Origin of the sequence: Olsenella sp. kh2p3 (assembly GCA_900119625.1) — a bacterium.
In the GTDB taxonomy this organism is placed as follows: domain Bacteria; phylum Actinomycetota; class Coriobacteriia; order Coriobacteriales; family Atopobiaceae; genus Tractidigestivibacter.
The window spans coordinates 518322-749007 of the sequence record FPKD01000001.1 but is presented as its reverse complement, the minus strand read 5'-3'; the positions used below and the strand labels follow the sequence as shown (position 1 = coordinate 749007).

183 protein-coding genes, 20 tRNA genes, 1 other RNA gene and 1 pseudogene (2 of these 205 only partly in view) are annotated in these 230686 nt (G+C 61.7%); 125 read left to right on the top strand and 80 right to left on the bottom strand.

The window, feature by feature from the left end; genetic code table 11:
* Both rlmD and BT122_RS03370 read left to right on the top strand, forming a co-directional pair.
* Positions 1-237, top strand: the final stretch of a protein-coding gene (gene rlmD / locus BT122_RS03375) for a 23S rRNA (uracil(1939)-C(5))-methyltransferase RlmD (RefSeq protein WP_072354567.1). Its footprint begins 945 nt before the window's first position; 237 of the gene's 1182 nt are visible here — the last part of the coding sequence; its start codon lies beyond the left edge, outside the window; it ends in the stop codon at positions 235-237.
* Positions 238-270: 33 nt separating this feature from the next.
* On the top strand, positions 271-738 hold the full coding sequence (locus BT122_RS03370) for a nucleoside deaminase (RefSeq protein ID WP_072354566.1): 468 nt from the start codon (positions 271-273) through the stop codon (positions 736-738).
* 456 nt (positions 739-1194) lie between these two features.
* On the opposite strand, the gene purN is transcribed toward BT122_RS03370, so the two are convergent.
* Genes purN through purE form a run of 6 tightly spaced genes read right to left on the bottom strand, consistent with a single transcriptional unit; the run spans position 1195 to position 6464 of the window.
* A complete protein-coding gene (gene purN / locus BT122_RS03365) occupies positions 1195-1809 on the bottom strand; it encodes a phosphoribosylglycinamide formyltransferase (protein ID WP_072354565.1) in 615 nt (204 codons plus the stop codon).
* Positions 1806-2876 (bottom strand): phosphoribosylformylglycinamidine cyclo-ligase, encoded by a 1071-nt coding sequence (purM, locus tag BT122_RS03360; RefSeq protein ID WP_072354564.1) that lies wholly within the window; start codon positions 2874-2876, stop codon positions 1806-1808. The genes purN and purM overlap by 4 nt, the downstream gene beginning before the upstream one ends.
* Positions 2866-4479 (bottom strand): amidophosphoribosyltransferase, encoded by a 1614-nt coding sequence (gene purF / locus BT122_RS03355; RefSeq protein WP_286130291.1) that lies wholly within the window; start codon positions 4477-4479, stop codon positions 2866-2868. Before purF ends, purM begins: the two co-directional genes overlap by 11 nt.
* Complete coding sequence (locus tag BT122_RS03350) at positions 4476-5468, bottom strand: class B sortase (RefSeq protein WP_072354563.1); 993 nt, start codon at positions 5466-5468, stop codon at positions 4476-4478. Before BT122_RS03350 ends, purF begins: the two co-directional genes overlap by 4 nt.
* A gap of 27 nt (positions 5469-5495) precedes the next feature.
* Positions 5496-5945, bottom strand: coding sequence for a GatB/YqeY domain-containing protein (locus BT122_RS03345; RefSeq protein WP_059052563.1), 450 nt, complete (start codon positions 5943-5945; stop codon positions 5496-5498).
* Positions 5946-6002: 57 nt separating this feature from the next.
* Entirely contained in the window at positions 6003-6464 is a 462-nt protein-coding gene (purE, locus tag BT122_RS03340) for a 5-(carboxyamino)imidazole ribonucleotide mutase (RefSeq protein ID WP_072354562.1), read from the bottom strand.
* 144 nt (positions 6465-6608) lie between these two features.
* Here purE and BT122_RS03335 point away from each other — a divergent pair, with 144 nt between their 5' ends.
* On the top strand, positions 6609-7478 hold the full coding sequence (locus BT122_RS03335) for a pyridoxamine kinase (protein WP_072354561.1): 870 nt from the start codon (positions 6609-6611) through the stop codon (positions 7476-7478).
* 221 nt (positions 7479-7699) lie between these two features.
* On the opposite strand, the gene BT122_RS03330 is transcribed toward BT122_RS03335, so the two are convergent.
* From BT122_RS03330 to BT122_RS03270, 13 genes are all read right to left on the bottom strand, one after another.
* A complete protein-coding gene (locus BT122_RS03330; RefSeq protein WP_143189959.1) occupies positions 7700-8302 on the bottom strand; it encodes a hypothetical protein in 603 nt (200 codons plus the stop codon).
* 886 nt (positions 8303-9188) lie between these two features.
* Positions 9189-10055 carry a hypothetical protein gene (locus BT122_RS03325; protein ID WP_143189958.1) on the bottom strand — a complete coding sequence of 289 codons (867 nt, stop codon included), beginning with the start codon at positions 10053-10055 and terminating at the stop codon, positions 9189-9191.
* Positions 10048-10761, bottom strand: coding sequence for an NUDIX domain-containing protein (locus BT122_RS03320; RefSeq protein WP_143189967.1), 714 nt, complete (start codon positions 10759-10761; stop codon positions 10048-10050). The genes BT122_RS03325 and BT122_RS03320 overlap by 8 nt, the downstream gene beginning before the upstream one ends.
* A gap of 189 nt (positions 10762-10950) precedes the next feature.
* On the bottom strand, positions 10951-12246 hold the full coding sequence (gene purD / locus BT122_RS03315; RefSeq protein ID WP_502685896.1) for a phosphoribosylamine--glycine ligase: 1296 nt from the start codon (positions 12244-12246) through the stop codon (positions 10951-10953).
* A gap of 66 nt (positions 12247-12312) precedes the next feature.
* Entirely contained in the window at positions 12313-13593 is a 1281-nt protein-coding gene (locus BT122_RS03310; RefSeq protein ID WP_072354559.1) for an adenylosuccinate synthase, read from the bottom strand.
* 195 nt (positions 13594-13788) lie between these two features.
* Entirely contained in the window at positions 13789-15144 is a 1356-nt protein-coding gene (dnaB, locus tag BT122_RS03305) for a replicative DNA helicase (protein ID WP_072354616.1), read from the bottom strand.
* 539 nt (positions 15145-15683) lie between these two features.
* On the bottom strand, positions 15684-16205 hold the full coding sequence (gene rplI / locus BT122_RS03300) for a 50S ribosomal protein L9 (protein ID WP_072354558.1): 522 nt from the start codon (positions 16203-16205) through the stop codon (positions 15684-15686).
* A gap of 23 nt (positions 16206-16228) precedes the next feature.
* The gene (locus BT122_RS03295; RefSeq protein ID WP_072354557.1) at positions 16229-17308 is read right to left on the bottom strand and encodes a DUF2232 domain-containing protein; all 1080 of its coding nucleotides are present in this window, start codon (positions 17306-17308) and stop codon (positions 16229-16231) included.
* Between the two features lie 32 nt (positions 17309-17340).
* Complete coding sequence (gene rpsR / locus BT122_RS03290; RefSeq protein ID WP_059052580.1) at positions 17341-17619, bottom strand: 30S ribosomal protein S18; 279 nt, start codon at positions 17617-17619, stop codon at positions 17341-17343.
* 47 nt (positions 17620-17666) lie between these two features.
* Positions 17667-18206: a single-stranded DNA-binding protein gene (locus tag BT122_RS03285; protein ID WP_072354615.1), complete on the bottom strand. Its 540-nt coding sequence runs from the start codon at positions 18204-18206 to the stop codon at positions 17667-17669.
* A 47-nt stretch (positions 18207-18253) separates the two neighbouring features.
* Positions 18254-18547 carry a 30S ribosomal protein S6 gene (gene rpsF / locus BT122_RS03280; RefSeq protein WP_032110064.1) on the bottom strand — a complete coding sequence of 98 codons (294 nt, stop codon included), beginning with the start codon at positions 18545-18547 and terminating at the stop codon, positions 18254-18256.
* A 436-nt stretch (positions 18548-18983) separates the two neighbouring features.
* A tRNA-Ser gene (locus BT122_RS03275) sits at positions 18984-19073 on the bottom strand.
* Between the two features lie 44 nt (positions 19074-19117).
* Positions 19118-19208: transfer RNA gene (locus BT122_RS03270), tRNA-Ser, on the bottom strand.
* A 142-nt stretch (positions 19209-19350) separates the two neighbouring features.
* Here BT122_RS03270 and BT122_RS03265 point away from each other — a divergent pair.
* Positions 19351-20109: a trimeric intracellular cation channel family protein gene (locus BT122_RS03265; RefSeq protein ID WP_072354556.1), complete on the top strand. Its 759-nt coding sequence runs from the start codon at positions 19351-19353 to the stop codon at positions 20107-20109.
* A 98-nt stretch (positions 20110-20207) separates the two neighbouring features.
* Here BT122_RS03265 and typA read toward each other — a convergent pair whose 3' ends face one another.
* The 5 genes from typA to BT122_RS03240 form a co-directional block, all read right to left on the bottom strand.
* Positions 20208-22046 (bottom strand): translational GTPase TypA, encoded by a 1839-nt coding sequence (typA, locus tag BT122_RS03260; protein WP_072354555.1) that lies wholly within the window; start codon positions 22044-22046, stop codon positions 20208-20210.
* Positions 22047-22204: 158 nt separating this feature from the next.
* Entirely contained in the window at positions 22205-22660 is a 456-nt protein-coding gene (locus tag BT122_RS03255; protein ID WP_072354554.1) for a hypothetical protein, read from the bottom strand.
* Positions 22661-22876: 216 nt separating this feature from the next.
* The gene (mgtA, locus tag BT122_RS03250) at positions 22877-25645 is read right to left on the bottom strand and encodes a magnesium-translocating P-type ATPase (protein WP_072354553.1); all 2769 of its coding nucleotides are present in this window, start codon (positions 25643-25645) and stop codon (positions 22877-22879) included.
* A 465-nt stretch (positions 25646-26110) separates the two neighbouring features.
* Positions 26111-26186 (bottom strand) — tRNA-Ala (locus BT122_RS03245).
* A gap of 59 nt (positions 26187-26245) precedes the next feature.
* Positions 26246-26322: transfer RNA gene (locus tag BT122_RS03240), tRNA-Ile, on the bottom strand.
* A 217-nt stretch (positions 26323-26539) separates the two neighbouring features.
* On the opposite strand from BT122_RS03240, the gene BT122_RS03235 reads away from it, so the two are divergent.
* The gene (locus BT122_RS03235; RefSeq protein WP_059052599.1) at positions 26540-27076 is read left to right on the top strand and encodes a bifunctional nuclease family protein; all 537 of its coding nucleotides are present in this window, start codon (positions 26540-26542) and stop codon (positions 27074-27076) included.
* Between the two features lie 146 nt (positions 27077-27222).
* On the opposite strand, the gene gyrA is transcribed toward BT122_RS03235, so the two are convergent.
* The 7 genes from gyrA to BT122_RS03200 form a co-directional block, all read right to left on the bottom strand.
* On the bottom strand, positions 27223-30027 hold the full coding sequence (gene gyrA / locus BT122_RS03230; protein WP_072354552.1) for a DNA gyrase subunit A: 2805 nt from the start codon (positions 30025-30027) through the stop codon (positions 27223-27225).
* Between the two features lie 44 nt (positions 30028-30071).
* The gene (gene gyrB / locus BT122_RS03225; protein WP_072354551.1) at positions 30072-32039 is read right to left on the bottom strand and encodes a DNA topoisomerase (ATP-hydrolyzing) subunit B; all 1968 of its coding nucleotides are present in this window, start codon (positions 32037-32039) and stop codon (positions 30072-30074) included.
* Positions 32040-32167: 128 nt separating this feature from the next.
* Positions 32168-32704 (bottom strand): hypothetical protein, encoded by a 537-nt coding sequence (locus BT122_RS03220; protein ID WP_143189957.1) that lies wholly within the window; start codon positions 32702-32704, stop codon positions 32168-32170.
* Positions 32697-33785 (bottom strand): DNA replication/repair protein RecF, encoded by a 1089-nt coding sequence (recF, locus tag BT122_RS03215; RefSeq protein ID WP_072354549.1) that lies wholly within the window; start codon positions 33783-33785, stop codon positions 32697-32699. The genes BT122_RS03220 and recF overlap by 8 nt, the downstream gene beginning before the upstream one ends.
* Before the next feature lies 1 nt (position 33786).
* On the bottom strand, positions 33787-34884 hold the full coding sequence (gene dnaN / locus BT122_RS03210; protein WP_072354548.1) for a DNA polymerase III subunit beta: 1098 nt from the start codon (positions 34882-34884) through the stop codon (positions 33787-33789).
* A 234-nt stretch (positions 34885-35118) separates the two neighbouring features.
* Positions 35119-36681, bottom strand: coding sequence for a DnaA/Hda family protein (locus tag BT122_RS03205; RefSeq protein WP_072354547.1), 1563 nt, complete (start codon positions 36679-36681; stop codon positions 35119-35121).
* A gap of 171 nt (positions 36682-36852) precedes the next feature.
* On the bottom strand, positions 36853-37947 hold the full coding sequence (locus BT122_RS03200) for an ATP-binding protein (protein ID WP_072354546.1): 1095 nt from the start codon (positions 37945-37947) through the stop codon (positions 36853-36855).
* A gap of 393 nt (positions 37948-38340) precedes the next feature.
* Here BT122_RS03200 and rpmH point away from each other — a divergent pair, with 393 nt between their 5' ends.
* The 9 genes from rpmH (at position 38341) to BT122_RS03155 (ending at position 44070) form a co-directional block, all read left to right on the top strand.
* The gene (gene rpmH, locus BT122_RS03195; RefSeq protein WP_032110077.1) at positions 38341-38475 is read left to right on the top strand and encodes a 50S ribosomal protein L34; all 135 of its coding nucleotides are present in this window, start codon (positions 38341-38343) and stop codon (positions 38473-38475) included.
* 9 nt (positions 38476-38484) lie between these two features.
* Complete coding sequence (gene rnpA, locus BT122_RS03190; protein ID WP_032110078.1) at positions 38485-38814, top strand: ribonuclease P protein component; 330 nt, start codon at positions 38485-38487, stop codon at positions 38812-38814.
* Positions 38807-39043 (top strand): membrane protein insertion efficiency factor YidD, encoded by a 237-nt coding sequence (yidD, locus tag BT122_RS03185; protein ID WP_072354545.1) that lies wholly within the window; start codon positions 38807-38809, stop codon positions 39041-39043. Before rnpA ends, yidD begins: the two co-directional genes overlap by 8 nt.
* Before the next feature lie 27 nt (positions 39044-39070).
* Positions 39071-39835: a YidC/Oxa1 family membrane protein insertase gene (locus BT122_RS03180; RefSeq protein ID WP_072354544.1), complete on the top strand. Its 765-nt coding sequence runs from the start codon at positions 39071-39073 to the stop codon at positions 39833-39835.
* A gap of 103 nt (positions 39836-39938) precedes the next feature.
* Positions 39939-40541 (top strand): Jag family protein, encoded by a 603-nt coding sequence (locus BT122_RS03175; RefSeq protein ID WP_177242184.1) that lies wholly within the window; start codon positions 39939-39941, stop codon positions 40539-40541.
* A 148-nt stretch (positions 40542-40689) separates the two neighbouring features.
* The gene (rsmG, locus tag BT122_RS03170) at positions 40690-41445 is read left to right on the top strand and encodes a 16S rRNA (guanine(527)-N(7))-methyltransferase RsmG (RefSeq protein WP_072354542.1); all 756 of its coding nucleotides are present in this window, start codon (positions 40690-40692) and stop codon (positions 41443-41445) included.
* Positions 41446-42168: 723 nt separating this feature from the next.
* Positions 42169-42969, top strand: coding sequence for a ParA family protein (locus tag BT122_RS03165; RefSeq protein WP_072354541.1), 801 nt, complete (start codon positions 42169-42171; stop codon positions 42967-42969).
* Positions 42962-43816: a ParB/RepB/Spo0J family partition protein gene (locus BT122_RS03160; protein ID WP_072354540.1), complete on the top strand. Its 855-nt coding sequence runs from the start codon at positions 42962-42964 to the stop codon at positions 43814-43816. The genes BT122_RS03165 and BT122_RS03160 overlap by 8 nt, the downstream gene beginning before the upstream one ends.
* 8 nt (positions 43817-43824) lie before the next feature.
* Complete coding sequence (locus tag BT122_RS03155; protein ID WP_072354539.1) at positions 43825-44070, top strand: hypothetical protein; 246 nt, start codon at positions 43825-43827, stop codon at positions 44068-44070.
* A gap of 108 nt (positions 44071-44178) precedes the next feature.
* Here the strand turns inward: BT122_RS03155 and rlmN are convergent, their stop codons facing one another.
* Positions 44179-45237 (bottom strand): dual-specificity RNA methyltransferase RlmN, encoded by a 1059-nt coding sequence (gene rlmN / locus BT122_RS03150; protein ID WP_072354538.1) that lies wholly within the window; start codon positions 45235-45237, stop codon positions 44179-44181.
* 108 nt (positions 45238-45345) lie between these two features.
* Here rlmN and BT122_RS03145 point away from each other — a divergent pair, with 108 nt between their 5' ends.
* A complete protein-coding gene (locus BT122_RS03145) occupies positions 45346-46317 on the top strand; it encodes a D-alanine--D-alanine ligase family protein (RefSeq protein WP_072354537.1) in 972 nt (323 codons plus the stop codon).
* A 1-nt stretch (position 46318) separates the two neighbouring features.
* Positions 46319-49297, top strand: coding sequence for a helicase C-terminal domain-containing protein (locus BT122_RS03140; RefSeq protein WP_072354536.1), 2979 nt, complete (start codon positions 46319-46321; stop codon positions 49295-49297).
* A gap of 11 nt (positions 49298-49308) precedes the next feature.
* Here the strand turns inward: BT122_RS03140 and BT122_RS03135 are convergent, their stop codons facing one another.
* Both BT122_RS03135 and BT122_RS03130 read right to left on the bottom strand, forming a co-directional pair.
* Entirely contained in the window at positions 49309-50259 is a 951-nt protein-coding gene (locus BT122_RS03135) for a WYL domain-containing transcriptional regulator (RefSeq protein ID WP_072354535.1), read from the bottom strand.
* Entirely contained in the window at positions 50252-51241 is a 990-nt protein-coding gene (locus BT122_RS03130; protein WP_286130295.1) for a helix-turn-helix transcriptional regulator, read from the bottom strand. Before BT122_RS03130 ends, BT122_RS03135 begins: the two co-directional genes overlap by 8 nt.
* 289 nt (positions 51242-51530) lie before the next feature.
* On the opposite strand from BT122_RS03130, the gene BT122_RS03125 reads away from it, so the two are divergent.
* Positions 51531-54137: a hypothetical protein gene (locus BT122_RS03125; protein ID WP_143189955.1), complete on the top strand. Its 2607-nt coding sequence runs from the start codon at positions 51531-51533 to the stop codon at positions 54135-54137.
* A gap of 89 nt (positions 54138-54226) precedes the next feature.
* Here BT122_RS03125 and BT122_RS03120 read toward each other — a convergent pair whose 3' ends face one another.
* Entirely contained in the window at positions 54227-58090 is a 3864-nt protein-coding gene (locus BT122_RS03120; RefSeq protein WP_143189954.1) for a SpaA isopeptide-forming pilin-related protein, read from the bottom strand.
* Between the two features lie 656 nt (positions 58091-58746).
* Between BT122_RS03120 and BT122_RS11070 the strand changes: the two genes are divergently transcribed.
* The 4 genes from BT122_RS11070 to BT122_RS03100 all read left to right on the top strand — a co-directional run bounded on the left by BT122_RS11070 (position 58747) and on the right by BT122_RS03100 (position 60651).
* Complete coding sequence (locus tag BT122_RS11070; protein WP_083432275.1) at positions 58747-58944, top strand: hypothetical protein; 198 nt, start codon at positions 58747-58749, stop codon at positions 58942-58944.
* A 108-nt stretch (positions 58945-59052) separates the two neighbouring features.
* A tRNA-Gly gene (locus tag BT122_RS03110) sits at positions 59053-59127 on the top strand.
* A gap of 106 nt (positions 59128-59233) precedes the next feature.
* Positions 59234-60514 (top strand): aminopeptidase, encoded by a 1281-nt coding sequence (locus BT122_RS03105; protein WP_072354531.1) that lies wholly within the window; start codon positions 59234-59236, stop codon positions 60512-60514.
* A 61-nt stretch (positions 60515-60575) separates the two neighbouring features.
* Positions 60576-60651, top strand: a tRNA-Lys gene (locus BT122_RS03100).
* A gap of 454 nt (positions 60652-61105) precedes the next feature.
* Here the strand turns inward: BT122_RS03100 and BT122_RS03095 are convergent.
* The 5 genes from BT122_RS03095 to BT122_RS03075 all read right to left on the bottom strand — a co-directional run bounded on the left by BT122_RS03095 (position 61106) and on the right by BT122_RS03075 (position 66393).
* Entirely contained in the window at positions 61106-63403 is a 2298-nt protein-coding gene (locus BT122_RS03095; protein WP_143189953.1) for an AAA family ATPase, read from the bottom strand.
* Positions 63404-63417: 14 nt separating this feature from the next.
* Positions 63418-63627, bottom strand: coding sequence for a helix-turn-helix domain-containing protein (locus tag BT122_RS03090; protein ID WP_072354529.1), 210 nt, complete (start codon positions 63625-63627; stop codon positions 63418-63420).
* Positions 63628-63903: 276 nt separating this feature from the next.
* Complete coding sequence (locus tag BT122_RS03085) at positions 63904-64761, bottom strand: helix-turn-helix domain-containing protein (protein ID WP_072354528.1); 858 nt, start codon at positions 64759-64761, stop codon at positions 63904-63906.
* Positions 64762-64864: 103 nt separating this feature from the next.
* Entirely contained in the window at positions 64865-65086 is a 222-nt protein-coding gene (locus BT122_RS03080) for a hypothetical protein (protein ID WP_143189952.1), read from the bottom strand.
* A gap of 11 nt (positions 65087-65097) precedes the next feature.
* Positions 65098-66393, bottom strand: a complete 1296-nt coding sequence (locus BT122_RS03075) for a tyrosine-type recombinase/integrase (RefSeq protein WP_072354526.1) — start codon at positions 66391-66393, stop codon at positions 65098-65100.
* Positions 66394-67077: 684 nt separating this feature from the next.
* Between BT122_RS03075 and BT122_RS03070 the strand changes: the two genes are divergently transcribed.
* Positions 67078-68298 (top strand): argininosuccinate synthase, encoded by a 1221-nt coding sequence (locus BT122_RS03070; RefSeq protein WP_072354525.1) that lies wholly within the window; start codon positions 67078-67080, stop codon positions 68296-68298.
* Positions 68299-68457: 159 nt separating this feature from the next.
* The gene (argH, locus tag BT122_RS03065) at positions 68458-69843 is read left to right on the top strand and encodes an argininosuccinate lyase (protein ID WP_072354524.1); all 1386 of its coding nucleotides are present in this window, start codon (positions 68458-68460) and stop codon (positions 69841-69843) included.
* A 406-nt stretch (positions 69844-70249) separates the two neighbouring features.
* Here the strand turns inward: argH and BT122_RS11125 are convergent, their stop codons facing one another.
* The gene (locus BT122_RS11125) at positions 70250-70489 is read right to left on the bottom strand and encodes a hypothetical protein (protein ID WP_059052652.1); all 240 of its coding nucleotides are present in this window, start codon (positions 70487-70489) and stop codon (positions 70250-70252) included.
* A 92-nt stretch (positions 70490-70581) separates the two neighbouring features.
* Positions 70582-71337: pseudogene (locus BT122_RS10690) on the bottom strand (oleate hydratase); the annotation flags it as partial.
* A 240-nt stretch (positions 71338-71577) separates the two neighbouring features.
* On the opposite strand from BT122_RS10690, the gene BT122_RS03050 reads away from it, so the two are divergent.
* The 10 genes from BT122_RS03050 (at position 71578) to BT122_RS03005 (ending at position 81468) form a co-directional block, all read left to right on the top strand.
* Entirely contained in the window at positions 71578-72603 is a 1026-nt protein-coding gene (locus BT122_RS03050) for a hypothetical protein (RefSeq protein WP_143189951.1), read from the top strand.
* A gap of 52 nt (positions 72604-72655) precedes the next feature.
* The gene (gene purB / locus BT122_RS03045; RefSeq protein ID WP_072354520.1) at positions 72656-74002 is read left to right on the top strand and encodes an adenylosuccinate lyase; all 1347 of its coding nucleotides are present in this window, start codon (positions 72656-72658) and stop codon (positions 74000-74002) included.
* A 52-nt stretch (positions 74003-74054) separates the two neighbouring features.
* Positions 74055-74321 (top strand): TIGR03905 family TSCPD domain-containing protein, encoded by a 267-nt coding sequence (locus BT122_RS03040; protein WP_072354519.1) that lies wholly within the window; start codon positions 74055-74057, stop codon positions 74319-74321.
* 9 nt (positions 74322-74330) lie between these two features.
* Positions 74331-75572, top strand: coding sequence for a Tat pathway signal protein (locus BT122_RS03035; RefSeq protein ID WP_072354518.1), 1242 nt, complete (start codon positions 74331-74333; stop codon positions 75570-75572).
* A gap of 104 nt (positions 75573-75676) precedes the next feature.
* A complete protein-coding gene (locus tag BT122_RS03030; RefSeq protein WP_072354517.1) occupies positions 75677-76414 on the top strand; it encodes a response regulator in 738 nt (245 codons plus the stop codon).
* Between the two features lie 9 nt (positions 76415-76423).
* Positions 76424-77965, top strand: a complete 1542-nt coding sequence (locus BT122_RS03025) for a HAMP domain-containing sensor histidine kinase (protein ID WP_072354516.1) — start codon at positions 76424-76426, stop codon at positions 77963-77965.
* A gap of 112 nt (positions 77966-78077) precedes the next feature.
* The gene (locus BT122_RS03020; protein WP_174519241.1) at positions 78078-78974 is read left to right on the top strand and encodes a phosphoribosylaminoimidazolesuccinocarboxamide synthase; all 897 of its coding nucleotides are present in this window, start codon (positions 78078-78080) and stop codon (positions 78972-78974) included.
* Positions 78961-79728 (top strand): hypothetical protein, encoded by a 768-nt coding sequence (locus tag BT122_RS03015; RefSeq protein WP_072354515.1) that lies wholly within the window; start codon positions 78961-78963, stop codon positions 79726-79728. Before BT122_RS03020 ends, BT122_RS03015 begins: the two co-directional genes overlap by 14 nt.
* A 51-nt stretch (positions 79729-79779) precedes the next feature.
* Positions 79780-79855 (top strand) — tRNA-Arg (locus BT122_RS03010).
* Between the two features lie 350 nt (positions 79856-80205).
* Complete coding sequence (locus BT122_RS03005) at positions 80206-81468, top strand: AlbA family DNA-binding domain-containing protein (RefSeq protein WP_072354514.1); 1263 nt, start codon at positions 80206-80208, stop codon at positions 81466-81468.
* Positions 81469-81770: 302 nt separating this feature from the next.
* Here the strand turns inward: BT122_RS03005 and dcm are convergent, their stop codons facing one another.
* The 8 genes from dcm to BT122_RS02965 all read right to left on the bottom strand — a co-directional run bounded on the left by dcm (position 81771) and on the right by BT122_RS02965 (position 94591).
* Positions 81771-83060, bottom strand: coding sequence for a DNA (cytosine-5-)-methyltransferase (gene dcm, locus BT122_RS03000; RefSeq protein WP_072354513.1), 1290 nt, complete (start codon positions 83058-83060; stop codon positions 81771-81773).
* Positions 83061-83123: 63 nt separating this feature from the next.
* Positions 83124-84485 carry a Sau3AI family type II restriction endonuclease gene (locus tag BT122_RS02995; RefSeq protein WP_082667158.1) on the bottom strand — a complete coding sequence of 454 codons (1362 nt, stop codon included), beginning with the start codon at positions 84483-84485 and terminating at the stop codon, positions 83124-83126.
* A gap of 184 nt (positions 84486-84669) precedes the next feature.
* Positions 84670-86658 (bottom strand): Stk1 family PASTA domain-containing Ser/Thr kinase, encoded by a 1989-nt coding sequence (gene pknB / locus BT122_RS02990; RefSeq protein ID WP_072354512.1) that lies wholly within the window; start codon positions 86656-86658, stop codon positions 84670-84672.
* 89 nt (positions 86659-86747) lie between these two features.
* Positions 86748-89618, bottom strand: coding sequence for an FtsW/RodA/SpoVE family cell cycle protein (locus tag BT122_RS02985; protein WP_072354511.1), 2871 nt, complete (start codon positions 89616-89618; stop codon positions 86748-86750).
* A gap of 2 nt (positions 89619-89620) precedes the next feature.
* Positions 89621-91201 (bottom strand): Stp1/IreP family PP2C-type Ser/Thr phosphatase, encoded by a 1581-nt coding sequence (locus tag BT122_RS02980; RefSeq protein ID WP_083432273.1) that lies wholly within the window; start codon positions 91199-91201, stop codon positions 89621-89623.
* Positions 91201-91614 carry an FHA domain-containing protein gene (locus tag BT122_RS02975; RefSeq protein WP_059052679.1) on the bottom strand — a complete coding sequence of 138 codons (414 nt, stop codon included), beginning with the start codon at positions 91612-91614 and terminating at the stop codon, positions 91201-91203. Before BT122_RS02975 ends, BT122_RS02980 begins: the two co-directional genes overlap by 1 nt.
* A gap of 3 nt (positions 91615-91617) precedes the next feature.
* Positions 91618-92820 carry an FHA domain-containing protein gene (locus BT122_RS02970; RefSeq protein WP_059052682.1) on the bottom strand — a complete coding sequence of 401 codons (1203 nt, stop codon included), beginning with the start codon at positions 92818-92820 and terminating at the stop codon, positions 91618-91620.
* Positions 92804-94591 (bottom strand): serine/threonine-protein kinase, encoded by a 1788-nt coding sequence (locus tag BT122_RS02965; protein WP_286130289.1) that lies wholly within the window; start codon positions 94589-94591, stop codon positions 92804-92806. The genes BT122_RS02970 and BT122_RS02965 overlap by 17 nt, the downstream gene beginning before the upstream one ends.
* A 215-nt stretch (positions 94592-94806) precedes the next feature.
* Here BT122_RS02965 and BT122_RS02960 point away from each other — a divergent pair.
* Positions 94807-94893 (top strand) — tRNA-Leu (locus BT122_RS02960).
* A 318-nt stretch (positions 94894-95211) separates the two neighbouring features.
* Here the strand turns inward: BT122_RS02960 and BT122_RS02955 are convergent.
* The gene (locus BT122_RS02955) at positions 95212-95412 is read right to left on the bottom strand and encodes a DUF6724 family protein (protein WP_072354510.1); all 201 of its coding nucleotides are present in this window, start codon (positions 95410-95412) and stop codon (positions 95212-95214) included.
* Between the two features lie 147 nt (positions 95413-95559).
* Between BT122_RS02955 and serS the strand changes: the two genes are divergently transcribed.
* A complete protein-coding gene (serS, locus tag BT122_RS02950; RefSeq protein WP_072354509.1) occupies positions 95560-96846 on the top strand; it encodes a serine--tRNA ligase in 1287 nt (428 codons plus the stop codon).
* Positions 96847-96930: 84 nt separating this feature from the next.
* Here serS and BT122_RS02945 read toward each other — a convergent pair whose 3' ends face one another.
* A complete protein-coding gene (locus tag BT122_RS02945; RefSeq protein ID WP_072354508.1) occupies positions 96931-97884 on the bottom strand; it encodes a patatin-like phospholipase family protein in 954 nt (317 codons plus the stop codon).
* Between the two features lie 187 nt (positions 97885-98071).
* On the opposite strand from BT122_RS02945, the gene BT122_RS02940 reads away from it, so the two are divergent.
* Complete coding sequence (locus tag BT122_RS02940; RefSeq protein ID WP_072354507.1) at positions 98072-98464, top strand: hypothetical protein; 393 nt, start codon at positions 98072-98074, stop codon at positions 98462-98464.
* A gap of 89 nt (positions 98465-98553) precedes the next feature.
* Here BT122_RS02940 and BT122_RS02935 read toward each other — a convergent pair.
* The 4 genes from BT122_RS02935 to BT122_RS02920 form a co-directional block, all read right to left on the bottom strand.
* A tRNA-Arg gene (locus BT122_RS02935) sits at positions 98554-98630 on the bottom strand.
* Positions 98631-98832: 202 nt separating this feature from the next.
* Positions 98833-98923 (bottom strand) — tRNA-Ser (locus BT122_RS02930).
* A 97-nt stretch (positions 98924-99020) separates the two neighbouring features.
* The gene (gene gluQRS / locus BT122_RS02925; RefSeq protein ID WP_286130288.1) at positions 99021-100013 is read right to left on the bottom strand and encodes a tRNA glutamyl-Q(34) synthetase GluQRS; all 993 of its coding nucleotides are present in this window, start codon (positions 100011-100013) and stop codon (positions 99021-99023) included.
* A 46-nt stretch (positions 100014-100059) separates the two neighbouring features.
* Positions 100060-100776: a GNAT family N-acetyltransferase gene (locus BT122_RS02920; RefSeq protein WP_072354505.1), complete on the bottom strand. Its 717-nt coding sequence runs from the start codon at positions 100774-100776 to the stop codon at positions 100060-100062.
* Positions 100777-100978: 202 nt separating this feature from the next.
* Between BT122_RS02920 and BT122_RS02915 the strand changes: the two genes are divergently transcribed.
* The 6 genes from BT122_RS02915 (at position 100979) to BT122_RS02890 (ending at position 109755) form a co-directional block, all read left to right on the top strand.
* Positions 100979-101638, top strand: coding sequence for a hypothetical protein (locus BT122_RS02915; RefSeq protein ID WP_072354504.1), 660 nt, complete (start codon positions 100979-100981; stop codon positions 101636-101638).
* Between the two features lie 359 nt (positions 101639-101997).
* A complete protein-coding gene (gene nifJ / locus BT122_RS02910; RefSeq protein ID WP_072354503.1) occupies positions 101998-105552 on the top strand; it encodes a pyruvate:ferredoxin (flavodoxin) oxidoreductase in 3555 nt (1184 codons plus the stop codon).
* A 351-nt stretch (positions 105553-105903) separates the two neighbouring features.
* Positions 105904-107127, top strand: coding sequence for a glycosyltransferase family protein (locus BT122_RS02905; RefSeq protein WP_072354502.1), 1224 nt, complete (start codon positions 105904-105906; stop codon positions 107125-107127).
* Positions 107120-108460 carry a sensor histidine kinase gene (locus tag BT122_RS02900; RefSeq protein WP_072354501.1) on the top strand — a complete coding sequence of 447 codons (1341 nt, stop codon included), beginning with the start codon at positions 107120-107122 and terminating at the stop codon, positions 108458-108460. Before BT122_RS02905 ends, BT122_RS02900 begins: the two co-directional genes overlap by 8 nt.
* 85 nt (positions 108461-108545) lie before the next feature.
* Positions 108546-109265: a LytR/AlgR family response regulator transcription factor gene (locus BT122_RS02895; protein ID WP_174519234.1), complete on the top strand. Its 720-nt coding sequence runs from the start codon at positions 108546-108548 to the stop codon at positions 109263-109265.
* A 28-nt stretch (positions 109266-109293) separates the two neighbouring features.
* A complete protein-coding gene (locus BT122_RS02890) occupies positions 109294-109755 on the top strand; it encodes a metallophosphoesterase family protein (protein ID WP_059052707.1) in 462 nt (153 codons plus the stop codon).
* 36 nt (positions 109756-109791) lie between these two features.
* Here BT122_RS02890 and BT122_RS02885 read toward each other — a convergent pair whose 3' ends face one another.
* Positions 109792-110646: a LytR/AlgR family response regulator transcription factor gene (locus BT122_RS02885; protein WP_072354500.1), complete on the bottom strand. Its 855-nt coding sequence runs from the start codon at positions 110644-110646 to the stop codon at positions 109792-109794.
* Positions 110647-110841: 195 nt separating this feature from the next.
* Here BT122_RS02885 and BT122_RS02880 point away from each other — a divergent pair, with 195 nt between their 5' ends.
* From BT122_RS02880 to BT122_RS02860, 5 genes are all read left to right on the top strand, one after another.
* On the top strand, positions 110842-113391 hold the full coding sequence (locus BT122_RS02880) for a VWA domain-containing protein (protein ID WP_143189949.1): 2550 nt from the start codon (positions 110842-110844) through the stop codon (positions 113389-113391).
* Positions 113391-113945 (top strand): signal peptidase I, encoded by a 555-nt coding sequence (gene lepB / locus BT122_RS02875; protein ID WP_072354498.1) that lies wholly within the window; start codon positions 113391-113393, stop codon positions 113943-113945. The genes BT122_RS02880 and lepB overlap by 1 nt, the downstream gene beginning before the upstream one ends.
* Positions 113946-114006: 61 nt before the next feature.
* The gene (locus BT122_RS02870) at positions 114007-115104 is read left to right on the top strand and encodes a DUF7601 domain-containing protein (protein WP_072354497.1); all 1098 of its coding nucleotides are present in this window, start codon (positions 114007-114009) and stop codon (positions 115102-115104) included.
* A complete protein-coding gene (gene srtB, locus BT122_RS02865; RefSeq protein WP_072354496.1) occupies positions 115105-116046 on the top strand; it encodes a class B sortase in 942 nt (313 codons plus the stop codon).
* Positions 116027-116767 (top strand): Spy0128 family protein, encoded by a 741-nt coding sequence (locus tag BT122_RS02860; RefSeq protein ID WP_072354495.1) that lies wholly within the window; start codon positions 116027-116029, stop codon positions 116765-116767. The genes srtB and BT122_RS02860 overlap by 20 nt, the downstream gene beginning before the upstream one ends.
* Before the next feature lie 414 nt (positions 116768-117181).
* On the opposite strand, the gene BT122_RS02850 is transcribed toward BT122_RS02860, so the two are convergent.
* The gene (locus tag BT122_RS02850) at positions 117182-117859 is read right to left on the bottom strand and encodes a phosphatase PAP2 family protein (protein ID WP_072354493.1); all 678 of its coding nucleotides are present in this window, start codon (positions 117857-117859) and stop codon (positions 117182-117184) included.
* Positions 117860-117975: 116 nt separating this feature from the next.
* Positions 117976-118296 (bottom strand): thioredoxin, encoded by a 321-nt coding sequence (trxA, locus tag BT122_RS02845; RefSeq protein ID WP_072354492.1) that lies wholly within the window; start codon positions 118294-118296, stop codon positions 117976-117978.
* 157 nt (positions 118297-118453) lie between these two features.
* Between trxA and BT122_RS02840 the strand changes: the two genes are divergently transcribed.
* The 3 genes from BT122_RS02840 (at position 118454) to BT122_RS02830 (ending at position 122668) form a co-directional block, all read left to right on the top strand.
* Positions 118454-119011, top strand: coding sequence for a hypothetical protein (locus BT122_RS02840; protein ID WP_072354491.1), 558 nt, complete (start codon positions 118454-118456; stop codon positions 119009-119011).
* 68 nt (positions 119012-119079) lie between these two features.
* Complete coding sequence (gene pgi / locus BT122_RS02835) at positions 119080-120774, top strand: glucose-6-phosphate isomerase (protein ID WP_072354490.1); 1695 nt, start codon at positions 119080-119082, stop codon at positions 120772-120774.
* 532 nt (positions 120775-121306) lie between these two features.
* The gene (locus BT122_RS02830) at positions 121307-122668 is read left to right on the top strand and encodes an ATP-binding protein (protein ID WP_072354489.1); all 1362 of its coding nucleotides are present in this window, start codon (positions 121307-121309) and stop codon (positions 122666-122668) included.
* A gap of 25 nt (positions 122669-122693) precedes the next feature.
* On the opposite strand, the gene BT122_RS02825 is transcribed toward BT122_RS02830, so the two are convergent.
* From BT122_RS02825 to BT122_RS02810, 4 genes are all read right to left on the bottom strand, one after another.
* A complete protein-coding gene (locus BT122_RS02825) occupies positions 122694-123539 on the bottom strand; it encodes a radical SAM protein (protein ID WP_072354488.1) in 846 nt (281 codons plus the stop codon).
* Complete coding sequence (gene amrA / locus BT122_RS02820) at positions 123536-124939, bottom strand: AmmeMemoRadiSam system protein A (RefSeq protein ID WP_072354487.1); 1404 nt, start codon at positions 124937-124939, stop codon at positions 123536-123538. Before amrA ends, BT122_RS02825 begins: the two co-directional genes overlap by 4 nt.
* A gap of 120 nt (positions 124940-125059) precedes the next feature.
* Positions 125060-125653 (bottom strand): hypothetical protein, encoded by a 594-nt coding sequence (locus tag BT122_RS02815; RefSeq protein ID WP_072354486.1) that lies wholly within the window; start codon positions 125651-125653, stop codon positions 125060-125062.
* 533 nt (positions 125654-126186) lie between these two features.
* A complete protein-coding gene (locus tag BT122_RS02810; protein ID WP_072354485.1) occupies positions 126187-126906 on the bottom strand; it encodes a GntR family transcriptional regulator in 720 nt (239 codons plus the stop codon).
* Between the two features lie 227 nt (positions 126907-127133).
* On the opposite strand from BT122_RS02810, the gene BT122_RS02805 reads away from it, so the two are divergent.
* From BT122_RS02805 to BT122_RS02775, 7 genes are all read left to right on the top strand, one after another.
* Positions 127134-128540: a glycoside hydrolase family 1 protein gene (locus tag BT122_RS02805; protein WP_286130287.1), complete on the top strand. Its 1407-nt coding sequence runs from the start codon at positions 127134-127136 to the stop codon at positions 128538-128540.
* A gap of 37 nt (positions 128541-128577) precedes the next feature.
* A complete protein-coding gene (locus BT122_RS02800) occupies positions 128578-130041 on the top strand; it encodes a PTS sugar transporter subunit IIC (RefSeq protein WP_072354483.1) in 1464 nt (487 codons plus the stop codon).
* A 69-nt stretch (positions 130042-130110) separates the two neighbouring features.
* Entirely contained in the window at positions 130111-130413 is a 303-nt protein-coding gene (locus BT122_RS02795) for a PTS sugar transporter subunit IIB (protein ID WP_072354482.1), read from the top strand.
* Positions 130414-130489: 76 nt separating this feature from the next.
* Positions 130490-130831 (top strand): PTS sugar transporter subunit IIA, encoded by a 342-nt coding sequence (locus tag BT122_RS02790; protein ID WP_072354481.1) that lies wholly within the window; start codon positions 130490-130492, stop codon positions 130829-130831.
* Positions 130832-131040: 209 nt separating this feature from the next.
* Positions 131041-131136, top strand: an RNA gene (gene ffs, locus BT122_RS02785) — signal recognition particle sRNA small type.
* Positions 131137-131238: 102 nt separating this feature from the next.
* The gene (locus tag BT122_RS02780; RefSeq protein WP_072354480.1) at positions 131239-131898 is read left to right on the top strand and encodes a DedA family protein; all 660 of its coding nucleotides are present in this window, start codon (positions 131239-131241) and stop codon (positions 131896-131898) included.
* Positions 131899-132833: 935 nt separating this feature from the next.
* A complete protein-coding gene (locus BT122_RS02775; RefSeq protein WP_072354479.1) occupies positions 132834-135797 on the top strand; it encodes a glycoside hydrolase family 3 protein in 2964 nt (987 codons plus the stop codon).
* An 81-nt stretch (positions 135798-135878) separates the two neighbouring features.
* On the opposite strand, the gene BT122_RS02770 is transcribed toward BT122_RS02775, so the two are convergent.
* From BT122_RS02770 to BT122_RS02745, 6 genes are all read right to left on the bottom strand, one after another.
* Positions 135879-136736 carry a MetQ/NlpA family ABC transporter substrate-binding protein gene (locus BT122_RS02770; protein WP_072354478.1) on the bottom strand — a complete coding sequence of 286 codons (858 nt, stop codon included), beginning with the start codon at positions 136734-136736 and terminating at the stop codon, positions 135879-135881.
* A gap of 74 nt (positions 136737-136810) precedes the next feature.
* Entirely contained in the window at positions 136811-137482 is a 672-nt protein-coding gene (locus BT122_RS02765) for a methionine ABC transporter permease (protein ID WP_072354477.1), read from the bottom strand.
* Positions 137475-138221 carry a methionine ABC transporter ATP-binding protein gene (locus BT122_RS02760; protein ID WP_072354476.1) on the bottom strand — a complete coding sequence of 249 codons (747 nt, stop codon included), beginning with the start codon at positions 138219-138221 and terminating at the stop codon, positions 137475-137477. Before BT122_RS02760 ends, BT122_RS02765 begins: the two co-directional genes overlap by 8 nt.
* Before the next feature lie 289 nt (positions 138222-138510).
* The gene (locus BT122_RS02755) at positions 138511-139497 is read right to left on the bottom strand and encodes an ATP-binding protein (RefSeq protein ID WP_072354475.1); all 987 of its coding nucleotides are present in this window, start codon (positions 139495-139497) and stop codon (positions 138511-138513) included.
* Between the two features lie 66 nt (positions 139498-139563).
* On the bottom strand, positions 139564-139911 hold the full coding sequence (locus tag BT122_RS02750; protein ID WP_072354474.1) for a hypothetical protein: 348 nt from the start codon (positions 139909-139911) through the stop codon (positions 139564-139566).
* Positions 139908-140624: a LytR/AlgR family response regulator transcription factor gene (locus tag BT122_RS02745; protein WP_083432270.1), complete on the bottom strand. Its 717-nt coding sequence runs from the start codon at positions 140622-140624 to the stop codon at positions 139908-139910. Before BT122_RS02745 ends, BT122_RS02750 begins: the two co-directional genes overlap by 4 nt.
* A 151-nt stretch (positions 140625-140775) precedes the next feature.
* Here BT122_RS02745 and BT122_RS02740 point away from each other — a divergent pair, with 151 nt between their 5' ends.
* The 14 genes from BT122_RS02740 to rbr all read left to right on the top strand — a co-directional run bounded on the left by BT122_RS02740 (position 140776) and on the right by rbr (position 159872).
* Positions 140776-143907 carry a glycoside hydrolase family 3 N-terminal domain-containing protein gene (locus tag BT122_RS02740; protein ID WP_072354473.1) on the top strand — a complete coding sequence of 1044 codons (3132 nt, stop codon included), beginning with the start codon at positions 140776-140778 and terminating at the stop codon, positions 143905-143907.
* A 599-nt stretch (positions 143908-144506) separates the two neighbouring features.
* A complete protein-coding gene (locus tag BT122_RS02735; protein WP_072354472.1) occupies positions 144507-146984 on the top strand; it encodes a glycoside hydrolase family 3 N-terminal domain-containing protein in 2478 nt (825 codons plus the stop codon).
* A gap of 253 nt (positions 146985-147237) precedes the next feature.
* Entirely contained in the window at positions 147238-149736 is a 2499-nt protein-coding gene (locus BT122_RS02730) for a glycoside hydrolase family 3 N-terminal domain-containing protein (RefSeq protein WP_072354471.1), read from the top strand.
* Positions 149737-149844: 108 nt separating this feature from the next.
* A complete protein-coding gene (locus tag BT122_RS02725; protein ID WP_072354612.1) occupies positions 149845-150555 on the top strand; it encodes a LytR/AlgR family response regulator transcription factor in 711 nt (236 codons plus the stop codon).
* Positions 150555-151931 (top strand): ATP-binding protein, encoded by a 1377-nt coding sequence (locus BT122_RS02720; protein ID WP_072354470.1) that lies wholly within the window; start codon positions 150555-150557, stop codon positions 151929-151931. The genes BT122_RS02725 and BT122_RS02720 overlap by 1 nt, the downstream gene beginning before the upstream one ends.
* A 406-nt stretch (positions 151932-152337) precedes the next feature.
* Positions 152338-154584, top strand: coding sequence for a DNA polymerase III subunit gamma/tau (gene dnaX / locus BT122_RS02715; protein WP_072354469.1), 2247 nt, complete (start codon positions 152338-152340; stop codon positions 154582-154584).
* 61 nt (positions 154585-154645) lie between these two features.
* On the top strand, positions 154646-154993 hold the full coding sequence (locus tag BT122_RS02710) for a YbaB/EbfC family nucleoid-associated protein (RefSeq protein WP_286130286.1): 348 nt from the start codon (positions 154646-154648) through the stop codon (positions 154991-154993).
* 2 nt (positions 154994-154995) lie between these two features.
* Positions 154996-155601, top strand: coding sequence for a recombination mediator RecR (gene recR / locus BT122_RS02705; protein ID WP_072354468.1), 606 nt, complete (start codon positions 154996-154998; stop codon positions 155599-155601).
* A 50-nt stretch (positions 155602-155651) separates the two neighbouring features.
* The gene (locus BT122_RS02700; protein WP_072354467.1) at positions 155652-156488 is read left to right on the top strand and encodes a hypothetical protein; all 837 of its coding nucleotides are present in this window, start codon (positions 155652-155654) and stop codon (positions 156486-156488) included.
* Between the two features lie 256 nt (positions 156489-156744).
* Positions 156745-156821, top strand: a tRNA-Asp gene (locus BT122_RS02695).
* Positions 156822-157057: 236 nt separating this feature from the next.
* Positions 157058-157795: an HAD family hydrolase gene (locus BT122_RS02690; protein WP_143189948.1), complete on the top strand. Its 738-nt coding sequence runs from the start codon at positions 157058-157060 to the stop codon at positions 157793-157795.
* A 25-nt stretch (positions 157796-157820) separates the two neighbouring features.
* Complete coding sequence (locus BT122_RS02685; RefSeq protein WP_072354465.1) at positions 157821-158300, top strand: RrF2 family transcriptional regulator; 480 nt, start codon at positions 157821-157823, stop codon at positions 158298-158300.
* Complete coding sequence (locus tag BT122_RS02680; RefSeq protein WP_083432267.1) at positions 158300-159235, top strand: HhH-GPD family protein; 936 nt, start codon at positions 158300-158302, stop codon at positions 159233-159235. Before BT122_RS02685 ends, BT122_RS02680 begins: the two co-directional genes overlap by 1 nt.
* A 91-nt stretch (positions 159236-159326) precedes the next feature.
* Entirely contained in the window at positions 159327-159872 is a 546-nt protein-coding gene (gene rbr, locus BT122_RS02675; RefSeq protein ID WP_059052776.1) for a rubrerythrin, read from the top strand.
* A 99-nt stretch (positions 159873-159971) separates the two neighbouring features.
* Here rbr and BT122_RS02670 read toward each other — a convergent pair whose 3' ends face one another.
* Positions 159972-160721: a DUF975 family protein gene (locus tag BT122_RS02670; protein WP_072354464.1), complete on the bottom strand. Its 750-nt coding sequence runs from the start codon at positions 160719-160721 to the stop codon at positions 159972-159974.
* Between the two features lie 385 nt (positions 160722-161106).
* Between BT122_RS02670 and BT122_RS02665 the strand changes: the two genes are divergently transcribed.
* Complete coding sequence (locus BT122_RS02665; RefSeq protein WP_059052781.1) at positions 161107-162426, top strand: O-acetylhomoserine aminocarboxypropyltransferase/cysteine synthase family protein; 1320 nt, start codon at positions 161107-161109, stop codon at positions 162424-162426.
* 317 nt (positions 162427-162743) lie between these two features.
* Here BT122_RS02665 and nth read toward each other — a convergent pair whose 3' ends face one another.
* On the bottom strand, positions 162744-163421 hold the full coding sequence (gene nth / locus BT122_RS02660; protein ID WP_072354463.1) for an endonuclease III: 678 nt from the start codon (positions 163419-163421) through the stop codon (positions 162744-162746).
* 320 nt (positions 163422-163741) lie between these two features.
* On the opposite strand from nth, the gene glgB reads away from it, so the two are divergent.
* The 15 genes from glgB to BT122_RS02580 all read left to right on the top strand — a co-directional run bounded on the left by glgB (position 163742) and on the right by BT122_RS02580 (position 189412).
* Positions 163742-165937 (top strand): 1,4-alpha-glucan branching protein GlgB, encoded by a 2196-nt coding sequence (gene glgB / locus BT122_RS02655; protein ID WP_072354462.1) that lies wholly within the window; start codon positions 163742-163744, stop codon positions 165935-165937.
* Between the two features lie 135 nt (positions 165938-166072).
* Positions 166073-168502, top strand: a complete 2430-nt coding sequence (locus BT122_RS02650; RefSeq protein WP_072354461.1) for a glycogen/starch/alpha-glucan phosphorylase — start codon at positions 166073-166075, stop codon at positions 168500-168502.
* A gap of 73 nt (positions 168503-168575) precedes the next feature.
* Positions 168576-169721 carry a glucose-1-phosphate adenylyltransferase gene (locus BT122_RS02645; RefSeq protein ID WP_059052791.1) on the top strand — a complete coding sequence of 382 codons (1146 nt, stop codon included), beginning with the start codon at positions 168576-168578 and terminating at the stop codon, positions 169719-169721.
* 3 nt (positions 169722-169724) lie between these two features.
* On the top strand, positions 169725-170819 hold the full coding sequence (gene glgD, locus BT122_RS02640) for a glucose-1-phosphate adenylyltransferase subunit GlgD (protein ID WP_072354460.1): 1095 nt from the start codon (positions 169725-169727) through the stop codon (positions 170817-170819).
* Positions 170820-170830: 11 nt separating this feature from the next.
* Positions 170831-172330 carry a glycogen synthase GlgA gene (glgA, locus tag BT122_RS02635; RefSeq protein WP_072354459.1) on the top strand — a complete coding sequence of 500 codons (1500 nt, stop codon included), beginning with the start codon at positions 170831-170833 and terminating at the stop codon, positions 172328-172330.
* Between the two features lie 3 nt (positions 172331-172333).
* Positions 172334-175609 (top strand): 4-alpha-glucanotransferase, encoded by a 3276-nt coding sequence (locus BT122_RS02630; RefSeq protein WP_072354458.1) that lies wholly within the window; start codon positions 172334-172336, stop codon positions 175607-175609.
* Between the two features lie 233 nt (positions 175610-175842).
* On the top strand, positions 175843-177612 hold the full coding sequence (locus BT122_RS02625) for a phosphotransferase (RefSeq protein WP_072354457.1): 1770 nt from the start codon (positions 175843-175845) through the stop codon (positions 177610-177612).
* Between the two features lie 23 nt (positions 177613-177635).
* Complete coding sequence (locus BT122_RS02620) at positions 177636-178580, top strand: DMT family transporter (RefSeq protein ID WP_072354456.1); 945 nt, start codon at positions 177636-177638, stop codon at positions 178578-178580.
* A gap of 200 nt (positions 178581-178780) precedes the next feature.
* A complete protein-coding gene (mfd, locus tag BT122_RS02615; protein WP_072354455.1) occupies positions 178781-182251 on the top strand; it encodes a transcription-repair coupling factor in 3471 nt (1156 codons plus the stop codon).
* A 232-nt stretch (positions 182252-182483) separates the two neighbouring features.
* Complete coding sequence (gene mazG, locus BT122_RS10685) at positions 182484-184595, top strand: nucleoside triphosphate pyrophosphohydrolase (protein ID WP_177242183.1); 2112 nt, start codon at positions 182484-182486, stop codon at positions 184593-184595.
* 222 nt (positions 184596-184817) lie between these two features.
* Positions 184818-185516: an FtsB family cell division protein gene (locus tag BT122_RS02600; RefSeq protein WP_072354454.1), complete on the top strand. Its 699-nt coding sequence runs from the start codon at positions 184818-184820 to the stop codon at positions 185514-185516.
* Positions 185516-186514 (top strand): Ppx/GppA phosphatase family protein, encoded by a 999-nt coding sequence (locus BT122_RS02595; RefSeq protein ID WP_072354453.1) that lies wholly within the window; start codon positions 185516-185518, stop codon positions 186512-186514. Before BT122_RS02600 ends, BT122_RS02595 begins: the two co-directional genes overlap by 1 nt.
* 16 nt (positions 186515-186530) lie before the next feature.
* Positions 186531-186615, top strand: a tRNA-Leu gene (locus BT122_RS02590).
* Positions 186616-186762: 147 nt separating this feature from the next.
* The gene (locus BT122_RS02585) at positions 186763-188421 is read left to right on the top strand and encodes a thiamine pyrophosphate-binding protein (protein ID WP_072354452.1); all 1659 of its coding nucleotides are present in this window, start codon (positions 186763-186765) and stop codon (positions 188419-188421) included.
* Complete coding sequence (locus BT122_RS02580) at positions 188414-189412, top strand: transketolase family protein (protein WP_072354451.1); 999 nt, start codon at positions 188414-188416, stop codon at positions 189410-189412. Before BT122_RS02585 ends, BT122_RS02580 begins: the two co-directional genes overlap by 8 nt.
* A gap of 24 nt (positions 189413-189436) precedes the next feature.
* On the opposite strand, the gene BT122_RS02575 is transcribed toward BT122_RS02580, so the two are convergent.
* The 4 genes from BT122_RS02575 to BT122_RS02560 all read right to left on the bottom strand — a co-directional run bounded on the left by BT122_RS02575 (position 189437) and on the right by BT122_RS02560 (position 192045).
* On the bottom strand, positions 189437-189733 hold the full coding sequence (locus tag BT122_RS02575; protein WP_059052812.1) for a PTS sugar transporter subunit IIB: 297 nt from the start codon (positions 189731-189733) through the stop codon (positions 189437-189439).
* Positions 189734-189897: 164 nt separating this feature from the next.
* Positions 189898-189972, bottom strand: a tRNA-Glu gene (locus BT122_RS02570).
* 31 nt (positions 189973-190003) lie between these two features.
* On the bottom strand, positions 190004-190975 hold the full coding sequence (locus BT122_RS02565) for a hypothetical protein (RefSeq protein ID WP_072354450.1): 972 nt from the start codon (positions 190973-190975) through the stop codon (positions 190004-190006).
* Positions 190972-192045, bottom strand: coding sequence for a response regulator receiver protein (locus BT122_RS02560; protein ID WP_072354449.1), 1074 nt, complete (start codon positions 192043-192045; stop codon positions 190972-190974). Before BT122_RS02560 ends, BT122_RS02565 begins: the two co-directional genes overlap by 4 nt.
* Positions 192046-192466: 421 nt before the next feature.
* Between BT122_RS02560 and BT122_RS02555 the strand changes: the two genes are divergently transcribed.
* The 5 genes from BT122_RS02555 (at position 192467) to deoD (ending at position 198939) form a co-directional block, all read left to right on the top strand.
* Positions 192467-194323, top strand: coding sequence for a carbon starvation CstA family protein (locus BT122_RS02555; RefSeq protein ID WP_072354448.1), 1857 nt, complete (start codon positions 192467-192469; stop codon positions 194321-194323).
* A gap of 374 nt (positions 194324-194697) precedes the next feature.
* Positions 194698-195924 (top strand): iron-containing alcohol dehydrogenase, encoded by a 1227-nt coding sequence (locus BT122_RS02550; RefSeq protein ID WP_072354447.1) that lies wholly within the window; start codon positions 194698-194700, stop codon positions 195922-195924.
* A 373-nt stretch (positions 195925-196297) separates the two neighbouring features.
* Positions 196298-196948 (top strand): deoxyribose-phosphate aldolase, encoded by a 651-nt coding sequence (gene deoC, locus BT122_RS02545; protein ID WP_072354446.1) that lies wholly within the window; start codon positions 196298-196300, stop codon positions 196946-196948.
* 63 nt (positions 196949-197011) lie between these two features.
* Positions 197012-198202 carry a phosphopentomutase gene (locus tag BT122_RS02540; RefSeq protein WP_072354445.1) on the top strand — a complete coding sequence of 397 codons (1191 nt, stop codon included), beginning with the start codon at positions 197012-197014 and terminating at the stop codon, positions 198200-198202.
* Between the two features lie 2 nt (positions 198203-198204).
* A complete protein-coding gene (gene deoD / locus BT122_RS02535) occupies positions 198205-198939 on the top strand; it encodes a purine-nucleoside phosphorylase (protein ID WP_059052824.1) in 735 nt (244 codons plus the stop codon).
* Positions 198940-199019: 80 nt separating this feature from the next.
* Here the strand turns inward: deoD and BT122_RS02530 are convergent, their stop codons facing one another.
* Positions 199020-200627 carry a Mur ligase family protein gene (locus tag BT122_RS02530; RefSeq protein ID WP_286130285.1) on the bottom strand — a complete coding sequence of 536 codons (1608 nt, stop codon included), beginning with the start codon at positions 200625-200627 and terminating at the stop codon, positions 199020-199022.
* A 32-nt stretch (positions 200628-200659) separates the two neighbouring features.
* Between BT122_RS02530 and BT122_RS02525 the strand changes: the two genes are divergently transcribed.
* From BT122_RS02525 to nagB, 4 genes are all read left to right on the top strand, one after another.
* A tRNA-Val gene (locus BT122_RS02525) sits at positions 200660-200735 on the top strand.
* Between the two features lie 86 nt (positions 200736-200821).
* Entirely contained in the window at positions 200822-201565 is a 744-nt protein-coding gene (gene rph, locus BT122_RS02520) for a ribonuclease PH (protein WP_072354444.1), read from the top strand.
* A gap of 39 nt (positions 201566-201604) precedes the next feature.
* Positions 201605-202228 carry an RdgB/HAM1 family non-canonical purine NTP pyrophosphatase gene (rdgB, locus tag BT122_RS02515; RefSeq protein WP_072354443.1) on the top strand — a complete coding sequence of 208 codons (624 nt, stop codon included), beginning with the start codon at positions 201605-201607 and terminating at the stop codon, positions 202226-202228.
* Positions 202229-202466: 238 nt separating this feature from the next.
* Complete coding sequence (gene nagB, locus BT122_RS02510) at positions 202467-203201, top strand: glucosamine-6-phosphate deaminase (RefSeq protein ID WP_072354442.1); 735 nt, start codon at positions 202467-202469, stop codon at positions 203199-203201.
* Between the two features lie 229 nt (positions 203202-203430).
* On the opposite strand, the gene BT122_RS02505 is transcribed toward nagB, so the two are convergent.
* The gene (locus BT122_RS02505) at positions 203431-204507 is read right to left on the bottom strand and encodes a M24 family metallopeptidase (RefSeq protein ID WP_072354441.1); all 1077 of its coding nucleotides are present in this window, start codon (positions 204505-204507) and stop codon (positions 203431-203433) included.
* A 197-nt stretch (positions 204508-204704) separates the two neighbouring features.
* Between BT122_RS02505 and BT122_RS02500 the strand changes: the two genes are divergently transcribed.
* From BT122_RS02500 to BT122_RS02490, 3 genes are all read left to right on the top strand, one after another.
* A complete protein-coding gene (locus BT122_RS02500) occupies positions 204705-205004 on the top strand; it encodes a Veg family protein (protein ID WP_072354440.1) in 300 nt (99 codons plus the stop codon).
* A gap of 16 nt (positions 205005-205020) precedes the next feature.
* Positions 205021-205911 carry a 4-(cytidine 5'-diphospho)-2-C-methyl-D-erythritol kinase gene (locus BT122_RS02495; RefSeq protein ID WP_083432265.1) on the top strand — a complete coding sequence of 297 codons (891 nt, stop codon included), beginning with the start codon at positions 205021-205023 and terminating at the stop codon, positions 205909-205911.
* Positions 205912-205926: 15 nt separating this feature from the next.
* Positions 205927-206003, top strand: a tRNA-Pro gene (locus BT122_RS02490).
* Between the two features lie 356 nt (positions 206004-206359).
* Here BT122_RS02490 and BT122_RS02485 read toward each other — a convergent pair.
* The gene (locus tag BT122_RS02485; protein ID WP_072354439.1) at positions 206360-206677 is read right to left on the bottom strand and encodes an MGMT family protein; all 318 of its coding nucleotides are present in this window, start codon (positions 206675-206677) and stop codon (positions 206360-206362) included.
* Positions 206678-206839: 162 nt separating this feature from the next.
* Between BT122_RS02485 and BT122_RS02480 the strand changes: the two genes are divergently transcribed.
* Positions 206840-207664, top strand: coding sequence for a Cof-type HAD-IIB family hydrolase (locus BT122_RS02480; protein WP_072354438.1), 825 nt, complete (start codon positions 206840-206842; stop codon positions 207662-207664).
* A gap of 18 nt (positions 207665-207682) precedes the next feature.
* Here BT122_RS02480 and BT122_RS02475 read toward each other — a convergent pair whose 3' ends face one another.
* Both BT122_RS02475 and BT122_RS02470 read right to left on the bottom strand, forming a co-directional pair.
* On the bottom strand, positions 207683-208990 hold the full coding sequence (locus BT122_RS02475) for an alpha-amylase family glycosyl hydrolase (protein WP_072354437.1): 1308 nt from the start codon (positions 208988-208990) through the stop codon (positions 207683-207685).
* A 134-nt stretch (positions 208991-209124) separates the two neighbouring features.
* Entirely contained in the window at positions 209125-209940 is an 816-nt protein-coding gene (locus BT122_RS02470) for a spermidine synthase (RefSeq protein ID WP_143189946.1), read from the bottom strand.
* Between the two features lie 176 nt (positions 209941-210116).
* On the opposite strand from BT122_RS02470, the gene tatA reads away from it, so the two are divergent.
* The 25 genes from tatA to rpoB all read left to right on the top strand — a co-directional run.
* Entirely contained in the window at positions 210117-210455 is a 339-nt protein-coding gene (tatA, locus tag BT122_RS02465) for a twin-arginine translocase TatA/TatE family subunit (RefSeq protein WP_072354435.1), read from the top strand.
* A 51-nt stretch (positions 210456-210506) separates the two neighbouring features.
* A complete protein-coding gene (gene greA, locus BT122_RS02460) occupies positions 210507-210986 on the top strand; it encodes a transcription elongation factor GreA (RefSeq protein ID WP_072354434.1) in 480 nt (159 codons plus the stop codon).
* A gap of 515 nt (positions 210987-211501) precedes the next feature.
* The gene (gene lysS, locus BT122_RS02455; RefSeq protein WP_072354433.1) at positions 211502-213742 is read left to right on the top strand and encodes a lysine--tRNA ligase; all 2241 of its coding nucleotides are present in this window, start codon (positions 211502-211504) and stop codon (positions 213740-213742) included.
* A 147-nt stretch (positions 213743-213889) separates the two neighbouring features.
* Positions 213890-216487, top strand: a complete 2598-nt coding sequence (locus BT122_RS02450) for an ATP-dependent Clp protease ATP-binding subunit (RefSeq protein ID WP_072354432.1) — start codon at positions 213890-213892, stop codon at positions 216485-216487.
* A gap of 105 nt (positions 216488-216592) precedes the next feature.
* Positions 216593-217669 carry a DNA integrity scanning diadenylate cyclase DisA gene (gene disA, locus BT122_RS02445; RefSeq protein ID WP_072354431.1) on the top strand — a complete coding sequence of 359 codons (1077 nt, stop codon included), beginning with the start codon at positions 216593-216595 and terminating at the stop codon, positions 217667-217669.
* Positions 217666-218430, top strand: a complete 765-nt coding sequence (gene ispD, locus BT122_RS02440) for a 2-C-methyl-D-erythritol 4-phosphate cytidylyltransferase (protein WP_083432263.1) — start codon at positions 217666-217668, stop codon at positions 218428-218430. Before disA ends, ispD begins: the two co-directional genes overlap by 4 nt.
* Positions 218431-218584: 154 nt before the next feature.
* Positions 218585-219070: a 2-C-methyl-D-erythritol 2,4-cyclodiphosphate synthase gene (gene ispF / locus BT122_RS02435; protein WP_072354430.1), complete on the top strand. Its 486-nt coding sequence runs from the start codon at positions 218585-218587 to the stop codon at positions 219068-219070.
* Between the two features lie 566 nt (positions 219071-219636).
* Complete coding sequence (locus tag BT122_RS02430; RefSeq protein ID WP_072354429.1) at positions 219637-220575, top strand: hypothetical protein; 939 nt, start codon at positions 219637-219639, stop codon at positions 220573-220575.
* 77 nt (positions 220576-220652) lie between these two features.
* Positions 220653-222113: a cysteine--tRNA ligase gene (gene cysS / locus BT122_RS02425; RefSeq protein ID WP_072354428.1), complete on the top strand. Its 1461-nt coding sequence runs from the start codon at positions 220653-220655 to the stop codon at positions 222111-222113.
* 9 nt (positions 222114-222122) lie between these two features.
* Positions 222123-223112, top strand: a complete 990-nt coding sequence (gene rlmB / locus BT122_RS02420; protein WP_143189945.1) for a 23S rRNA (guanosine(2251)-2'-O)-methyltransferase RlmB — start codon at positions 222123-222125, stop codon at positions 223110-223112.
* Positions 223105-223692 carry an NYN domain-containing protein gene (locus tag BT122_RS02415; RefSeq protein ID WP_072354427.1) on the top strand — a complete coding sequence of 196 codons (588 nt, stop codon included), beginning with the start codon at positions 223105-223107 and terminating at the stop codon, positions 223690-223692. Before rlmB ends, BT122_RS02415 begins: the two co-directional genes overlap by 8 nt.
* 81 nt (positions 223693-223773) lie before the next feature.
* Positions 223774-223848, top strand: a tRNA-Thr gene (locus tag BT122_RS02410).
* 269 nt (positions 223849-224117) lie between these two features.
* Positions 224118-224201 (top strand) — tRNA-Tyr (locus BT122_RS02405).
* A 1-nt stretch (position 224202) separates the two neighbouring features.
* A tRNA-Thr gene (locus BT122_RS02400) sits at positions 224203-224278 on the top strand.
* Positions 224279-224300: 22 nt separating this feature from the next.
* Positions 224301-224377 (top strand) — tRNA-Met (locus tag BT122_RS02395).
* A 97-nt stretch (positions 224378-224474) separates the two neighbouring features.
* Positions 224475-225680 (top strand): elongation factor Tu, encoded by a 1206-nt coding sequence (tuf, locus tag BT122_RS02390; RefSeq protein ID WP_072354426.1) that lies wholly within the window; start codon positions 224475-224477, stop codon positions 225678-225680.
* Between the two features lie 264 nt (positions 225681-225944).
* Positions 225945-226094 (top strand): 50S ribosomal protein L33, encoded by a 150-nt coding sequence (rpmG, locus tag BT122_RS02385; RefSeq protein WP_032110555.1) that lies wholly within the window; start codon positions 225945-225947, stop codon positions 226092-226094.
* A gap of 17 nt (positions 226095-226111) precedes the next feature.
* Positions 226112-226187 (top strand) — tRNA-Trp (locus BT122_RS02380).
* A 73-nt stretch (positions 226188-226260) separates the two neighbouring features.
* Positions 226261-226656, top strand: coding sequence for a preprotein translocase subunit SecE (gene secE, locus BT122_RS02375; RefSeq protein ID WP_072354425.1), 396 nt, complete (start codon positions 226261-226263; stop codon positions 226654-226656).
* 3 nt (positions 226657-226659) lie between these two features.
* Positions 226660-227211: a transcription termination/antitermination protein NusG gene (nusG, locus tag BT122_RS02370; RefSeq protein WP_072354424.1), complete on the top strand. Its 552-nt coding sequence runs from the start codon at positions 226660-226662 to the stop codon at positions 227209-227211.
* A gap of 90 nt (positions 227212-227301) precedes the next feature.
* A complete protein-coding gene (rplK, locus tag BT122_RS02365) occupies positions 227302-227733 on the top strand; it encodes a 50S ribosomal protein L11 (RefSeq protein ID WP_032110552.1) in 432 nt (143 codons plus the stop codon).
* A 107-nt stretch (positions 227734-227840) separates the two neighbouring features.
* On the top strand, positions 227841-228548 hold the full coding sequence (gene rplA / locus BT122_RS02360) for a 50S ribosomal protein L1 (protein ID WP_032110551.1): 708 nt from the start codon (positions 227841-227843) through the stop codon (positions 228546-228548).
* 409 nt (positions 228549-228957) lie between these two features.
* A complete protein-coding gene (rplJ, locus tag BT122_RS02355; protein ID WP_059052890.1) occupies positions 228958-229476 on the top strand; it encodes a 50S ribosomal protein L10 in 519 nt (172 codons plus the stop codon).
* Positions 229477-229560: 84 nt separating this feature from the next.
* The gene (gene rplL, locus BT122_RS02350) at positions 229561-229941 is read left to right on the top strand and encodes a 50S ribosomal protein L7/L12 (RefSeq protein WP_032110549.1); all 381 of its coding nucleotides are present in this window, start codon (positions 229561-229563) and stop codon (positions 229939-229941) included.
* A 543-nt stretch (positions 229942-230484) separates the two neighbouring features.
* Positions 230485-230686, top strand: partial view of a DNA-directed RNA polymerase subunit beta gene (gene rpoB / locus BT122_RS02345; protein ID WP_072354423.1) — the beginning only. Its footprint extends 3317 nt past the window's final position; only the first 202 of its 3519 coding nucleotides appear in the window; the start codon lies at positions 230485-230487; the stop codon falls past the right edge of the window.

Genomic DNA, 230686 nt, shown 5'->3' with positions numbered 1-230686 from the left:
CGCTTTGACGCGCTCGTCATGGACCCGCCGCGCGCCGGTTCGACGCCGGAGTTCCTCTCGGCGGTGTGCGCGCTTGGACCCGAGCGCGTGTCGTACGTCTCGTGCAACGTAATCACGCAGGCACGCGACATCGAGATGCTGCGCGAGGGTGGCTATTGGCTTGAGCGCGTACAGCCTGTGGACATGTTCCCGCACACAAAGCATGTTGAGTGCGTCGCAACGCTCATGCGGAGATAGCGGAGCGGCGGGGCACCGCGCGAGGAGGAACCAATGGATAACGACGAGACGTTCATGAAGCAGGCCATCGAGCTGTCGAAGCTAGCCGTGGCGCACGGCAACGAGCCGTTTGGCGCGGTGCTGGTGAAGGACGGCGAGGTCGTATTTACCAACGAGAATCAGATCTACACCAGGCACGATCCCACGTTCCACGGGGAGGCGGGCCTCATTCGCGAGTTCTGCGCGCAGACCGGGGTCGCCGACCTACGCGAGTACACGATGTACTCCAGCTGCGAGCCCTGCTTCATGTGCAGCGGCGCTATGGTGTGGGTCAAGCTCGGCCGGCTGGTGTATGGCGCAAGCAACACGGACTTGGAGCACATTCTCGGCAACGAGGGCTGCAACTGCTCGGCATTGGTGTTTGACAACTCGTTCTGGCACCCGCAGGTCACAGCCGGCGTCCTGCGCGATGAGAGTCTTGCGGTTCTGAAAGATTACTTCGGAACGCATAGCAAGGGGTAGGCCGGAGTCGAGGGCCTCGCTCTCGGACTGATTGAGGCCCTCAGGGCGGAAAAACTCGCGAAAGAGGCGCCGGAGGGTGTGTCGGAGAGGGCCCGTCAGCATAAAACCGCTCTATCGAACGCATTTTTAGGAACTGGCGCATAAAAGTTCGATATCGAACGGTCCCTTGCTCGATTGCTTATCAATTATTGAATTACATATGCAAATCTATGTGGATTTTCACAATAATATGCATAATTTTACAAGCTTGATTGCAGAGTTGATATCGTTCCCTGATTGTCTGCGTTCGATATCGCACTTTTATACAACGGGAACGAAAAAGCCGTTCGATATAGCACTTTTATACATGGGGCATCGTCGATCGAGAGGCGCTGGCACCAGAAACCCCTCCGACAAGCCGCCGAAGGGGTTAGCAGTAGGCCGTTTTGGTGACGCAAGGCCGCGATCAGCCGCGTGCTACGCCGGATCGATCACCACGTGTCCGTCTTCGCGCACGTGCACGCGTCCCTCTGCCAAGAGCTGCGCCACATGAGGGTAAAGCTGGTGCTCGACCTCGTGGATGCGGGCCTCAAGCTGGTCGACGGTCCAGCCATCCTCCACCTCCACCGGCCGCTGAGCGATGATGGGGCCGCAGTCGTAATCGCTGTTGGCAAAGTGAACCGTCACGCCCGTGACCTTGACGCCGTAATCGAATGCGTCCTGGATGGCATGCGCCCCCTTGAAGCTGGGCAGCAGCGCCGGATGGATGTTAACCACGCGGTTGGGGAAGCTGGCAAGGATGGGATCGTGCACCATCCGCATGTAGCCGGCCATGAGCACGTAGTCCACGCCAGCGCGGCGCAGCTCTGTGGCTATGACCTCGTCGGCAACCATTGGGTCTGCGTAAATCTCCTTGGAGAGCGTGAGCGTCTGGATGCCCGCCGCCTCGGCGCGCTTGAGGCCAAACGCGCTTGGCCGCGAGCTCACTACCAGCTCGATGCTGGCATCAAGCCTACCTGCGGCAATGGCGTCGATAAGCGCCTGCAGGTTGGTGCCCGAGCCGCTTATGAGCACTCCCAGCTTTATGCTCATCGATAGGTCACCTTGCCCTCGCCAGCAACGCACTCGCCCATCACGAACGGCGAGAACCCCTGGGCAACAAGCCCCTCGCAGACCTCGTCCACGTCGTCGCGGCCGCAGATGATGCTCATGCCAACGCCCATGTTGAAGGTCTTGTACGCCTCGTCGGGCGTGAGGCCAGCGGCGCGCACCATGTACGTGATGACCGGCGGCACGTCCCATGCAGGACCATCCTCGCCGCCGCGGTCGACCACCGCATCAACGTTTGCGGGCAGCGCTCGGTTGAGGTTCTCGGTAATGCCGCCACCGGTGATGTGCGCCATGGCGTGAATGGGCACGCCAGCCTTGAGCGCGCGCACCAGCCCACCGGCGTAGATGGTGGTGGGGCGCATCACGGCGTCGGCCAGGCTCTCGCCGCCCAGCTCGGGAAGCGGGCGCTCCAGCTCCTCCACGGTCTTGCCCTCGATGGCCACCTTGCGCACGAGCGAGTAGCCATTGGAGTGAATGCCAGAGCTGGGAAGGCCGAGAATCACGTCGCCCTCGTGCACCAGGTGCGGGCCAATCATCTTGGGCCGGTCGACCACGCCCACCACGAAGCCGGCCAGGTCGTAGTCGTTGGGGTTCATGACGCCGGGATGCTCGGCCATCTCGCCGCCAACCAGCGCGCAGCCAGACTTGCGGCAGCCCTCGGCAATGCCGCCCACGATCTTGGCAACGTGCTCGGCACGCAGCTTGCCAATGGCAACGTAATCCAGGAAGAACAGCGGCTCCGCACCAATGGGCACAACGTCGTCGACGCACATGGCCACGAGGTCCTCGCCCACCGTCTCGTGCCGGTCAAGCAGCTGCGCGATGGCAAGCTTGGTGCCCACGCCATCCGTGCCCGAGACCAGCACCGGATCCTCCATGTCCTTGTACGCGGCCATCGAGAAGCACGAGCCAAAGCCGCCCAGGCCGCCAATGACCTCGGGACGGTTGGTCGATGCCACGGCCGCCTTGATGGCGTCGACGGCGCGGGCACCCTCGTCCACGTCGACGCCGGCATCTGCATACGAGACGTGCTGGGGCTTATCTGCCATCTTGGGCATCCTTCCTAGCTGGGGTTTCATCGTTGTTCTCGTCATGGCCGCCGTTCTTGCCCGCGGCGCCCGCGGCCTCAAGCCGCGCCGCCGAGTCCTGCTCGACCTCGCGCGCAATCTGGTCGATGCTCATGTGCGACTCGAGAGACGCCTGCATGAGGTTATGCGGCTTGTAGCCGGGCAGGAACTTCTCCTCGTAGAACGAGCGCGGGATGGCAACCGGGTAGTCGCCGGTAAAGCAGGCCGTGCAGTAGCCGCCGTGAGGCACGCAGTCGATAAGACCCTGCGGCGAGAGGAAGCCCAGCGTGTCGGCGCCGATAAAGTCGCGCATCTCCTCGAGCGACATGTTGGCGGCGATGAGCTGGTCCTGGTTGGCGGTATCGATGCCGTAGAAGCACGGCCACGTGACCATGGGCGAGGCGGAGCGCATGTGGACCTCGGTGGCGCCGGCGTCGCGCAGCATCTGGACGATCTGCTTGGACGTGGTACCGCGCACGATGGAATCGTCCACCATCACGATGCGCTTGCCGCGCACCACGTCGGGCAACGGGTTGAGCTTAAGCCGCACGCCCATCTGACGCAGGGCCTGCGTGGGCTGGATAAAGGTACGTGCCACATAGCGGTTCTTGATAAGGCCGGTGCCGTACGGTAGGCCCAGCTCGGCGGCATAGCCCTCGGCCGCGGGCGTACCTGAGTCTGGCACCGAGATGACAAGGTCCGCATCAACGGGTGTCTCACGAGCAAGACGGCGGCCCATGTTATGGCGCATGAGATAGAACGAGCTGCCGTCCTTCACCGAGTCAGGCCGCGAGAAGTACACGTGCTCAAAGATGCAGTCCGCACGGGGCTGCGGCGGCACGCCCTGCTCGGAGCGAAAACCGTCATCGGAGATGCGAATAATCTCGCCGGGCGCAACCTCGCGCACATAGGTGGCACCAACAATATCCAGGGCGCAGGTCTCGGAGGCAACGACCCACTCGCCCTCGCCAAGCTTACCTAGGACCAGCGGGCGAATGCCGTGCGGGTCGCGGAAGGCGTAGAGCGCGTTCTCGCGCGCGAGCACCATGGCGTAGCCGCCCTCGAGCATGCGCATGGTGTGCGCGATGCCGGTGCGAAGGCGGTGGCCGCGCTGCGTGAAGTAGCCGATGAGCTTGGCCGCAACCTCGCTGTCGGTGTTCGAGCGGAAGGGGATGCCCATCTCGATGAGCTCGCCGCGCAAGGCGTCAAAGTTCACGAGGGTGCCGTTGTGCGCCAGCGCAATGATCACGTCGTTGATCATCGAGAGGTGCGGCTGGGCCGACTCCCACCCCTTGGCGCCCGCCGTGCCGTAGCGGCAGTGGCCAATTGCCACCTTGCCTGGCATAGCGGCAAGGTCTGCCTCGGAGAAGACCTGTGTGACCAGGCCAAGGTCCTTGCGCACCAGAACGGTGCGCCCGTCTCCCACCGCAATGCCCGCCGACTCCTGCCCGCGGTGCTGCAGCGCCCGCAGGCCAAAGTACGCCATGCGTGCAGGGTCGCGGTTGGGCGCCCACACGCCAAAGACGCCGCACTCGTCGTGCAGCTTGTCGTCACCGGGCTTTTGCGTCCCCGACGCTATTGTCACGATGCCACCTCGCTCTTGGGCACGCACACCAGGATGGTGCGGCCATAGCCGTCAATATAGTTGCAGGTACAAAGGGTAAGCACGTGGCTCGTTTTGCCAATTAGCTCTGCGGCGTCCTGTCGGCTGGTCACAGACTTGGCGAGAAGATCAGAGAGGTACGTGTGGAACTCCTCCTCGCTAGTCCAGTCGAAGACGCGCACGTTGGTGTCGTTCTCGTCCGTGTAGTAGAGGAAGAGGGGCTCAAGCTCATAGTTGGCGTCTTCGGTAACGTACCACACGGTGCTCACGGAGTCGAAGGCCTCTTGGTTGTCCATGTCGGCAATGGGCTTGAACATGGCACCGTTGCGCAGGTGATGGCCATAAATGATGGTCTGCTGGTCGAGCATGCCGGGCGCCTGATTTTGGTAGTCCATAAAGACCTGGCCGCCTAGCGAGTAGGTGCCCTCGGCGTTGGTGTGGAGGTACTTGTCGTTATCCGACGCCTGGTAAACGGGGAAGCTCACCACGGTGTTGGGAATCTGCACCCACCCAACAACCTCGGGGTTCACTGCCTTGAGGCCAGCCCAGTCCACCACAGGCGGCTGGTTGCCTTCGTTGTCCACGGTTGCGTAGGTAGCGAGCTTCTCGTTCTCCACGTCCTGCTCGTGGTACTGCCACTGCGAGTAGCCGTACATGCCGGCCGCCACCACGATAAGCGCGATGCCCACAATGAAGAGCACCGTAGAGATAATGCGGTTGCGGCGCTTGCGCGGGTCGCGAGACCTACGGCCGGAGAGGTCGTAGGGGTCGGTCTCGCGGTAGTTGTCGCTCTCCATGCGGCGGCCATGGCGAGAGGAACGAGCGCCTGCGCCTGCCGCGCCCTTGGACGATGGGTCGTCGGTGACCACGGGAATGAAGCCGGCCGCACGCTGGGCGTTAGCGGTGCCGTGCGGCGGCGTAGGCTCGCCCCCAGACGACTGGCCAAAATGCTTGCCCTGACTGTTTGACACGTGACTGCCTTTCTCGGTCGAGGCGAACTAGGAGAGCTTGCTCCCCACGTACGCCGCGGCGGCGGGCTTGTCGAAGTTGCCATTGGTTGCCTTGGTAAGTGCACCCATGACCTTGCCCATGTCGCGCTTGGCCGTGGCGCCCAGTTCGGCAATGAGAGAGTCGGCCAGCTTCTCGAGGTCGGCGCCCTCAAGCTGGCGCGGCAGCAGCTGGGAAAGGACGTCTGCCTGTGTCGAGAGCTCCTGGATGCGCTCGGCGTGGGACTCGGCGCCGGCCTTTCGCAGGCCGTCGAGCTCCTCGGCGGTGACCTTCTGGAGCTTCTTCACCGCCTTGGTGATATCCGCCTCGGTGGCGTCGCGGCGCTCATCGACCTCGACCTGCTTCACGGCCTGGTTTACCTGGCGCAAGATGGAGACGCGCGCCTTGTCGTGCGCCTTCATGGCAAGCTTGATCTGCTCGAGCAGCTCTTCCTTCTTCATGTAGTGCTTTCCTCCCTGGCCGCGAGGTGAGCGCGGCCGCACGCAGCACGGCGGACTCTACGCCTCTGCCATCTGCTGCTTCATCTGGATAATCTTCTCGCGGTACTCCGGCATGGTGGCCCCAAGAATCTGGGTTGCGTAGATGGCTGCGTTCTTGGCGCCGCCAATGGCCACGCAGGCCACAGGCACACCCGAGGGCATCTGCACCATGGAGAGCAGGGAGTCCATGCCGCCCAGGTCGCTCGTCTTCATGGGAACGCCAACTATGGGCAGCGGCGTGTAGGCTGCAACAACGCCGCCCAGGTGAGCGGCCTTGCCCGCGGCAGCAATAATCACCTTAAGGCCGCGGTCCGCAGCGGTGGACGCCCAGTCGTGAACCTTCTGTGGCGCGCGATGCGCCGAGGCAATGACCAGCTCGTACGGAACGCCCAGCTCATCCAGCTGAGCGGTGCACGCCTCCATCGCCGGCATGTCCGACTTAGACCCCATAATGATTCCCACCAGCGGCTTGTCCGCCATAGGACCCCCTTTGGATTTGGGTTCAGAGACGCATCACAGTATAGATGGAGCCGGGCGTGCCAGGGCGCGAACGGCCTATCATTAACCAACAGCAACAGAGACACGGCACGCGACGCGAGCCAACTACGACCCGAAAGGTATCGCATGGACGCAAAGGATCTTGTTCTTTACAACCGAGAGGGCGCGTACATTCCGCGCGTTGCCGCGGTGCACGACCTGTGCGGATACGGCAAGTGCTCGCTGGGGATTGCCATTCCCGTGCTCTCTGCGGCAGGATGCGACGTGTGCCCGGTGCCTACCTCGCTCTTCTCGGCGCACACAAAGTTCCCCACGTTCTACATGCACGATACGACGCCCATCCTTAACGACTACCTGGACGCCTGGGCCAAAGAAGGCATCGAACTTGATGCCATCTATTCCGGGTTCCTGGGCTCTGCGGCGCAGGTGGGCGCCATCCAGAGGCTGTACCGCGAGCATCCTAGGGCGCTGCGTGTGGTCGACCCGGTGATGGGCGACGGAGGGAAGATGTACCCCACATACACGGTCGAGATGTGCGAGAAGATGCGCGCGCTGGTTGATGGCGCGGACATTCTTACGCCAAACCTCACCGAGGCACACCTGCTTACCGGCATGCCCTACCACGGTCAGGATCTCTCGCAGGCCGAGGTGGAGCGATATGCGGCCCAGCTGGTGGAAATGGGGGCGCGGCTCGTTGTGGTGAAGGGCGTGGTCCGTGGCGACGGCCTTATCAGGAACTACATTGCTGGCGAGAAGGTCGACCTGGTGGAGGTTGTGGGCGAGCAGCTGCCGTTCATGACGCACGGGACCGGCGACCTGTTTGCCTCGGCGCTCACGGGGGCCGTGATGTGCGGGCGCAGCGTGTACGACGCGGTGGCGTTTGCCACGGACTTCGTGCGGGATGCCATGCGCATCACGCAGCTGCAGCCGGACAACGAGGTGCGCGGGGTGTCGTTCGAGAGCCTGTTGGGGCAGGTCGCCGCACTCGTGGGGTAGGCGGCAGCGCAGGGTGCGGCGCGGCTCGGCGGCGCGGCTCGGCTCGGCGGTGCAGCGCGCCTCTCGCCTGTTGGCGGCGCCTCTCACCTGTTGGCGGCGTCCTGCTTGCCCATGGCGCGCCTTTTCGCCGGTTAGCACTTTTCCGAACGTTTAGAGCGCCTTAAACGGCGAGGTTGCGCGGTATTGCGGGAACGGCGCGGATTCCGAACGTTTAGCCACCCCTAAACGGCGAAATCGCGCGGAATATCCGTCGAGGTCGTCCGACGAGGAACACCGTAACGTTCGAGCAATGCCCTGAAGAACGGCCTGTTCTTGGCCTCCTCGAAGCTAAACCGCATGATGGAGGCGTTGCACAGCGTGAGGCGAGATTCCCGTCGCCGTTCGGCGAGAAGCGCTTTGCCAGAGACCTTCTCGCCTGTACCACCTCGGTCGGCATACTTCGCCGCACCATCAAGTTCGCCAAATATCAGACGACCCACGCTGGTCTCCCAGACGTAGTCGACCCTGAACTCGCATCCCGGGTGCGCCGGGTCTCCCACAAGAACCTGCAGCTCCGGCACGCAAAATCCCAGTTCAATCATGATGCCGCGCGCCACCGACTCTCCGCCGTTCTCGGAGCGGCCATCTGCCCAGCCAATGGTTTGAAGCGCCTGCCGAGAACCGCGGGCACGCGGCTGGGCTTGCACAAATCTGGCAAGATCTTCTCGCGTAAGGCCGTGGTCGCGAAGCGCGGAATCCGCAACGGCAAGGCCCGCAGGCATGGGAAGCGTTCGCAAGCAGTCCGCAATGGTCGTGCCCAGTGGCGTTACCTTTACACCTGCCACGACCTCGAATTTCCCGACATCATCCGTACGCACCGGATGCCTCACCACGTGCTTGCCTCGGTGACCTCTGCCATCCCTTGTATCTAAGATGTGAACCGTGGATGGATCTGGCTCGGAAACCTGCAAGCCATGCGCTATCGCAGCGGAGGTCCCACAGAATACCCAGGTTGGGTGCAGAGCTGCGGAAGCGCGAATCACATACAGCGCTTGGGCGCTTGGCGATAGGGACTTCCAATAGTTAGTCCTTGCATACGCGTGCGGGAATGGTGCTACCACATCTCCCGCCTTAGCGCGACGATCAAGAAGCCTCTTCGTTCGATCGCTCTTCACACAGAGACACATCCCGCGTTGCTCCGACGCATCAAGAGCTTCGTTCACCTCATCCTGCACCACACGCCAGTACCCCCTGCTCACGACTAGCCCCCTCCGGTCGCCCTGGTGAGCTTCTTGTACCGAGCCCGGAGTCGTCTATAACTGACACTTGTCTGACAGCAATCTTCCGCGCAGCTCAAAGGGGGTATTTGGTGGTCTGATCCCAAAATTATTCTGTGGACGGTAGCATGACGACCGCGAGGGGTAGATTTGAGAGGTTTGCGAAAAATGGCTGTGACTCGCGATATCGCTCCGCGTCATACGGGGTTGGACCTCTCGCCTGTTGGCGGCCCGCGTCTCTCGCGCTGCGTCAGCGCACTTCTCGCCAATGGCGCGTCTTTTCGTCGGTTAGGATTTTTCCGAACGTTTAGAACGCCTTAAACGGCGAGATCGCGCGGTGTTGCAGGAACGCCGCGGAATCCGAACGTTTAGGCACCCCTAAACGGCGAAATCGCGCGGAATTGACGAGAGGCGCTCTGCACAGAAGCTGCCACGCAGGAGAGCAGCGGAACCCCTACTTCGACCCGCTGTTCGACGAGTCGCTGCTGTTTGTCGACGAGTCGCTCTCCGCCGTGCTGCCCGTGAGGTCGTTGAGAATCGCGACCGGCGTGAACGACGTCGTGACCTGGTCGCGCAGCTCCTCCTGCAGCGTCGAGTCCACGCCCGTGATGCTGCAGTTGAAGTTCACACCCGTGGAGCTCTGGGTCTTTGACCACACGAACGTGATGAACGAGGTCACGTCACCGGTGGGCTTGAGGAAGCCAAAGAACTGCGAGGTCTTGAACTTGCCGTTCTCGTCCATATGGACGTTCACGTGGTAGATGACGGTGTTAATGTTGGGGTTGAGCAGGCAATTCACCGAGAAGGCCGACGCCTGCACCTGCGAGCCGGCAAAGCACTCGAGGGCGTCGCTCGACGTGGTGTCGATGACGGTCACCTCGACGGTGCCGGTGTTCTCATCCGCCTCCTGCACCGAGAAGTCCTCGGGGAACTGCGTGAAGCCGTTGCCCCACTCCACGCCGCCACGCAGGGCAGACGCCACCGTAGCAACCGTCACGTCATGCGCAAGGTCCGCCGTGTTGGAACGGCGCACCACGCCAAACAGCACCTGGGCGGCCACAACTATGACGAGAAACACCATCACGAAGCCGACGGCGGTCTTCGCGATGACCTTGCCCACGTTGGAGCCGGAGGGGTCCTCTGCGGAAAGCGGGTCGATGTCGACGCCGGTGCCCTTCTCCTTGCGGCGACGTCGCTCGCGGCGGGCAACCTCCTCGTTGGAGTGGCCCGTCTCGTCTACGGTCTCGAAGAGCTTCTCGGCCTCGTCGGCGGTCAGCGCATTGGTCTGGCGCCTGGCCATCTCGTTCTTCGGCTTAGCCATCGAGGTTCCCCTCGTTCGCGGGATCGTTCACGGGGCCAGCCGCCTCGCCCGGCGCAAGCCGGTGGGCAATTGCGTCGCAGATGAGGGCGCCCACCACGGTCTTTGCGTCCTCGATCCTACCGTCGAGCACCGCGTCGACCAGCTCGGAGAGGTCGACAAGGTCAACGTTGATGAACTCGTCAGCGTCAGGGCTGGACTGGTGAAAGCTCAGTCCGGTGGCCATGTAGATGTGGATGAGCTCGTCGCAGAAGCCGTCGGAAGAGGCAATCGTGGTGAGATAGGCCATCTTCTCGGCCTGCATGCCGGTCTCCTCGGCAAGCTCGCGATGCGCGGCGTCGAGCGGGTCCTCGCCTGGGTCGAGCTTGCCTGCGGGAATCTCGACCGTCACGCGGTCCAGCGCCGTGCGGAACTGGCGCACCAGGCAGATGCGGCCCTCGTCGGTGAGGGCAACAACGGCAACGGCGCCGGGGTGGCGCACCACGTCGCGCACGGCGACGCGGCCGTCGGGAAGCTTCACGCGCAGGCGGTTGACGTTGAAGATGCGGCCGGTCCAGGCCACATCCTCCGAGACGGGATGCTCCTCGAGGCCGGCATCGCGCGGGTCGTCCTCGCCAAGCACCAGATCGCGCGCCTGCGGGAGGCCCGACATGTGATCCTGACTCGACCGATCTCCGTCGAAGGTGAGGCCATCGGCGGCAGAGCGCATGTCAGCGGTTGCCGAGCGGAGGTCATCCATCGTGGGGACCGCCTCGACGTACTGCGGTCGAATCCGGGAATCGTCAGCCGACGAGTCCTCGTAGGTGTACCCCTCGTCCCTCTCGTCCGTGTCCTGCACCCGTGCCACTGTCTAGGCCTCCCCGTTCGTCTTCCATCGCGCCACGTTGGCGTTTCGTCGCTATGCGTTGCTCCTGGGCAGAACCGCCTTGGCACCAATGTCGTGGCGCAGGGTCTTGCCCTCGAAGCTGATAAGGTCGCAGGCAGCGTACGCCTGGCGGCGGGCCTCCTCGAACGTTGGCGCAACCGCCGTCACGTCAAGCACACGGCCACCGGCCGTGACCAGCTGCCCGTTTGCGTCGGTTGCCGTGCCGGCATGGTAGACGGTCACACCCGGAAGCGCCTCTGCGCGGTCAATCCCCGTGATGGGCTTGCCCTTCTCGTACGCACCGGGGTACCCGGCGCTGGTAAGGACCACCGAGACGGCCCAGTCGTCGTCCCACGTGACCATGTCGGGAGAGAGCGTCCCCTCGTCGCAGGCGAGAAAGACGTCGACAAGATCCGCCTGCATGCGCGGCAGTACGACCTGGGTCTCCGGGTCGCCAAAGCGCGCGTTGAACTCGAGGACCTTGGGACCCTCCTTGGTGAGCATGAACCCGCCGTACAGGCAGCCGGAATACGTGATGCCCTCGGCGCGAAGCTCGTCGACCACGCGCTGCTCGATGGCGACCATGGCCGCATGCTCCTCGGGCGTGACCATTGGAACGGGCGAGTAGACGCCCATACCACCGGTGTTGGGACCCTTGTCGCCGTCGAGGGCGCGCTTGTGGTCCTGCGCCGTTGCCAGCGGCACCAGCGTGGTGCCGTCGGTAAGCGCGAGAAGCGAGCACTCGGGACCGTCGAGGGTCTCCTCCACGATCACCGTTGCGCCGGCCTCGCCAAAGCGACCCGAGAAGCACTCGCGCACGCCAGCCAAGGCCTCCTCGGCGTTCTTGGCAACGATGACGCCCTTGCCCGCGGCCAGGCCGTCGGCCTTCACCACGCAGGGTCCGTCGAGGCGACGCACGTACTCCTCGCAGGGCCCCTGCTCCGTGAAGGAGCGCCAGGCGGCAGTGGGCACGCCCGCGCGCGCCATGACCTGCTTGGCGAACTTCTTGGAGCCCTCCATGCGCGCGGCAGAGGCGTTTGGCCCAAAGCAGGCGATGCCAGCGGAGCGCACGGCGTCTGCCACGCCGTCCACGAGCGGGGCCTCCGGCCCAATGACAACGAGACCGATGCCGTTCTCGCGCGCAAAGTCCGCGACGTCGACGGGCGAGTCCTGGTCGACGGGGGCAACCTGGGCCATGGCGTCCATGCCTCCGTTACCGGGTGCGACCCAAAGCTTGCCCGCGCGGGGCGACTCGGCGAGCTTGGCGAGAAGCGCGTGCTCGCGTCCTCCCGCACCCAGGAGAAGAATATCGACCTTAGATTCGCCCACGTGTCCTCCCTCGTTCATCCCAATGGCATGACGCGCCCGGGCTGCCCGGGCGCGTCATTGCAGCGCTTAGTCCCAGTAGCGGTTGATGGTCTGCTCGCGGTCGGGTCCCACCGTGATGATGGAGACGCGCACGCCAGCGAGCTGCTCGAGGAAGTCGATGTAGTCCTTGGCCTCGCGCGGGAGCTGGTAGAAGTTACGCACGCCAGAGATGTCGCACTTCCAGCCGGGCAGGGTCTCGTAGACGGGCTTGGCGTGGTAGAAGACGGACTGGTGCTCGGGGACGGTGGTGTAGCGCTTGCCGTCGCACTCGTAGGCAACGCAGACCTTGATCTCGTCCAGGCAGCCAAGAACGTCGAGCTTGGTGATGGCAAGGTCGGTGAGGCCGTTCACGCGGGCGGCATAGTTCACGACCACGGCGTCATACCAGCCGCAGCGACGCTTGCGTCCAGTGGTCACGCCGTACTCGTGGCCAACCTCGCCGAGCTTGTCGCCAACCTCGTCGAAGAGCTCGGTGGGGAACGGACCAGAGCCAACGCGCGTGAGATAGGCCTTCGCAACGCCCAGCACGCGGTCGATGCGGGTGGGGCCAACGCCCGAGCCGGTCACTGCACCGCCGGCAGTGCAGTTGGAAGAGGTCACGAAGGGGTAGGTGCCGTGGTCGATGTCGAGCATGGTGGCCTGAGCGCCCTCGAAGAGGATGTTCTTGCCGGCCTCGAGCTGCTCGTTCAAGAAGAGCGAACTCTCCACGATGTACGGGCGGATGCGCTCGGCGTAGGTCAGGTAGGTCTCGCAGATCTGGTCGACGGTGTAGGTGGGAAGCTCGTAGACCTTCTCGAGGATGGGGTTGGTGTAGGCGAGGGCCGCTTCGAGCTTCTCGCGGAAGATCTTCTCGTCCAGCATGTCCTGGATGCGCAGGCCGGTGCGGTTCATCTTGTCCATGTAGCAGGGGCCGACGCCGCGCTTGGTGGTGCCGATGAGGTTCTTGCCGAGCTTCTTCTCGTGCGCGCCGTCGAGGTCCTTGTGGTAGGGCATCACGATGTGCGCGTTGCCGGAGATCTTGAGGTCCTTGCAGGAGATGCCCTGGGCCTCGAGGGTGTCGACCTCGCCGAGAAGGACCTCGGGGTCAACGATGCAGCCGTTGCCGATCACGGGGTAGACGCCCTGGTACATGACGCCAGAGGGAACCTGGTGAAGGGCGAGCTTGTGGCCGCCTGCGATGACGGTGTGGCCGGCGTTGGCTCCACCGGCGTAGCGGCAGACGACGTCGAAGTCTCCCGAGATGAGGTCCGTCACCTTACCCTTGCCCTCGTCGCCCCACTGCGTACCCACGAGAACTGATGCAGGCATTGCTCCCCCTCATTAGAGTGAAATAGGCGGGCAGACGGCGCGAGGCGCACGGTGCCCCTAACCACGCAAGTATACGGCATGGACAAGCCTACTCGTGAGCGGTGCCGGGGCGAGCGGAAACATCCCACACCCATAACAAGTTTGCGCATGGCGCCGACACGATCAGCGCCGCCGTGGGCGAGAAGAGCGCAGCCGCTAGTCGTCGTAGCGCGTCGTGACCTCGAGGAACTTGGTCTTGTTGCCCACGAAGGTGAGGGGGACGTCTCCGAGAGCGCCGGATCGGTTCTTCGCGATGATGAAGTTGGTGACGCCCATGTCCGGGCGGTCGTCGCGCGCCGCCTCCTCCTCGTCCATGGAGCGGTCGAGAAGGATGACGATGTCGGCGTCCTGCTCGATTGCGCCAGACTCGCGCAGGTCCGAGAGCTCGGGGCGCTTGCCGGTACGCTCGGTCACGCGACGGGAGAGCTGCGACAGGGCAATGACGGGGCACTCCAGGTCCTTGGCCATGATCTTGATGCCACGTGACATCTCAGAGACCTCGGTGGCACGGCTGTCCGCGCGGCGCATGCCGGCAGGAGGAGAGAGTAGCTGCAGGTAGTCGACCACAACCAGCCCCAGCTTCTTGCCGTGGAGCATGCGGCGCGCCTTCGCGCGGATCTCGGTGACCGTGGTGCCGGGCGTGTCGTCGATCATGATGTCCAGGCCAGAGAGCTCGTCCGTGCCACGGATAAGCTCGGGCCACTGGTCGTTCTGGATGTGGGCCGATCGAATCTCCTGAAGGCCCACGCCGGACTGGGCAGAAAGCAGGCGCTGGGCAATCTCGATCTTGCTCATCTCGAGCGAGAAGAACGCGACGGACGCCCCGTTGAACGCCGCGTTAACGGCCAGGTTGAGCGCGAAGGAGGTCTTGCCCACGCCGGGGCGGGCGCCGATGACGATCATCTGGCCAGCACGGAGGCCTAGGAGCTTGGAGTCGATGGTGGGGAAGCCCGTCTTGACGCCCAGCTCGGCGGTCTGGTTCTCGCACATGTCCGAGAGCTGGTCGAAGAGGTCGCTCATGATGGAGCCGATGGGCTGGTAGCTCGAGCGCACATCCCTGTTGGTGACGTCGAGCAGCATCTTCTCGGCCCGGTCAACGACCTCCTTGGTATCCTCCGGAGCGTCGTAGGCAAGGGCGGTGATCTGCGCGGCGGCCGAGATCATGCGGCGCAGCGTTGAGTCGCGGCGGAGCATCTCGACATGGCGCCGCCAACCCACGAGGGCAAGCGAGTTGTTGCCAAGGTCGAGCAGGTAGGGCCTGCCGCCCACGCGCTCGAGCTCACCCTGGCTCTTGAGGAAGTCTGCGAGCGAGATGGTGTCGACGGCCATGTTGCGCTCGAACATCTCGCGCATGGCGAGGTAGATCTTGCGGTTGGAGGGGATGTAGAAGTCATCCGGCTCAAGCTCGATGAGGCATTCCTGCAGCACGTCCTGCGAAATCATCATCGCCGAGAGGACCGAGGACTCGGCCTCTGGGTCCTGAGGCATGGCGACGTCCGACGTCGCCGTCATCTGGGTGGGATTGATGTCGTAGCCGTCCTGTGCCACCGTTCCATGCCCCCTCGTTATGCCTTTGGGAATCGATTTTGTCTCTTGGATGCTACCGCAAACGCATGGGAAGCATCCGTCCTTCTCCGTCAGGTGGAGCCACGCCGCCTACCTGCGACTATGCGAAAAGCGTCCTGGTCTTCAACAAGCGATGTTGAAAACGTCCCACTCTGAGCGGGTGTTTTAGGAGTTTTCAACGTTTTCAACAATTTGGCAAGCGGCGTTGCATCGGACGAGAAAAACGTCGAGAGCAAAGGCCTTAAATATTCATTACCTGAGAAACCAACCAGCCTGTTTGGCGAGAATATCCGGTAATTAGGTATTTCCCCAGTTAGACGGGTCAATAAAATGCATTATTCGAGCGTTTGCCCCGCATGCCACACGTGCATGCGGGGCAAATTTGTGGTAGTGCACTCGCTCGATGGAGTCCGGACCGATGCTCCTCAACTGCGGTGATTGTTGAAATCACCAGTTGAGAGCGGGTTTGGTCGAAAACTCCTGAGCTACTCAGCGGCCTCGACGGACTCGGGCGCCTCGTCGGCAGCCTCGGCCTCGGGGGCCTCGGGCTCCTCCGCGACGGGCTCGTCGCCAACGAGGACGATGACCTTCGCGTTGATCTCGCGGTAGAGGTTGATCTCGACTGCGTGGCGGCCGGCGGTCTTGATGGTGGCACCGCGGACGATGCGCTTGCGGTCGACCTCGACGCCAAGCTGGGCCTTGATGGCGTCGACGATCTGCTGGGAGGTGACGGAGCCAAAGAGCTGGCCCTCCTCGCCGATCTTCGCGTCGACCTTCACGAGCTTCTCGTCAAGCGTGGCCTTGGTGGCCTCGGCGTTGGCGATGCGCTCGGCCTCGCGCTTGGCAATGCTGCTGCGGCGCTGCTCGAGCTGCTTAAGGTTGCCCGGGGTGGCAGGCTGGGCGATCTTGTTGCGGAAGAGGTAGTTCTCCGCGTAGCCCTGGGCCACGTCGACGACGTCGCCCTCTCCGCCCTTGCCCCGGAGCTCACCCAAGAGGATGACTTTCATGGGACACTCCTTCGTTCAGTCGGCTATGCCGACTTCTGATCTTGGTCCGTGTTGCTCTGGATGGTGGTCTTCACGCCCCTGGGAAGGTGACGGAAGTTCTTCCACACATCGACAAGCCCCACGATGGTCATGACGTAAAACTGGTCTTCGAGAAAAAGCCCGGCGACTATTGTGCACGCGCCCGCAAACGCACCCACATGCCTGGTTTGAATAAGCCAGGCAATGATGGCAAAGCCCTGGATTGCAAAGGCAATCCGGAGAGCCACCAGGACGTTAGCCGAGACCATGTTCACGGCATTGGTGTATGCCTGTGGCACCACACCTACCGCCGCAAGCCCAAGGATGTCGGCTACAAGCACACCGACGAGCCACACGGGCACGTCGTACTCTATAAGCGTTGGCATGGTGACGCGAAGATCCTCGCGCTTCGCCGACGCGCGGACGCCGAGAAGCGCACAGAGAAACTCGATCAAAGCCACAACGAGATACGCGCTTGGCCAATAGACCTGCAACGTCGCCCGCAGCGTCTCGACCTGCGTTGCCGCCGAGACGGAAGACACGCCAATGCCGCTTGCATACACGTTCACGAGCTGCGTGATCATGTCGGCCATGGAGGAGCCCATCGACTGCAGCTGGATGACATCTACGCCAATGAGCGCGAGCGTACCGCACGTGATGAGCGCAAACGCAACCGAAAGCGACAGTCTGCTACGTGCAGATGCCCATGCCGTCCCAATGCCTATGGCACAGGCAACAAGAACGCTTGGGACCGTGGCAACCTGCGCCACGGCAGCCACTATCGCCGCAGGCACAAGCGTGCAGGCGAGTGTAGCAATACTCTGCAGGGGGCTGCGCGCTGCCAAGGTGATGACCGCGCCGCAACCTATGGCAAAGCACCCGAGCATGGGGATGTACGCGGCTATCACGCCACCGAGTGCGCAAATGACAAGCCCGGCAACGAGCGACGACCTGCCGCGCGGTGCCTGTGCGCCGTCTCCCGCAGGGACAATTCCGCCCTGCTCGGACGAGTTGTCCTTGGGGTTAGACGCGTTCCAGAGCGCAAGCGCCCTGGTCTGCTCGTCTGTGTCCTTCTCCACCGTCATGACCTAGTTGGTTCTTTCTCGAACCCCGCACCTTAGCCGCGGCTGCGGCCACCGCGGCTGGAGACCACGGGGACGGTGTAGGGCAGGAGCGCCATAACGCGGGCGCGCTTGATGGCAACCGCGATATCGTGCTGGTGCTGCGTGCAGGCGCCAGTGACGCGACGGGGCTTGATCTTGCCACGGTCGGTCATGAACTTGCGGAGGAGCTGCACATCCTTGTAGTCGATGTACTCGGTCTCCTCCTTGCAGAACTGGCAGTACTTGCGACGCGGCTGGCGCTGAAACTCTTGCTTTTTCTGCTGCTGAGCCATGTCTGGTTTGCCTTTCTAACGGCGGCCAGAAGGCCGCCTTGCTGTTTCTAGAACGGAATGTCCTCGTCGTACACGTCTGCTGCGGGGGGCGTCGAGACGGGCGGCGCGACCGGTGCGGGGGCGGAGTAACCCGGCTGCGCGGGATACTGCGCGGGCGCTGCCGGCTGGGGTGCCGCGGCGTAGGGAGCCTGCTGGACCTGCTGAGGCGCACCATACTGCGGCGCAGGGGCAGTCTGCTGCGGAGCGGCGGCCTGGTTCCTGGACGAGAGGAACTCGACCTCGTCCACGACGACCTCGAGCTTGCTGCGACGCTGACCTTCCTTGGTCTCCCAGGAGCTATAGCGGAGCTTGCCCTCGATAGCGACCTTGGAGCCCTTGCTGAGGTAGCGCGAGAGCGGTTCGGCACGAGCGCCAAACACGACGCAGTCGACGAAGTTGGGCACGTCCTCCCACTCGCCGGTCTGCTGGTTGCGACGACGGTCATTGACTGCGACACCAAAGGAGAGTACCTGGGTGCCACCGCCGGTAGAACGAAGCTCCGGGTCCCTGGTGAGGTTGCCCGAAATGTTCACCCTGTTAATGCTCACGTTGCTCACTACCTCTCTGTGCGGGCGCATGGCCCGCCTTCCGCTGGCTAGTCCTTGTCCGTGCGGGCCACGATCATGTGGCGCTTGACGGCATCGCTGATGCGCAGGACTCGGTCGAGCTCTGCGATCTGGGAAGGATCTGCGTGGAAGTTGATGAGGGTGTAGTCACCCTCGGTGAGGTGGTCGATCTCATAGGCGAGCTTGCGCTTGCCCCAATCCTCAACGGAGTCGACGGTACCGCCGTCAGTGGTGATAGCGACCTCGATGCGCTTCATGACGCCAGCGCGAGTCTCCTCGTTGCTCGTGGGATCGACGAAGAACAGCAGTTCATAAGCCTTCATGGTGTCACCTCCTCTGGGCTGATGGCCCTGGATCGTGAAGGTTTGCGTCCAGGGCAGGAAGCATGCGATTTGGTATCGTATCACAGCACCCGAAGACAACTCCCCCGTGACCTGCGAATGTGTGTCCGAATCCACAACCTCTTCTGCGTCCTGCCGCATGCGCCCCGCACTTTCGAGACCACGCGTCCCTCTTGCCTTTCCAAAGGGTACGGCTCGTCGCTGACAACAATCTGACGCTGGACGGACAGGCTACTGACACAGAGCTGACAGGCACCGCTCTGGGGGCGGCGAATGCCGTCCTTGCCCACAACGAAAACTCGTAGCGAGATGCTCATCATACACAACTTCTACACATTTTCCGATTCACCGTTCGCGCCTAGACATCGCGACAAAGAAAAAGAGCAGGCACCACCTGGCACCTGCTCTCGCATTCAAATGGCGGAGGGGGAGGGATTCGAACCCTCGTACCCCCGAAGGGGTAAACGGTTTTCGAGACCGCCGCATTCAACCACTCTGCCACCCCTCCGTGGGGTGAAAAGCGGCGCCCCAGTGGGACGCCGCTGGATTTACTGGCGGAGAGTCTGGGATTTGAACCCAGGATACGCTTTAGGCGTATACACGATTTCCAATCGTGCTCCTTCGGCCACTCGGACAACTCTCCAGGAACCGCGACGGCTAGTATATCGTATCTTTGCCGTGGAAGGGAAGTCGTTTTTTCTCCACTGCTTCTTCTCGCACAAACGGTCGTCCAAAATGGCCATTTGCGAGAAGATAGACGCCTGTCCAATCACGGGGGAGTCAGGATGCCGGAGCTGTTTTCAAAGTATGGTCCCGAGATGGCTGCCGTTTCGCTGCCCGCTTGGCTTGACCTGGCAGCACTCATGGTCGGTGCGGTATCCGGCGTCCTTGTCGCGCGCGAGCGAAAGCTCGATCTTGTCGGGTTTGTCGGCCTCGCGATGCTCTGCGGCCTGGGTGGTGGCCTCATTCGAGACGTGACCATGCAGGCGGGCTCGGTCTACATGCTCTCCTCGCCCTATGCCATTCCTGCGGCAGCTGGCATGGGCATCTTCGCCTTCTTGTTCCCAAGCCTCTTCGATAAGTTCTCAAACCTCATCGAGTGGGTTGACATCGTCTCCGTGGGGCTCTTTGCGCTCATGGGGGCCGACAAGGCCATTGTCTATGGGCTCCTGCCGTTCTCGGCCATTCTCATGGGAACGCTCACCGGCGTTGGAGGCGGCATGCTCCGTGACGTGTTTCTGGGCGACATCCCCCGCATCTTCAAGCCGAGCAACTACTATGCGCTGTGCGCTCTCGCTGGCTCTACCGTCTACTATGTGGCGGTCATTGTCTTTTGGGTGGCAAAGCCCTGGGCGGCCTTCCTTTGCGTGGCGGTGACCGTAGGCCTCAGGCGCTGGTCGCTCCACTACAACGTGATCTCGCCAAACGACGTGAACCTTGCCCCACGCGTAGCCGGTGGGGTACGCAAGCTCACGCGGCGCGTTTCGAGAAGCAGGAGCTCTGCGAGAAGGAGCCGCAGTTCCGCTCGGAAGCACAACGACTAATGTCTGCACTCAGTCGCGTCCGGTGGAAAAAAGAAGGGCACCACGGTTTTATCCGCAGTGCCCTAGGCTGATTAGTTCATGTGCAGTGCCAGCCGGGCCTACTTGTCAACCAGGCCGTGACGCACGCGCCACTTGCGGCGCTCGACCTCGGAGAGGATGCGCTTGCGCATGCGGATGTTCTTGGGCGTAATCTCGACCAGCTCGTCGTCCATGATGTACTCGAGCGCCTCCTCCAGCGTGAACGTGCGCGGCGGCGTGAGCTGTACTGCGATGTCTGCGGTGGAGCTACGCTGGTTGCCAAGGCTCTTGGTGCGCGCGATGTTCACCACGATGTCGCCGGGCTTTGAGCGCTCGCCGACGACCATGCCCTCGTAGCACTCATCACCGGGGCCAACGAAGAGCGTGCCGCGGTCCTGCAGGTTACCCAGGGCGTAGGCAACGGCCTTCTCAGTGGACATGGAGATCATGGCACCGTTCTGGCGCTTGCCAAGCTCGCCCTCCATGGGGCCGTACTCGAGGAAGTTGTGGTAGAACACGGCCTCGCCGTGGGTCACGTTGAGGATGCGGTTCTTGAGGCCCATGACGCCGCGCGTGGGAATCTTGAACTCGAGGTGGTCCTGCTTCACGCCGGAGACCATGTTGGTCATGTTGCCGCCGGAGTTGCCAAACAGCTCGATGACCTTGCCGGAGTACTCGCCGGGGCACTCGACCACGGCCTCCTCGATGGGTTCGAGCTTGTGTCCGTGGCCGTCATCCTTGAAGAGGACGCGCGGGCGACCGACCTGGAACTCAAAGCCCTCGCGGCGCATCTGCTCCATGAGGACCGAGAGGTGCAGGATGCCGCGGCCGGCGACCTCGACGCCGGTCTTGTCGGGCAGCTCCTCGATGCGCATGGTGACGTTGTTCTCGCGTTCCGTCATCAGACGCTCCTTGAGCTGGCGGCCACCAACAATGTCGCCATCGCGGCCCACGAGCGGCGAGGTGGACGCCTCAAACACAACAGACATGGTGGGCGGATCGATCTCGATGGGGTCAAGCTCCACGGGGTTCTCGGGGTCGGTGTAGACGTCGCCAATATCGGTGTGGTCAACGCCCACCACGGCAGCGATGTCGCCCGCCTGGGCCTCGCTGCACTCCTTGCGGCCCAGGTAGTCAAAGGTGAAGAGCTGCTTGACCTGGCTCATCTCGCGGCTGCCGTCGTTCTTCACCACAAGAATCTTGTCGCCGGCGTGGATGGTACCCGAGTAGATGCGGCCAATGCCAATGCGGCCCACGTAGTCGGAGTGGTCAACGGTCACGCACTGCATGGCCAGCGGACCCTCGAGGTCGACGTCGGGCGCAGGCATGGCGTCGATAATCATGTCGAGCAGCGGATACATGTCCATGTTGCCGTCGTTGGGGTCGAGGCGTGCGAAGCCGTTGACGGCCGATGCGTACACCACGTGCTCCATAGCAAACTCAAGTTCCTCGTCGGTGGCACCCAGGTCCATCATGAGGTCGAGGCAGTCGTTCAGGGCCTTCTCGGGGTTGGCGCCATCGCGGTCGATCTTGTTGATGACAACCATGATTGCAAGGTGTGCGGCAATGGCGTGCGAGAGGACGAAGCGCGTCTGGGGCATGGGGCCCTCGGCCGCGTCTACCAGCAGCAGCGCGCCGTCTGCCATCTTGAGCACGCGCTCGACCTCGCCGCCAAAGTCTGCGTGGCCCGGGGTGTCGATGACGTTAATCTTGATGCCCTGGTACTCGATGGAGATGTTCTTGGCCAGGATGGTGATGCCTCGCTCGCGCTCCTGGTCGTTGGAGTCAAGCACGCGCTCCTGAACCTGCTGGTTCTCGCGGAAGGCATGGGTGGCCTTGAGCATCTGGTCAACCAGCGTAGTCTTGCCGTGGTCGACGTGGGCAATGATTGCGATGTTTCTAATCTGCTCTTGGAGCATGGGCACCTCTCGTCTAGCTCGCTAGCGTAGCAAACGCCAACGCTTACGGATTCGCGGCAACTTTATACCAGCGCGAGGGCCAGCGGACCCCACAGCGCATCGTTCCACGCAAACTGCTATATGGTACGCCAAAGAGGCCGAGGAGCGCGACGCTTCGCTTATCCCAGCAGGTTCTCCACCTCGCCGGCAGGGGCGGGGTCTGTCCAGGCAAAGTTGTCGCCTTCGCCTTTACCATCTACAAGCGAGAAGGCCGAAAAACTCGTACGGCCTCGCTCGCCAAACTCGAGTATCACCGCATCTTGGTAGGCGCCGCGCTCGTCGGCAACAGCACCCTCGTAGGCAAGGGCATAGCGCACTGGGTCGCCAAGCTTAGCGCCCACGTCACCGTGAGATCGCACAAGGTCGCGCACCTTCCTGCGGGCACCCTCGAGGCACTCCTCCGGACCATCATCGGCAAAGGTGTAACTGGCAACGTGGCAGGCGGCATCTTCGACGGCGAGAATCACATCCAGTTCAACGCCCTCTGCCAGCACGTCAAACGCCTGGCCCATGAGGGTGCTCGAGAGGTCATCCAGCTCCGGCGAGACGCCCTGTCCGTCCTTCTCAGCACCCATGAGGCCTCCCTGTTGCCTGCGTTGTTTCTCTGACACTCCAATGGTAGCCGTTCCTCCATGCTCCACCCCCTCCCGTTCTTTAGCGGTTTTTGAGAATCGGAGGTCGCGTTTGCCCAGTTGGCAAACAGTAGGCTTCTCAATTTCCGCTAAATAACGGGAGAGACCGGACGATAGAAACCATTGGAGGGCAGACGGTAGGGGTCAGAGGTCCATGCCCTACAGCAGGCGGCCAAAGCGCTGAACGTACGCCCTCCTCACCACCAGCACGAGAGCTGCGTAGGCACCTACCACCAGCGGCAGCGCGGCGAGAAATACCGCAGGCAGCGGTGCCATGCCAAGGCCGGCTCCCACCGCGGTGAACGGAATGACAAGCGAGAGCACGATGGCACCGGCGTCAAACAGCAGCACGCGCCAGTCAGCCATGCTCTGTGCGAAGGGCACGCGCTCGGTGCGCACCAGGTGCACGAAGAGCACCTGCGTGCACATGGACTCGGCAAACCAGCACGCCTGGAAGGTGGCCGCAAAGCGCGCCATGGCCGCAGGGTCACCTGCAATGGTAGGCCAGCTCCCGCCAGCCACGGCCGGGCACACCCAGAAGAACAGCAGCACGTAGGTCACCACGTCAAAGAGAGAGCTCGTGGGCCCAACCCAGCACATAAAGCTCGAGATGGAGCCGGGCCTCCAAGTCTGCGGCGCCCGCAGCTCGCGCGCATCGACGTTGTCCCAGGGAATGGCTGCGCAGGCGCAGTCGTAGATGAAGTTGAGCAGTAGAAGCTGCACGGCAGTCATGGGCAGGAAGGGCAGAAACACGCTCGCCACCAGCACTGAGAAGATGTTGCCAAAGTTCGAGCTTGCCGTCATCTTCACGTACTTGTTCATGTTGAAGAAGGTGCGGCGGCCCTCCACAATCCCGCGCTCCAGCACGCCCAAGTCCTTCTCGAGAAGGATGATGTCTGCCGCCTCCTTGGCCACGTCAGCACCGGAGTCAACCGAGACACCACAGTCGCTCGCGCCCATGGCGGCGGCGTCGTTCACGCCGTCACCCATGAAGCCAACCACGTGCCCACGGGCCCTCAGCGCGCGCACCACGCGCACCTTCTGGTCGGGCGCGAGCTTCGCGAACACGGACACGTGCTCCACCTGCTCCTCAAGTTCCTCGTCTGAGAGCTGGGCCACGGCGGCTCCGTCAAGCGTCCCCTCCACGTGGAGGCCGATGGTCTCGCACACGGTGCACGCAACACGCAGCGAGTCGCCGGTGAGAACCTTGGTGGTCACACCATGCTCGCGAAGCGCCGCAACCGCCTGGGCTGCGCTCCTCTTGGGCGGGTCGAGAAACGCCAGGTAGCCGATGAGCGTCATGTCCTGCTCATCCTTGCCAGAGAGTACCTCCGCTTCGGCCGGGTTGGCCTTGCAGGCCACGCCCAGTACGCGCATGCCCTTGTCGGCCAGGTCGTATGCCGTGGCAAGGACCTTCTCGCGCATATCAGCGCTCAGGGGCACCACGCGACCACCGTACTCGACCTCGGTGCAGACCTGCAGAACCTCCTCGATGGCACCCTTGGTGACCATGCGGCGATGGCCGTCGGCGCGTTCGACCACCACGCTCACGCGCCTACGCTCGAAGTCAAAGGGAACCTCATCAACAAGGTGCCAGCTCGACGCAAGCTCGTCTGCGTCGATGCCGCGGACACCCTGGGCAGTCTCCTCGCTTGCGCGCGAGATGATTGCAGAGTCTATGAGGTTGCGCATGCCCGTCCCAAAGAAGCTGTTAAGAAACGCGTAGCGCAGCACACAGGGATCCTCGTTACCCTTGAGGTCAAGGTGGCGCTCAAGCACCACATGGTCCTCGGTGAGGGTGCCGGTCTTGTCGGTGCAGAGCACATCCATTGCCCCGAGGTTCTGAATGGCGTCAAGGCGCTTCACAATCACACGGTCGCGAGAGAGGTCCACGGCACCCTTTGCCAGGCACGTGGTCACGATCATGGGCAGCATCTCGGGAGTGAGGCCAACGGCAACCGAGAGCGAAAAGAGCAGGGCCGAGAGCCAGTCTCCCTTAGTAATGCCATTGATCACAAAGACGAGAGGAGCCATGACCACCATGAGCCTCAGAAGGAGCTTACTCACCGAGGCGATGCCCTCGTCGTAGGCAGTCTTGCCGCGCGACGCCCCCAGGCTTGTGGCCATGCTGCCGAACATGGTGTTGGCACCAGTGGCAACCACCACAGCAACGCCGCTCCCCGAGACCACGGTAGAGCCCATGAGCACGATGTTTCCAAGGTCGCCCGCCGTGCGAGTGTCGTTTGCGGGCCTGGCACAGGGCGCCGCCGTACGCTCCACAGGAAGACTCTCGCCGGTGAGAGAGGACATTCCCAGGAAGAGGTCGCGAGCCTGAATCAGGCGGGCGTCGGCGGGCACGATGTCGCCGGCGGCAAGGTGCACGATGTCACCAACAACTACGTCTGCCAGGGGAATCTCGATGCGCCCCGTGTCCTCGCGCTCTACGTTGCAAGTAGTCTGGATGGTCTTGGCAAGCGCCGCCGCGGCGTTGTCGCTCTTGCCTTCCTGGACAAAGCGCAGGATTCCGGAGACGGCGATCATGGCAAAGATGATGAGGAAGGTCGAGGGGTCGCGGTCTGCAGGTGCGGCGAGAATCACATCCGTTACCAGGGATACCGCAGCGAGAAGGGCGAGAATTCCCGTGAAGGGATCCGCAAACGCCTTGAGGAATCGCACGATGGCGGGATCACGGCGGACGCGGGTCATCTCGTTTGTGCCCCAGGATGCACGAGCAAGCTCGACCTCGCTGTCCGAGAGTCCGTCTCGCTTTGTGTTGAATTCGCTGTAGACCTCGGCGGCGTCGAGCGCAGATATGCCACGCAGCCACTCGAGCTGGAGTGTCCTGCGCGTATCCCTTTTGGATGTCGTCGCGACATGACGGGTGAGAAGCCCCCTCGCGGTGAGCTTGACGGTGGTGAGCAGCCTCATGGGCCACCTCCGATCCCGGGGATGCACACGGGTGCGCCACGCGTGGCGTCATGCCCGCGGGAACCGGCAGCGAAGCTAGCACGTCATGATTTTTTACAGAGTTGCACCTGCGCTACCGGCGGTGCCCGTCTCCCCTGTTGGCAGGCACCAACCCTAGTAAGCTTGCGTTTTCTCGAGCATGGCTACCGTCACTCATGGTTGGCACCTCCTCGGAATTTGGGGCTCCCCGCCCCTTGGAACCAGGTGTATTTACTATACCCCGAGTTCCTCGTCATCCTCTTGATTGCACCATACCTCCCGTTCTTTAGCGGTTTTTGAGAACCAGAGGTCACGTTTGCCCAGTTGGCGAGAAGTTCATTTCTCAGATACCGCTAAAGAAAGAGAGGTGCCGGAGAGGGAAAGGGCAAGCGGGGCTGGTAACAAAAAGAGGACCCCGCGGTAGCAACCGCAGGGTCCTCGAACGTGTGGTGGAGACAATGGGGTTCGAACCCACGACCTCAGGCTTGCAAAGCCCGCGCTCTCCCAGCTGAGCTATGTCCCCTTATAAATAATCACCCCAGCGGCGACTCGGCTAACGCTGGGGTGACTATTGTCAAAAGGTGGTGGGCCTGACAAGGTTCGAACTTGTGACCTCCCGGTTATCAGCCGGACGCTCTGACCAACTGAGCTACAGGCCCAACGCAAGAAGGAATACTACACCCCACCCCACTCAAGGTCAACAACCACTCCCAAGAAATTTTGGGAGATTCTTCGGGAACATCGATAGTACAGGGCTTGGGACGCCAAATGCGCAGGCATCCTGGCATCTCTCGGCAGAAGTTTTCGTGACCAAGCTTGTGCACCCAGCATGTTTGGGTAGGATAGGCGGGCAACAGCACGACAGGGGGTGGCTACATGCTTACGGAAATGGACATCAAAACGGTGGTGATTGGCGGGGGGCCAGTCTCTTCCCTCATTGTCCTCAAGCCAGCAAAGCAAAACGAGAAGGAGCCGCTCAGCCTTCCCATCCGCATTGGGTCGGTAGAGGCGACGGCAATCAGCATGGGCGTCAATCCTGAGAACAGCGCACGCCCCATGACTCACGATTTGCTCAAGTCTGTTATGGAGTCCCTTGGCGGGCACCTGCGCAGCGTCATCATCAACGACGTCTCGGGCACCACGTTCTATGCCCAGCTCGACCTCGTGAACGCGGACGGTCGCCAGGTTCTTGTTGACTGCCGCCCGTCTGACGCCATCGCGCTAGCCGTACGCTGCGGGGCGCCGCTCTTCGCCGAGCAGTCCGTGCTCGACGTAGCAGGCATGCCCGACTTTGGCGCCATTGAGGACCAAGAGCACAATCAGGAGATGCAGGACTTCCACGAGTTTGTGGAGGGCCTCTCGCCAGACGACTTCAACGTGACCGACGGCGGCGACAACGCCCCACAGAAATGAGACAATGAGACAAAGGGACAGTCCCTTTGTCTCATCCCTTTATCTCATCGGACCGCAAGAATAAGGACCCGGCAGCCAACGACTGCCGGGTCCTTTTCGTTGCTAGCCCCTGCTACTCAATGAGACAAAGGGACTGTCCCTTTGTCTCACTCGTCCTCGTCGAGAAGGTCGGGCGAGACCTCCTCGTCACCGCCGATGTCGACGGACTCCTCCTCGTCGGCATCCTTGGCACCGGCCGCCGCAAGGTCGAGCATGCCCTGGTTGGCGTCGTGCTTGGGTGCCTTCTTCTTGTGGGCGACCATGCGCGCCACGGCAGAGACGTGGTCGCTCTCGGCGAGGTTCATGACCTTCACGCCCTGCGTGGAGCGTCCGAGCTTGGGGATGTCGCTGGTCTTGACGCGGATGACCACACCATCGACCGAGACGATCATGAGCTCGTGCTGCGGCCCCACCACGCGGCAGGCCACGAGGTTACCCTTCTTGGCCGTCATGGCAATGGTGAAGACGCCCTGGCCACCACGCTTGTGCTCGGGATAGTCGGCTACCGGGGTACGCTTGCCGTAGCCGTTCTCGGTGATCACAAACAGGTCGCCGTTGCCGTTGGTGATCTCCATACCCAGCATGGAGGCTCCACCCTTGAGGGTGATGCCGCGCACGCCGGAGGTGTCCCTGCCCATGGCACGAACGTCAGACTCATCAAAGAGGATGGCCTTGCCGTCGGTGGTCACAAGGATGACCTTGTCGCCAGCGCGCACGCGCCTCACGTTGACCAGCTCATCGCCGGACTTGAGATTAATGGCAATGAGGCCGTCACGACGAGTGCGGTCATACTCGGACATTGCCGTCTTCTTGACCATGCCATTCTTGGTGGCAAACATGAGGTAGTCATCGGCGGGGAAGTCGCGGCAGGTGATTACGGCCGTGGGGTGCTCGCCCTCGGAGAGCGAGAGCACGTTCACAATCGCCGAGCCGCGCGCCTGGCGGCTACCGATGGGCAGCTCGTGGACCTTCAGGCGGTAGACACGACCAAAGTTGGTGAAGAACATCACGTAGTCGTGGGTCGACGCCACGAAGAGGTCCTCGACAAAGTCATTGTCCTTGAGCGAGAGGCCCTGGACGCCCTTGCCGCCACGACGCTGGGAGCGGTAGGTGGCAACCGGCAGGCGCTTGATGTAGCCGGAGTGGGTGACGGTGACCACCATGTCCTCCTCGGCGATAAGGTCCTCGACGTCGAGGTCCTGTGCCTCCTGGGAGGAGATGCTGGTACGGCGCTTGTCGGCAAAGCGCTCCACGATCTGGCCAAGCTCGTCCTTGATGACGCCCAGGATCTTCTCGCGGTGGGCGAGAAGGTCACGGTAGTAGTCGATGAGCTTGTGGAGCTCTTCGATCTCGGCGGCGAGTTGCTCGCGGGCCAAACCGGTGAGCTTGCGCAGGCGCATGGCGAGAATGGCGTCGCACTGCGGGTCGTCCAGGCCAAAGCGCTCGTTCATGCGGCGCTTTGCCTCGACCTCGGTCTCGGAGGAGCGGATGATGTGCACGATCTCGTCGATGTTGTCGACGGCGATGAGCAGCCCCTCCTTGATGTGGACATCCTTCAGCGCCTTGTCGAGGTCAAACTGGGTGCGCCTGGTCACCACGTCAATCTGGTGATTGATGTAGTACTGCAGCATCTCGCGCAGCGTAAGCGTGCGAGGCACGCCGTCTACCAGGGCGATGTCGATGGCGTTGAAGTTGGACTGCAGCGCCGTCTTCTTATAGAGGTTGTTAAGGACCACCTGCGGGACGGCGCCCTGCTTGAGGTCGATGACAATGCGCATACCCTTGCGGTTGGACTCGTCGCGCATGTCCGAGATTCCCTCGATCTTCTTCTCGTTGACCGCCTGGGCAATCTTCTCCTGGAGAAGGCCCTTGTTGACGGCATAGGGAATCTCGGTGACCACCAGGCGCTGGCGGCCGTTCTTGATCTGCTCCACGTGGACCTTGGCGCGCACGGTAATGCAACCGCGACCGGTTTCGTACGTATCGCGAATGCCCTCGGTACCCATGATGACGCCACCCGTGGGGAAGTCGGGCCCGGGAAGCACGGTCATGAGCTCGTCCGTGGTGGCATCGGGGTTATCGATGAGCATGTTGACAGCTGCCGCAACCTCGCGGAGGTTGTGGGGCGGCACGTTGGTAGCCATGCCAACGGCGATGCCCGAGGAACCGTTCACGAGGAGGTTAGGGAACCTCGACGGAAGGACGGCGGGCTCGGTGAGCGACTCGTCGTAGTTGGGCTGGAGGTCGACGGTCTCCTTATTGAGGTCGGCGAGCATCTCCATGGCCGCACGCGTGAGGCGGCTCTCGGTGTAACGCATGGCCGCCGGGGGGTCACCGTCGATGGAGCCAAAGTTGCCGTGACCATCGATGAGGGGCAGGCGCATCGAGAAGTCCTGCGCCATACGAACCATCGAGTCATAGATGGCAGCGTCGCCGTGGGGGTGATACTTACCCATGACCTCGCCGACCGTCCAGGCCGACTTCTTGTGGGGCTTGTTGGGCGTGATGCCCGCCTCGTTCATGGCGTAGAGAATGCGCCTGTGAACGGGCTTCAGACCGTCACGCACGTCCGGCAGGGCGCGCGCCACGATGACCGACATCGAGTACTCGAGGAAGGACTGCTTCATCTCGGTAGCCATGTCGGTGGGCTTGAGCGTGCCGCCATGGATGTCGGTGAGGTCGAGGCGGGTGCCTGCCTCGTCGGAAATCGTATGGTCGAGGTCCGCGCCGGCGAGATGCCCTACATCCTCGGCGTCATCGTCGTCCGAGTCGTCATCCTCGGTATCGTCGTAGTCCTCATCGTCCAGCTCGTCATCGTCTTCGAGCTCGTCGCCCTCGTCCGGGCCTACGCCATTCTCGAGATCGTCCTCGTCATCGGCGGGACCATGGTTCCTGTTGTTATCGTCTGCCACGAGTTGCCTTTCTCATCTCTCGCTTGTAGCGCCTGGTGAAGGCCTTAGATGTCAAGGAAGCGCACATCCTTGGCGTGCGTCTGAATGAAGTCCTTGCGCTTCTCGACCTGGGTGCCCATGAGGTCAGAGACGGCACGCTCGGCCGCCATGGCGTCATCGATGGTCACCTGCAGGAGGATGCGGTTCTTGGGCTCCATGGTGGTCGACCACAGCTGCTCGGGGTCCATCTCGCCCAGGCCCTTGTAGCGCTGGACGGTGTACTTGGTGGAGTCCTCGAACTTCTTGGCCTCGACAGCAAGCTCCTCGTCGGTGTAGATGTACTTTCCGTGCTTCTTACCCTTGGGCTTGAGCTGGTAGAGGGGCGGCTGCGCCACGTAGACGTAGCCGGCCTCGATCATGGGCTTCATGTAGCGGTAGAAGAACGTGAGAAGCAGGATGCGGATGTGAGCACCGTCGACATCGGCATCGGTCATGATGACAATCTTGTGGTAGCGCGCCTTATTGATGTCGAACTCCTGGTCGACGCCCGTGCCAATGGCCGTGATGAGCGAGGTGATGGTGTCGCTCGAGAGGGCGCGGTGCTCCTGCACGCGCTCCACGTTGAGGATCTTGCCACGCAGGGGGAGCACCGCCTGGATGGAGCGGTCACGCGCCATCTTGGCCGAGCCACCTGCGGAGTCACCCTCGACGATGAAGAGTTCGGTCATCTCGGGGTCGCGCACGGAGCAGTCGGCAAGCTTGCCGGGCAGGCTCGCGCTCTCGAGAAGTCCCTTGCGGCGCGTGGCCTGACGCGCCTTCTGCGCGGCGAGGCGACCCTTGGCGGCCTGCGAGGCCTTCTTCAGAATCTCCTTTGCCTGGTTGGGGTGCTCCTCAAGGTACTCGGCCATGCCCTGACTCACGATGCGGTTGGTGAGCGTGCGCATGTAGGAGCTGCCCAACTTGGCCTTGGTCTGGCCCTCGAACTGCGGGTCGGGGAGCTTGACCGAAATTACCGCCGTGAGACCCTCGCGGATGTCGTCGCCCGTGAGGTTGGGGTCCTTCTCCTTGATGATGTTCTGGCGGTGGCCGTAGTCGTTCACGGCCTTGGTGAGGGCGGTCCTGAAGCCCTCAAGGTGCATGCCGCCCTCCTCGGTGTAGATGTCGTTCGCAAAGGAGAGGGTGTGCTCGGAGTAGGTGGTGTTCCACTGCAGGGCCACCTCGACCTCGCCCATCTGCGAGAAGGGCGCATCGGGGTCTGATTTGCCCTCGATGTAGATGGGCTTCGAGAGGCCGGGCAGAACCTCCTTCTCGTACTTCTGGCCGTTCCAGCCGTTGAGGTACTTCACAAAGTCGATGATACCGCCCGAGTAGCAGAACTCATCCACGCGAGGCGTGAGCTCGCGCTCGTCAGTGAGGATGATCTTGAGGTTCTTGTTGAGGAATGCCGTCTCCTGCAGGCGGTCGTGCAGGGTGTCGTAGTCGTAGACCGTCGTCTCGAAGATGGTGTCATCGGGCCAGAAGGTAATGGTGGTGCCGGTTGCCTTGGTCTTGCCAACCTCCTTGATCTTCTCGGTGGTCTTGCCACGCGCGAACTGCATCTCGTAGATGCCGCCGTCGCGCTTGACCTGGACCACCAGCTTCTTGGAGAGGGCATTTACGACCGAGACGCCCACGCCGTGCAGGCCGCCGGAGACCTTGTAGGCCTGGTTGTCGAACTTGCCGCCGGCGTGCAGGATGGTGAGGACGACCTCGAGGGTCGAGATCTTCTTCTGGGGGTGCTTGGCCACAGGGATGCCGCGACCATTGTCCTCGACGGTCACTGAGTTGTCCGGATGGACCGTCACCTTAATCTTGGTGCAGAAGCCCGCCATGGCCTCGTCGACGGAGTTGTCGACGATCTCCCACACCAGGTGGTGCAGGCCCGCAGACGAGGTGGTACCAATATACATGCCAGGACGCTTGCGCACGGCCTCAAGGCCCTCGAGGACCTTGATTTCGCTCGCATCGTACGAGTTGTCGTTCTTCTTTGCCACGTGACTCCCCTCAGAGCTGAGCAAGATACAGAGTCAAATATACTCCATGGGCACTTTTCTTCTCGGCACATTAGAATTTGGGGGGTCTAAAACAGAATACCTGCGCATCAGCGCCACTGAGAGGCGTGTTAGGGCCGAGAAGTTCCGTCGTTCGTGTCTCTGCTCTTTTCGCGCCTGAAGGACAGGCTCATGGCCTTGTAGACGCTCCCTCTGAGAGATTCCGGTACGGATTCCGCAAGCTTTTTGACAGTGTCCTGCTCGCTTCCGGTAAGTTCCGGCAGCGGTGCCTTGGGCGGCTCGCCCGCAGCGGCAACACTTGCACGTTCCTTGCGCGGCGCAGCACCGTGCCCGTACTGGGAGACGATGAACTCGATCTCGGAGACCTCAAGGCCACCCATGGAAAGGCGCGCCCTGTAGACCTCGCGGTTTGCCCTGAAGTCCACGGCGCGCATGCGCGAGTCCACGTAGACGCCCAGTATGGGGGCAGCCCCCTTCACGTGCGGTTCTTTGAGGAAGACGCCCGTGGTGTGGGCACGTTCCACATCTCCGTTCACGTTGTGCCACACGTAGGCGGCGCGCTGATTGGCACTCATGGAACGTCGTGCCTCGGGACTCGAGAACATGCCCTTGAGCAGTGACGATATGCCTTCGTAGTCCTCACTCACCAAACTCCACCACCTTCGAGCGAGAGAGCAGCTCGTCCGAGAAGTACCCAAGGTTGGTGGTTGTGACCACCGTCTGGATGCCGCTCTGGGCAAACTCGATCACGGACTGTCGGCGCGTCTCGTCCAGCTCAGACATCACGTCGTCCAAGAGCAGCAGCGGTCGCGAGCCGGTAACGTCCTCCGAGACGAGTACCTCGGCCATCTTAAGCGCCAGCACGATGGAGCGCTGCTGTCCTTGCGAGCCAAAACTGCGGGCGTCTCTGCCGTCGATGGCAAAGACCGCGTCATCGCGGTGGGGTCCCACCGTGGTTTGCTGGCGACGGAGATCATCGGCGCGCACCTCCTCAAGGCGCGCAAGGAAGCGCTCGGCAAGCTCCTCGCGCGAAAGCGAGAGGGGGTCGTCGCAGACGGTGCTCTCATACGTGCACGTAAGCTCCTCGCCGCCAGCGATGCTGCCATAGACGTCCAGGATCTTCTCGCGCAGGCGCCCAAAGAGGCGCACGCGGGCCTGCAGCAGGGTCGCACCGCCCAGCGCTACGGACGAGTCCCAGGCACTCAGTAGCGAAAGGTCTGGCCTCTCGTCCTTGAGCAGGCGATTTCTCTGCTCAATGGCACGAGTGTAGGCGGCAAGGAGCTTTGAGTAGCCCACGGCTGCCTGGCAGCCAAAGCCGTCCAGCTCCGCACGGCGGAAGGACGCCCCACGCTTCACAAGCGAGAGGTCATCTGGGCAGAAGAGCACGCTCATGAGCGAGGAAGGCATGTCTGCCGCCTGGCAGTGCTTGCCATTGCGCGAGAACTGCCTGCGCTGCGGGGTGATGTCACAGGCAACGTCCACCACGCGACCGTCTCCCGCAAGTCGCGCGCGTATGCGGGCGCGCTCACAGCCGGCAAGGATGAGCTGCGACGGCGTGGGGTGTCTAAAAGACGCCCCCGCCGTAAGCATCTGTAGCGCCTCGACGGTGTTGGTTTTGCCTACGGCATTTCTCCCCACAAGAATCGTGGTCGTGGGAGAGAAGGACACCTCGCGCTCGCGGAAGTTCCTGAACTGCTCGAGCCCCAGGCTCTCTACGAGAAGGCCCACGCTACATCCGGACGGGCATTAGCATGTAGAGGTAGTTAACCTTGCCGTTGGTCTTGAAGATGCCGGGCTGCATGTTGCTCTGCAGCTCCAGGACCAGCTCCTTCTTGTCCGAAATGGCATTCACGCAGTCAAAGACGTAGTGGTAGTTGAGCGCAATGGAGAGACTCTGCCCCTCGACCTCCACGGGCAGAAGCTCGGTGGACTCGCCCTGGTCGGGCGAGGATGCCGAGAGGCGCATGACCTTGCCGTCAGCGTCGATGTCAAAGCGCACGGAGGCGTTGGAGATGGCCACAACCGAGACGCGCTTGAGCGCCGCAGAGAAGGCCTCGACGTCAATGTGCACCGAGGTATTGCAACTCGACGGCAGGAGCTGGCGGTAGTCGGGGAAGTTGCCCTCAATCTTGCTCGAGATGAAGGTCGTGTTGCCAAAGGTGAACACCACCTGGCTGTCGGTGGTGCCAATAGAGATGCGCTCCTCGAGATTGGGCATCGAGAGCACGTCGTGAAAGACTGAGCCGGGCACGATGGTACGGAACTCGCCCTCACCGGTCTCGGCGGAGGCGTCGCAGACGGCCAGTCGGTAGGAGTCAGTTGCAACAAGGCGGATGGTGTTGTTGGCTGCCGTGAGCAAGATGCCCTGCAGGATGGGACGCGTGGTCTCCTTGGAGGTCACCTTGTAGACCTTGTCGACCATGCTTGAGAGCAGCTCGCTCGGCAGCTCCGTGGCGTCCTCGAGGGAGTACTCGGGGAAGGCCGGCCAATCGGCGGGGTTCAGGGTGTTCAGACGGAACGAGGACTTCTCGCAGGAGATAGAGATAGTCCGCTCGCCGCCGTCAAAGGTCACCGCTGCGTCATCCAGCGTCTTTACGATGCTCGTGAGCATCTTGCCCGAGACGACCGTCTCACCTGATTCCTCAACGTTTGCGGGGATGCGGTGACGAATCGTGATGGTGAGGTTGTTGGTTTGGAACTCGAGGGTTCCCTCCTCGGCCTTGATGTAGATGCCCGAGAGCAAGGGAAGGGTCGAGTTTGTCCCCATACCCTTGGCAACGACTGACAGTGCCTTGAGAAGTGAAGACTGGCTTACGGTGAACCTCATGGCTGCCCTCTCTTATCTATTAGTTCTTTATCTATATATAAAAGCAATAGTAGTAATAAGGCCTGTCTAAAAGTTGAGAACTCGCAAACTCGCTGGTAGATGCCATAACAAATCTTTTGGTTCGTCTTCTTTGAGCCTACGCTTCTCGACGGTCGAAGGCGTGTCGATAACTCTCTCAACATTGTGCCCCCACTTTTCGAGGGTTTTCGTACGCCTTTCTCCCATCTTTTTGACTTACGTGTTCTCGGTGATGTTGTCGCGGATCTGTACCAGGCGGTCGTGGTAGATTTTGTCCTCCTTGCGCTTCTTGTCCACCACCCGGATGCTGTTGAGCATCGTGGCGTGGCTCCTGCCGCCAAAGTGCTCGCCAATCTCGGCGTAGGTGGCGTCGCAGAGTTCCTTGGAGAGCCACACGGCGATGTGGCGGGCGTTCATGATGTCCTTGTTGCGCTTCTCGCCCACGAGGTCCGTGTGCGAGATGTCAAAATACTGCTCCACCGCGCGCTGGATCTCCTCAATCTTGTACTGCTTCTCCCCGTTTGGCCACGACTCCTTGGCAAGCCTGTTGATGTCCTCGCGCGAAAGCTCCTCGCCGCGCTGCTCGCGGTGGGTCTCGGCGATGAGGCAGCGCTGGCAGAAGCCCTCGATAACGCGGATGTTGGTGCCCGCGCGCTCGGCCATGTAGCTTATGTTCTCCTTCGAGATGGTGCCCGTGATGGCAAGCCCCACGTGGCCCTCGACGGCGTCCTCGTGCATGCGCTCACAGAAGGTGGTGATGAGGCGCAGCTTGAGCTCGTAGTTTGGTACCTGGATTGAGGTCGAGAAGCCCGAGTCCAGGCGGCTCGTCACACGCTCGTCAAAGGCAGCCTCGGCGCCCAGTTGCGAGGGCGAGCGGTCCGCTGCCAGCACGATCTGCTTGCCGGCGCTGGTGAGGTGGTTGAAGGCATCGAAGAAGAAGTCGATGGTACCCGCCTTGCCGGCGAGCTTTTGGATGTCGTCGATGATAAGGACGTCGATGTCGTAGTAGTTGTCGCGCAGAATGTCTGGCGCAGACCTCTCGCGGTGCGACATGGCCGTGGTGTAGTCGGTGATGAAGGATGAGCCGTCCTTGTACACGCAGACGCGCGTGGGGTCGTTCGCCGAGATGTAGTTCTGGATGGCGCGCAGGAGGTGCGTCTTTCCCAGGCCGCTCTTGCCGTAGATGAAGAGGGGGTTGTAGGTGCGGTTCTCGCCGTTTGCCACCTGGAGCGCGGCCTGGTAGGCGAAGGTGTTCTCGTCGCCTACAACAAAGCGGTCGAAGGTGAGCTTGGAATCCATCTCCGAGATGTCGTCTACCAGTGGGTTTGCTGCTCGCCGCTCGTGGCCGGCAGCCTCTTTTTCAGCGTTGTCGTCGAGCCACGCGTCCTCGGGGGCCCGTGGTTGCGGCGCGGGCGCCGGTGTTGGTATGGGAGTCGCTGCCTGCGAGGACGGTGCCATCCACCTGCGAGCCTCCTCGGGTGTCACTGCCGAGCTTGTTGTGAGCGGCGCCGCGTCGGGGTCCTGCACAAAGGAGAGGTCGAGCGTGGTTGGCTCAAAGGCTGCCTCGGTGAGGCACTCGTTGATAACGTCGAGGTTCTTCGAGAGGCGGTTCTTAACCGTGCGGCTGTGCGTCTCTACGTGGAGTACGCCGGGGTCAAGCGACACAGGTACGCAGCTGCGCAGCATTGCCATGACCGAGCCAGGCAGGTGACGCTTGCTTACCAGGTCAAACATGTCCTGCCACAATGCCTCGGTATCTGAGTCAATCTCTGGTCCCATGCCTGCGTGTCCCTCTCGGCGTCTGCGGGCGCATGTTGCGCCCCCCTGTCTCGTGCAAGAGCTCATTATAAGGAAAATGTTGAAAACTCTGTCTAATGAACCTTGCGGGCGTCGAGAACTACGAGAAATGTTGAAAACCATGCGTATGGGCTGGCGACAAGGTCGAACGACTTACACGAAATTCTGTCCCAGTTGTGTGAGGTAGTACTTCTGGCCGACCTTCTTGAGGATTCCCATCTGCACCATGTTGGCAAGCTCTCGTGACCACGTGGGTGCAGACCTGCCGTAAGTCCGCACGAGCTCCGTGGGGCCAACCATCTCGTGTGCCGAGAGGTACTCGAGAATGGTCTGCGAGCGGTCCGAGAGATTGATGCGGCCAAGCTCCGCCGTCCACGCGGGAGGCTGCTGCTCTGGCGCGGGCGCAGCTAAGGGTGCTGGCGTTGCAGCTGGTGCGGGTGCGGGCATGGGCGCCTGCTGCTGGTAGCTTGGCTGTGGATAGCCCTGCTGCGAGTAGAAGCCCTGCTGGACCTGCGGTTGCGCTGGCTGGTAGTACTGTTGATAACCTGGCATGTAGGTCTGTGTGTAGACTCCTGGCATCTGCTGGGTGGGATATGGACTCTGCCCATAGGGCTGTGGCATCTGTGGCATTGCTCCCGCAGGCTTGCCTGGTGCCGCGCACCTCTCGGCGTCCTCCTTTGGCCTGGTAGAGATTGTGACGACCGTCCCCCCGGAGATGTTGTCCTCTATGGTGAGGCTACCGCCCTTGTCGGTCATGTACTGCTGCACGTACGGAAGACCAGACCCCACGCCGCGGATATAGTGCTTCATCTCCTCGGTTGCGGAGGTCGTGCCGTACTCCATGGCCAGGTCCTTCTCCTGTATACCAGGTCCTTGGTCAGAGAAGCGCAGTGTGTTGCCGCCATCGAGGATTGTAATAGTGGGTGCGATGAAGTAGGCGTGGATGAAGTTCTCAACAATTTCGCGAATCACGGTGAAGGGGATTTGGCTTCCCTGCTCGTGTGCCAAGCGGTTGACGGTTGCGGTGATCTCCTCGAGGTAGCTTCGGATGTCCGTGGGCTCGATAACCACCACGCGTGGTGCTGCCGCTGCGTCGTCATAGATGGCTATGCGCGCGGGATAGCGCACGGCTCCAAGCTCGCCCTGGGGGGCGCCTTCGCCACCCAGGGAGTTCTCTGGGGACTTCTCGTCTCCCTTGCCCGCATCTTGGGGCGTGTTGTCGACGAACGGATAGAACGCGTGGTCCATCCCGCTTTACCTCTTGATTCTTTTCACCAGCTCTGACTTTTCAACCTCGTTTGAACCTTGGATGAAAACTTTCACTCGGATTTCTATGTGAACGAAAGTTTTCAACAAAGGATGAAACATGGTTGATAACTGGGACTCAACGTAAAATACCGGCTGGAAAATCATAGCATCAGGAAGAAAGTTGTCAGTAGGTTGGTATGGTCTTTTCGTCTCATGGAAGATTTCTTGCAAAGCTTTTCTACTGGGGAGTGGCTGGCGCCAAGCCTTACCATGAGACAACCCACTGAGAATCCGTGCAGTTATTCTGCATTAAATTGACATCTTGACGGAGAGACCCTTACAATCTTTGGGCTTAGTGCTCAAGACATTAGACCCGTATGGGAGGAATACATCATGAAGCGTACGTATCAGCCCAACAAGCGTAAGCGCGCCAAGACCCACGGCTTCCGCGCCCGTATGGCCACTAAGGGCGGTCGCAAGGTTCTCGCACGTCGTCGTGCCAAGGGCCGCAAGCAGCTCACCGTCTAACACAGCATCATGGAGACCATCAAATCGCGTGCCGAATTTGAGAGGGTCTTCTCGCGCGGGAAGCGCTACAACGACGCATTACTGCGCATTCGAGTGGTGCCAACGAGCGAAGGCGACCTGCCGAAGGTCGCCTTCGTTGCGCCAAAAAGGCTTGGAAACGCCGTCTACAGAAATAGGTGCAAGCGCGTCCTGCGAGAGGCAGCACGCGCTTGTTCGCTACCGCGTGACGGCTACGACGTAATCCTCTTCTCGACCGACAAGACCCATGACAGCTCTCCCGAGCGCGTGGCGACGTCCCTTGAGAGGTTGCTCGAGAGGGCCGGTGTGGTGTGTGGCTGAATCCAAGGGGGAGTCTGCGCTTTCGCGCGCGGCTACGAGGGCAATTAGGTTCTATCAGCGTCGCATCTCACCCTTGTTCCTTCCACACTGCATCTATACGCCCACCTGCTCGGAGTACGCTCGACAGGCTATAGCCAAGTACGGTCTGGCGAAGGGCGGGTGGCTTGCCGTGAAGCGCATCTTGCGGTGTCATCCCTTCCACGCCGGTGGATACGACCCCGTTCCCTAATCGTCTGGGGACACACACGGAGGAACCATGTGGGATTGGATTATTGACTTTCTCGCCGGCGTGCTCGCGGGCATTGAGGGATTCTGCGGGGACTGGGGCCTCGCAATTATCATCCTCACCGTCATCATCCGCGTGCTCATCATGCCTTTGATGAACAAGCAGGTTGAGTCTTCCGCACGCATGCAGGCTGCACAGCCCAAAATCATGGAGCTGCAGGCCAAGTATGCCGACGATCCCGAGCGCCAGGCCCAGGAGATGCAGAAGCTCTACTCTGACATTCACTTCAACCCTGTTATGGGTTGTCTGCCAGTGCTGCTCCAGATGCCCGTCTTCTTTGCACTGTTCACGGTGGCTCGCGATCGCATCCCCTCTGATGCAAGCTTCTACGGCATCATCCCCTCGCTTGCTGGCTCTGCGGGCGGCATGATCAGCTCCGACGGATGGGGCCCTGCTGCTATCTACATCTTCTTCGTAATTCTCTTTGGCGTCCTCACGTTCCTTCAGATGGCCATCAACTCTGGTCAGGTCTCTGAGGACCAGCGCAAACAGCAGCTTGGCATGGGCGCTGTCATGGCCGTGATGATGGCGTGGTTTGGTTGGAGCATCCCCGCTGGCGTTGTCCTCTACTACAACGCTTCTGCGCTGTGGGGCATCGTGCAGCAGTACTTCGTGACGCGCAAGGTCATGGAGAAGGCCAAGGCTGAGGCAGAGCAGAGCATGCAGGGCCAGTCCTCCGTCACCGTCGATGTGGTACGCAAGGAGAAGAAGCCCCGTCCACATAAGAAGAACTAGTGGTTGAGCAGCAAATACTTACTAATTTCGTCGATATGCCTGTTAATATACGTGATATCTAATATTTAGTGAAATTTATACCTACCTGCCTAGGAGGTTTGTGATGGAGGAAGGAAACCTCGACGAGGTTGTCGAGTCTGAGGTGGTTGTTTCGGGTGATACCGATGTACAGGACTCCTCTGTTGATGAGTTCGCGCAGATTCGTGAGCACTATGAGGCTGGCGTTGCTCTGACTGATGACGAGACCGACCGCATTGCCGATGTTGCCGTTGAGTACCTGCGCGGCATTCTCAATCTCTTTGGTGAGACGCACTCCTCCATTGACGAGTACGATGGCGATGAGGGTGAGCTCATTCTTGATGTGAGCGGTGGAGACCTTGCCGTCCTCATTGGCCGCCACGGTCGCACGCTGGAGGCTCTGCAAACGGTTATCTCCACGCTCGTGAGCAGTCGTCTCAAGTTCTACTATCCCATTGTTGTTGACATTGAGAGCTACCGCAGCCGGGCCAAGAAGAAGATCGAGCAGATGGCTCTCAACGCTGCTTCTCGTGCCAAGAGCCATGGCTCCAGCGTCAAGCTTGCTCCTATGAATGCGTACGACCGTCGTTTGGTTCACCTTACACTGCGTGATGATCCCGAGGTCACTACACACTCTGAGGGTGACGACCCTGACAGGTACGTCGTGATAACGCCGGTTAAGCTGTAGTCCATCTCTTATTGGTTCTACATGCGCTACAGTTTGGGAGGGTGAGATAGTCACCCTCCCTTTTTTCTTGCCAAAATCTTTTGACTCAAGAGTTTTTGGCAGTATGTAAAACTCTATGGAATCGTATGTCTTGCTATAAGGAGTGAAGATGGATCAAAACTCCCATGAGGTTCTTAAAGATGAGCTCCTTGAGATTCTCGCCTCCGATACTGACCTTTCGTTGATTACTGTGACCCCAGAAATGGCCGAGCTACTCATTCAACATTTAGAGCTCGTCGTTGAGAAGAACAACAGTATTAATCTCACTAGGATTACCAATGAACATGAGGCTATTGTCCTGCATGTCATCGACTCACTGTTGTTTATTGCTCATAACCCCATTGTATTGGGGCCAGACGAGAAGCTATTAGATGTTGGTACTGGAGCTGGCTATCCTGGACTGCCTCTTACAATTGTGAGTGGTTGTCAGAGCACACTCATTGATTCTGTTGGCAAGAAGGTTAATGCCGTTGAAGAGTTTACTGATGCGCTGGGGCTCACTGATCGTGTCTCGTGTTTGCATGCACGCGCTGAGGAAGTTCCCAAAGCTTGTCACTCTCGATTTGATGTTGTTGTTGCTCGTGCAGTTGCCCAAACGAATGTTCTCATTGAATATGCTACGCCTTGCTTGAGAAGGAATGGAACCCTTCTTGTTGGCAAAGGGAACCCAAGTGATGAAGAGACTCAAACTGCCTCTCGTGCTGCAAAGATTTGTGGGCTTGAGGAATCTGGTCGGTTTGAATATGAACTTCCTCATGACCTTGGACACAGAACCATTCTTGTATATACAAAGACTGGCAATCCTCGTATTAAGCTTCCACGTCAGAATGGTATGGCAAAGAGGAGCCCCCTTGGACTCCAGTAAGACAATGTAAGTATTTATTTTTACTTCTCAGCTCTATCGACGTATCTTTTGCGGCTCTCATCGGATTGCTTCGATGGGAGCCGATTTTCTATGAGCAGAAGTATTTAGCTGTTTCACGTGAAACACGACTCATGGTTAGCTGCATAACTTAAGAGTGCAAACCTTTGGAATTGCTAATTTCTTCTGTGTGGAATTTAGCCTGTTTCACGTGAAACGGCTTTATTCTAGCTCAGACTCAGACTAGGAGTTTGTTGAATATTGATTTAATGTAATATTGCCTAGAAAGTGAGCTTTGGACGTTTCAAGTGAAACTACTTTGTCGAATCTTAAAGTCACAATTGAACGTTCTTATAGTGGGATAGATCACAACACCAAAAGAAAGTGAAATTTTCGATATTTCATATGAAAAGACTCGTTGTAATCAATATTTGGCAAATAGCTCAGCTATTAAGCTTCGTGATATATGCATTGGTTTCCAACGAAGACTCAATCCAGTAGTGTTTCACGTGAAACGGCTGGAAACTAAAATTCAGGGTAAATTAAGTGATAAACAACGATGTTTCACGTGAAACGGCTAATTCGATTAAGCAGAATACAAAACAAAGCTGATTCGATAAAGATTCTCGATGTTTCACGTGAAACAATACCCTATGATTGTCACACACCACATTGGTGAGCAAACACAGTTTAGACGTAAAAATACTCGGCAATTGGGGGTTATTCGTGGGCTTTCAAGATGTAAAACGCGGATTTACCAATAGAGACCCGAAAGTATTAGCGATTATCAACCAAAAGGGCGGCGTTGGAAAATCAACGACGGCGATAAACCTCTCTGCAGCGCTTGGAGAGGCTAAGAAAAAGGTACTTGTCATCGATTTGGACCCTCAGGGGAACACGACAAGTGGATATGGCATCGAGAAGGAAGATCTCGAGCACGATATGTATGATGTCTTGCTACAAGACTTCCCAATTGAGGATGTAATCGTCGATACGGTTGAAGATAGGGTTTTTGTAGCACCAGCAACAATTCAACTTGCTGGTGCAGAAATAGAGCTCGTATCAGCAATGGCGCGCGAAAGCATTCTAAAAAACGTTGTTGAAAAGATTAAAAATGAATTTGATTACGTTTTTATCGACTGCCCACCATCGCTCGGATTGCTCACAATCAATGCACTTGTTGCTTCAGATCAACTGCTGATCCCTATCCAGTGCGAATATTATGCTCTGGAGGGAGTTACGAAGCTCATTGAATCAATGAAGATGGTTAAGAGTCGCCTTAATCCTTCTCTCGCGATATTTGGCGTCGTCATGACTATGTATGACACGCGTACAACGCTCTCGCACCAAGTGGTCGAGGAGTGCGAGAACTATTTTGGCCAGCAGATATTCAAGACATACATTCCTCGCAATGTCAAAATCGCTGAAGCACCAAGCCATGGTTTGCCAGTAACAATGTATGCGCGAATGAGCAAGGGTGCTTCTGCCTATACAAAGCTTGCTAAGGAAGTGATTCGTCGTGGCTAAGAAATCAGGTTTGGGCAAGGGACTAGAATCACTGATGGGCGAAGCGAATGCAGAAGTAGGCGCCCCAGCTGCAGATTCAACGTTGCCAATTACACAAATCAAGCCAAACAAAGGACAGCCACGCAAGAACTTCAATCCTGATGAACTTGCTGAGCTTGCCGATTCCATCAAGCAGAATGGCATACTTCAACCAATAATCGTTCGAAAAAAGGGAACTACCTATGAGATCGTCGCAGGTGAGAGACGCTATCAGGCAGCAAAGCTTGCTGGTCTAGATGAGGTTCCAGTAGTCATCAGAGACATTAGTGATGAGGACGTATTCAAACTCGCCCTCATCGAGAACCTCCAGCGCTCAGACCTCAACCCTATTGAGGAGGCGCAGGGATATAAGCAGCTGCTTGACAAAAATGGACTCACGCAGGAAGAGGTAGCGCGTCTCGTCTCAAAGTCGAGGTCTGCAATAACTAACACGCTCCGACTTCTTGACCTTCCAGACGAAGTTCAGGAGCTCATGAGTGAGGGTAAGCTGACTGCTGGCCACGCGAGGGCAATTCTCGCCGTCCCATCTGAGGAGGGACGGGTTCGTCTTGCAGAGAAGGTAGTTGCTCAGGGTTTGTCGGTACGACAGACAGAAACCCTTGCACCACTGTTTTCTGACAACAGCCAGGCGGAGCCGGTGCATCGCCAACCAGTACCACAGTCCTTCAGGCGCGCGGCACGACAGATGAGGCTGGCACTAGATACCAACGTAAAGGTCAAGACCGTCCGTGGAAGGAACAAGGTGGAGATTGAGTTCGAGGACGAGGATGCGCTTGCCCACCTTGTCGACCTTCTCACAAGGGACTAGGAGAAGGAATGAAGAAGCTACTTCGTGGCGTGGTGGTCATCGCAACCGCTGCTGGCGTTGGTTATGTGGTCTACAAAGAGGTCCTCACCGACGAGGCCAAGGAGAATATCAATAAGATGGTGGATACGGTTAAGACCTCCTACGAGCGCATAAACGAAGTTATCAACTCGGTGAGAGGCGACGTTATGCCGGACGATGGACCTCTACCTAACGTCCAGACAACCATGCGCCAGTGGAAAGATCTTGGATACTAGGGAATCCGCTGAAGCGGTAAGAAGATAAAATTAAGAACATATGTTCCAATTAAGAGGGGCGATCATCAATGAGTGACCGCCCCTCTTCCAAGCAGAGCGTTAAACGGCTTACAGCTCCTGCATGCGCTGCCTTAGCTGCCCGCATGCAGCGTCAATGTCTGCGCCCCGGGAGTTTCTGATGGTAGCCTCGACGCCAACGGAAGCCAGGCGAGCAACAAACTCCTGGGCACGCTCGGGGCTTGCGGGCTTGAGCTTAGAACCGGGAACCTCATTGAGCTGGATGATGTTGACGTGTGCCAGAGTGCCGCGACAGAAGTCGCACAGCGCGCCAAGCTCATCCTCGTTGTCGTTGACGCCCTGGATAAGTGCGTACTCGTAGGTGGGCCGGCGTCCAGTCTTGTCAACATACTCGCCCATCACGTCATAGAGATGAATGAGGGAGTACTTCTTGACGCCAGGCATGAGAATGTTGCGCGTGCTCTGATTGGCGGAGTGAAGCGAGACGGCGAGCGTAAACTGCTCGGGCTCATTGGCAAAACGCTTAATCATGGGGATAACGCCGCAGGTGGACACCGTGAGGTGGCGCGCGCCAATCCCCGCACCTTCAGGAGAGTTGAGGCGCCGCAGCGCGGCGAGCGTAGCATCGTAGTTCATCATGGGCTCGCCCTGCCCCATCATCACAACGCTGGTAACACGCGTGTTGAAGTCATCACGCACGTGCATGACCTGCTCGTAGATCTCGCCAGCGGTCAGAGAGCGGGTAAGGCCAGAGGCGCCGGTTGCGCAGAACGCACAGCCCATGGCACAGCCTGCCTGCGTGGACACGCACACGGCAAGGCGGTTCTTCGAGGGCATGCCAACGCACTCAACGGCAACTCCGTCAGGGAAGCGAAGCAGGTACTTGCGGCTACCGTCTTGCGAGACCTGCCGTGCGACCTCCTCGACGCCTCCGAGTGTGACGTAGTCCGCAAGCTGGGCTCGCAGCGCCTTGGACAGGTTGGTCATCTGGTCGAGTGAGGTGGCGTTCTTGACCCACACCCAGTCCTCAATCTGCTTTGCACGGAACTTAGGCTGACCAAGCTCGGCGAGAAGGGTCTCAAGTTGGCCGTTCGTGCAGTTCCTTAGGTCGAGCTTCTCGTTGTTTCGGTTGACGTCTTCCGTCTGCATTTATGGCCCCTTGCCCTTGTCGTATGGTGTGGTGGAGTATCCTCTTTGGGTTACTGTCTCCGTGTGAGTTGAGTCTACCGCACGGCGGAGAGATGCGAGGGAGAGCACATGACAAGTCAGGACGTGTTGGGCCTCAAGGTTGTCGTTATCGCCGGCGGCTGGTCTGACGAGAAGGAAATTTCCCTGGACTCTGGGCGCGCGTGCCAGAAGGCGCTCACTGAGGCAGGTTTCAAGGGCGTTGACCTGCTCGATGCCGCAGACGGCGAGTTTGTGTCGAAGCTCGTTGCCGGAGGGTACGACGTGGCCTTCGTCGCAATGCACGGGCGTTACGGCGAGGATGGCTGCATCCAGGGCCTACTCGAGATTCTGCACATGCCCTACACCTTCTCGGGAGTTCTTGGCAGCGCGGTGAGCACCGAGAAGGAGGTTGCCAAGACCCTCTACCGTCAGGCTGGCATCCCCACGCCGCGTGGGACTGACGTTGCGGCTGACACAAAGCTCACGGATGACGATGTTGACCGCATTGTGGGTGAGCTTGGCCTGCCGCTCTTTGTGAAGCCCGCGGCCAATGGATCGAGCTTTGGTGTCACGCGTGTGACCAGCGCCTCCCAGCTTCGCGAGGCCGTGGAGCGTGCGACGGCTGGTGGCGACAGGGCCCTCATCGAGGAGTGCGTAACCGGCACCGAGATCACCGTTCCCGTGATTGGCAACGCCGAGCCAAAGGCGCTACCGATTGTTGAGATTGTGACAGGAGCGGAGTTCTATGACCTCAAGGTCAAGTATGAGCCCTCCTCCATGCACCACGTGATTCCTGCTCGCCTTGAGGCCGGTGTCTACGCGCGTGCCCAGGAGCTGGCCGTTCGCGCGCATCGTGCCCTTGGCTGCCTTGGGGCTTCGCGCAGCGACTTCATTGTGCGTGAGGATGGCACGCCGGTGATTCTCGAGACCAACACCATTCCCGGCATGACCGAGACAAGCCTCCTGCCCGACTCCGCCCGTCATGGCGGCATCGAGTTCCCCGAGCTCTGCAAGAAGTTCGTGGAGTATGCGCTCGAGGCCCATGGGAAGTCGGAGGCATAGCATGGCCCTAGCCAACGTTGGCGGGCGAGAAGAGAACACGCAACGAGCTGCAGCCGCCCTTGAGCGGCTGCTTCTTCCTGGAACGCCCGAGGACATTCGCGCCAACTACCAAAGCCTTGCCGAACGGGCGCAAATCCATGGGTTTGACCTGCTTGAAGAGGATATTGTGGTGCTCGATACAGAGACCACGGGCCTCTCGTTCAAGGACTGTGAGCTCATAGAGATCTCTGCTGCGCGACTCTCTGGCCGCGAGGCGGTGGAGCGCTTTGAGACCTTCGTTGACCCCGGCAGGCCCATTCCCCCAGAGATCCAGCGCCTTACGGGGATACGCGACGTAGACGTTGCTGGCGCACCCAGTCCCGAGGAAGCGGTTCGCGACCTGGCGGACTTTGTGGGCGGCTCTCCTGTGCTGGCGCATAACGCGACCTTTGACCGCACCTTCATCGAGGGGGTCCGCGGCGGCTCCGAGGTGTCTGACACCTGGATTGACACGCTTGCGCTCTCTCGCATTGCTCTCCCGCGCCTCTCGTCCCACCGGCTCTCGGATATGGCAGAGGCGTTTGGCTGCGATTCCGTCACGCACCGCGCGGGAGACGACGTAGACGCCCTCTGCGGTATGTGGCGCATCATTCTGCTTGGACTCTCTGACCTGCCGACGGGGCTCCTGGGTAAGCTCTCGGACATGCATCCTGAGGTGGAGTGGCCGTTCAGACCCGTTATCGCGCACCTTGCAGCCGAGAGCGGCCCGGAGCCCTTCTCGCTGAAGGCCCTGCGTCACGGGCTGGTCTCCCGCGAGGAGGCGCATCCTCGCGCGGATGCCGCCGAGAGCGACGAGGCGCTCATTGCGCCCGCTCCTGAGGTGATACGGGACGAGTTCACGGCAGACGGCGTGGTCGGACGCATGTACGAGAACTACGAGACCCGCCCGGAGCAGGTCTCGATGGCACTCGAGGTGCGAGACGCCCTTGCCACCTCGACGCACCGCACGATCGAGGCAGGCACGGGCGTTGGGAAGTCCATCGCCTACCTGCTGCCCGAGGTCCTTTTCGCCCAGCGCAACAACGTGACCGTGGGAATTGCGACAAAGACCAACGCCCTTACCGACCAGCTTGTCTCCCACGAGCTGCCGGCGCTTGCCCGCGCGCTGCCAAAGGGGCTCACCTTCCACAGCCTGAAGGGCTACGAGCACTATCCGTGCCTGCACAGGCTTGACCGCGCTGCCGTAGAGGATCTTCCTCTTGAGCTGGCACGCAACGACGGGCGCTCAGACAATGCCATCTCAGGCGACATGCTTACGGCCATTGCCGTGACCTATGCGTACGCCTGCCAGTCTCCTGACGGCGACCTTGACGCGCTGGGAATTCGTTGGCGCTACGTCCCGCGCCAGATGCTCACGACCACCCCCAACGAGTGCCTGCGCACGCGCTGCCCGTACTTCCCCAACGAGTGCTTGGTCCATGGTGCTCGCCGCCGTGCCGCCAGCGGCGACGTGGTGGTGACCAACCACTCGCTGCTGCTGCGCAACGTTGCTGCAGAGGGGAAGATTCTGCCGCCCATTCGCCACTGGGTGATTGACGAGGCCCACTCCTTTGAGGGCGAGGCCCGTCGCCAGTGGGCGCACGAGGTCTCTGGCGATGCCGCCCGTGCGGCGTTTGAGCTGCTTGGTGGCACAAAGAGTGGTGCGCTGCACACGGTGATGACGTCCGTCTCGGCATCCAAGCTCGAGGGGGCAACGCTTGTACGGGGGCCGCTCACCAAGGCGGCGGCGTCCGTTTCGCGCGCGGCTGTGTCCACGGCCGACCTCTTCATGGCCGTGCACGAGCTTGGGCCGCTTGCAAGGGGCGACGGCGGCTATGACATGGTGACTCTCTGGATTGACGAGAAGGTCCGCGAAACGCCGCAGTGGGGTGCTGTGGCAGAGGCGGGGTCTGCTGCCGTGGCGCATCTGGACGAGGCGGCGAAGCACCTAGGTGAGGCTGAGGAGAAGCTTGCCGAGGTCGCTCCGCAGCTGGCCGCGGACCTTACGGAGTCTGGGCGCTTTGTCACCGAGCTGCTAGAGAGCCTGCGGCTTATCCTTGGCGGAGAGGACCAAACGTACGTGTATTCCGCTGAGCTATACCGCTCCAAGCGACGCATTGGTGCCGAGAAGCTCCTGGCCGAGAAGCTCGACGTGGGTGCGGACCTTGCCCAGAACTGGCTGCCCGAGATGAAGAGCGTGGTCTTTACCTCGGCAACCATGGCGGTGAGGGATGACTTCTCGCACTTTGACCATGCGGTCGGGCTTGACCGCCTGCCTGCAGCCATGCACAAAGATGTGCGGCTTGATTCAAGCTTTGATTATGACAACAGCATGTCAGTCATTGTGACCAAAGATATGCCGGCACCAAACGAGAGTAACTACCTCGATTCCCTTATCGAGCTGCTCTATAACGTTCACTGTTCGATGGACGGCTCTGTGCTCACGCTGTTTACCAACAGGCGCGATATGGAGCGTGTGTACGCCGAGCTTTGGCCGCGTCTTAACAAGGCGGGGCTTGCATTGGTATGCCAAGAGCGTGGCTCCTCTCCGCGACGCCTGCGCCAGCAATTCTTGGCCGAGAAACGTACGTCGCTGCTCGCACTGCGCTCGTTTTGGGAAGGCTTCGATGCCACCGGTGACACGCTGAGGTGCGTGGTCATCCCAAAGCTACCGTTTGCGAGCCCCAACGACCCCATAGTGCGTGAGCGAGACCTGCGTGAGGACCGTGCGTGGTGGCGCTACTCGCTTCCCGAGGCGGTCATCTCGGTAAAGCAGGCCGCAGGCCGCCTTATTCGCACGTCGAACGACCGCGGGGTGCTGGTGCTCGCGGATTCGCGCGTAGTGCAGAAGCGCTATGGCCGGTCCTTTACGGGGTCGCTGCCTTCCAAGAGCGTGACTACGCTGGAGACCGCGAATGTGGGTCGCTACATCGAGATGTGGCGCTCGTCGCACGAACGATAGGTGCGGAACAGCTACTGCTCATCAAGTTTTTTGCGCGCATAGGCGACGGCGAGGGATCTGACCTCGCTGTCGCCTATGTATACGGTGCCGGAACACGCAGCGAGGCGCCTAGGCAGCCAGTCTCCCCTGTAGTAGGGAATCCTGGCGTAGACCACGGAGCCGTCGTCGCGCTCAACGTGCAGACCGGGCCAGTCGAGAAGTTCGAGGTAGTGCCTGTCGTGGAAGGTAACGCGTACCGTGCGCGTGCCAACACTCTCCTCTGGTTCTGAGCCAACTTCTTCTGCCGGGGCGACGCTCACGCATTTCATGCGGTCCAGCCGAAAGACGCGCTCCCCATGGCGGGAGGGGTCATAGGCGTCGAGATACCAGGTGCCATTGGTGTTGCGTAGCCCCCGCGGGTCAACGTGACGCTGCCTGGGGGCGTCGTCAGCAATGCCCTGATACATGAAGTCGAGCATCCCAAGCTGGGATATTGCCTTCGAGCACGTGAGGATTGTCTCTCCCACCTGGGACTTGTTGGAGTCTGTGATGCCGCCGTCATCACCCAGGGCACACGCGACATGGGCATTGCTGATGCCTGTGGGAGAAAGCGATGAGGAGATCTTCTTTCGCAGCGGCGCATCTACAGGAATCCCCAACTGGTCGAGGGCCGCCTGCACCGCAATGGTCTCGGACTTGGTGAGGCGAAGCCTTCTCGCGTGGTTGCCTGCGCTCCCTTCCAGGGTAAGACGCCCGTTGCCGGTGTCTGCCGAGAGGGGTAGAACCGCCGCACCCTCGCCACTCGCGGAGAGGATAAGTTCCATGCGGTGGCGCGCTTCTTCCTCGGAGATGCCCAGGCGTCCTGCGATGGTGGCAACGTCGATGCTGTCACCGGCATGGTCCAGCGACGATATGATGGCCACCAGCTCGCGGGCCTCCTGCAGTCCTCCCTTGCGACCAGCACCCTGCTTGCGACTAGCCATGTGCAACAACCCCTTCAAGCTTTGCGTGCCAGGCAGCAACAAGTTCTGCTGGTGTGAGGGGCGTAATGTCTTCCGCGATGGCCCACGATGCGGCGTCCTCAATGTTGCTCACCTCAACGCGCCACGTTGTGGTTGCGTGGGGTTCGTGGGTGGCCGTTGGCGTCTCGAACGTCCCTTTGCCTCTCGTGACCTGCATGAACTCGCGCACCGCATCCTCAGGTACAGCAAACACACCCTCGCACGAGGTTGGCCCCAGCTGGAATGGGAGCTTCTGCCAGTCCCTAATGTCGAAGTCCTCCGGAATCTCGAAGGACGTTCCTGCAATCTTTGATGCGCGGTGGACCCGGTCAATGCGGTATGTGCGAGAAGAACCAGCGATTACAGATCCGGCGTCGTCGATGGCAGGCGCCACCATGTACAGGTGCCCGCGCATTCCAAAGAAGCCGTAGGGGGCAATTCGACGCTTGATGGTTGTTCCGTCGGCACGGGTGTAGTCGATGGAAGCTGCAATACCAGAGAAGCTGCACTCCTGAAGGGTGGCGAGCTGTCGGCTTGGGACTCGCTCCTCGGCAGGCAGCGCAACTGACACAGGATAGTCAAAGGCATCATCGATCTTTGAGAGCGCGATGCGCAGCTCTGCTCCATAGGGAAAGTCCTGGTCGTCGACGAGGGGAAGACAGGCCACGTCGAGCGCCATGGCGTCTTCCTCCGAGAGCTCAGTGCTCTCCACGAACGATGCGCTGTCCACCTGCCAGAGCGCCTCTGGGCCGTCGACGCGCCTCACGGTGATCCCACACTCGGCAAGGGCAGCCCTGTCACGGCGGAATGCCGTGCGATAAGAGTCTGCCTTTGTGAGGTCGGAGTAGAACGCGTGCCAGATGGTGGCGTCGCGAATGGTGTCCGAGCTCATGAAGGCAAGGGCGAGCGAAGCGATTCTCCTTGCCTGCTCGTCGTCCTTTGAGATCTCGGCATAGCCGTCCACAGCGTTCAATTCGACCCTCCCGTCCAAACCACGGCGGCGGCCTGCGTGCCCCCATCAGCCATAGCCGTGACCTTGACTCATCTGGACTAGAAGATAGTAGACCGGATGACATTCGGCGAGCTTCGGGTGCTGTCATGTGCGCTCGTTGTGGGGGAATTGGCGTGCAGAAGACCGTCCAGGGGGTACCGGGGTGATATCGAGGTCCCTCAAGACGTATACTCGACAAAGTATATGCGCATTCTCGCGACCGAGGGGGCCGCGTGACCAGCGGAGGATGTACAGCATGGCCATGACACATGATTATATGGACTACCTGGAGGATCAGATTGGCATCTCTCCTGCAAACAGCCAGGAAGAGCTCCAGGCCGCCCAGACTATCGCCGACCTCATGCGTCAGCATGACGTGGACGTTAACGTGGAGGAGTTCGATGCTCCGGGCCTTGGGCGCATGGTACGTTGCGTCCTTCTCGCTCTGATGTTTATTGGGACAGTCCTTTCTGGCACGGGTGTCTCTGCCCTTGGCGTCATTCTTGCTGTGGTACCAGCGGCTCTCCTGATGCTTGATGCGCTTGGAATTGGAGGCGGCTTCCTCTCCAAACTTGGGCCGTCCGCGCGCAGCCAGAATGTGGTTGCCGTGCACCATGCCACGGGAGAGCTTGTTGCCAAGGGCAACAGGCCCATCGTGGTGGTTGCCCACTACGATTCTCCGCACGACAGCTTCCTGTACGGAAGTCCGCTCTCCCGCTACATCCCTATGTTGCGCAAGGCGCTCAAGTGGCTTGTCCCTGCCGTTGGAATTTGTGCCCTGCTCCAGGTGTTCTCCTTCCTGCCCGCGCCCTTCCGTTCGGTCCTCTGGGTACTTGGCATCCTGCTTGCGATTCCCCTCGCGGCATTTGGCGCCGATGGCATTTACCAGAAGTTCTCTCGCTGCTCGCTTGGCTCTAATGACAACAAGTCCTCGGTTGCCGCCCTTCTCGGCATCCTTGATAACGTTCGCCCCTCTGGCGAGAAGCCCGTTTCGCAGCGCGCCATCGAGAGGGAACAGCGTGAGCAGGAGGCAGCTCGGGCTGCTGAGCTTGCCGCAAGTCAGGCTGAGACCGCCCCGGAGCCTGCTCCGGCTTCCGAGCCGGAACCCGAGGAAGTAGTTGGCGTCCGTCACGGCAAGGATGTGATTGCTGCCCTTGGAATCCTTCCTGCCGATTGCGAGATTGAGTACGTTGACTCCTCTAGGAATATGAGAGCCTCGTCGTACGACGCCGATGAGACCAGCGAGTTGCCCGGAAGCCCTGTTCGCGCCGGCGCGCGCATTGATGCCGAAACCGAAGTTGACACTGCGGACTCTACCGAGAGCCTCCCCAAGCCAATGCCCTCCCGTACCACTGATGCAAGCGTGGAGCCTGCCCCTGCTACTCCTGCGGCAGATGTTGACGCTACGGCGGAGGTGCCTACCCCTGGTGCTGCCGGTGTTGACGTTGACGCCGCGGCGCCTGCTGAGGGTGCCGCCGCAGATACCCCTGCACCTGCTCCCGAGAAGACCCGCTTCTTCGACCGCAAGAAGCTTGCGAGCATGTTTGACCGCTTTGAGAGCCGTGGCGTAGGCGAGAAGGACGACTCGGGTCTCACCGCGACGCCCAACGACGACCTTGGGTCTACGCGCCCGACAGCGCCAACGCCTCGTAAGCGCCCCGAAAAGCCGGACGATCCCAACTGGGGCAAATCGAACTTCAAGCCACAGGTTTCGGATGTGGCGCGCCGAGCTGCACTCTTTGATCTTCCTGACCCGTCGCAGATGTCCGATCCCTTGGCGTCCGATTCAGATGCCACCCGGCTCGCTCCTTCCCGCCCGGCGGCAACCCCCTCCAGGAGGAGCATGGGGAACCTTCTGAGCGATGCAGACGCCAGGAACGCCCAGCGTATACGCAGCAGCGTGCCTGACCCCGATGTGCCCGTGATCACCCCTGCCCCTGCAGCACCGGCACCCGTTCAGGAGCCAGTCGATGCCCAGCAGGACGGCTTGGACGTTATTAGCGCGGATGACCTTGGGATGCAGCAGGAGCCCGAGCATCGTTCCGAGAGGCACCACTTCAACTTCTTCAACCGCAGCAAGGACAATGCTGGTGGTCGTTCTCGGAACCAGGCCATGCGTGGCGGTAACTGGTTGAGCGATGATCCCGAAAACTGGGATGACAGCTCCGATTCCGACTCCTGGAAGGGAGGCGCCACAACAAGGAGCGGTCTCAGGCTGATTGATGACGTTCCCGCTGATGCATCGGATGACCCCAGCGCAACCGCGCCTGCGGATGGATCATCTCTCGCCGAGACCCCCTATGATGCCGAGCAGAACGAGCCCACAGCAGATGGTGCTCCCAACGAAGAGACCGTGGAAGCTTCCGCCGACGTTCCTACCGAGGAAGACCTGCGTGCTGCCGTGCTCCATATGGGTGACGACGAGCTTGTCTGTCACGACATCTGGTTTGTTGCCCTTGGCGCTTCGGACCTCGACCATGTTGGCATGCGCTCCTTCTTGACTGAGCACCGCTCTGCCATTCGCGGCGCATTTCTTGTGAACCTTGACTGCGTTGGTGCCGGCGACCTTTCGCTCCTGACGTACGAGGGCTTTGAGCCAACCCGTCGCGCAGACAGAAGACTCTTGAGGCTCCTCACTGGAACGGCAGCCGACCTCCATGTGGATCTAAAGACACATACGTATGACTGGGCTGATACCGACGCCTCCGTTGCCATGCGCACCTCCTTGCGAGCGGTGACGGTCATGGGCCTGGGAGAGAATGGGCTGCCTGCGCTTTCTCGCACCGAGCAGGACGTTCCTGAGAACGTCGACGGTGACCAGGCTGCCTCCGTCGCCGAGCTCGTCACGGAGATGATTCGGCGCTCGTAGGCATGTGCCTCGAGTTTTTGGAGTCTGCGAGTTCGAGGGGGCCGGCCTTGCCGGCCCCCTTTGTGTGTCAACGCGGCGCGACCCTAGCGTCACTCCTTCTTCCTGCGCCAGAGCGCGAGAATAATGCCAACGCATCCAAGTGCGGCACAGGCTCCAATGGCCATACGCGCCGTCTCGTCACCAGTTCTGGGCGTTCCCTCTAGTCCGGATCCGCCCTTCTCGCTCGGTGGCACGTCTTCTCGGTAGTCGACAGACTGGCTTACGGAAGTAAGGTCCTTGTGGCTGGCAACCTCCTGTCCGCCTCGATAAAGAGATTCGAAGACAACTACCTTCCTGCCCTCGAAGGCTGAGCTATCCGTCTCGAACGGCATGGCAACCTGTCCGTCCGCCTGGGTGGGGATGAAGTTCTGCGATGCCTCGATGGGATTGCCGCCTGAGTCAAGCAGTGGCTCCCCACTCTCAGCGTCCATGAGCGTCCCCTTTAGCTCATAGTCGCTCCCGGGAACAAGTCCCTCGTAGGCTACGACGTCGACGATTCCCGTGGTGTTTTGTGCCACGCCTTCGTGGCTTCCTGTCTTCTCGTCTGTTGCTGTTGTCTGGATGGATGGCTCATTTTCCTCTCGATTGTCTATGGTGCCAAGGTCAAGCACCTCGTTGTGCCGCGACTCGGGGAATTCGGTCGTGAGCTCAAACGAGACAAGCGCTCTCCCACGGTTGGCCTCACAGCGCAGCTCTTGAATTTGGTATCGATCGTACGGAAGCGAGGCTAGCCCCTCGATGGGGTCTTGGTCGCCCTCGAGAGAGCCGCCAAACCATATGCCGCTGTGAGAATCCAGCTTTGAGGAATCCACTTCCGCCTCTCCTGAAGCCGCGCCGTTTGATTCCAACGCAGCGTCGTTTGCGTTGGTACGCTGCTGGGAGGCAAAGACGGAGGAGTCAAAGATGCCGTTCTCATCCGTCACGGCTATATGGTGTTCTCCCGTGGTGAGGCTGGTGATGAGAAACGCTACGTTGCCCATTGGCTCCTGCGTTCTCTCATCGCGCTTGACGAAGCGAATGTCACTGCGCTCCACTTGGTCATGAACTGCGTCCTCAGGCGCCGTAAGGTCGACAATAGTGCCGTCATCGACTACGCGGAACGTTGCCGACCAGAGCCTGGCCTCGCTGTCCAGAAGGTATCCCGTGGGAGCAGACACCTCGCGAACCCTATAGGTGCCATATGGAAGGGCATTTGCGCTGGTGGAGGCGGTGCCGTCCTCGTCTGTTGTCAGTGTTGCCGCAATGTCGCCAGGGTTGACGGTGGCGCCATCAACAACGACTGGGGTCTTGGAGGCATTCGTCACAGAAAACGTTGCCCCGGCGAGCGTCGCAGAACCAAGCGGGGCGCCTACGAGCGTCTCGCGGTCAAGTTTGCCAACGCGAACCCCTCCGCGAACAACCTGATCATCGATGGGCGCCTGAGCGGAGACCACCACCCCATCTTCCTGGATGGTCACGTCGGCCTTCCAGCTCGTATTGACGAGGTAGCCTTCCGGAGCAGATGCCTCGCGAATGGAGTAGCGCCCGTAGGGAAGTTGGTAGGAACCGGTTGTTGCATGGCCATGAGCGTCTGTCACGAGGTCGACGTTCGTGACGGCCTCCCCAGGAGCAAAGCTCTCTCCCGCTACGACCACGGGATGGGCAGAGTTGTTGGTAATCTCAAAGCGCGCGCCCTCTAGTGTGCTGTCTCCCTGTGGAGCTGAGGTTTCAAGCTCGTGGTCGATCTTGTCAACACTGATGCCTCCAGATACCGGAGTGTTTGGAAGCTCAACCTGAGCCTGGTTCCCCTCATGAAGCACAATCGTTTTGGTCCAGTCCTCATTGAGGAGGTATCCCGTAGGAGCCTTTGTCTCCTTGAGCACGTAGGTGCCATAGGGCAGCTCGATGGCCGGGAACTTGCCTTCGGCGTTTGCCGAGAGCGTGCACACCACGTCACCGGGGGCAAAGGTCTTGCCGCCATATACCACGGACTTTTGGGAGGTATTGGTGATGCTCACCTCGGTTCCTTCGAAGACAGCGTCACCCTGCGGTCCGTTAACCCCAAGGCTGATGTCCACCTTTGCTACTGGCGGGAACTCGATTCTCTCGATGCTCTCGTCCACAGTGCCGGCATTGGAGGGAGTCTGAGAGTCAGCAATGGTTGCGATGCCCACCCAATTCGAGTTGAGCTGGTAGCCTTCGGGTGCCTCGATTTCTCGCAGCTCATAAGTGCCAAACGGCAGGATTTTCTCGCTTGTGGCGTTACCAGAAGAGTCTGTCACCAACTCCACGCCCTCGATAACCTCTCCAATGTTGTAGACGTTGCCATTAACGTTGACGGCGTGGTCGGACATGTTGCGCACCCGGAACCTCGCCCCAGCCAACGTGGCGTCACCCTGAGAAACGCCCTCCCTGAGTTGGTGGTCAATCTTGTTTACGTGGATTGAGCCGAGGATTACCTGGTCATCGATGCCACGCCCCATTACGTCTTTCACTGCACTGCTATTGTTCCAGCCATCAAGTGTCTTCCAGGTGGCAATGCCGTCCTCGAGCGTGACGGTGGCCACATGAACAGAGGTGTCGGTGAGCTCGTAGCCCTTTGGAGCAAGGGTCTCCTGGATGCCATAGGTGCCCAAGGGAAAGACCGTCTCGCCTTGCGAGTTGGTGTACAGTTCGTCCCCAGAGACAAGCTGAGAGCTGCTGTAGGTTGTCACGCCATTCTCGTCCGTCGCAAAGACCCATGTGCGAAGTGCCTGGCCAGAGATGTCTCCGGTGGTGTTTCCGTAGTAGGAGACGGTGAACTGCGCCCCCGCCAGAGAGGCATCGCCCTGTGCCGTTCCTCCTGTCTGGGAATCCAGCTTCTGGACTATGGGTCCGGTGGGCGCGCTTGCAGGGACCTCCTCAACGGGACTTCCCTCCACCTGCGCTGTGGTGCCTGAGCCAACAGTGGCTCTGTAGACCTTCTCGTCCAGCAGATAGCCCTGCGAGGGATAGATTTCGCGAACGTAGTAGTCTCCCGAGGGGATGTTCGCAAACACGGCTTGTCCATCGGAGTCTGTGGTGGCAGACTGCACCAGCTGCGTGCACTGCTCGTCGGAGTAGAGCCCATAGCATGCTCCCTCGAGTGAATAGCTGGTGTTATCCTGCGTGATGGCCTTGTTTGCCGACTGCTTGTACAGCTCCACCTGACCGTTGGACGGGCCCAGCGGGAACAGAACCCAGCAGGACGGGAAGCACTTGGGAGTAATGGCTGAGATCTGGTTGCCATTAATAAGCGTGTCTCCCGACCCCAAACCATTTGGCCTGTGGGCGGAATGCCAGAAGAGGTCTTCGTCAGAGGTGCTTCCCCAGAAGAAGCCCACGTGGTCATCTACGGTGTTGCCATAGGCATCTGCCCCTGCCCGGAACACGGACGTGTAGGGTATGGCGCAGATGATGTCTCCCTTTTGGAGCAGGCCGGATGCCAGCATCTCCTCCTTTGAATCGAAGGTGTAGGAGATAACGTCATTGTGCTGGCAGACCGCAAACCAGTTAACCAACGCCGCCCAGTTCCCGCGGTGGCCGTCGGTATTCACGAAGGTTTGGTATGGCGTGCCACCCACCTTGTCGAGGACGTAGGCGACAAACCCGTTGCACTGCATGCCGGGAGAGTAGCCACCCGGATCCCCGTTTGGCCGTGGCTTGTTTCCGGTGTCGTTGACGCCCTTGTAGGGTGTGCCAAGGTAGTAGCTGTCGTTCTCGTGCGCTGCGAGCTCGTCCACAACCTGCTGGCGCGTCACACCTACCACATCGCTGATGTACCTGCTGCCATTGGGGTTATGCAGGAAGGCAATGCTTGTGTTGCCTGTTGCTGGAGACTGCGCCAACGCAACCCCGGCACCGCCCAAAGGAAGACCTCCTCCAAACAGTTGCTCGGCAACGAGAACGGCTGCCATTGCGAGGGCCAGAATCCCGCGCCACAGCGATCGCCTCCCTGCATGTCCCGGTCCAACGTGGGGTCCGCCTCGTAGCTTGTCTCCACCAACGAGTCGTGCGCGAGGGACGTCCCTCTTAGTGCGCCTGTGATTCGCTTCCCCTCTGAGTTCCTTTGGTCGCTCTGGTTTCATGCGTCCTCCTCCATGCGTCGATGGGCCTGTTGATGGGGACCTAGGCTAAAGGGAGGAGCTTGCACTCTTTTGACGCTGCGCGTACAGGTTGCTGGCACACGACTTGCAGAGTTTTCTACAACACCCCTTGTAAGCTGGTAAAACGTGGCCGCTACGAAGATGGCCTTCTCAACCAAAATACGTAGCGAGAAATATGCACCAACTTTAGTTATGGGATTCGAGGGCCGTTCTCCTCACCCAGTTTTTGTGGACTGGGTATACCTACCAGCAGGTAATTATGGCTCACGAGAGAGGAACCAAAATGGACAAGCAGCTGCTGGATTACGCCGCCTCGAAGGTTGACGAAATGCTCGCCGCTCCGTCGGCTTCGGAAGAGACCAAGCGTGCCGCGCAGGCATGGAAGGATGCCGTTGCCAAGGGCAATGACGCCGACGCCGCTACAAGCACGCTGCTCGACGCCATTAGCGCGCACCAGACCACCATCGATGACCTTATACCTTATCGGCTTTGTGGGCTCCGACACGGGCAAGCAGGTCTTTGGCGAGGATGGTGCCGCCAAGATGCTGGCCCACTCCGAGGAGCGCAAGAAGGCCGGAGCCAAGTTCTGCGACTGTGCTGCCTGCAGGCCCTGCCACGAGCTGCTGCACAAGTTTGGCCGCGAGGAGGCAGACGTCTACCTGTAGGCGCTCTTGCCTGGGTGCCTGCCTACCGTGGCGTGCGGTGGCAGGTGAACGGCTAACTTATGGAGTGGAGCCACCTCGCCGGCTTGCTGTGATAGAATCACGACACATGCGGGCATCGCCAAGTGGTAAGGCAATGGCTTCCCAAGCCATCATCCGCGGGTTCGAATCCCGTTGCCCGCTCCAGAATACGCCGGGCCCCTTCGGGGGCCCTTTTTATGGGTACTAACCATATGACGGCAAGCGCCTTAGCATGGGCGCGCCACGCACCAAACCCGAAGGGACCATTACCATGACTGCCATTCCCATGACGGACGAAGAATGCCGCCTGGCAACCGAGGCCATCTCGGAGCAGCTTGATCGTTATGCAAACCTGCTGGTAAAGAAGGGTGTCGCTCTTCACCCCGAGCAGGAGCTTGTACTGTCGGCACCCGTTGAGCGGGCTGACTTTGCGCGTAGGGTTGTCCGTGCCGCATACCGTATTGGCGCAGGCCACGTGACGGTGATTTGGCACGATGACCAAGTGACTCGCATGACGTACGAGAACGTCCCCACGTCTTGGTTCGAGACGGTTCCCTCCTGGCAGCGTGAGCAGCTTAACTCCCTTGCGGAAGCAGGTGCGGCGTTTCTGTTCCTCGAGGGGTCTGATCCGTCGTCGCTCAAGGGCATAGATTCTGCCAAGCCCGCTACTGCATCGCGTGCGCGCAACGAGCAGTGCAAGTCGTTCCGCGATGGCATGGATTTTGGGCGTAACGCCTGGTGCATAGCCGGCGTTCCCGTGAAGGCGTGGGCTCACGAGGTCTTCCCCGAGCTCTCCCCAGCCGAGGCGGTTTATCGGCTGTGGGTAGCCATTCTCGAGACCTCGCGCGCCGAAGGCGACGACCCCGAGAGCGCCTGGGAAACGCACAATGCCTCGTTCGAGCAGACTAAGCGCATGCTCAATCGCAAGCACTACTCGGCGCTGCGCTACGCCTCTTCCAACGGCACGGATCTTACCGTTGGTCTTACCGAGGGCCATATCTGGGAGGGCGGCGCCGGGCGGCTCCAGGACGGCACGGTCTTCTTCCCCAACATCCCCACAGAGGAGGTCTTTACCTCGCCTGACCGCATGCGCGTTGATGGCATCGTGTATTCCGCGCTGCCGCTTGTGCACAACGGCCAGACGATTCGTGACTTCTGGTTGCGCTTCGAGGGCGGCGCTGTGGTGGACTATGGTGCCAAGGCTGGTAAGGATGTCCTGCAGCACATCCTCGAGACGGATGAGAACGCCGTGCGTCTTGGCGAGGTCGCGCTCGTCTCCAAAAACACTCCCATCCGCCAGAGCGGAATCCTTTTCTACGACACCTTGTATGACGAGAACGCCAGCTGCCACCTTGCGCTGGGCATGGGCTTCCCCGAGTGCGTGAAGGATGGCCTCTCGATGAACAAGGAGCAGCTCATGGCTGCCGGCGTCAATCAGAGCCACACGCACGTGGACTTCATGGTGGGTTCCGACGATCTCAACATCTGGGGCGTTGCTGCCGACGGCACCGAGACCCCTGTCTTTATCAACGGCCAGTGGCCGTGGGAGTAGGGCTAACCCCGAGCTCGTCACGTGGTAGAATTGCGCTGCTATAGTGGCTTGGCCACGGCACGCGCTCTTAGCTCAGTTGGTAGAGCAGGGGACTTTTAATCCCAAGGTCGAGGGTTCGACCCCCTCAGGGCGCACCACGAAAAACAGCAGGTCACGGCCCGTACGGCTGTGGCCTGCTTTCCCTTAATCTCGCAGTGTGTAACTGCTTGTGTACAAATTGCGTAACTCTCTGCATTCCGAAAACGCAAAACCGCAGTTGGCGGCACTAGCGGCTTTTCCCTTCCCAACGGAGGTGTGAGGCTGCTCGGGGGAGAAATAAAAAGGCTCTTCTCGCTCCGAATCCGGGGCTTGTGCGCCGGTCGGGGCGGTTCGAGCGGCGAGGGGGTTTGGGGCCTCGGGGCGCGGCATCCCACACGCGGCCTCCGTCCCGCTGCGTCCCTGGGCTTCGCTCGGCTGATTGCGACCCTGCCTCGTGCGTTGGCCGTGGGGGTGGGGCGGGCAGGCTGGCGTTGCCTGCCCTGCCCCTCGGCCCCACCCCAGGGACTCCAACAACTATTAAATAAGCCATCGGAACCCCTCCCCTTCAAACGGCTAGCCATCGGAACCCCGCTGGTCTCCGGTCTCGTCGGGCAGGAACTGCGGCTTGCTGTCCTTGTATAGCGCCCTGCCGTCGCTCGCCCTGTAACACTCGGAGAGCACCCACTCGCCGTCCTCGTCCTGGCGGTTCCGCCAGTGGGTGAGGCCGCCCGCGCCGCTAGTCCACCTCTTGAACGACTCGGGGGATGGCCTGTCCTCGCCGTCGATGCTCAGGCGCTCGTAGACGTTTTCTTTGGTCGGCTTCACCCCGTCGACGCCGCACATCTTCACCGCAGCAGTAACGGCCTCGTCGCGCCTCCTGCGCCTGTCCTGCGCCTTTGCCCCCGTCACCTCACCGCCCTTGGCCCTCGGGTCGCCACGCTGCAGCAGCCCCCCAAGCGCCCCGGTCTCGTCCCTGGTGAACAGCGGCCACGTCTTGAACGCGCGGACCCTCGGCGGGTCCCTGAACGACCTCGTTCCGAACTGAATCTGGTAGGCGCAATCCGTGGGGTCCGCTATCCCCAGGGCCTGCGCCCGCTCCCATCCTGCGGTGCCCTCCCTGAGCTGCCCCAGCTCGGTGATTCCTACCATCAGGTCGGCGTCTCCGCCCCAGTCGCCAGAGCCTCGCCCCTGCTCGTAGATGCTCTTGCCAGCACCCCCGCCTTTGGCGGTGTGGTGGACGTAGACTATGGAGCAGTTCATGATGACCCTGTGTCGGTCCAGCCTCCCAAGCAACGCCGCCACATTCGCGTGGTCCTCCTCGCCCCGGTTGACCTTGTAGATGGGGTCGATTATGAGGGTGTCGTAGTCCCCCGGTCCGTAGGCGTCCTCAAGGGTGCTGCACAGCGAGTCGACAACGAACGCCTCGCTTTCGTCTGGCGGGTTTTTGCCCATGATGTGCGAGAATTCCAGCGTGTCCAGGTAATCCTCGGGCATGATGCCCATGCTCTTCCGGACCGCTTCCACCCTGTTTTCGAACTCGCTGCTCTCTATCTCGACATTGACGTACAGAACCTTGGAGCGTTTGCACCTGTGGCCCCACCACTCGCCACCGGTCGCTAGCGCCAGTGCCAGACGGATTGTTTCCATGGACTTGTGGGACTTTGCGGGGCCGGTGATTAGGGCCTTTCTCCCGGTGTACATTAGCCCCTCGATGAGTACTGGTGGCGGCGGAGGCGTCCTCTCGCCTGTGTAGTCGTACGCCCGGTGGATATTCAGGGCCTCTCTCGCGCGGCGCACGCGCTCGCCCTCCGGCTCCTCCTCTGCCGCGTGCTCGTCCACGAATCTCTCCCAGTCACCGAACGTGCGCCCCTGGGGGTTGGCCCAAACGAGCGCCTGGCGCTGGCCCCTGCGCATGGCCCCAGGCAGCCGCGTGAGCCTCAGCGGGTCCTTGTTGGCGGCGTCCACGTGGAAGCCGTTCGCGCGACACACGCCCATGAGGTATTCGACCCGCTGGCGGTACTGCTCGGGGCCGTCTGCGTCGACCCGGCAGACGAGGTGCAGCGATTTAGCACCGCTCCACACCGCCACGACGGCTGGCAGCGCGAGGCGCCCGGCCATTCGGACCTGTTCCTCATAAGCCAGCGGTCTGCCGTCCTCGGCGGCGTCTGCCTCGATGAGCGCGTACCTGTAAGACGCCGCAACGTCGGCCTTGCGCCCGCGCTCCCGGAACCCCTCGGGGTCCACCTCGTTCACGGTCACCCAGGCCCCGGCCTCCTCATCGGCCTTCTCTAGCGCCCTCTCCGGGTGGTCGATGAGGTCTCCCACGCGAAACGGCTCCCCGCTTCCCTGCGGCGACGGCTTGTCCGGTCTCCTCTCGTTCGGCCTGCTCTCTAGCACCACTGCCACGGACGAGTCCGGGCTGTGCAGCGCCTGCATGTATCGGCGCAGCTGCTCGGCGGGGTCCGCCTTCGCTGCCTCTGTAAGCGAGGGCGCGTCGATGTGTGCCATGTCGGGCAGCCTCAGCCTCGGGTACCTCTCGGGGATGGTGCGAGGTGGGGTGGTGGGTGCCGTGGTGGATGGTGCTGTGGCCGCGCGTGTGCTCCCGCACGGTCTCCACCCACGCTCTTTCGCCATGGAGAAAAGCGTCTTTGCCGTCACGCCTCCGGGCTTGGCTGGGTCTATGGACTCCCAGCGCTTCCGGTTCTCGCTCTCGTCGTATCTCCTGGGGTCGCCCCAGCACCAGGCGTCCCAATCGTCCTGGGCCACGCCAGCAGCCTTAGCCGCCATCGTCGCCTTGAGCCATTCGTCCTGGCTCAGCGCCTTCGGGTCTATGTAGTTGAGCGCCGACAGGGCCTCCTCTGCATCTGCCACGGACAACACCGCCCCTACTCCGCGAGGCCGAACTGCCTGAGCAGGGCCGCCGTGTCGACGCGCCAGCGGCGCCCGAACTTGACGCCCTTAATCTGGCCACGTGCCAGGCAGTCGCTGATGTAGTGGGGGGCATAGCCCGTGAGCGCGGCGGCGTCGCCCACGCCGCAGAGCGCCGGCAGCGCCCTGGCCTCCTCCAACGTCATGGTCGGCTTTACGTCCTTCATCTTCTCGACTCCTCCCCCCGCGCCATGCGGGTCTAGATGGTTGGAGCCGTGCGCACGGCCTGGGGCGCTTCTCCCGCGCCCCTCGGCCATGCATTGTGCTTCAGGGATTTTCGCAGCTCAAACTGCAAGAAAGCGATTTCAGCACCATGGGACCCCGCGTGACTGCCCTTCCCGTGGTGCCAGATTCGGGAAAACGGGCGCTTTGCGCGTGTTCCGGCGTAGTGCGGGGCCTCCCCGTGGTGCTCGAATAAACTTTTCGGGAGTCGTGAGCGGTAGCTATGAGTCGGTCCCCATGACGCCCCTGGTGTCGGCGTCGACGCGGGCGAGAAGGGCGTCGAACTTCTCGCTGTCAGCCGTTTTGGATGCGTAAGCCAGCTCCATCTCGACCACAGCCAGCGGGTCTCGGTAGTCGCCCCCGAGGCACAGTAGGTCGTGCCTCAGGGTCTTCGCTGCGTCCTCGCGGAACCATGCTTCCCAGGCAGCGTATCCGTCCAGCGCGGCCTCGCTCTCGGGGTCCTCGGGGTCGCAGCGCGTCCTCGCATCCTGGTACATCCCTTCAAGCTCGAACCAGGGGTACCGCTCACGGACAGGGGCCGCATGGCCCGGCGTCCCCGACAGCCGCCATGTTGATACCCCGTCGACCGGCTCGCGGAACGCCCAGTCCCGTTCGGTGGTCCCTTCGGGCCATGCTTCCGTGGCGTCCCACCGGATGATTGTGGTGTCAGTGCCGATGCGCTCGTACATGTCGCCGTCGGTGGGCGGCGCGGCCTTCTCCGGGTCCTTCGCCTTCCCCCAGAAGTCCTCAATCAGCTTGTGCTGCTCAAGCGGCCTGGCCCCGCTGCCGTCCGGGCTGTCCGTGAGGTCAAGCAGGTACCAGACCGACACCCCCAGCACGTGCGCCGCCCTCACCAGCGCCTCGTCCGGCAGCCGGTATCGCTCCGCGTTCTCCGGGTCACCCTTCAACCACCTATCGAGCGTCGACCCCGCGATGCCCATGGCCACGGCGAACTGTTTTTGCGTGAGTCCCTTGGCGCGAATCGCCCTGCGCATGTTCACGTGCGCCGGCGCAATGCGCCTGGGGTCGAGGACCCCCATATCATCCCGGCTGTAGTCCCCGGCGGCTTTTCGTCCCATGGATGCCCACGACCCCCAATTAATGTCCTGGCCGTGGTCTACAATTACCGGTAGCGGTACCGCCCCCCACCTGCCACGGCCTGAGGACGGTACCGCTGTATTATCACGCCTGCCCGCTGCCGGTGTGCGTGAGGGCGTGCAGCCTGTCCGCGTATCCGTCCAACGTGCTCGTCATGAACTCGCAGAACACGGTGGAGTTGCCGCAGCTTTTGCTCTCGCCCGCGTACAGCATGGCCATGGCCGCTCCGTGCAGACCCTCCGCTATCTCGTCTATCTCGTCCGCCGTTCTAACGTCCAACGCCGAACCCCCCTCAGCGAACTTCATGACTCTGCCCCTCATGACTGCCTGCCTTCCGTCCCGGTCGGCCTGAACGCCTCCACGTCGCCGTGCCTCGGGGCCTCGCCCATGAACCGGGAGATCTTCTCCGCCGCCAGCTGCCTTGCGTCGGCGTCGCTGCTCGCGTACGTGTTGAGGGTCATTGATGCGTCGGCGTGGCCCATGATTGCGGAGATGCTCTTTATGTCTGCCCCGCTCTGAACGGCGATGGTCGCCCACGTGTGCCTGAGGTCGTGGAACTTCAGCGGGTTGCCGTTTGCGTCGGTGATTCCCAGCAGGTCGCGGAGCTGCCCCCACTCGCGACTCACCACACTCGGCGTGGGAAACCGCCCGTCAAGCCCGCCTATGACGTAGCAGGATGCCAGCTGCTCGGGCGTAGGCAGCACGCCCAGGTCCTCCGCCTCGGCCATGACCTCGGCCCGCCTCGCGTCCAGCGCGGCCCTGAGCTGTGGGGTAATTGGCACGTCTCGCACGGAGTACGGGTTCTTGGGGGCCTTGACGTACGCCCCGCCGCCACCCATGCCAACCGCCTTGCTCACGTGCAGCACGCCCGCGTCGGCGTCTGCGTCCGCCCACGTGAGGGCGCACACCTCACCAACCCTGAGGCCGCTTGTGAGCGCAATCCTCGCCGCCGCTACGGCCCGCTTCTGCGGCATTGCCGCGAGGGTTCCCAGAAGCCTGTTGGCCGCGTCCTTGGTCATGGCGTGGGGCTGCTCCCGGTGCCTCTTGGGCAGCCTCACGCCCTCGCACGGGTTCGCCGCCAGCTGCCCGTTCTCCACGGCAGCCTTGAGGGCCTGCGAGAGCAGCCTGTGGTGCTTGGTGACAGAGCGGGGGGACAGGCCGTCGGCGTTCAGCAGCCGTGACTCCCACTCCTGCACCTGCTCCCGCTTCAGCTCCGTTACCTCCACGCTACCAAGCGCCTCCGCCACCTTGCGCGCGCTCGCCTGGTAGGCCGTCATGGTCGACCGCTCAACGCTGTGTGATGCCTTGAGGCCGTCCAGGTAGGCGTTCAGGTACTCCCCAAGCGTGACGCCCGACAGCGAGGCGCTACGGGCCTCTGCGGCCTCGTCCTCGGCCTCCGCCGCCAGAAGCTCGCCGCGCCAGCGTGCGAGGGCGGCTATCGCGCGGTTGCGGCCTCTGTTGGTCTTGGGGTCGCAGGGTATCGGGTCGCCGTTCTCCTCGTGCAGGGTCTTAGTGAGGTAGCGCCCGTTGCCCTCCGGGTCCACGCGGTGAATCTTGCCGCGCCAGCTCTTGCGCCCCTTGAAGACGGTCCCCCTGCCGTACTCGCATGCCATGGCAATGCCTCCCGCGCCGCTGGGTGTGTAACGAATTGCGTACAGATTGCGTAACTCATTTCTCGATGAGAGTATATCAGTCAATGACAGTGAGAATCATTGAGCTACGCAAACAAGCAGTTAAATGGTATAGATTGCTTCAATATGCGGCATCGAGAGACATTCGCAAGCGTCAAGCAAAAGAGACTTTTAATCCCAAGGTCGAGGGTTCGACCCCCTCAGGGCGCACCACTAAAAATTAGCAGGTCACGGTACAAGTTGCCGTGGCCTGCTTTTACATTGCCGCCATCGCACAAGCGCGACCCTTTTGTTTCAAGCAGAATTCTTTTCTTGTACGCTCTTGCCAGCCTGCCCCATGCGGGCCTATAGTCGCGCATAGCAACGACAGCCGCGCGAGATATCGCGCGCCACTTTTCGAAGGGGTGACCAACGCATGATTTGCACTGCACGCAGCCATGGCATGGTCTCTCTTCGACGCCAGAACCGACGAATCAGCCCCGCGATGTCGCGTGCGCTGGCATAGGTTCTTGTCGTCTCTCTCGTCACAGACAGTTCTAGACAAGGCACCCAGCAGCGCCCGGCACGATCGGGGGCTCTTCGTGACGCCGCGAAACAACCACGGCGCTCGTTTGTTCGCATGTCTGCAAGGGGTATCAAGGCCCAACAACAGAAAGGTGCACCAACATGGCTGAGAAGGAAAAGGTCGTCCTCGCGTATTCCGGTGGTCTGGACACGTCCGTCATCGTGAAGTGGCTGCAGGTCGAGAAGAACATGGACGTCATCGCCATCTGCGGCAATGTCGGCCAGGACGAGAAGGACCTCTCTTGGATCAAGCAGAAGGCCCTCGACATGGGCGCCATCGCCTCCGAGGCCGTTGACATGCGCGAGGAGTACGCCGAGACCATCGTCTCCAAGGCCATCTGGGCAAACGGCAAGTACGAGGGCATCTACCCGCTGCTCTCCGCGCTCTCTCGCCCCATCATCTCCAAGCACCTCGTGGACATCGCGCACGAGTACGGTGCCAAGTACATCGCTCATGGCTGCACTGGCAAGGGCAATGACCAGGTGCGTTTCGAGACCTCGATTCGCGCCCTTGACCCGTCGCTCGAGATCATTGCGCCCGTGCGCGAGTGGGACCTCACCACGCGTGACTCCGAGATGGAGTGGGCTAAGGCCCACGGTGTGCCCGTGCCCACCACCCACAAGAAGCCCTACTCCATCGACGACAACCTGTGGGGCCGTGCCATCGAGTGCGGCGTGCTCGAGGACACCTGGAACGAGCCGCCCTCGGACATCTGGACGATGACCAAGAACCCCGAGGACTGCCCTGCCGACCCCGAGACCGTTGTGATTGGTTTTGAGGGCGGCCTGCCCGTCTCCATCAACGGCGAGAAGATGTCGCTGCTCGAGTGCATCATCAAGGCCAACGAGATCGCCGGCCGCAACGGCTTTGGCCGCATCGACATGATCGAGGACCGTGTCGTGGGCATCAAGAGCCGTGAGTGCTACGAGTGCCCGGCCGCGCTCCTTCTCATCCAGGCGCACCAGTCGCTCGAGACCCTGTGCCTCGACGCCGAGACCCTGAAGCAGAAGGCCAAGCTCGACGTCGAGTGGGCATCCACGGTCTACCGCGGACTCTGGTACTCCCAGAACCGCGAGGCCATCGACGCCTACAACGCCTACACGCAGAAGTACGTCACTGGCGAGGTGCGCATCAAGCTTTGCAAGGGCGGCCTGTTCGTCGACGGCCTGCGCTCGCCGTACAGCCTGTACGACTACAACCTTGCCACCTACGACGAGGGCGACACCTTCGACCACACCGCCTCCAAGGGCTTCATTACCATTCACGGCCTGCAGTCCAAGACCTGGTCTCGTGTCCAGGGCCCCGGCTCCAAGCTGCAGTAGAGACGTCATTGGGCAGATAAGACTCGGTCTGCCACGCAAGGGCGTAGGGAATGGCGCCGCCGTCGGGTGTTCCCGGCGGCGGCTTTTCTACCGACTCGTCTCCGCGAGCCGTTGCGTTAAGCTAGCAGGCATATCAGACAAGGATCGAGAGGGGCGCTCATGGCACTGTGGGGCGGTAGGTTCGAGAAGGGCGTCGACGCCTTCACGCAGGAGTTTGGCGCTTCGCTCGAGGATGACAAGGCCATGGCACAGGAAGACATCAAGGGGTCCCGTGCTCATGCCAAGATGCTGGCCAAGCAGGGCATCATCTCGAACGCGGACGCAGCTGCCATCGACGCGGGGCTCGAGAAGATATCGGGCCAGATCGCGGACGGTACCTTTGCCTGGGATGTGAACGACGAAGACGTCCACATGGCTGTCGAGAAGGCCCTTACCGCGGATATTGGCACGCCCGGCGCGCGCCTGCACACGGGCCGTTCGCGCAACGACCAAGTGGCCACCGACATTCGACTCCATGCAAAGCGCCTCTGCGACGAGCTTCTCGAGGGTAACGTCGAGCTTCGTCGCACCCTTCTGAGCGTGGCCGAGAAGAACCTTGGCGTGGTGATGCCGGGCTACACGCATCTGCAGCACGCGCAGCCGGTGCTCTTCTCGCACCATGTACTGGCGTACTTCTGGATGTTCTCGCGAGACTACACGCGCCTGGTTGCCGCGCGCACGGCAGCGGACGCAAACCCGCTGGGATCTGCGGCGCTCGCAGGCACAACCTACCCGCTCGACCGCGAGTACACCACCGAGATTCTCGGCTTTGACCACGCCATCCCCAACTCGATGGATGCCGTCTCGGATCGCGACTACCTGCTCGATCTTGACTACGCCTGTGCCGTGAGCATGATGCACCTCTCGCGCCTGTGCGAGGAGATCGTCCTGTGGAGCAGCACGGAGTTTGGCTTCAGTACGCTCTCCGACAGCTATTCCACAGGCTCGTCCATCATGCCGCAGAAGAAGAACCCCGACTTCGCAGAGCTTACGCGCGGTAAGACCGGCAGGGTCTACGGTGACCTCATGGCGCTGCTCACAACCATGAAGTCGCTCCCGCTGGCGTACAACAAGGACCTCCAGGAGTGCAAGGAGGGGCCAGCCGACGCCGCAAAGACCCTGCTTGACTGCATGGCCATTGCGTCAGGCATGCTTGAGACCATGACCGTTAACGCAGACGTCATGCTCGCGCAGGCGAGCAGGGGGTTCACTGCTGCCACGGACGTAGCCGACTACCTGGCAAAGAAGGGCACGCCGTTCCGTGAGGCCCACGAGGTGGTTGGCAAGTTGGTTCTCTATTGCGAGAAGCATGGCAAGGGTCTCGAGGACCTGACGGCAGAGGAGTTCAAGGCGGCAAGCCCGCTCTTTGGGGACGACATTGCTCAGGACCTCGATCCTGCCGGAATTGCCAACGCGCGCGTGACCTATGGCGGTACTGGCGAGAAGGCCGTGCGCGTCCAGCTCGGGGAGGCCAAGGAGCGCCTAGCGGCCGACGAGGGTCGGTAAGGCAGTCTAAAACGGGCAAAAGCGGGGCGAGCGCGCACGAGCGTGCCCGCCCCGTTGCTATGTCTGCATAAAAACGCGCTATCGGACGGGATTTCATGGCCAGCTGCATAAAAACGCGCTATCGGACGGGTCTCTCAGAGACCAGCAATCAATCATGAAACTAATTATCCATGAATATGAAAATATCTATAAAAATATTCAGTATCTTACATACTTAGTTGCAAGATTGATACCGCAAGCCCAAAGGCACCGTCCGATAGCGCGTTTTTATGCGTCAAAGCTAGAATGTCCGTCCGATAGAGCGTTTTTATGCACCAAGAGCCCGTGTGAGCAGTTCCTTGCCGCAAAGAAAGGCCCGGGAGGCAATCGTGGCGCCTCCGGGCCTCCGCACCAGTTCCTAGAGCGGCTAGATTACGCCGTACTCCTTGAGCAGCTTCTCGATGTCCGTGCTCTTGACCTTGCGGAGCGCGGTCTCAAGCGCCTTCCGTTCGATGAGCGGCAGCTTCATGTCAGTGACCTTACGGCCGTCCTGCAGCTTGGTTGTAGCGTCAAGCAGGCAACGCACATCGTAGACGGAGCTCCAGACCTCGGGGGCACCACGATCCACATTGCACAGCGTGTAGACGGCCTCCATGCCGGTGCGCATGGAGTACTCGGTGGTGAAGATGGTGTCGCGCGCGACCTCGCAAATTGCCCGATAAAAGCAAAGTTGACGGCGCCCTCGGGAACCACCTTAGGCCTGTCCGTGTCGTTCCTGGGCATGAAGAAGGCCGTGATGTAGGGCATGTAGCAGGTGGTGGTGTTGGCATGTTCCTGTGCCAGCGACACGATACGGTCCTCGGGGATGCCAACGTGGTACAGCCACTCCTCGCAGACCTCTGCGCCGGTGCACTCGCGCATGGGCTTCTTGACAAAGCCGCCCTCGCGGTCGGTGAAGAGCGCGTACACCCACACAAGTACGTGGCCCTTGGGTTGGGTCTTGAACTGTGGCTGGCGGTTGATGGTCCAGCTGAGCAGCTACTTCGAGTCGCGCGCGGTCACGATGCCGCTCGTTACCACGCGGCCGGAGAGCGGGTCACGGCGGCAGATGTGCTGAATCGCCGAGAGAATCTCGGGGTCATCGGTATCGACGGTGGCGCTCATCCAGTTGGACTGCTCGGGGTCACTGCAGAACACGACGGGGTGGCCAAGCGAGCCATCCGGGGCCTGTGCGGCGATGCGGCGCCACATGTCCCAGCCGCCGCCCGGGCGAATCTCCGGATCGACCTTGGCCACGGTGTTCTGCGAGCCCCACGTGGCATTCTCGACGCAACCGCCGTCGGTGATGTAGACCTGGTCGTTCTCGGTGAGGGGAATGCGCTTCTCGGCGCCGTCACTCTCAACCACAATGGTCCGCGCGACCTTTTTGGCCGCCTCGGTGGCGAGTATGGTCACCGTGATCTTGTCGAGGGGGTGGCACCGAATGAGCCGCTTGAGAGCGAGGGCAAGCTCCATTTCGGCATCTTTTCGTGGCATGCGCCGCGCCTCTCTACGCTGGTGACCTGCGAAAACAGAAACATGCCTGTTCTATACCCAACGGCAACCGGCGGCAAGGCGGCTACGCCTGGGCCGCCTGGCCTCAAGGAGGCGCCGCTGAGGGGGCTCCCAAGGTCTTCGATTAACATTGGCCCGTAGTGGTGTAGTATGAAGTAGAACACACGTTCTGTTTCTCTATCCCTGTAGATGGGAGAGCATATGGCAAAGAGCAACCTTAGCGAGACTTTGCAGAGGGTCGTACCTACCGTGGAGCAGCGCGATTCCACGGAGCCGGACTACCAGCTGCCCACGCCCCCAAAGAGGTGGCCGTTTGATTTGGCAACCCCTTTAAGGGTGGTAGAGACGGTAGTGCTGGTGGTGCTCGCCCTCATCTGCGAGTTTCCACTTGGGACACACTACTCTTCGACTGAAGCCTATACCGGGGTAAACGAGACGCTCGACAAGCAGAAGACCGGTGCCTTGGGACTTGTTGCAACTGCCACAACAGCATCTGTGGCGGTGTCTGCCATCCCGGATGACGTGGGCACCCCCATAGCCAATCAGCTAGCAGACCTCTCGGGCAAGCTATCGGTTGTTCTTGCCATCATCTATCTAGAGAAGTTTCTCCTTACCACCTTTGGCATGGTGGGGTTTAGGTTCTTGGTTCCTATAGGGATTTGCTTTGCACTTGGTTGGCTATGGACGTATAGGGATTGGGGCCCGCGGCAAGTTCTGTTTACGTGGGCGGCCAAACTCGTGGTGGTTGGCATTGCGCTGGTAACGCTTGTGCCGGTGAGTGCCACACTCACCAATACCATCGACGAGCAATACAAGACGTCTCTCGCGGCGGAAGAGGCCGCCCAAGAGGCAGACGAAACAAGCGCAACTGTCTATGAGGAGAACAGCAATCAGGATACCGAGCAGAATCAGAACATTCTCGAGATGCTTGGGTCTGCAATAACGAGTGGAATCGACGCGCTTGCTTCTGGCGCTGCAGACGCTGCAAACGCCGTGGGCGAGCAACTCAACAAGTTAATTGACACGGTGGCAGCAACCATTGTGACATCCTGTCTGGTGCCCCTTGCCGTGCTTCTTCTCTATTTCTGGGTCATCAAGCTCTTCACCGGCGCAGACCTTACGGGCTACGTATCTAGGGCGCAAGATGCGGCAAGCTCATCTGTTCGGCGTGCGGGTTCCGTTACACGCGCTGCTGCCAAGCAGCACCGTGCCTCCACATCCAAATAGACTGCCGCGGTAGAATCAAGGCATCAAAGACCTCGCTGCGAAAGGAACGCAGATGATCGATCGCTATACCCGTCCCGAAATGGGCCACATCTTCTCGCTGGAGAACAAGTACGCCATCTGGCAAGAGATCGAGGTCCTCGCATGCGAGGCGCAAGCCGAGCTTGGCAAGATTGGCATCACCAAGGAGGAGGCAGCCTGGATTCGCGAGCACGCCGCCTTTGATAAGGATGAGGTCGACGCCATCGAGGCCGTCACCAACCATGATGTCATTGCCTTCCTCACCGACATGGGTCGTCACATCGACGCAGACGTCCCCGTGGGCGACCCCAAGCCCAGCCGCTGGGTCCACTTTGGCATGACCAGCTCGGACCTTGGCGACACCGCGCTGTGTTACCAGCTGGTGCAGGCAACGGACATCCTGCTTGATGACTGCAAGAAGCTCGGCGAGATTTGCAAGCGCCGTGCCTTCGAGGAGCGCGAGACCCTCTGCGTTGGGCGCACCCACGGCATCCATGCCGAGCCCATGACCTTTGGCATGAAGTTTGGCAGCTGGGCCTGGGAGCTTAAGCGCGACTATGACCGCCTTAAGGACGCCCGTGCCAACGTGGCGTTTGGGGCTATCTCTGGTGCGGTGGGCACGTACAGCTCGATTGACCCGTTTGTCGAGGAGTATGTCTGCGAGCACCTTGGCCTGGTGCACGATCCTCTCTCCACGCAAGTCATCTCGCGCGACCACCATGCCTACCTCGCCGGTGTCCTTGCCACCACGGCGGCTACCTGCGAGCGCATTGCCACGGAGATTCGCAACCTCCAGCGCACCGACACCCTCGAGGTGGAGGAGCCTTTCCGCAAGGGTCAGAAGGGCAGCTCGGCCATGCCCCACAAGCGCAACCCCATCACCGCCGAGAAGGTCTGTGGCCTCTCTCGCGTAGTAAAGGCTAATGCCCAGGTTGCCTTTGACAACGTGGCCCTCTGGCACGAGCGTGACATCTCGCACTCCTCCGCCGAGCGTGTAGCCCAAGCCGATAGCTTCATTGCGCTTGACCACATGTTCCAGTGCCTCATCCGCATTGTGGACGGGCTGGTGCTCTACCCGCAGCGCATGCTGGCCAACCTCAACAAGACTCGTGGACTCATCTACTCGAGCAAGGTCCTTCTCGCCCTTGTCGAGACCGGCATCACGCGCGAGGAGGCCTACAAGATCGTTCAGGACGATGCCATGGCAACCTGGCACGAGGTGCAGGACTGCACACCGGGCACGTCGTTCAAGGACAAGCTCGCCGCAGACAGCCGCTGTACGCTCACTCCGCAGCAGCTCGACGCAATCTTTGATCCACAGAGCTTCCTTGTACGCAAGGATGTCGTGTTTGATCGCCTGGAGAAGCTCGAGTTCGAGTAGATGGTTGTACCAGCGTTTTTCTCGCCACGCATGACCAATAAGAGGGGAATCCATGTTCCACTATGACTTCCGGCCTCGAGGCGTCTGCTCGCAGGCCATCCACGTTGACCTGAGTGATGACGGTTCCACCATCGAGGGCGTTGCCTTTGAGGGTGGCTGCAACGGCAACCTTAAGGCCATTGGCAAGCTGGTTAAGGGCCAGCCCGTCGACCAGGTTGCAAACACGCTTGAGGGCAACACCTGTGGCCCCCGCCGCACCTCCTGCGCAGACCAGCTGAGCCACGCCCTGCGCGAGGCCCAGTCCGCGGCGCGCGCCTAGGAGCTCGACGTGCTTGGCCACCGCCACACACAAGCGTCCCACCGTGCGGGCATCTCTCGGCGCTCGTTCTTCAAGACGGGCGTTGCGGCTGCCTCTGCCGCTGCAACCATAGGTGTCCTAGCGGGCTGCACAAACACCGCGCAGGACACGGCGGACACGGCCGAGCCCGTCAACGTCTCTGAAGACACGGGCACAAGCGTCCTCGATACCTTCACCTCGGTCGACCTGCCCTACTCTGCAAGCAACCAGTGGACGCTACCCCTGGGTAACGTTCTGCATCCTGCCGAGGGCGTGTGGCTTCCTGTTACTACGGCTGGGGCCTCCGCCAATCCCATGGTGGTGGCCTCGGCCTTCTCGACCTCCTCGGGCGAGCTCAAGGAGGTTGTCACCAAGACCGTCACAGGCACCACCACCTCGGTAATCTATAGCGTCGCCTGCTCGGATTCGGTCTATGCATGGGTTGAGCTGGACATGATCACCCGCGAGTGGAGCCTTTTTGCCTCGGCGTTCTCAAACGGCGCCCTTACGGGCGAGACCAAGACCCTCTGGCAGGCAGACTCCGACTGGGACCCCGCTCCTGTTGCCTGCAGCGGAACTTCGGTCATCTGGCAGGTACAGCCCTCCGCCTCGGGCTCAAAGACCGCCGAGACCTCCTACTGCTACCTCTGGACCGTTGGCTCCTCCGACGCCCAAGCCGTCGTGGAGTCTCCAGGACGCTTTGCCACCTCGCCTACCGTTTGCGGTGACTGGGTTGTCCTTGCTCCCCGCGTGCGCGCGAGCGAGGGAACCTACTACGGGGTCACCGCCTATACCATCGCCGATGGTCTTCAGACCAAGGTGGACCAGCTTGTGATGCCCGCTTCGGTTAAGCCCTTCAGAGCCTGCCGCATGGGCGAGAAGTTTGTGGTCTCCGTAGAGGCAAACTACAGCTCGGGTGGCCTTCTTGGCAACATGGGCACCTACATCGGGTCGAGTGACGGCAGCGATGTTCTCTACCTCTCCCGCGAGCCGTTCGAGTGCGCAGCGGCTGGCAAAAACGGCGTCTACTTCATCAAAAGTCGTTCTTCCTACATTGTGGTTAACGCCAACGACCAAACCTACAGCGTGCTTTCCTCGGTCGACAGGAGCGTGGACTATGGCGAGTACCCGGCACGCGTTGGCGAGTGCAACACCTTTGTGACGTTCTCGTCGGTCAAGGACGCCACCACCGGCTACCCCGCTTCCGTAATTGTGAGAACCTTCCCCCTATAGCTTGGTTCGACTGTGGGCCTAGTGGGGTACACTACTATGGAACTACTATGGAAACGGTGGGTTTCATCTATCCATCGAGCGTTGCCAAGCTTAAAGGAGGCCGTATGGCTTCAGATGAGAAGAAGATTCTGCTGGTAGAAGACGAGAAGGCAATCCGTGACGTCGTGGCCGCCTACCTCGACCACGAGAACTATATCGTGCGCGGTGTCGGCGACGGTCAGAGCGCCGTTGAGGAGTTTGAGAAGCACTCGTTTGACCTTGTGATTCTCGACCTCATGCTCCCCAAGCTCTCTGGCGAGCGCGTATGCCGTGCCATCCGTGAGACCTCTAACGTGCCTATCATCATGCTTACCGCCAAGGGCGAGGTCGAGGACCGCGTTATTGGCCTTGAGCTTGGTGCTGACGACTATCTCATCAAGCCCTTCTCGCCGCGTGAGCTCATCGCCCGCGTGCGCGCGCTGCTGCGTCGCGCCCACACCGAGACCGAGCCCCAGCTTGAGATTCTGGACTTTGGCGATCTTGTCATCGACATCTCCGGCCACAAGGTCATGGTCGAGGGCAAGGAGGTTGACCTCACTGCCTCTGAGTTCAAGCTCCTCACCACGCTGGCCCGCTATCCCGGCCGCGTCTACACGCGCATGGAGCTGGTTGAGAAGGTCCTTGGCTATGACTTCGAGGGCTACGAGCGCACCATCGACTCCCACGTAAAGAACCTGCGCGCCAAGCTCGGCGACGATCCGCGCAACCCGCGCTGGCTCTACACCGTTCACGGCGTTGGCTATCGCTTTGAGGCTCCCCAGGCCGACGACAAGGCCAAGGCGGCCAAGCCCAAAGCCGAGTAGGAGGCCAGCGTGGCCTCGCATGGACCAAGTAACGATCGCGCGGCCGGTGGTGGTTCTGAGGCCACCACGGGCCGCGGCTCGTTTAACACGATAAAGCCAGACCCCAAGCACAGCTGGACCTACTCGACCAAGTTGGCCATCTCGTTCGCGCTTACCGCGGTCATGACGGCGGCCATCTTCGTGATGGTCCTGGCGGTGGTGTGGGAGAGCCAGTTCAAGGCCTATACCAGAAGCAACATGCAGTCGCTTGCCCAGTCGGCGGCTGATACGCTGGCCATTGGGTATGACACGGCCGGGGGTTGGACGCCAGAGGTTATCGCCAACGCATCCTCCTTCTCGGTCTCCTCGCCAGATGTTGGACTTCAGGTGCTGGACGAGGACGGCAACATCATCTACGACGATACGCTGGGCATGTCTCGCCATGGCGATTCCGGCGTTACCACCACGGGGACAAGTACGGTGCCCACGGCTTCGGAGTCTGTAGTGACGGCCAGCGTGGTTGACTCCGAGGGAGAGATGGTGGGTACGGTGCGGCTCTGGGCCTTTGGCTCGGATGCGCTCCTCACTTCCTCAGATGCCAAGTTCCGTGAGAGCTCCTACAGCGCCATTGCCGCAGCAGCGGCCATCGCCGTGGTGCTCGCGGTAATCATTGGCTACTTTGTCTCGCGCTCGCTCACCAAGCCCATCCAGCGCATCACGCGTACGGCCTCGCAGATTAGAAACGGTGACCTCACCGCTCGCACGGGCGTGCGCGGCACGGACGAGATTGGCCAGCTGGGTGAGACCTTCGATGACATGGCAACCTCGCTCGAGAAGGACCTCAAGCTCGAGCACCGCCTTACCAGCGACGTTGCGCACGAGCTGCGAACCCCGCTCATGGCAATCCTCGCGACCGTCGAAGCCATGCAGGACGGTGTCCTGCCCGCAGACGACGAGCACCTGGAGACCCTTGCGTCCGAGACGCGCCGTCTTTCTCGCCTTGTCGACGCCATGCTCAAGCTCTCGCGCCTCGAGAACGGCACGACGGAGCTCAAGGTGGAGCGCACCGACGTGGTCTATCTGGTCAAAAGCCTCGTGAGCTCGCAGCACCAGCTCTTCCACGAGAAGGGCTTGCACCTGCGCTTCAAGGACGACACGGCTCATGGCGAGTGCCAGGCGGACGTCGACCCGGACCTTATCCGCGAGGCCGTGGTCAACCTCATGAGCAACGCCATGCGCTACACCGACGAGGACGGCTGGGTTGTTGTCTCGGTTGGCTCCGACCACTCGGATGCCATCATCTCGGTGCGCGACACGGGCATTGGCATTGCCAAGGAGGACATCCCGCAGACCTTCTCGCGCTTCTGGCGCTCGGATGTAAGTCGAGAGCGGGTCTCAGGCGGCTTGGGCGTGGGCCTCTCCATTACCAAGGAGATTGTGGACCGGCACAACGGAACCATCTCGGTTGACTCTGAGCTGGGCAAGGGCACCACGTTCACCATCCGCGTGCCTCTCAACCGCGGGCGGCGCAATCTCAAGCAGGCGCTGCAGGAGAAGCAACAGGAGAAGTAGGGGTTACTGCGACAGAGGCGCTCTGATGTGCTCGACCTCTGCGGGCGTGCGCTACACTACTCACTGCGTGCCTGACCAGCGGGCGCATCATCAACAGGAAACGAGGTCTATCGTGGCAGACATTGAGCTTCGCCCGGATTCTCATGGCAAGGTCCGCGACATCTATGATTGCGGGGATGCCCTGCTCATGGTTGCGTCGGACCGCATTAGTGCGTTTGACTACATCCTTCCGGATGAGATTCCCTACAAGGGCGAGATTCTCACGCGCATCTCGGCCTTCTGGTTTGAGCGCTTTGCCGACCTCATGCCCAACCACCTGATCTCGATGGACGTCGCCGACTACCCCGCAGAGTACCACCGCTACGCAAGCTACCTTGCCGGCCGCTCCATGCTGGTCAAGAAGGCAAAGACCATCCCCATCGAGTGCATCGTGCGCGGGTATCTTACCGGCTCAGGCAAGAAGACCTATGACGCCAACGGTACCGTCTGCGGCATCAAGCTTCCCGGTGGCCTGGTGGAGGCGTCCAAGCTCCCTGAGCCCATCTTTACCCCGTCGACCAAGGCGGCCCTGGGCGACCACGACGAGAACATCTCGTTTGAGCGCTGCGCCCAGATCGTGGGCGAGGAGACCGCGGCCCAGCTGCGCGACGCTTCTCTCGCCATCTATAAGGCGGCGGCTGAGTACGCAGCCACGCGCGGCATCATCATTGCCGATACCAAGTTTGAGTTTGGCTTCATCGACGACAAGCTCACGCTTATCGACGAGTGCCTCACGCCGGATTCCAGCCGCTTCTGGCCTGCCGATGGCTACCAGCCCGGCCACGTCCAGCCCAGCTACGACAAGCAGTATGTGCGCGACTGGCTCAAGGCAAACTGGGACATGACCGGCGAGCCGCCCCACCTTCCCAAGGACGTCATCGAGGGAACGTCCAGCCGCTACCAGGAGGCGTTCCAGATCATCACCGGCCACGAGTTTGAGCCCATGAAGGAGTCCCATGTCACTGCGTGATACCATCGACGGCGCCCGCAAGGAGGCGCAGGAGGCTGGTGGCCTGAGCGGCAACGTTAAGCCTGCCGCCGATGCCACCAAGGCCGAGAAGTCCGAGCGCGGCGCAAAGGCCGAGAAGCCCGGAAAGGACGAGGCCGAGAAGCGCGACCCCATGACCACCAGGAGCTATCGCAGCTCTGCGGCCGGCGCTAAGCCCAGCCGCGAGGCGGCCTCGACGGTTCGCGCAGCATCTTCCGGCTCCTCCGCCGGCATGGGCGGCATGGGCGGCGGCCTCTTTGGCGGAGGCAACAGTCCGGCCCAGAAGGAGGCCCGCAAGGAGGAGAAGCGCAAGCAGCGCGAGGAGGAGGACTTCCGCCAGCGCGGCTACGACCTTATCCTTCGCACTAATGAGGAGTACCGTCGCACCGACCGCACATGGTGGATTCTCATTGGCGTTGGCTTTGGCATGACCATCGTCTCGCTGATTCTGGTGTGGGCATTCCCTGCCGACAGCACCGACTACCAGACTGTTGTTGGCATTGCCTCGGTGGCGTCGCTGGTGCTTGCGTATGGCCTTATCATTGGCGCCTTCGTGTACGACTGGCGCGTGCGTCGCCCCGTTCGCAAGGCTACCGAGCGCAAGGTTGCTGGGTATAGCGACAAGAAGCTCGCAGAGCTCTTCGAGGCCGAGCGTCGGCGCGAGCACGCGGCGCAGGCTGCGCGCCAGGCCGAGAAGGAAGCCGCAAAGGAGCGTCGCGCCAACAAGAAGAAGTAGGCTTGTACCATGGCATGCGCCGTTTGTCGATGGTAGAATGTCTTCTCGCACGCCCTCGTAGCTCAGGGGATAGAGCACAGGTTTCCTAAACCTGGTGTCGGCCGTTCGAATCGGCCCGGGGGCACCACGCATCGTCGCAGGTCAGGGCCTTTAGGGGCTCTGGCCTGCTGCTTTTTGTGTCGGCGCGCCAGGTACGAAGCCGTGCGAGAAGCGCGCCTGCTGGAATCGCCACTTCTTACTTGCAAGAATTGCCCTTCGCGCGAGATTTTGCCGCCCGAAGGGCCGTTTTTACGTGATTGCTTCGATAGTGCTCTCTCCGGCGCCGTTTTCTCGCCGGAGGGCGAGTTTCCGCAGGAGAGCGTGGGCGCGCAATTCCCCCTTCGGCGTCATGCGCCTCCCTACGGCTGGTACCGCATGAGCGCTACACTCAAACCATCACAGTGCCGTTACCCCACAACCGCTGGTGAGGGGGGAACCATGTTTAGCCCGTTTCGCGACGAGCAAGGTCGACCCAAAGCGATCGGCGATGTGACCTGGGAGGACCTTGCCCAACTCTCGGATCTTGAGGAAGGCTTTGCCCTGGAGTTCAAGCAGACCTTTGGTCCCAGCGTGCGCAGGAAGATTCCCAAGATTGTGGCGTCGTTCTCGAACTCGCGAGGCGGCTGGCTGGTGATTGGCATTGCGGATGACTCCCGCGAGGTCATGCCCGTCCCTCGAGGCACCGCAGACGTTAGTCAGGTGATAGGCGAGCTCTGTCGCCGTCACGTCTCGCCAGCACCGCACTTTGAGGTTCGCTTCCTAGCGGACCCATCGGATGACAATTGCGGCGTAATTCTGGTTCGCATTGACGAGGGGGATTTCCCGCCATACGTTGCTGACGGTATCGTCGAGATACGCGAGGGCTCAACCTCAGGGCCGGCCGACGGAACCGCGCTGGTAGACCTCTACGATCGCGCGACAAGCCGACGCCTGGACGTGCGCCGCTTCTGCCGCCGGACGGTCTACTATCCCATGGCAGATGACGCGGCAGACCCCGTTGCCCTCTTTGACCTCTACCTCTTTAGGCTCGGTCCAGAGGCCGAGGAGGTCAATTCCCGCGCAAGCATCAACGAGGGTGCCGCTGCAATGCGCGCAGCCTTCGATTGCTACGGGATTGGCTGCCGCATCCAACACGCGCACGACAGCCTGGTGTTTAGAACTTCTCAGCGAGACGAGACGGTCGTTGCGCATTCGGCAATCGAGCTCTTTCCCAACGAGTCAATGAAGCTCTCGGTACCTGCGGTTATGGTCACGGGAGAAGAGCGCGAACAAGCTCTGCAATCTCTCGCGGAGCGCACGCTCTTCTCGCCGCGGTCGGATGCGCGTCTGATGGACGCTACTGCCACGCTGCGCCGCGTGACGAGAATGGCGTCGCTACTCGATCGCTACGTGCGGCTGCGCGGCCTCTCTTGGCGGGAGTTTGCGGTGGCATACGAGCTTGAGCACATGGCTGGCGTAACCCTTTGGTCGGCAAACGAGACGTACCTTGGCTACGCGGCTCGGCATGGCGCCCTCTACTGCGCGACCACTGACTGCATCTCGCGCGTTCGCTACCTCGACGATGGTGCGCACGAGACGTTCCGCGCGCGTCAGTTTGCGGGCAGCCACTTCTTCGAGGCATGTGGCCTACCGCTTGGCTCTCCCGATCCCGATGACGTGGAGCTGGTGAACGCCCTACTCAGCACCAGCGGGGAACGGTAGGGGAGAGACCCAAGACGGCTTTGCGCCCAGCACTGCCTGCGTGGCTGCCTTGGTTGGCACAGCGTCGAACCCACGTACCTTACAACTGTGGAGCAACAAACCTTGCAATTGTGGAACTTGCTACCCCGCAATCTAGGAAGCTTCTGGGTGAAGCACGACTAGCTCACTTGCCGGAAAAAGGCCTGAATGAGAACTACGCACGGTCGAGTGCCGGCCTCATAGACAACTGGGCTTTTGCTCGCCTCGCTCCTTGCCGTGCGTAGTTCCTTGCGTAGCAGCACAACATGAATTGAAGCCGCCCGCTATTCGCTGCCCTTTTTAGAAGAGAATTCCTTTGCAACTTCAAGACCAATAAGGTGGGGGATGCCAACAACAAGTGCGTTGCCCATGCAAAACGCGCGCTGCCCATCGGTCATTCCCGTGTCCGTCCAACCCTTTGGAAAACATTGGAGCTGGTCTAGCTCGTCTGGAACTAGTCGGCGAAGTCGTCCATCCGCACACTGCACAACATGCTTGAAGCGTGACGCGCCACGGCCGCCCTCACCCGTAAGAATGGTTCGAGAAGGTCTATCCGTTGGATCCGGGAAGGACATGGCACCTTCGGAATAACTGTATTCGAAACCCGTGGCCTTATTGGTTCGCTTCTCCTTTTTTGAGCCTTTGAGGTACTCCCACTTCTCCCGCTGCGACTCAGGAACGAAGAACTCCTCGGGTACGTTCACTTCGGGGATAAGAACGTCTCCTAGAGTCTCTCGAGGCCCGTTATAGGCCTCCAGCGCCTTGCAAGTAATCACCTTGCTTCCAACCATTACGCCCGCATCCAAGAAAGGTGAGAGTTTTCCGCCTACGTTGAAAGATTGGGAGACAACATAGGGGTCAGCTGGGATGTCGACATAGCTAACTGCCTCTGGCGCCTCCATGGGAAAGGCGCTTGCCATTGCACCATGGAGGAGCCTCTCCTTGAGGTCCCACTGCACATTGCGTTCAGCAAGAATGTAGACGCGTTTCCTACGCTGAGGAAAGCCGTATTCGGCACTGTTAACGACCCTCCACTCCACCGAATAGCCAAGCGAAGCGAGGCAGGAGAGAATGACAGCAAAATCTCTCCCTCGCTGTTTCGCTGGACTCTTGAGAAGTCGGTCAACGTTCTCGAACAAGCACCAGTGCGCATTATCAGGCGATTTGGCAAGTTGGATTCGCAAAAAGCGGTAGATGGACCACCAGAGGACGCCCTTCTTGCCTTCAATGCCATCGGCATGAGAGAGAGGACGAGCAACTGAATAGTCTTGGCAGGGAAAGCCACCAACCACAATGTCGACATCGGGGATGGCTCGCTGACCAGCATCGTATTCGTCAAGGACAGCGGCAATATCCTCATTTACTAGGGAACCCTTCCCAAAGCGGGCCTCGTAGCAACGGGCGGCAAACTGCCTTTTATCAGAGCCGGGCTCCCATTGGTTTGCCCATACAGTTCTGTATGGGCCCGCGGAAGGCAGGTTCCAGCCCTTGGCGTCGTCGCAATAGCCTTCGAGGCCGAGCCTGAATCCGCCGACTCCAGCAAAGAGCTCGGCTACCTTAATCTCTTCGTCCACGTTTCTCCGTTCGCTGTCTGTGGACTAATTCCTAGGCGATCATGATAGCCGATCTCGGTGTTGTTAATTGTGGCTGTGTGTAGCTATGGCCATCTCAATCTCCGTTTTCATGTATGACGCATTGAGCCAAAAGCACTTCTTTACGACTGGTGCGCCATGGGGTTGAGGTCGAGTATCGTGTCCATCTCGTGCATGGGGCCGTACATGACAGCAACGATTCTCGGTGGCTCTTACCGAGATTTCAGCATGCCCCTCCCTTACGTTATTGCGCATCTGTTCATAGCAGCGCCGTGCCTCGGGGATGTCCTTCTCGGGCATCTGCCAGAGTGTTACGTCAGAGAGTCTGTAAGCTCCATCGGAGCTCTCGCGGTAAATAACGAGAAGCCACATTTGTTGGAGGTAACCATAGAATCTAGAGCTCTCAAAGGGTGTCTTTTCGAGTTCAAAGTAGTCAAATGCAGGAAAGGAGATGTCCTCCTTTGGACGACCGCTCTTATTTAGACGTATGGTCTTGGGCTGGATGCCCGCTTTTGCAAACTCGTCTATCTCAGCGTTTTCTTCTACACCGAGGATTGATTTGGTTACAAGTGCGCAGGCGTTCTTGGGAAGTCGCTTTCCGGGCCTTGTGACACAGAATTTTCTGCACAAATCTTCTTCGGTCATTCCGAAGTACGGAACAAAACGCCTGTGTACAAGGTCGAGAAGACCAAGGCTATCTTCTCCCCGCATGCGCCTGATTGCTTGTCTATTTTGGCGTAGCCTGTTTTCTGCGGCGGTCATGTAGGATGCTTTCAGTGCCCAAGCCCGTGGTTTGGCGGGAACACTAGAGTATGGTTGCTTGGTTCGTTCTGTCGAATTGGCGGCTTTAGTGCATGCCTCGAGGTAGAGGGTATCAGAGCCCGAGATATCCTCCGCGTGGCCGGCGCGAATCTTGTTTACTACCGTCTCCCAATCAATTTTGAACTGGGGCATGTCTTCTTTTGGAAGGCCCCATAGCTCTGCCATCTCTACCTTGTAATCAAGCGGGTCGGAGTCCTTCTCCCAAACGTAGGAGACAAGAAGTATCTTAGATGCCTTCTTAACGAGATGGCTCGTTTCAAATGTCTCGTGCACCACGGTCATGTAGTTAATCTTCATGAGGACGAGGCGTTCCTTCGCTACGAGCTCTCCCTTTCTTGTCCGTTTTACTGGTGTTGACTTGAGTTCGAGTCCTGCCTTAGGAAAGTCTGGCATGGAGTCGCTGTTTGGCTTGTATTCGAAGAAGTACTCTTCCAATGCATTGCCAAATGATCCGCGCCGTCGCTTCGGGCTTTGAAGCGCTGGTGCGTCAGTCTTTTCGCGAAGCGTGTGCCCAACAAGGGTCTCTGCGTATTCAACTATTGAGTGAATCTTGGTTGGGTCATAGGGAAGATGGCTCTTATCCACGGTCGCCTCCGGCAGGCGCGAAGCATCGATGCTGTTTACGGGTGGTGTTGCAAGACCAGCTTACCGCTATAACCCAGACGAGCTGTGACTCGCCCGTCTCCCCTACATCACAGCAAAGCCTCCGGTCCGCATCCTGCAGACCGGAGGCTCGCAACTCTCGCTTGCCGGCTGTCAACCGGTGGTACTAGTGATCGCCTGAAGTGCCGCTACTACCCGAGTGATCTCCGCCCGAGGTGTTGCCCTCGTTGCCCGTCGTGTTATTGCTGCTCGAGCCAGAGCCGCTCGACACCACAATCGTGATGGTCGACCCCGAGGTCGCCGAGGTAGCAGACTGCGAGATGACCTTGCCCTTCGCAACGGTGCTGCTCGTCTCGGTAGTCACCGAGACGCCAAAGCCTGCATTCTTGAGCGCGGTCTCGGCCGAGGACTCGTCATAGCCCACAACGTTGGGCACCGAGACGGACGCCGGGCCCGTGGACACCGTAATGGTCACCGTGCTGCCCTTGTCGGCGCTCGTGCCGGCAGACGGGTTGGAGCTAATCACGTAGCCCTTCTCGACGCTGGACGAGGAGGACTGCACCACGTTCACGCTAAAGCCGTCGCTCTTGAGCGCGCTTGTTGCGTCGGACTGGGAGTCACCCACAACATTGGGAACGGAGACCTGCTCAGCACCCTGCGAGAGGTGATAGGTAATGGTGTCTCCGGCCTTGGCCGAGGTACCGGCTGCGGGCTCCTGCTCCGCTACGTGGCCAACCTCAACGTCGGCGTTGTAGACAGAATCCCCCGCCTGGCCCTTAAGCCCGTATTTGTTGAGAAGGTCCTGTGCCTCGGAGGGTGTGCAGTTGGTGAGGTCTGGCACCGTGACCGAAGCTGCCGGCTCTTCTCCCTTCGAGACCACGATGTCAATCTTCGAGCCCTCCGTTGCCGTTCGTCCGGCACCGGGCGTCTGCTCGATGATCTTGCCCTCCTCGACGGTAGAGGAGTACTGCTCGGTCACTTCGCCTATCTCGAAGCCATGACCGTCAGAGTCGAGCATTGCCGCGGCCTCATCCTGCGTAAGGCCCAGGAGGTTGGGCACCGAGTATGCCTTTGATCCAGACCCAAGTACGCTCACAACGAGAAACACCACAAGCGCAATGCCCGCTATTGCGCCAATGACAGCAAGCACTCGGTTGCGCCGCTGCTTCTTCTGGCGCTCCTCCTCTTCTTGGGCAGCCTGCTCGGTAGCAGACTGGGGGCGCATCCTGCCGGTGGCCTGCATGCGCGGCATGCTCTGCGTGGCGTTGCTTCCGCGAGCGGCCAGGGGCGTGGTTGCCGCTGCGGGCAGCATTGCCGTTGCGTTGTTGACCGCCTGCATACGGCCGGCAAGGTAATCGTGAAGCGTGTGGTAGAGCTCGTCAGCCGTCTGGAAGCGGTCCTTGGGGTCCTTCTGCATGCACTTGAGAATGATGGCCTCAAGCTGCGGGTCCACGTTGGGGTTGATTTGGCTGGGCGGCACGGGCTGCTCGGTGACCTGCTTCATGGCCACGGTCACGGCGTTGTCGCCATCAAACGGAACGCGACCGGTAGCGGCCTCGTACATCACGATGCCAAGAGAGTAGAGGTCGGTGGTGGGGCCGAGGGGCTTGCCCTGGGTCTGCTCGGGCGATACGTAGTGCGCCGTGCCCAGCACGGAGTTGTCGGTAGTGAGGTGGCTGTTCTTGGCGCGGGCAATGCCAAAGTCCATCACCTTGATGTTGCCATCGGGCTGCACCATGATGTTCTGCGGCTTGATGTCTCGGTGAATGATGTCATGGTTGTGGGCCACGGAGAGTGCCTGGGCTATCTGCGAGCCAATCTGCGCGACCTTCTTGCAGTCGAGCGCGCCGTGCTTGCGGATGCCGCTCTTGAGGTCGGTTCCGCGCAGGTACTCCATGATGATGTAGTAGGTATCGCCGTCCTTGCCCCAGTCATATACCGAGACAATATATGGGCTGTTGAGCGCAGCCGCTGCCTGCGCCTCCTGCTTGAAGCGCGCTGCAAACGAGGGGTCGGTTGCGTACTGGGGCAGCATCGTCTTGATGGCGACGGTCCTCCCCAGGACCTGATCCATGCCACGGTACACCGTGGCCATGCCTCCCGTTCCCACCTTGTCGAGGACCTGGTACCTTCCACCAAGGACCCTGTCTGCCATCTGCCTCTCCTATCACCCAAGCGGCAACACCGCGTCTTGTGTCTACGTTTAGAGTGCTCTGCGGTTCGCGTTCGTAAAGCCTATCTTCATCAGCTTGCGCCAAGTGCCTGAATGTTGAGGCAGCTCGCAAGGACCTGCCCCGCCACTGCGGCAGCGTACCCCTCGACGTCGGCGCCATCTTCTCCCTCGATGGCAACGGAGATGACGAGCGTGGGGTTGTCGTACGGCGCGAAGCCGATGAAGAACGAGTTGATCTTGCCGTCCTCGATTTGGGCGGTGCCAGTCTTGCCGGCAACCTGGACGCCCTGGACCTTGGCCCTGGTTCCGGTGCCGTGGTCAACAACGCCCAGCATGGCCTCCTTGACCTGTGAGGCAGTGTCGGCGGAGATTGCCTGTCCCAAGGACTTGGGCTGCGTGGTAGAGATAACAGCACCCTCCGGCGAGAGCACGTGGTCTACCACGTACGGGTTCATGACCACGCCGCCATTGGCGATTGCCTGCGCAACCATGGCGTTCTGCATCACGGTTACCTGCGGTCCGGCGGGGCTTGCGTGCTGGCCCACGGGCTGGCCGCAGGCCGCCCATGCGGTCTCCCACTCGGTCATCTCGGAAGGCTCTGGCATGAGCGACACCAGCGTGTTGAAGTCCTGGCCCACATTGGTGCCATAGCCAAAGGCGTCGGCGTACTTCACCAGGTTGGAGGCTCCAACCTGGACGCCCACCTGACCAAAGACCGTGTTGGACGAGAGGGCAAAGGCCTCCTTCAGCGTGGGGGTGCCGTAGTCGTTGTAGCCGTAGTTGCTCACCTCGGCGCCGCCAATGGTGAGCGACGGCTCAGCGTCGTAGACGGTGTCGAGCGTGGTGGTACCGGTGTCGAGCGCGGCAGAGAGCGTGACCGCCTTGAAGGTAGAGCCTGGCGAGTAGAGCGCCTGCGTGGTGCGGTCGAGCAGCTGAGAGCCCGAACCGCTGGTGCTCATGATGCTATCCAGCTGGTCATAGGAGTACGTTGGTGCGCTTGCCTTGGCGAGAACGGCTCCCGTGGACGGGTCAAGCACAACCACGGCGCCCGTGTAGCCCTCGAGGGCAGACTCGGCCGCGCGCTGCATCTGGGAGTTGATGGTGAGTGCCACGGTATTGCCCGGTTCCTGGACGCCCGCGAGTGAGTAGAGCGCGCTTCTCCAGTCGGAGTAGTTGGAGCTGCCCGTAAGCGTCTCGTTCATGGTGGACTCAATGCCGGCAGAGCCGTAACGCGTCGAGATGTAGCCAACGGTGTGAGCGGCCAGCGACCCCTGCGGATAGGAGCGCAGGTAGGTGCCGTCCTCCTGGTGCAGGCTCTCTGCCAGCGTGACACCGTCGGAGGTGATGATGGCACCACGCTGTACGTAGGCGCTCTTGGCAATGGTGTGGTTGTTGGACGGCATGTTCTGGATGGTGCTGGCGTGAATCACCTGCAGGTAGGTGAGGTTGGCGATAAGCGCCGCAAAGAGAACTGCAAAGGCGGTGATAAGCGCAGTGAGTCGCTTGCCCAGGGCGACGCGCCCAAGGACGCCAGATTCATCGCCCTGCACCTCAAAGCGACCACGGGCGTGCGACCCGTGCACAAAGGCGGAGGCCTGGGCGCCCAGCAGCGAGACGTGCCCGTTGCCGTTCTCGGGTGTGCTGGCCACAAGCTGCGCTTCTCGGCCAGTACCCTCGTCGCCCGCACGCAGGAGCAGGCCAACAATGATGAAGCTCGAGAGCAGCGAGCTGCCGCCCTGGCTCATGAAGGGTAGCGTCACGCCCGTGAGGGGCAACAGTTTGGTGACACCAGCAATGATGAGGAACGCCTGGAAGCCAATGACCGTGGTAAGGCCTACCGCGGCAAAGGCAGAGGAATCGGACTTGGCGCGGGCCGCCGTGGCAAAGCCGCGCACGCAGAAGAGCATGTAGAGAATGATGACCGCGCTTGCTCCCAGAAGGCCCATCTCCTCGGCAATGGCCGAGAAGAGGAAGTCGCTCTCAACAAAGGGGATGAGGGTGGGCAGGCCCTTGCCGATGCCCGTGCCCACTAGGTCGCCGTCGGCGATGGAGTAGAGCGACTGCACGATCTGGTAGCCGCTGTCCTGCGCATCTGACCAGGGGTCAAGCCAGATGTCCACGCGAATCTTTACGTGCGAGAAGAAGTTGTAGCAGAAGAAAAAGCCAATGACCAAAAGGCCAAGGGCGATGAAGACATAGCTCCACCGACCCGTTGCCACGTAGAGCATGATCACAAAGTACATGAAGAAGAGCAGGGCGCTGCCCAGGTCGCGCTCAAAGATAACAATGAGCAGGCTGATGCCCCACATGATGAAGAGGGGGAGCAGCATGCGGAAGCGCGGAATGCGGAAGGGTCCCACGCGGTGAGCGGTGACGGAGAGCGCCTCTCGGTTGGATGCCAGGTAGAAGGCCAAGAAGAGGACGATGAGGATCTTGGCAAGCTCGCCCGGCTGGAACGAGAAGCCGCCAAACGTAAGCCAGAGCTTGCTACCGTTCTTCTCGGTACCAATGATCATGGGGATAATGAGCAAGATCACGCCGACAAGGCCCAGCGTGTACTTGTAGTCGGCAAGCTTGTCGAGGTTCCGCACAAAGAAGAGCGTCGCAACCATTGCCGCGACCGAGATGAAGAGCCACATCACCTGGTTTTCGGCAAGGTCTGGGGCAAGCCGCGTGACAAAGGCTATGCCAATGCCCGAGAGGAGAAATACCACGGGCAATATCACCGGGTCCGCATCTGGCGCAAGGATGCGCACGGCTATGTGAGCTACGGCAAACGCAACGAAGAGCCCCACGGGGACGGCGAGCGTACTCAGGGAGAGCGCCACGTTGTCGTTGACAATGTAGAGGGCGTAGAGCAGGACTACCGGCACGGCTGCCAGGCAGAGGAAGAGCAGCTCCATGTTTCTGCGGTTGCCACCGCGGATTCTCTCGTTGGCCATGGTTACTCACCCCCGTTTGTCTGCGTCGTATCCCCAGTAGTGTCGGCTGTTGTCGCGGTGTCCCCGTTTGCGGAGTCCGTGCCGGAATCTGTGCCAGACTCGGTTGTCTGCGTTCCGTCAGCCGGCGCCGCCTCGCCTGTGGGGTTGCCCTCGGCGGTGACCTCGGCGGCCTTCTCGGCTGCCTTGGTCTTCTCGGCGTCTATCTGCGTGCGATAGGACTCCACGGTAGAAAGGGCTTCTTGCTCGCTGTCAACGCGAACGCCACCGTGCTCAAGCTGTGTGGCCACGTTTGCGGGCAGATCGCTTACCTCAACCGCTGTGGTCTGCACCAGGTTGGAGAGGGAAATGCCAAGAACCTCGCCGTCAATTCCCTGGTAGATACCTACGGTGTCTCCGTCTACGCCCAGATACCACTCGTTCTTTGCAAAGGCGAAGATGCCGCCAAAAACCACGACGGCCACGAGCACCATGGCAACTACCACGCGAAGGGCAAACCCCATCGAGTGCTTGCGCGCGGCAGCCGCCACACCGTCGTTGAGAACGTCCACCACAATGACGGTAATATTGTCGGCGCCACCGGCGGTGAGCGCGGCGGAAACCAGGTTGTTTGCTGCCTGCTGCGGCGTGGCGCTCGAGACCGCCAGCGACTCTATCTCGCTGTCGGGAACCATGCTGGAGAGGCCGTCCGAGCAGAGGATGACGCGGTCGCCGTTGGACACCTCAATGGAGAAGTGATCGGCGTACATGTCCGGGTCTGAGCCCAGGGCTCGCGTGATGATGGAGCGCGAGGGGTGCACGCGTGCCTCGTCAGCGGTTATCTGGCCAGCGTCAACAAGCTCCTCCACGTAGGAGTGGTCACGCGTCACGCGCACCAGAGTGCCTGCGTGCAAAAGGTAGATGCGAGAATCGCCCACGTGGGCGATGGCCATGCGGTTTCCGTCAATGAGCGCGGCAGAGGCGGTGCAGCCCATGCCGGGCTTGCCGCGGCCTTCCTCTGCGCCCTTGATGACAGCCTGGTTGGCTGCCTCGATTGCTGCGCCCAGGAGCGTGTCGTCTGCGGTTGCCGGGGCCTTCTCGCCAATGGTCTCTACGGCGATGGAGCTTGCAACCTCGCCTGCCGCGTGACCTCCCATGCCGTCGCACACCGCAAAGCAGGGCGTGCGAATGAGGAACGAGTCCTCGTTATGGCTTCTCACCAGGCCCACGTCGGAGCGCGCGCCCCAGGAGATGAACGCGTTCTTCCCGCAGGTGGCATCGGCTCCGGCGCGACCCTCCACGGGGATGGTCGCGCGGCCGGGGGCGTTGACGGGCTCTTGCGGCTGGGTTGTGTCCTCTGGTGCCGCAGGCTCATCGTGGGTGTCTTCTGGAGCGGAGGGCGCGGGCTGCTCAACCGGCGCCGCATGCTTGGGCTGCGGGGCGGGAGTGGCCTCTTCGCCGGCTGGCGCACTCTGGTCCACGGCGGCGTGTACGGCCTCGTCGGCAGCGGCGGCATGCTTGCCCACCGCCTCCGCTGGGGGGACGTCAGGCACGACCTCCTCGAGAGGCGTGTCCTTGAGCGGTGTCTGTTGGTCCTCGGCGGCCATTATTGGCGGCTCACTCGCATGACGGTGTCGCCAACCTGCACCTCGTCACCGTCGCGAAGGGTGACGGGCTGGTCGATGACATGGCCGTTGACCATGGTTCCGTTGGTGGAGCCAAGGTCCTCTAGAACCAGGGCGGGGCCCTGAATGGTAAAGCGCGCGTGCGTTGCCGATACGTATGGCTCGTCAATCACGATGTCAGAGGAGGGCGAGCGGCCCACAACCACGGGGCCGAGCACGTCCACATGCAGGCCACGCATGGCACGCGAGCCCTTCTCGACGTCCACGCACCAGATGGCGGTGTCCCTGCGCTGTCCACGCACTAGGCCCACGCCCGCGCGCATGGCGGCAAAGAGGAACACGTAAAGAAGCACTACCAGGATGATTCGCCCGGCAAAGAGGATTAGGTCGATCATGGCCTAGCTCTCCCTGAACTCGAGGTTCACGAGGCCAACGGTAATGAGGTCACCGTCGCGCAGGACGCACTCGTCCACGTCGATATCGTTGACGAGCGTGCCGTTGGTGGAGTTGAGGTCAACGATGTGCCAGTTGCTGCCGTCGTACGAGAGTTCTGCGTGGCGACGGGAGACGTTGGGATCGCGCAGGTAGATGCCGCACTGCGAGCGCTCGCGCCCAATGAGGCACGAGGGGGCCTGCGCGGCATAGGTGCGGCCGCTCTGGCGGTCGATGAGCATGCAGGTTGCGGCATGGGGCGCTGCGGCCTGGGCAGGAGCTGCGGGCACAGAGACGCTGCGGCGTCGGGTGTCTGGCACAGGGGTGGGTGCCTGGTTAGCAGCCTGCGGCTGCGGAGTGGGCGCGGGGATGCTGCCGGGCTGCGGAGTTGCGGCCATAACGGCCTGGGCCTGCTCCTGGACTGCCTGTGCCACGGGTTGCACAACCGGCTGGCCGCCAGGAACGGCTGGAGTCACAACGGGCACGGCAACGGGAGGCACAACCTGTGATGGGCTTGCGTCAACGTAGGGCACCGGCATGGGGGTAGACGAAGAAGGCGAGGCCATCGCGGGAATCACGGTGCCTGCGGGCTCGACATAGTCAATGGGCATTACGTCCAGGCCGGCATCGGTGCCGCTGGGGATGGGCTGTGGAGAAGGCATGGGCGCCACGGGCTGCGGAATGGGGTTGAGATGACCCACGCCTCGCCGTCCACGCGGCTTGCCAATTGCCGCTGCGCCTCCAACGCTGGAGTTGCCGCCTAGGAATGCGCGCTCCTCCTCGCGAAGTCGCGCAAGCGTCTGCTCGTTGACGTTCTCGGCGTCAACGTAGAACTTGCCGGACTTTAAGGACTCGTCAACCATAAAGCGCACGAGTGGCCTGCCTACCAACGCATAGCCCTTCTTGTTGGCGGACTCGGTGATGAACTCGCCAAGTTCGTAGTCAATGCGCTCGTACAGCGGGCGCATAAGGGAGTCGTCCTCGGCCGAGACCAGCACCGTGTAGAGAGCGGGTGCGGTGTCCACGCCATCTATGCGGTACGTCTCGCTCTCCATCTTGCGGGCGGCGTGCTTGGCAAGCTTCTTGAATGAGAATGGCTCCGCATAGCCCTGTGGGGCAGACTCGAAGACCGAGCTTATTCGGTCCTCAAAATCACTGAGAAAGCTCATCTGAGTCCTCGCCTTCCTGGTCCTCGTCCAGAGGACCCCTCAGGACGGTTTCCACACACAAAAACACACTCAAGAATACAGCAAGCCCACAGCCCTCCAATATCTGGCCAAACCAATACCCGCTAGATTCCACTCTGCAGGCGAGAAGCCAAAACAAGGTGATGGAGACGGCACCCACAACCTGTCCCACAATGCCCGAGGCAACGCTTCCTCTCATGGCTATTGCAGATGCCAGAAGGGCCGAGGCTGCGCACCCCGCCACGATGGCCCATGTTGCAGGGCTTGAGAGGATGGGGACAAGTGCTGCTACGGTTGTTTGGGCCGAGAAGCCCCCTGCTGCGGCAGCCCCTGCGAGAAGCGAGAGAAGTGCTCCTGCGGCACCTGTGGCAGCCGCGGGAAGAGGGTCCATGCCGTAGCCGGCTAGAGCAACGCCCGCGGCGGGCGAGTTGAGGCAGACGGGGGCAAGCAGGGCTGCGGTGGAAACGTGGTCCGTGTGGCCGCAGGTGACCCACCACACCGCAAGGCCTGCTGCGGTCACAAGCGCCAGCGGGAATGACGACGCCGTAACGTGTGCCGTGGCAAGCGCCACCACGAGGGCAACGCCTGCGATAGCAGAGCCTATGGGCGGCCACGCGGCGCACGCCGCAGCAGAGACCAGGGCCCCTATCAGCGAAAAGGCGTCTGTCGTGCCGGGGATGGCTGGCAGGATGGTGTGCATGGCAAAAAACGTGCACACTGCGGAGGCCGCACGCTCGAGAGCCGGGGCCAACCAGGGCAGCCGCACGTGCGCGGGCAGCCTGGATGGCGTGGCGGCAAGGGACGGGTCGTCGTTCTCGGACTGGTCAACCAGCTCGCGAAGGGACTCTGCCCCCTCGGCGCCGTCGCCAAGCTCGGGCAGCATGGTCCGCGCAAACTCCTTTACGGAGGAGGTCCGCTCGGCGGCAGTGGGGGACAGGGCGCGGAGCAGGGCGGTCTCGGCCTCGGGGGCAAGGCTTGGATCAAGCTTGGAGATTGGCGGCTTGGGGCCACGAACTATTGCGTCGAGCGAGCCCTTGGGCGTAGCGGAGGCAAACGGGCTTCTCCCCGTAAGCGCCTGCCAGGTCACGACGGCAAGGGAGAACACGTCCGTGCGTTCGTCTACAAGAAGGCCCTGGATCTGCTCGGGCGGCATGTAGCCAACCGTGCCGCCGCGCGCCCCGCCGTAGCCGGCAGCCGAGGCGAGCGTTGCCATGCCAAAGTCCGCCAGCTTCACGGTGCCCTGACGGTCGATCATGATGTTCGTGGGCTTGATGTCCAGGTGGAGCACGCCGTTCTCGTGGGCATAGGTGAGTGCGGCAGCAACCGAACGCAGCACGTGGGCGCACTCCTCGTGCGTAAGGACGCCGTTCTCAACGCGGGCAAGAAGCTCGGCAAGGTTGAGGCCGTCCACGTACTCCATGACCAGGTACGCGTAGGTACCGTCTGTCTCAAAGTCGTAGACCGTCACGATGTTTGGGTGGGCGAGAAGGCAGGCGGTACGCGCCTCGGCCAGCGCCTCGTCCGCCGTTGAGGCGGAGATGCCAGTGGAGTCCCCTGCGGCAAGCAGCGGAATGCGCTTGATGGCAACCCTGCGCTGCAGGCGTGTGTCCCAGCAGGTGCATACGGTGCCAAAGCCACCGGCGCCCCGCCGGGCGAGCACACGGTAGCGCCCGAGGAGCGTCTCCTCGGGGATGGCGCGCGAGCCGGGCTTGACCGGCCGCACGGCGCTCTGTGTGGGGTTGGTGCTGCCCACGGCAACTCCTCGTTGTGCGTTTGTGACTTCGTTTTTTCTGGCCGTGATGAGGACATTCTACCTAAACGGGTTGGTGGGAGTTTCTGGCACGGGAGGAATGTGGCGCTTGACTGTTGAGATGTCCTTTCGGGGTTGAACCCGACGCCCTTTCAGCTTTGACTTTTGCCAAACTTCGGTTGGCATTTTTCGCTGGATGCTGTAATATATCCCAGCACGCGGGCGTGGCGGAATTGGCAGACGCGTACGGTTCAGGTCCGTATGAGAGCAATCTCATGAAGGTTCAAGTCCTTTCGCCCGCACCATGAATTGCCAGAGCGCCTTCGCTGGGTTCCAGCGGAGGCGCTCTTCTTTACGCTTGCCTGGCTGCTCTCGCGCGGCGCAACACGGAAATGCGCACTCAGGCGAATTAATGCCGCCGGAACAAGGATTTTGTACGCACCTGCTGCCAAAACGCGCCTTCCGGAGACAAATTGCCGCCGGAGAGCCCCTTTTGTACAAACTTGCTGCTAAAACCTGCACTCGGGCGGCAAAATGGCGCCCGAGCGGGGGTTTCGTACACACAACAAGCGGCACCGTCGCTTGCTGCACCGGTGCCGCTACGTTCTTCTCAGCCTTGTGTTCTACTTGTTGGCGTCCTCGTCCTCATCGTCGTCATCGCCAAAGAGGTCCCAGTCGTCCTCAGACTTCTCGTGGTTGTAGTACTGCTTGCGCGTGCGGCGCTCAAGGACAAACGAGATGAGCAGGCATACCAGCATGCCGCCAATCACGAGGCACACCACGCCGGTCCTGTCGGTGAAAAGCCAGGTGAAGAAGTCCTCCATACGTAAGCCTCCCGGGCTTTGGGCCCGCAAGGGGCCAACGGATACCGCACAAGTATATACTTGGAGCGCCGTCGGGCCGCAGCTGCGGCTTTGGCGCGCCGGACATCGCTGCGGCATATCGTCGCACATACGCAAGGGAGTTCACACATGCTCGACATTAAGTTCGTGCGAGAGAATCCAGACCTCGTTGACAAGTCTTGCGCCTCTCGCCAGAACGCGCATTGGGATCGCGAGCGCTTCTTCGAGCTTGACGAGGAGCGTCGCACGGTCATTGCTGAGGTAGAGCAGCTGCAGGCGGACCGCAATTCCATCTCCAAGCAGGTGGGCCAGCTCATGCGCGAGGGCAAGAAGGACGAGGCCGAGGCTGCAAAGGCCAAGGTTGCGGCTAGCAAGGACCGCATTGCCGAGCTTAACGACAAGCGCACCAAGGTCGAGAAGGACCTGTTTGACCTGGTTGCCGCCATCCCCAATATCCCGCATGAGTCCGTGCCGTATGGCGTCGATGACTCCGACAACCCCGAGGTCCGTCGCTGGGGCGAGCCCACGCAGTTCGACTTCGAGCCCAAGGCGCACTGGGACCTTGGCCCCTCCACTGGCATGATCGACTTCGAGCGTGGCATCAAGCTTGCCGGCACGCGCTTCTACCTGCTTGGCGGCGCGGGTGCCCTCATGGAGCGCGCGCTTATCAACTTCTTCATTGACACGCACGTGAAGGCGGGCTTCACCGAGTGGTGGCCGCCCGTCATTACCAACTATGACTCCCTCTTTGGCACGGGCCAGCTGCCCAAGTTCGACGAGGATCTCTACCACGTGAGCGGCGGCATGTACCTCATCCCCACGGCCGAGGTCATGCTCACCAACATCCACAGGGACGAGATTCTCGACGGTGACAAGCTGCCACTTTGGTACACCGCCTTCACGCCCTGCTTCCGCGAGGAGGCAGGCTCTGCCGGCCGAGACACGCGCGGCATCATTCGCGTGCACGAGTTCGACAAGGTCGAGATGGTCAAGTTCGCCAAGCCCGAGGACTCGATGAACCAGCTCGAGAGCATGGTCGCCGAGGCCGAGAGGTGCCTGCAGCTCCTTGGCCTTCCCTACCACGTGGTCACGCTCTGCACCGGTGACATTGGCTTCTCGGCCACCAAGTGCTACGACCTCGAGGTCTGGCTGCCCAGCTACAACAACTACAAGGAGATCTCCTCCTGCTCCAACTGCTGGGACTTCCAGGCACGCCGCGCGAACATCCGCTACAAGGACCCCGCGGAGTTCAAGGGTACGCGCCTGGTCCACACCCTCAACGGCTCTGGCCTTGCCGTTGGACGCACCATGGCCGCAATCATGGAGAACTACCAGAACGCCGATGGCTCCATCACGGTGCCCGAGGTTCTGCGTCCCTACATGCGCGACATGGAGGTCATCAAGCCTCTCGCATGAGACAGAGGGAGTTTCTCTTTGTCTCATTGAGGGGGTGTCGCCTGGCGGCGGCACCCCCTCTTTGTGCGCGGATGCGTTGTTGGGCTAGGAGCTCTGCTGGGAGCTCTGCCAGCCACGGACCATGCTGGCAATGGCGTCCACGGCGGCGCGGCGCATGGCCGAGAAGGCGCTGGGCCGTGCGGGGCTCCAGTCAACCGGATTGGCGCGAAGCATCTCTCGCGCCTCGTCAATGACCTGCTTGCCGGTTCCCGCCTGGAAGGCGTCTGCGCCGGAAACGGGCAGGTTGACGTAGATGTCGGCAGCTTGTGCGTGCAGGCGGTCGAGCTGGTTTGCGCCACACGACATGGTCCTCTGGGCAATGGCAAGCGGTTTGAGGTCATTGAGGGGCTCGAGCTGGCGAATCATTCCCACGCCCACTACCGCATCCACCGAGCTGCGGTCGAAGAGTGGAGTGGGGAGGTTCATGCGGCAGCCTCCGTCCATGTAGACGTGGCCCCTATAGGTGGTTGGCGCAATGACCAGAGGATACGATGCCGAGGCGCAGGCGCAGCTTGCCACGTCAAGGTCATCGCCCGAGATGCAGGTCCAGCCAGCGCCCGTGCTCTTGAAGAGCTCCGGGTCGTTTGTGAACACGGTGAGCTCGCCCGAGACAATGTCCACGGCCGGCATGGCAACCGGCATGATAAAGTCTGCAAAGGTATAGATGCCCGCCTCGCCAAGGACGCCGCGAGCAAGCTCCTGCATCTTCTCGGATTCGACGATGCCGTTTGAGGTCACCATGTTAATCACGCGCAGACGCAGGTTCTTGAGGGTGCCCGTCTCGACAACCCGGCGGTCCAACTCAACCAGCAGCTCTGCAACGCGCTCGGGCGAGAGGCCCGCCCCCACGAGGGCGGCGACAAGGGAGCCCATCGATGTGCCCGCAACAGCGCCAATGTTGATTCCCTCCCGTGCCAGATCCTCGACAACAGCGACCTCAGCATACGAGCGGAAGCCGCCACCGCAGAACGCAACGCCTACTCCGTCGACCTTGCTCATCCCATCCTCCGTCCCTCGGACAACTAAGTTCTAAAGTACCCGGAGATATTCCTCTCCGCCACATCCCTCGCATGCCGCTCGCCGAAGAGAATTACCGGTGAGTGAATTATGAGAACATATGTTCTGTATTCTTGTGTCAATAGAGTAGACTAGCTTCAACACGCAATCAAATGGGGAGGGGTCAAGGATGGCTAAGAACATGCAGAGCGGAGAAATGCAGGTCATTTCTCGGAAGAAGCAGTTTGATGACGTCACGGTGGTCAAGTATGGTTATGCCGAAGATGGGTCGCTCATGGTAAGCGAGGAGGTGAGCGGTCCTTCCGCTAACGTTGCATATGGTGAGTCTGCGCACAAGCTGAGGGCCATTTTCTCTCCGGGCGTCATAGGTGATCTTATGGAGCTACTCGGGGATGGGGCTGCAGGCGACAAGGCGGGCATTGTCTTGCGCGCGTACTTCAAAGACGGGGAGCATGCCCTAATCGACCTAATGGATCTTTGCGATTTGCGGAGAGTCCCATATGCGTATCAGTCGCTGGGCTCTACGGGCGCAACGTATAGGCCTAGCTTTGAAAGGCCGTAAGCGGTACGTGGTGTAGAGGCGCGGCAAGCACAATTGCCATGGATAAGAGAATAGCCAGGCGAGAAATTCTCGCCTGGCTCTCAAGTTCGTGGTGCGCCGTATAGGATTCGAACCTATGACGCCCTGATTCGTAGTCAGGTCCTCTATCCAGCTGAGGTAACGGCGCGTGCGGTTAGATAATATGGCACGAATGCTTACGGACGTCAAGAACTTTTTCTTGCACACATTTTTGTCGCAAAGCGGACTGCTCTGTACTGCTGTGCGAGTTGGCAAAACGAAGGGGCCGAGAACATCGCTGCCCCCGGCCCCATATGCTCACGTCGTAACTAAGCGCCCTTGCTAGCGGGCAAGTTCGTACGTTAATGCTCTGGCGGAGAGCTGGGGATTCGAACCCCAGATTCCCTTGGAGGGAATACTCGCTTAGCAGGCGAGCACCTTCGGCCTCTCGGTCAGCTCTCCGAACGTTGTGCCCAAGCATGATACCCCACAAAGCGGGCTTGTCACAACCCAGTTTTCGAGATGTGGGCGTTCCCAACTTTCTTTATCGGTCCCGCGGCTACGGGCGAGAGGCATCTGCAAAAGGAGGAAGCGTCTCATGTTCCATCACGATATCGGCCCTATGCTCGCGAAGGGCATCCCAGGAGAATCGAGGTACAAGTTCGTCCGCCGAGACTTCCTCGCCCTTCTCTGCAAGCCCCACAAGGGAGGCAAGATACCCAATCACCTTGCGGGGAGAATAGCCATTCTCGCGAATAACGCCAAGGTCAAGGTCGTGGTCGCGCTTGGAGAGGCGCCGCCCGTCCGGGTCTACGAGGAGCGGAACATGGGCGTAGGAGGGGGAGGCAAACCCAAGCTTTCGCTGGAGGTACATCTGGCGCGGGACCGACCCAAGCAGATCGTGTCCGCGCACCACCTGCGTCACCCCCATAAGGGCGTCATCGACCACAACCGCAAGCTGGTAGGCAACAACCCCGTCACTTCTGCGCACCAAGAAGTCACCACATTCCCGCGCGAGAACCTCCGAGCAGGGGCCATAGACCATGTCGCAAAACGAGACAGTGCCGGCGGGGTCGTCCTCGTTGGGTACGCGCAGCCGAGTTGCGGGAGCCCGGAGCCTGGACTTCTCGGCAATCTCTTTGGGGGAGAGGTTCCTGCATGTGCCCTGGTAGACGTAGGTACCATCGGAAGCGTGAGGCGCTGTTGCCGCGTGCAACTCGGATCGCGTGCAAAAGCAAGGATAGGTGAGGCCCTGCTCGCAAAGCTGCGCGATCGCCTTGGCATACAAATTCCCGCGCTCGCTTTGGAAGTAGGGACCCTCGTCCCAGTCAAGGCCAAGCCAAGCGAGGTCGTCCATAAGAAGGCCGGCTACGGCGCGGTCCTGAGCCCGAGGGTCAAGGTCCTCTACTCGCATTATCATGCGACCGCCTGCGCTCCTCGCCGAGAGCCATGCCATGAGGGCCGAGAAGACGTTTCCCAGGTGCATGCGTCCAGAGGGAGTTGGCGCAAAGCGACCAACTACCGGCTGGTTTGTCTGCGTTGCGCCAGACACTCCAGAAAACCCCGTGGGGTTCTGAGGGAGAGCTCCCGTTTTGACGCTATTGCACATCGCAAGGGTCTCCAAGCAGTGCGCCGTAGAGGTAGACGTGGAATGGTTGCTCTCCCAGGCCCTCCGCTGCGATTGGCGTCTCTCTGGCAGCAATGCGTTCGAGGCCAAGATGGTCGTAGAAGCCAAAGTCACAGCCGTCGTCGGTTGCAAGGAAGAAGCCCGCCGCCTCCTGGCTTTGCAGGTAGGCAACCACATCCTTGAGAAGGGCTTTCCCAATGCCGTAGCCTTGGCATGCGGGATCAATCGCCAGAAGTGTGATTTCCCAGGCAGAACGGGCATCACGCTTCTTGAGAAACTCCTGCGTGAGGACCATTTCGGCAGTAACCGGAGCTAGGGACGCTCCAATGGCTGCTTCGTCGCTGGTCCCAATTGCCCACGGAGCAACCTTTCGAAGGTGATCTCGATACCAGAGGGTGCTCACGTCTGCGGCTGCTCGGACTTCGTGCGCCTCGGTGGGGGCGGCGGCAATGATTCCCGCAAAGCTCCCGTTGAGCATTGCGGCGCGTACGTACGTTGCGTGCTCGAGATGATGTGCAAGCTCAACCTTCTCGCAGGCACCCTGCCATGCAGCTGGTTCGTCTGGATACCAGGTCTTACCAACCAGCCTGGCTGCCGCCTCCAGTGCCGCCTTCGTTGGCTCTTCGAGCGTTAGCTCCTCGGACAGCTCGATTTTCTCGTCACACGTGCGTTCGTCACGCCGCGCCATGATTCTTGCACCTCTCATATATCTAGCAGCTTGCATGCATATAGCGTCACATCTTCTCACAGTACCGCCAGCTGTGCATTGGGTACCATGCTCGGTGCGAGCCTTGGGCGCTCGCCGCGGGTGCACCGGGCGAGAAGTCCTTGGAACCACACGTCAGAGAGCTGTTTCGGCAATGCCAGCGCACGCCGGGAGGGTGGCAACAATGAGCGACAATAAGGCAGAGCAGGACTTCACTTTGGGGCGTCCAGTTCTTGTGTGCCGGTGGCGTCTGGCCTCTGGCGGACTTCCCATGGAGAATCGCCACCTCCGCGCGCTCTCGAAGCGTGTGGTCAACGGACAGGCGGTCTCCACCCAGTTGGTTGCTTGGGCAAAGCAGCACATCGAGTGGACGCTGCGCGATGGCTCCGCACTCAATCCCGATGGCGTCCTCATGATTGTTCTGGACGAAAAGGGCCAGGCGGCCATGACCGTTGGTCCCTACGAGCCAATCGATTCGCCAACTGCGGCAACCCTTGCAGACCGGGCGATAGAGTCTGCTCGAGAGGCCGAAGAGACCGGCGTGGCTCCCGAGACCCTTTGGGTTGCCCGCGGGGATACCCTCGTTTGTGGCATGGGTGCCGCAGAAGACGCGTCAGGCTCGGTCACGCTTGTGTGTGACCTCGCCAATACGGTTGGGATTACCGTAACACGCGAGCAGGGAATCGCCCAGGGACTTCTCGACAACACCCTTGTCTACGACGAGGCCTTTCTTGTTTCTGATGAGCACGGCATTGTGTGCGCCAGCGATGCAGCCGGCCCTCGGGGGGCCAAGCTTGCCGAGGGATACGAGCGTCTATTGGCAGCCCAAAAGAATAAGCGGTAAAAGCGTGCGATAGAGCGGTGGGCGGTCTTGTTTTGACGGTAAGCGGTAAGAAATTGCAACTAATTCCTTATGCTCTCCAAGGGCCTTCTTGCATTCGCTTCGCCGTCATTCGAAGCGTTGCCGCAGTTCAAGGAATCCCTAGTTAGAACAGGGTATTTAGCTGCTAAACAGCCACGCTACCTTGTCGCTCTCGCCAAACCCGTTGCCGTATTAAGGCGAGGGCGTTGCGGTATCATAAAGTCTGTCTGGGTAACTGCTTTGCGCAGTATTCAAGGCACAAACCTCGGGGCCAGCTAGTCCCCGGGCCGCTAAGTTTGGCACTACCGTCACGGCGGCGGCATTGCTGAGAAGGAGAGGATATGGCGAGAAAATTCAAGTCGATGGACGGCAACGAGGCTGCGGCTTGGGTGTCGTATGCCTACACGGAGGTGGCGGGCATCTACCCGATCACGCCGTCTAGCCCTATGGCCGACCACGTCGACCAGTGGGCCGCTAAGGGCATGAAGAATGTCTTTGGTACTCCGGTCAAGGTTGTTGAGATGGAGTCTGAGGCCGGCGCCGCGGGCACCGTTCACGGCTCTCTTGGCGCAGGCGCCCTCACGAGCACCTATACCGCATCCCAGGGCCTGCTCCTCATGATCCCCAACATGTACAAGATCGCTGCCGAGCAGCTCCCCACGGTCTTCCACGTGAGCGCCCGTACCGTCGCCACGCAGTCGCTGAACATCTTTGGCGACCACTCCGACGTCATGGCCTGCCGCCAGACCGGCTTTGCCATGCTCTGCGAGAGCAACGTCCAGCAGGTCATGGACCTTTCCCCTGTCGCGCACCTCGCTGCCGTCAAGGGCAAGACCCCGTTCCTCAACTTCTTCGACGGCTTCCGCACCTCCCACGAGATCCAGAAGGTCGCTACCTGGGACTTCGACGAGCTGGGCGAGATGCTCGACATGGGTGCCGTGCAGGCCTTCCGCGACCACGCACTCAACCCTGATCACCCGCACGCCCGTGGCTCTCACGAGAACGGAGACACGTTCTTCCAGAACCGCGAGGCCTGCAACACCCTCTACGACGAGCTCCCCGACGTCGTTGAGGCCTACATGGACGAGATCAACAAGCGCATCGGCACGGACTACAAGCCGTTCAACTACTACGGCGCTCCCGATGCCGACCGCGTTGTGGTCTGCATGGGCTCCTTCTGCGACACGCTCAAGGAGGTCATCGACTACCTGGTGGCCAAGGGTGAGAAGGTCGGCCTGATCGAGGTCCACCTGTATCGTCCGTTCTCCATCAAGCACCTCGTGGCCGTTCTGCCCGAGACCACCAAGAAGATCGCCGTCCTCGACCGCACCAAGGAGCCCGGCTCCGTGGGCGAGCCTCTCTACGAGGATGTCGTCTCCGCTCTGTACGAGGCCGGCCTCTCCAACATCACCGTCATTGGTGGTCGTTACGGCCTTGGTTCCAAGGACGAGCCGCCTGCGGCAGCCTTCGCCGTGTACGACGAGCTCAAGAAGGACTCCCCCAAGCAGGAGTTCACCATCGGTATCGTGGACGACGTCACCAACCTGTCGCTGCCCATGGATCCCGACGCCCCCAACACCGCTGCTCCTGGCACCATCGAGTGCAAGTTCTGGGGCCTTGGCGGCGACGGTACGGTTGGCGCCAACAAGAACTCGATCAAGATCATCGGCGACCACACCGACAAGTACGTCCAGGCCTACTTCCAGTACGACTCCAAGAAGACCGGCGGCGTCACCATCAGCCACCTGCGCTTTGGTGATTCTCCCATCCGCTCGCCCTACTACGTCACGAAGGCAGACTTCGTGGCTTGCCACAACCCCAGCTACATCGTCAAGGGCTTCAAGATGGTTCGCGACGTCAAGCCGGGCGGCACGTTCCTCGTGAACTGCCAGTGGGATGACGCTGAGTTTGCCGAGAAGATGCCTGCCGCCGGCAAGCGCTACATCGCGCAGAACAACATCAACGTCTACCTGATCGACGCCATCGACCTTGCTGCCAAGGTTGGCATGGGCAAGCGCACCAACACGGTGCTCCAGTCCGCGTTCTTCTCGCTGGCCAAGGTGCTCCCGCCCGAGGACGCCATCAAGTACATGAAGGACGCTGCGACCAAGTCCTACATGAAGAAGGGCCAGGCCATCGTCGACGCCAACCACAAGGCCATCGAGGCCGGCGCCACTGCCTACCGCAAGTTCGAGGTGCCTGCTGACTGGGCCAACGCCACCGACGAGCCCTCCACCCTCACCCTCGAGGGCCGCGAGGCCATCGTGAAGCAGGTCAAGGAGCTGCTCACCCCGATCGACATGATGGATGGCGACAGCCTGCCCGTCTCCGCCTTCGAGGATCACGCCGACGGCCAGTGGGAGCTTGGCGCTTCTGCGTACGAGAAGCGTGGCGTTGCCGTTATGGTGCCGCGTTGGGATCCCACGAAGTGCATCCAGTGCAACACCTGCTCGTACGTGTGCCCGCACGCCACCATCCGTCCGGTTGCCATGACTGAGGAGGAGGCCGCTGCTGCCCCCGCCGCCATGCGTACCACCGACCTCAAGCTCCCCAAGGGCACCGGGTACAAGTTCACCATTGCCGTGTCCCCGCTCGACTGCATGGGTTGCTACAACTGCGTCGCCATGTGCCCCAAGAGCGACGTCAAGGAGGGCGGCGCCCTCACGATGGTGCCCCAGGAGGCCGAGGCCGATCAGGCAGAGGTCTGGGACTACGCCGTCAACAAGGTCACCGAGAAGAGCGAGCTCGCCGGCGACTCCAACATCAAGGCGTCCCAGTTCCACAAGCCGCTGCTTGAGTTCTCCGGCTCCTGCGCCGGCTGCGCCGAGACCAGCTATGCTCGCCTCGTGACCCAGCTCTTCGGCGACCGCATGTTCATCTCCAACGCTACCGGCTGCTCCTCCATCTGGGGCAACCCCGCTGCCACCTGCCCGTACACCACGAACGCCGAGGGCCACGGTCCCGCGTGGAACAACTCGCTGTTCGAGGACAACGCCGAGCACGGCTTTGGTATGGAGGTTGGCTACGAGGCCGAGCGTGACCGCGTTGTTGCCATGACCGAGGCACTGCTCGAGTCTGGCGCTTCCGACGAGCTCAAGGCCGCTGCCACCGCTTGGCTCGAGGCTCGCAACGACGCCGATGCCTCCAAGACCACGGCTGCAGCCTTCGTCAAGGCGCTCGAGGCCGCTGGCACCCCTGAGGCTGAGAAGCTCCTGGCCGAGAAGTCCTACCTCACCAAGAAGTCCTTCTGGGTCTTCGGCGGCGACGGTTGGGCATACGACATCGGCTTTGGCGGCCTTGACCACGTCCTGGCCCAGAACCGCGACGTCAACGTCTTTGTCTTCGACACCGAGGTCTACTCCAACACGGGCGGCCAGGCTTCCAAGGCCTCTAACCTCGGCCAGGTTGCGCAGTTCGCTGCTGCCGGCAAGACCACCAAGAAGAAGTCCCTCGCCGAGATTGCCATGAGCTACGGCTACATCTACGTCGCTCAGGTCGCTATGGGCGCCAACCCCATGCAGACTCTCAAGGCCATCCGCGAGGCCGAGGCTTACAACGGCCCGTCGCTGATCATCGGCTACAGCCCCTGCGAGATGCACTCCATCAAGAAGGGCGGCATGATGCACTGCCAGGAGGAGATGAAGCGCGCCGTCGATTGCGGCTACTGGAACCTCTTCCGCTTCGATCCTTCTGCGCCCGATGGCAAGAAGTTCTCGCTCGACTCCAAGGAGCCGAAGGGTGGCTACCAGGACTTCCTGATGAACGAGGCTCGTTATGCTCGTCTCGTCAACGAGTTCCCCGGCCGTGCTCAGGAGCTCTTCGCCGAGAACGAGGAGGCCGCAATGGCTCGCTACGCGCACCTTCTCAAGCTCAAGGACATGTACGCCGACGCGTAGTGTCTGCCGAGTAATACCTGCTGTCGGCTAGTCCGTGCAGCGAAAGGGCCCCTGCCCAGCGGCAGGGGCCCTTTCTTGTGGGTATGCCACCGTGCCCGCTCCTTCTCGCCCTCCCTTTTTATCCCTTTCTTTAGCGGTATTTGAGAATTGCGCCACTCATCAACTGGGCAAACATGGAGCCCGATTCTCAAATACCGCTAAAGAAAGGGAGCGGACAGGGGGCAGTGGACAGGTGGGGCAGCGGAGAGGGGCATTGGTTGCCCGGGCGGACAGGGGGCCGCCCACGTGCGGTACCATGGAAACTACCGCTGCGAAAAGCTGCGACCATCGTTCGTTCAACCGGAGGCTGCCGTGAATCCCGTCATCGTGATCCCCTCGTACTGGGCCGAGAGCCAGTCTCACGGCCGGCTGGGAGAACGCGGCTCCTACGACTACTCCACGCCCATCACCAAGCCGCTGCCAGAACTTGAAATGTGTCTCTCGTCACTTGAGCAGGTGCGAGGCGTGGACCGCGTGATTGTGCTTCTCGTCGCGGCACCATCGTGTGCCAAAGCCGCCCGCGCTCGCGTGAACTCCGTCTGTCGCAACCACATGGACCTGAACCCCGTTGTCATTGGCGACGAGGAAGCTGCCGCAGTCCAGGAGCAGTGCGCCGGCATGTACGCCAAGCTGCAGGGAGACCCCATAGCGCTTCGCGGCTGTGGCGCCATACGCAACATGGGGCTGGCTGTGGCCTCGGCATTTGGCCACGATGCCGTGGTCTTTATGGACGATGACGAGGTGGCTCTCAACGAGGACTACCTCATCGACGCTGTCTACGGTCTGGACTCCCTCACCCGCCAGGACCTCCCCATCCTTGCCAAGAGCGGCTGCTATGTGGACGTGCGCAGCTCCCCCTACGCGCCGGTCCAGAAGGAGTGGTGCGAGCAGCTGTGGTCCAAGCACGCGGGCTTCAACGAGATGATGAAGCGCTACCTCACCTCGCCCACCCGCATACTCCGCTCGAGCTACCTCTGCGGCGGTTGCTGCTCCATCCACGCCTCCGCCTTCACGCGGGTTCCCTTCGACCCCTACATCACGCGCGGAGAAGACCTCGACTACCTTCTCGACCTGCGCGCCAATGGCATCGACGTGTGGTTTGACAACACGTGGCACGTGCGTATGCAGCCACCCGAGGAGATGGCGCCCACGCCCTCCATCTTCATGCAGGACGTCTACCGCTGGTTCTACGAGTACCGCAAGCTCGAGGCCATGAACGCCCGCCGAGACCTGCGCACCGTCACGCCAGAGTCGCTCATGCCGTATCCCGGCCCGTGGCTTACTCCACAGGTGCGCTCGCGCGTGAGGGTAACGGCTGCCCGCCGTGCCCTTGTGGGACGCGACCGCACCGACAACCTGCGCATCCTTCGAACCGGTTGCCACGAGGCGGATAAGTACGCGCAGGAGGCCTCTACACGCTACCTCTCGTTTGCAACCATCTGGCCAAGCATTGCCTCGTCTATCTGGAACAGTCGCTATCTCCAGCGTGAGCTCCTGAGCACAGGCACGCCCGCGAAAGGAAGCTCGCATGAGTGATCGCTCGACCTCGCTCTCGCCAAGCGTCATCAACATCGCCCTCAGTGCCGTGACGGCAATCCTGCTGCTTCTTGTGGCATGGGGCGTCGCGGAGGGCAACGTGATTGCGTCCATGCTCTCGGGCGCGGGCCTTGCCGTGGTGATTGTCGCCTTTGGTACCATCAACCTGGTGCCGGACACCATGCGCGCCGAGGCGACCGAGAGAACCCTTGCCATTGCCTCCGAGACGCTTCGCAGCTGCAACCACGGCCTCACGCCGGATAACGCAGCACACATCTGCAGGCTGCTCCTCCCCGAGACGGCAGCCGTTGGCATAGCCGTCACCAACACAAAGAAGGTCCTTGCCTACGAGGGCGAGCATGGCGTGGGGACGGCCCCGGGCAGCGAGAACACGGTACCCACGCTTGAGGTCCTCGAGAGCAAGCGCATGGAGACCTTTGTCTCGATGGACGATGGCGACCAGACCACGCGTCACTTCAACCTGGTGCAGAACCGCTCTGGGCGCACGTTTGGCATCATCGTGCCGCTCCTCGTGCAGGATGAGCCCATGGGTACCATCAAGCTCTACTACCGCAGCGGCACAGACATCGACCGTACGCAGCTGGCCATTGCGAAGGGCTTCGGAGAGCTTCTCTCGACGCAGCTCTCGTCTTACGAGCTGGACCGGCAGGCCGAGCTTCTCGCCCGTGCGGAGGTAAAGGCACTTCAGGCGCAGATCAACCCGCACTTCCTCTTCAACACGCTCAACACCATCGCGTCGCTCACGCGCACCGATCCAACTAAGGCCCGCGACCTTCTCCGCGAGTTCTCGGTGTTCTACCGACGCACGCTCGAGGGGTCTGACCAGCTCATCCCCCTCTCGCGCGAGCTGGAGCAGACGCGGCGCTACCTCAAGATCGAGAAGGCGCGCTTTGGCGAGGACCGCATTGTGGAGGAGGAGTTTGTGGAGCCTGGCTGCGAGAGCCTCCCGGTGCCCTCGTTTCTGGTGCAGCCCATCGTGGAGAACTCCGTGCGTCACGCCATGCGCGAGGAGGGTGCCCTCCACATAGACATCCACGTTGCCGTGGACGGCAATGACGTGCTGGTAGCGGTGGCAGACGATGGCCTGGGAATGGACCAGCAGACGGCAGACAAGCTCCTTGCCGCGGCCTCTAAGCCCAGTGGCGAGGAGAAGGGTACGGGCATCGCCCTCAAGAACGTTGCCGAGCGCGTGGAGCGCTTCTACGGAGCCGGCTCCGGCGTGGAGATAATCTCTAAGCCTGGAGAGGGGACCTGCGTGACCCTGCGACTGGGCGAGGCGGCCCTGACGTTGCATAACGGGTCCAAGGGGTAGCATACTAACGGTAAACGGTAGGCAAAGATGCTTCTTTGCGTGTCTGCGGCGGGATGTGTGCCGCAGCGGAAGGTAGGTTGTTGCAATGCTGCGTGCGATGATTGTCGATGACGAGGCTCCCGCCCGTTCCGAGCTGCGTTACCTCCTCGAGGAGACCGGGCGCGTGGATGCCATCACCGAGGCGTCAAGCGCACGCGAAGCGGTAGAGCGGCTCATGGAGGCACGCGCAGACGTCATCTTCCTGGACGTCTCTATGCCCAAGACCAACGGCATGCAGCTTGCGGAGGCACTCCACAAGCTCAAGAACCCGCCCGCCGTTGTCTTTGTGACTGCCTACAGCGAGTATGCGCTTGAGGCCTTTGACGTGGACGCCATCGACTACCTCATGAAGCCGGTGGAGACGGACCGTCTTAACCAGGCCCTGGACAAGGTCCAGTCGCGCGTCAAGCCACAGCCGCAGTCCCACTCCTCGGTTGAGCGCATCCCCGTGGTGAAGAGTGGCCGCAAGGTCCTTGTGCCCATCGACCAGATTCGCTACATCGAGGCCAAGGACGACTACTCCTGCATCTACACGGATGACGACCGCTACCTCTCCACCATCTCGCTTGCCAAGCTCGAGCAGAAGCTCGCGCCGCATGGCTTCTTCCGCGTGCACCGCGGCTACATCGTGAACCTCGAGTACGTCGAGGACGTAGAGGTCGTGTCCAGCGGCATACTCCAGCTTGGCATCAACGGCATTGAGGGCAAGAAGATCTCGGTCTCGCGCCGTCGCGTGGTTGCCCTCAAGCGCGCACTTGGACTGTAGAGGCCTAGTGGGTAGCGAGGCAGCACGGATGCGCTACGACATCATCTCGGACACGCACGGATACCTCTCCAAGAGGCTGCTCGACCAGCTCCAAGGTGCGGACACCATAGTTCATGCGGGCGACATCTGCTCTGCCTCGGACTACCGTACGCTTAGCCAGATAGCCCCGGTCCAGCTGTGCCTAGGCAACAATGACTGGTCCTACGACTTTGGCCCCGAGGTCAAGCGCGTCAAGATCTTCTTCTCGAGCGGGTTGCGCTGGGAGGTCTGCCATTACCGCGAGCGGCTAGACCTCAAGCTCTGCGACATTGCCATCTGCGGCCACACGCATCGCCCGTTCGTCGAGAAGGACCGTGCAACTGGCGTGCTGATGATGAATCCCGGAAGCCCCACCTACCCGCGCTCCGGCGGCCCCAGCATGGGACGCATCATCTGCGAGGAAGGCAAGGTCGTCTCGGCTCGCATCATTCCTTTGGAAGAGGCCGAGTAAGGCGCGCGTTCCGAAAAGGTCGGAGGCCGTGGGTGGCTACAGCTGGTTTGCTGAGGACGTGGCTTCGCTGGTCGTGGGTTCCCCCGTCGCCTGGGCATGAGCTGCCGGCGCGTCGTTGTAAGGGTTGACCTCCATTGCCTCGCGAAGCTGGTGCCTCACGGCTGTACGGCGCTTAACCGGAACGTAGATCTGCTCTCCGTTTGACATGGTGATCTTGCTGCTCGACATGGACGTGACGAGCTTGGCGTTGATCGCAAAGCTGCGGTGCACGCGCACAAACGTGGCCGGAAGCCTGTCCAGCATTGCAGAAAGCGAACTTCTGGTGCGAAACGTTTCTCTCAGCAGGTGAACATCCACGTACTGGTGGGCTGCCTCGAGGTACACAACGGCGTCGGGATGCACTGCGTGAGAAACTCCCCCGATGTCACGGATGTAGATGAGCGAAGCATACTCGGGAGCTCTGGTGTCAGCAGAGTCGAGCAGCGAGTTGATTGGAATAAACGAATTGCTGCGCTTCTCGATCGGTGGAATCGAGAAGTGCATGTGAACGAGCTGGGGCTTCTCGGGAGTGCTGGTGCTCCAAACGAGCGTTGCGCGTGGGGACACCGTAAGATGCCTTTCGCCCGAGGCGCTCCCAATGAACACCACGGAGGTCTCGCCGTTTTGAAAGACCAGAACGGGGCAGCCAAACGAGAGGTCCAGCTTGGTGATGAGCGGTGCCATCCTAGAGAAGTAGTCCATGAATGCGTGCATGCCGGCCGTGCTCCCCTTGCCAAAGGGCCCCACAAAGGTGAAGCCATCTGCGAGGTAAGGGGCGCACTGCTCGGGGATTCCCGACGTACACGAGACAAGCACCAGGGTACTCAGGTCAAGCACGCTATGGACTGTCATCACGAGCTCACCCCTCTCCAAGTGCAAGACATAAATATGCATTGCATAAATGTTTATCAGCGCTACCGGAAGTTGCGTTGACCCAGTGTATGACATGAAGCGTCACAGTAGGTGAGAATGGGAAAATAAGACCTAACTACTACCCCTTAAGACCATAGATAACCCATTTGCCCACATAAATACATAATGCATTAATTGGTCATATCGTCAACTATATATAGAAAGCTCGCGAGGCAATCGCTTGTTGCCCTGGCGGTGCTTGTCGTTTCGCTTATGGTGGCTGGCTTAGGGCTTGCCGGCGGGCAGGCATATGCCGCTGAGGGCGCGGATGCGCCGTCCATCACCATTACCTTCAAAGCGGGCGATGGAGGTACCGTTGGCCCTGAGGAGAACCTCGTTCAGACCTTCGCTGCTAATGACAGCAGCGAAGTGGCCGCTGTTACCGCCACCCCCTCTGACGGCTATGTCTTTGTTGATTGGACGCGTGACGGCGAAGAGGTAAGCACCAGCGCAACCTTCACACCTGCCAAGGAGGCAGCCACCTATGTGGCCAACTTCAAGGCTGCTGATGCCAACGGCTCTAGTTCCGCGACTGCGGACGAGACGGACCTTGGCTCGAACCCCGATCACCTTGCCGGCCCCGAAGAGGGGGATGGCACCATCGACGAGAACGTCTATCCCGAGGTGGACTTTGGCTCCTCCGTGTCGCCGAGTCGTCTTCTTGGCATGAGACTCATGGCGCTGCCCACGGCAGCCTCTGGCCATCCCACCCAGCCGGGCGAGGTGAAGCTTTCAAAGACCGCAACCCCTGTTTCCGGGATGGTCAACACCTGGGACGTCACGGTGCGCGTTGAGGGCAAGGACACCACCAAGACGAGCGACATCGTGCTTGTGATTGACCGCTCGGGCAGCATGAAAGACAACAACCGAATGGTGCGGGCTAAGGAGGCTGCAAAGCAGTTTGTGAGCACGCTTCTGCCTGATGAGCACACGCGCATCGCCATTGTCTCGTTCGCAAAAAGAGCGAGTACGAATCAGCTTCTAACGAACGACGCAAACAAACTCAATGACGCCATCGATGGTCTTAAAGCTGATGGTGGCACCTTTACCCAGGCCGGAATCAGGCAGGCCGAGTCAATTCTCGCGAACTCGACTGCAGACGTTAAGAACATCGTGCTTCTGTCAGATGGCAAGCCTACGTATAGCTATGACATCAAAAACCCTACGAACTATCTAACCAATCTTGTGAATGGCTACGTCGACAACGGTTATGTAGGTGGGTGGACCGGCTGGCATTACGACACGAACACCAGCGTTCCTTCAACGGAGTTCGACTACGACGCGGAAGCAGTGGGGGAGGGCAATTCTCTGCAGACCCGTGGGGGATCGTACGGATGGAGTCTGTGGTACTACGACTGGTACTACAACCACGGCAACAGCACCATCGCCGAGGCGACCATCGCGAAGAAAGCTGGTTACACCATGTGGACCGTTGCGGTGAATGCTGGCGACACGGGTAAGAGCGTCCTTTCTCAATGCGCAACAGATCCCAACAACCACGCAAAGTCGACGGAAAAGCCAGAGGAACTCAAGAAGATCTTTACGGAGATAGCCGGTAACATCAAGGCGGCGGTACAGGACGCCAGTGTTACCGATCCCATGGGTACGGGCTTCACGATTCCTGCTGGCAGCGTGGACAGCATAAAGACAAGCCAGGGAACCGCGACGTACGATGCGACCAATAAGACCATCAGCTGGGAAGTCGGAACGCCCTCCAACACCATCGATGGCGACTCCACGGTCAAGTACGCTGAGCTTACCTATCGCGTCACGATTGACGACAGCATTCTCACGGCAACACCGGAGGCAGATGGCAAGTCGTACAAGACCAATGGCATGACAACCATCAATTACAAGGACGCTACTGGTGCTGACCAAACGGGGAAGTTTGTCTCGCCTACAGTCGACCCCGTCCTGCTCGTGGTGCAGAAGAAGCTCTACGATAAGAACGGTAACGAAGTCACGAACAGCGACCAGACGTTCTCTGTGAACGTAAAGGGAGATGCCAAGAGCGGAGAGGCCTACGATCAGACCTATACCCTCAAGCCTGGTGAAAGGAAGGTCCTAACCAACCTGCGTTGGGAGGATACCTATACCGTCACAGAGACCGGTTACCCCGCTGGTAAGAGCAAGGATGACTACACCACCGAGGTGAAGGTGGGTAATGACGTCACCAACAGCTTTACCGTCCACCAGGGAGATAAAGACAAGGACATTGTTGTCACCAACCGCGAGCATCCTACGCTCACGCTCTCGAAGACTGTAACGGGCGGCCTTGCCGACAAGACCAAGGAGTTCACGTTCAACGTCACCGTGAAGCGCGGCGACCAGACCATCATCGACAACAAGACATACACGCTCAAGGGTGGCGACAGCAAGACCATTGCGCCCGATAGCGGTGCCTTGCTCCCCGGTGACCAGGTCACCATCACCGAGGCTAACGGTGATGGCTACACCGCCACGTATAAGGTTGGGGACGCATCCGAGCAGACCGGCTCTGAGGCAAGCTTCAGCCTCTCCGGTGACACCACGGTGAGCTTCACGAACTCCAAGCCACTGGTTCCTATCACTGGCCTCGACGGCAATGAGGGGATTCCCATCCTGCCTGCTGTTTTGGGCGTGGGTGCCATCACCGCCGTCCTGTGCGTTGCCATAACCCGGCGTCTCGGCGTGCGAGGGGAGTGATGCCCAGCCACTTTTCCCCTACGTCGGGGAGCGCAGAGCCCACGGACGAGGGTTCGGAGCCGTCGCTTGCGGCGGAGCTTCTACTTCTCGTCCTCAAGATCGCGTTTGTTCTGGGCTTTGTCGCAATGGTGTTCCTCTTCGTCTTTGGTCTGTTCCAAGCGCCTGACGAGAGCATGTCGCCAGCGCTCAGAGAGGGGGACCTGGTCGTGTACTACCGCCTGGAGAAGACCTATGCCGCCGGTGACGTGATTGTGGTCGACGATGGCGACTCCAAGGAGCTCCGCAGGGTTGTTGCGGTTGCGGGCGACACGGTGGAGTTCTCCTCAGACGGGCTGGTAATCAACGGCTACCTGCAGAGCGAAGACAAGATTTACACCGAGACGCTGCCGTTTACGGAAGGCATCACGTATCCAGTGACGGTAGGCGAAGGTCAGGTGTTCGTGATGGGCGACAACCGCCCAGAGTCGAAGGACAGCAGGCTCTACGGCCCGGTGGACATCGACACGAGCACGGAAGGAAAGGTCATGACGGTGATCAGGAGAAGGAACTTCTGAGAGCCGTGTGATAGACAAGGCAAGTCGCGTCCCCTGGGGCGCACGTCGAAAGGAAGATGAGATGAGAAAGAACAGAGGGTTTGTCGCACTTGCGTCCGCAATTGCGCTTGTTGCGGCTCTGTTTGGCGGCGTGAGCACCGCGCTGGCAGCGACTGCGGCTGTACCGCAGGTCCAGAAGCAGCTCGAGCTCAACCCGGGTTCCACGGTGTCGGCGACCTTCACGTATAGCATTACGCCCAAGGCGCTCTCCACTGGCACCGGCAACGAGAAGACCTACACCGATGGCCCTGCTGCCGCGATTGCTGACATCACGCTGACTGATGCGTCCAACACCGCAAACAACACTGGCAAAGGTGCCATCACCTTTGGTGGCAAGTCTGATGCCAGCGCCTTTGCGCACGCTGGCGTCTACGCTTGGACCATCAAGGAGAACGCCACGCAGAATACCGCTCGCCTTGGTGCCTTCCAGGATGACCCGCAGGTCTACACCCTCATTGCCACCGTTGTTAACGGCGACACTGGTCTTGAGTTCAGCTCCTTCGTGATTGCCAAGGGTGACGTGACCACCACCACCAACGCCGACAAGACAAACGAGATAAAGTTCGACAACAAGTACACCGAGAACACCTCTGAGAACGACGCCGACCTTACGATCACCAAGTCCGTTGCCGGCAAGCAGGGTGACAAGAGCAAGCAGTTCGAGTTCACGGTGACCTTCACCGCTCCCTCTGTGCTCCCTGAAGGCAAGACCGCTGCAGATGTCCTGAACGCTATCACTGCGACCGCTAACGGTGCTACCGTTGTTAAGTTCGACAACGCTGCTGACGGCGCTACTACCCGCACCATCACCTTCACGGCTGCTGATGCCCAGGACGTGACCTTCTCCAACGTCCTCGTTGGTACGACCTATTCTGTTCAGGAGACTGCGGTTGATGGCTACACCCAGTCCTGGAAGGCTACTACCAACGGCACCGAAAGCGCCTCTCAGGCGAACCTGCTTATTGGTGAGAACGCCAACAACGGCACTATGACTAACACCCATGAGGACGTGACCCCCACGGGTCTCGTTATCAACAACCTGCCCTTCATCATGCTGGGCTGCGTTGCCGTCGCCGGCGTTGTTGCCTACGGTGCTGCTAAGAGGAAGCTCGAGAAGTAAATGCTCCATTCGCTATCCCGTCGGCTGGCCCGTGGGGCCCTACGACTCGCTAATTGGCTGGTCGACGGGATAGTTCTCTCTGTGTTGCTGCTCGTCGTTATCTTCACCGCTTACTCGGTGCTCGACAACAACCGGGTGGAGAGCCAGGCAAGCGAGGAGAACTTTGCCTCGTATCGTCCGGCAGAGAACGACGACCCAAGCTTCGAAGAGCTTGCGGCATCCAACTCAGACGTGGTTGGTTGGCTCACACTCTACGGAACAGGCGTTGACTACCCGCTGGTTCAGGGGCCAGACAACGAGAAGTACCTCAACACCAACGCAAAGGGCGAGTTTGCCCTTTCCGGCTCGCTTTTCCTGGATTACCGCAATGCGCGGGACTTCACAGACCCAAGTACGGTAATCTTTGGCCACCACATGGAGAACTCCCTCATGTTTGGCGACCTGGACAAGTTTGGTGACGAGGAATTCTTCTGGCAGCACAGGTACGGCAACATCTACTACGGCGGCAAGAACCACGGCGTTGAGATATGCGCCTACCTTCTTGCCGATGCGTACGACGAAGTTGTCTATAGCACGACGGTTGGGAGCTCTCCATCTATGGCTGAGTTCCTAGCCTATCTAAAGGCTCACGCCAAGTTCTGGCGAGATGGTGCGATCGGCGAGAGCGATCACGTGCTGGTGCTCTCGACGTGCGGGTCCGGGACCAATGACCGCCACATTGTGGTGGCTCGCATCACGGATGAGACGTACGAGAACACCTTCACCGACGAGAGTGTCTCCAGGACGCTTTCCGGCACCGCCGACAAGGGTTTGGCGCTATGGGCAAAGATTGGTATTGGGTTGCTCGTGTTCCTGCTCATTGCGTGGGTGGTTGGCGCACCTTCGCGGAAACGCAGCGGGAACAACAGGAGGAGAAGGATAGATGGGCGCGATAGAGGATAGGCTGTACGCACGGGCGCGGGCGCATGCCCTCGCTGCCGTCTGCATGCTTGCGATGGCCATTGCGGTTGCCCTGCTCGCCGCGCCTTCGCGTGCGCTTGCAGCCGTTGTCGACCACTTCACCGTGGAGCAGGAGTTCTCGAAGACCGGCATGGTCCCCGAGGAGCTGAGCAGCACCTTCACCTACCAGCTCACGCGTGTTGAGGGAAGGGACGGCGTGGCGCCGCTGCCAGCTAATGCGGAGGGCGACACCTACACGTTTACCCTGGATGGCGATACGAGCAAGGACATTTCGCTGACGCTGGGGAACACTGCTGCGGCGGATGCACTGACCTTCTCGCATGCGGGCGTCTTCTCCTATCAGCTGCGTTGCGTCACGGACCCCTCGGGGACTGAAGGGCTCACCGTGGACGATACCGTCTACGACGTCGAGATCGAGGTCAACAATGCTGACGACAGCCTTGCAGTATCGCATGTGGTGATCAGGCGTGAGTCCGATGGCTATAAGCCGGACGCCGCGTCGTTCTCGCACAGCTTTGAGGGACAACCCGAGCCTGTGCCTGAGCCCGAGAAGCCCGTCGAGATTCTGGGCGTCAAGCTTCCTGTGGCTGGTGACTCTACGTGGGGGCTCATCCAGCTGAGCACTGCTATCTGCATTGGTGGCGCCGTGCTAGTTGTCATGGCCATTCGTCGCAAGAAGAAGGAGCGTGCGGCGAGGTCGTAAGCGCGGTGTTGGGCGTCCGGCGCTTGTGCGACGCCCGAGGTCTTCTTTTCGACAAAAATACTAATCTGCTGTGCCCTCCGGCGTCTTTTCGGCGCCGGAGGGCACATCTCGTACGGAATCCCGTCGGGAACCCCAGCTCCGGCGTTGCAATCTCGCCGGAGGGCGTGTTACAGCAGCAATCGTGTACAAAAGGCTCCTCCCGGCGTCATGTTCTCGCCGAGAGGAGCATTTCCGCAGCGGAGAAGAACGGAACCTCGTCTCTGGCGTCTTTTCGGCGCCGGAGGGCGCATTTCGTACGGAATCCCGTTGGAAACCCCAGCTCCGGCGTCATTTTCTCGCCGAGGTCGCATCCTTGCAGCCTCTGCGCAGGAAACCCTTGCGTTGGCGTCATTGTATTCGTGCGCGATGACTTCCTCATTCGTGCTCGGTGACCTTCTCGTCCATGAGCAAGGGCACCACGAGCTTGGTGTAGAGCGCGAGCCAGATGAGAGACACGCAGAAGCCGGCAAGCACGTCAGAAGCGTAGTGGACGCCCAGGTAGATGCGACTGATGCCGATAAGGACAATCACCAGGCCAAAGCCGATCACGCACAGCCAGCGCACGAGTCGGTCGCGCTCGTAGTGCCATACCATCCAGGCAAGAAGCCCGTAGAATGCCATCGCCACCATGGAGTGCCCGGAGGGGAAGCTATAGCCCGTCTCGGCAATGAGGCGGAACCCATCTGGCCTTGGCCGCTGAACGAACTGCTTGAGCAGGACATTCAACGCAACGGCGCACACTAGGTTTACGGCAGCGCAGGTGCCCGGCCTGCGGCCCGGGGCAAACGCCTCCACTGCCAGCAGCATGACGAGAAGCACCACCGGTTGCGCAAGCTCGGAGATGGACTCCATGTACGGTGTGAGCCACGGTTGGCGTAGAGTCTGAACAAAGAGCAGGTAGGCACCGGAATCGAGCTTGGTGAGCTCGCCCTCGCCAACCTCCTCAAGAAGCCAGATAAAGATGCAGGCCGCAGCTGCCGCAAGGACAAGGCGCAGGTTCTCTCGCAGGAGCCTTCGAAACGTGTGGCCCTTCTCTGCAAGATGTTCGGCCATGCGGGAGTCCTTTCCAGTTCGCGTGATACCAGAAGGGGCGGACGCCGAGAAGGCATCCGCCCCGCGTTAAGCACAAGTCTAGGGCATGCTGCGTAGCGCATGCCCCGCGTTGTCCCTTACAGGTACGCCTCCAGCTCCTTCTTGAGCTCGGCCTTGGGCATGTTGCCCACCATGGTGTGGACGGGCTTGCCGTTCTTGAACAGGATGAGCGTGGGGATGGAGACAATGCGGAACCTGGTGGCAAGATCCGCCTCCTCGTCCACGTTGCACTTGTAGACGTCGAGCTTGTCGCTCAGCTCGCCAGAAATCTCCTCGACCACGGGGCCAAGAGCACGGCAGGGGCCGCACCAGGAAGCCCAGAAGTCAACGAGGACGGGCTTTGCGGAGCCGGATACGATGGAGTCGAACTTATCGGTAGTAATAGGGGTTGTAGCCATGTCTGCCTCCCAGCGGATGCGGACGCCTTCGCCCGCGGTTTCGTGTCGAAACGGCTTATACCCGATTTACACTGGGTGTGACATGGGGCGCAAAATGCTATCTCCATTATCACATGTGAGTGGTCGCTTGCTCTGGTGAGCGGTGGGGGAGGACGCAATGGCAACGGAGCGGGATAGGCGCCGCGAGGCGTACGTGGGAAAGGCTCGGGCTGAGCTCTCCTCGCTCGCGGCGCGCGGCGTGCGCATGGGCGGCAACGCGTTCTCGGCCGTGGTTCTCGCAAAAGGCGAACTCTCACCAGAGGAGCGCAACGGCGCCGAGCTGCTCTCTGGACCGGATGGCGTGGCGCTGAGAAAGTCGCTGTCCAGGCTGGGCTACGAGCCGGAGGACTGGTGCACGCTCTTTCTTCCGGCGCCGGGAAGCGCTGGCGCCCTGGACGCCTCCGTCGTACGCGAGACGCTGGCGGCGCTGGACCCAGCAACCCTTGTGTGCTGCGACGATGCGGCGGCGCAGGCCGTTCGCGACGCCTTTGCAGACAACCTGGCTTCCCTCCAGAGCCTGCCAGAGGCCATGCTGGAGCCCGGTTATGTGGTCTATGTGCGGGGAGTCCGCGTTCTGGCGCTTGGAGGTTTTGCGGCAGCTCTGGGAGATCAGCGCCAGAAGCAGGTCATGTGGGCATGGCTCAAGCAGATACCTCCCCTGGGAGAGCCCTTCTAGCGCTCCGGCCCCCGGCAGACGCGGTATCCTTAATGCGTATGTTGTCCAGTGTGACAAGGAGCAACGCCATGCCAAATATTCCCGCACCCGTCGACGCCACCAAGACCGCTGCTTGGAAGGCGCTTCAGGACCACCACGACAAGCTGGTTGCAAATGGCATTAGTCTCAAGGAGTGGTTTGCCGAGGATGCAAACCGTGTGGACAAGTTCTCCTTTGACCTCAACGACCTGCACTTTGACCTCTCCAAGAACCTTGTGACCGAGGAGACAATCAAGCTCCTGTGCGACCTTGCGCGCGAGACGGGCGTGGAGGAACGCCGCACGGCCATGTTCGAGGGCGTCCACATCAACACCACCGAAGATCGCGCCGTGCTGCATACCGCGCTGCGTCGCCCTGCAGCAGATGCTGGAAAGCTTGTGGTGGACGGGCAGGACTGCGTGGCCGACGTCCACGGGGTTCTCGACCGCATGTACGCCTTTGCCGACCGCGTGCGCTCTGGCGAGTGGAAGGGCGTTACGGGCAAGGCTATCAAGAACGTGGTCTCTATTGGCATTGGCGGCTCCGACCTTGGTCCGGTCATGGTCTACGAGGCCCTGAAGCCCTACGCGGACGCCGGCATCAGCGTGCGCTACGTCTCCAACATCGACCCCAACGACATCTCTGAGAAGGTCAAGGGCCTCGACCCCGAGACCACGCTGGTGATTATCGTCTCCAAGACCTTCACTACGCTTGAGACCATGACCAACGCGCGCGAGGCAAAGGCGTGGCTGCTCAACGGCCTTAAGGCTTCCGGTGCCATCGACGGCTCCGATGCCTCTGTGGCAGAGGCAGTGAAGCACCACTTTGTGGCCGTCTCCACCAACCTCAAGCTGGTCGAGGACTTTGGCATTGACCCGCAGAACGCCTTTGGCTTCTGGAGCTGGGTTGGTGGGCGCTACTCCGTGGACTCCGCGGTGGGCCTCTCGCTCATCATTGCCTTTGGGCCCAAGGTCTTCGAGCAGTTTCTCGCCGGCTTCCATGACGTTGACCGCTACTTCTGCGAGACGCCGCTCGAGAAGAACGTCGTGGCACTCATGGGCCTGATCAACGTGTGGTACAACAACTTCTTTGGCGCCGAGAGCCACGCGGTGCTTCCGTACAACCAGTACCTGCATCGCTTCCCGGCCTACCTCCAGCAGCTCACGATGGAGTCCAACGGCAAGTCCACGCGCTGGGATGGCACCCCGGTTACCACCACTACCGGCGAGATCTTCTGGGGCGAGGCAGGCACCAATGGCCAGCACTCGTTCTACCAGCTCATTCACCAGGGCACGCACCTTATCCCCGCGGACTTCATCGCCTTTGCGAATACGGCCAACCCCGCCAAGGATGGCGAGCAGGACGTGCACGAGCTGTTCCTCTCCAACTTCCTTGCGCAGACCAAGGCCCTCGCCTTTGGCAAGACTGCCGACGAGGTCCGCGCCGAGGGGACGCCCGAGTGGATGGTGCCTGCACGCTGCTTCTCTGGCAACCGCCCCACTACGTCAATCTTTGGCGTCAAGCTTGATGCTCACGCGCTGGGCGAGCTCATTGCGCTTTACGAGCACATCGTGTTTGTCGAGGGTACGGTGTGGGGGATTGACTCCTTCGACCAGTGGGGCGTTGAGCTTGGCAAGCAGCTTGCCAAGCAGATTACGCCCGCGTTCCACGACGACGAGGCGCTAGCGCAGCAGGACGCGTCGACCCAGGCGCTCATCGCGTTCTATCGCGCTCACAGGGAGTAGGCGATTGCCGCACGGCCGTCCGGCCGTGCGGGCTGCGACCAGAACCTCACCTCCGGCGTCTTTTTGGCGCCGGAGCAGGTGTTTTAGCAGCAATCACGTACAAAGGGGCCTTTCGTGCGTCTTTTTTGCACACGAGAGGCCCCTTTTGCAGCACTTGCGCACGAAACGCGCCCTCTGGCGTCCATTTCTCGCCGGAGGGCTCTTTATCGCAGCGATGTTGTACGTAGTCTTCCCTCTGGCGTCCATTTCTCTCCGGAGGACTCATCTCGTACGGAATCCCGTACGAAGTCCCCTCTCCGGAGCGCATTTCTCGCCGAAGGGGCATTATCAACCGCAGGAAATCGCCGCTGCGGTGGAATCACGCGGCACAGTATCGCAACAGCCTCCTCGCAGTGCGTAATTTCGTGTACAGCGTGTACACGAAATTACGTAAAAACGTGTACAGCGTGTACACGAAATTACATAAAAACGTGTACATCCTGGGCAAACAGTTCTATTATCGTGACAAATGCACCTGGGGACGGAGAAACTCATGCCACAGGGTTCCATCTACATGGAGAGAAAGATCGAGGACGCTATTCGCGCCTGGTTTAAGCGTGGGGATATGCACCCGCTGCTCATTAGTGGAGCCCGTCGTACAGGCAAGACAAGCGTCATAGAGCACGTGGGCCAAGAACTTGCTGGAAGGGGGCTCGTCAAGCTCGACTTCCAGACCGATCTTGAGACCATCGAGCGAATCTTCGATGGCCCTACGGATGATCTCAATCGCATTACGTCGAGAATCGCTGAATACAAGCGCCTCGCTCTGGATCCAGAGCACGCGCTGCTCTTCTTTGACGAGGTGCAGCTGTCCGAGAAGGCGTTAAACTCTCTGCGGTTCTTCGCCGACTCACCATGGCGGGTCATTGCGAGCGGGAGTCTCCTGGGCGTGACCACAAAAAACCGTCAGCTTCCTTTTCCATCAGGCGTCCGCCAGCTCGAGATGCATCCCATGGACTTTGAGGAGTTCCTCTGGGCGTTTGGCGAGAAACCCATGGCAAATGCCATTCGCGAACACGCGCGGAGCTGCGAGCCGTATGTGCTTCATGAACGCGCGCTTGATTTGTATCACCGTTTTCTCGTGGTGGGAGGTATGCCCAAACCGCTCCGCGAGTGGCTTGAAACCGGCTCGCTTGATGTGGTCATGGACGAGCTTGCGGAGATTGATGCTACCTACACGGCAGATATGACCGATCCCGAGAATGGCATCAGCGGCATATCCGCCAAACGCATCTGGGACAGCCTGCCCAAGCAGCTCCTGCGTGCTTCTACCAAGAAGTTCAAGTATGCCGATGTGGTGCGTGGTGGCAGGCGCTCCCGCCTGTTGGAGCCCTTGGAGTGGCTTGAGGCTGCCGGAATTGTGACACGCAACGAGCTCACCAAGGACACGCGCGCTCCGCTGAGTCCATATAACGACGAGGAGGGCAGCTACTTCAAGGTGTATGTTGCGGATACGGGGGTCATGTTTAAGAAGTTTGGCATCGCCCCGTCTCTCTTCCTGGACACGGCGCTTGTCGCGCAGCTCTCGTCGGATTTTCGTGGCGCGCTGGCTGAGAACTTCGTGATGCAGTCTCTGCGGGCGAACAGCATCAAGACGTTCTACTGGATGCCCGACGAAGACTCTTCACGAGGCGAAGTCGATTTCATCTTCCAGAATGACCGCGCAGAGGTAGTGCCCATTGAGGTGAAGTCGGCACGCAACGTACGCGCGAGAAGTCTGAAACACCTTATGGCAGAGGGTAGCTCGCCGTATGCCATAAGGCTCTCTGAACAGAACTTCTCGCGTAACACCAGCGAGGCGGGTGCTGAGCTAAGAGCGCTGCCTCTCTACGCAGCATTCGCGATTGGGGAATAGGAGGGTAGCCAGCCAACCCCTGCCTCTAGCAGTTGCCCACGTGGACATGCGGCAGGTACTCTCGCGCAACATCCGCGAGGCGCATAACGGTCTCAACCGGCGTGGGCTGGGCACCGGCCATGTGCCAACGCGGGAAGAAGCGCGTGACGTGCAGCACGATGTTCTCGTCCACGCCGGAAAGCCATACCGCCCCCTCGCGCATGGCGGCCTCGGAGTCGCTCACCCCGGGCACCACGAGGGTGGTCACCTCGAGGTGGCACGTCTTGCTCGTCCCCAGTACCTCGATGGTGTGATGCACGTCCTCAAAGCTGCCACCCAGCTCGCGGTATCCATCGGCCGAGAAGCACTTGAGGTCGATGTTCGCGGCGTCGATGAGCGGTGCCAGATTGTCGACCACGTGGGCACTGACGCAGCCGTTTGACACCAGCACGTTGGCAAGGCCCGCCCTACGGGCCAGAATCGAGCAGTCCTGCACGTACTCCCAGCCAACCAGCGGCTCGTTGTACGTGTGCGCAATGCCAATGACGCTCGGGTCGCGCTCGGCGCACTCCAGAGCCAGGTCCACAAGCTCCTGCGGCAAGACCTCGCGCCAGGGCACGCCGCCTGCGCCCGCCTGCGATATCTCGTGGTTCTGGCAGAACGGGCAGCGCATGTTGCACCCATAGCTCCCAACCGAGAGCACGCGTGCGCCGGGATGCCACTCTGCCAGCGGCTTCTTCTCGACGGGGTCTATCGCCACAGAGGTGAGCCTGCCGTAGTTCTCTGCCACCACGCAGCCATCCTGGCAGGTGCGCGCACGGCAAAAGCCCGCGCCGCCTTCGGGAATTGCGCAGTGGCGCCAGCAGACGTCGCATGTTGCGCTACGGCTCACGTGTGCCTCACGACCTCAAAGCGCTCGAGCGTGCAGTCATCGCGTCTGAGGTCGATGTGTCCCTTGGCCGCCGCAATGCGCAGCTGCTCAGAGACCGTGTCTATGCCGTCCAGGTCTGGCAGGAGAAGCCCGCGCCGGCCATCCGCACAGCTCACGATGACGCCATAGCGCTCGGGGTCCAGCTGGTCAGCGGACTTCACGGCCTCCGGCGCGCCAAGCACGTCCACGTCGTAGACGAGCTCGTCCATCTCGCCTGCCGTGACCGGCGGGAAGCGTGGGTCGTGTCGACCGGCGGAGATGGCGTTCGCGCAGATCTCCTCGGCAAGGTTGTCCTGCGTGGGCGCAATGGTGCCAATGCAGCCGCGCAGCTCGCCGTCCTTCTTGAGCGAGACAAACGCGCCGGCGCGGATCGAGAGCAACTCGGCGGGCAGACCGGGCTTCTCGTCCGGCGTAATGCGCCGGCGCTCGCGCACATAGGTCTCGAGCGAGAGGCGTGCCAAAGAGACGTACGGGTCCTCCGACGCCCTTCGGCGCGCGAGGTCTGCCTTGTGGAATGCCTCGTACTGCTCGAGAAGCGCGCGGCTCTCGTCCGCGCCCTCCTCGCCCACGGGCGTGAATGCTGCCACGCCATAGCCCACGCCAAAGGGCCCCTCGTAAGAGAGGAGCTCGGGCTTGATGGCGGTGCGGTCAAGCGCGCCCGCCATGATCTGGAAGCTGCGCAGCCCGCATTCAGCGGCGCGCTCGGCAAAGCCGCGGTCCATCGTGAGCAGGGGCAGGAGGTCGCCGGTCGAGAAGGCATGCGTGACCTTCTCGTCAAACTGTGGCCCCTCGGGTGCAAAGCCGTAAGGACCGCTCTTGAGCAGCTTGTGGGAAAGGTCGCCGGACGCCACGTAGGCCACGCGCCTGCCAAGCTCGCGGGCGACGCGCTGGACCAGGATGCCCATGCGGTAGTGGTCCTCTGGCGAGAGGCCCGAGATCCCCATGCGCACCACCTGGAAGTCCTTGGTGTGGCGCTGGATGAAGTGAAGCGGAATCATGGTCCCGTGGTCGAGCGTGGGGTCGCGCTCGCCCTCGCAGCCGGCGGAGAGGCCCTCCTGCGCGCACGCGTGTGCGAGCGCGCGAACAAACTCCTGGTCATAGACGGCCTCGTAGCGGGCCTGCGGCGCCCCGAACATGGAGAAGCCGCCTTGGGCGCCGCGCCCGGGGGAGATGTGGATGTAGTCCGCGTACATCACGGCGTGGGGGCTCGAGATCACCACGGTGTCTGGCGCAAGCTCGGCAACGCGGCGCCCCACCTCGTCATACGCGGCGATGGTGGAGGCGATCTTCTCCTTGCCGGAGCCTACGCCCGGGATGATGAGTGGCGGATGCGGAACGGCGAATGCGGCAACAATGCTCATGGCAGGGACCTCCTTGGTCGCTACCAGAGTCAATACCCGTTGGAGCGGGGGACGATCACCGGTTTCGGCGTTCGGGGGTCGCCTGCCGTCACGCGTGTTCGAATGCGGGAGCGCTCCCGCCTAGCGCTTGCCCTTCTTGGGCTCGTGGTCGAGGAAGAAGCGAACAAGCGCCTGGTAGCGTCCCTCGCTCATGGGTGCGCGCGGGATGTAGACGCAGCGCTTGTCGCCAAAGTCGACAACGGTGGCCTCGTCGCTGGAGCGGGAATGCCTGAGCTCGGAGAGGGGATACTCGACAACGCGGTCATCCGGTCCCTCCTCGACCACCTTGTCCTCGGTCACCACGATGTGGTGTCGGTTGTTCTCGCCCACAAGTCCCAGCGTGCTCTTTCGGGCGAGGAAGGTCGCGAAGCGGCTCCAGTTGGTGGTGATGGAGGAGGTGACCACGGCAATCACCAGCAAGATCATGGTGAGCGGGATGTTGTCGCCCATGGTTACCAGGGCCAGGATGAGCAGGGCAAGCGAGAGAATGGCGGCTCCGTTGAAGATGTCCTTCATGCGGTCGGGACCATAGAGGTTAGCCGCGCGGGCCAGCTCGTACTCGTTCATGTCGTACGTGAGCGAGAAGAGCGGCTTGCCGTACTTCTCGTCGAGCTTTGACTGACGAACGGCCTCCTCGGCCGCCTTGCGAGCCTTTGCGCTGGGCTTCTTAGCCATGGGTCCTCCTTGCTGCCATCGCATACGTGCAGCATGGTAGCGCATCGGAGCATGCGAGGCGGGCGCCGGCGTGCGGAATGCCGCGAGCCCGGGTTGTGGGCGAATTGTCTGCGGCGTGTGCTTCTCCGATGAAATGGACCGCTCGCCCCCGTGGCATGGTTGAGAAAGCCACGATGGGGAATCATATACATCGAGCAGAGGAGCGCGGCGTGACTGGCAAAGGCCTTGCGCTGCGACCTGCGTGAGCTTTAAACAGCTTGGCAGCTGCCAAAAGTGGGGGCCTTCGGATCTGATCAGTCCGTGGGCCCTCGTCCATTTTCTTGGGCGAGATACTGGGTTGAGAAGCGCGCCGGATGACGCTGTCCCGCCCACGCATGGCTTGTGCCGGGCTGCCCGATACACATTTGGCACCGAATCTGTGACCCGTGCAGGATGTCACAGATTCGGAGTGCGAATGTGTATCGCCCGGAAGCCAAACAACGCCGAGAAGTGCGGCGGCGGGGAGAGGCGCCGCGGCGACGAGAGCCCGCGCCCTACTTCGTCGAGATCGAGTGGAACTCGTAGTCGCTTACGTGCCTCGAGACGGAGTACTCGAACGGCCGCCCGTCATCGAGGTAGCCCACCTGCTCGACTTCGAGCAGGGGTTCGCCCTCGGGCACGTTGAGGCGCTTGCGCTCCTCGGCAGAGGGCATCACGGCGCGAATGACGCGGTGCGCGCTGGCAATCTTGAGCCCCAGGTCCTTCTCGATGAACGAGTAGATCGAGGTCTGCACGTTCCTGAGCTTGAGGTCGGTAATAACGTCGATGGGCATGTAGGTGTACTCGATTACGCGGGGCTTATCGTTTGCGCACCTCACGCGGCAAACGTGATAGGTGAACGAGTCGTCCTCCACGTCCAGCTCCTTGGCAACGTGGTGCGGGGGGCGCACGACCGAGAAGTCGTAGACCACGGTTTGCACCGATTCGCCGCGTGCCTGGTGCTCGGCGAGAAAACCTGTCATCTGGCCGGAGGTGTCGTTCGTGTCGGGGGCGGCGGTGGAGGTCTCGACCTTCTTCACGAACGAGCCGGAACCGCGCCGGCGCGAGATGAGCCCCTGTGCCTCCAGCTCGCCCAGTGCCTTGTTGATCGTGATCTTGCTCACGTCGTACTGCTCGCACAGCTTGCTTACCGAGGGGAGCTGGGAGTAGGCGGGGTATGTCCCGTTCTTTATGGCCAGGCGCAGGTCATCGATGACGATTTGGTACTTGAGCACGTCTTGCCCCTCTCGGTAGTAGCTATGCCAACTGTAAACCGTGCGCTCCTCATGCGTGCGCATTGCTGCCGTACACCGCTAAATATCTACCGTTTAAAGTAAACCTGTGACTAATGTAGACAAAACAGTTCTGACTATATAATCTGACATGTGAGGTTAAGAACAAGCACATGTTAACCATGTACTCAACATCCGGAAAAGCCCGGAAGGAAAGGGGGAGGCAAGCGGTGGCACAGCAGACCTACAAGCTGCCAGACGACTTCTTCTTTGGTGCTGCGATGTCCGGTCCGCAGACCGAGGGGCATTGGCGTGATGGTGGCAAGCTCGAGAACCTGTGGGATACCTGGTCCAACCTGAGGATCGAGGACTTCCACAACCGCGTTGGCTCGTACGCGGGGAACGACTTCACCGACCGTCGCCACGATGACCTGGTGCTTCTCAAGTCTTTGGGCCTCACCTCGGTTCGTACGTCCATCCAGTGGAGCCGCCTCCTCGACGAGGACGGCAACATCAACCCCGAGGGCGAGAAGTACTACCACGAGCTCTTCGCCGATGCCCACGAGGTGGGCATCGAGATGTTCGTGAACCTCTACCACTTCGACATGCCCACGTACCTCTTCAGGCGTGGCGGCTGGGAGAACCGCGAGGTTGTCGAGGCGTATGCGCACTACGCGGGCAAGGCGTTCCGCGCCTTTGGCAAGGAGGTTCGCTACTGGTTCACGTTCAACGAGCCCATCGTCGAGCCCGACCAGCGCTACACCAACGGCGTGTGGTACCCGTTCATCAGGAACTACGCGCGCGCCCGTTCGGTGCAGTACAACATCTCGCTGGCGCATGCGCTGGCAGTTCGCGAGTACCGTGCGGCAAAGGAGGAGGGCTGCCTTCTCGACGACTCCCGCATTGGCCTCATCAACTGCTTCACGCCGCCCTATACGCGCGAGAACCCCAGCGCCGCAGACCTCGAGGCAGTTCGCATGACCGATGGCGTGTGCAACCGCTGGTGGCTTGACCTCGTGACCAAGGGCGAGCTGCCCCAGGACGTCATCGACACGCTGGCCTCGCGCGGCATCGAGCTGCCCATCCGACCGGAGGACAAGCTCATCCTGGCAGATGGCAAGGTGGACTGGCTTGGGTGCAACTACTACCACCCCGAGCGCGTCCAGGCTCCCGCCCAGGACACGGACGAGAACGGCATCCCTCGTTTTGCCGACCCCTACGTCTGGCCCGAGGCGGAGATGAACAAGAGCCGCGGCTGGGAGATCTATCCCAAGGGCCTCTACGACTTTGCCATGAAGGCGCGCGACGAGTACCCCGATTTGGAGTGGTTTGTCTCCGAGAACGGCATTGGCATCGAGCGCGAGGACCTCAAGAAAGACGAGAACGGCGTCATCCAAGACGACTACCGCGTGGACTTTGTCCGCCGCCACCTCGAGTGGATTGCCCGTGCAATCCAGGATGGCGCCAAGTGCCGTGGATACCACTACTGGGCCGTCATCGACAACTGGTCCTGGGCCAATGCGTTCAAGAACCGCTACGGCTTTGTCGAGGTCGACCTTGAGGACAACTACAACAGGCGGCCCAAGAAATCTGCCGCCTGGCTCGAAAAGGTAGCTACGACCCACGTGGTCGACTAGCGTTTCTCTGGTAGAGAGTTTGGAAAGGGGAGAGAATATGGCCGAGGACACCGCTGAGAAGAAGTCATTTCTCGACAGCTTTGCGGAAGTATCCGCAAAGGTAGGCAACCAGGTTCACCTGAGGAGCCTGCGCGACGCCTTTGCGACCGTCATGCCCATCTACATTCTGGCTGGCATCGCGGTTCTTATCAACAACGTGGTCTTCCCGCTGTTCCTTACGGGAGACGCGCTCGCCAACGCCCAGTACTGGGGCAATGCCATTACCCAGGGCACGCTCAATGTGGCAACTGTGGTTCTTGCGGGCATCGTCGGCTATTGCCTCGCCAAGAACAAGCGCTTCGAGAACGCCATTGCCTGCGTGGTCATTGGCATCGCGGCCCTGTGCATCATGATGCCCCAGAGCGTGAGCAGCGCCGCGGCGTCCATCCAGGACTTCACCGAGATCACCTACAAGAGCACTACCGACAAGGACGCAGAGCCCTACACCGTGACGCGCGAGGAGGTCGAGTCTGGCCTCGCCATCCCCGAGGGCTACGAGATTTCTTCCGTTGGCTCCAACAACGTCTCCAACGTGTTCACCAAGACCTACACCGGCACCAACGGCCTGTTTGGCGCCATCATCATTGGCCTTGTCGCCACCACTGTGTTCATCAAGTTCTCCGAGAACGAGAAGCTCCGCGTGAACCTGGGCGAGGGGATTCCGCCTGCGGTCGCAGACTCCTTCAACACCATGATCCCGATGCTCATCACGCTCGCTATCTTTGGCCTCATCGCCGCCCTGCTCCACGGCATCTGGGCGACCGACCTCATGACGCTGATCAACACCGGCATCGCAGCCCCTCTCAAGGGCTTCGTGAACGCAGGCCCCTGGTTCGTTATCCTGGTCTATACGCTGGCCAACCTGCTCTTCTGCCTGGGCATTCACCAATCAACGATCTCCGGTGTGCTTGCTGAGCCCATTCTCACCATCATCATCACCGAGAACATGGCCATGTTCGCCGCTGGCGAGCCCATCCCCTTTGACCACTACATGAACATGCAGATCATCAACACCTTCGCCCTTATCGGCGGCTCTGGCTGCACGCTCATGCTCCTCGTTGACACGTTCCTGTTCTCCAAGAACAAGGCCTCGAAGGACATCGCCAAGCTGGCCCTGCTCCCCGGCATCTTCAACATCAACGAGCCCGTCATCTACGGCTACCCCATCGTGTACAACCTGCCCCTGATCGTCCCGTTCGTGCTCATCCCCGACCTGTTCATCGGTCTGACCTATGCCCTCACCTGCGCCGGCATCCTGGCTCCCTGCGTGGTCATGGTTCCCTGGACCACCCCGGTCTTCATCTCCGGCTTCCTGGCTGTGGGAGGCGGTACCGCCGGTGTGGTCGCGGTCATCTGGCAGGTCATCGAGTTTGCGCTTGGCATGCTCATCTACCTGCCGTTCATGAAGGTTTCCGAGCGCGCTCAGGCCAAGCAGGCCGAGCTCGTCAACGCGGAGGCCTAGAAACCAGCTACGTTCTTCTCGTCCATTCCGTCGTGACCGAGATGGGACACTCAAAGAGGGAGTTTAACCATGAAGACCATCCTGCTCGCTTGCAATGCCGGTATGTCCACCAGCCTGCTGGTCCAGAAGATGCAGAAGGAGGCCCAGGCCCAGGGCCTAGACGTCCAGATCAAGGCCAACCCGCTTAACAAGGCGCTCGAGATGATCGACCAGGCCGACTGCCTGCTGCTTGGTCCCCAGATCGCCTACGCAAAGAAGGAGGCAGTCGAGGCCGCCGGCGACAAGCCCGTTTCCGTCATTGCGATGGTCGACTACGGTCGCATGAACGCCAAGAAGATCCTGGATGACGCCATGAAGCTCATGGACGAGTAGGACTGTCACCCAAACACGGCACCCGGCACGGCATTTCATCTCGAAACGAGCGCGTCATCGCGCGGAAGGGGACAGCATGGCCACCGAAGAAGAGACCCTCGAGGCAAACCAGGAGACGGCGTTCCAGATCATAGCCACCGTTGGTTCGGCAAAGTCGCAGTACATTGAGGCAATCCAGAAGGCAAAGGAAGGCGACATCGAGGGAGCGAAGGCGCTCATCGAGAGCGGCAACAAGGACTTCAACGAGGGGCACACCGCGCACCTGTCGCTCCTTCAGCAGTCTGCCATCGACAACAAGAACGTGACCTTCTCGCTCATTCTTGTCCACGCGGAGGACCAGCTCATGCAGGCCGAATCGTTCCGCATCATCGCCGAGGACTTCATCGACGTGTACGAGAAGATCGACGCCAAGAACTAACCACACAGATTGCTCCGGGAGAGAATCCAGCTTACCGAGCCCCCCTCTTTCACCCGCCAGTTCCCTCACTGGCGGGTGCTTCTGTATGTAGGGGAGCGAGTCTTGTCGGCAGATGCTCCTCTCGGAGTGGTCCCTCTGGCTGCTTTGTCGCGTTTTCGTGGGGTGAGGGTGGCGCGGCGCCTTCTTTGGTACAGTGTTCTCCAGCGCGTTGGATGGGTGCGGGTGACGCAACACCTCGAACCTGGTCAGGGCCGGGAGGCAGCAGCCATAAGGGGCCTCTGGCGGGCACCCGTTCCCATCGAGCGCGCTGTCATGCCCCATGGGTCGCGCGCACCACGGCCGCTGGGGCTTTTTTTGTAGACCGATTGTCGTGCCTGGCCTACTTTGCCTGAACAGGGAGTTTGTCTATGGGATTCGTTGACTTCATCGCCAACCTGCTTCGCGACCCGCGTGCCGCCATTGCGGGCTGGATCGCCGCCGGTCCTCTCACCGCGTACGGCTTCGTGTTTCTCATCATCTTTGTCGAGACGGGCGTCGTATTCTTCCCGTTCCTACCGGGTGACTCGCTGCTGTTTGCGTCCGGGTTCTTTGCGCAGGGCGGCGGGTTCAACATCTTTGCGCTTCTCGGCGTGGCTTGGGTCGCTGCCATCCTGGGCGACCAGTGCAACTTCATGATTGGGCACTTCTTTGGGACGCGGATTGTGGCTTCGGGCAAGGTCAAGGCCATGACTCCGGAGCGCATGGAGAAGAGCGAGAAGTTCCTTGAGAAGTGGGGCCACGTGGCCATCTTTCTGGGGCGCTTCTTCCCGTTCATCCGCACGTTCGTGCCCTTCATTGCGGGCATGGGCGGCATGCACTGGCGCAACTTCGTGATCTTCAACGTACTGGGCGGCATCACGTGGTCTACGCTCTTCACGCTGCTTGGGTACTTCTTTGGCGGCATCCCTGCGGTGCAGGAGCACTTCGAGCTGGTCGTTGTGGGCATCATCCTGGTGTCCGTGATTCCGGCGGTTGCCGGGGCGATTCGCGCGCGTATGGGTGCCAGGAAGGCGGCCGACGCGGAGTAGCGCGGCTGCCGGAGGCGGGCTGCGGGCGAGCTGCGCGCCCGGCTCGCTTCGCTTGGCCGCGGGGTCTCACCGTTTAGGTGGGGCTAAACGTTCGGAAAAGTCCTAAACGTTCGGAATCCGCGGCCAAGTGGATGTGTCGGCGCCCCGCACCGGCGCCCCGCACCGGCCTCGCCGCCCCTCGAATGCCGCCTCCAGCGCCGGAGCTTCGCACGACGTCTGCGCTGCCGGTCGGCGCCCTTGTGGTGCAGTTTGTGCCTTTTGAAGTGCATCTTGTGACAAGGACATGCTTGGTTGGCCGACCGGCTCTATTCTCAGGCCGTGCGGCACCTCTCCCACATCTCACAGGCGCCGCCGCGGCATCCGGCTGTCTCCTCCCAATCCCTCCGGATGCATCCCGCGAGGGGCCTGGCGCTAAGGCTGGGCCCCGATTTTCGTCTCGGGCCTGCTGCGAACAGCGGTCATGGATGCCGCAGGGGTATTGCCGAGAACTACTGAGAAGGAAATTGACACATAACACCGTACGGTCGGCTCAAAATGTCGAATTCCTTCTCAGCGGCGACATCCAGGAGTGCCTCTCGCCGATGGTGTCACCTGAACGACCACTTGCGTCAAATGCGAGGTGCCGTGGGTCCAAGGCCCTACTGTGTTTCTCGACGACAACCTCCCTATGCCGTCTTGCACCAACGTCCGGGACTCTCCCTCCCGTTTACGGCCCGGACGCGTCTGGTTGAGCGGGACCTCGGCCGCGTACCGGGGCCCGCTTTCTTCTTGCGCGAGGGTCGTGCGTCGCGCTGTGCCGCTGCTGGGCAGCAACTGCAGTTTGCGACGCATTATTGACCGGATGCGACCCTCTTTGGCCTTCCTCCTGCTTGCTGCCTACCCTTATCGTCGAACAAGCGGCCCTCGGGGCCGGAGGGAACGTAAGGGGAGTGGGAATGGCTAAGAGCACAACGAGAAGGAAGTTCATCGGCTCGACCATCGCGTCGGTTGGCCTGCTGGGCGTCACTGCCGCCGCAAACGTCGCGGCGAACAAGTTCAGCTCGCTTCTCGACCACTACGTGGGCGGACGTCCCGCAACGGTCGAGAAGGTCCAGGGCTCCGAGGACTGGGACGCGGAGTACTACGCCTCGGACTACCGTGGCCGCAAGCAGGCGACCGAGGCCGCAAACGAGCTGGTCACCGAGATCGAGGCCGAGGGCATCGTCCTCTTGAAGAACGACAAGAACGCACTGCCGCTCTCCACCTCCGAGACCGTGAGTATGCTCGGCCGCTATGCGGCAGACCCTGTCTACGGCGGCGCCGGCTCCGGTACCGTTGACGCAAGCTCCTGCATCAACTTCTACCAGGGCATCAGCCGGGCGGGCTTCACCATCAACGACACCGCCTACGACTGGATTAACAGCAACTTCTCCAACTACGCCAAGGCCGCCATCACCATGGACAACCCGTCCACGGCGTCCTACTACATTGGCGAGATTCCCTGGTCAGACTACAGCTCCGACGCCCAGGCATCCATCAAGGGCACCGTTGGCCTGGTCTTCATTGGCCGTGGCGGCGGCGAGGGCGGCGACCTCTCCCGCAACCTGAAGGCAGACGTCGAGTCCGGCGTCTCCGAGAACTTCACCGCCAACAGCGAGACGGCCAACTACGAGGACGGCCAGCACGAGCTGGAGCTCACCGTCGAGGAGAAGAGCGTCATCGAGGCTGCAAAGGCTGCGTGCTCCAAGGTCATCGCGGTGCTCAACCTCTCCACGACCATGGAGCTTGGCCCGCTCGTCTCCGGCGACTACGCGGTCGACGCCATTCTCGAGGTTGGCTCCATCGGCGCCACCGGTGCGGCTGGCCTTGGCCAGATTCTTGCTGGTACGGTGAACCCCTCCGGCAAGACCACCGACATCTGGGCTGCGGACTTCACCGCCGACCCCACGTTCAAGAACTTTGGCGGCAAGCGCTACACCGACATCGAGAACTACTACGCTAAGAACGCAACCAGCACCACATCCGACGGCACCGCCTACTTCGTGGAGTACGCCGAGGGCCTCTATTACGGCTATCGCTACTACGAAACTGCTGCCGTCGAGGCTGAGGCGGGCAACTACGCAGGCTTCGACTACGACAAGGCCGTCGTGTTCCCGTTTGGCTATGGCCTCTCGTACACCACGTTCTCCCAGACGCTCGACTCCGTGAATGCGGATGACGAGAACGTCAAGGTTGAGGTCACGGTCTCCAACACTGGCTCCGTTGCCGGCAAGGACGTCGTGGAGGTGTACTACTCGGCCCCCTATACCGCAGGTGGGCTCGAGAAGGCAGCCGTCGTGCTGGGCGGCTTCGCCAAGACCGACGCGCTCGACCCCGGTGCGAGCCAGAAGGTCACCATCGAGTTCCCCGTGCGCGAGATGGCCTCCTACAGCTCCGATGACCAGGCGTACGTGCTCGACGCGGGCGACTACGTCATCAGCCTCCGCACCGACTCGCACACCGTCGTGGACCAGAAGACCGTGTCCCTCTCGGCCAAGAAGTACACGACCGACTCCGCCACCGAGGCGCAGATCACCAACAAGTTCGACGACATGACGGAGTACATGGAGAAGAACGTCAAGACCATGTCCCGCAAGGACTTCAAGGGGACCTTCCCCGAGGAGGCCGCCGACAAGAGCGCGGCGGACTGCGGCGTGGAGCTTGTGGAGTGGAAGCTCGAGGACCACGAGGACCCCAACGCCACGATGCCAACCACCGGGGCGGACAACGGCTTGCAGCTCATTGACATGCGCGGGCAGGACTTTGACTCCGAGGCGTGGAATGACATTCTCGACCAGCTCTCGGTTGAGGAGATGGCCACCTGCCTGAACGACGACGCCTACAACACCCCCGAGGTCGAGTCCGTGGGCAAGCCCGCAACGGTAGAGCCCGACGGCCCTGCCGGCTTCACCTCGCTCACCGGTCCCACCGGCAACTGCTCCTACTGCTCCGAGGTCGTTATGGCGCAGACCTGGAACGTGGAGCTCATGCACCGCATGGGCCAGATGGTTGGCCAGGAGGCCCTGGCCTCTGCGTACAACGGCTGGTACGCGCCGGCCATGAACACGCACCGCTCGCCCTTCGCCGGCCGCAACTTCGAGTACTACTCCGAGGACCCGCTGCTTGCCGGCAAGATTGGCGCGGCAGTGGTGAGTGGTGCCGCCGAGAACGGCTGCTATGCCATGATCAAGCACTTCGCGATGAACGACCAGGAGTCCTACCGCGTGCAGCACGTCTGCACCTGGGCCACCGAGCAGGTTGCGCGCGAGATCTACCTGCGTCCGTTCGAGACCACCGTCAAGGAGGCCACGTACGAGATGAAGTACATCTCGGACGACAAGGGCACCGTCTCGACCAAGACCATGCCCGGCTGCACCGGTGTGATGAGCTCGTTCAACTACGTTGGCGCCGAGTGGGCCGGCGGCCGCAAGAGCCTGTGCACCGGCGTCCTGCGCGACGAGTGGGGCTTCAAGGGCATGGTCATCACGGACTTCGAACTCTATGACTACATGAACAAGAACCAGGCCATCTATGCCGGCACCGACCTTCAGCTCACCTACTCGGCAATGACCGGCGAGTACCAGGGCACCAACACGGCGACCGTTGTCTCCGAGATGCGCGAGTCCATGCACCGCGTGCTCTACACCGTTGCCAACTCCAACGCCATGAACGACATGGTGCCGGGCTCCAAGATCACCTACGGCGTTGCCCCGTGGCAGTACGGCGTGTGGGGCGGCTCTGCGGTGCTCGTTGCGCTTGCGGCGTTCTTCGGCTACAAGGCCGTTAAGAACCACAAGCTCATGGGCACCGAGGGCAAGGATGCCGAGGCCGACGTCCCCGAGGTCAAGAAGGGCGACAAGAAGGCGTCTGACGAGAAGTAACAAGGCAGTTCTACTCGCATAAAGCAGGCGGCCCGTCCCCGGGTGGGGGCGGGCCGCCTTTGTGTGAAGTGCCTTCTCGCCTTAGAACGCGGGGAGGACGTCCTGGTCGTACGTGTCGGAGAGGTACTGCTTGAAGTCATCGCTTGTGAGGACACTGACCAGCGCGGCAATGCGGTCGTCGTCCTTCTTCTCGGGCGTGGTCACAATGTAGTTGGCGTACTGCTCTACGGCCTTGCCGTCCTTGGACTCCACGGCCACGGCGTCCTTCACGTGGAAGCCGGCCTCGATAGCGTAGTTGCCGTTGATGACGGCAAAGTCAACATCTTGGAGCTGGCGCGGCACTGCAGCTGCCTCGACCTCAACAAACTGCAGGTTGTGGGGGTTCTCGGCAATGTCGACCGGGGTGGCCTCAAGGTTGTCAGGGTCCTTGAGCGTGATGAGGTTCTCCTGTTGGAGGAGAAGGAGCGCGCGGCCCTCGTTGGTGGGGTCGTTGGGAACGGCAATCTGCGCGCCGTCTGCGATGTTGGCCAGGTCAGAGGACTTGCCAGCGTAGATGCCAAACGGCTCGTAGTGGATGGCGGCAACGCCCACCAGGTCTGTGCCGTTCTCGTCGTTGTAGTTGTTGAGGTAGTTGATGTGCTGGAAGTAGTTGGCGTCGACCTCGCCTGAGCTGGTCACCTGGTTGGGGATGATGTAGTCGGTGTACTCCTTGGTCTGAAGGTCGATGCCCTGCTCCTTGAGCTTGGGCGCGGCAAAGTTGTTGAGGATCTCCGCGTGGGGCGAGGGGGATGCGGCAACCGTGAGGGTCTGGCTCTGCGCCGAGTCGCTGGCGGCAGAGCTGCTGGAAGACGAGCTGGAGCCGGAGTTACCGCAGGCAGCGAGGGTGGTTGCGGCAAGTGCGGCGAGGCCGGTGCCAATGAAGTTCCTTCTGGTGAGCATGATGGGTTCCTTTCTGTTGGAAAAACGATGAGAGTGGTGGTAGGAGCGCTGTCGAGAAGAGCAACGCGTTCCTGCTAGCGGTGGTCGATCTTCTTTGCGATGGCGTCGCAGGTGCTCTGGATTACCTGCACCAGGATGATGATGAGCACGAGAGTGGCGATCATGACCTCGTCCTGGTAGCGGTAGTAGCCGTAGCGGATGGCGATGTCGCCCAGGCCACCCGCGCCAACTGCGCCTGCAATGGCCGTGTAGCCCAGAACCGCGATAAGCGTGATCGAGATGCCGCGGACAATGGAGGGCAGGGCCTCGGGGAGCAGGGCAGAGACCACGATGCGCGGGATGGACGCTCCGCACGTCTCTGCTGCCTCGATTGCGTCGCGCGGGACCTCGACCAGGGACTGCTCGACCATGCGCGCCACAAACGGCGTGGTGGAGAGCACCAGGGGAGGAATCACGCCCTGCACGCCGGTGGTGGTGCCCACCAGGGCGCGCGTGACCGGGAACATCGAGACCAAAAGGATGATGAACGGGATGGAGCGCCCAATGTTCACCACCCAGCCCAGCACGGCGTTCAGGGTGCGCATGGGGTGAAGCCCACGCGGTGCGGTGACGCAGAGAACAACGCCCAGGAAGATGCCTATGACGTACGAGAAGGCCGTGGACACAAAGAGCATGACCAGCGTGTCGGCCAGTCCCTCGCCAAGAAGCGAGCCGTATTGGGCGAAGAAGGATGCAAGGCTACTCATCCCAGCTCTCCTTTCCCAGAAGCTGACGGGTCACTTCGTGCTGCGGGTTGGCAAAGACCTCGGCAACGCTGCCCTGCTCAACGACCTTGCCCGAGACAAGCACTGCTACGTTCTTGCAGATGTCCTCGACAACCTGCATGGAGTGGGTGATTACGATGATTGTGACGCCCGTCTCGGCGTTGATCGTGCGCAAAAGGTGCAGAACCGAGGCCGTGCTTGCGGGGTCGAGGGCCGAGGTGGCCTCGTCGCAGAGGATGTAGTCCGGGTGGCAGGCAAGCGCACGGGCAATGGCCACGCGCTGCTTCTGGCCGCCCGAGAGCTGCGCCGGATAGGAGCTGGCACGGTCTGCAAGGCCAACGCGGTCCAGGTAGCCCAGGGCCTCCTCGCGGTTCTCTGCCGTGACCTTGCCCGTGCTCGCAAGGTAGGGGAAGCAGACGTTCTCGAGGGCTGTCTTCTGCGCGAGAAGGCCAAAGCCCTGGAAGATCATCGCCACATGGCGACGGTACTCGCGAAGTGCGGTGCCCTTGAGGTTGGTCACGTCGGTACCATCAACCACCACGCGTCCGGAGGTGGGACGCTCGAGGAGGTTGAGGCAGCGGACCAGCGTTGACTTGCCGGCACCGGAGATACCAATGATGCCAAACACGTCGCCGGTGGGGATGGTGAGGGACACGTCGTTTAGGGCGTGGACCTCGCTGCCCCCCTCAAAGGTCTTGCAAAGATGTTCCAGAGAAATCAAAACGTGCGCTCCGCTCGATGCCGCCTGCTGGTAAAGTGCACGACCCTGTGCAAAAGCCGTGCTGGTAAGACGCCCGGTCCCTTCGCGCTAGCGGCCCGTGCCGGGTGATGCGGCAGGCTGCTAGCGGCGAGGGTGCCCGGGCTTGGGCATCTGCTGGCGCATGAGCGCAAAGGTGTATGTGCTGCTCGTCGTGTTCATGGTCCAACACTGTAGCTAGCGTCTGGCTGAATCTCAAATCGTTATTCGCGTTGACTGGCTATCGCGCCAGGTGATAGCAGTGGACGAGCGCCTATGCGCGCTCTGGAATTACGGCGTCCACGCAGAAGGTCGTCCCGTTTGCCGAGAAGGCAAGCGTACCACCGTAGCGCTCGACGATCGCCTTCATCGAGCGTGTGCCAAAGCCGTGGTTGAGAGGGTTGCCCTTAGTGCTTGCCGGCACGTCGCCTTTGAAGCTCTTTGCACTGGCAGTGGGGTCGTAGTAGTTCTCCACGTGGATGGTCACGGTTCCGGCGCGCCTGCGCACGATGAGCGAGATGGACCTCCTTGCCGCATCGTCCAGGTGCTCTACGGCCTCGATAGCATTGTCGAGCGCGTTGCCAAAGAGGGCGTAGAGGTCCGCCGGCGCCATGAAGTCTAGCGCCGCACCGTCCGCCACGCAGGTAAGAGTGATATGGCGGCTCTCGCAGAGCAGGCTTTTCTCGGTGAGGATGGTATCCAGGGCGTCGTTGCCGGTGTGGACCTTGGAGTCATAGACGTTGATATCGCGCGCGACGCTTTCGAGCACGTCTTTATCGACGGTCTTCTCGCCCGCCGCAAGCGAGCGGATCTGGTGGCGAAGGTCGTGACACTTGATGTTGATGGCCTCGATGTTCTCGCGCGAGAGCTGGTACTGGCGCTCCTGCTCGGCCAAGAGCCGCTCGGCGGCGGCCTTCTCGGAGGAGAGCTGACGCACCACGACCAGCTCAACCTCGGCAATGATCACAAAGACGCAGATAAGCGCATGAAACGCGCGCATGCACAGCGTCACGGGCAGCGCCAGGCTTCCGGTCACCACGTACTTGAGAATGAGGTCGAACTCGATGATGCCAAAGACCACCACCACGACCATAGCAAGCATGGCGGGGTTGCCGCGCCCCTCGAGCCCCTTCGGCTCGATGCGCCTAATAAAGAGCAGGTAGGCTATGGCATAGACTGCGGTACAGCTAATGGCGGTAAGCCATGCGTTTCCGCCTGTCACGATGCCGGGGACACCTGCCGCGCTAAGGATGAGCCCCACAGTCTCTCCGATGCTGCTTGCCAGGTTTTGGAGCGCGTAGCCTGCGGTGGCGCAGAAGGTTGCCGCCTAGGGGCTCATCTCGAAGCAGGCAAGAAGCGTCGGGATGGTGACAAGGAGAAATGCGGTGCAGGTAACGAGCCCTCCGATGATGCCCAGCGAAAGCGGGTAGCTGGCATCGATGTTGAGGACAACCAAAGAGCCGTCGTCAGTACTTCTGGTTCCTGCGAGGAAAGACGTTAAAAGTTCGGTGGCAAAAAGTAGCCCGACAGCTGCGACCGCCCTTGCTATGGGATGCTGCCTGGTGGGCTGTCCGTGGGCGAACAGGCACGCCGCAATTAGGACCTCGGCAAACAGCGCGGAGCCGCCTACGGCGTACTTCAGTCCCAAAGCAAGCGCTTCGGCGCCAGGCATCATATGGTGCCTCCAAAGTAGCGCGCAAGCGTCTCGAGGCAGGGCTTCTTGCGCGAGCGGCTAAAGAAGAGCTGGGTGCCATCGTCCAAACGCACGGAATCGCTGAGTACTGTGGTTACGTGTGCCATGTTGGCGAGGCATCCCTGGCTCACGGTGATAAAGAGGTCCTGTGGGAGCTCTTCTCGCGCACCGCTAATGCTGCCGCGCCGGCGAAGCGGCTGTTCGAAGCCTGCTACGTGGTAGAGAAGGTCGTGCTTTGCCAGCTCGACGTGCGTGATATCGTTCACGTTGATAACGCGCGTGCCGCTAGCAGTGGGAAGCGCCATGGTGTGCGCGGCGTTCTTCTCCATTACGCGCATCGCGCGCCCCATTCGCATGGCAAAGTCGCCGTAGCTTACCGGTTTGACCATGAAGTCCAGCGCGTCCACCTGGTATCCCTTTACGGCGTACTGTGCGAGGTTGGTCACAAAGATAAGCGGCGTGGAGGCGTTCTCCTCGCGCAGCAGCTGGGCGGCCTCCATGCCGTTGATGCCCGGCAGGTCTATGTCCATGAAGATAAGGTCAACGACTCCAGCTTCCGAGAGATCAAAGGCCGTTGCCAGACGTGTCACCAGGAAGCGGGCGCCCTGCTCGGTACCAAAGTGCTCGAGGTGCTCGGCAAGCGTCGCAGCCGCCTTGTCGTCATCCTCGACCATGAGCACCTTGTACGTGGTCAACGGGCGTCTCCCCCCTCATTCCAAATCTGTCCCGCGAGTGACGGAATTGGTCACCTTTTGAGTTTCTCCAGCTTAGCTGAACTACCTTGACCTTTGGTTTTGAATTAGGGCGGGAGATGTGGCTCGCCCGTGGTAGCGACGGAGGGAAGAGATGGGAAAGAAGAAGGCCGGTGGAAGCGCCAGCGGCGTGCGCACCGTAAGCCGCGCCCGCAAGGTGGGGAGGGTCATCAAGACCATCCTCAAGTCCGTGCTGGTTGTGGTGCTTGCGGTGGCGATGGTGGGCGTGAATGTCATGCTGCCCAACAGCATGATTTCCCGCATGGTCAACAACAGTGCCGGATACCAGCAGTCCTGGGATAACTCCAAGGCGAACACCGCAGGACTTGACCTGGACTACTACAAGGCAGATTACGACAAGGACAGCATTGGCGACGCGGAGAAGCAGCTTGACCGCCAGATTGCCAACGAAGGATACGTGCTGCTCAAGAATGACGGCAATACGATGCCGTTTGAGCAGGGCACCACGTTCAGCTTCTTTGGCGAGTCCGTCAAGAATCTCACCGCAACCCAGAGCGTCCTCACGCAGTTTACCGGTGCCAAAGGTAACTCGAACCAGCTCAAGGACTCTTTTGAGAGCCGCGGGTTCGGGGTGAACCAAACCCTCATGGACTTCTACACCAAGGGCGCGGGCAGCAAGTACACCATGGGTACCGGTTCAATCAACTTTGGCGCAGCCGAGGACTTCCGTATCAACGAGTGCCCGCTCAGCGAGCTTGAGTCTGCCGATGGGGTGCTCGATTCTACGAAGGACACCGTGCCCGTGTTTGTGATGCGCCGCGTTGCGGGCGAGGGACGCGACATGCCGCGTTCCATGTACAACCACGCCACAAGCGCGGAGGATAAGGCAAAGACCTATCTCGAGCCCGACTCTACCGAGCTGGAGATTCTTCAGTACATCAATGACAACTTTGATAATGGCGTAGTGATTCTCAACACCGCCTCGGCGCTGAACCTGGGCTGGCTCGAGCAGTTCCCTAACATTAAGAGCGTCCTGTTTGTTCCCTCGACAGGCAGGTATGGTACCGATTCTCTGGCGGACATCTTTGCCGGCGAGGTCAGCCCTTCTGGCAAGACCGTCGACACGTTTGAGGCTAACTCGCTCAACTCCCCAGCTGCCCAGAACTACGGCGACTATCAGTACATCGATGGCGATGGAAACCTTACCGGCTATTCGTACGTCTCGTATGCCGAGGGCATCTATGTTGGCTATCGCTACTACGAGACCCGATACGAGGATGCTGTCCTTGGCCAGGGCAACGCTGGCGACTTTGACTACGACAGCGAGGTTGTATACCCGTTTGGCTACGGTCTGAGCTACACCACCTTTGACTGGAGCAACTATCAGGCCAGCTGGGATGGCACCACGTGCACCGTGTCTGTAGACGTTACCAACACGGGTGATGTCGCGGGCAAAGACGTTGTTGAGGTCTACGCACAGAGCCCCTACACCGACTACGACCGCGCGAATGGGGTCGAGAAGAGCGCGGTCCAGCTGGTGAACTATGGAAAGACAAAGCTGCTTGAGCCTGGCGAGACCCAGACGGTTTCCGTCACGTTTGACCAGGACATGCTCAAGGCCTATGACGCCAACGGAGCCAAGACGTACATCCTGGATGCTGGCACCTACTACGTTACCGCTGCTCACGATTCCCATGATGCGGTGAACAACGTGCTTGCCGCCAAGGGCGCAAACGTGGCGGGCGACGCCTCCCGCGTGAGCACCTACGTGCCGAGCAACACGGATGTCGATACCACTACCTATGCGACCGACACAAAGAGCGGTGCCGAGATAACGAACCTCTTCGGCGATGCCAAGGGCGACGTCACTTACCTCACCCGTGCGGACTGGGAGGGCACCTTCCCCAAGCATGACGGAACGCCGCTGGAGGGCAATGTGTCCACCTGGGGCGCAGAGATTAATGCCGTGGACGAGAATGGCGATCCCGTCTCGTACGCATGGGGGAAGGTCGCCAGCCCCGAGCTGATCGATCGCCTCAAGGGCCTTGACTCTGGCAACCCCGTGAGCGATGCGACAATTTCTGACACGCCGGTCTATGGTCAGGACAACGGCATTTCGCTCATCGACCTGCGTGGCAAGGACTACAACGACCCGATGTGGAACCAGCTGCTTGACGAGCTCTCTGCCGAGGACTATCGCGAGCTTGTCGGCCATTCTGGGTATGGCTCCAACTTTGTCCAATCTATTGGAAAGCCGTTCAACATCGATGCCGATACCGCAGCTGGTCTTATCTACGGTGGTACAGGAATGATGTTCTGCTCGCCAGTCGTGATGGCACAGACCTGGAACCAGGACCTCGCTTCGGCTTACGGCGCGATGATTGGCAACGAGGCAAACATCGGCGGGACCACTGGATGGTACGCGCCCTCGATGATCATTCACCGCACGCCCTTCACTGGTCGTAATGGCGAGTACTACTCCGAGGACCCCGTTATCAGCGGAACCGTTGCGTCGCTTGAGATCAAGGGTGCTGCCGAGAAGGGCGTCTACTCCACCATCAAGCACTTTGCTCTTAACGATCAAGAGAACCACCGTGGCGACGGTGGCATTGAGCAGGGATGCGCCACGTGGTCAAACGAGCAGGCGATTCGCGAGATCTACGTCAAGCCCTTTGACATTTGCATGCACGTGGGTACCGTCGACGAGAACTATGTTGAGCAGGGCGCGGATGGCTCCTACTCCATGGCAACGACCAAGGTTGATGCTTGCCAGGCAATCATGAGCGCCTTCAACCGCGTGGGCGCCACGTGGGCAGGCGGAAACTACGCCCTGCTGACCGGCCTGGCTCGCAACGAGTGGGGCTTTAATGGGTGGATTGTTACCGACTCCGCAAACTCTGCCGCTCCGTATATGGACAGCAGCCAGATGATTCGCGCCGGCGGTGACTCGCGTCTGCGCTCAAACGAGAACAACTACCAGTACGACGAGAATAACTCCGCCGAGTATCACTACGCGCGCGAGGCCATTCATCACCTGCTGTACGTCACGGCCAACTCCAAGGCCATGGAGGGCGCGATGCCTGGTAGCGCCTACGTGCCTGGCCTGCAGGCGGTCGACAAGGTTCGCATTGGCGTGACCGCCGGTGGCGCCGCAGTGATTGCGCTGGTGTTCTGGACCGGTTGGCGCAACCACAAGAAGCGCGTGGCCGAGAGGGCTGCCGCGGCGGCAGACGCTGCTGCTACGGGCGACGGCGGCGAGGCGTAGCTTCGGACTGCTCGATAGGCGTTTGGTTTGGCGGGCCTGCCCCTCGTGGGTGGGTCCGCCTTTCTCGATGCATGGGTGGTGTTCATTTTTTTATTGACAGCAATAACGGGAGGATTCGATCATGCCGGTTGCCGTATGCGCTGTCACCCAGTCTGGCCAGTGGTCTTTTTGCCCGCCATTATTGCGTGATTTTCCTGGAAAGTAGTGTATTGCCCCAGTTAAGAGGGTTCTTATCAAGAGATTTCGCGCAATAAATGACAACGAGAAACCTCGGCACTCCCAGGACGAGGCCTCAAGGAGAGCCGAAGGGGTATCCCTCCCACCTGGCCAGATGTTCTTTATTGGTTTTTGAGAAACGACTACGGCTATCCCTGGTTACGAGAAGGGCACGGAAATAGCGTCACCGAGAGCCCCACCATCTCCCTGTGCCAGCCCGCCGGCGAACGGCCAATCACCCACAATCCACGGCACGCGCTGGACAGTCTGTGGCAGCTGCTCCTGTCGTCCAACCACCCCACTTTAAATGGGATTTAAGGTGCGCTTGGCCTGGGAGGGAATGCCCGGCTAACGCGAAGGGGTCTATCGTAAATGGAGGGGCAATGAAACAAGGAAACGTTACGCGCAGGAACTTCCTCGCCGGGTCTGCCGCCGCGGCGGCAATTGCGGGGCTTGCGGGTTGCTCTACCGGGGGTGACGCTACGGGCGAGAAGGACGCCGCGGCCTCGCTGCCTACTGCCGACAAGTACCCCATCGACCCGGACGGCTCCGACGTCCAGGCCAAGTGGACGAGCGAGGAGACCCGCGACGGCTGGACCCGCTACACCAACCCGGATGGCGGCGCCGAGCTGGGCGTCATGGACACCTCCAAGATCATCCAGGTGGACGGCCTGGCCTTCAAGGACATGAACGGCAACGGAAAGCTCGACTTCTACGAGGACTGGCGCCAGAGCGTCGACGACCGATCCAAGGCCCTGGCAGAGATGATGGAGTGGGAAGATTGCCTCAAGCTCATGTGGCACGGGGGAGCCTCCGGTGGGTCGGCCGTTCCCGGTGGTTCTAGCGATCCCGATGACATCAGCCTCGTTGAGCAGGGCTCCAGGGCTGGCGTTTCTCGTCTCGAGTCCGATGACGAGTCCTACGCCAGCGACATCTCTTGGATCAACATGGTTCAAGAGGCGTGCGAGAAGAGCTCCTACGGCATTCCGTACCTCAACTCCACCGACCAATATCAGCTCTTCGGCATTCCAGACAACGTTACGCTTGCTTCTGCCATGGATAAGGACGTCTGGCGCAAGGCCGGCATGTGGCTCGGTCGCGCCTGGCGTGCCACCGGCGTCCGCTGCGAGCTTGGCCCCCAGGTAGACGTTTACTCCAGCCCCATCGGCTGTCGCCTCTCAGGTTCGGTGTCTGAGGACCCCGCCCTCAACCGAGACTTCACGCAGGCCTTCTCTGCTGGCCTCCAGTCCACATGGGGCGACGATGAGGCAACTGACGACCAGGGCTGGGGCAAGGACTCCGTTGCGGCAATGCTCAAGCACTACGTGGGCGAGGGCTGCTCTGAAGGCGGGCGCAACGACCATTCGTCGACGGGTGCGTATAACGTTTTTCCCGGTGACAATTTCAATGCCCACCTTGTCCCGTTCCTGGACGGCGGCATGAAGCTCGATTCCAAGACCGAGCAGATGGCCTCAGTGATGCCCTGCTATGGCATCGCGTATTCCGAAGACGAGAAGTACGGAGAGAACGTTGGCTCCGGATACAACAAGCGCAACCTGTCCATCCTGCGCAACGCTGGCTGGGATGGCATGTTTGTTACCGACTGGGGCATCCTTACTAGCCAGACCTACGGTGTTCTCGACCTCACCGAGCCAGAGCGCTACCAGAAGATGATTGATGCTGGCATCGACCAGTATGGCGGCGGCTTTGACATGGAGGTTGGAAAGGAAGCCTACAAGCTCCTTCAGGATGAGCTTGGCGAGGATGGCGCCCTGGAGCGCGTGAGGGAGTCTGCGCGCAGGATTACCAAGGTCATGATGGACGTTGACCTCTTTGAGAATCCCTACAGCGATCGTACGGCTGCCAAGGAGGTCCTTGAGAGCACCGCAGCAACCGACTTTGGCATTGAGGCGTCTGAGAAGACCATCGTCATGCTCAAGAACAAGGGCAACGTGATTGCAAAGGGCGGCCCCTCTGGCAAGCCAAAGTGCTATGTCCCCCAGCACCTGGTCACCGGCGGCGGCTTCTTCTCGGCGACGCCCGCGCACTTTGAGCCTGCGCTCCCTGTTGACATGCTTGCCGACACCTTTGACGTGGTGACGGATGGGGTTGCTGCTGAGGGCACCGGCAGCTCGACGAACATGTTTACAGGCGAAGTCACTACCGGCGTGTTCCAGGAGAGCGACTGCACGCGTCTTGGTGCCGATCAGCTTGCTGATTGCGAGTATGCAATCGTGAGGATTGGCGGCCCCAAGGACCCCAACGACGGCGTACAGGGAGGCAGCGGCTTTGGCATGGCTGAAGGCCCCGTTGAGTACCTCCCGATAACCCTGCAGTACGAGCCCTATACTGCTAGCACTGCCAGAGAGGTGTCCATCGGCGGCGACACCCTTGCAGACGGAACAAAAGAAAACCGCTCCTACAGGGGTAAGACCCAGTCCGCGAGCAACCTGTCTGACCTCGAGCTGGTTAAGAGCACGCGCGAGAAGATGCCCAACGGCAAGATTATCGTGATTGTCGAGACCACCCGACCGATGGTCTTTGCAGAGCTTGAGCCATATTGCGACGTTATCCTGCAGAGCTTCAGCATGCAGACCCACCCAGTCGACCAGGCGTACGCCAACATCATCGTTGGCAAGACGGAGCCCTCTGGCCTTCTCGCATTCCAGCAGCCCAAGGACATGGAGACCGTCGAGGCAAACGACGAGGACGTGCCGCGCGACCTCGACTGCTACACCGACTCCGAGGGCAACACGTACGACTTCTGCTTCGGCCTCAACTGGAGCGGCGTGATCGACGACGACCGCACCAAGACGTACAAGGCCGCGCCGCTGACCAAGCCGGAGACCGTCGAGATCTAGTCGGGCGTGGGCGCTTCTCCTCCCTTCCCGCCCCTGCCTGTGGACCCCGGCGCCGCGCCTGGTGCCGGGGTCCTGCCCTCTCAGCCCGTGCCACGTGCCGCTCGCCCGTCGGCGAGCGGCGCACCCCCGCAATCCGCGGCACCGGCGCCGCAGGCTATGACAGCCGGGGCGAGGCGGCCCTCCCCACCCTCTTAACTATTCCTGAAGGCCCCCCATGCGGGGCAGGGAAGGGAAGTCCAAACAGGAGGGAACCATGGAGGAGAGAAGCGTAACGAGAAGGAACTTCCTTGCGGGGTCCGCGGCTGCCGCCGCGCTCGCGGGGCTGGCGGGCTGCTCAGCAGGGCCGTCGGGCGAGAAGGACGCCGCGGCCTCGCTGCCTACTGCCGACAAGTACCCCATCGACCCGGACGGCTCCGACGTCCAGGCAAAGTGGACGAGCGAGGAGACCCGCGACGGCTGGACCCGCTACACCAACCCGGACGGCGGCGCCGAGCTGGGCGTCATGGACACCTCGAAGATCATCCAGGTGGACGGCCTGGCCTTCAAGGACATGAACGGCAACGGCAAGCTGGACTTCTACGAGGACTGGCGCCAGAGCGGAGCAGACCGCGCGGCCTCGCTGGCCGATCAGCTCACCGCCGAGGAGATCCTGCCCCTCATGTTCCACGATGGCATGATGAGCGCCACCGCTCCGCTCGACGACGACTCCACCGAGAAGCTCAACGAGGGCATGCGTGCCGGTGTCTCTCGCGCAAACTCGAACCTCGACTCCTTTGCGTCGGACATCAAGTGGATCAATGCCGTCCAGGAGTACTGCGAGAAGAACGGCGGTTGGGGCATTCCGTACATGAACTCGACTGACCCTTACCAGCTCTACGACATCCCTGACAACCACTGCCTTACCTCGGCCATGGACCCTGAACTTTGGAAGAAGGCCGGCATGTACACCGGCAGGGCTTGGCGCGCTACGGGCGCCCGCGTAAACCTTGGCCCCCAGGTGGATATCGGCACGAATGTGGTGTGGACCCGCCTCGGTGGTTCCATGTGCGAGGACCCCGCAGTGAACCGAGACATGACCAAGGCCTTCGTTGGCGCCATGCAGTCGACCACCGATGACGGTGGCAACGACCTTGGCTGGGGCACCGACTCCGTTGCCTGCATGCTCAAGCACTACTGCGGCCCCGGCGCTGCGGAAGGCGGCCGTAATGATCACAACGACGCAGGCAAGTACGATGTCTTCCCCGGCGATAACTACGATGCCCACCTCATACCGTTTATCGACGGTGGGATGCACCTCGACGGCGAGACCGGCGAAATGGCCGCAATCATGCCCAACTACGGCATCGCCTACAGCGATGACGGGGAGTACGGCGAGATCGTCGGAGGCGCCTACAACAAGAAGGCCCTCGATATTCTGCGCGAAACCGCAGGCTGGGATGGCATGATCACCACCGACTGGCAGATCCTGCGCGCGACCGACTTTGGCGACCGCTGCTTTGGAACAGTTGCCAACCTCACCGAGCCGGAGCGCTTCGAGAAGATTCTCGACGCCGGGGTTGACCAGATTGGCGGCGACTGGGCTCCTGACGTGGCAAAGGACGGTTACGCCCTGTATGCCAAGGACAATGGCGAGGATGCCGCTCTGGCTCGCGTGCGCACCTCCGCCCGCCGCATCTTCACGGTCATGAACGACGTCCAGCTCTTCGATAACCCCTACAACGACTCAAGCAAGGCCAAGGAGGTCCTCGAGGACTCCGACGCTGCGGCGTTTGGCCAGGAAGCGTCCAACAAGGCCATCGTCATGCTCAAGAACAAGGGCAACGTTATCTCAAAGCAGGGCATCACCGGTAAGCCCAAGTGCTATATCCCCCAGAAGCTCTCCGGTGGCGGGATGTTCGGCGGCGGAAGTGCGAGCTTCTCGCTTGCCATCGACGAGACCGCGGCGAACGAGCTCTTTGACGTCGTGACCGACACGGTCGGCGAGCCAACGGGCGAGCCGCAGGCCTTTGGCCCCATGGCCGCTCAGGTAGATACGAGTAAGAAGGTCTACCAGGAGTCCGACTGCATTCGCGCGACGGCTGATCAGCTTGCCGATTGCAAGTACGCGATTCTCGTCATCGCCAGCCCCAACACAGGCGCCGGCGAGGGCGGAGGCGGGATGTTCTCGAAAGAGCCCGTTCCCGAGGACCAAAAGTACCTGCCCATCTCGCTGCAGTATCGCCCCTATACTGCAGATGGCCCCAACGTACGCCGCGTCTCTCTCGCCGGCGATACGCTTGAGGACGGGACCAAGGAGAACCGCTCGTACTACGGCAAGTCGGTCACCGCTTCCAACGAGAGCGACCTCGACATGGTGCTTAACACCCGTGCCGCGCTTCCCGCCGATGCCAAACTCATCGTGATTGTCGAGGGCACCAACAACGCCCAGTGCTTCTACGAATTCGAGCAGGCGGCGGATGTCATCCTTTGGTCGTGGGCCTCTTCTGGCCGCAACTTTGGCAAGGCGTACGCCAGGATTCTCAAAGGAGAGGTGGAGCCCTCCGGCCTGCTTCCGTGCCAGATGCCCAAGGACATGGACACCGTCGAGGCCTCCCTCGAGGACGTGCCCCGCGACCTCGATCCCTACGTGGACTCCGAGGGCAACGCGTACGACTTCTGCTTCGGTCTCAACTGGTCCGGCGTCATCGACGACGACCGCACCAAGACCTACAAGGTCGCGCCGCTGACCAAGCCCGAGACAGTCACGCGCTAGCAGTCGCACTACCGCACGCCCGGCATCATGCGCATGCCGGGCGTGCCTTGCTTTCAGGTGAAATACACTCAAGAGGAAGGAGCTTTTGGGGGAGCGATGGAGGGCGCCATGTTCAAGGTACTCATTGTCGAGGACAGGGCGTCCGATGCCCAAGCGCTCAGGCGCATGCTGGCCCACTATGGACAAGAGCACTCCGAGGAGTTCCAGGTCACGACCGTCTCCACCGCCATGGAACTCCCCGAGGACCACAACCCCTACGACCTCATCTTCATGGACATTGGCCTTCCCGGCATCAACGGCATGGAGGCGGCGCAGCTCCTGCGCAGCTACGATACCCAGACGCCGCTGATCTTCGTGACCGACCTCGCGCAGTACGCCGTGAAGGGCTACCAGGTCGACGCCCTGGACTTCATCGTCAAGCCGGTCGAGTACTACGACTTCGCCCTTAGGCTCGACCGGGCACTTCGCATAGCGCGGCGGGGGAGGGCCGACAAGGTCACCATCGTCACCCGCGACGGAATGCGCATCTTCCCCATATCTGACCTTGTGTTCGTTGACATTCTCGGCCATGACCTGAGCTACCACCTCGCAAGCGGAGAGATCGTCTCGCTGCGCGGAAGCCTTACCAAGGCCACCGAGCAGCTCCCCGAGGAGAGCTTTGTGCGCATCTCGAACAGCTGCCTGGTCAACATGGGGCATATCTGCGCCGTGCAGCGTGACTGCGTTCGCGTGACCACGGGGGAGAATCTCTTCTTCAGCCGGCCCAAGCACAAGGCGGCCCTTGCGACAATCACCGACTACCTGGGAGGCAGCTTCTGATGGGGTTTCTCAGCTCTAACGTCCCCTACCTTGCCAGCCCCATCCTCACGACCGTGCAGATCGCCGTCGCCATGTGGCTGTTCGCCCGCAGCTTGCCGAGGAGGGAGGGCTTCGCCTGGCGCGCGGTCGTTGCGACGTGCGTCACGGTTGCGTTTGTCGCGGTGATGACGATTTTGGGTTCGTCGCTCGAGTCTCTCCCCTTTGTGCCGGCGGATCTTTCGTGGCCAGCAATCATCGACGTCCTGTTTGTGACCCAGCTCGTCACCTTCTCGCTTGTGATCCTTCTCTGCTATGTGCTGGTCCTTCTCCTCTTTGACGCTCCGCCGCAGGCGGCGCTCTTCTGCGTCTCGGCGGCCTACATCATGCAGAACATTGCCAGTGGCCTCGATGGTCTCGTGCGCACCATCCTGGTCCCCATGGGGGTGCCGGTCGACACCTGGGGCTTCACCCTCCTGGGAATGGTCGGCCTGTGCGCCGTGGTGTATGCGGTGTGCCACCAGACGATTCTTCGCAAGGTCGAGCAGTATGGCTTCTCGCCCGTCCATGGGGGCTCCGCGCTTCTCGTCGTGATGATGGTCCTGCTCGTCTGCCTGGCCTTCGACCTTGCCAACAAGTGCTACCTGCTGGGCTTTGGCGTGCCCATGCACGTGGTGGTGTTGTACAGGGGCGTCCACTTTGCCACCTGCGCATTCGTGCTCTGGATGGAGTTCGAGCTGCTCTACAACAAGCACCTTGAGCAGGACATTGCCGTGATGCAGCGCGTTCGCTCCGACGAAGAGCGCCAGTACCAGCTCTCCAAGGACACGATTGACGCCATCAACATCAAGTGCCATGACATCCGCCACCAGATTCGTCATCTCGAGCAGGGTGGGGTGGCGGTCGAGAAGGGCGCCCTCGAGGACCTTGCGCAGGAGGTTCGCATCTACGACTCCAAGGTGAAGACCGGAAACGAGGCGCTTGACACCATCCTCAGCGAGAAGCGCTTGCTGTGCGAGCGAGAAGGGATTCGCCTCACCTGCATTGCCGACGGTGCGGTGCTCCTGGGCCTCTCGCCTGCGGATCTGTACTCGCTCTTTGGCAACCTCCTGGACAACGCCATCGAGGCGGCGCGCCGGCTGGACGGTGCGGAGAGAAAGACGATCAGCCTCGTCGTCTCTCGGCGCGGCGACATGGCGGTGATCCATGAGGAGAACTACTTCGACGGAAAGGCTCGCTTCGAGGACGGGCTGCCGGTTTCTACCAAGGGAGACCCGTTTAACCACGGGTTCGGCACGCGCTCCATGCGCCAGATCGTTGAGCGCTACGGTGGTTCGATGACCATGCGAGCGCAGGGGGACCGCTTTGCCGTCACTATCGTGCTTCCGGCGAGAAAATGACGCCGCAGCGGCGGTCTCGTACGCACTTGCTGCGAAAGCCCGCCCTCCGGCGAGGAATTGACGCCGAAGCGGCGGTCTCCGACGGGATTCCGTACGAGAAGCGCCCTCCGGCGCCGAAATGACGCCGAAGGGAAGGTTCCGTACGCCACCGCTGCGCAGATGCGCCCTCCGGCGAGAAAACGACGCCGGAAGGCCCACTTCAGGCGGAATTCCGTACGAGACACCTGCTTTGGCGCGCGTTTCTCGCCGGAGGTGCGTTTTTCTCCGCTGCGCTACTCTCGCGGGGGCACGGCACCGCGAGCGACAAGCGCCAGCCCCCGCGGTTCAAGGTGACGCGGTGGAGCATGGCCCATCCCCAATGCCCGCGGGTATACTGGGACTCTCAGGCAAGAGGCGCGGAGGTCCCATGGAATCGCTCTACACGAAGTACCGCCCAAAGACGTTCGAAGAGGTTGTTGGCCAGGAACACGTGGTCGAGACCCTCAAGCGCGCGGTTCTCGAGGGCAAGGTGAGCCATGCGTACCTCTTCTGCGGCCCGCGCGGCACCGGCAAGACCACCATGGCGCGCATCCTGGCAAAGGCCCTCATGTGCCAACGCGGCGCAGGTCACCTGCCCGACGGCACCTGCGAGGAGTGCCAGCTCATCGCAGCCGGCGAGCATCCGGACGTGCTTGAGCTCGACGCCGCCTCCCGCACGGGCGTCGACAACGTCCGCGAGGAGATCATCAGCCGCGTCAACTACGCTCCCGTGCGCGGCAGCTACAAGGTCTACATCATCGACGAGGTCCACATGCTCACGCCGGCGGCGTTCAACGCGCTGCTCAAGACGCTCGAGGAGCCCCCGAGCCACGTGGTCTTCATCATGTGCACCACCGACCCGCAAAAGATCCTGGCCACGATCCTCTCGCGCGTCCAGCGCTTTGACTTCCACGCCATTGGCCCCAACGAGATGCAGGCCCACCTGGCATACGTGTGCTCGCAGGAGGGCTTCACCTACGAGGACGCTGCGCTTGAGCTTATCGTGCGCCATGCGCGTGGAGGCATGCGAGACGCGCTTACCTCGCTCGAGCAGGTCTCGGTCTTTGGCGATGGGGCAATCACACTCTCTGCCACCCAAGACCTCTTTGGCGAGGCCAACGGCGCCGTTCTCGGCAATGTCACAAAGGCAGTTGCCGAGAGGGACGCGGCGTCGCTCTTCGAGGAGGTCTCCAAGCTTGCTGCCGAGGGGCGCGACCTGCTGCAGTTCACCCGCGAGCTTGCTTCTCGCATGCGCGACGTATACGTGACCGCGGTGGTGGGGGACCCGTCCAAGGTGATCGCCGCGTCGCCCGAGGAGCTCGCAAGTCTCTCGGGCGAGGCCGCCGCGTTTGGCTCGACCGACCGCATCGCGCGCGTGCTCTCCATCCTGGGCGAGGCCTCAAGCGAGATGCGCACCGCTACCAACCAGCGCCTCGTTCTTGAGATTGCGCTTACGAGAATCGCCCGGCCCGAGTCGGACCTCACGCTGGAGTCGTTGGCCGAGAGGATTGAGGGCCTCGAGCGGCAGGTTGCCGCGCTTTCGGCACCAGGTCGCGTGGCTGCGATGCCCGCTGCGGCACCGACGCACGCACCGGCTGCGATGTCAGCGGCCCAGCCGTCGGCATCGCCTTCTCCGCAGCCCGTTGCGCCTGCACCGGCCCCGAGGCCGGCTCCCCCCCCTCAGCCGGTGCAGACTCCGGCACCGCAGCCGGTCCCGCAGCCGGTCCCGAACCCGATGCCAGCCCCAACGCCTGCGCCCGCCTCGGCTCCCGCTCAGCACTCGGCGCCACAGCCCGCCCCGGCGCCACGGCCCGCGCCCGCGCCGCGCCCAGCTCCCGCGCCTGCTGCTGGGGTTCCCGTCACGGACGGCGCAACGCTGCAGCGCAACTGGAAGCGCGTCACCGAGGGACTCATGTCCAAGTCTGCGTCCAGAGGCTCGCTGCTTCTCAACTCCAGCATCGTCTCTGACGACGGCGCCAAGCTCACCGTTTCCCTGCCAACGGGCTCGCACTTCGCGGCCCGCATGCTCGAGCGCGCCGACGTCCGCGAGCTCTACCTGCCCATCGTCGCGAGCGTCTTTGGCCCGCGCGAGGTCCTCTTCGTTGAGTCGAGCCTCTCCAGCCAGGCAATTGCCCAGTCCGACCGCGCTGCAACGGCGCCCCACCCGATGACGCCCGTGCCGCAACCGGCTCCAGTCCCACAGCCTGCTCCCGCCCCGCAGCAGACGCCTTCGCCCTACCCCATGCCATGGGATCCCGTTGAGCCCGCAACGAGCCAGCCCGCGCCGGCTCCCGAGCCGCCCGTAGTCGAGCAGGTGCCCTACAGCGATGCAGACGCGTCTGCCTACGAGGAGGACGCGGGCTTTGACGCGCCTGCGTCGGCTCCCGCCCCGCAGTCAGCGCCTGCCCCCCGGCCGGCCCCGCAGCCAGCTCCGGCCCCGCAGCCAGCTCCGGCCCCCAAGCCTGCGCCAAAGCCGGCCCCACCCGACACACCCCCGGCCGACGATGCCCCGGTCCTCACGGAGGAGTTCGCGAACATCGCCGCGATGCTCGAGGACGCCTTCGGCGGCTCCGTGGTCGTGAAGCCAGACGAGCCCGATGCTCCTTCCGCCTCGGACGGCGAGGGCACGGACTAGCCAACGCGGCTCGCCGGCAATATCATCAGCAAGCACATCTACCAACAACCAGGAGGAACGTATGTCCAAGGGACCCAGAGGCGGCTACAACATGGGCGGCATGAACCGCAACCAGATGATGGCCCAGGCCCGCAAGATGCAGGAGCAGCTCGCCGCCGCGCAGCAGCAGGCGGCGGCCACCGAGGTGTCTGCCTCGGCCGGCGGCGGCACGGTCAAGGTCACGGCCACGGGCGACCTGCGCATCACCTCGATCGTCATCAACCCGCAGGCCCTTGACCCCGAAGACGTCGACATGCTGCAGGACATGATTCTCGCCGCCGTGAACGACGCCCTCGAGCAGGCGGAGTCTGCAACCGAGAAGGCCATGAGCGCCGTCACCGGCGGCTTCAACATCCCGGGGCTCTTCTAGGGATGAACCAGCTCAACGACGGGCACGCGCTGCAGCGCCTCCTCGACGAGCTGGGCAGGCTCCCGGGCATTGGCCCAAAGTCCGCCCAGCGCATCGCGTACTACCTCCTCGAGGCCGACGCGGAGGAGGCGCGCAGGCTTGCAACTGCCATTCTCGAGGTAAAGGAGCAGGTCCACTTCTGCCCGATCTGCTTTAGCTACGCCACGCGCGACACCTGCGACGTGTGCTCGGACGCCTCGCGCGACCGCACGACCATCTGCGTGGTCTCCGAGCCGCGCGACGTCTCTGCCATCGAGCGGACGGGCAGCTACCACGGCCTCTACCACGTGCTTGGGGGCGTCATCTCGCCCATGGACAAGATCGGTCCGGAGCAGCTCCACGTGAAGGAGCTGCTTGCGCGTCTGGCTTCGGGCGAGGTCCAGGAGGTCATTCTCGCCACCAACCCGGACGTCGAGGGCGAGACAACGGCCACGTACCTCTCGCGGATTATCCGACCCTTGGGCGTGCGCGTGTCCCGCCTTGCAAGCGGACTGCCGGTTGGCGGGGACCTCGAGTATGCCGACGAGGTGACGCTTGGCCGCGCCATCGAAGCGCGTCGCGAGGTGTAGCCGCCCGGTGGGCTAGGATGAGAGCGGGCGAAAACCGCAGGGGAGACGAGATGAGCTACGCATCCAATGACGAGAAGTACAGGCGTTCCGCGCATGTCACGGACAGGCATGCCGCCGGTGGCGTCTCCAGGACCGGCGCGCACGCGGTCCCCGAGGACGTCGACGATGGCTCCGCCCCTCGCCAAAGTGCCGTACCCGCGGGCTCCCTCAAGACCCTCTCAGCAGGCCAGGGAGCCCGCGTGACCACACGCGACAACGCGGCCGAGGCTGCCGACATCGCGCGCGACCGCGCCGCCGAGCGTTCTCGCAGCCGTCGCCTTCGCGGACGCAACCGGCCGAGGTACGGAAAGGAGCCGGAACGCAAGCCCGTCAACCCTAAGTTCGTCCTGCTCGTCATTGCCGGCGTGGTGGGTCTCTTCGTTATTCTCGCCATTGTGGCGGTTGTCACCTTCCTTGCCGCGCAGGACAACCCCCAGCCGCAGGAGCCTGCAGCTGGCGTGGAGGAGCCGCAGCAGGTCCAGACCACCGCAGACGGGTCCGTTACCTATCAGGGGGTCTCGTACTCCCTCGAGGCCACCGGGGACGGGACGTATGCGGTTATCGCCTCGGACTCCAAGGGCAACAAGACCCAGGAGTTCACCGTGAGGGGGACGCCCGTCTCGCTCATCCTCTACAACTCGGTCATCGTCGTGCCCGAGAACAAGTCGGACGGCACCTGGGACGTGGTGGCCTACACGATTGGCGGTGACTCCGCGCCCATGGCGGTTGCCGATTCCTCGGGCAATGCCATCACGGGCAGGGGGACCATCTCCACGGCCACGCTTGACGGCTCGGTGGTCCACGTGACGGATTCGACGGGTGCCACCACGGACATCGCTCTTGAGTAGGTAGCCGCGCCGATAGAAGTGCTCGCGGATTCCGGACGGTTAACCCCACTCAAACGTCCAAATCCCGCGTCTAGCGGCGTCCCGCGTCAGGCCGCGCCAAGGTGGCCGTTTGCAGGAAGGGCTGCGCCCCATCAGGGTGGGGCCCGGGTCGGCGTCCCCGGCTTCGTGTGCCCAGCCAGCCCCACAAAACTTCCTCAAATTCTTGCTAGACAGATACCGCGTCCTCTGCGTATAATAGCTCCCGCACAACGCGCGTGGGGTATTAGCTCAGCTGGTTAGAGCGCCGGCCTGTCACGTCGGAGGTCGCGGGTTCGAGCCCCGCATATCCCGCCATTGTGAACTCAAGGAGCCCCGAAAGGGGCTCCTTTCTTATGTGTGGATTACTCAAGAGATTATGCCGCCGCAGCCTGGTGCCCTGACCCGACCTGTCGTGCTGGACGGCGTGCCAACAACTACCGGACAACAAACGTCGAATTGCTATGGCTAATAGTACAATTCGTCCCATACCGTTTTCGCACTGGTATCATTGGTACGATACGATTCCCAATTGCACCATGGAGACGCACAGCATGCTCGCTTCTACAGACGACAGCGCGCAACCGCAGAGAAAGACGAAGCTCGCGGTATTTGACTTCGACGGCACGTCCATCGACGGTCAGTCCGGTGCTCTCTTCTCGGTGTACCTGTGGCGGCATGGGCTCATGTCCATCCCTCGTGCCCTTGCCCTCGGTCTGTGGGGGCTGCGCTACAAGTTGCATCTTCCCCAGAGTCAGGACGAGGCGCGCGAGCTGGTCTTTGGCGCGCTCGAGGACCTGAGCCACCGGGATATCGACAAGATCATGCACGAGTTCTACCAGGACGTCCTCAAGGACCGCTACCGTCCGGAGGTCGCGGCGGAGGTTGCCAAGCGTCGCGCAGAGGGCTGCGTTGCGCTGCTCGTCTCGGCGACGTTCGAGCCCATAGCGGCGGACGCCGCAAAGGCCCTTGGGGTGGATGACTACATCGCCACCGGCATGGAGCGCGATTCCGACGGCAACTACACGGGTCGCGTCGAAGGCACGGTGGTGCAGGGGCCCGAGAAGGTCGCCGCAGTCACGCGTTGGGCAGACGCCCACCTCGGCCGGGGGACCTGGGCGCTTTCGTATGCCTATGGCGACCACCACACGGATGCCGCGCTTCTCTCGGCGGCAGCCAAGGGATATGCCGTGTGTCCGGGGGAGACGCTCAAGAAGTTGGCGCGACAGCACGGCTGGGAGGTACTCAACTGGGGGGACTCTCCCGCAAAGACGAGCCGGAGGAAGGGTTAGCCCATCGGGCTGCCAGGAGGTTGCAATGGAGATCTCGAGAAAGACTGATTACGCGCTTCGCATGCTCGCGGCGCTCGTCCAGAACCCGGACGGCGTTGTCTCGGTGCGCACTGCCGCGAAGGACAATGGCGTTCCGTACTCGTTTGCGCGGTCCATCCAGCACGACCTTGCCCTTGCGGGCATAGTCGAGAGCACGCGCGGCGCCCACGGTGGCATGAGGCTCGCCGTTGACCCGCGCACCACGTCGCTCCTCAAGCTCGTCGAGGCGGTCCAGGGGCCAATCCTCATCGCCGCCTGCGACTACGCTGGGGATGACGGCGGCCCCTGCCCACGCATGGCCGAGTGCCACTTCAACCCCGTCTGGTGCAACGCCGAGCGCATGCTGCGTGCCTACTTCGACTCCGTGACCCTCTACCAGGTTGTCATGGAGGGGAAGATGCCGCAGATGACCGGTTCGTTCAAGCTCGTGGGCAACAAGCGCAAGGCCAAGGCTGCGGCCGAGTAATGCCAGGCGTCTCGAGAGTCGGCGCCACCTCGGGGGAGGGGAGGGGCTTCTCGTCTCGTGCCCTGCCCACGGAGGAGGAACTCGCCTCATTTAGGGCAACGGTGCTCTTGCGCGGCCGTGAACTCTACCGCGACCTGCCATGGCGTCGCACGAGAGACCCCTACGCCATCTGGATCTCCGAGGTCATGCTCCAGCAGACGCAGGTCTCGCGCGTGGACGGTCGCTGGCAGCACTGGCTTGAACTCTTCCCCACGGTCGATGCCCTTGCCGCCGCGGATTCCGCGGACGTGCTGGGCGAATGGCAGGGCCTGGGTTACAACAGGCGCGCTCTCTCGCTCTGGCGTGCCGCGCGGGAGGTCTCGGCGGCAGGCGGCCGCATGCCGTCCGACGAGGCGGCCCTAAAGGCGCTTCCCGGCATTGGCCCAGCTACGGCTGCGGGGATTCGCGCGTTTGCCTTCGACCTTCCTGGCGTCTACCTCGAGACAAACGTGCGCGCCGTCCTTCTCCACGAGTTCTTCCCCGAAGAGGATGCCGTTGCGGACGCATCCCTGGTGCCCATAGTGCGTGCCACCTGCCCCAAGGATGCAAGCAACGCGGAAGACGACCCACGCACGTGGTACTACGCCCTTCTCGACTATGGCGCGCATCTCAAGGCAACGGTCCCCAACCCCTCGCGCCGCTCGCGCTCGCACGTGCGTCAGTCGCGCTTCGAGGGCTCCCACCGGCAAAAGCGTGCGGAGGTCCTGCGCATCCTCCTCGCTCACCGAGCAGACCCGCGAGGCGGCGTGGACCTTGATACTCTATCTGTGGAGCTTTCGCGCGAGGAGCGCGCGGCGGGTAGAAGAGGTGTGGACGCGTCGGATGCCCAGACGTTACTGACGGAGCTCTCGAAGGAGGGTTTTTGTCATAATAACGGTAACATTTGGTGCACCTGATGCTACCATGGGAACCGCCTGCGAAGGCAGGCGGGACACGGTTTCGTGGCCCAATGTTTCCCCCAAGGAGGGGGGAAGGAGAGGAGCAGTAATGGCAGTCGATTTTGAGAACTCGCAGACCAAGAAGAACCTCGAGGCAGCGTTCGCAGGTGAGTCCCAGGCGAGCCGCAAGTACTCCTACTACGCCAGCAAGGCCAAGAAGGAGGGCTACGTCCAGATTTCCGACATCTTCACCGAGACCTCTGGCAACGAGTCCGAGCACGCCAAGCTTTGGTTTAAGTATCTGCACGGCGGCGACGTGCCCGACACTCTGACCAACATCAAGGATGCTGCGGCCGGCGAGAACTACGAGTGGACCGAGATGTACAAGGGCTTCGCCGAGACCGCTGACGAGGAGGGCTTCAAGGAGATCGCTGCCAAGTTCCGTCTGGTTGGCGAGGTCGAGAAGCACCACGAGGAGCGCTACAACAAGCTCGCCGAGCGCGTCGAGAAGGGCGAGGTCTTCAACCGCCCGGGCGTCAAGGTCTGGAAGTGCCTCAACTGCGGCCACCTGCACGTTGGTCCCGAGGCCCCCAAGGTCTGCCCCGTCTGCAACCACCCGCAGAGCTACTTCGAGGAGCAGGCGATCAACTACTAGCGCTTGCCGCATAGGGTTCGCCAATCTAGCGAGAGACAAGAGGCGCCCGTCCCGTGCTTCGGGGCGGGCGCCTCTTTCTGCGTGACGAGAAGTCCTGCCCTACTCCTGGGGCAGAGCAGGAGCCCTGCCGCTTCCGTAGCGAAGCGCCTCGTACAGCGCGGCGTTGGTGCTGTTCTCGTAAGGCGAGGCATAGAAAAGGCCAACGAGCCCCAGCGTGAGGAGCGAAAGGATGTTCCAGCCAATAAACGAGAGGTCGAGGACAAAGGCATTCCACTTGTTGCCGTCCATGAGGGTGCGGCTCTGCTCGCATGCCTCTGCTGAGGAAAGCGCGGGGTTCTCGGCGAGGAGATAGTCAACCAGTCGGTATTCGTAGGCCTTCACGATGCCGGGAATCACGAGCAGCAATGCCCATGCGAAGATCTTGAGGTCCTTCAAGAACATGACCTTCACGATATTGAGGTAGTTGCTGTCAAATGCCCAGAGAACCTCTCGCACGTTTGCTGGCTCGCGAAGATTGAGAAAGAGGAAGCGCTGGCAGCCCACCTGGAGAGGCAGAACAAGGAACACGCCAATCAGGATCCCGAGAATGACGATGAGAATTAGTGCCGTAAGCCCAACGCCTACGAAGAAGCCTGCGACCAGCTGACCGTTGGCAGAGAGAGCAGACGTGGGATTTGTGAGCGCGTGCCCGGCTTCCGTGATGCCTTCGCCACTCGCGTCGGAAGAGCCGCGGGAAAGCGACGTCGAGTAGGTGAGCAACGACAGGATGAAGGCGACGAGGACCGTCTTCCAGTAGTTACGCTTGAATGCAGCCTTGCCGCGATCCTTTAGTTCTGCTCTGGTCCACATGGCTTGCCCCTTCTGTTGGTCTGGTTGCGGGAGGTGCTGGCATAGTGTTCACGATGACAGCATATGGTATGGGATTGCAAAAAGCACCGACGGTGGCTTAATGACCAGTTAGAAAGCCAGTAGTTCGTCGCTATCTGTTTGCACGATAACAACCTATCCAAACCTTGTGGAACTACGAGGGTTCCTTCTCGCCGCGTGGGTGGCTATAGTTGGGAGCCATGGAGAGGACACAGACATACCAACCAATTCCGGGCAGGCAGATGCCTTAGCCCGACCGCGAGCAACAGTGACGTTGCCACGCGCTCGGGCTCATCCGGAAGCACCAGCTATCAGCAATTGCGATATCACACTTTCAGCGCATTACGAGAAACAAGGAGCAAGCATCATGGCTTTCGAACTCAACCCCGACTTCGCCAAGGATCCCGAGAAGCACTTCAACACCCTGCAGGTCCACGCCGGCTGGTCCCCCGATCCCACCACCGGCTCCGCGGCACTTCCCGTCTATGCTTCCGCTGCATTCGAGTTCAAGGACGCCGAGGACGGCGCCGCCAAGTTCGCCCTCTCCCGTCCCGGTAACGTCTACGGCCGTCTGACCAACACCACCACCGATGCCGTAGCCGCCCGTGTGGCAGCCATCGAGGGTGGCACCGGCGCCGTTGCCGTCGCCTCTGGTCACGCAGCCGAGATTCTCGCCCTCACCAACCTGGTGGGTGCGGGCGACGAGATCGTTGCCTCCGACTCGCTCTACGGTGGCACCTGGAACATCTTCCTGCACACCCTCGGCGACCTAGGCGTGAAGACCACCTTCGTCGAGAACAACGACATCGACGCCTTTGTTGCTGCCACCACTCCCAAGACCAAGCTTTGGTACGTCGAGACCATCGGCAACCCCCTGGTCGACGTGGCGGACGTTCCCGCCATCGTTGAGGCCGCCAACTCGCTGCCCTCGCCCGTGCCCGTCTTTGTCGACAACACCTTCGCGACCCCGTACCTCTATCGTCCCGCCGAGGACGGCGCGGCCGTCGTGATCGAGTCCCTCACCAAGTGGATTGGCGGTCACGGTGCTACGCTGGGCGGCGCGGTTATCGACACCGGCAAGTTCAACTGGAAGCAGGACCCCGAGAAGTGGCACACCCTGGCTCAGCCCGACCCCTCCTACCACGGCATCGTCTTCGCTGACGCCGCTCCCGCCGCGCCCTTCGCTACCCGCGTGCTTGCCAACAAGCTTCGCGACTTTGGTCCTACGCTCTCTCCGTATGCGGCCCAGCTCATTGGCCTTGGCATCGAGGACCTGTCCCTGCGCGTCCAGCGCCACTCCGACAACGCACTCGCTGTGGCCAAGTACCTCCAGGAGAACCCCAAGGTCTCCTGGGTGCGCTACTCCGGACTCGAGGGCGATCCCTCGCATGAGGTTGCAAGCCGCATCCTGCACCACGGCTTTGGCGGCGTAGTGGTCTTTGGCGTCAAGGGCGGCCGTGAGGCTGGCCTCAACGTGGTGAACAACGTGAAGCTCTTCACGCACCTTGCCAACGTGGGCGATGCCAAGTCCCTCATCATCCACCCTGCCTCCACCACGCACTCCCAACTTACGGCCGAGCAGCTCAAGGCTGCACACCTCTCCGAGGACCTCATCCGCCTCTCCATTGGCATCGAGGACGTGGACGACATCATCGCCGACCTCGACCAGGCGCTCGCCAACGCATAGGCTGCTGGTAGCGACTCACCAGTCTTCTCGCGTTCCTAATGCTTGTCGCCAAAAGGCTACTTTTGGCGAGAATTGCAACACAGACGGCCCTCCGGCGACGAACAATCGCCGGAGGGCCCCTTTTGTGCGCAGTGGCTGCGGAAAACCGCCCTCGGGCAAGAAAACGGCGCCCGAAGGGCCTCCACGTACGGGATCCCGTACAAAACCCCTGTTCGGGCGCCAGATTCTCGCCGGAAGGGCCTTCTCGTACGGTACCGCGTCGGAAACGCGCCTTCCGGCGTCACCAGGACGTCGCGAGCCGTCGAGCCGCCAAGCTCCTACTTCTTCCGCTTGAAGTAACGGTCGGGCTGGCCGGCGCTCGGACAGATGTCGGCCATGGGGCACCCCGCGCACTTGGGCGAGCGCGCCGTGCATACGTCGCGCCCAAAGTGGATCCATTCCTCGTTGACGTTGCCCCACAGCTCGCGCGGAATCACGTCGAGAAGGTCCTTCTCGGCGGCAGCTGGCGTTGTTGCGCGGGTGAGCCCAAAGCGCGTTGCCAGACGGAACACGTGAGTGTCCACCGCTATGCCGTCTACCACGCCAAATGCCTTGTTAAGCACGATGTTGGCGGTCTTTCTCCCCACGCCAGGCAGCTGGCAGAGTTCCTCCATGGTCCCCGGAACCTTTCCGCCAAAGTCAGAGACAATCATCTGCGCCGTCTCCACGCAGTGCTTGGACTTTGCCCGCCAAAAGCCAATGGAGTGTATGACCTCACCAACCTCCACCGGGTCCGCGGCGGCCATAGACTCGGCGTCCGGCCAACGCGAGAAGAGCTCGGGTGTTACGCGGTTCACGCCGGCATCGGTGGTCTGTGCCGAGAGAAGCACGCATATTACCAGCTCAAATGGGTTCGCAAACGCAAGAGCACTCTTGACGCCGGGGTACAACTCGCCCATGCGGCGGCAAATCTCGGTGGCGCGCTCTCGCTTAGACTTCTTTGACTCCCTTGGCATGGCAGCTCCTCTCGTCTGGCGACAATGATACCCAATGGCCCGCAATTGAGCGCTCGGATGCGAGGTGCCGTGAGCGCAATTGTCACCTAAGCCGTCCGCGCCTTACGGCCTCGCGCTTACCGCTGTCAGGCTCCGTTCGGGAGTTGAGATAGACCGCTCGCACCGTTATGTGGAACCGTTCCCGCACTCCTTGGCTCAACACTTGTGCGACCCCGGTTGGTTTGCGTTTATGGAATATAATTGGAAAATGACGGGGGCGACGGCCAATAAACCGCACGTCACACCCCATGGGGGACACAAACGACGCGTGAGGAGCGAGCATGCAGACTCGTGACAGTTCTCTGTACTTGAGCGACGACGACCTCTACCTGCTGGCAAAGGGCGAGTGGTACCGCAGCTACGACAAGATGGGCGCGCACCAGGCCGTCGACGAGAACGGCACCGAGGGCTTCCACTTTGCCGTCTGGGCGCCCCAGGTGAAGAGCGTTCACGTGATTGGGGAGTTCAACAACTGGGATGAGGGGGCCAATCCGCTCACCAAGACCAAGACTGGCGATGTCTGGCAGGGCTTTGTCCCCGGCGTCCAGATGGGTTCGCTCTACAAGTTTGTGATCGAGACAAACTCCGGCAAGCGCCTCTACAAGGCAGACCCGTACGCGTTCTTTGCCGAGAAAGCACCGGGTACGGCCTCGTGCACGTACGACGTCACCGGCTATACATGGAGCGACAAGGCATGGCTCGCCAAGCGCGCCAAGGCAGACAAGCTCAAGACCCCGCTCAACATCTTTGAGGTGCACCTTGGCTCGTGGCGCCGTCACGGCGACGAGCCGCAGGGAGACCCGCGCCCGGACGGCACCTATCCCGGCCCTGGCGATCCGTTCCCCGCTCAGCGCGGCGAGTTCTACTCGTACGACGACCTCTCCGTCGAGCTGGTGGACTACGTGCGCACCATGGGCTACTCGCACATCGAGCTCATGCCCATCATGGAGCACCCGTTTGACGGCTCGTGGGGCTATCAGGTGACGGGTTACTTCGCCCCAACCTCGCGCTACGGTGAGCCCAAGCAGTTCAAGCACTTTGTCGACGCCTGCCACAAGGCCGGCATCGGCGTGATTCTCGACTGGGTACCGGGCGGCTTCTGCGCCGACGAGCAGGGCCTCGCCACTTTCAACGGCGAGATGCTCTACGAGAACGAGATTCACCCCAACTGGGGTACGCACAAGTTCGACTTCTCGCGCGGCCAGGTGCGCACCTTCCTCATCTCCAACCTGCTCTACTGGATTGACGAGTACCACGCCGATGGCATCCGCATGGACGGCGTCACTTCCATGCTCTACCTCAACTTTGGCGTGGACGATCCGCGCCTCAAGAAGTTCAACTCGCGCGGCACCGAGGAAGACGACGAAGCCATCGCGTTTATCCGCCAGTGCAACTCCACGGTGGGCAAGTACTACCCGGATGTCTCGATGATTGCCGAGGAGTCCACGGCGTGGCCGCTCGTGACCTACCCACCCGAGGACGGCGGCCTGGGCTTCAACTTCAAGTGGGACATGGGTTGGATGAACGACACACTGCACTACATGCAGACCGACTTCCCCTATCGCCCGGGCAACCACAGGCTGCTCACGTTCTCGACCATGTACCAGTTCAACGAGAACTTCGTGCTGCCGCTTAGCCACGACGAGGTGGTAAACGGCAAGTGCTCGCTTATCACGCGTATGCCCGGTGACTACTGGCGTCAGTTTGCCGGCATGAGGGCGCTTGCCTTCTACCAGATGACGCACGCGGGTGGCAAGCTCAACTTCATGGGCAACGAGATTGCCCAGTTCATCGAGTGGCGCTACTACGAGGGCATCCAGTACTTCCTGGCCGAGCAGTACGATACCCACCGTCACCAGCAGCAGTTTGTCGCTGCGCTCAACGCGTTCTACAACGCGCATCCCGCGCTCTGGCAGAACTCCTACACGAGCGACGGCTTCGAGTGGATTGACGCCGACAACGCCAAGCAGTCGATCATCTCGTTCATCCGCAAGGGGGACAACCCCAAGGACGACCTCGTCATTCTCATCAACTTTGACGTGAACGCCCACGAGGACTTCCGCCTTGGCGTGCCCGAGGAGGGCTACTACGAGGAGCTGTTCAACTCCGACGCCGAGCAGTTTGGCGGCTCTGGCGTGGTCAATATCGGCAAGCTCGAGACCAGCGAGATTGCGTGGAACGGCCGCAAGCAGTCCGTCGTCGTCCGCGTGCCTCCGCTGGGCGGCCTCGTCCTGCACCGCACCGGCGCGCTGAGGAAGCGCCGCACCACCGCTGCGCGCGCAAAGTCGTCGGCAACAACGGCCGCCCCTAAGCCCGCCGCCAAGAAGCCGGCAAGCAAGGCTGCCGCCACCAAGAAGCCTGCGGCAGAGGCCAAGCCCGCAGCGGCCAAGAAGCCGGCCGCCGCCAAGAAGCCGACGACAACAAAGAAGCCTGCTGCAGAGGCCAAGCCCGCATCGCGCAGAACGGCAAAGAAGTAAGAAAACCGCCATTTGTCACGCGTGCCATACCGTCAGGCAACGCGCGCGTGACGAATGCGCCCGTATAATGAGACGGGAACGTTCCCATGTAATGTTGGGGGTGTTCCGTCCCGCAGGACATGACATTGGAGTCACATGGCACAGGAAAAGATCTTCAAGGACACCGCAGATTTCGAGAAGCAGTACCGCGAGGCTTGCATGGCAGACCTCAGCAAGAAGTTCGAGGACTGCACCCAGCTCGAGCGCTATCAGGTGCTCGCAACGCTTATCGCAAAGAAGTCGCGCAACGTTGGCATTGGCACTCACCAGAAGGGCGAGAAGAAGGTCTACTACTTCTCCCTCGAGTTCCTCCTTGGTCCGCTGCTTGACAACTACCTGCTCAACCTCGGCGTCCATGATCTTGTCGCCAAGGGCGTGGAGGACATGGGCGGCTCTTTGGAGACCATCTGCCGCCAGGAGGCAGACCCCGGCCTGGGTAACGGCGGCCTCGGTCGTCTCGCCGCGTGCTTCCTCGACTCCATGGCACACGAGGGCATTGCCGGCTATGGCAACGGCATGCGCTACCACTACGGCCTGTTCCGCCAGGTCATCGAGGGCGGTCGCCAGGTCGAGAAGACCGACAACTGGCTTGAGAACGGCTTCCCTTGGGAGTCTCGCCGTGACTCCGGCACGGTGATTGTGCAGTTTGGCGGCCGGGTTGTGCGCCACGAGGACGAGACCGGCCGCTACTGGTTCACCCAGGAGGGCGGCGAGAAGGTGCGCGCCGTCCCGTATGACGTGCCCATCGTTGGCTATGGCACCAAGAAGGTCAACCACCTGCGCCTTTGGAGCGCCGAGCCCTACGAGGAGAACTTCGACCTCGACGCGTTCAATGCTGGCGACTATGCCAAGGCGAACAAGTTCCGCTCCGACGTCGAGGCCATCTCCACGATTCTCTATCCCAACGATTCCGGCGAGCATGGCAAGATCCTGCGCCTGAAGCAGGAGTACTTGTTTGTCTCCGCTGGCCTTCAGACCATCCTCGGTACCTACGAACGCGACTTTGGGCCCGACTGGGAGCACCTTGCCGACCACGTGGCCATCCACACCAACGATACGCACCCCGCCATGTGCGGCCCCGAGCTCATGCGCATCCTGGTAGACGAGCGTGGCGTGGACTTTGACCTGGCCTTCAAGATCGCCAAGCAGACCATCTCCTACACCAACCACACGGTCATGCCCGAGGCGCTGGAGAAGTGGCCCATCGACACCTTCCGTGCCCTCATGCCACGCCTGTACATGTTCATCGAGGAGATCGACCGTCGCTATCGCGAGAGCTTCCCCCACACCTTCGACGACTGGGGAGAGATGCTCAAGAACACCGCCATACTGTGGGACGGCCAGGTGCGCATGGCAAACCTCTCCATCATCTTCAGCCACTCGGTGAATGGCGTCTCCGCGCTTCACACGAGCATCCTCGAGGAGGGCGTGCTCAAGGACTTCTACCGCCTCAACCCCGAGATGTTCAACAACAAGACCAACGGCGTCTCTCACCGTCGCTTCCTCGCCGAGGCGAACCCCTCCTACGCGCGCCTCATCTCTGGCGCCATTGGCACGGGCTGGTTGGATGACGCCTTCGAGCTGGAGAAGCTCACTGCCTACGAGGATGACGCCGGCTTCCTGGACGAGATGGAAAAGGCCAAGCTTGCCGACAAGCAGCGCCTTGCCGCCTACGTTAAGGAGACCTCTGGCGTCGACCTTGACTGCTCCATGGTCTTTGACGTGCAGGTAAAGCGCTTCCATGCCTACAAGCGCCAGCTCCTCAACGTGTTCAAGATCCTGGACATCTACAACCGCATCCTTGCAGACCCGCACTTTGACCCGCGCCCCACGGCGTTCATCTTCTCGGGCAAGGCTGCACAGAGCTACACCTTTGCCAAGGAGGTCATCCGACTCATCAACTCGGTGGCCGACGTGGTGAACAACGACCCGCGCGTGAACGACAAGATCAAGGTCGCCTTTGTCCCCAACTTCGCCGTGTCGAGCGCTCAGCTCATCTACCCCGCGGCCGAGATTTCCGAGCAGATCTCGACTGCCGGCACCGAGGCCTCCGGCACGTCCAACATGAAGCTCATGATGAACGCGGCCATCACGCTGGGCACCTACGACGGCGCCAACGTCGAGATTGCCAAGCTCGTGGGTGACGAGAACATCAAGATTTTTGGTCTGCGTACCGAAGAGGTGGAGGCGCTGCACGCCTCTGGCCGATACTTCGCGTGGGACCAGTACAACACCGATCGCGAGCGCCTTGGCCGCGTTGTGGACATGCTCTCCGACGGCTCGCTCGCTCGCCTCTCGGGCAACTTCGAGAGCATCCACGACTACCTCATGGTGAGCAACGATCCAGACCTTGTTCTGCGTGACTTCCGCTCCTATGTTGACGCCTGGGACGAGCTCACCACCGCCTACGGAGACCGCGCCGCTTGGAACAAGTCTGCGCTGCACAATACCGCCAAGGCCGGATACTTCTCTAGTGACCGAACCATTCGCGAGTACATGAGCGACATCTGGCATATTGAGGCTTAGGAACCATCCCGCGAACTTGCGGGTTGAAGGTACGTGGCAAGTGTTGGGACGATTGAAGGGAATGGGGGACCTTATGAGCAAGAAGGAATGCATCGCGATGCTTCTTGCCGGAGGACAGGGCAGCAGACTCGGTGCGCTCACAAGCAACGTGGCAAAGCCTGCGGTCTCGTTCGGGGGCAAGTTCCGCATCATCGACTTTGCGCTGTCCAACTGCGCAAACTCGGGCGTCTCGACGGTGGGCGTTCTCACACAGTACCGCCCGTACCTCCTGCACTCCTACATTGGCACCGGCGAGGCGTGGAACCTCGACGAGCGTGACGGCGGCGTTTCCATTCTGCCGCCCTACGCTACCCAGACGGGCGGTGCCTGGTACGAGGGCACGGCAGACGCCGTGACCCAAAACCTGGGCTACATTGACCAGAACGATCCCGAGTACGTGCTCATCCTCTCGGGCGACCAGCTCTACCGCATGGACTACGGCAAGATGCTGGAGAACCACAAGCGCCACAACGCCGACCTCACCATCGCCGTGATGCCGGTGCCCTGGGAAGAGGCCTCGCGCTTTGGCATCATCACCCAGGACGAGGACGAGCGCATCCTCAAGTTCACCGAGAAGCCCAAGAAGCCCGATTCGAACCTCGCCTCTATGGGCATCTACATCTTCAACGCCGACCTCCTCGAGAGCTCCCTCAAGGAGGACGCCATCGACCAGACCTCCGAGCACGACTTCGGGAAGAACATCATCCCCAAGCTTCTGGCAGACGGCAAGCGCCTGTATACGTACGAGTTCAACGGGTTCTGGCGCGACGTGGGTACCATCTCGAGCTACCACGAGACGAGCATGGACCTTCTCGGCCCCAACCCCGCCTTCGACCTCTACAGTGAAGACTTCCCCATCATGAGCAACGCCTCCACGAGGCCGCCCGCGTTTGTGGGCCGCGATGGTGACGTGGACGACTGCCTCGTTGCCAACGGTGTGCAGGTCTACGGCAAGGCCAAGCACTCGATTCTCTCGGTCGACGCATACGTGGGCGAGCATGCCACGGTTGTCGACTCCGTCCTGCTCCCCGGTGCCGTCGTCAAGAACGGCGCGCATGTTGTTCGCGCAATCCTGGGCGAGAACTCCGTCGTCGAGGAGAACGTGAACCTCGGTAGCGTCGACTCTACGAAGGACACGGCTGTCATTGGGAATGACGTCGTTGTCGGGAAGGGGGAGTAAGCAATGGAAAAGGTCATTGGTCTTATCACGTGCAACTACTCGGCCAAGTCTCCGAGCGCACTCGTCGAGAGCCGCCCGGTTGCGTCTATGCCGTTCCTTGGCCGCTACCGCCTGGTCGACTTCCCCCTGTCCAACATGGTCAACGCCGGCCTGCGCACGGTTGGCATGGTCATGCCCTATAACTACCGCTCGATCATCGACCACGTGGGCTCCGGTAAGGACTGGAACCTCGACCGCAAGAACGGCGGCCTGTTTGTCCTCCCCGGCTCCGCCTTTGGCACCTCTCGCACGGGTGCTCGCTTCCTGCTGCGCGACCTTGTCCACAACAAGGTCTTCTTCACCAGGTCCAAGTCTGACTATGTGATCTTCTCGACCGCCAACTTTGTCTACAACATGGACCTCAACGACCTGTACAACGCACACGTGGCATCTGGTGCGGACGTCACCGTGCTTACCAAGCAGGCAAGCGGCAACGACGCCGACGTTACGGGCTTTGAGATGGATGGCTCCCGCGTCACTGGCGTGAAGCACGGCGTCTCGTTTGGCGACACCGCCTTCCTTGACTGCTTTGTGATTAGCCGCCAGCTGCTGCTTGACATGTTCGACTGGTACGCTGCCACCGACTACCTTGACATTTTTGAGGCCATGGGCAACGACTACGGCCGCGTGAACGTTCAGGCATACAACTTTGATGGCTATGCGGCGGCGGTGTTCAACAAGAAGAGCTACTACCGCTCCAACATGGACGCGCTCGACCCGCGGATCAATGCCGAGCTCTTCCCCGAGGGCCGCTTCATCAAGACCAAGGCGCACGACACGTCGCCCGCCAAGTTTGAGGTGGGTTCCCACGTCACTAACTCGCTCGTCTCCGCTGGCTGCCGCATCTTTGGCAACGTTGGCGATTCCGTCCTTGGCCGCAATGTCATTGTGGAGAGCGGTGCCACCATTCGTGGTTCCGTGGTGATGCAGGACTGCGTTATCAAGAGCGGCGCTCGCGTAGAGAACGCGATCGTCGACAGGAACAACGTCGTCCCGGCAGGCACCGAGCTTCGTGGCACCCCCGAGGACGTCCTCATCAAGGAAAAGGGTCGCGAGTAAAGGTGGGAACCATGCCAACAAGCGCACACCGCAGGAAGCTGAGGATCCTCTTTGCATCCTCGGAGGCGGTGCCGTTCGCCAAGACTGGCGGCTTGGGCGACGTGGCGGGTTCCCTCCCGCGCGCGCTCAAGCACGCTGGTGCCAAGGCGGCAGTTATTATGCCCAAGTACGGCACCATTCCCCAGGAGTACAAGGACCGCATGAAGCACGTTGCGGACTTCTACGTGCCCCTGGCATGGAGGAATGTCTACTGCGGCATCGAGAAGCTCGAGCTTCAGGGGCTCGACTTCTACTTCGTGGACAACGAGGCGTACTTCAAGCGTGACGGGCTCTACGGCTACTTTGACGATGGCGAGCGCTTTGCCTTCTTTGCGAAGGCCATTTGCGAGGCAATCGTCAAGGTGCCGGAGCTTGCCTGCGACGTCCTGCACTGCAACGACTGGCAGACAGCGCTTTGCCCCGTCTTCCTGCGCGAGCTCTACCGTGGCGCGCCGCAGTGCAACAACGTCAAGACCGTCATGACAGTCCACAACATCAAGTTCCAGGGCCAGTACGGCGACAAGATGCTCTCCGACATCCTTGGCCTTGCCGATATCCCCGCCGCCCGTGACCAGCTCTACTGCGACAAGGACTCGATCAACTTCATGAAGGGTGGCCTGTGCTACGCGGACGCCCTTACCACCGTGAGCCCGAGCTACGCCTACGAGCTGCAGATGCCGTTCTACGGAGAGGGGCTTGATCCCATCTTCCGCAGGCGCTCCAACATCCTGACGGGCATCCTCAACGGTATCGACACAAGCATCTGGAACCCCAAGACTGACGGCATGATTCCGGCCAACTACTCTGCCGACGACCTTGCCAACAAGGCCGAGTGCAAGCGTGCCCTCCAGGAGGAGCTTGGTCTGCGCCAGGACCCCACACGCCCGCTTGTGGTGATGATTGGCCGTCTCACCAACCAGAAGGGCCTGGGGCTTGTCCGCTACGCCATGGACGGCATCATGAGGCGTGGCGTCCAGGTGGCCATTCTCGGCACCGGTGACGCTGACCAGGAGGAGGCGTTCCGCTACTTCGACCAGAAGTACGGCGACATGATGTGCGCGCGCATCGCCTTTGACAACGCGCTTTCGCACCGCATGTACGCTGGCGGCGACATCCTGCTCATGCCGTCCGAGTTTGAGCCCTGCGGGCTCTCCCAGATGATTGCCATGCGCTATGGCACGCTTCCTCTCGTGCGCGAGACGGGTGGCCTGCGCGACTCTGTGGTCCCGTACAACAAGTTCACCGGCGAGGGTACCGGCTTCCGCTTCTCCAACATGAACGCGGACGAGATGGCCGACACCCTCCTGGGGGCCTGTGAGATCTTCTGGACTAACCAGGAGCTCTGGACTAAGCTCATGCTCCAGGCCATGGCGACAGACTTCAGCTGGCGCCGTGCCGCAAACGACTACATGGACATCTACCACGGGCTTCACCCCGAGGTCATTAGGTACAACAAGAGAAGAGACAGGTAAGGCTTGAAGGCGCGGCACGTAACTTCCGAGAGGGAGTACAGAGATCCCTTTGGCGCCGTCCGGTTGGGCGGCGCCGTTACTGTAGGCATCGACGTCTGGGATGACGAGGTGGTGTTCTGCACGCTTCGCACCTGGACGGACGGGGTGGGCGAGCGCCTGCTCGAGATGCATGGCGAGAAGCGCGGTGGTGTGACTCACTTCTCGGTTACCTTTACGCCGGACAGGACCGGCATCATCTGGTACAGCTTCGACATCGAGGCGTCCGATGGCGCCGTGTGGCGCTATGGCGCTCAGCCCGGCTGGACTACCGGCGAGGGCGCGTTTGCCTATGGCGACCCGCCATCGTTCCAGATAACCGTGTACAAGCAGCGCGCCGTTCAGCCCAACTGGTATCGTGGCGGCATTGTCTACCAGGTCTTCCCCGATCGCTTTGCCCGCGGGGAGGACTGGCGCCGCAGGGCCGACGTTGCCATGGAGCGCCCGCACATCGCCGGCCCAGGCCGTACCGTGGTTGACGATTGGTCCACGCCTCCCGCCTACGACAAGGACGAGAATGGCCGCATAAAGCGTTGGGACTTCTACGGCGGAACCCTCGAGGGCGTCCGCGAGAAGTTGCGCTACCTCAAGGATCTGGGCGTGACGGTGATCTACCTCAACCCCATATTTGAGGCCGCAAGCAACCACCGCTACGACACCGGTGACTACATGGCCATCGACCCCATGCTTGGTGACGAGGAGAGCTTCCGCCGCCTGTGCGTGGACGCCGAGGAGATGGGCATCTCGGTGATCCTGGACGGCGTCTTCAACCATACGGGCTGCGATTCTCGCTACTTCAACAGGTACGGGAACTACCCAGACTCCGTGGGCGCATACCAGAGCACGGACTCGGTCTATCGCTCGTGGTACACGTTCCATGACGACGGGACCTACGACAGCTGGTGGGGTGTGGACGACCTTCCCGCCATCAACGAGAACGACCCCTCCTACCACGAGTTCATTTGTGGCCGAGAGGGCGTGGTGCGTCGGTGGCTGCGCGATGGCGCACGCGGCTGGCGCCTGGACGTGGCCGACGAGCTTCCAGACAGCTTCATCGCGGACATCAAGCATGCGGTTCTCGCCGAGAAGCCCGACGGCCTTCTCATTGGCGAGGTGTGGGAGGACGCCAGCAACAAGACCGCCTACGGCTCGCTGCGCCAGTACTTCGAGGGCTCGGAGCTTGACGGCACCATGAACTACCCGCTGCGCGAGGGCCTTCTCGCCTTCATGCGCAACGAGATTGGCGCGCAGGAGCTCACAAGACGCCTGGAGCAGCTGGGCGAGAACTACCCCGGTCAGGCGCTCTACAGCGAGCTCAACCTCCTGGGCAGCCACGACCGCGAGCGCCTCTTCACGACGCTTGGCGGCGCGCCCAACCCCGACACGCTCTCCGAGTCCGAGCGTGCGTCGTATCGCCTTGACCCCGGCCAGCGCAACCTGGCCAAGAGCCGCCTGTGGGCCATCACGCTGTTGCAGATGACCCTGCCTGGGGTTCCCTGCATCTACTACGGGGACGAGCGCGGCATGGAGGGCTTCCGCGACCCGTACAACCGTGCGGCCTACCCCTGGGGCGGCGGTGACAAGGACTGCTTTGACATCTACCGCAACGCCATTGCCGTGCGCAAAACGCTCGACGTGCTGGTGGACGGCAGGTTCAACCCGTTTGCGGTGGGCGATGACGTGTTTGGGTTCTGGCGCAGGAGCCGCACCAAGAGCGACTGCGTCTGCGTGCTGGTAAACGCCAGCCTGAATAACTCGCACACCGTGCGGGTGCCTATTGAGAGCGGCATGGAGGTCTCGGACATCGTCTCCGGGCGCGACCCCAAGGTCTCGCAGGGCCAGGCGGAGGTCTTCCTCTGGCCGCTGGGCACGGCGGTGCTCCACTTCCATAGGCACGAGCGACTCCAGAAGCCGCTCGAGCGCGGTATGGGTGTGCTGTGCCACGTGACCTCGGTGCCCAACAACGGCAAGCCGGGAACGCTGGGGGCGCCGGCAAAGCGCTTCGTGGACTGGCTTGCCAGTTGCGGCCAGCGCTACTGGCAGGTGCTTCCCGTGAACCCCACGGACGAGTTTGGCTCGCCCTATGCGGGGCTGGCTGCCAACGCGGGCAATGTTGCTCTTCTCGAGCGTGATCCCGAGGAGGTTCTCGCTGACGACTCCCTCTTTGGTGATGGTCGCTTTGCGGAGTTCTGCGACGACAACGACTACTGGCTTACCCCCTACGCCACCTTCTGTGCACTGAAGGACAAGTTTAACGATGCCCCATGGCAGGCCTGGCCAGAGCACTATCGCAGCTATTCTCCGCGCCTTGCGGATGACCCAGAGCTGGTGCCGGGCATCGAGGCGGCGCGCAAGCTGCAGTTTGAGTTCCAGCTTGAGTGGAACGAGCTCCGCGCATATGCCAACAAGCGGGGTGTGCGCATCGTGGGTGACATGCCCATGTACGTCTCGGCTGACTCTGCGGACGTCTGGAGCGAGCCGGACATCTTTGACCTGGACGAGAATGGCCATGCTGCCATGCAGGCCGGCGCCCCCGCCGACCAGCTCTCCGCCGAGGGACAGCTCTGGGGCAACCCCACCTACGACTGGGACGTCCTGCGCTCCGACGGCTACGACTGGTGGCTGCGCAGGCTTGACCGCGCGTTCAAGCTCTATGACTACGTGCGCCTTGACCACTTTATTGGGTTCTCCTCGTACTACGAGATCGAGGCTGGAAAGCCGGCGACCGAAGGCGCGTATGCCTTTGGGCCTGGCGCCAATCTCTTCCGTGCAGCCAACAAGCTCTTTGGCGGCCTGCCGCTTATCGCCGAGGACCTGGGCAACGTCACTCCCGCCGTTCGCGCGCTTATAGCTGAGACGGGTGTGCCAGGCATGAGCATTGTTCAGTTTGCCGACCAGGATGTGCGCAACGAGTTCACGCCCAACAGGGGGTCTTTAGTCTACACGGGCACGCACGACACCGAGACCCTGGTGGGCTGGTGCTCCCGTAGCTTTGCTGACGGTGACGCCGAGAAGGCCGCCGAGGTGGCACGCGACATCGAGCGCCGTACCGTTGGCGTCGAGAACGACGTGGTGATCATGCCGCTCCAAGACGTGCTTCTCCTTGGGAACGAGGCGCGCATGAACGTGCCCGGCGTGGCCGAGGGCAACTGGGCGTGGCAGGCGGATGCGGCAGACGTTGAGGCTGCGGCCGCCTGGCTTCGCGAGCTTGCAGATGATTCCGGGAGGGCTACCGGGAAGTAGCAAGGCTTTCGGAGAATAGCTCCTTTTCTTAATGCGCTATTGCGTTTGCGCAGGTCGCGGTAATCGCGTTTAAGAATTGGAGCTATTCTCTGGCCTTGCGTGGTGGCGCAGACAACCATGCCGCTTACGTAAATTCTCAACAACGTTAAATAATCCCAAAACTCTGTGTAAGCGTTCAGTTATGATTGGCTGCATCCTTTACATGAACCTTATCTTTGTCCAAAGGATCTGCCATGGCACTCACGCGCAAAGAGTTCGACATCCTCAGTACGCTTGCCACATCCCCGGATGACGCCTGCGCTCAGGCTGCCTCTCCGGAATTCGATGAGCTTCGCAGCATGGGCCTCGTCTCAGGCACTGCCGTCACAGAGCTTGGCCGCAAGGCGCTGGAGCCCTACCGGGTAGAGAACGCCGTCATCATGGCCGCCGGCCTCTCGTCTCGCTTTGTGCCCATCTCATATTGGCAACCCAAGGGGCTCACGAGCGTACGCGGCGAGGTCCTCATCGAGCGCCAAATTCGCCAGCTCCACGAAGCGGGCATCACAGACATCACTGTTGTTGTTGGCTATCGCGCAGACGAGTTCGCCTATCTGGCTGATAAGTACGGTGTTCGCCTGGTGAACAACGACCTCTATGCTGAACGGAATAACAACTGGACGCTCTGGCTTGTTCGTGACCAGCTGAGGAACACCTACGTCTGCTCGTCGGATGACTACTTCGCCAAGAACCCCTTCGAGACGTACGTCTATCGCGCCTACTACTCGGCAGTCTACATGGATGGCCCTACGGACGAGTGGTGCCTGGGCGTTGACGAGAATGACCGCATCACTTCCGTGACGGTTGGCGGCAAGGATGCGTGGGCCATGCTCGGCCACGTGTACTTTGACCGCGCCTTCTCCAACACCTTCGTGCGCATTCTCGAGAGCATCGTGCGCAGCCCGTTCTACGAGGAGAAGTACGCCGACGAGCTCTGGGAGACCATCTTTGCACGCAACCCCGACTGCCTCTCGATGGACATGCGCCGCTATCCGGCAGACCAGGTCCTGGAGTTTGACTCGGTGGACGAGCTGGTGGAGTTTGACCCCGGTTTTCTCTCCACTGTCGAGTGCCCTGCCATCGACAACATCGTGGACGTCCTGGGGTGCGAGTGCACGCAGCTGCACGACTTCTATCCCATCAAGAACGGGCTCACCAACCTCACCTTCCACTTTGCCGTGGGGACAGACGAGTACGTCTATCGCCACCCTGGCATTGGCACCGAGAAGTTCATCAACCGCACTGCCGAGAAGGACGCAGACACCGTTGCTCACGAGCTGGGGATAGACCGCACCTTCATCTACGAGGACGCCGAGAAGGGCTGGAAGATCTCGCGCTTTGTGCCCAACGCGAGAAACGTCGACCCCCTCAACCACGATGAGGTCTCGCGTGCGATGGCGCTAGCCCGCACCTTCCACGAGTCGGACGCGAAGATCGATGCCAAGTTCGACTTCTACGAGGACGGCCTTGGCTACGAGCAACTGCTCAAGTCCCATGGTGAGATTGGCGTCCCAGGCTATGAACAGCTGCGCGAGAAGGTCACCCGCCTGAATGAGTACTGCGTCGCCGACGAGGGCTTCTCTGCCTGCTTCTGCCACAACGACTACCTGCCGCTCAACTTCCTCATTGGCGAGGACGGCTCGATGAGCGTGATCGACTGGGAGTTTGCCGGCATGGGAGACCCTGGCAACGACACGGCGACCTTCATCATCTGCTCCCAGTACAACGAGGAGCAGGCGAACGCCGCCATCGACGCCTACTTTGGGCGAGCGGCGACTCCGGTCGAGCGGCGCCACTTCTGGGCACGCGTGGTGCTCGGCGGTTGGTGCTGGTACGTCTGGGCGCTTGAGAAGGACGCCGAGGGGGCGGGCGTGGGCGAGTGGCTCGACATCTACAAGAGCTACGCCGTCACATATGTTGACAAGGTTCTCTCGTGGTACGAGAAGAACGACACCATAGCTGCCTAACAGGCTGTTGAGAGGGGACAATCATGCCGTATGGCTTTGGCGCTGCGCTCACCTGGGCGCTTGACACGGTAATTCTCGGCATCGCGCTGGCTAACCCAGCCTTTGCCGCCACGCCGCAGGCAATCGCGCTCGCCGCCTTCACGAGCACCTTCCTGCACGACGCGAGCTCGGCGGTCTTCGCGTTTGGCTACATGGGTATTCGACGCAAGCTGAGCGAGACCTGGCGGACTCTTCGCAGCAAGAGCGGTCTGGTCGTTGCGGGCGCTGCCCTCATTGGTGGACCCGTGGGCATGACGGGGTACGTGCTTGCCATCAACAACATCGGCCCTGCGTACACGGCGGCCATCTCGGCCTTCTTCCCAGCCTATGGCGCCGCGCTCGCGACTGTGGTCTTGAAGGAGCGCATGCGGCCCTACCAGTGGGCAGGACTTGCTGCGTGCCTGGTTGCGGTTGCCGTGCTGGGCTGGACGCCCGTCGATGGCGTGCCTGGAAGCTGGACCGTGGGCATCATTGGCGCTCTGGTGTGCGTTCTTGGCTGGGGCACCGAGGCCGTGGTGATCGACTGGGGCTTGCGCAACGCGAGCGTGGACGACGAGTGCGCCATGCAGATACGCCAGACCACCTCTGCCCTTACGTACGCGCTGGTAATCCTGCCGCTCCTTGGCGGCTGGCCCAGCGCCATCGTGGCTCTCACCTCGAGCGCCATGCCAACTATCGCGCTTGCGGCGCTCTCGGGCACGGTGTCGTACCTGCTCTACTACAAGGCAATCGCCACCCTTGGCGCCTCGCGCGCCATGGCGCTCAACATTACGTACTCTGCCTGGGCTATTCCCTTCTCGCTTCTGCTTCTGGGCACGATGCCCGACGTCCGTGGCGTGGTGTGCGCCGTTGTCATCATCCTTGGCGCCATCACCGCCGCAACGGACGTGAAGACCCTCTTTGGGCACGGGGAGAAGGCCGCTGCCTAGACTGGCCGTGAGACAAAGGGACAGTCCCTTTGTCTCATTTGCGAGGACGCTTCGACCCTGGTCCCGTCACCTGGTACAATCGCTGAGAAAAACAGTCAACATGCGAGCCCGCATGCATTGCCATGCGGGCCGCTTTGCATGTCCTTTGGCTGGCAGCGCATGCCCGGCCGCCATTTGACACCTCCCAAGGAGCCGCCTCGATGTTCATCAATAGGGTTTCTCGCCAGCTGCTCACCGCGCCGGAGCTCGTGCCGCTCCTGCACGAGCTGGGCTCTGGCAACGACGCGTCCCTCGCCGTGGGGCAGAGTGCCCGCCCGCTGGTGATCGCGGCGCTCTGGGCACGTGACCCGCGCCCGTGCCTGGTTGTTGTCTCTGGCGAGGAGGCGGCGGACCGCACCGCGCGGGCGCTCGCGGCCTGGCTTGGCCAGGATGTTGTTGCGCGCTACCCCATGCGCCGCGATTTCCCGTGGGCCGAGACAGCCCCCGATGACGCCGTGATTGGCGCGCGTTGCCGTGCGATTGCCCGGCTTGCTGCGGGCGAGAAGTGCGTCGTGGTTGCTTCGGCGCCGGCGCTTCTGCGTCGCGTGCCGCTAGCAGGCTCCGGTTACTTTGCCTCGAGCACCTTCTCCGTTGGTGATGAGTTGCCCTTTGAGGACGTGGCGCCGCTGCTTGTTGGCATGGGCTACACGGACGTGGGCGACGCCGAGGACGTGGCGGCGCCCGGCACCTTCCACGTGCATGGCGACTCCGTCGACGTTTTCCCCGCACAGGTAACGTCCCCGGTCCGCATCGAGTTCTTTGGCGACGAGATCGACCGCGTGCGCCGCATGGTGCCCTCCACGGGCCAGACCATCGGCGAGCTGGACTCCGTTGACGTTGTGCCCTGTCGCGAGATGGCCTTCACCAACGAGACCATCGCCCGCGCGGAGAAGGCCCTCTACAACCGCGCGCAGAACGATGCCAAGGTGGCGGCTGACCTCGAGGCAATCCAGGGGCGCTCTGCTCAGCCCTCGCTCGAGAAGTACCTCCCGGCGCTCTACGGTGGCTCGGCCAGTCCCATCGAGCACATCTCGAAAGACGCCCTGGTGGTGCTCGCCGAGCCCCGCGCGCTCTTCGACGACTGCCAGCGAGCCATGGACGACATCTCGGCGTCGGCCTCCTCGGCGCACGTGTCCACAGACGGGCTCTACACCAGCCCGCGCGAGATGGACTTTGGCCGCCAGCAGCGCCTGTCCCTCTCGTCGATTCTGAGGGTGGGCGGCTCGGTGACGGCAGAGCTCAAGGTGCGCCAGCCCAACGTGGCGGGCGCGGACACCAAGCTCATCTCGGTGGTGCACCAGCTGGTGAACGACAACGTGAGTGTTGTGTTTGCCGCGCCGGACCGCGGGGCCCGCGAGTCTCTCGAGCTGCGCCTTACCGACGAGCACATCCCCTTTGCGGAGTCGCTTGGCTCGGCAGCCGAGAATGCCGTGCCCGTGACCTCGGCAGACGCCAACAGTGCCATTACGCCCCTGCGCCGCGGCTCCGTGACGTTTACGGATGCGCCGGTGCCTGCGGGCATCGTGGTGCCTTCGGCGCATCTGGGCGTGCTCTCAATCTCTGACCTCACGCCGCGCACGGCCCGCAACCGCCGCCGCGCCAAGCGCGTGGATCCTACGAGCGTGACCTTCCCGTTCAAGCCCGGCGACTACGTGGTCCACGCCACGCACGGCATCGCGCTCTTCTCGCAGATTGTGCGCCAGGAGGTCGCCGGGCGCATGCGCGACTACTTCCTCCTGGAGTACGCCGGCGGCGACAAGCTCTACGTGCCGCTTGAGCAGGTCGACCGCATCACGCGCTACGTGGGGCCAGACGGCTCGAGCCCGCGCCTCACGCGCCTCAACACGGCGGACTGGTCGCGCGCAACTGGCAAGGCCAGGCGTTCTGCAAAGAAACTGGCGTTTGACCTGGTGGACCTCTACACGCGCCGCGCCTCGGTGACAGGCTATGCCTTCTCGCCGGACACCCCCGCCCAACTGGACATGGAGTCGAGCTTCCCCTACGACCTTACGCCCGACCAAGCCTCGGCCGTGGCGGACATCAAGGCCGACATGGAGGCGAGAAAGCCCATGGACCGGCTGCTCTGCGGCGACGTGGGCTTTGGCAAGACCGAGGTTGCCCTGCGTGCGGCGTTCAAGTGCTGCCAGGACGGCAAGCAGGTTATGGTGCTGTGCCCCACCACGATTCTGGCCGAGCAGCACTTCGAGACGTTCTTTGCGCGCTTCTCGCCCTTTGACCTGGACGTTCGTGTTCTCTCGCGCTTTGTGACGCCGGCTCAGCAGCGGCAGGCGCTCGAGGGGTTTGCCGCGGGCACGGTGAACGTGCTCATTGGCACGCACCGGCTCCTCTCGGCAGACGTCAACCCGCATGACCTAGGGCTCGTTATCATCGACGAGGAGCAGCGCTTTGGCGTGCAGCACAAGGAGCAGCTCAAGAACATGCGCGAGCAGGTCGACGTGCTCACGCTCTCGGCAACGCCTATCCCGCGCACCATGCAGATGGCCATGAGCGGCGTGCGCGACATGAGCCTCATCATGACGCCGCCACCGGGGCGCCTGCCCGTGAAGGTGCACGTGGGGGAGTGGGACCCAGACCTGGTCTCTGCTGCCATCCGCAACGAGCTTGAGCGCAAGGGGCAGGTCTACTATGTGAGCAACCGCGTGACCACCATCGACGACGCTGTGGCGCGCGTGATGGAGGCGGCGCCCGAGGCTCGCGTGGGCGTGGCGCACGGCAAGATGAGCGCCCGCGAGGTAGAGGACGTGATGCTGCGCTTCCAGGAGCACGAGATTGACGTGCTGGTGGCCACCACCATCATCGAGAGCGGCATCGACAACCCGCGCACCAACACGCTGATCATCGAAGACTCGCAGCGTCTGGGCCTGGCGCAGCTCTATCAGCTCAAGGGCCGCGTAGGGCGTGGCCGCACGCAGGCGTACGCGTACTTCATGTTCCCCTCCACGGCGCCGCTCACGCCCGAGGCAACCGACCGCCTCACCGCCATCAACGAGTACCAGGACCTGGGCAGTGGCATGCGCATTGCCATGCGAGACCTTGAGATTCGCGGCGCGGGCTCGCTCATGGGCGCCGAGCAGCACGGCAACCTCTCCAGCGTGGGCTTTGACCTCTTCACTCAGATGCTGGGCGAGGCCGTTGCCGAGGCTCGTGGTGAGACCGCCGAGGTGGAGGTGCCCGAGGTCACCATCAACCTCTCTGCCGACTTCTACCTTGCTGAGGAGTACATGCCCGAGGTAGACCAGCGCGTACTTGCCTACCGCAGGCTTGCCGCGGCCACCGAGCTTTCCGACGTGGATGCGCTCCAGCGCGACCTCGAGGAGAGCCACGGTGCGCTGCCGCTTGCCGGTCGCAACCTCCTTGACCGGGCGCGCATTCGCATCCGCGCGCAGCGCCTGGGCTGCACGTCCGTCTCGCTTACCAACGGGCGCCTGGTCTACCAGGGGATTGACGTGCCGAGAAAGACGGCGCTCAAGCTCAAGGAGCGCGGGGCCCTGGTCTACCCCAAGACGCACAAGCTGGCGTATCCCTTCCGCGCAAAGCAGGAGGAGGTCATGCCTGCTGCGCTTGGCGTGCTGGAGGAGATTGGCGGCGGAGATGAGACGGACGACGAGTAGGGCGGGGCTTGGCGTCGGCTCGCGCCGGGCGGCGGCGGATGGCAGCATCGCGGGCCGGCGGCCGCTACACGTTCGGACTCAAAGCTGTATCCCGCGCAGGTCGATACACATTCGTACAACGAATCTGTAGCGCCTTGCCACGCATTCGGCGCCCCGCCGCTCCGACCCCGCCCGTTGCCTTATGCTGGCGAGAGCTGGCGTAAGGCACAACATGACGAGAGGGGCAGCTTCAATGGCTTTGAGCAAGGACGATAGAGCAAGGCTCATTAAGTCTGGCAAGCTGGCGCGCACGGCGCTTGCGGCGGCGCGCATGGGGACGAGAACGGCGCCGCATTCCGGCGATGCGGACTCGGCCTCCACCGAGACGCCTCTGCCCGGAGAGATCACGGATTACCTGCGCGGGGCTCTTCTCGTCGAGGACGCGGGCGACGGCCTTGTGCAGCCCTTTCGTTTCTCCAAAAAGCAACTGCGCTACCTGGACTCCGTTGGTCGCGGGCGCCGTGCCCGCGCGACCTCGGGCATATGCCTGGCGTTTGTGACCACGGGCAACGAGGTCTCCTTTGACTGCCGCGTGACAAGTGCCCTCGACCCTGCGCACCTCCTGTACGCCGAGGTCATGGAGCACCTTGGCAGCCTGGGCCAGGCGGAGGACGGCCTTATTGACGGCATTGACGTAGTAGTGGGGGGCGGACAGGCCCACACCGTCGCGGTGCGAGACGGCCGCATCTCCGTGCGCTTTGATAATCCCCAACGCGTGCCTGTCGAGGTGCGTATCTGCCTGCCGCTCATCATGTCGGTTGCCGTAGGCAACCTTGCCTCTAACGGCATGGCAACACCCGCACCCCGCCGTGGCTACCTGCTTGCCCTTGGCGACTCTATTACCCAGGGCTTTGTTGTGGGATGCCCGTCTCTCTCGTACCCGGCGCTCCTTTCGGAGGGGCTTGGCCTAGACCTGGTGAACCAGGCCGTGTGCGGCTACGTCTTTGACGCGCAGACCCTTGTGGGAATGAAGGCTCTGCGAAAGGAGCCGCCCTCGGCAATAACCGTTGCCTACGGGACCAATGACTGGGGCCGCAAGGGCTCGGGCAAGAAGATCCGCCATGATGCAGCCGCCTACTTGGACCGTCTCTGCGAGCTTTTCCCACGCACGCCCATCTACGTGCTCACGCCGCTCTGGCGCGCGGACGAGGACGCCAATGAGGCGCTTGCCGGCATTCCCAGTGGCAAGTCGCTCTCTTGGGTGCGGCGTTCTATTGAGCGCGCGTGCCAGCCCCACGCCAACGTAACCGTTGTTGACGGCACAAATATCCTGCCGAGAAACCCGCTCCTCTTTGCCGACGGGCGCCTGCATCCCGGCTCGACCGGTGCGGGAATTGTCGCGGAGGCGCTGGCTGCCGCCATGCGCGACGGTGACATTGACACGAATGGCTGTGCTCCGCAGGTGACGCCTCTGCCGGCCTCGACGCAGAAGTCGACATGCTCTGCCGCGCCAAGCCGCCTTGATGCCGTGGACGCAGAGAGTCTTTCTCGTCCTGGCGCTCCCGGCGCGCACCGTGAGTTTGACCGTCTTGTGCGTACGGTGTGGCGTCTGCGCCAGGAGGACGGCTGTCCGTGGGACCGCGAGCAGACGCACGAGTCCCTCGTGCGCTACATGGTCGAGGAGGCCTATGAGGCAGCAGAGGCCCTGCGCGCGGACAGCCCCTCTCATATGGCAGAAGAGCTTGGCGATGTGCTTTACCAGGTGGTTCTCAACTCCCAGGTTGCTGCGGAGGAGGGCAGCTTCACCATCGACGACGTGTGCCGTGCCATAGACGAGAAGCTCGTTCGCCGCCATCCGCACGTCTTTGGTGGCGTGGATGCCGAAACCCCCGAGGACGTGGCGCGCATCTGGGAAGACGTGAAGCGTCGCGAGCGCGAGGAGGCCGGCGGTCCCACTATGGAGAGCGAGCCCGGGCTTCTCGACTCGGTGCCGCGCTCGATGCCTGCGCTTATGCAGTGCCAGAAGATTAGCGCCCGTGCGGCAAAGGTCGGCTTCGACTGGGACGACGTCTCTGGCGTGTGGGAAAAGGTGCGCGAGGAGCGCGATGAGTTCGGGCGTGAGCCCGCAGGCTCGCAGAGTCGTGCGCTCGAGTTTGGAGACCTGCTCTTCTCGCTGGTGAACGTTGCGCGCATGGAGGGCATCGACGCAGAAGGGGCATTGTCCCAGAGCAACGAGAAGTTCCGTCACCGCTGGTCTTGCATGGAGAGCCTGGCGCGCGACGAGGGTCGCGATCTTGATGCTCTCTCGACCGCGGAACTGAACGAGCTTTGGGACCGTGCGAAGCAAGAGGAGAAGCGCTCCTGAGTTCGGACGCGGGCACTTCTGGTATACACTGGATGCCACGCGGTAAACCCGCGCTGTCACGCCAAATCAAACTAGAAACGAAGTAACGGCATGAGCAGATATTCGGGCACAGAGATTGCGCTAAGGGGTTCCACAGACGTGTCGCCAAGACCTGCCGTATACACCTATTCCGCAGGTAGGGCACATCGCTCGCCCTTTTCGTCAGTCATGGAGGGCGTTCGCGTGGAGGAAGACAGCCCCTCGGGGCGCCATGTTGGAACGGGTACTGCACAGCGCTTGCGCTCGAACCGCACGCAGTCTGCAAACGCCTGCAGGCGCTCCTCGCGTCGCGCCGCCGTCAGCCGTGCAACGGCGACTCGCTCTGTTGGCGCTGCCAGTGCTTCTCGCACGCGCACACGTTCCGAGCGCCGTGCGCAGCGCACCGCCGATCCAACGACCGGCGTTGCTTCCAACGTTGCCTCCAAAGCCGCAGGCGTTGCCTCTGGCGCCTCGTCCGCTGCCTCTGCAACGGTCTCGCGCGCCGAGGGGTTCGTCGGCGCGCATCGCCTTCCCGTCATCATTGCTGCCGTGGTAATTGCCACGGTGGTCATGCTCTATGGGCCGGCGTGCAACCTCTACGCCGCCTGGCGCTCGGGGCTTGATCTCCAGGCCACCTACGACGCCACCACCCAAAGCAACGACCAGCTCACCACCGAGGTTGACGCACTTATGACGCCTGAAGGCGTCCAGGACCTCGCGCGGGAGCGCGGCTACGTTGGCGAGGGCGAGACCGGCGTGGTTGTCGAGGGCCTCTCAGACAGCAGCACCGACGCCGCCCCTATGGGTACGGGTACGGTTGTCTCGGCAGACGTCCCTTGGTATGTAAGCGCTGCCGACGTCATCTTTCAGTACCACGCGGATTCCTCGGGAAGCGGTAACTAATGCGTAGGGTTGCGGTTATCGATATTGGTACGGTCACCTGTCGCCTTGCGGTGGCGGACGTCGAGGGGTCGCGGGTCATTAGGCTTGGCAAGCAGTCGAACATCTGCAACCTGGGACAGGACGTAGACAGGACCGGCAAACTTGCGCAGGAGGCCATGGAGCGCGTCTTTGCGTGTGCAAAGGCGTATGTAGACTCGGCGCGCGAGTCCGGCGCCGAGGCCGTGTGCTGCACTCTCACGAGCGCCGCCCGCGACGCCTCGAACTCGCCCGAGCTTGGGGCCGCACTTGCGTCGCTCGGGCTCGACCCGCTTATCATTCCGGGGCAAATTGAGGGTGCGCTCACCTTCCTGGGAGTTGCCCAGGACTTTGACGGCCGTCGCATCCTTGTGGCTGACAACGGCGGTGGCTCTACCGAGCTTGCCGTGGGCGAGCTTACCGGTGGCACGCTTGACCTGGGATGGGTCACCTCGGTCCAGGTTGGCTGCAGGCGTCTTACGGAGCGCTTCCTCTCACGTGAGGACCCGCCTTCCGCGGCTGACCTGGCTCAGGCCCACGAGTACGCGGCGCAGACCTTCTCGCAGGCGCTCAAGGACGCTGGAGCGCGCCTGGGCAATCCCCAGACGCTCGTGGTTACGGGCGGGACAGTTACCACGCTTGTGGCTATTGATGCCGCGCTTGATCCGTATGATCCCGCCTATGTTCACCTCCACGAGCTTACGCGCGAGAAGGTCGATGCCCTCGAGCAGCGGCTGGCGTCGCTTACGCAGGAGGAGCGCGCCGCGCTGAAGGGCATCCAGGCAACGCGTGCCCCCGTAATCCTTGGCGGTGCTGTTGCCGTGTCCGAGCTTCTCCGCCAGACCGGTTTTTCTAGCCTTACGGCGAGCGAGAGCGACCTTCTCTTCGGCCTTTCTATCGTTGCTGCTGCTATGCTTGAAGGACGCGAGTCTCCGGTGGTGTGGAAGCCCACCATGAGACCGCTCAAGCCGTCTGGGGAGTAAGACTTCCGGGCAAGCTGGGGGCGTGGCGGAATTGGCATACGCAGGGGACTTAAAATCCCTCGCCGAAAGGATTGTGGGTTCGAGTCCCACCGCCCCTACCACCTAAATATTCGGCAGGCCCGCCCGCCGCTGGCGTGTTGTTTTGGCGCATGCGCCCAGAACATCCCGTTGCGTATCACATATGAGGACAAGTGGTGTACAACTATGTCTCGCAACGTCGATGTGCTTGTAGCAGGGGAGGGGCAAGCATGGCAGAGAACGACGCGGATGCGCTCCGGGGTGCGCCGCAGGCAGTCACAAGCAGGCCTGTAGAGCGAGCTGCAGGCAAGGCAGGCTCTGCCCCGGTGTACTCGCAGCTTGCAGACCTTCTGCGCGAGAAGATTGGCCTTCACGAGTGGGCCCCTGGCTCGCGCATCCCCTCCGAGCACGAGCTCATGGCGCGCTTTGGCATCTCTCGTGGTACCGTGCGGCGCGCCATCAGCGAGCTTGTTGACGAGGGCTTTCTCGTCCAGGTGCGTGGGTCGGGCACCTTTGTCTCGGAGCGCGCTCTCTCGCACCCTGCGGGCGAGCGGCCCCTCTCGTTTGGCGAGTCCCTCCGCGAGCAGGGCAAGGACTTCGTGACCAACGTGCTCGACAAGCGCGTTGTGCCTGCGCCCGCAGACGTTGCCGAGCACCTGCGCATACAGCCCGGCAGCCCAGTGCTCTACCTGCTGCGCGTTCGCACAGTCGACGGCAAGCCGGTCATATGCCAGGAGGGATGGGAGAACCTGGGGGAGTGCCCGGGCCTGGCGGAGGCGGATTTCTCGCACGAGACGGCCTTTGATGCAGTGGAGCGCTGCTCTGGACGAAAGATCACCTGGTCCAAGGTGCGTTACTCTGCCGCGGCTGCCGGCAAGCGCGCAGAGGCGCTTGGTTGTGAAGAAAGTGACCCCGTGCTGGTGCTGCGCCAGACCATCGGCCTTGCCGACGCAACGGTAATCGAGTGGGGGCTCACCTGGCTGCTCGCGGGACAGGAGGTCGCCGGGACCTCCGTCCAGGACGGCTGGCTTCCCACGGCGCTCGCGCCTGCGCTTGCGCCAGCTGAGCGCCGTCGCCTCCGCGGCCTTGCCTTGGACATTCGCCGTGCCGTCGTTGAGTTTGCGCATGCCAATCCAAACATGCCGTTCCACCTGGGCGGCAGCCTCTCTGCGGCAGAGATTCTAGCCGTGCTCTACGGTGGTGTCATGCGCACCGGGGCCGACGGCACTCTCTGGGAGCAGCGCGACCGCTTTGTGCTCTCCAAGGGCCACGCCTCTCTCGCACTCTATCCCGCACTGCTGCATGCGGGTCTGGTCTCTCAAGAAGACATCGACCGCGGGCTTCTCGGTCCCAATGCGGTGCTGTTCAAGCACCCCAGACGAGACCCCGCCCGCGGAATCGAGACCTCCGGCGGCAGCCTGGGCATGGGGCTGGGCTACGCGTGTGGGCTGGCCATTGCCGCCAACAGGCGGGCAAGTGGCTCGCGCGTCTTCTGCCTTCTGGGAGACGGCGAGTGCAACGAGGGCTCGGTCTGGGAGGCTGCCGCGCTTGCGGGGCACATGGGCCTGGCGTCGCTCACGGTTATCGTCGACGTCAATGGGCTGCAGCTCGATGGCCCCACGGCGCAGATTCTCGACACAGGAAGCCTTGCGGAGAAGTTCCGCGCCTTTGGATTTGAGGCCATCGAGGTGGATGGCCATGACGTGAGCGCGCTCTGGAGCGTGCTTGTCCCAAGCCATGCGCGGCCGCGCGCGGTGCTCGCCCACACCACCAAGGGCAAGGGCCTCTCGTTTGCCGAGAACTGCGTGGAGTGGCATGACAACAAGCTGACCGACGAGCTCTACGCGCAGGCGGTCAGGGAGCTTGGCATGGAGGTGGACCATGGCTAGGGAAGTCGCTGCTGTGGCACCTGCAATTGTCGCGAATCCTGCCGAGTTCGACCAGTTGGACTCGCGCGTGGCCTTTGGTCGGGCGCTGGGAGAGATTGCCGAGAATGATTCGCAGGTCATGGCCGTTGTCTCGGACTATGGCCGCCGACTTGCTCTGGATGCGCTGCGCTCCAAGCTGCCGGGTTCCGTTGTTCAATGCGGCATTGCCGAGCAGAACCAGGTTGAGGTTGCCTCTGCCCTTGCCAACGAGGGCTTCCATGTGTTTGCCCCGTCCTACGCGCCGTTCATTACGGCTCGCGTGCTCGACCAGGTGCGCGTGAACCTAGGAATGATGGAGTCTCCGGTCGTGCTGGTTGGGCTTGGCGCGGGATACCACGCGGGCATCCTGGGCCCCAGCCACATGGCGCTAGAGGACCTCGCCTGCATGCGCTCAATTCCCGGCCTCGCCGTGGTGACGCCGGCGACGAACACCGAGCTGGCCTGTGCACTTGCTGAGCTTGCGCACAATCCGCGGCCGGCCTACGTGCGCATTACGCAGGCGCCTGCCGGCGACCGGGCGCTTCCTGTAGGTGACTTCGAGCTTGGACGCTGCCGCGTGCTTGCGGATGACGCGCCCGGCGACAAGACAGACGTTGCCATTGCTGCCTGCGGCTCCATCACCTCTCGTGCGCTGGCGGCTGCCGGTTTGCTACGCGAGCGTGGACTATCCTGTCGCATGGTGGCTGTGGGTACAATCAAGCCGCTTGACCAGCGCGTTGTTGAGCTTCTCGCCTGTGCGCGACTGGCAGTGACGGTGGAGGAGCACAGCGTAGTGGGCGGACTTGGCGGGCTTCTCGCCGAGGAACTGCTCGACCGGGGGGCCGCTCCGGGACTGCTGCGCCTGGGTGCGCCAGACCGCTATCCCGAGGCAGACGAGCAGAGCCGTCTTCTGGAGCGTGCCGGACTCACACCCGAGGGCATGGCGACGGCTATTCTTGCCCGATTGGGATAGTTGCGCGAGGCAACCGCTTGTGACTTACTTCCCCATGAGGTGAAGGATCTGCTTGTTGGCCTCGTCCTCGTGGCGCCCCATGAGGTAGGGGGTGCCGTCAACAAACGGGCAGTGCAGCTCGGAGGGCTTGATGGCGGTTGCCACGATGAAGTCGCAGTCTTTTGACTTCTTGGAGGCAGTGCTGAGAGGCACTTGCACAATCTCGTAGCGACCCTTATAGCCATGCGTGTCGAGAAGCTCCTCGATCTTCTTTCGCGCGATCGTCGAGGTGACGATGCCGGAGCCGCACGCGATGAGGATACGTTTCTTCTTGTCCGACATGCTTGGGCTCCCTTCGATGCGAGCGGCGCCTTGCCGCCCGGGGCACGTGACCTTATCAGCCATAGTAGCGTGACGGAGCGGCGTTTGGGGTGGGGAGGCAGCGCTTTCTCAGCACCAAAAAGCGGCCGCCTTCACGAGGGAAGGCGGCCGCAGCCTGGTGCAAATGGTGCCCCCAACGAGACTCGAACTCGTGTCGTCGCCTTGAAAGGGCGATGTCCTGACCACTAGACGATGGGGACGCAGGTGAGAGTATATCAGAGAGAGGCGATTCTACCAGTCGTAGCCGTTGGCCTCTGCATAGGACTCGCCAGCCGCATGGAACCACGGGAAGCCATCCGCCCAACCGATAAAGTCCGGCACGTCGGCAATGATGGGCTCGGCCTCGTGGACGGCAAAGGTTGCCTCCTCAAAGCCTCCCGCGGGAACCTCTGGCCTGTCTGGTAGGTAGATCTCCACGAACGTGGGCCTGAGCAGAGCGTAAGCCGCTCCTTCGCACAGCTCTCCGTACCCGCGCAACGCGCGCCGTGCGGCGCTCATGCGGCCAAGCTTGTAGAGAAGGATGGTGCGTCCAAGGTTGAGCCAGGAGTTCTCGCGCCCAGAGAGCCGTGCATCAAGCTCGTTGAAACCCTCCTCGTCCTCCAGACGCGCAAGCGCCAACGCTGCCGTGAGGCGACCGCCAACCTGGTCGGCGGGCGAGGCCGCCATGAGGCCCTGTGAAACCTCGAGTGCCATGCGGTAGCGCCCGCCGTCAAGGCAGGTGCACGCAATGGCGTCCCACAGGCGAAGCCGGGGCCGCATGAAGACGTCGTCCCAGGCATCGCCCGTGGCCCCAAGCGAGAGCTCCGCGGCGGCGTCAGCCTTCGCCTCTATCTGGAGCAGCGCGTCGAGCCTGTCATCGGGATTGAGTTCTGCGGCAAGCGTCTGAACCAACTGAGCGTCAAGACAGCTGTCATCCTGCGAGAGCGCCTGCGCGCACCCGGCCGAGAGCGCCTGCAGCCTGCGCTCGCGAGCCGCGCGAAACTCGTCGTCATCCAGGAGGTCATCGTCTGCCCCGGCGCGGTGAAACGCGTCAAGCGCCCCCACGAGCGTGGCGAACGACGCCTGCTCGGGGGAGTCGACAAAGGCCGTTGGATTTTCTCGCACGGCTAGGCAGAGCTCGGCAAAACCCTCGTCGGAGAGGGTGCCAATCTTCTCGCGCCTCCTCTGCGCGCACCTGAGCACAAGCTCCTCTCGCCCGTTCACGAGGCGTCACCGCCTTGGTGCCCCTTGCCTTCTCGCTGGTAATAGGGGTTAGAGAGCTCCTGGGCCTCGGCAAGTGCCTTGGGATAGAGCTTGGCCGTGGTTCGGGCAATCCAAGAGCCGAGAACACCACGCCCGCTCTTGTCGTCGCCCTCCTGAAGCAGCACCGTTGCCTCGGAAATGGCAAGGATCAGCTCGTCTTCGCTGTAGGGCGGCACGGCAAGGCGGGCAAAGACGCCGTCTGGGAGTTCCGTCTGGGAGATAAGCGCAGAGGCACAGCCCTCATACGTGTTGGCCAGGCGCTCAAGAAGCTGGCGGGCAAGGGACATGTCGTGGCTCTTGTGAGCGAGTGCCAGGCGGGCGAGCCCAATCCAGGCATCGTCTGCCGCGCGCGGAGGCACAATTGCCCCGTAGCGCTTGGCTAGTGCGTCAAGCGACGTCTGGTCCTCAAGCTTTGCATAGGCAAGCGCCAGCGTAAAGCGCACGTCTGCCTGGTCGGACGGGTCCTGCTCCAGCAGGCGCTCCCCGGTCTCGATGCAGCTGCGGTTGCGCCCACAGATGAGGGCCTCCTCCGCAAGCGCCGCCATCCAGCGACGATAGGGGCGCATAGCAATGTCGCGGCCAAGCGCAACGCGCTCGTCATCGCCGTCATCGGGGACGGCGGCGCGGGCCGCCTGGCATGAGGCGTAAACTTCCTCGATGCCATCTTTGAGGAAGGCGAACTGGGCGTCGAAGCTGGGGTTGGTGCGAGAGGCGCGCATGCGGATGGCGTCGTGGCACGTTGGATCAAGCAATACCGCCTCATCGAGAAGGTCTCGCCCACGAGCGATAAGCGCGTCCGCCTTGGCTTCGCTTGAGAATGGCAGCTGGTAGTCTATGACCTCAGCGGCAACGGCTACCAGGTGAAAGGCGCGATCGGCGTCAGACTGGGGCAGGGTGTCGCGGTCCCGGGCAAAGCGACGCCCAAAGTCCGTGAACGCCTTGGCCGCGGCAACTGGGTCCCCCTTGGGCAGCGACTGCGCATAGCGCAGCGCCAGACGCTGGTAGTCCTCTCTTCTGGGGTCGTACGCCACGTTGCGCCTCCTTTCTCCACCCTCATGGTATCCCATACGCCAGACATTAATGCTCACTGTGGTTAAGGGTGCTCCCTTCCCAGAAGCACGGAAAGCATTGCTGCAAATACCATGAACGGTCATTTAAAAACGGTGAACGGTTGAAAAATGTTTCGAATAGAGGTCCAAAACGATTACATCTTGGAGAATGTTTGAAGGGAGCTGTATTGCGAACGGTGTTTTTGAACTAGCAAAAAATATCCAATATTCGATAGATTCATTCGAGAGTTATCCAAATATATCCAGAATTTTCTGAAAATATCCAATACATTTGAACAGTTCGAGAAAAACCTCGCCCAGCCACATGGATGTACCATGCCGCGCACCGAGCGCAAACAGCGGAAACGGTCCGCAGCGCCCTACCCTAAGGAGGTAAAACGACATGAATGGCATCACGATCATCTTGATAAGTGCGGTGGTCCTGATTATTGGCTACCTCGGGTACGGGCGCTGGCTAGCTAAGTCATGGGGCGTCGATCCCAAGGCCCTCACCCCTGCGGTCCGCATGGAGGACGGCAAGGACTTCTCGCCTGCGCAACGCTTCTCCGTGTTTGCCCACCAGTTCTCCTCGATCTGTGGCGCAGGTCCTGTCACGGGCACCATTGTTGCCATGATGTTTGGTTGGCTTCCGGTGCTCCTCTGGGTCCTTATCGGTGGCATCTTCTTTGGCGCCGTCCATGACTTTGGCGCGCTGTACGCCTCTGTCAAGAACAACGGCAAGTCGCTCGGCCAGCTCATCGAGAAGTACATCGGCAAGGCCGGTCGCCACCTGTTCCTGGCCTTCTCTTGGCTGTTCTGCTGCATTGTCATCGCCGCGTTCGTCTCGATGGTGGCGGGCACGTTTGCTACCACCGCTGCTGCCGACGGCTCCGTTGACTTCGCCAAGTCCTACGCCGGTGGCTGCGCGGGCACCATCTCCATCCTGCTTACCTTCTCGGCCATCTTCTTTGGCTGGGCGTGCCGCAAGTGGGACCTCAAGGGTGTCGCAAAGTTCCTGTGTGCCCTCGTGTGCATCGCGGTTCCCTTCGCGCTTGGCATGGTGTTCCCGATCTACCTCAACGCTACCGGCTGGATTGCCGTCGTGACGCTCTACCTGATCCTTGCCAGCGCCATGCCCATCCAGACGCTCAAGACCCCGCGCGACTTCCTCACGACCATCATGATGGTCGCCATGATCGCGTGCGCCGTTCTCGGCATCATCGCGCTGGGCATCAATGGCCAGGCCACGATAACGGCGCCGATGGTCGTCAGCTCCGAGACGCTTGATGCCCTGGCCGCCAAGGGCAACTACCTCTTCCCGGTTCTGTTTGTCTCCGTTGCGTGCGGCGCCCTGTCCGGCTTCCACAGCCTCGTCTCTTCCGGCACCTCCTCCAAGCAGATCTCTAACGAGACCCACATGCTTCCCGTTGGCTATGGCGCCATGGTCCTCGAGTCCTTTGTTGGCGTGCTTGCCATCGTAACCGCTGGCATCATGTTTGGCGACATGAACACCGCTGGTACGGGCGCCCTCAACGCGGGCACCGCCTCGACGCCGTTCCAGATTTTCGCCGCCGGCGTCGCCCGCGGTATGGAGCTCATGGGCTTCAACGCAACGTTCGCCACGGTCTTCATGACCATGAACGTCTCTGCGCTGGCGCTCACCTCCGTTGATGCCGTTGCCCGCATTGGCCGCACCAGCTGGCAGGAGTTCTTCTACGAGACCAACGACGCCGCCTCCACCTCTGCCGAGCAGGCCGGTGCCCGCAAGGTTCTCACCAACACGGCCTTCTCCATCGCTGTCACGCTGGTCCTGGGTATCGCCCTGTGCTTTGGTGGCTACCTCAACATCTGGCCGCTGTTTGGCGCGTCCAACCAGCTTCTTGGCGGCATGACCATGATTACCCTCGCCGTCTTCTGCAAGTGCACCGGTCGTAAGGGCTGGATGCTCTACGTGCCTGTAGCGTTCCTGCTCGTGTGCACCTTCACGTCGCTCGGCATGAGCATCTATGGCTGCTGGACCGCAGTTGCCGCCGACCAGTCCTTTGCGGTCATCGCAACAAAGGGCCTGCAGCTTGTGGTTGCCGTCCTTATCGTGATCCTGGGTGTCATCGTCGCTTACAACTGCCTGAAGGAGCTCTTCACCAAGAAGGCTGGCTCCATCCCCGACGAGGAGCCCGAGTGGTCCGAGCTTGGCCGCAAGCACGTTGAGGAGTCCAAGCACGACGTTGCTGTGGACACCAAGACCGAGGTAACCGCGTAAGGCGGGCTCTCGCAGAGTGTTTGATTGGGCGCCTGGTGCCGGTGGCATCGGACGCCCTTCTCGTATTCCTCCTGCTTCAAAATGTGATGAAAATATGTAGATTTAGTCACAGCGGGGTGTCGGAGAAGACCAAGGGTAAGGACGTCGGTGGAGCAGGGATACGGCCTTGTTCCTGCGCGAAGCCGCCTGCCGTAAGTGGCCTCTCGCTGGCGTCTATCTGATAGGATGGGGCCGCATTCAGGTTCGGACTGGCGGTGCGTTTTTCGCTGCTCGCCCGGCTTCAAGTTGTTCCAGGTAGGGCATCAGGGAAGGCCGAGCGGTCTTCTCAGGCATTTGTCGCCATCGGTGGCGACCGGTGAATTGGAGGATGTGCTATGGGACGTTTTACCAACCCGCGTGACCTGTACTTTGGTGAGGGCGCTCGCCACGAGGTGAAGAACCTCAAGGGCAAGAAGGCCGTCATCGTCTCTGGTGGCCACAGCATGCGCCGTGGCGGCTTCCTGCAGGACGTTCAGAAGGACCTGGAAGATGCCGGCTTTGAGGTCAAGCTGTTCGAGGGCGTCGAGTCCGATCCTTCCATCGAGACGGTGAAGAAGGGCGCCAAGTTCATGCAGGACTTTGGCCCCGATTGGATTGTTGCCATTGGTGGCGGCTCCCCCATCGACGCCGCAAAGGCAATGTGGGTGTTCTACGAGTACCCCGATGAGAAGTTCGACAACATCATCCAGCCGTTCTCGTTCCCCGAGCTGCGTCAGAAGGCTCACTTCTGCGCCATCAGCTCCACTTCGGGCACCGCTACCGAGGTGACGGCCTTCTCCGTCATTACCGATTACGAGCACGGCATCAAGTACCCGCTGGCAGACTTCAACATCACGCCTGATGTGGCCATCGTGGACCCCGAGCTTACCTACTCCATGCCCCAGAAGCTCTGCGCGCATACCGGCATGGATGCCCTTACGCACTGCCTCGAGGCCTACGTCTCGACCGCTGCCTCCATGTTCACCGACGCCGACGCGCTGCATGGCATCCGTGAGATCACGCAGTGGCTGCCCGTTTCCTACACTGGTGACCATGAGGGCCGCAAGCACATGCACGAGGCTCAGTGCCTGGCCGGCCTGGCGTTCTCCTCTGGCCTGCTCGGCATCGTGCACTCCATGGCCCACAAGACCGGCGCTGCCTTCGAGAACGGCCACATCATTCACGGTGCCGCCAACGCCATGTACCTGGGCAAGGCCATCCAGTGGAACTCCAAGGACCCGCGTGCTCACGAGCGCTACGCCTATGTTGCCAAGGAGATCCTGCACCTTCCCGGCACCACCGACGACCAGCTTATCGACTCGCTTGTGGAGAAGATCCGCAGCATGAACGACGAGCTGCACATCCCGCAGAGCATCAACAACTACGCCAACGGCGGCGTCAAGGCTGACGAGACCGGCGAGCCTGTCATGGTCTCCGAGAAGGAGTTCCTCGAGAAGCTCCCGACCATTGCCGCCAACGCAGTTCAGGACGCCTGCACGCCGGAGAACCCGCGCGAGACCAAGGCGGAGGACTTCGAGAAGATCCTCAAGTGCTGCTACTACGACGAGCCGGTCAACTTCTAGTTTCCGTCCTAGTAGTACAAGCGTTGCCGTCCGAGGGGGTCGGAGCCTTTGGCTCCGACCCCCCCTTGTGCATTCTTGGCATGCCAACCTTGCCCCCCGAAAACCTCACACGTGATATTTCTTCTTTGATTTCAAGAACGTGCCAACTGGGCTTTTCTCGGAAGATATCAGAAAAGAAATAACACGTGTGAGGTTTACTTTTACGCTTGAGGTTGATTTGCCGAGAATGTCAGCGGTTGAACTGAGACGCGCTGCACTCGGAAGCCGGCACTCGGCGATACGCTGGCTGTTGATCTCGTTGCACCAATTCTCTGGTTGTGACAAGGTGAGGCCAGAAGTCATTGGAAGGGTTCTCAAAACACGGGGGCATTTCATGGAACTGAACGGCTACATCGACCACACCAACCTCAAGCAGAACGCGACCCAGGCTGACATTGAGCGCCTGTGTGACGAGGCCATCAGGTACCACTTCGCGACGGTTGCTATCAACTCGTGCTGGACGGCGATGGCAGCCAAGCGCCTTGCGGGCACCGGCGTGGGCGTAACCACCTGCATCGGGTTCCCCCTTGGCGCCTGCTCCACGCAGGCGAAGGCCGCCGAGGCCGCCCAGGCCGTGGCGGATGGGACCACGGAGATCGACATGGTGGTCAACGGCGGTCACCTCGTCGCCGGCGACGACCAGTACGTCATCGATGACATCGCTGCCGTCGTCAAGACCGCACAGGGCCGCCCCGTGAAGGTCATTCTGGAGTGCTGTCTGCTTGACGACGAGCAAATCGTCCGCGCCTGTGAGGACGCAGTTGCCGCAGGTGCCTCGTTCGTGAAGACCAGCACCGGCTTCTCGACGGGTGGCGCAACGGTGCATGACGTGGCGCTCATGCGCAAGATCGTCGGCGACCGCTGCAAGGTCAAGGCCGCGGGCGGCATCCACACCAAGGAGGAGGCGCTCGCCATGGTCGAGGCTGGCGCCGACCGCCTTGGCTGCAGTGCCGGCATCAAGATCGTCGAGGGGCAATGCCTCTAGAGGCACTGGAGTCTAGGTGCCCGGCGGAGCCTCTGCTCCGTTGGGCATAAAAGGGGAGGTCACATGGGCAGGCGCGTATTTCTGATCGTCCTTGACAGCTTTGGCATTGGCGCCGAGCCAGATGCCGCGGAGTGGGGCGACGAGGGGAGCAACACCCTGTGCGCCTGTGCCACCACGGGCGAGCTCGACATTCCCAACATGGCGTCGCTCGGCCTTCTCAACATCGAGGGTGCGCTCGAGTCTCCCTACGACGTGAACCTCAATCCGGTTGCCTCGCCCACCGGCGCGTTTGCCCGCCTTCGCGAGGCATCTGCCGGCAAGGACACCACGGTGGGACACTGGGAGATGGCCGGAGTCATCTCGCCCAAGCGCTTCCCCACATATCCCAACGGCTTCCCGCAGGAGGTGTTGGACGAGTTCGAACGTCAGACGGGGCGTGGAGTCCTCTGCAACAAGCCGTACTCCGGCACGCAGGTTATCAAGGACTACGGCCGCGAGCAGCTCAAGACCGGCAAGCTCATCGTCTACACCTCGGCAGACAGTGTCTTCCAGATCGCGGCGCACGAGGATCTGGTGCCTCCCGAGCAGCTCTACGAGTACTGCCGCATCGCGCGCAGGATCCTCACGGGCGAGCACGGCGTCGCCCGCGTCATCGCGCGTCCCTACACGGGGGAGTGGCCAAACTACGTGCGCACCCCGCGCAGGCACGACTTCTCCCTCGAGCCCAGAGGCACCACGATGCTCGACGTCCTCAAGGGCGCTGGCCAGGACGTGCTCTCTATCGGCAAGATCTACGACATCTTCGCCCACCGCGGCATCACGGAGCATGTCTTCACCTCGGGCAACAACGAGGGCATCGAGCGCACCGTCGAGGCCACGGGGCGCGACTTCACTGGCCTCTGCTACACCAACCTCGTGGACTTCGACATGGTCTACGGTCACCGCAACGACGCGCCCGGCTACGCGCGCGCCCTGAGCTACTTCGACGGCCAGCTCCCGCGTATCGTGGCGGGCCTGCGCGGCGACGACCTGCTCATGATCACGGCAGACCACGGCTGCGACCCCGTGACCCCCTCGACGGATCACTCTCGCGAGTACGTTCCGTGGCTCGTGTGCGGGCCGCGCGTGCGCGCCGGTGTCGACCTGGGCACGCGGCCAACGTTCGCGGACGTCTCGGCGACGGTCCTCGACTACCTCGGCGTCCCCGCGCTTCCCAACGGCACGTCTCACCTCGAGCAGATCCTGGAGGCATAGACATGGCACGCACCCCCACACCGCACAACGAGGCCGTCGCGGGCCAGATCGCACCGTTCGTCCTCATGCCGGGAGACCCGCTTCGCGCCAAGCGCCTCGCTGAGGCCTACCTCGAAGGCGTCGAGCAGTTCAACGGAGTCCGCAACATGCTGGGCTACACCGGGACCTACCAGGGCAGCCCCGTCTCGGTGATGGGCAGCGGCATGGGCATGCCCTCCATCGGCATCTACTCGTACGAGCTCTTCAACTTCTACGGCGTCGAGTCAATCGTGCGCATCGGCACCGCGGGCGGCGTTGCGCCAAGCGTGCGCCTGCGCGACATCGTGCTCGGGATGGGCGCCTGCACGGACTCCAACTACGCGCACCAGTTCAACGTGCCTGGAACGCTCGCCCCCATCGCGGACTTCGGCCTCCTGCGTCGCGCGGCAGATGCGGCGGAGCGCCTGGGCTATCCCGTTCGCGTTGGCAACGTGCTCTCGTCGGACGTCTTCTACAACGACGATCGCACGGCGGAGCAGCGCTGGGCCAAGATGGGCGTTCTTGCCGTGGAAATGGAGTCGGCGGCGCTCTACCTCAACGCAATGCGTGCCCACAGGCGCGCGCTCACGATTCTCACTGTGACGGACGTCGTCTCCCGCGGCGAGGCACTCACGGCAGAGGAGCGCCAGGAGAGCCTCACGCAGATGATGGAGGTCGCACTAAGCCTGGCAAAGCCGGAGCAGGTGCTGCGCAACTAGCTACTGCAGAGGAATACAAGAAGGCCCGGGCTCCCGCAGGGGTGCCCGGGCCAGTTCATACGTCGACGGAGCGCTGCGCCCTACTCAGCCACGCCCGGATGCGCGGCGTGCCAGTTGCGAACGGCCTCTTCGTAGATATCGCCGTCCGTGCGGCAGGGGACAAACTCATTGCCCTCGTGCTGGCGCGTCTCGTCACCCTTGGCAAGCAGGCAGAGAATGGCCGGACCCTCGCCCTCGTAGCCAAGCTGGACAGCGCGGCGAATGGCCTCTTCGCGGTCGAGAATGACCTCGTATGCCGCGCCCTCTGGCGTAGCGTCCGCCATTTGCTGGCAGATCTCCTCGACGGGGTCGTTTGCCGGGTCCTCCTCGGTGTAGATGAGGTAGTCGGCGTACTTGGCCGCCTCCTCGGGAAGCTCGCGGCGACGTTCGTACGCCTTGCCACCGGGCGCGCCAAAGACGGCGATGATGCGATATCCCGGGAACTCCTCCTTAACCGAGGGGAAGAACCGCTGGTAGGAGAGCTTGTTGTGGGCGTAGTCAACCAACGCCACAACCTTGGGGTCCGGACTGGGGAGAAGCTCCATGCGGCCGGGAACGCGCGCGTGCGAGAGGGGCTCGGCGATCTTCTCGTGCCCAATGCCCAAGACCTCGCAGATGGCAATGGTCGCAAGGGCGTTGTCGACGTTGAAGAGGCCGGGCATGCCCAGGCAGATGGGTCCTTCCCAGCTGGGCGTGTGCGCGGTGAACGAGACCATGCCGTAGGCGCTTTCGATGTCCGACGCCCAGACGTCTGCCGAGCTATCTTTTGCCGAGAAGGTCACCACGCGCTCGCAGCGCTGAGCGCGTTCGAGGGTGGTCTGAATCTCGTCGGAGTCGAGGTTTACCACGGCAACGCGCGCCTGGTCAAAGATGCGGAGCTTGCTTTGGAAGTAGTCCTCGAAGTTGGGGTGCTCAACGGGGGAGATGTGGTCGCGCCCAATGTTCAGGAAGCAGGCCACGGCAAGGTCCAAGCCCAAGACGCGGTCGTACTTGAGCGCCTGGCTCGAGACCTCCATGTCCATGTAGGCGAGGCCGGCCTTGCGAGCGTTGGCAAGGTGGCGCCAGAGGTCCGGGGACTCCGGCGTGGTGTTGTGGCTCTCCTCGCGCTCGATGCCGTCGAAGGTCTCGATGGAGCCCATGACGCCGGCGCGCGTGTACGGCTCGTCGCCATCGAGCACGGCGCGGAGCATGTAGGAGACCGTCGACTTGCCCTTGGTGCCCGTGATGCCAACAACGGTGAGGTCGTGGTCGGGGTGGCCAAACGCCTCGGCCGAGGCGAGCGCCATCGCGCGACGCAGGTCTGTGGCAATGAGCGCGGGGGTGCCGGGGGCAACGTCTGCCAGCTCGGCTGCGCGGTCCTCGTCGCAGAGATACGCCACGGCGCCCTTCTCGAGCGCGGAGGTTAGGTATGCCGGCTTGAAGGCGGCGCCCTTGCACACAAAGACGTGGGAGGGGGCAACAACGCGCGAGTCGCAGTCGACCCCCGTGACGGGCGTGGCGCCCTTCTCGGCGGTGATGTTTGCTGTGGTGGCCAGCAGCCCCTCGTGGTCGAGAAGCCGGGCAAGAGATGCAAGTGTAGTATTCATGGCGCCAAGTATAGCAGGCAAGATGGGAACGGGCTGCGATGGGCGGCGGCTGTGGTGAGCCATCTGCCGTACTCCGTGGTACACTCGCTAGACATGGGCGATTGGCGCAGTGGCTAGCGCAGGTGCCTTACACGCACAAGGTCGGCGGTTCGAATCCGTCATCGCCCACCATGAGAAGAGTCGGGGCCGGTCGGCGTGAGCTGGCTGGCCCCGTTGCATGAGCGTCGGCGGACACGCGCCGGCAGACGGGAGACACTATGCCCCAGGAGAGCGCCGCCCAGCCCGAGCGCAGCTTTGGCAGGTCTGTTGCCGAGATGCGCCCGGTTACGCTAACGCCAAACGTGATGAAGAACGCCGACGGCTCGTGCCTGGCGGAGTTTGGCGACACGCGCGTGCTGTGCGCGGCGACCATCGAGGAGGGCGTGCCCAAGTGGCGCGGGGCAAGCCGCGACGGTTGGGTTACGGCTGAATATGCCATGCTTCCCGCGGCGACCAATCGCCGCACGCCGCGCGAGTACAAGGGGCGCAAGGGTCGCTCGATGGAGATTGAGCGCCTGGTTGGACGCTCGCTGCGCGCCGTCTGCGACCTTCGGCACCTGGGCGAGTTCACGGTGACCGTGGACTGCGACGTTATCCAGGCAGACGGCGGCACCCGTACGGCATCCATCACCGGTGCATGGGTGGCGCTCTACGAGGCGCTTTCCGCCGCGTGCTCCAAGGGGCGCATCAAGCGCGTTCCCCTCACGGGGCAGGTCGCAGCCATCTCGATGGGGGTTGTGCGTGGCGTTGAGCTTCTCGACCTCGACTACCCGGAGGACTCGCACGCGGACGTTGATATGAACCTGGTGGGGTCTTCTGACGGCCGCATCGTTGAGGTTCAGGGCACCGGTGAGCGCGCGACCTTCGACCGCGAGCAACTTGGACGTCTGCTCGACCTTGGCCAGAGGGGCATAGACCAGCTTCTCCAGATTCAGCGCGAGGTCACGGGCTTTGGTGCGTAGGCCCAGGGGGCTGACTCGTTGTGGCGAAAGGACACTGGCATGGCAGCAATTGACATCAAGGCGCTTGACCCTGAGCGTACCGTGGTGGTGGCCACGGGCAATCACCACAAGGTGACCGAAATCGAGGCGATTCTCTCGAAGTCCCTTCCCGACGTGCGTTTTGTTGCCCTTGGCGAGCTTGGAGACTTTCCCGATCCGGTCGAGGACGGTGCCAATTTCTTTGAGAATGCCCTCATCAAGGCGCGTGCGGCAGTCGCCGAGACGGGCCTTCCCATGGCGATCGCCGACGACTCCGGACTCTGCGTGGACGCTCTCGACGGCGCGCCCGGGATCTTCTCGGCTCGCTGGGCTGGCGAGCACGGTAACGACGACGCAAACAACGACAAGCTCGAGCGTCTGATGGCCGATGTCCCCGAAGAGCGTCGTGGCGCACACTTCCACTCCACCGTGGTGCTCGTGCGTGGCGGCGAGGTCCTGCGTGGCGATGGCGACTGCGAGGGCACCATTGGCTACGAGCGTCGCGGCGACCACGGCTTTGGCTATGACCCGCTGTTCTTGCCGGCAGACACCCCTGGTAAGACTATGGCCGAGCTCACGCCTGCTGAGAAGAACGCCATCTCGCACCGCTTCCACGCCCTGGAGGACCTCGCGGGGAAGCTGTAGCAGCGCTTCTCGTTCGCGGAGTCTTTGGGTTTGTGCCTCTCGTCGCGTTCCGTGCGGGTAGAATAAGGCTGTCTGGGGCATGTGCCCCAGGCCACCATGGACGGGCAGGGGCCTCGACGTGGTGGGTCCTTCTCATAGCAACAGCGACCTCGCCCTGGTGGCCGCACACGTCAAGCGTGGCTTGCAGCCACGGGCGGGTGCCACGGGAGGTCACCCGCTTGCAGAAGGAGGGACTCCCATGAGAATCATCCGCACCAAGGACTATCGGGACATGAGCCGCAAGGCGGCAAACGTCATCTCTGCCCAGGTGATCCTCAAGCCCAACAGCGTTCTTGGCCTCGCCACGGGCACCACGCCCATTGGCACCTACGAGCAGCTTGCTGAGTGGAACCACAAGGGTGACTGCGACTTCTCGCAGGTTACCACCTATAACCTGGACGAGTACCGCGGCCTTACGCACGAGGATCCGCAGAGCTACCACTACTTCATGCGCCAGAACTTCTTCGACAAGATCAATATTGACCTTGCCAACACGCACGTACCCGACGGTGCCAACCCCAATGCAGATGAGGCATGCTCTGAGTATGACCGCATGGTGCGCGAGGCAGGCTATCCCGACCTGCAGCTCCTTGGCATTGGCCGCAACGGTCACATTGGCTTCAACGAGCCCGACGACCACTTCTCCAAGGGCACGCACTGCGTGGACCTCACTGAGAGCACCATCCAGGCGAACAGCCGACTCTTCGACAACGCCGCCGATGTGCCGCGCCAGGCCTACACCATGGGCGTGCAGACCATCATGTACGCGCGCAGCATCCTTATCCTGGCGTCTGGTCCGGAGAAGGCTCAGGCCGTCTATGACATGTGCTTTGGACCCGTCACGCCGCAGTGCCCCGCGTCCATCCTACAGCTGCACACCAGCTGCACCGTGATTGCCGACGAGGCGGCGCTGGCACTCTGCCCGGAGGCGTAGGCTCCCGCGCGCCTGGCCTTTGGGCGGATGGTCTTCTCGTCCCTCGGGCGAAGCCGGCCAAAATTGCTTCTCGAAAAAATGGCCCCTCCCAAAACTGCGACTTAATTGCAGTTTTGGGAGGGGTGTTGCTTACATAATCGCAGGTAAACGGCTTATGACTTCTTTGGGAACCGCTATTAAGCCGCAGGTTTCGAGGGACGGGACGGGTCAACCCCTCTCGGCAGCTAACTTACTCCAGCACCGTAAGTCCCTTGGGATACGAGTTGAGTACCTCGCAGCCGCCCTCGGTCACAATGACCAGGTCCTCGATGCGTACGCCCACGTCACCAGGGAGGTAGATGCCCGGCTCGATGGAGAAGCACTGGCCGGGGCGCACGGGCTCGTCGTGCGCGGACGAGACGTCGCCCGGCTCGTGGTCCTCAAGGCCAATCTGGTGCCCCAGCCGGTGCGTGAAGTACTGCCCCCAACCTGCATCCTCAATGACCGCACGTGCGGCACGGTCTATCTCGGCAAACATGACGCCGGGCCGCACGATTGCCTCGGCCGCCTCGTTTGCGCGGCGAACACACTCGTAGACCGCCCGCTGGTGCTCGGTGGGCTCGCCGTAGAAGAACGAGCGCGTCATGTCTGAGCAGTACATGTTTTGGCGGCAGCCCACGTCGAAGAGAACGACGTCGCCCTTGGCAAGGACGGTGCCGTCGGGGGAGTGGTGCGGGTCTGCCGCGTTTGCCCCAAAGCTCACGATGGGCGCAAAGGAGTGGTCCTGCGCGCCAAGAGAGCGATAGACGTCGAGAAGCCCGCCGGCAATCTCCTGCTCGGTTACGCCCGCGTGGACCTGGGCGGCGAGCCACTCCATGGCCTTGTCGTTGGTGCGCGAGGCCGTGCGCATGAGCTCCTGCTCTTCCGGGGACTTCACGGAGCGGGCGTCGTCCACGGCTGCGGAGCCCAACTTGAACGTGGACGCGGCGCAGGCTTCCTGGAGCGGCACAAGCCAGCGAGCGGCGAGCTTCTTGTCAACGCCGAGCGGCGCGTCGTGATTCGTGACTGCGGATACCAGGGGAACGGGGTCTTCGGTGTCGTCAAAGGTCCGGATGTCTTCGCATGCCGCGGAGGCGTCAGGGAAGAGGCGGTTGGCAAAGAGCGTCGAGGCTCCGTTTGCATTGAGGTAGAGCCCAAGGAAGCGCTCGTAGGGCTCGGTATAGTAACCCGTGAGGTAGTAGATTGACATGGGGTCCGAAATGAGTGCTTGCGTAAGCCCCATATTGCGCAGGTTTTCAACCACCCGCGCCCTTCTTGTCTCGTCCATTGCGTCCTCCTTAGTCGTTGACGCCGGAAGTGTAGCACCTGGGACCGGTGCCGGCGTGGATACTGGCTGTCTGTGCGCCAACCCGTGGACTTGTCGTGCTGTTTTCTTCCTTAACTGCAAGAACAATGTTACTTATGGGTATCATCATATCTTGTGTATTCGATACTCGGGTCAACCATGACCCTGTTGGGAGTCTCATGGAGAACGACATTCCGCCAGTTAACCGCATCGATCAGATTCGCGACGAGCTTAAGGCCCTTGAGGGTCAGCGCGTGAAGGTCCGTGCCAACATGGGCCGCTCGCGCATCGTCGAGCGCGCGGGCACTCTTGTTCACGTGCACCCGTCCCTTTTTGTGATTGAGGTCGAGGAGCGCCGTGGCCGCAAGGCTCGCCAGTCCTACCAGTATGTTGACGTGCTCACCGGTACCGTCGAGCTCTACGACATGAACACGGGCGAGCGCCTTCTGGATTACACGGCCGTCCTCCCCGAAGAGTAGCCCCACCGGAGACCGCATGCCGCGCTCACGTCTACAGACCGTACAGGCGCCCTGTAAGGTCAACCTTCACCTGGGCATCTATGCCGAGAAGGACGCGCGTGGCTACCACCGCGTGGACTCGGTCATGGTACCGGTGGGCCTCTGCAACACCATTTCCATTGAGTCTGCGCCCGAGACCAGCGTCGCCTTCGAGCCCGCGCTTGACGGCCTCGTGCGACGCAACGCTACCCAGCGAGCGGTCGAGCTCCTCTCGCAGGAGCTTGGCGTAGACGAATGCGTTGCCGTTCGCATCAAGCGGTGCATCCCTAGTGGAGGAGGCCTTGGAAGCTCCTCGGCAGACGCCGGATCCGTTCTTCGCGCGCTTGCGGAGCGCTGGGATGTCGATCCGCTTGACCAGCGCGTTGTTAGCGTTGCGCGCCGCGTTGGTGCAGACGTTGCATTCTTTCTCAACCCTGTGCCGTCTTTGCTGAGAGGTGCGGGCGACACGCTGGATAAGACATTCCCGGCACTTGCCGGCGTTCCCCTCGCGTTGGTGATGCCCGAGGGGTGCGCTAGCTCCACGCGCGAGGTGTACGAGGAGTTCGACCGCATTCCAAGTGTGCCGGAACGTCCCGACGCGCTGTGTGACGCCCTTACGAGGGGCAACATCTTGGGAATCGCTGCGCGTATCTACAACAACCTTGCACCGGCGGCGCTGCGCCTGAAGCCCGTCATGGGCGAGCCCGCTGATTGGCTCTCGCAGCAGCCAGGCGTGATTGCGTCGCAGATAACGGGTTCGGGTTCCTGCTCGTTTGCCATCTGCGAGTCCGCCTCCGCAGCCGAGCGTATTGTCCGCACTGCGGAAAATGAGCACGGATGGTGGGCAAAGGCTGTGTTTACGGTTGGTTTGGACGGCCAAGTCTGCTAAAGTGTCGTCTGCTAACGGGACGTGGCTCAGCTTGGTAGAGCGCTCGGTTCGGGACCGAGAGGTCGCTGGTTCAAATCCAGTCGTCCCGACCATGTAAACTGCTGGCCAGGAGTGTGTGCTCCTGGCCTTTTCCTTCTCCAGACACTTTCTTTCGCAATTTGGGGTCCAAACGGGTGAACCCGCTGCCTGGGGCGACATTGGCGAAGGCTTGCTGTCGGAAGGATGCTTCGGTAGGCCCCCGGCGTCGTCCGTGCACAAAAATCGCGGTTGCCGGCCCATTTTGGGCGAATCGCCGAGTACGAAGCCTCTAACTCTTTGCGGAGCCGCAGGTAGGGAAATGGCACCTGTGGGGTGATACTAAGCGAAATTCCGAAAAAGGACCGGCAACCGCGAATTTTGAGCAGCGTGCCCTCGCGCCGGCTCAATAGCATGCCACGAAGTCCGTGCATCACGCTTCCCAGGCGTACTGGCCCAGGTCTACCTTGCCGTTGGTGAGAAATCCAACGCCCTCGGCCTCGAGCATTCTCCTCTGCTCGTCGGCGCCGCCAAAGGCAAAGCCGGGAGCAAGGCTGCCATCGGCGAAGACAATCCTGTGGCAGGGGACCCCGCCTTTCATGCCGGGACTCGAGTGCATGGCAAATCCCACATAGCGAGCCTTTCTTGGCTTGCCCATCATGCGGGCGACCTGCCCGTATGTGGCAACGCGTCCCGCAGGTACCTGCCGCACGATGTCGTACGCACGCTGGAAGAAGTCTCCTTCGGCCATGGCGCGGCCTCCGTTCCGCCGTTCGGTCAGCTGGAACCACAGCATACGCGTATCGGGACACTATGGCGATTCCGCGACCTTTGGTGTGTCGGTGTACAGTCGACAGGCGGCTGTCTGCAGATGGCCACCAAATACATGAGCCTACCTTGTGGAAGGGAAACCATGGCGTACGACCTCATTGCCTTTGACATGGACGGAACGCTCCTCGACACCAAGAAGCGCGTGTCCCCATCGACCCTCGAGGCCATCCACGCTGCGGTGGGCACCGGCAAAGTTGTCGCCATCGCAACGGGCCGCAGCCCCAGCATGGTGCTGCCTTATCGCGAGCTGCTTCCAGAGGTTACCTATGCCATCTGCACGAGCGGTGCACACCTCCTTGACCTGCGTGGCAATCGCCTTCTCGCCGAGAGCGCCATAGACGAGACCGCCATTCCGCAGCTCCTGGAGACGCACCGCGGCAGGGACGTCATGCTCGAGATCTTCTCGGGCACGGAGGCATACGACCCGGCGGGCAGCTTCGACCATCTCGACCGCTATGGGCTCCAGGAGTTCCACGACATGTTCGTGCGCGTGTGTCACGAGGTGGATGATATCGAGAGCTGGATCCTCGAGCATGCGTCCTCCATCGCGAAGTACATCGTGCATCCCTTGGTGGGGGAGGATGCCCTCGACGTTCTGGAGAAGATCAAGGTGCGCGACATACCCGTGGAGGCTGCCTTCAGTCAGGCGAACTCGCTCGAGCTCTCGCCCAAGGGCGTGAGCAAGGGCTCTGCCCTCAAGGACCTCTGCGCTCTTCTCGACATCCCCGTCGAGAAGAGCGTTGCCGTGGGTGATTCCGGAAATGACCTCGAGATGTTGCGCGCGGCTGGCCTGGGTATCGCCATGAGCAACGCCTCGCCGGACGTGCTGGACGCGGCGAACGTCACCGTGGCAGACAACGATAATGGCGGCTGTGCCGAGGCGGTCTACGACTATCTGCTGGGGTAGGGCAGGACGCCCCCGCATCTACACGCCCCAGGTGCGTTCAACGTCTGCTGCGAGCACGATGGGAGCGCCGCTGCACATCAGGCGTCCGTCGGCTACGGCCACCGCTTTGCCGTCGATGAGGTTCTCGTACGTTCCGTCGGGAAGCGGAACCGTGACCTCGGCCGAGCGCGACTCGAGCGAGAAGACGCCCACCTTGCGCCTGCCGTCGTGGTCGCGGCGCAGGATGGCGATGTCGTTCTCGTCATCAGCGGAAACGAAGAACGCGTCATCGGCCTCAAGGACGTCGTGCTTGATCTGGGCCATGTGGCGCATGAGGCCCGAGAGGTCGATTCCGGTGTTCCAGTCGATGGTGTCACGGTCGAAGAGGCTTGGCTGGTGCGAGCAGGCGGCCTCTTCTCCGGCGTAGACGAGCGTGGTGCCCTTCTTGAAGTAGAGCATCGCCGTGTAGTTGCGTAGGTCGGACTCGCTCTTCACGTGCGAGGCAATGCGCGGCACGTCGTGGTTCTCGAGGAAGCGCAGCTTGTCGTAGTTCTCGGGATAGAGGTTCTCCTGGAAGTCGAGAAGGTCGAGGTAGCAGGAGAGGGGAATCTCTCCCTTGAGGTAGCGCTCGAAGGCCTCCTGGACGTCGTACTCGTACTCCATGTCAAAGGCTTCGAATGCCTCGGAGTCGCGTGCGCAGGTCATGCCGGCGGCGCGGCACGCGGCACCAAAGGAGCGGTGGACCGTCTCGGCGAGCCACATGCAGCCTGGGTGAACCTTCTCGACCTCGGCGCGGGCGCGCTTCCAGAACGCGACGGGGACGAAGGAGGCAACGTCGCAGCGGAAGCCGTCCACGATGCGCGCCCACTGGCAGAGCGTCTCGATCTGGTAGTCCCACAGCGCCGAGACGTTGTAGTCGAGGTCTATGACGTCGGACCAGTCGCCTACGTGGTTGCCGGGCTGTCCGTCGGGCTTGCGGAAGAAGAACTCCGGATGCTCGTCAAAGAGGACGGAATCGGGGGAGGTGTGGTTGTAGACCACGTCGATCATGCACTTCATGCCCTCGGCGTGGATGGCATCGACAAGCGCGCGGAAGTCGTCCATCGTGCCGTACTCGGGGTTGACCGAGCGATAGTCGCGGTTGGCATAGGGGCTGCCAAGCATTCCCTTGCGGTTCTTCTCGCCAATGGGGTGGATGGGCATGAGCCATACCACGTCGGTCCCCAGCGAGTGGATGCGGGGCAGGTCGGGGATTACTGCGCGAAACGTGCCCTCGGGCGTGTGGTTGCGCACGAAGACGGAGTAGATGACAAGATTGCGAACAGAGGTGCTGGTGTCCTGTGCCATGCTGGTCCCTTCTCGGCAGATGCCGGGTTTGCGGTCGATGCCCATGGTGGACCATCGCGGCGGGGGACGCAATACTTGTTTAAACGAGATGGCGGTGTATGGAGCGGTCACGCTCGGCGACCGGCGTCTCCAGGCTACTTCACGACAATGGCTCCTTGGGGGAGCGGAAGCTCTGCGTCCGTCGCAATGAGCACATTGTTGCCTCGCTCCTCGGGCTTGTCCGGCCACTCGGGCACGTAGGCAACGTGCGCAAACTGCGCCGAGAAGGCCCTCTCGACTTCCTCGAGGATGCGTGCGTGACGGCCCTCGGTCGAGCAGCGCAGGTTCGCGAGGTACACCCCTCTCGGAGCGAGCCTGTCGTGGATGAGGCGCGCACCCTCGTCCGTCCCCAGCTGGCCGAGCGGGTGGTTGCCCGAGAAGGCGTCGTTCACGATGATGTCGTAGGGCGCCTCGGCGCGGCGCAGGTAGGCCCAGCCGTCGTCATTGACGAGCGAGATGCGCTCGGCGCCGTACTTCTCGATGAGGTCGTCGAGAAAAAAGCGCTCACGGGCAATCACCGTGACGCGTGGGTCAATCTCGACGGCATCAACGTGGAGCTTTGGCCTGTGCGCCACGAGCCACTTTGGCAGGGAGTAGCCACCGCCGCCAATTACCAGGGCGTGCGTGGCATCGGGAAGCTCGTAGCTCACTTCGGCCATGGTGCGGTGGTAGACGCAGGCAAGCTCGAAGTGCAGGTCGTCCGGCAGGTAGCAGACGCTCTGGAAGGTGCCGTTCACGTTGAGCAGCCGCACGGGCGTGCCGTCATCGTCTGCGGACTCGAAGATGAGCGCGGGGCCAAACTTGGTGCGGCGCATCTCTACTCCGCGTCGCTTGAGCAGCCACGGTAGCGCCAGGACAATAGCAAAGAGAACCCAAGAAATGACGATAACAACGATGAGCCAAGTTGGCACGAGTACTCCTAACAGGGGAAACGGGATATGGCCGCTGCGTTGCCACTATGGGGCAATCGGCCTAGGCAAACTCCCGGTTTATATTGTGAGTTGGAAACAACCTCGGTTATACTAGCGGATGCGGCAGAGCATGACGTGTGCCTGCCCCATTCATCCACATCTAGGAGGACCTCACCATGATTCTTGGACTTGGCATTCCTGAGCTGCTCATCATCGTCGTTGTAGTGCTGGTCATCTTTGGGCCCAAGAACCTTCCCAAGCTCGGCTCCGCCCTTGGCAAGACCGTCAAGAACGTCCGCGAGGGCATGGAAGAGGGCGACGCGGGCGACAAGGACGCCAAGAAGGTCGAGGAGCCCAAGGAGGACGATGCCGAGGACGTCGTCGCCGACGAGGATGACGCCGATGTCGAGGATGCCCCTGCCGAGAAGGCCGCTCAGTTCTGCCCCAAGTGCGGCGCCGAGAACGCCGCCGACGCTGCCTTCTGCAAGAAGTGCGGTGCCAAGCTGAGCGAGTAACCAGGGCGCTTAGGGCACATATCTCCAGCGCACTACGAGGAAAGCAGAGTCATGGATAACAGCAAGGAAATTACTCTTACCGCAGAAGGCCGCCAGAAGCTGGTCGACGAGCTGGCTTACCGCGAGGGCGAGCTTCGCGACGAGATTGTCGAGCGCCTGAAGGAGGCTCGTTCCTTTGGCGACCTCTCGGAGAACTCCGAGTATGACGCCGCCAAGGAGGAGCAGTCCCAGAACGAGTCCAAGATCGCCGAGATTCGCCAGACCCTCTCGGTGGCCAGGGTTGTCGAGGACGCGCAGCACGGTGGCATCAGGGTCTCCATTGGCACCACCGTCGAGCTTGAGGACGAGCGTGGCAAGAAGACCAAGTTCACCATCGTGGGCACCACCGAGACCAACTCGCTCGAGCACAAGATCTCGAACGAGTCCCCCGCTGGCCAGGCGCTTATCGGCTGCGGCAAGGGCGACCAGGTTGAGTTCACCACGCCCGCGGGCAAGACCAAGAGCTACACGATTGTGGGCATCACCCGCTAGGCAAGGCATCGCGGAATGCGACTTGGGCCCCTCTTCGGAGGGGCCTTTTTTGTGGCGAGAGGAGCACCGGGTGGGAGGTGCTGCAAAACGCGCGTTCCGGCGTAAAAATGGCGCCTGAACAGGGGTTTTAGACGTAATCACTGCGATAACAAGCCTTCGGGCGCCGTTTTCTCGCCCGAACGCGTGTTTTGGCAGCAAGTGCAGCTCAAAGTCGCTGCTCGGGCGCCGTTTTTTCGCCGGAAGGCGCGTTTTGGCAGCAAGTACGTAGGAAACCCTCGCTCCGGCGCCGTTTTGGCGCCCGAAGGCCAGTTTTGGCAGCAAGTGCGTACGGAACCCTCGCTCCGGCGCTACCCCCTCTTGCTGAGAAGCGGAACCGCTGTGGTGCCATAAACGTACCGACGCACCGGCCAAAACGCTACAGTACAATGGTTTGCGCTGTGGCCGCCTCACGTGGCCGGCCAGGCATGGAAGAGAACATGCGCGCCGACGGGCGCGCGCGAGCACGAGGAGCAGCAATGGCCGACCAGACCAAGACGGGCGAGAATAACACCAATGACGAGAGGGCCCAGCGCCGCGCCCGTCGCCAAGCGCTCATCGATGCGGGCGTGAACCCCTATCCCATCGCGAGCGAGGTCACGGCCCACGCGGCTCAGCTCGAGAAGGACTACGCGAATCTCCCTGATGGCGAGGATACCCAAGACGTGGTCTCTGTTGCCGGCCGCATCCGCGCGCTTCGCCGCCAGGGCAAGGCCGCCTTTATCGTCCTCGAGGACGTCTCCGGGCAAATCCAGCTCTTCTGCCGCGTGAACGACCTGGGCGAGGAGGGCTGGGGTCTTCTCCGCCAGCTCGACCTCGGCGACATCATCGACGCTACCGGTCGCGTGCTGCGCACCCGCCGTGGCCAGCTCTCCATTGCGCCTACTAAGCTTGTGCTTCTCTCCAAGTCGCTGCGTCCGCTGCCCGAGAAGTTCCACGGCCTTACCGATCGCGAGGTCCGCTATCGTCAGCGCTATGTCGACCTCATCATGAACCCCGAGGTCCGCGACGTGTTCCGCAAGCGCAGCGCCATCATCAGCCTGATTCGCCGCTACATGGAGGCGGACGGCTACATGGAGGTCGAGACCCCCATGATGCATGCCATTCTCGGCGGCGCCAACGCAAAGCCCTTCGTCACGCACTTCAACGCGCTCGACCGCGACTTCTACCTGCGCATTGCCACCGAGCTGCCGCTTAAGCGCCTCATTGTGGGCGGCATGGAGCGCGTCTTTGAGATTGGCCGCCAGTTCCGCAACGAGGGCATGGACCTCACGCACAACCCCGAGTTCACCTCGATGGAGGCCTACTGCGCCTACTCGGACCTGGACGGTATGAAGCGCCTCACCGAGGGCCTCTTCAAGGCCATCGCGCGCGAGGTCTGTGGCTGCGAGGAAGGCCGCGAGGTCATCACGTACCAGGGCCAGCAGGTGGACATGAGCGGCACGTGGCGCTCGGTGCCCCTCTCGGAGGTCGCGTCGCAGGTGGTGGGCGAGCACGTGGACATGGACACGCCCATCGAGCACCTGCGCGAGCTCTGCCGCGCCAACGGCATCGAGACCGAGGACGGCTGGGGCGCCGGCAAGCTCCTCTTTGAGCTCTACGACGAGCTGGGCGAGTCCACGCTGGTAGACCCCACGTTTGTCTGCGACTACCCCGAGGAGGTCAGCCCGCTGGCCAAGCGCAAGGCCGACGACCCGCGCCTCACGGACCGCTTCGAGCTCGTAATCTGCGGCCACGAGTACGCCAACGCCTTCTCCGAGCTCAACGACCCCGTCGACCAGGCCGGCCGCTTTGCGGAGCAGGTCGCGGCAAAGGGCATGGGCGACGAGGAGGCCATGGGCTACGACTACGACTACGTGCGCGCGCTCGAGTACGGCATGCCTCCCGCCGGCGGGATTGGCTACGGCATCGACCGCATGATCATGCTCTTCTGCGACCAGCCCGCCATCCGCGACGTGCTGCTCTTCCCGCAGATGAAGCCCGAGGTCGTCACCCGTGCGGACATTGCCTCCCAGCTTCCCGAGAAGACCGACAATGCCGCCGCGTCCGTGGACGTGATCGCGGACGACGCCGAGAATGGCGCCGCCAACGAGGCTGCACGCGACGCCTCGGCGACCGCTCTTTCGACCGGCCTCACGCGCGACCAGGCATTCGCCCTGCTCGAGCGCTACAACAAGGATCCCTTCCACATCCAGCACGCCGAGACCCTCGAGGGCCTCATGCGCTATTACGCCGAGAAGTACGACCCGGCAAACGTCGACTTCTGGGGCCAGGTCGGCCTTCTCCACGACCTCGACTGGGAGGAGTTCCAGGATCCCGTGCAGCACACGGTGAAGGCAGGCGAGCTCATCGAGGCCGAGGGGGGCACGCCCGAGCTGGTGCACGCCATCCAGACCCACAACTCCGACAACAACCCCGAGCTTCCGCAGCCCGAGGCCAAGATGGAGCGCGTGCTCTACGCCGCAGACGAGCTCAGCGGCCTCATCCAGGCGGCCATCCTCATGCGCCCCAGCAAGTCGGTCATGGACCTCGAGGTCAAGTCGCTCAAGAAGAAGTTCAAGGACAAGCACTTTGCCGCCGGCTGCAGCCGCGATGTCATCCGTCACGGCGCCGAGCTCAACAACATGGAGCTTGATGACCTGTTCGCAAGCATGATTGAGGCCATGCGTGCCATCGCGCCAGACCGTGAGGAGTGGCTCAAGAACCACCCCGAGCAATAGCGTACGTTTTGTCCACGTGTTTGCTCGCTCCCGTGCGTGGGTAAACACAGTGCCAAGAAGACGGCGCGGGGCAGGTCACCCTTCGCGCGGGCCTTCGGGTCCGCGCGTTTTGTGTTGCTCCGCCTGGCACTGAGGAGACGTCAGCGCATGTTTGAGAAATTCACTGACAGGGCCAGAAAGGTCATGAGCCTGGCCCAGGACGAGGCGAGAAACCTTGGCCAAATGTACGTGGGCACGGAGCACCTGCTCTTGGCCCTTATCAAGGAGGGCGACGGCGTTGCTGCCAAGGCGCTCGCAAAGCTCGACGTCACGTATGACGAGACGCTCGCCACGGTGAAGCAGCTCTCCCAGGACGAGACGGAGCCTGTTCCCGGTGGGCACATCCCCTTCACGCCGCGCACTAAGCGCGTGCTCGAGGCCGCATACCGCGAGACCATGACGCACGGCCAGACATACATCGCCACCGAGCACCTGCTCCTGGGCATTGTGTCCGAGGGCAACGGCCGCGCCATGGACGCCCTGCGCGCCATGGGCGTCTCGGGTGACGCGGTGCGCAACGCGGTAAACGAGCTCGTCTCCAAGAACGCCGAGGACGAGGGCCAGTCTGCTGCCGAGGTGCGCATGGACCCCAGCACCTTCATGGGCATGGGCCCCCAGCCCTCCTCGGATGATGGCTCCATGCTCGAGAAGTATGGTCGCAACCTCACCAAGCTTGCCGAGGCGGGCAAGCTCGACCCGGTGCTCGACCGCGATCGCGAGATTGAGCGCGTCATGCAGGTGCTCGCTCGCAGGCAGAAGAACAACCCGCTCATCCTCGGCGATCCGGGCGTTGGCAAGACGGCCATCGTCGAGGGGCTGGCACAGCTCATCTCCGCTGGCAACGTGCCCGACATCCTGCGCGGCAAGCAGATCTGGACGCTCGACGTGGCCTCGCTCGTTGCGGGCTCGAAGTACCGCGGCGAGTTCGAGGAGCGCATGAAGAAGGTTGTCGCCGAGCTCGAGGACAACCCCAACGACATCCTCTTCATCGACGAGATTCACACCATCATTGGCGCGGGCTCTGCCGAGGGCTCCATCGATGCGGCCTCCATCCTGAAGCCGCCTCTCTCGCGCGGCGAGATCCAGGTCATTGGTGCCACCACTGCCGAGGAGTACCGCAAGCACATCGAGAAGGACTCCGCCTTCGAGCGTAGGTTCCAGCCGGTCAACATCGGCGAGCCCAGTCCCGAGGACACCCTCGAGATCCTGCACGGCCTGCAGAGCCGCTACGAGGAGCACCACCACGTCCACTACACCGAGGAGGCCCTGAAGGCCGCCGTCACCCTGGCGGACCGCTACATCCAGGACCGCTTCCTGCCCGACAAGGCCATCGACGTGATTGACGAGGCTGGTGCGCGCACGCGCGTCCACAAGACCACGCTGCCGCCCGAGATTGCCCAGGTAGACGCCGAACTGGCCCGCGTTCGCGGCGAGAAGTCCAAGGCTGCGGCGGCTCAGGAGTTCGAGGATGCCGCGCGCCTGCGTGACCAGGAGAAGGAGCTCGTGAGCAAGCGTGACGAGCTCGAGAGCGCATGGCGCGAGAAGCTCGCCCAGAACGTGGTGACCGTGGACGAGAACGACATCGCCGACGTGGTCTCGAGCATCACCGGGGTGCCTGTCTCCAACCTCACCGAGGCCGAGGCGTCCAAGCTGCTGCGTTGCGAAGATGTTCTCCACCAGCGCGTCATTGGCCAGGACGAGGCCGTGACCAAGGTTGCCCGCGCCATCAGGCGCAGCCGCTCGCCGCTCAAGGACCCGCGTCGCCCCGGTGGCTCGTTCATCTTCCTCGGCCCCTCGGGCGTGGGCAAGACCGAGCTTGCCAAGGCGCTTGCCGAGTTCCTCTTTGGCTCCGAAGAGGCGCTTATCACCTTCGACATGTCCGAGTTCATGGAGAAGCACACCGTCTCCAAGCTCGTTGGCGCCCCTCCGGGATACGTGGGCTACGACGAGGGCGGCGAGCTTACCAAGGCCGTGCGCAGGCGTCCGTACTCGGTGGTTCTCTTCGACGAGATCGAGAAGGCCCACCCAGACGTCTTCAACGTGCTGCTCCAGATTCTGGACGAGGGCAGGCTCACCGATGGCCAGGGCCGTCATGTTGACTTCTCCAACACGGTCATCATCATGACCTCCAACATCGGCGCGCGCGACATCGCGCAGACCACCACGATGGGCTTCTCGGCATCAGGAGCCTCGGGCCTCTCGGACAAGGAGATCACAAGCCGTGTGACCTCCGAGCTCAAGAAGCTCTTCCGCCCCGAGTTCCTCAACCGCGTGGACGAGATCGTGGTCTTCAAGTCACTTACGGGCGACCAGCTCCGCGGCATCGTGGAGCTTATGGTCTCCGACCTGCGCGATCGTCTCATTGCCAACGGCATGTCGATCAACCTGACCGACGCTGCCCGCGACCTTGTGGCCAAGCGCGGAACCGACCCAATCTACGGTGCGCGCCCGCTGCGTCGCGCCATCCAGACCCTCATCGAGGACCCGCTCTCCGAGGAACTCTTGGAGGGCAAGTGGCAGCGCGGCGACATCATTGGGGTGGACGCAAACGGTGATGAGCTTGTCTTCTCCAAGGGGACGGGCGAGATTCCTGCGCCGCGCAAGCACGAGCACATGGAGCTGCCCTCGGCGCGTGACCGCTGGTCCGTTGACGCCGACACGCACCCGTCGCCACAGGAGGGTGGGCTTGCTGCGTCTGGCGCGTAGGCTCAAGGCGTAAGTGCCTAAGCGCCCTCGCTCGTCATATACTGCTTCTAGGTTTGAGATTTCTCCGGCCCGCCTCGCGCGGGCCGGCTTGTCCGAGGAGGCGCCATGGATCCTGCCGAGCTAGACAAAGGGGCCCTCACAACCCAGCAGCGCATCGACAGCGCCATTAAGATGACGGCGCCGGGAACAGCGCTGCGCGTGGCTCTTGACATGATCATTGCCGGTCACCTTGGCGCTCTCATCTGCGTTGGCGATACGGAGAACGTGCTTGCCGCCGGGGACGACGGCTTTGCCATGGACGTCTCGTTCACTGCAAACCGCCTGTTTGAGCTCTGCAAGATGGACGGCGCGGTCATCATTGACAAGGACCTCACCAAGATCCTGCGGGCAAACTACCACCTCAACCCCGATCCATCGCTGCCAACCACCGAGACGGGCACGCGTCACCGCACGGCGGCGCGCATGAGCCTGCTCACCAAAGCCATGGTCATCTCGGTTTCCGAGCGTCGCTCGGTGGTGAACGTCTACGTGGATGGCCGCGGCTTCCAGCTGCGTCCTGTGGCCGAGATCATGTCCACCGTGAACCAGCTCACCGCCGCCATGCAAAACACCCGCTCGCAACTTGACCGCAGCCTGCAGCACCTCACGAGCCTTGAGCTTGACAACTTCGTCACGCTCGGCGATATCACGAACATCTTCTACCTGTTCGAGGTGCTCATGTCCGCCGGCGATGAGCTCGACCGCTGCATTGTCCAGCTGGGCACCTCCGGCCGCATCACCGAGATGCAGCGCGAGGAGTTCCTGGGGGACATGGACGAGACATACAACCTCATGATCCGTGACTACGCAAAGGACTCCTCCGAGGAGCACGCTCGCGCCATCCGCAAGCAGTTCCACGAGATGGCCAACCCGCAGCTGCGCTCGCCAAAGGTGGTCGCGCGCATCCTTGGCTACGACGACTATGGCGAGGACACCATCATGACCCCGCTTGGCCTGCGCACCCTCTCGCGCGTCTCTGTGGTTCGCGAGGGCATGGCCGACAAGATTGTGGACGAGTATGGCTCGCTCCAGGAGATTCTGGAGGCCGCCGAGGACGATTCCTCCAAGCTGGGCGAGATTGGCGTCAAGAACCCGGATGCGCTGGCAAACAGCCTGCATCGCATGTGGGGACAGAGCGAATGAGCGCCCCGGAGACATGTGCCTGCGCCGACGCTGCGCGCGTGGGCAAGGAGGACAACAAGCCCGATACCGTGGCGATTATCGTTGCCGGTGGCACGGGCGAGCGCTTTGGCGACCCGCGCGGCAAGCAGTTTGTGGACCTCTGCGGGCTGCCGCTCATGTGCTGGCCTCTTCTCGCCTTTGACCACGCGCCATCGGTTGGCCACATCGTGGTGGTGTGCGCGCCGGATCGCGTGGACACGGTGCACGATGAGGTCCTCTCGCGTGTGACCCTGCTCACGCCCGTTACCCTTGCCGCATCTGGCGAGACACGCCAGCAGTCCGTTGCGCATGGCCTTGCCGCCATGCCGCGCGGGTACGACTTTGTGGCCGTTCATGACGCGGCGCGCCCGCTCATCGAGACAGAGGTCATCGAGGGCGTTATTGCCTGCGTGCGAGAAGATCCCAAGCTTGCGGGTGCCATCTGCGCCACGCGCTCGGTGGACACGCTCAAGCTGGTCGAGGATGGCGTGATTATCGCCACGCCAGACCGTTCCTTCTACTGGGCCGCCCAGACGCCGCAGGTGTTTCGCACCCGCGCTCTCACCTCGGCGTACAAGTCCGCTGCCTGGGAGGGCTACCAGGGAACTGACGACGCCTCCCTCGTGGAGCGCCACGGCGGCAAGGTTCGCTGTTACGACTCTCCGCGCGACAACATCAAGGTCACGGTGCCGGAAGACTTGGCTATCGCATGCACGGCGCTCGAGCAGCGACTGCTGATGTAACGCTGACCTTCTTGTCGCGTGGCGCCCTTCGGCGTTGTGGTGATGCCCAGGGGCCCGTTTCTGCGGCTCTCGCGTATAAAATGCTTATGATTCACTCTGCAAAGGACCACCGCGCAGGCAGGTGGCTAGACACAGACCTCGGAGGTGGGCGAGCATGACTCGCATTGGGCATGGCTTTGACGTTCACGCGTTCACAGAGGGACGCCCCCTTGTGCTTGGCGGTGTCACTGTGCCCAGCGAGCGAGGCCTGGCGGGGCACTCCGATGCGGACGTTCTGGCACATGCCCTCATGGACGCCATCTTGGGTGCCATGCGGGCCGGTGACATTGGCCAGCTCTTCCCCGATACCGACCCGGCCTACAAGGGGGCAGACTCTATGGTCCTGCTCTCGCGCGTGATGAAACTTGCCCGCGAGCAGGGCTTCTCGCTTATCGATGCAGACTGCACCGTTGCTGCCCAGGCGCCAAAGCTCGCGCCCTACCGCGAGCAGATGCGCCAGACAATGGCGCAGGCCATGGGTGTCGACGTGTCACGGGTGGGTGTCAAGGCAACCACAACGGAGCACCTTGGCTTCGTGGGACGCGAGGAGGGCATAGCCGCCTGGTCTGTGGTGCTTCTCGACAAAGATAGCGGCCAATAGCCCTTCTCGGAGAGGGTATGGCGATGCCTCTCGTATGGCTGGGCCTCTCGATTCCGCCCTTGTTACCGGCGCGTTTGAGTTCGAATGCGTTTCCCCTGTTGACAGCCCCGGACTCACAACGGCCCGGTAACAACGAACCTCTCGGATCGCGCCTTGTTACCGGCGCGTTGGCCGTGCGGCACGTTTGCCCAGATGGCCCTCTGGGTCGCGTGACGGGCCGGCAACAACGATGCCGCTCGCCGCGCCATATCACGACGCCCGTCACGTCGTGCCAACTCCTATGGACACCATTCAAACCTGTACTAATTTGATGGTCATGAGATGCAGGCCTCTAGGAGACTCTGCGCAAACTTCATGTGCCACGCAGACCTGGGGTTACTCTGTTACGCATGCGCGCGGCAGGGTATCCATTCCAAGCTCAGCGCGTACATGGACAGGCCGCGCACGATGTACCACGCACTTGAATTACCGCACCATCGCACCACGCGCCATCTCATGCTAGTGGCACCACCGAACTTCGACAGAACGACATTGCCCCAACCCGCGCGGCCGGGAAGGAATTGCATATGTCCATTACCGCAGGCAAGCTTTACGCCAGCGCTGCTGCTCCCATTCGAATGGTCTTCGCGCTGCTCGCGGCACTTGCCATCGCACTTTCGCTGGGCCTTACCAGGGCACGCGCCGCCACGCTGGAAGAGACCCTGGCCGACGACGTCTTTGTGAACGAGCCCGGCAGTACCGGACGCTGCACTATCTACGCTGCCACCAACATGCTCCGCAGGGCGGCGCTTCTCAACGGCGATCAGGACTGGAGCTCGATCACCACCTCCTCCATCCCGTCTTCAGGCGGCCTGCTCTTTAGCTTCTCGGTGAGTACGCAGGAGGCCACCTATGCCGTGGAGCACGGCTACATAACCGGTTCGACCGTGGAGGAGAGAACCGTAGAGCTTCTTGCCCTGCTTGATGAGAACCCTGCCGGCATCGTGCTGTACACAAGCACCGGCAACCCGCACGCCGTGACCCTTCTGGGCTACGACGAGGAAAGTGGTGCCTTCATTGCCCATGACTCGCTTGCGGGCGCTACGTCGTCGCTTGACGAGTGCGTGAGTGTACGTGCTTCCAACGCAGATGCTTACTGGTATGTATCGAGTCCGGTGTCTGCGCCCGGGCCCGTCTCGATTCGGAACGCCGTTGTCACGGTGGAGGATGCTGTGTATGCGGGAGAGTCCGTAACGCCGCAGGTAACGGTTACGCTTGACGGCGCAACCCTCACCGAGGGCACCGACTACGCCATAAGCTACGTTGGCAATAACTCTGTAGGAACCGCGCTTGCCGTTGTTTCTGGCGCGGGAAGCTACAACGGAACTGCATCCGCAGGCTTTGAGGTGCTCGACGGGACTAAGGTACTGGTTGGGCGGTGTGCGGGTACCGTCGAGGCGTCGACAGGTTCTGGTCAGGCGTTAGCAAGCTCCCGCGGTGCTAGCATGCTGGGGGTTGCTGCCTAGGAGACCTCCCTCCCCAGCCGCTTCCCGGTGTGCTGCTACAATGCCTGTACTTGTGCACACATCCCAAGGAGCAAACCATGCAGATCTATAACACCCAGACGCACCGAAAGCAGGAGCTCGAGCCCATCGAGCCGGGCAAGATTCGCATGTATGTCTGTGGTCCCACCGTCTATGACCAGATTCACATTGGCAACGCGCGCACGTTCCTCTCGTTTGACGTGATTCGCCGCTACCTCATGTACAAGGGCTACGAGGTCACCTTTGCCCAGAACCTCACCGACGTGGACGACAAGATCATCAACCGCGCCAACGAGCAGGGTCGCACCGCCGCCGACGTGGCAGAGGAGTTCTCCAATGCCTTCATCGAGCAGATGCACCGCTTTGGGATCCTCGACCCCGACATCCGCCCGCGCGCCACGCACGAGATTAAGGCCATGCAGGAGATGATCGAGTCTCTTATCGAGCAGGGCAACGCCTACGTGGCCGACAACGGCGACGTGTACTTCTCGGTGCGCTCGGACAACAACTACGGCATCCTCTCTGGGCGCGACCTTGACCAGATGCGCGCCGGCGAGCGCGTGGAGGTCAACGACCAGAAGCGCGACCCCTTTGACTTTGCCCTCTGGAAGGCCGCCAAGCCCGGCGAGCCCAGCTGGCCGAGCCCCTGGGGCGACGGTCGCCCTGGTTGGCACACCGAGTGCTGCGCCATGATCCACCGCTATCTGGGTACCCCCATCGACATTCACGGCGGTGGCGCAGACCTCGTCTTCCCGCACCACGAGAACGAGACCGCGCAGGCCATGTGCGCCTGGCATGAGCCCCTCGCCAACCTCTGGATGCACACGGGCATGCTCCGCGTGGACGGCGAGAAGATGTCCAAGAGCCTGGGCAACTTCTACACGCTCAAGGAGGTCCTCGACAAGTACCCCGCTGACGCCGTGCGTCTACTCATGCTTCAGACCCACTACCGTGCGCCCCTCGACTTCTCCTTCGACCGCCTGGAGGGGGCCGTGGGCACTCTCGAGCGCCTGCGCACCTGCGAGAAGAACCTGCTCTGGGCAGCCGAGAACGGCACGGGCAGCGAGGAGCTTGACGCCACGCTGGGCTCTGCCGTGAGCGAGGCGCGCGAGGAGTTCACGCGCCAGATGGACGACGACTTCAACACCGCCGGCGGCCTTGCCGCAATCTTCTCGCTTGTGACCTCGGCGAACACCTACCTTGCTGACGCTGGGACCGCTGTCGGCGGCGAGGCGGCCAAGGATGCGGCGGAGGCATTGGCTGAACTTGCGGGCGTCCTGGGCATCACGCTTGCCGCCGAGGAGGACGAGCTTCCCGCCGAGCTGGTGGGGCTTGCCGAGAAGTATGCCGGCTACCAGGGCGACTCTGCCGCCGAGGCTGCGGACGCGCTCATCGCCGCTCGCCAGGCGGCCCGCAAGGCAAAGGATTGGGGCACGGCAGACGGCATCCGCGACGCCATCACCGGGCTTGGCCTGGTCCTCGAGGACACCGCCGCGGGCTCTCGCCTGCGCAGGGCGTAGGTGATGAGAATGACACGAGGCGATGCGCGCCGCGGCTCCTCACGCAAGGGGCAGGGCCCTTCTCAGGCGGGTCGAGGCGGGCAATACCGCGGGCGAGACCAGCGCGCAGGTTCGCGCGCGGGCGGCAACACTGGCCGTCAGGGTCAGGGGGGCCGCGGCCAGCGCGGACCCCAGCGCTCGGGCTCGCGCCCGCAGCGTGCGGGTAACCGCCAGGACCAGCAGCGCCCCGCGACGCTGGGCTCCGACCTCATCGAGGGGCGCCGCGCCGTCGCGGAGGCGCTTGACGCCGGCATTCCCATTCGCACCGCCTACGTGCAGGATGGCGCCGGCTCGCCCGAGGGGACCGACAAGACGCTTGACATGCTGGTACGCAGGCTTGCCGATGCCGGCGTGGAGTGCGAGACCGTGCCCCGCTCCCGCCTTGATTGCCTCTCGAGTCACGGTGCCCACCAGGGCATCGTCGCGCGGACCAAGCCCTTCTCGTACGCGACTATCGAGGACGTCATTTCCGCAGCGGGCGAGGGAGACGCCCTTGTGGTCGTGCTCGACCACGTGACCGACGAGGGCAACTTTGGCGCCATCGTACGCTCCGCCGAGGTGGTGGGCGCGGCTGGCGTGGTTGTCGCCAACGCCCGCGCGGCTACCGTTGGCCCGGGCGCCTACAAGACCTCGGCCGGCGCGGTGCTGCACCTTCCCATAGCCCAGGTCCCCAACCTTGCCCGCGCGATCGACAAGCTCAAGGAGGCCGGCTTCTGGGCCTGCGCTGCAACCGAGCACGCGGAGCAGGACGTGTGGCACGCGCCTGTCTACGGCAGGCTTGCCCTGGTCATGGGCTCGGAGGGGGAGGGTATCTCCCGCCTGGTGCTTGACCACTGCGACTTTGGTGCCAGGCTTCCGCAGCGCGGGCGTGTTGAGTCGCTCAATGTTGCCCAGGCAACCACGGTCATGTGCTACGAGTGGCTTCGCCGTGTGAGCGAGGGGGCGCGCTCGGATGCCTAGGCGCCCACGTCTCGCGCTTCTCGTGGTCGACGGCTACAACGTGGTCCACGGGACGCCCCGCTATGCCGCGCTCATCGACGAGCACGCAGGCGCCGGCGCGCTGGCTGACGTGGCGCACCTCTCGCGCGACCCGTACGGCCACGATCCGTTCGACCGCGCCCGTGAGGCGCTTGTTGCCGACGTTGCCGCCTATGCGCAGGGAAGCTATGAGCCCGTGGTGGTATTCGATGCGGCCGGCAACCTCTCGAGCGAGCGCCCCAACTGGAGTACGGCGGGCGTGCGCGTGGTCTTCTCGCGCACGGGTGAGTCTGCCGACACGGTCATAGAGCGTCTGGTCACGGAGGCGCGTCATGCTGAGAGGGACGTGCTGCTCGTGACCTCGGACAACACCATCCGCTACACCGTGGGCGGCATCCCGGTAACAACGGTCTCGAGTGCGCTTCTCGCACAGAATATGAGCATTGTGAACCAGGGTGTCGAGGAGGCGCGGGAGCGTGGGTCGCACACGCATCTAAGCTTGGAAGACAGGCTCGATGCCGAGACGCGCGCAAAGCTTGATAAGCTTCGCGGGCGCAGATAGAAGGAATTGGGCCTCTGGTGGCAGGCCAATCCCGACACCGCGCGTGCCAGATTGGCTCAAACACGCTATCATGTCCTCACCGCCGGTATGGCTCAATGGCAGAGCAACGGTTTTGTAAACCGTGGGTTGTGGGTTCGACTCCCTCTACCGGCTCCAGGAACCTTCCGGCCGGAGGCATACGCCTTCGGCCGAATCTTTTTTGTAGACGGTACGGCTCCTTTTGCGTGAACGGTGGTCTTGGGAAGCAAATTGAGTTCCAATGCCGCCTGGAACCGCGGCTGCTACCTGCGGTCCTGTTGGAATTGTGCGGTATTCGTGGGGTAGATACGCCCGGTACCGGGGTACGCGTTGACAGGATTTTTTCCACGTCGTATTATTCACTCCGCTGCAGGGGGTTCGCCCCGTGCGGTGCTTGAAAACGGAATGGGGATGTGGCACAGCGGCAACTGCGGCGGACTGTAAATCCGCTCCCTCTGGGTTCCTTGGTTCGAGTCCAAGCATCCCCACCATGCCCGTGTAGCTCAGTCGGTAGAGCACTTCGTTGGTAACGAAGAGGTCACCGGTTCGAATCCGGTCGCGGGCTCCATTTTTCAAGTGCACGGCTCCATGCCGGTGTAGCTCAGCTGGTTAGAGCACGCGGCTCATACCCGCGATGTCACTGGTTCGAATCCAGTCACCGGTACCAGGCTTTTCTGCGGCGCTTCGGCGCCGCTGAGCATAAATAGGCGTATTTCTGTACCATGGAATGGCCGGAGAGGTTCGTTCCAAAAGGAGGATTGGCAATGGCCAAGGAGAAGTTCGATCGTTCTAAGCCGCACGTAAACATCGGTACCATTGGTCACGTCGACCACGGCAAGACCACGCTGACCGCGGCCATCACCAAGGTTCTCTCCGAGACCGAGGGCTGCAAGGCTGCCTACACCGCCTTCGAGAACATCGACAAGGCTCCCGAGGAGCGCCAGCGCGGCATCACCATCTCCGTCGCTCACGTCGAGTACGAGACCTGGGAGCGCCACTACGCTCACGTTGACTGCCCGGGCCACGCCGACTACGTCAAGAACATGATCTCCGGCGCTGCTCAGATGGATGGCGCCATCCTCGTTATCGCCGCTACCGACGGCCCCATGGCTCAGACCCGCGAGCACATCCTGCTCGCCCGTCAGGTCGGCGTTAAGTACATCATCGTCTTCCTGAACAAGTGCGACATGGTCGACGACGAGGAGCTCATCGACCTGGTCGAGATGGAGACCCGCGACCTGCTCTCCGAGTACGGCTTCGACGGCGACAACACCCCGATCATCCGTGGCTCCGCTCTCGGCGCCCTCAACGGCGAGCAGAAGTGGGTCGACTCCATCATCGAGCTCATGCACACCGTTGACTCTTACATCCCCACGCCTGCTCGTGACAACGAGAAGCCGTTCCTGATGGCCGTCGAGGATGTCATGACCATCTCCGGCCGCGGCACCGTTGCTACCGGCCGTGTCGAGCGCGGTGAGCTCAAGCTCAACGAGCCCGTCGAGATTGTCGGCATCAAGCCTACCCAGACCTCCGTTGCAACTGGCATCGAGATGTTCCGCAAGACGCTGGACTTCTGCGAGGCTGGCGACAACGTGGGCATCCTGCTCCGCGGCATCAAGCGCGAGGACATCGAGCGCGGCCAGGTTCTCTGCAAGCCCGGTTCGGTTACCCCTCATACCAAGTTCACCGGCGAGATCTACGTCCTTACCAAGGAGGAGGGTGGCCGTCACACCCCGTTCTTCTCCGGCTATCGTCCCCAGTTCTACTTCCGTACCACTGACGTGACTGGTGACATCACCGAGCTCACCGACAAGGACGGCAACAAGGTCGAGATGGCCATGCCGGGTGACCACGTCACCATCTCCTGCGAGCTCATTCACCCCATCGCCATGGAGGAGGGCCTGCGCTTCGCTATCCGCGAGGGCGGCCACACCGTCGGCGACGGCCGTGTTGCGACGATCATCGAGTAGCTTCTCTTAGAAGTGACCTTAAGGCCCGGCATCCGCAAGGGTGTCGGGCCCTTCTCTTGAGTGGTGCACATTGGAATTGAGCTATTTGTTCGCGCCCCTCAATCGTTTTCTGTCAGCCCAATGCCGGCTACTTGCGTGAATGTTATGTGAGCTGGCCGCTAAGAATCGTGTTTGGTTGACAGAATGCGTTAGGTAATGGTAACGTTCTCCACCGCGCCATCTTCGAGGATGGCCTCGAAGTGACATGGTGTCTCAGGAGGATTCATGCGTACACTTGTTACACTTGCATGCACCGAGTGCAAGCGCCGCAACTACACCACGACCAAGAACAAGGCGAACACCCCTGATCGCCTTGAGATGAAGAAGTATTGTCCGTGGTGCCGTAAGCACACGCTTCACCGCGAGACCCGCTAAACTAGGTGGGTCCACACACGCCAGTAGTTCAATTGGTAGAGCATCGGTCTCCAAAACCGAGTGTTGAGGGTTCGAGTCCTTCCTGGCGTGCCAGAATTTCCCACCGGCTTTCCCTTCGGGGTTAGCCGGTTTCCATGTAAAGGCCAGTCTTTTAGGAGTTGTGAGGATGGCGAACAAGGACAGGAACAAGAGGAGCGCCCGCAAGGCGCGCGCCCAGAAGCGCGCCGAGCGCGAGGCCGCCCAGGCTGCCTCCGCCGCCTCTTCCAACCCCCAGAAGGCTGAGGGTGCGCTCAAGCAGCAGGCTGCTGCTGCCAAGGCACCCGAGAAGCAGAACAAGCCTGCAAAGGCGAGCAACAAGAAGCCGGGTCTTGGCAAGCGCATCAGCAACTACTTCGCTGCTGTGCGTACCGAGATGAAGCGCGTCGTATGGCCTTCGAGGGATGAGCTTCGCAACTACTCCGTTGCCGTGATTGTCTCCCTCGTGGTCTTCGGCATCGCCCTCTGGCTTGTTGACACCGGCATCGTGGCCTTGCTCGTTGGCTACACGAGTTTGGGGGCATAGGCCATGGCTAAGCGCTGGTACGTCATTCACACGTACTCCGGGTACGAGAACAAGGTCAAGACCGATCTCGAGCACCGCATCGAGACCTATGGTATTGGTGACAAGGTCGTGGACATCCAGATCCCGACCGAGGAGGTCACCGAGGTCAAGGACGGCGGCAAGCGCGAGACCAAGGAGGCCAAGGTCTTCCCTGGCTACGTCCTCGTGCGAATGGAGGTAGACGATAACACCTGGGCCGTCGTTCGCAACACGCCCGGTGTCACCGGTTTTGTTGGTCTTGACGGCAAGCCCACGCCGCTCCGTCGCGACGAGTTCGACAAGATCATGCGTCGCGGTGGCGTGCGCACTAGTGCAGCCGCTCCCGCGCCCAAGCGCACTTCCACCAACATCGAGCCCGGCATGTCCGTGCGCGTCCTCTCCGGCCCTCTGGCAGATTTCGACGGCCAGGTGTCCGAGGTTAACGCCGAGGCGGGCAAGGTCAAGGTTATGCTCATGATCTTTGGCCGCGAGACCCCCGTCGAGCTCACGCTCGACCAGATCTCGGTCATCAGCTAGGAACTTCTGGCAGGTCCCGTATCGGTGAGGATGGCTTCTCGGGCGCCTGCGTGAAGATAGATACAAAGCACGCTCTCCAGGAGGAACATCATGCCCAAGAAGAAGGTTACTCACTTCATTAAGCTCCAGATTCCGGCCGGCGCCGCCAACCCTGCGCCTCCCGTTGGACCCGCCCTTGGCGCTGCCCAGGTCAACATCATGCAGTTCTGCCAGGCCTTCAACGCTGCCACCAAGGACCAGGCCGGCGACATCATCCCCGTTGAGATCACGGTCTACGAGGACCGCACGTTCGACTTCGTGACCAAGACTCCGCCTGCGGCTCACCTCATCAAGAAGGAGCTTGGCCTCAAGAGCGGCTCCGGCGTTCCCCAGCGTGACAAGGTTGGTCAGCTCACCCAGGAGCAGCTCACCAAGATCGCTCAGATCAAGATGCCGGACCTCAACGCCAACGACATCGAGGCCGCCAAGAAGATCGTTGCCGGCACCGCTCGCTCCATGGGCGTCACCATCGCCGAGGACTAGCACCAATCAGGCACCACGCGCCCCGTACGGGGCGCCTCTCAGGATATGGCGGGTTTGCCGCCAACTATGTGGGAGGGCCAAAGCCCGTTGACCACAGGAGGTATCACATGCCAAAGCACGGAAAGAACTACAACGCCGCTGCCGCCAAGGTCGAGGCCGGCAAGGTCTACTCGCCTAAGGAGGCCATGACGCTCGCCAAGGAGCTCTCCTCCGCCAAGTTCGACGAGACCGTCGAGGTCGCCATTCGTCTGGGCGTCGACACCCGCAAGGCCGACCAGAACATTCGTGGCTCCATCTCGCTGCCTAACGGCACCGGCAAGACCGTTCGCGTTGCCGTCTTTGCCGAGGGCGCCAAGGCCGCAGAGGCCGAGGCTGCCGGCGCTGACATCGTCGGCTCCGACGACCTCATCGAGGAGGTCCAGAAGGGCAACATCAACTTCGACGCCGTCATCGCCACGCCCAACCTTATGGGCAAGGTCGGCCGTCTCGGCCGTATCCTCGGCCCCCGCGGCCTCATGCCTAACCCCAAGCTGGGCACCGTGACCATGGACGTCGAGAAGATGGTCAAGGAGCTCAAGGCCGGCCGCGTCGAGTACCGCGCCGATCGTTATGGCATCTGCCACGTCCCCATGGGCAAGGCGTCCTTCGACGTCAAGGCGCTTGTCGAGAACTACGGCGCGCTCCTCACCGAGCTGCTGCGCGTCAAGCCCTCGAGCGCAAAGGGCAAGTATGTCAAGTCCATCGTGATCTCCACCACCATGGGCCCTGGCATCAAGGTTGACACCACCAAGACCCGCGACTTCATGGAGGACTAGCTCCTCTCGCATCGTAGTATGCAAGCCCCGCTCACGTGAGCGGGGCTTTCTTTATGAGACAAGGGGAGTTTCCCTTTGTCTCATCAAGGGAGCTTTTCATTGTCTCATCGCATGCAATCCCGGACGCTTATGTGTCGATGGCGTGTCTCGCCTGGACATCTTGACGCGTGGGCGTCTCGCGTGCGAAAATAGCCGCTGCAGGTTTCTGGCCTGCATTGCACACGTTGCACGTCCCGCTGCCAAAGACAGCCGGTGCCTTAGGGCTCAAAGGGGAAACCCGCCTGCCGAGGTGGTCTCAGCTATGAACCTATGAGGCCCCGTTTGGCTGCGCCAAGCGGGGCCCTCTCATGCGAGGGGCCCGCCGCGTCGGCGGATCGTGCCCGGAAACGCATGAGAAGGAGGTGTTCACATGCCAGCACAGTCCAATATCGACATGCTCGAGAAGGTCAAGGGTTCCCTCGAGGCTTCCAAGGGCGTCTTTGTCGTTGACTACCGTGGCCTCACCGTCAAGGAGGCCCAGGAGCTCCGTCGTGCCCTGCGCGAGGCCAACGCACACATGAAGGTCTACAAGAACAACATCGTGCGCATTGCCCTCAATGAGGCCGAGATGCCCAACATCGACGACATGCTCAAGGGCACCTGCGCCTACGTCTTCTACGAGAAGGATCCTGTCGAGGCCGCCAAGGTTCTGAAGCAGGAGGCCGACAAGCTCAAGAAGATGCAGATCCTGGGTGGTATCGCCGACGGCAAGGCCATTTCGGCCGAGGAGGCTCTCGCGTACGCCGAGCTCCCGTCCCGCGACGAGCTGCTCGCCAAGCTCGTGTACGTCATTGGCAGCCCGCTCTCCGGCATTGCGCAGGTGTGCGCTGGTCCCGCCAGGGGCCTCGTCACCGCGCTCCAGGCGGTCGCCGACAAGCAGGCCGCCTAGCGTCCTGCCGCACCACACGCACTACCCGCACTACCAGACAAACCTGAGGGCACCCAAGGTGCCCCAACACAAAGGAGAATTAGCATGGCTGCTACCAAGGAAGAGATCATCGAGGCCATCAAGGAGATGCCCGCCCTCGAGCTTTCCGAGCTCGTCCACGAGCTGGAGGACGTCTTCGGCGTGTCCGCCGCCGCCCCCGTCGCCGTTGCCGCTGCCCCCGCAGCTGGCGCTGCTGCCGCCGAGGAGGAGGAGAAGACCAACTTCGACGTTGAGCTGACCTCCTTCGGCTCCAACAAGATTGCCGTCATCAAGGTTGTCCGCGCCCTGACCAGCCTCGGCCTCAAGGAGGCCAAGGACAAGGTGGAGTCCGCTCCTACCGTCCTGCTCGAGGGTGCCAAGAAGGAGGACGCCGAGGACGCCAAGAAGCAGCTCGAGGAGGCCGGCGCCACCGTCACCCTGAAGTAACTTCGGGTTTCTCGGACGCTCTGCTTGAGTTCAAGGGGTCGGGCCACATGGCTCGACCCCTTTTTGTATGCGGGGTGCGGGGGACCTTAACAGCGCCTATGTGCTTGCCATCGCTCCGGTAACAGGGGTTGCCTAGCCCGACTCGTTGTTACCGGCACGGAAGATCGAGAAACCCTCAACTGCGGAAACTCAGCGGCCCCTTGCCGGGGCGGTAACAAGCGTGCGTTGCAGCAAGCCGTTGTTACCGGCACGTCTAGGTTTTGGTGTATTTGCCCAGTTGATGCCCCGCAGCCTTAATGGAACGGTAGCAAGCCGTCATATCCTGGCGTCGCGTCCAGTCCATGGGTGCCAGTGGCTCGCCGAGCCCCCATGATTCCTCCACAAGCTTTCTGGGATTTTGCGGGAAACGCGTGAAAACTTGGAGAATCTAATAGAAAATGCTGGGCAAGTCAAGACTTGTTGTTGACGAAAGTCTTGACCTTGGCTAGATTACTAGTTTGCGACAATTGCCGCCTTCCACCCTTTTGAAGGAGGAAAAGCCTGGTGTCTACCGCAAAGACTTCTCTTACTAAACCGCAAGTCACCCGTAAGCGCAAGAGCTTTAGCAAAATCCCGCCTGCGATGGAGCTGCCCAACCTCATCTCCGTCCAGAAGGACTCGTTCAAGCACTTCATGACCGACGGCATCGCCGAGTCCTTCGCGGAGTTCTCGCCTATCGAGAACTCCGCCGGGACCATGCAGGTGA

Coding starts and splice junctions, on each gene's coding strand:
- BT122_RS02850 (WP_072354493.1), bottom strand. CDS start 117,859: ATGGCCGAACATCTTGCAGAGAAGGGCCACACGTTTCGAAGGCTCCTG.
- BT122_RS02870 (WP_072354497.1), top strand. CDS start 114,007: ATGAGAAAGAACAGAGGGTTTGTCGCACTTGCGTCCGCAATTGCGCTT.
- purM (WP_072354564.1), bottom strand. CDS start 2,876: ATGGCAGATAAGCCCCAGCACGTCTCGTATGCAGATGCCGGCGTCGAC.
- BT122_RS02620 (WP_072354456.1), top strand. CDS start 177,636: ATGCCGTATGGCTTTGGCGCTGCGCTCACCTGGGCGCTTGACACGGTA.
- BT122_RS02430 (WP_072354429.1), top strand. CDS start 219,637: ATGTCCATTACCGCAGGCAAGCTTTACGCCAGCGCTGCTGCTCCCATT.
- BT122_RS02645 (WP_059052791.1), top strand. CDS start 168,576: ATGAGCAAGAAGGAATGCATCGCGATGCTTCTTGCCGGAGGACAGGGC.
- disA (WP_072354431.1), top strand. CDS start 216,593: ATGGATCCTGCCGAGCTAGACAAAGGGGCCCTCACAACCCAGCAGCGC.
- BT122_RS03070 (WP_072354525.1), top strand. CDS start 67,078: ATGGCTGAGAAGGAAAAGGTCGTCCTCGCGTATTCCGGTGGTCTGGAC.
- BT122_RS02830 (WP_072354489.1), top strand. CDS start 121,307: ATGCCACAGGGTTCCATCTACATGGAGAGAAAGATCGAGGACGCTATT.
- rdgB (WP_072354443.1), top strand. CDS start 201,605: ATGGCAGCAATTGACATCAAGGCGCTTGACCCTGAGCGTACCGTGGTG.
- BT122_RS02685 (WP_072354465.1), top strand. CDS start 157,821: ATGGAGATCTCGAGAAAGACTGATTACGCGCTTCGCATGCTCGCGGCG.
- dnaB (WP_072354616.1), bottom strand. CDS start 15,144: ATGACGGCGACGTCGGACGTCGCCATGCCTCAGGACCCAGAGGCCGAG.
- BT122_RS03325 (WP_143189958.1), bottom strand. CDS start 10,055: ATGGCTAAGCCGAAGAACGAGATGGCCAGGCGCCAGACCAATGCGCTG.
- BT122_RS02680 (WP_083432267.1), top strand. CDS start 158,300: ATGCCAGGCGTCTCGAGAGTCGGCGCCACCTCGGGGGAGGGGAGGGGC.
- BT122_RS02920 (WP_072354505.1), bottom strand. CDS start 100,776: ATGGCGCGGCGTGACGAACGCACGTGTGACGAGAAAATCGAGCTGTCC.
- BT122_RS02725 (WP_072354612.1), top strand. CDS start 149,845: ATGTTCAAGGTACTCATTGTCGAGGACAGGGCGTCCGATGCCCAAGCG.
- srtB (WP_072354496.1), top strand. CDS start 115,105: ATGCTCCATTCGCTATCCCGTCGGCTGGCCCGTGGGGCCCTACGACTC.
- BT122_RS03370 (WP_072354566.1), top strand. CDS start 271: ATGGATAACGACGAGACGTTCATGAAGCAGGCCATCGAGCTGTCGAAG.
- rplI (WP_072354558.1), bottom strand. CDS start 16,205: ATGAAAGTCATCCTCTTGGGTGAGCTCCGGGGCAAGGGCGGAGAGGGC.
- cysS (WP_072354428.1), top strand. CDS start 220,653: ATGCAGATCTATAACACCCAGACGCACCGAAAGCAGGAGCTCGAGCCC.
- amrA (WP_072354487.1), bottom strand. CDS start 124,939: ATGAGCATTGTTGCCGCATTCGCCGTTCCGCATCCGCCACTCATCATC.
- BT122_RS02650 (WP_072354461.1), top strand. CDS start 166,073: ATGGCACAGGAAAAGATCTTCAAGGACACCGCAGATTTCGAGAAGCAG.
- BT122_RS02900 (WP_072354501.1), top strand. CDS start 107,120: ATGAGTGATCGCTCGACCTCGCTCTCGCCAAGCGTCATCAACATCGCC.
- BT122_RS02860 (WP_072354495.1), top strand. CDS start 116,027: ATGGGCGCGATAGAGGATAGGCTGTACGCACGGGCGCGGGCGCATGCC.
- tuf (WP_072354426.1), top strand. CDS start 224,475: ATGGCCAAGGAGAAGTTCGATCGTTCTAAGCCGCACGTAAACATCGGT.
- BT122_RS02750 (WP_072354474.1), bottom strand. CDS start 139,911: ATGATGCCTGGCGCCGAAGCGCTTGCTTTGGGACTGAAGTACGCCGTA.
- BT122_RS02945 (WP_072354508.1), bottom strand. CDS start 97,884: ATGAGCAAGGTCGACGGAGTAGGCGTTGCGTTCTGCGGTGGCGGCTTC.
- rplJ (WP_059052890.1), top strand. CDS start 228,958: ATGCCAGCACAGTCCAATATCGACATGCTCGAGAAGGTCAAGGGTTCC.
- BT122_RS02670 (WP_072354464.1), bottom strand. CDS start 160,721: ATGTGGACCAGAGCAGAACTAAAGGATCGCGGCAAGGCTGCATTCAAG.
- nifJ (WP_072354503.1), top strand. CDS start 101,998: ATGGCGAGAAAATTCAAGTCGATGGACGGCAACGAGGCTGCGGCTTGG.
- BT122_RS03200 (WP_072354546.1), bottom strand. CDS start 37,947: ATGGACCACGCGTTCTATCCGTTCGTCGACAACACGCCCCAAGATGCG.
- BT122_RS03310 (WP_072354559.1), bottom strand. CDS start 13,593: ATGCCTGCATCAGTTCTCGTGGGTACGCAGTGGGGCGACGAGGGCAAG.
- ispD (WP_083432263.1), top strand. CDS start 217,666: ATGAGCGCCCCGGAGACATGTGCCTGCGCCGACGCTGCGCGCGTGGGC.
- rplA (WP_032110551.1), top strand. CDS start 227,841: ATGCCAAAGCACGGAAAGAACTACAACGCCGCTGCCGCCAAGGTCGAG.
- BT122_RS11070 (WP_083432275.1), top strand. CDS start 58,747: ATGACCTTATACCTTATCGGCTTTGTGGGCTCCGACACGGGCAAGCAG.
- mgtA (WP_072354553.1), bottom strand. CDS start 25,645: ATGAGGCTGCTCACCACCGTCAAGCTCACCGCGAGGGGGCTTCTCACC.
- BT122_RS03180 (WP_072354544.1), top strand. CDS start 39,071: ATGTGGGATTGGATTATTGACTTTCTCGCCGGCGTGCTCGCGGGCATT.
- BT122_RS03335 (WP_072354561.1), top strand. CDS start 6,609: ATGGACGCAAAGGATCTTGTTCTTTACAACCGAGAGGGCGCGTACATT.
- BT122_RS03235 (WP_059052599.1), top strand. CDS start 26,540: ATGCTTACGGAAATGGACATCAAAACGGTGGTGATTGGCGGGGGGCCA.
- BT122_RS02770 (WP_072354478.1), bottom strand. CDS start 136,736: ATGCTCACCAGAAGGAACTTCATTGGCACCGGCCTCGCCGCACTTGCC.
- BT122_RS02800 (WP_072354483.1), top strand. CDS start 128,578: ATGGCCGAGGACACCGCTGAGAAGAAGTCATTTCTCGACAGCTTTGCG.
- BT122_RS02955 (WP_072354510.1), bottom strand. CDS start 95,412: ATGGAGGACTTCTTCACCTGGCTTTTCACCGACAGGACCGGCGTGGTG.
- rpmG (WP_032110555.1), top strand. CDS start 225,945: ATGCGTACACTTGTTACACTTGCATGCACCGAGTGCAAGCGCCGCAAC.
- BT122_RS02575 (WP_059052812.1), bottom strand. CDS start 189,733: ATGTCGGACAAGAAGAAACGTATCCTCATCGCGTGCGGCTCCGGCATC.
- BT122_RS02885 (WP_072354500.1), bottom strand. CDS start 110,646: ATGACAGTCCATAGCGTGCTTGACCTGAGTACCCTGGTGCTTGTCTCG.
- argH (WP_072354524.1), top strand. CDS start 68,458: ATGGCACTGTGGGGCGGTAGGTTCGAGAAGGGCGTCGACGCCTTCACG.
- purN (WP_072354565.1), bottom strand. CDS start 1,809: ATGAGCATAAAGCTGGGAGTGCTCATAAGCGGCTCGGGCACCAACCTG.
- BT122_RS02915 (WP_072354504.1), top strand. CDS start 100,979: ATGAGCGACAATAAGGCAGAGCAGGACTTCACTTTGGGGCGTCCAGTT.
- BT122_RS03050 (WP_143189951.1), top strand. CDS start 71,578: ATGGCAAAGAGCAACCTTAGCGAGACTTTGCAGAGGGTCGTACCTACC.
- nusG (WP_072354424.1), top strand. CDS start 226,660: ATGGCTAAGCGCTGGTACGTCATTCACACGTACTCCGGGTACGAGAAC.
- BT122_RS02580 (WP_072354451.1), top strand. CDS start 188,414: ATGGCTAGGGAAGTCGCTGCTGTGGCACCTGCAATTGTCGCGAATCCT.
- rlmB (WP_143189945.1), top strand. CDS start 222,123: ATGACACGAGGCGATGCGCGCCGCGGCTCCTCACGCAAGGGGCAGGGC.
- BT122_RS02530 (WP_286130285.1), bottom strand. CDS start 200,627: ATGGCTCACCACAGCCGCCGCCCATCGCAGCCCGTTCCCATCTTGCCT.
- BT122_RS02780 (WP_072354480.1), top strand. CDS start 131,239: ATGGGATTCGTTGACTTCATCGCCAACCTGCTTCGCGACCCGCGTGCC.
- purB (WP_072354520.1), top strand. CDS start 72,656: ATGATCGATCGCTATACCCGTCCCGAAATGGGCCACATCTTCTCGCTG.
- BT122_RS03145 (WP_072354537.1), top strand. CDS start 45,346: ATGACAAGTCAGGACGTGTTGGGCCTCAAGGTTGTCGTTATCGCCGGC.
- BT122_RS03320 (WP_143189967.1), bottom strand. CDS start 10,761: ATGCGCTCTGCCGCCGATGGCCTCACCTTCGACGGAGATCGGTCGAGT.
- typA (WP_072354555.1), bottom strand. CDS start 22,046: ATGCTCCAAGAGCAGATTAGAAACATCGCAATCATTGCCCACGTCGAC.
- BT122_RS03205 (WP_072354547.1), bottom strand. CDS start 36,681: ATGGGACCAGAGATTGACTCAGATACCGAGGCATTGTGGCAGGACATG.
- BT122_RS02585 (WP_072354452.1), top strand. CDS start 186,763: ATGGCAGAGAACGACGCGGATGCGCTCCGGGGTGCGCCGCAGGCAGTC.
- purE (WP_072354562.1), bottom strand. CDS start 6,464: ATGGCGGACAAGCCGCTGGTGGGAATCATTATGGGGTCTAAGTCGGAC.
- BT122_RS02555 (WP_072354448.1), top strand. CDS start 192,467: ATGAATGGCATCACGATCATCTTGATAAGTGCGGTGGTCCTGATTATT.
- rplK (WP_032110552.1), top strand. CDS start 227,302: ATGCCCAAGAAGAAGGTTACTCACTTCATTAAGCTCCAGATTCCGGCC.
- BT122_RS02970 (WP_059052682.1), bottom strand. CDS start 92,820: ATGAGCTTTCTCAGTGATTTTGAGGACCGAATAAGCTCGGTCTTCGAG.
- serS (WP_072354509.1), top strand. CDS start 95,560: ATGCTCGACATTAAGTTCGTGCGAGAGAATCCAGACCTCGTTGACAAG.
- deoC (WP_072354446.1), top strand. CDS start 196,298: ATGGAACTGAACGGCTACATCGACCACACCAACCTCAAGCAGAACGCG.
- BT122_RS02710 (WP_286130286.1), top strand. CDS start 154,646: ATGTCCAAGGGACCCAGAGGCGGCTACAACATGGGCGGCATGAACCGC.
- nth (WP_072354463.1), bottom strand. CDS start 163,421: ATGCCAAGGGAGTCAAAGAAGTCTAAGCGAGAGCGCGCCACCGAGATT.
- BT122_RS02550 (WP_072354447.1), top strand. CDS start 194,698: ATGGGACGTTTTACCAACCCGCGTGACCTGTACTTTGGTGAGGGCGCT.
- BT122_RS03120 (WP_143189954.1), bottom strand. CDS start 58,090: ATGGCAGCCGTTCTCGTTGCCGAGCAACTGTTTGGAGGAGGTCTTCCT.
- BT122_RS02975 (WP_059052679.1), bottom strand. CDS start 91,614: ATGATCGACCTAATCCTCTTTGCCGGGCGAATCATCCTGGTAGTGCTT.
- BT122_RS02980 (WP_083432273.1), bottom strand. CDS start 91,201: ATGGCCGCCGAGGACCAACAGACACCGCTCAAGGACACGCCTCTCGAG.
- tatA (WP_072354435.1), top strand. CDS start 210,117: ATGATTCTTGGACTTGGCATTCCTGAGCTGCTCATCATCGTCGTTGTA.
- BT122_RS02790 (WP_072354481.1), top strand. CDS start 130,490: ATGGCCACCGAAGAAGAGACCCTCGAGGCAAACCAGGAGACGGCGTTC.
- BT122_RS02495 (WP_083432265.1), top strand. CDS start 205,021: ATGCCGCGCTCACGTCTACAGACCGTACAGGCGCCCTGTAAGGTCAAC.
- BT122_RS03125 (WP_143189955.1), top strand. CDS start 51,531: ATGACACATGATTATATGGACTACCTGGAGGATCAGATTGGCATCTCT.
- mfd (WP_072354455.1), top strand. CDS start 178,781: ATGTTCATCAATAGGGTTTCTCGCCAGCTGCTCACCGCGCCGGAGCTC.
- rpsR (WP_059052580.1), bottom strand. CDS start 17,619: ATGGCTCAGCAGCAGAAAAAGCAAGAGTTTCAGCGCCAGCCGCGTCGC.
- greA (WP_072354434.1), top strand. CDS start 210,507: ATGGATAACAGCAAGGAAATTACTCTTACCGCAGAAGGCCGCCAGAAG.
- recR (WP_072354468.1), top strand. CDS start 154,996: ATGAACCAGCTCAACGACGGGCACGCGCTGCAGCGCCTCCTCGACGAG.
- BT122_RS03265 (WP_072354556.1), top strand. CDS start 19,351: ATGCCGGAGCTGTTTTCAAAGTATGGTCCCGAGATGGCTGCCGTTTCG.
- ispF (WP_072354430.1), top strand. CDS start 218,585: ATGACTCGCATTGGGCATGGCTTTGACGTTCACGCGTTCACAGAGGGA.
- BT122_RS03255 (WP_072354554.1), bottom strand. CDS start 22,660: ATGGGTGCTGAGAAGGACGGACAGGGCGTCTCGCCGGAGCTGGATGAC.
- lysS (WP_072354433.1), top strand. CDS start 211,502: ATGGCCGACCAGACCAAGACGGGCGAGAATAACACCAATGACGAGAGG.
- BT122_RS03040 (WP_072354519.1), top strand. CDS start 74,055: ATGTTCCACTATGACTTCCGGCCTCGAGGCGTCTGCTCGCAGGCCATC.
- rlmN (WP_072354538.1), bottom strand. CDS start 45,237: ATGCAGACGGAAGACGTCAACCGAAACAACGAGAAGCTCGACCTAAGG.
- BT122_RS02625 (WP_072354457.1), top strand. CDS start 175,843: ATGGCACTCACGCGCAAAGAGTTCGACATCCTCAGTACGCTTGCCACA.
- BT122_RS03135 (WP_072354535.1), bottom strand. CDS start 50,259: ATGGCTAGTCGCAAGCAGGGTGCTGGTCGCAAGGGAGGACTGCAGGAG.
- BT122_RS03075 (WP_072354526.1), bottom strand. CDS start 66,393: ATGGCATGCGAGTACGGCAGGGGGACCGTCTTCAAGGGGCGCAAGAGC.
- BT122_RS02595 (WP_072354453.1), top strand. CDS start 185,516: ATGCGTAGGGTTGCGGTTATCGATATTGGTACGGTCACCTGTCGCCTT.
- glgB (WP_072354462.1), top strand. CDS start 163,742: ATGCAGACTCGTGACAGTTCTCTGTACTTGAGCGACGACGACCTCTAC.
- BT122_RS02505 (WP_072354441.1), bottom strand. CDS start 204,507: ATGGACGAGACAAGAAGGGCGCGGGTGGTTGAAAACCTGCGCAATATG.
- BT122_RS02730 (WP_072354471.1), top strand. CDS start 147,238: ATGGAGGAGAGAAGCGTAACGAGAAGGAACTTCCTTGCGGGGTCCGCG.
- BT122_RS03295 (WP_072354557.1), bottom strand. CDS start 17,308: ATGACGGTGGAGAAGGACACAGACGAGCAGACCAGGGCGCTTGCGCTC.
- rph (WP_072354444.1), top strand. CDS start 200,822: ATGCCCCAGGAGAGCGCCGCCCAGCCCGAGCGCAGCTTTGGCAGGTCT.
- BT122_RS03345 (WP_059052563.1), bottom strand. CDS start 5,945: ATGAAGAAGGAAGAGCTGCTCGAGCAGATCAAGCTTGCCATGAAGGCG.
- BT122_RS02765 (WP_072354477.1), bottom strand. CDS start 137,482: ATGAGTAGCCTTGCATCCTTCTTCGCCCAATACGGCTCGCTTCTTGGC.
- pknB (WP_072354512.1), bottom strand. CDS start 86,658: ATGGCAGACAGGGTCCTTGGTGGAAGGTACCAGGTCCTCGACAAGGTG.
- BT122_RS02720 (WP_072354470.1), top strand. CDS start 150,555: ATGGGGTTTCTCAGCTCTAACGTCCCCTACCTTGCCAGCCCCATCCTC.
- rplL (WP_032110549.1), top strand. CDS start 229,561: ATGGCTGCTACCAAGGAAGAGATCATCGAGGCCATCAAGGAGATGCCC.
- rbr (WP_059052776.1), top strand. CDS start 159,327: ATGGCAGTCGATTTTGAGAACTCGCAGACCAAGAAGAACCTCGAGGCA.
- BT122_RS02795 (WP_072354482.1), top strand. CDS start 130,111: ATGAAGACCATCCTGCTCGCTTGCAATGCCGGTATGTCCACCAGCCTG.
- nagB (WP_072354442.1), top strand. CDS start 202,467: ATGAGAATCATCCGCACCAAGGACTATCGGGACATGAGCCGCAAGGCG.
- pgi (WP_072354490.1), top strand. CDS start 119,080: ATGCCAAATATTCCCGCACCCGTCGACGCCACCAAGACCGCTGCTTGG.
- BT122_RS02480 (WP_072354438.1), top strand. CDS start 206,840: ATGGCGTACGACCTCATTGCCTTTGACATGGACGGAACGCTCCTCGAC.
- BT122_RS02540 (WP_072354445.1), top strand. CDS start 197,012: ATGGGCAGGCGCGTATTTCTGATCGTCCTTGACAGCTTTGGCATTGGC.
- trxA (WP_072354492.1), bottom strand. CDS start 118,296: ATGGCTACAACCCCTATTACTACCGATAAGTTCGACTCCATCGTATCC.
- BT122_RS02665 (WP_059052781.1), top strand. CDS start 161,107: ATGGCTTTCGAACTCAACCCCGACTTCGCCAAGGATCCCGAGAAGCAC.
- BT122_RS02475 (WP_072354437.1), bottom strand. CDS start 208,990: ATGGCACAGGACACCAGCACCTCTGTTCGCAATCTTGTCATCTACTCC.
- BT122_RS02890 (WP_059052707.1), top strand. CDS start 109,294: ATGCGCTACGACATCATCTCGGACACGCACGGATACCTCTCCAAGAGG.
- lepB (WP_072354498.1), top strand. CDS start 113,391: ATGCCCAGCCACTTTTCCCCTACGTCGGGGAGCGCAGAGCCCACGGAC.
- BT122_RS02985 (WP_072354511.1), bottom strand. CDS start 89,618: ATGGCCAACGAGAGAATCCGCGGTGGCAACCGCAGAAACATGGAGCTG.
- dnaN (WP_072354548.1), bottom strand. CDS start 34,884: ATGAGGTTCACCGTAAGCCAGTCTTCACTTCTCAAGGCACTGTCAGTC.
- BT122_RS02895 (WP_174519234.1), top strand. CDS start 108,546: ATGCTGCGTGCGATGATTGTCGATGACGAGGCTCCCGCCCGTTCCGAG.
- glgD (WP_072354460.1), top strand. CDS start 169,725: ATGGAAAAGGTCATTGGTCTTATCACGTGCAACTACTCGGCCAAGTCT.
- BT122_RS02450 (WP_072354432.1), top strand. CDS start 213,890: ATGTTTGAGAAATTCACTGACAGGGCCAGAAAGGTCATGAGCCTGGCC.
- BT122_RS03030 (WP_072354517.1), top strand. CDS start 75,677: ATGGCTTCAGATGAGAAGAAGATTCTGCTGGTAGAAGACGAGAAGGCA.
- BT122_RS02690 (WP_143189948.1), top strand. CDS start 157,058: ATGCTCGCTTCTACAGACGACAGCGCGCAACCGCAGAGAAAGACGAAG.
- deoD (WP_059052824.1), top strand. CDS start 198,205: ATGGCACGCACCCCCACACCGCACAACGAGGCCGTCGCGGGCCAGATC.
- BT122_RS02500 (WP_072354440.1), top strand. CDS start 204,705: ATGGAGAACGACATTCCGCCAGTTAACCGCATCGATCAGATTCGCGAC.
- rnpA (WP_032110078.1), top strand. CDS start 38,485: ATGGAGACCATCAAATCGCGTGCCGAATTTGAGAGGGTCTTCTCGCGC.
- mazG (WP_177242183.1), top strand. CDS start 182,484: ATGGCTTTGAGCAAGGACGATAGAGCAAGGCTCATTAAGTCTGGCAAG.
- BT122_RS03175 (WP_177242184.1), top strand. CDS start 39,939: ATGGAGGAAGGAAACCTCGACGAGGTTGTCGAGTCTGAGGTGGTTGTT.
- dnaX (WP_072354469.1), top strand. CDS start 152,338: ATGGAATCGCTCTACACGAAGTACCGCCCAAAGACGTTCGAAGAGGTT.
- BT122_RS03155 (WP_072354539.1), top strand. CDS start 43,825: ATGAAGAAGCTACTTCGTGGCGTGGTGGTCATCGCAACCGCTGCTGGC.
- BT122_RS02485 (WP_072354439.1), bottom strand. CDS start 206,677: ATGGCCGAAGGAGACTTCTTCCAGCGTGCGTACGACATCGTGCGGCAG.
- BT122_RS02840 (WP_072354491.1), top strand. CDS start 118,454: ATGGCAACGGAGCGGGATAGGCGCCGCGAGGCGTACGTGGGAAAGGCT.
- BT122_RS02940 (WP_072354507.1), top strand. CDS start 98,072: ATGGCTAAGAACATGCAGAGCGGAGAAATGCAGGTCATTTCTCGGAAG.
- rpsF (WP_032110064.1), bottom strand. CDS start 18,547: ATGAAGGCTTATGAACTGCTGTTCTTCGTCGATCCCACGAGCAACGAG.
- BT122_RS02740 (WP_072354473.1), top strand. CDS start 140,776: ATGGGAAAGAAGAAGGCCGGTGGAAGCGCCAGCGGCGTGCGCACCGTA.
- BT122_RS03085 (WP_072354528.1), bottom strand. CDS start 64,761: ATGGGACGAAAAGCCGCCGGGGACTACAGCCGGGATGATATGGGGGTC.
- BT122_RS03140 (WP_072354536.1), top strand. CDS start 46,319: ATGGCCCTAGCCAACGTTGGCGGGCGAGAAGAGAACACGCAACGAGCT.
- BT122_RS02815 (WP_072354486.1), bottom strand. CDS start 125,653: ATGGCTAAGAAGCCCAGCGCAAAGGCTCGCAAGGCGGCCGAGGAGGCC.
- BT122_RS03105 (WP_072354531.1), top strand. CDS start 59,234: ATGACTGCCATTCCCATGACGGACGAAGAATGCCGCCTGGCAACCGAG.
- BT122_RS03005 (WP_072354514.1), top strand. CDS start 80,206: ATGTTTAGCCCGTTTCGCGACGAGCAAGGTCGACCCAAAGCGATCGGC.
- secE (WP_072354425.1), top strand. CDS start 226,261: ATGGCGAACAAGGACAGGAACAAGAGGAGCGCCCGCAAGGCGCGCGCC.
- BT122_RS03015 (WP_072354515.1), top strand. CDS start 78,961: ATGTCACTGCGTGATACCATCGACGGCGCCCGCAAGGAGGCGCAGGAG.
- BT122_RS03090 (WP_072354529.1), bottom strand. CDS start 63,627: ATGAAGGACGTAAAGCCGACCATGACGTTGGAGGAGGCCAGGGCGCTG.
- rpmH (WP_032110077.1), top strand. CDS start 38,341: ATGAAGCGTACGTATCAGCCCAACAAGCGTAAGCGCGCCAAGACCCAC.
- BT122_RS02415 (WP_072354427.1), top strand. CDS start 223,105: ATGCCTAGGCGCCCACGTCTCGCGCTTCTCGTGGTCGACGGCTACAAC.
- rsmG (WP_072354542.1), top strand. CDS start 40,690: ATGGATCAAAACTCCCATGAGGTTCTTAAAGATGAGCTCCTTGAGATT.
- BT122_RS02735 (WP_072354472.1), top strand. CDS start 144,507: ATGAAACAAGGAAACGTTACGCGCAGGAACTTCCTCGCCGGGTCTGCC.
- glgA (WP_072354459.1), top strand. CDS start 170,831: ATGCCAACAAGCGCACACCGCAGGAAGCTGAGGATCCTCTTTGCATCC.
- BT122_RS03080 (WP_143189952.1), bottom strand. CDS start 65,086: ATGAAGTTCGCTGAGGGGGGTTCGGCGTTGGACGTTAGAACGGCGGAC.
- BT122_RS02700 (WP_072354467.1), top strand. CDS start 155,652: ATGAGCTACGCATCCAATGACGAGAAGTACAGGCGTTCCGCGCATGTC.
- BT122_RS11125 (WP_059052652.1), bottom strand. CDS start 70,489: ATGCGCACCGGCATGGAGGCCGTCTACACGCTGTGCAATGTGGATCGT.
- BT122_RS02775 (WP_072354479.1), top strand. CDS start 132,834: ATGGCTAAGAGCACAACGAGAAGGAAGTTCATCGGCTCGACCATCGCG.